Raw genomic sequence first — 198328 nt, forward strand, 5'->3', positions numbered from 1 at the left:
CAGATCTCGAAGGCGATTCAGGAGTCCGGGCAGGTCGCGAAAAGCCGGGCCGACACGATCGCGAGAACCGAGGTCAGTCGCACGGCCGCGACTCTCACCGAGGCGCGGGCCCTCGACGTCGGGAGCCCCGGTTACTTCTGGCGGACGTCGGGCGACTCGGACGTCCGCGAGGACCATCGCGAGCTGGAAGGCAAGTTTTTCACGTGGGACAAGCCGCCGGTTGCCGATAAGCGGTCGGGCGCGCGGGCACACCCGGGCTGCATCTACAACTGTCGGTGCTGGGCCGAGGTCGTGCTTCCGATGGACTGATATGGCGAAGATGAAACGGGACAACAGCGGATCGTTGCTGTTCGAGTGTCCGTGCGGTGAGCTGCACGTCGTCTATCCGCATGGTTGCGATTCTCCGAACCCGGCGCGATGGAACTGGAACGGCAGCGTCGATGTGCCGACGTTGTCGCCGTCGATCCTCGTGTCGTGGCCGGGCCCGGGCGAGCGCCGGAACGTCTGCCATTCATTCATCACGGATGGCCGGATCCAGTTCTGCGGCGACTGCACACACGATCTGGCCGGTCAGACGGTTGAGATTCCTGACTGGATGGACTGAGCATGCCGACACATCGAACGACGTTGCGCGTGCGAGTGCGCACCGCGTGGTGGTTGCCGCTGTACCTCCGATACCTGGCCGTCTGGTGTCGGGTCACACGCACCGAGCCCGATTACGAGCGAGTCCGCGGCGTCATCGCGCGCGGCGTCCGAACCAGCATCGAAGACTGACATGCGCATTTTCACCACTGACCACGCGTGCACGTGCGGCTCGCATGCGCCGCGCGCTCGCGCGCATACCCGCGACGGCATTACCGCATCGGGCGTGTACGCGGCCGAGCAGCTCGGCGAGCGGCAGTCGATCACGCCGGAAGGGTTCCTGCTTTGCGAGGCCGTGCCAATCGCGCGCGTCGGCGCGCAGGACTACGCCTATTTCGAGCTGCCCGAGATCGAGGCGAAGGACGGCGTCATCGTCGCCGAGCGCACGGCCGACGTGCTGTTCAGCCCTGAGACGCTCGCCAGCTTCGAAGGCAAGCCGATCACGATCGACCATCCGCCGGATTTCGTGACGCCGGCGAACTACATGTCGGTGGCGCGCGGCACGGTCCGCAACGTGCGGCAAGGCGAAGGCGACCAGGCCGAACTGATGCTCGCCGACCTGCTGATCACCGACGCCGAGGCGATCCGGCGCGTCCAGAGCAAGGGCGCCGACGCGCTCACGCAGGTCAGCAACGGCTACGACGCCGACTACGAACAGATTGCGCCTGGGCGGGCGCGACAGGTGGTGATCGTGGGCAACCACGTCGCCCTCGTGAAAAGCGCCCGCTGTGGCCCCGTGTGTTCGATCGGGGATAGCAGTTCCAACCTACTCCCGACAGGAGATGCAAGCATGGCAACCAAGAAAGGCTCCAAGTTCGTCGACGCGTTGCGCAAGGCGTTCATGACGCGCGATTCCGAAGCGTTCGAGAAGGTCGCGAGCGAGATGACCGGCGACGAAGGCGGCGAGGGTGGCGACGGCCAGCCCCAGATTCACATCCACATGCCCGCCACCGGCACCGATCCGAAGGCGGCTGTCTCCGCGACGGGCGACGATGGCGCGGGCGGTGGCGAAGGCGATCCGCTCAAGCAGGTGCTCGACGCGATCCAAGCCACGAACGGCAAGATCGACGCGCTCGCCGATCGCGTGACGAAGCTCGAAGGCGGCGGCACGCAGACCGGCGACGGTGACGGCGGTGACGACGATCTGGACGGCACCGGCACGATGGACAACGACGGTGCCGGCGAAGGCGACGACGACAAGACCGGCGCGCGTACTGGCGACAGCACCGCGCTGCGCGACCAATTTCAGGACGCGCTCTCGCGCGCCGAGATCCTCGCGCCGGGCGTGCGACTGCCGACGTTCGATGCGAAAGCGGTCCGCAAGAAGACGGTCGACGCCATCTGCGTGCTGCGCCGCCGCGCGCTGCGCGCCGCGCTGGACAACGAGAACGCCGAACTGGTCAAGTCGGTGGTCGGCGGCGCGAACGTGGCCAGCATGACCTGCGATTCCGTCGCGGCGTTCTTCAACGCAGCGTCGGAGGTCGTGCGCAGCAAGAACTCCGGTGTGACGCAGCGCCGGACGAACGATTCCACTCAGACCGAGCGGAAAGACATCAACGCAATCCACGCGGAATTCTGGAAGGTCCGCAAGTAAGGAGCCGACATGCCCTCGTTGCAAGCTTATCAATATCGCATGCCGGCAGGCTTTGCCGGTGACCTCCAGCGCGCCGAAGTCGCCACGATCGAGACGCAGCTGATCGACCCGGCGGCCCCGCCGACGGCGTTCGGCGTGCCGGTGAAGATGGTGAACGGCAAGATTCAGCCGATCAACAACGCGGCCGACACTGCGGCGCTCGTCTACGGCGTGAACCTGCGCGCGTACCCGATCCAGGGCAACGTCAACGATCCGCTCGGGACGTCGACTCCGCCGACGAGCGGCCCGACCGACATCCTGAAGCGCGGCTACTTCAACGCCGCGCTGGGCGGCACCGCGCCGGCCACGAAGAACGGTACGGTGTACGTGCGCGTCGCGGCGGCTGCCGCCGGCAAGCCGCTCGGTGGCTTCGAAGCGGCTGCCGACGGCACGAACACGGTCGCGATGCCCTCGAACTGGTACTTCAACGGTCCGGCCGACGCGTACGGCATCGTCGAGATCGCCGTCAACATCTGATCCGGCGCTGAACAGCGCTTCACCCGAAGCCCCGCAATCGCGGGGCTTTTGCATTTCTGGAGCCATTACATGGACATGTCCGAACTGAAGCACCTGCGCCGGGCCGGGGCCTCGATCCCGATGTCGGCGGCCGTCGCCGATGCGACGCGCCGGCTGATCCGCGCGCGCACGCAGGACCAGCAGTACACCTATGATCGTGCGACGATCGACTCGACCGGCGCGTTCCTCAACGGTCAGCTCGAACGCCTCGACCAGACGCTCAACGAGCCGCTCGTCGAGTACACCTGGTCGCGCGACATCTACATCCGCAGCGACGTGTCGGCGGCCGACGAAGTCGCGTCGTTCACGAACTCGGCGTTCGGGATGAGCGGCGGTATCAACCCGAACGGGCTGAACTGGATCTCGAACGAGGGCAACGCGCTCGCGGGTCCGTCCGTCGACATCGGCAAGACCGCGCAGCCGATGCTGCTCTGGGGTGCCGAAGTGAAATACACGGTGCCCGAGCTGATCAAGTCGCAAGCGCTCGGCATGCCTATCGACTCGCAGAAGGTCGAGGCGATGAACATGAAGCGCAACATGGACCTCGACCAGATCGTCTACTACGGCGATCCGCAGATGAGCTTCACCGGCCTGGTGAACTCGATCGGCGCCGTCGGGAGCGTTTCGAACGTCGCGAACGGCGCGGCCGGCACGCCGCAGTGGAACACGAAGACGCCGGACGAAATCCTGAAGGACGTCAACGAAATCCTGACGTCGGCGTGGCAAGCATCGGGCTGGAAGGTGAAGCCGAACCGCCTGATGCTGCCGCCGGCCACGCTCGGCGGCGTCGCGTCGCGCCTCATCAGCACGGCGGGCAGCAAGTCGATCCTCACGTACCTGCTCGAGAACAACATCTGCACGCAGCAGGGCACGCCGCTGGAAATCCTCGAGCTGAAGTGGCTGATCGGCGCGGGCGCCGGCGGCACGCAGGGCCAGCTCGGCACCGTGGACCGCATGGTCGCGTACAACAGCGACAAGAAGTACGTCCAGTTCCCGATGACGGACCTGCAGCGTACGCCGCTCGAGTATCGCTCGCTGTTCCAGATCACGACCTACTGGTCGCGTATCGGCCGCGTCGAATGGCGCTACGGCACGACGGCCGCTTACCGGGACGGGATCTGACATGGCGAAGATCAACGTTCTGACGGCGTTCACGATCCGGTTGCTCCACGAGGGCGAGGAGGTCGTCCGTCGCGTCGAGGCCGGTGTGCAGGAGGTCGAGGACTTCATCGCCGAGCACTGGTACGCGAAGGCGCATACCGGCCCGTTGCCGGAGAAATCCGGCGACGCCGCTGACCCGCAAGCCGGCACCTCCGATCAGGCTGCTGCGCTGGCCGCGGCGAAGGCCGATCTCCAGGCCGAGTCGGATCGCCTCGACAAGCTGCGCACCGAGCTCGATACGTTCGGCAAGGGGCTGGACGACCGCGCAGCCGCGCTCGACACGCGCGAAGCAGCGGTTGCGGCGAGCGAGCAGGATCTCGCGGCGCGGGTCGCGGCCTTCGAGGCAGCGCAGAAGGACGCCGCGGCGGCCGCGAAGGATGGCGCAGCGGACGGCGCGACGCAGAAGTCCGGCGGCGGGAAGAAGGCATAATGGCCTCCCGGCGCCGCGCCGCTCAGGCGCGCGCCGGCATCCGCATTTTGGCAAGGTGACACGTGGATATCGCCCAGTTCCGACAGTCGTTCCCCGAGTTCAACGACACGACGACGTACCCCGACTCGCTCGTCCAGTTCTGGATGACGGTCGCGGTCTCGCTCGTCAACGCTGACCGGTGGCGCGAGCTGACTGATCTGGGTGTCGCGCTGGTCACCGCCCACCACCTCGCGCTCGCGCTGAAGGACCAGAAGACGGCCGCAGTTGGCGGCGTGCCCGGGCAGGTGACCGGCCCGCAGTCGTCGAAGGCCGTCGACAAGGTGAGCGCGAGCTACGACACCGCGGCTGTCGCCATCAAGGACGGCGGCTTCTGGAACGCCACGATGTACGGCGTTCGCTATCTCAGCCTCGCGCAGATGATGGGCTCGGGCGGCATCCAGCTGTAATGCTGCCGCCGCCCATCGGGAGAATCCCATGGACGGCATGAAAATCGACCGCCTCGACGAGGTGCTGAAGTCGATCAGCGGGCTGGTGCAAAAGGAAGTGCTGGTCGGCGTGCCCGACAGCACTGCCGGCCGGAAGGACGAGGGCGAGCCGCTCAGCAATGCAGAGATCGGCTACATCATGGAAAACGGCTCGCCGGCCAACAACATACCGGCGCGCCCGCACCTGGTGCCCGGCGTGCAGGACGCGCGCCCGCAGTTCGAGCCGCAGCTCCAGAAGGGCGTCGAAGCGGCTCTCGATGGCGATCTGGAGCAGGTCGAGCGCCGGCTGAAGCTGGCCGGTCTCGCCGGGCAAAACGGCGTGCGTGCGAAGATCAACAGCAACATCGCTCCCGAACTGGCCGATTCAACGCTGGCCGCCCGCCGGCGCCGCGGCGTGACGCGCGAGAACACGCTGGTCGACAGCGGTCAGTATCGCAACGCGATCACATACGCGGTCCGCAAGAAGTAGAATTGAGCGAGAGGCGGCCACGCTGAATTCGTACGGAGGGTGGGACTTGAAGGTTTTGAAACTGACGGGCGCATTGCTCGATTACTGGGTGGCTAGGGCTGAGGGTATCGAAGCCGAACGTCTTTCTGTCCGGCTTACACCGGAGGTCGTTGAGGATGCGTGCATCCGCGACGACATTTTCAAATTCAATCCGTCTGAGAGTTGGACGCTGGGCGGCCCGATCATCGAGCGCGCGCACATTGGATTCGCGCAGATGTTCTTCCGGGGCCCCCCCGGTGGTTGGACTGCCTACGTCAATGCGCGAGGTACCGTGGTAGGTCTGGATGGAGATTTCGATGCAGACGGACCGACACAACTGATCGCTGCCATGCGGGCCTACGTCGCCTCGAAATTTGGTAATGAGGTTCCAGACGCGCCAGCTTGAACTGACAAGTTCAACGTAAGCACGGGCAATCCCCCTGTGTATCGAAAAAACCCGCTTCGGCGGGTTTTTGCATTTCTGGGGTATCGCATGGCCTTTCTTGACGTAACCGACGTTCTGCTCGATCCGGATTTCATGGACACGGGCCTGATCTGCAATCGCATGACGCAAACGGTCGACGGCCACGGCCGAGCTCAGAACACCGCGGCGTCGACGTCATTCGCGGCCGTCGTGACGAGCGACAAGGGCGACATCCTGCACCGGAATGCAGACGGGAGCCGAATCATCGGCTCGATCACCCTGCACACGATGTTCCGGCTGATCGACGGGAGCGCGGGTTACGACGCCGACGAAGTCGTGTGGGCCGGCCGCACATACACCGTCGTCAACGTGAACGACTACTCGCACTTTGGCCGCGGCTTCGTCTGCGCGACGTGCGACCTGAAGCCTCTCTCGGGATGACCCCATGAACGACAGCTCGACCGGCGGATACCTGGCGCCAGCCGTCGATGCGCCGCCGGCCGAGGACGACGCCCTCGACGATCTGGTCCACGACCTGATCGCGGGCACCACGGCGCTGCCGCCGGACCTCGTGCGGCCGCGCTGGCAGCCGACCGTGCCGAAGCAGCCTGAGCCGTCCGTCGACTGGTGCGCGTTCGGCGTACAGGAGCAGGAGCCTGACGCCGGGCCAGCGATCCAGCACGACGGTACCGGAGAGGGGCACGACACGTACATCCGGCATCAGGACGTCGATGTCCTCTGCACGTTCTACGGGCCGCGTGCGAAGGGTTACGCACAACGGCTCGCCGACGGGCTCGCGATCCCGCAGAACCGCGAGCAGCTCCAGCTACAGGACATGGCGTTCGTAGGAGTCGGCCCTATTCGGGCGGCGCCCGACCTGGTCAACCAGCAGTGGGTGCGGCGCTACGACATGACCGTGACACTGCGCCGCAAGATCACCCGGACCTACGCGGTCCTCAACCTCAAATCGGCCACCGTGGCGACGACGACCGACTCGTCGACGCCGGTGGCCGGCATTTCGAACATCCACTCGTAGGGGACCAGCATGTCCAACGGATTGCCGGTATCGCGCCTGATCAACGTGACGATCAACCTCGCCGCGCTGGCGGCGCAGGGCGCGAACATGAACACGGGGCTGATTCTCGGCCCGTCCGCCATCATCGACACCAACGAGCGTGCCCGCTCGTACGGCGGCATCGATGAGGTGACGGCCGACTTCGGCACGAACACGCCGGAGTACTTCGCGGCCGCGCTGTATTTCAACCAGGTGCCGCAGCCGCAGCAGCTGATGATCGGTCGTTGGGCGAAGACCGCCACCTCCGGATCGCTTCGTGGCGGCGTGCTGTCGACGGCGCAGCAGGACATGACCGCCTGGAAGGCGATCACGGCGGGCGCCTTCAATATCGCGATCGACGGCACCGCGAAGACGGTCACCGCGCTCGATTTCTCGGCGCAAACGAACCTGAACGGGGTCGCGACGGTGATCAACGCGAAGCTGACCGGCGCGACGATCGCATGGAATGGCTCGCAGTTCGTGGTGACGTCGAGCACGTCCGGTACCAGTTCGACCGTCGGGTATGCGACTGCACCGGGCAGTGGCACGGACGTCTCGTCCATGCTGGCCCTGACCAGCAGCCTCGCAGGTACGCCTGCGGCCGGCATTGCACCGGAACAGCCGGTCGATGCTGCTGCGGTGTTCCTCGACCGCTTTGCGAATCAGTTCCTTGGCCTCGACTTCGCTGACGCGTCGATCACGGATGCGCAACATCTTGCCGTCGCGGCGCTCATCGAAGCCGATCAGCGCCATATCTACGGCATCACGACGCAGAATCCGCAGGTGCTCGACTCGACCGTGTCGACCGACATCGCGAGCAAGCTGAAGGCGCTCAACCTGAAGTACTCCATCGTGCAGTACTCCAGCTCGTCGCCGTACGCAGTGTCGTCGCTGCTTGGCCGGCTGCTGACGGTGAACTTCAACGGCAACAACACGACGATCACGCTCATGTTCAAGCAGGAGCCGAGCGTGGCCGCGGAGCAGCTGACCAGCACCCAAGCGAACACGCTGCAGGCGAAGAACTGCAACGTCTTCGTCAACTACAGCAACGACACGTCGATCATCCAGTACGGCGTGACGCCGAGCGGCCTGTTCGCCGACTCGGTCTACAACGCGATCTGGTTCCGCAACCGCATCGAGAGGGACGTCTACAACCTGCTGTACCAGAGCCCGACGAAGATTCCGCAGACCGACGGTGGTAACGCGCAGATCGCGGCCACGATCTCCGCTGCCTGCGAGGCGGCGGTGAACAACGGGTATCTGGCGCCCGGCGTATGGAACTCGGCTGGCTTCGGCGCGCTGAACCAGGGCGACACGCTGGCACAGGGCTACTACGTCTATGCGCCGCCGATCGCGACACAGTCGCAGGCCGATCGCGAGGCGCGCAAGTCGGTCACGTTCCAGGTCGCGGCGAAGGAAGCCGGCGCGATCCACAGCGTCGACATCCTCGTCAACGTCAACCGCTAACAGGGGCATCTCAACATGACGACTTACAGCTTTCAGGACGTCGCGTCGACGATCGTCGGCCCGGGCGGCGCGTTCTCGCTCGGCTACGGCGAAGCGACTGCGGAAGAAGGCATCACGATCGTGCGCGCGGGCGACAAGAACACGATGACGATCGGCTCGGACGGCGAAGGCATGCACAGCCTGCATGCCGACAAGTCCGGGCAGGTCACGCTGCGCTACCTGAAGACCGCGCCGATCAACGCGAAGCTGATGGCGCTCTACGACGCGCAGTCGCTCGACAGCCGCCTGTGGGGCAAGAACCTGATCGAGGTTCGGCAGACGGCTGCCGGCGACGTGCTGACCGCGCGCAGCTGCGCGTTCAAGAAGGCGCCGGACCTGAAGTACGCGAAGGACGGCGACATCGTCGAATGGGTATTCGACTCGATCAAGATCGACAACATCCTCGGGACGTACTGAGCATGACGACCGAAGTTCAACTGAACGGCTCGCGGTACGTGATCGGCAAGCTGAGCGCGATGCAGCAGTTCCACGTGTCGCGGCGCATCGCGCCGATCATCCCGCCGATGATCCCGGTGCTGATGAAGTTCTATGCCGAGCTGGAGCAGGCCGACCTGGCCCGCGAGCAGGCGCGCGCGAACGCCGCGCTCGCGGCATTGGCCGCAGGTGCCGAGGGCGAGGAGGGAGCGGAAGCGCCGGCCGCCGCGGCGCCGGCATCCACGGCCGACCGTTCGCGGGATCTGCTGTCGATGGTCGACGCGATCGCACCGGTGCTGCAGCCGTTCGCCGACGCGCTGGCCGGCCTGAAGGACGAGGATGCCGAATATGTCTTCGGCACGTGCCTGTCCGTTGTCGAGCGCTGGCAGGGCGCCGGCTGGGCGAAGGTCTGGAACATCGCACACAAGACGTCGATGTTCGACGACATCGGCATCGACGTGATGTTGCCGCTGGTTGTGCGCGTCGTGGTGGCGAACCTCGGCCCTTTTATCAGCGGGCTGCTTACCAGCCAAGCGAGCAGCCCGGCGGCGACGTAGGCTGGATCCGCACGCTGCCCGGCGGAGAGGATTGGCTGCTCGCGCCCGTGCACGCGCAGATGTGCCGGTACGAGTCGCTTCTCGACGGAACGCTCGGCCTGGCCGACGTCGCGCTCATGAACGATTCACTCGCCGTCCGGGCGGACAACGAAGCGGCGTACCGCCGCAAGATGGAAAGAGAAAATGGCTGATTCGGTCGTCATCCGCGAGTTCCTGGTCGCGCTCGGCTTCAAGGTCGACGAGAAGGGCCTGAAGAACTTCAAGGAAGGCGTCGAAGGCACGACCAAGGGCGTCAAGCAGTTGATCGCGACGGTGTCCGGCGCGGCGCTCACGGTGAGCGCGGGCGTTGCCGCATTCGCGTCGAAGCTCGAGCGCCTGTACTTCGTGTCCCAGCGCACCGGCGCGTCGGCGACCAACCTGCGCGGCTTCGAGTTCGCTGCGCGCAACATGGGCGTCTCGGCCGAAGCGGCCACCGGCACGATCGAGAACCTTGCGCGCTTCCTGCGCAACAACCCGGCGGGCGAAGGCTATCTCGCGACGCTCGGCTTGCAGACGCGGAACGCAAACGGCGAGCTGCGCGACACGGTCGACATCATGTCCGACCTCGGGAAGTCGCTCGCGAACAAGCCGACGTGGCTCGCGAGCCAGTACGGCAACATCCTCGGCATCGACGAGAACCTGATGCTCGCGATGCGCAACGGGGACTTCGAGAAGCTCCTCGTGCAGTACCGCGAGATGTCGAAGTCGACCGGCCTGGACAAGGCGGCCGACGACTCGCACCGCTTCATGACGCAGTTGCGCGGGCTCGGCACGTCGTTCGAGAATCTCGGCATCCGCGTCGAGGGCGCGATGCTGCAGAAAATCGGGCCGCAGCTCGAACGGTTCCAGCGTTGGATGGACGAGCACGGCGACGAGATCGCGAACCGGATCACGGACATCGCCAACGCGGTCGTGAAGGCGGCCGCAGCGATGGGGCCGCCGCTGGCGTGGCTTGCGGACAAGTTCGTCGAGCTCGATCGGGGCACTGACGGCTGGTCGACGAAGATTATGCTGCTCGGCGTGGCGCTGAACGCGCTGGGCGTATTCAAGATCGCCGGAGGCATCTGGAAAATTGTGGGAGCGCTCCGCGCGGGCGGCGCGGCGGCCAGCGGCGCAACCGGTCTGCTTTCTGCGATGGGCGTCGAGCTGGCAGCCCTCGCGTCGAGCGCGGCGGCGGTCGGTGCTGCGTTCCTCGGTTGGAAAATTGGCGACGGCGTGCGCGACCAGATCGACGGTCTGATCACGAAACTGTCGGGCGGCCGCTTTCGCTCGTTGTGGGACATTCTCACGCTCAAGGATCGGCGCGGCCTCGACTCGACCGGTGGGTACACACAGGCCGAAATCGACAGCGTGAAGGATGGAGGCGGCGCGAAGCTGACGCCTGAGCGCGCCGAACCATCGCGGCATCCCGTTCCGCCCTCAACGGCTGCGCCCGAGCCCACCCCGGCGCGGTATGACGAAAATCCGCCGGCACCGACGCCGCAGTCCTCCAACACGCAGAATCCGGCGCCGCAACCTGTTCTGGTACCGATGCCGTCGCCGCGGATCGAGCGCGTTGCCGCTCGGGACGACGGCGGTCTCGCCGCCGGTCTTGGTCAGCTCGCGAACACGGCGTTCGGCAAGCTGATTTCGCGCGGCGAAGGCGACTACAACAGCGTGAATCGCGGTGCGCGCGGCGGTTACCGTGCCGGTACCGAGAACCTCGAAGGCATGACGCTGGCGCAGGTGATGGCGGCGCAGCGCGCCGGACAGTTTAACGCGGCGGGCCGATACCAGATCATCGGCAGCACACTGGCCGAGGCCGCGCGCGGGTTGAAGCTCAACGGGTCCGAGATGTTCGACCGGAAGCTGCAGGATCGGATCTTCGAGCAGTACCTCGTGCGCAACAAGCGCCGCGCGATCGCCGACTACGTCGAAGGTCGTAGCGACGACCTGCGCGGCGCTCTGCGCGCGGCGTCGCGCGAGTGGGCGAGCGTCGCAGACCCGGATACCGGTCGCAGCTACTACGCCGGCACGGGCAACAACCGTGCGAGCATCACGGCCTCTGAGATGGCGGCCGCGCTGCGGAACACTCGCGCGACTTACCAGCCGCCGGCCGCGCTAGTCGCGCAACCGGCGGCGCGCGGCGCCCCGGCGAAGGTCGAACTGCACCAGTCCACGCAGATCCACGTGATGGGTACGGCCGATGCCTCGGCGGCCGGCCGTGCGGTCGAGCGCGAGCAGCGCGCGGTGAACGCCGATATGGTGCGCAACCTGCAGGGGGTGATCGCATGATCCTCGACATGATCATGATCTCGCCGAAGAAGATCGGCAGCATCACGGTGCAGGTCGCGATCGAAGAGGTGTACAACGACGAGCTCACGATCACCGAGCATCCGGTTGAGCAGGGGGCGCAGATCACCGATCACGCTTTCAAGCGGCAACCGGATCTCTCGATGCGGTGCGGCTGGAGCAACGCCGACTACGAGGCACTGCTCGGCGCGGCAGAGGCGACGTTCGACGGCGGCGGCCTGCCGTCTGCGCAGTACGTCAATGCGATCTATTCGCAGCTCCTCGCGCTGCAGCAGGCGCGCACGCCATTCGACGTCACGACTAGCCGCAGGACCTACCAGAACATGCTGCTTCAGGGCCTGCGGCTCACCACTGACGAGAAGACGTCGAGCGCGCTGATCCTGACGGCGACGCTAAAGCAGATCCGCATCGTGTCGACGCAGGTGACGAAGCTGCCGCCGCGCGAGGACCAGGCCGATCCGGCATCGACGGCCGAGACCGGCAACGGCGGTACGAAGGCCGCCGTGCCGGCGACGCCGGCGCCAGGCGGCGCGGTACCGCCGGGGAGTATGTGATGCCGAGTTTCTTCGAGATTCCTTTTTCGCCGCGCCCGGAGCGCTTCACCGTGACGCTGAGCGGAACCGACTATCGCCTGACCGTCCAGTACCGCAAGGCCGGCGGCGCGGGGTGGGTGCTCGACGTCGCGGACGCTTCGGACAACCCGCTGGTATCGGGCATCCCGCTGGTGACCGGTATCGACCTGCTCGGTCAGTACAAGCATCTCGGGTTCCAAGGGCGGGTGTGGGTGCAGGGAGCGGCTGATCCGGACGACGTTCCGACGTACGAGGATCTCGGCATCGGGTCGCACGTTTTCTGGGTAACGGATCAATGAGCGTTCAGCAATTCGGCCGGAAGGTATCGTTGATCATCGGCTTCGACACCGGGGAAGCGCTCGACCTGTCCGAGCTGAGAATCGTGTTCCGCGTCCAGCGGGGCGACCTGCAGACGCCGAATTCGGCGCGAATCCGCGTCTACAACGTGTCCTCGACGACGGCGCGGCGCGCGCAGAAGGAATTCACGCGCGTTGTGTTGCAGGCCGGCTACGAGGGCAACTACGGGATCATCTTCGACGGCCAGATCAAGCAGGTGCGGCGCGGGCGCGAGAGCCAGACCGACACGTTCCTCGACATCACCGCGGCGGACGGAGACTCGGCGTACAACTTCGCCGTGGTCAACACGACGCTCGCGGCCGGCTCGGTGGCGAGCGACCACGTGTCCGTCGCGACGGCGGCCATGGGCCCGTATGGCGTGTCGCTCGGCTACATGCCGAAGGTGACGTCGAACCCGCTGCCGCGTGGGAAGGTGATGTTCGGGATGGCACGCGATTTCCTGCGAGGAATCGCGAAGACCACGCAGACGGTCTGGAGCATCCAGGATGGGAAGGTTGTGCTGGTGCCGGAGACGGCGTACATGCCAGGCGAAATCCCTGTGATCACTTCCGCGACTGGCATGGTCGGCCTGCCGCAGCAGACGGCGAACGGCATCGAGGTGAAGATGCTACTGAACCCGAGCGTAAAGATCGGCAGGCTGATCTGGCTGGACAACGCGAGCATCCAGCAATACGAGTACAGCCTGAATGTCGGCCAGCAGGCCGAGAACGAGCGGATCGAGATGCAGGCGAAGCTGCAGGACGATGGCTTCTACTACGTGATGCTCGCGGAGGTGAGCGGCGATACGCGCGGCGAAGAGTGGTACACGAGCGTGATCTGTCTCGCGGCCGACGTCACCGTGCTGCCCGACTCGTTCAAGGACAAGGCAGCGGTGCCGTCTGCAGACGTGATCAAGCGGTTCGGCTAGCGGCCGTAGGTTGGCAGGGCCCTGATGGTCATCGTCGTGCTTTCGCCGTTGCGCTTCACGTCGGCGCGCGCGAGCACATTGAGCGGCATCGACTTTGTGGGCATCTGCGGCACGACGATCACGGCGTCGCCGTCGATCGACGCGCCCCAGCAACCGATGTCCCACACACCGCGGTAGGACTCGTAGCGCCGCATGTTCTTCGCGTTCGCGAGCGGCAGTTCGCACTTCTTCGTCGTGTACAGGATCGTCGGGAATTCGTTCTCGACGGTCGCGCCGACTTTCATGCCGGCGAACGGGTAGACGTAGGCGTCATCGGCGACGGCGGCGAGCGGCGCGAGCAGCGCGGCTGTCAACAGCAGTTTTTTCATCTTCATTCCATGGATCGACGTGAAAGGGTAGGCGACCCGGAGGTCGCCCTGCGTGAAGCGTTCGACGGCGTGCGCGCGGGCATCTGGACAGCATTGCCCGGCATCATCCAGTCGTTCGAAAGCGCCGCCGACCGGCCGCCGACGTGCAGCGTGCAGCCGGCGATCAAGGCGCAGGTGCGCGGCATCGATGGCACGGTCCAGAGCGTCGCGCTGCCGCTGCTGGTCGACTGCCCGGTCCAGTTCCCTGCTGGCGGAAATTGTACGTTGACGTTCCCCGTGGCGCCGGGCGATGAGTGCCTTGTCGTGTTCGCCTCGCGCTGCATCGACGCCTGGTGGCAGTCGGGTGGCGTGCAGGAACAGGCCGAGCTGCGCATGCACGATCTGTCGGACGGGTTCGTGCTGCTCGGCTTTCGATCGCGTCCGCGCGCGCTCGTCGGCGTCAGCGGCACCTCGACGCAGCTGCGCAGCGACGACGGCGCGACGTACATCGACCTGAACCCGACGCTGCAGAAGGTGAAGATCGTGGCTCCGGGCGGCTTCGATGTCGTCGCGCCGCTATCGACGTTCTCGGCGGCCGTGACCATCACAGGGATGCTGACGTTCGTCGGCGGCATGGTCGGCAGCGCAGCAAGCGGTGCTGCGGCCGTGTTCAACGGCGTGATTCAGTACATCGGGCAGGTCTTCGCGAACGGCAAGCGCGTCGACGACACGCACACGCACTCCGACCCGCAGGGCGGCAACACCGGCCCGGTCAACTGAGATTCTCATGCGATACCGAAAACTCGACGCTGACGGCGACTACGTCTTCGGCGGCGGCGCGGCCGACTTCCTCGTCAACACGCCCGAGACGGTCGCTCAGGCCGTGCTGACGCGCCTGCGCTTGTTGCGCGGCGAATGGTTCCTCGACAAGACGGCCGGCATGCCGTGGGCGACCGACGTGCTCGGCAAGTACACGAACGGAAAGTACGACGCGGCAATCCGCACATGCATTCTCGGCACGCAGGGCGTGACCGAGCTGACGAGCTACTCGAGCACGGCCGATCCTGAGACGCGCGTGCTGACCGTCACCGCGACGATCAACACCATCTACGGCACCACCACGGTACAGGCGACACTGTGACTATCACGACCCTTGCACCCACTATCGACGCGAACGGCATCAGCGCGCCGACGTACGCTGACGTGCTGGCGTTCCTGCAGGATCAGTACCGCTCGATCTACGGCGCCGACACATACCTGGAGCCGGACAGCCAGGACGGCCAATTGCTTGGCGTGTTCGCGAGGGCGATCAGCGACGTCAACTCGGTTGCTATCGCAATCTACAGGTCGTTCAGCCCCGCCACGGCACAGGGCGACGCGCTGTCGAGCAACGTCAAGATCAACGGCATTGCGCGGAAGGTCGCGTCGTATTCGAGCGCCGACCTGGTGCTGATCGGCCAGGCCGGCAAGACGATCACGAATGGCGCGGCGAAGGACGCCAACGGCGTGCAGTGGATGCTGCCGGCAACGGTGACGATTCCGCCGAGCGGCTCGGTCACGGTCACGGCCACATGCGCGACGATCGGCGACATCTCAGCGCGCGCAGGCACGATCAACCAGATCGCGACGCCGGCGCTTGGCTGGCAGTCGGTGACGAACCCGGCCGATGCGGCCGAGGGTGCGCCAGTCGAATCCGACGCAGTGCTGCGTCAACGGCAGACGGTATCGACTGCACTGCCATCGCTCACGGTACTCGACGGCATCATCGGCGCTGTCGCGAACGTTCCGGGCGTCACCCGGTATGTCGCCTACGAAAACGACACGAGCGCGACCGACGCCAACGGTATTCCGTCGCACTCGATTTCGCTCGTCGTCGAGGGTGGGGACGCGACAGCGATCGCGAACGCCATCGCGGCGAAGAAGACGCCGGGCGCTGGCACGTTCGGCACGACGTCGATCGTCGTCGCGGACATCTACGGCCGGCCGATCACGATCAATTTCTTCCGGCCGGCGTCCGCTCCGACTGCGGCCACCGTAACGATCAAAGCGCTCACCGGCTACACCAGCCAGACGGGCCAGCAGATTCAGCAGGCCGTGTCGGACTACATCAACGGCGTGCAGATCGGCGGCGGCCTGTCCGGCAGCGTCGAATGGGGTGACGCCCTGACCGCGGCGAACAGCGTCGGCGGTGGGGTGACGTTCAAGCTGTCTGGGCTGACGCTCACTGGGCCGCGTGGCGCCGGCACGCCGGATGTCGCGCTGCTGTTCAACGAGGCGGCGTCGTGCGCGCCTGCGAACGTGACGCTGGTGGTGACCTGATGGCTGACCTTACCGAATACACCGGGCTGATCACGTCGGAGCACCGCGACAAGCCGCGGTTCATGGCGACGGTCAGCGCGCTTGTGCAGCCTCTCGTCGACCAGATGAACCTGATCGAGAGCATGCCCGGCAAGTTCGATCTGGACGTCGCCGTTGGTGACCAGCTCGATACGGTCGGTTTGTGGGTCGGTGTGTCGCGGAAGATTCGTACGCCACTGACGGGCGTCTATTTCTCGTTCGATATCGCGGGCCTTGGCTTCGACCAAGGCACTTGGAAGGGGCCGTTCGACCCAGATACGGGTCTCACGGTGCTCGACGACGACACATACCGACTGGTCATCCGCGCGAAGATCGGCGCGAACCACTGGGACGGGACGCTCGAGCAGAGCGCTGCGATCCTCAACAGCATCTTTGATGCGGACACGCACGTGTTCATCGAGGACCACCAAGACATGTCGATGACGATCGGCATAGCCGGAACGGTGCCGCCGGCGACGTTCCTCGCACTGCTTTCCGGCGGATACATCCCCCTGAAACCCGAGGGTGTTCGGGTTAACTACACGATCGTCACGACCGTCGATGGGTCGCCCCTGTTTGGATTCGACATGAGCAATCAGCTCGTGGCCGGGTTCGACGTCGGAGCCTGGAGCAGGCCCGTCTAACCGCCAATCGGATTGTCTTCAAGCCACCTTCGGGTGGCTTTTTTTATGCTCGGAGCATTGATGGCAACGAACGATTTTCTCGTGTTCGGCGGAGGCAGCTCCCCGAACGTTATCGACCAGGCGACGTACGCGGCGCTCGCGGCCCGTCTGTCGGGATTTCAGTCCGGCACCGCGCTGTCGGCGCAGCTCAACAAGGTGTGGCGTCAGAGCTCGATCATGGCCGCAGTGCTCGCGCAGTTCACTGCGAACTTTTCCGGTCAGAACGCGGTCGACGACGGCACGATCGGGACGCTTCTGGCGAATCTGCAGACCGCGATCAACGCAGCAGGGATTACGGCCCCGCAGTTCGACAACAGCCTGAAACTTGCGACGACTGCTTTCGTTCAGCGTGCACTCGGCAGTTTTTCGAATGTGACGCTTGTTCAAGGGGGAGCCGTAACGCTGAATTCGTCTTCGTTCGGTACAGCGATTCAAATTAGCGGGCCGTCGAGCACGATAACGCTTCCTTCTGGATCCGGCGTAAATCCCGGGGGAACGATTCGGTTCTACGCCCAGGGTGCAGCTGGCTCTGTCTACAACATCGTAACCACAGGCGGTGGCTTCATCTACGCTCCGGGCGCGGGGATGGGCTCGTCAAATACGACGCTCACGCTCGGTATTAACGACACGGTAGAGCTCACGAATCGGGGCGGAAACGAATGGGATGTGACGGGCGGCTCGTGGATCGTGTCCAACGAGGCGATCATCTTCAGTTCGAAAATCTCTGGTACAACGGCGCCGCAGTTCGATAACGGCACAAAGCTCGCGACGACGGCGTTCGTGCAGCGCGCGCTCGGTAACTTCCAGAACTTCTATGCGTACCAGAATTCGCAGACGCTCATTGCGGCGCAAGCTGGTTCACTTATCGATTTCTGGGGTTCGTCCGCGGCGACGTTCACGCTTCCTGCCGCTACCGCAATGCCGACTAGCGGCATGCTCTATTTCATCAATAGCGGGTCGGCGGCGGTAACGGTGTCTCGCGCCGGCACCGACACCATTCTCAATACCGGTGGAAGCACGAACGTAGTTCTGAATCCCGGAGATTCGCTTCTGATAGCGACCACCAATGGGCCAGGTCAATGGATTGCGATCGGTGGTACCGCCGCTATCCAGTTCAACCCCCTTGTTGTCGCTCCTGCTACGCAGAGCCAACATGCGATGCAGTTGGGGCAGGCGGTGGGGCGCCTTCTCAATATTCGGGTTATCACGGCATCTGGGACCTATACGCCAACGGCCGGCACGAATTCGGTAGTGGTGCGGGCGATCGGCGGTGGGGGCGCCGGTGGTGGCGCAGCGGCAAACAGTTCATCGCAGATTTCAGCCGGATCAGGCGGAGCCTCCGGTAGTTATGCTGAGGCGCGCTATACCTCTGGATTTTCGGGCGTAGCTGTAACGATCGGGGCCGGGGGAACCGGGGTAAGCGCTGGCGCTGGTAACCCCGGTGGAACGACCAGCTTTGGTTCGCTGTTGACGTGCCCGGGCGGTGGTGGCGGCCAAATTCAACAGCAATCGACCAGTTCAACAACCCTGAACGTCCCCGGCCAGGGCTCGCCTGGAGCCGCACCCAGTGGGAGCGGCATTTTATTGGGCACGCAAGGGCAGCCCGGTGTCATTGCTCTAATTCTTGGCTCGGTTGCGATTTCGGGGCAGGGTGCAGCGGGCGCCATGGGCGCCGGAGGCCCTAATAGCGCAAATAGCGCTGGTAATCCCGGTACTGGTTACGGTGCTGGCGGGGCGGGTGGAGCATCGATTCCGAGCGCATCAGCAGTTGCAGGTGGGAACGGGGCGCCGGGAATTGTTATTGTGATGGAGTATGCATAATGAAAATGTACGCATATATCTATGAAGGCGTCGTGTGGGAAATTTTCCAACCCATGGTGGACGATCAAAACGAGGAGATCCCGTTGGAGATGCAATATTCTCCTGAGTATCTGTCGGCATGTGTCGATATCACGGATATCGACCCGAGTCCAATGGTTGGTTGGCTATTTGATGGCAAGAAATTCATTGCTAAAAAGTAGTTTTTCTGCAGAGGGTAACGATGCTCTTTGGGCGCGCCCATAAGAGCATCAGTTGATTCGCGAGAAATCCGGATGTATCAAGACTGCCCGGCGTCAGGAATCTCCCCGACCTCTACTCCCGCGCCGGCCAGGTAAATCGGTCCCCGTACTGGTACCGGTTCGATGTACTGGTCATTGTGAATATCGGTGTCGGTCAGTACATCTGAGGTCAATGGTTTGTCGACCTTTTGACGATTCCTATCCCATAGATGGAAAAGAGCCCCTTCCGGATTTCCGCCTAGCTCTGTCTTTCCGCCGCATTTAGCTTCATATATGTCATTTGCGTGCCGAACAAGGGTAACTGTGCCGAGGTCATCAATCATTTTTTTTAGAGGAGGAATTGCCATTATTTGACTCTCAGTTGTTGGTATGAGTTGCGGTTAAATTTACGGTTTCTGAAACTAGGCTTGCACGTCTCTAGCATTATGTGCCTCGGACACGAGACATGAAAGCGACTCGGTTGCTGAGGCTCGTCATCAGGCTGTTTCCACTCGGATCTCGGGCGGCACTGTATGCGCTACCTATGTTGACTTGTTTAAACCCAATGGGTCTATTCGTCAAGAATTATTCATCGCCGCACCAAGCGGCTTTTTCGTTTTCGGGGAACCGATGAAGAGTGATCTCGCGACGAGCGCCGTCAAGGTGGCGCCGGCTGTCGGAAGCAATTTCTGGCTGTGGCTGACCGGCCACGACATCAACTGGTGGGTAGCCGTCGCGACGATCGCGTACATCGGGCTGCAGGCGTACTACCTGGTCAAGAACAAAGGGAAGAGGGCATTGCTCGATGGCTAACGTACCGAAGAAGACACTCGCGGGTGTTGTGGGGGCTGCTGCGGCAGCCCTTCTTTTTTCCATGGTCCCGAAGTTCGAGGGGCTCGAGCTCGTCGCGCGGCCCGACCCCATCGGGATCATCACGGCCTGCAACGGTGACACGAAGGACGTGCGCGCCGGCCAGCGCTTCACGCCCGACGAGTGCCGCGCGCGCCTCGAGCAACGGCTGATCGAGCATGCCGAGCCGGTGCTGAAGTGCACGCCGGTCCTGAAGGGGCACACGTACCAGCTCGCGGCCGCGGTGAGCTTTGCCTACAACGTCGGCGCGGGCGCGTACTGCGGCAGCACGACGGCGAAGCGGTTCAACGCCGGCGAATGGAAGGGCGCTTGCCGCGCGCTAAACGAGGCGGACAACGGCCGGCCGCAGTGGGTGACGGCCGGCGGCCGCGTGCTGCCCGGTCTGGTGAAACGTCGCGCGGAAGAGCGTGCCATCTGCGAGCGCGGCCTATGACGACCACCAAAACCCACGAAACGCGGCGCACGCTCGCCGAGGACGTTTTCTATCCCGATCACGAGCCGCGTACCGAGTCGCCGACGTTCCGCGCGAGCAAGCGCGAGATGAAGGCAGCCGGCGGCTACGTCTGCGCGGTGTGCGGCGACGACCAGGCCGTCGAGTCGCATCACCGATTCTTCGAGTGGGCGTTCTCGCATGCGATCGACTGGAAGTGGATCCGCGAGGTCGCGATCAACAAGTGCGACACGATGTTTAGCCACAAGCTGCGGCGCATCGTGCCGATCCCGCTCCAGCACCCGGTCTGGGACGTGATCCGCCTGACGCAGGGCTTCGACTGGGAGGCGTTCGACCCGGCCCGGCCGGAGGCATTCGTCGACTCGACGTACAACCAACTGCTGCTGTGTGCGCTTCATCACCGGGGCAAGGACCACGGCCGGCATGAGGAAAGCGACCCGGTCTGGAGCGTGCAGGCGTTCCTGCTGCCGGGCTTCGTCTACTCGCCGGATGAGCTGAAGCAGCTGCATGCGAAGGAACGGAAATGACACTTCTGAGGCTGGTTTGGCCGTATGTGCTCGCCGTGCTGCTCGGCTTCGCAGCCGGCGTCTACGGTGAGCACCTGATCAGTGCGCGCGAGATTGCGGGCATGAAGGCTGACGCCGCGATGGCTCAAGCAAAGGCGGTGGATGCCGCGCGCGCCGAGGAACAACGCCGCACCGCGGCCCAATCGGAGATTGCGAAAGATGCGAACCAACAACGAACTGCCGCGCTCGCGGATGCTTTTGCTGCTCGTGCTGCCGCTGGCAGCCTGCAGCAGCGTGTCGACCAGCTCATCGCCGCCGCCCGGCATCCCGCCGCTACCTCCGGAAGCCCGGCAACCGGCGACGCCCTCGATCTGCTTGCCGACGTGCTCGGCCGGGCTGACCAGCGAGCGGGCGAGCTGGCAGAGTACGCTGATCGTGCCCGCATCGCCGGCCAGCAGTGCGAGCGCGACTACGACGCATTGAGCGGCGACGCGCAAACCATTTTGCCGCACTGACGCGGCAATCGAGGTCGAGCGGTTTCGAAATAAACAGGGCGACCGAGGAGGGTGCAGCAACACGCCTCTCGGCCGCCTTTCTACTGTCTAGCCGGCGAATTGGCCATGGCCCTGTGTTGGGACGACGGGGCCCAGCCTAAATGACGATGGGGCGCGAACCATGGCTCTGACATTGTCCCTACTGACCCTCAGCGGACTTTTAGATGTAAGCATGCCATGCATCGCAAGGAGTCCGTGCCGTATCGCGCCGTGCTTCGGCCTAATTTATGGCTGCCATTGCACCTGAACAAGTTGTGTCCACCCTTGGTGGGGGTCTCGGTCGCTAAACATTGTATAGATGTGATCGAATACCTGTGTCAAGTAACCATAATCTGTTTTAAATATCCCGGGAGGGCCAAAGCCAGACCCATTCGGGCTCAGACCAGTGTAAACAAATGATGCAATCGCGGTCTGCGGGTCCCCCCCGATTGTTCCATACCATGTGGCGGGAGCGGAATACAGATATTCAGTCTCTGGTCCGTTAACCGACGCATCAAATGCGAAAATGTATCGATTATTTGTGCGGTCATATGCAATGTCAACGCCCGGGGCGGCATTGCAGCCTCCGAAAGAGGCGTCAAAACAGAGCTTGGTCTTCGCCGTCCAATTTATCCCGTCCCATGATTCGACACGATATACACCAGTATCCGGGGACTTTATCTGAGTAAAGACTGCTACGAACCTCCCGCCAGCAGGGTCTGGGTTGTTCGGAAGAGTATGAACGACGCTGAAATGCTGGCATCCAAGTTCGCTCGCTGTCTCGCATCCCAAAGTGAGCGGCCCGTAACGCGTCCAGTTCCGTCCATCAGATGAAAAAGCCACCCCGATTTGACCGCCATTGTCGCCGAGGTTGTTTGCTCCGGTATAGAACAGTACGTAGTTCCTGACAGCGCCTGCGACTGAAACATTACGTAGGACGTGTGGGTCGCAGGTGTGGCTCGAATCCCAATTCGATCCCCCTGATCCGGCAAATACCATGGTTGAAGTTCCGGCGGAAAGATTGGATAAGTCAGCATACCAGTTAATCGAATCCCAACTTTCCGCATACCAGATACCATCGCCGGCTCCGGTGGAAATATTCAATCCACACCACCACGCCTTCCATTTTGAATCGGAGGAGTCGTAAATGATAGCCGGCGCATAATTATATCGGTTTGCGCCGCTGTTCACTGGTCCTGGGCGTGGGCTGAATGTTTGGGCTCCGGAGGATAAGGTAAAGCCTAACATGAAAATAGAGAGTATTATTCTTCGAATAAAAATCGACATTTTCGGACTCCTCGGTGAATTAATTTATGAATCATGCCCGCGTAAGATCTGGTTGATCGGTTCGATGTAGAACCCGCGCGCCGTCAGATCCATCGTGACGTCGCTGAACGAGTCGAAAATGTCGTATCCGCATTCGACGTACGTGATCTTGGAATCGAAGTCTTGATCCTCGATCTTGCGCTTCCACGTGGCCGGCAAGTCGGTCGAGTGCCCCGGATCGAAGTGGACGACGCTGAGGTACGGCGGACGAATGCCGCGAGGCGGATACTCCGAGCGTAGTACGAGCTCGACGTTCACGACGACATGGTGTTCCGGGATGCGGTCCGCGTAACGCAGCAGGTACGCTCGCAGCGAGTGGCCGTCCTTCCGGTCTTGCGCCGAGGCGAAGCCGAACCAGTCATCATCGGAATCGCTGAATTCTTCCGCAATTGTGCGCATGTCGGCCTCCAGTGCGACGAACGTTCAGAATGCCACATGTGCGTCGCTATCGCGCGATCGTACGAGCCCCGTAAAGCCCCGCACTACCGCATCCCGGCCCGCCGCATCTCCGCGCGCAGCAGATGCATCAGCCGATGCAACTGGCCCTGCGCGCCGGCAAGGTCGCCTTTGTTCGCGACGTTCTTGTCGGTGTAGAGGTACCAATCCTCGATGCGCTCGAGCGACTTCCTCAGCGCACGGATTTCGAGGATCAACCACCGCACCTGGAGGTCGGTGTACTCGCGCCACAGGGCGCGCAGCTCGGCGTCGCTCGGGGCATCGAATTCGGGCACCGCAGGCCGCAGCTTGAACCGCGGATCCGTCAGCGGGACGCGGTTGCGATCGATCCTGGTCGCCTCGATCGGTGCGGATGTACCGAGGAACACCGACCGCGGGTCCTTGTCGATCCAGAACTCAAATTCACGTTTCGTGAGCTCGATCGGGGTCCTCAGGCGCGTCGTCTCGCCCTGGAATCCGTACTCCCAGATGTAGGCCCACTGTGGTTTGATCACGGCAGAAATACTGTATAAAAACACAGTGTATCCCGAGGTAAGATAGGGCCGTCAAGATCGAAAATTGGGGACGGCGATGTGCACGAACTACGTCGCGCCGGGCGAGGACCCGGGCCTGAGCGAGCTCAAAATCGACAACTTCCGCGATCTATACCGCTGGACGCCGTGGAAGCCCGAGATCTACCCCGACTACGATGCGCCGATCGTCGGCTACGTTGACGGCCAGTTCAAGCCGATGATCGCTGGCTTCGGCTTCTGGCCGCGCGCACTGCAGAAGGCCAATGCCGAGAAGGCGGAGGCGGCGGGGCGCAAGCCTCCGCACATGCGCGCCACGATGAATGTGCGCGATGACAACCTCGGAAAGTCGCCGCTGTACGGACCAACCTGGCGCGGCGGCCGGCGTTGCCTGATCCCGGCGCGATCCGTGGTCGAGCCATCGTATCCGTATGCGCGCCAGGAAGCGAACGGCGACTGGCTGCTAGGGCCGTGCGTGTGGCAGCGGATCGGTGTGGTGGACCGGCCGACGATGTGCGTCGCCGGCATCTGGCGCACGCTGACGAACCAGGACGGCGCCGAGCACCATGTGATGTCGATGATCACCGTCAACGCCGACGGCCACCCGCTGATGTCGCGCATGCACAAGCCGGGGGAAGAGAAGCGGTCAGTCGTGATCCTGCGGCCGGACGACTGGGAGGAGTGGCTGACGACGTCGAACGTCGAGGCCGCGCGCGCGATGCTGCAGCTCTATCCGGCCGACGAGATGGTCGCCGAGGCCGTCGCACCGAAACCGACGGCGGACTAGCTTTTGTGAGGCGCGATTGCAAAAAAGCCCGGAGGACCGGGCTTTTTTCATGTCACTCGTCTCGCGGACTCCAATGGGTCACGTCGAGCACTTCCGAGATACCGAAGGCATCGAAGTGCCTGACGAACCGAGGACCGGGAAACTCGGGGCGGTTGACGGTGGGCACGAAGTACGCAGCCGTCTCGCCGCCGTTGCGGCGTAGTACCCAGACCGGCACCCCGTTCGGGTCGTCGTCTTCCAGGGTCGGCAGAGCATCGGTGACCGGAACCCAGTTGACCTGCTGAATCTCAGCGCCTCGAGGCTCTTCCAACGGCTTTATATCGATCTTCGCGCCGATCTCACGCATCTTATTCAGTACCAGCGCGAGTTGGTCGTCGGGCAGTACGAGCCGCGCCGCGCCGAAGAACAGGATGTGCGGGCTCAGCTCGCGCGGCGCGCCGCCGCCCGTGTACTTCCGCCATTGTTGGCCGCCGGCCACGCCGAACAGCTCGGCCATCTGCTCACCGGTTCGGCCGAGCTCGTCCTTCAGGCGCTGAAGGTCCGTTGCCTTGGGAGGGGTGTATTCCATGGTGCATAACAAAGCCGCCTTTCGGCGGCCCTTGGATTTAGTGGAGGAACTTCGCGAGGCCGATGACGGCACCTGCGAACGCCGTCGCCCAGATCACCGGGTACCAGCGCGTTTCGCGGATCATCTTCGCCGCTTCGGCGTTCAGCTTCATGGTCTCAGCCATCAGCTTGCCGATCTCGGCTTCAGTCTTGAGCGTATCCAAGGTTTTTTCCATTTCCGTCGTCCTTTCGGGATGTCGGGCGGCGCGGTGCGCTACCTCTGAGACGAATATTAGCACCGATGGTGCTAAAGTCAAGGCGAGAATCGCGACAGTTTCGGACCCGTTAGCCATGACCTACGCGCATGCCTCGAATTGCGGCCATCACCGAATGGCGGTACGCTGTGCGCACGCTGGCCGGCGGGCCGTGCATGTCAGCACGAAGGACGGAAGGGGCGGAAATTTTGTGGAACGAGCCCGGAAAAACGAAGACGAATCAACGGTCGATTTGACCCAAGAATTCCACTGGATCGGCTCAAACCCTTGTCGGATAAGGCTTGACCACTAAGATTGTGATTCCTGTCGTCGTGGGTTCGAGTCCCATCAGCCACCCCAACAAATTCAAGCAAAAAGCCCGGTTCAATGAACCGGGCTTTTTGCTTTCTGGCGTTCGGACACAACCACGGTGTGTTTTGGTCACGGCGTCTTTGATGAAGTGATATCCCTGTATTCAACGAATCAACCGCGATGCCATTGCGGTACCGCGTTTCAAAAGAACGATTGCGTAGCACTGCTCGGCAGCAATATCAGCCGAATGTGGAAGCGCTATATGCACACCAGAATCGAATGCCATAGCGATGTGCGAATGTTGATGATGCAGACGCCGAGCAGGCCCGACTTGCTTCGCATCGCGTTTCCCTGTCGTTGCGCCGACAACGTTCGTACCCGTTTGCCTGCGAAGCTCCCTTTCCCGCCTAAGGTTCCCCCGCGCCGTGCCGTTATCTTTCCTGGACAGCCCTCGTGCCTCGAATGCTGATCCGTTGTCTTTGCCTGCTCGCGCAAAACGCGGGCAGGCTTTTTTCGTTTACGCCCGTTCATAATCGACTGATTGGCGGAATCGAACAGGCGTTTGGCGCAAACCGACAAAGCGCAACAGTCTTACATGCGTGTAATGTGTAACCTTCCTCGTGCCCTCATGCTTTGCAGGGCCGTTCGATCCCGAAGACCGGAGAAGGTGTCGGGATTTTTTTTGCCCGCGGACCGACCTCCCGGCAACGAGCCCCTGCGAAATGCATCTCGCGAAGCACGGTATATTTTGCGATGACACACGTCGATCAAGAGAACCCGAGGAAGGAGTTGCAACCGATGCCGGACACCCGGACCACACTGCGCCCGGCCACGCCGCACGACGCGAACCACATCGCTCGTCTGCACACGCTGAGCTGGCAAACCGCCTATAGCCACATCCTTCCGGCCAGCTATCTGTCCGACGAGGTGCCGACGGAACACGCGGTCCGGTGGCGCAAATACTTCGATAGAAACGCGAACGAGTGGGGCCTCGTGCTGATTGCCGAGTCGAATGGCGAGCCGGTCGGCTTCGTCAGCGCCGAGCGCCCCGTCGATCCGGCGCTTGGTGTGTTGCTCGACTGCCTGCACGTCCATCCGTCGCATCACGGCGGCGGCACGGGCAAGCGCATGATCGAAGCCGTTCGCGCGTGGGCCCGGTCGATCGGCGTGGACAAGGTCCATCTGCAGGTGCTGGAGGGCAACGTGCGTGCGATCGGGTTCTACGAACACAACGGCTGGCAATTGGCCGGTGTCGAAACCAGCCGCATCGGCCGGACGGAAGTCACCGACCGGATTTACGCGATCCAGGCTTGAACGCTCGCCGGTATCGACGCGAGCGGCGGCAAGCGAGTTCGGCTGCGCCTGGCCGCGATGGAAGCATCAGGTGAAAGCCCTCCGGACTTTGCCGTCACTCGCCGCAATACCGCACAAGCAAATCGGCCTCGGTCTCGTGGATTTCGACGGGCAAGATCGTCGCACCGGCATGCGCGAGATAGCGCGCGCGATGCTGGCCGTTACGGAACGATGCAACGCCGATTTTCGACAGGCCGGGAATGCCGAGCAACGTTCGCGTTCTCGTCTCGCGAAACGTGATGAACGGCATGTCCGGAATTCGCTCCCGGTTCGGATCGAGGAATTCGCGAATGCCCGCGGCCTTTCCCGGCGCCCAGTACTGAACCGACGGCAGCACATAATCGGTGGTGTCGCGGTCGGCGCAGGCGAGCAGTTTCTTCAGGTCGATCGTCACGACCCGATGTCGAGAGTCGTCGGACGCGAATACCCGCTTGAGGTGCGTGTAGGCATAGGGCGCGTGCCCGGGAAGCTGGACGATCCAGACATCTACGCCGCTTTGTCGTGCGTGAGCGAGCGTCATGATTTCCTCTGGTGGCGCAAGCGGTCTTTGTGATTCGAGTTTAGCAGCGTGATGACGGCTGCGGAGCAGGTCGATACAGGAAACAGGAAAACGGAGCGGCTGACGGCTCAACCGGCGAAAAGAACGAAGGCGGTCATACGCTGACGGTCCATATCGACAGGCTGCGAGAATATCGCGATACTGCCGGCGAGAATGAAGCCCTGCGCGATATTCACGCAAGCTTCACACAGTGTCGCGCAGCAGGTCAGGCGCCACGCATCTCGAAAATCGAGCGGATACATTGAACGGAGAAGCCATGCCGTCGAATCTCAAGATCGAATATCTCGATTACCGTTTCACCGGGATGCTCGAAATCACGGAGTCCGGTCGTACCGTCGTTGTCGACAGGCAGCTCGAATCTGAGACGCGAAGCAAGACGCTCGCCTGGATCGTGTTCGATCGGTTTCTGGCGCGCAATGATTTCGCCGATGAAGAAGACGCACGCGCCAACATCGTCACGTGGCTGGAGCGGCTTGCCGAACCGAGGACTGTCGCATCGGCCGAGATTGCGAAGGCGAGCGCGGTGGCAGCCGGCACGGTGGCGGCGGATTCGTCGACAGCCGAAATCGTCGGCGACGCCGCTATTGAAATCGTCAGCAATCTCGACTGGATCGATATGGTTGCCGATTGGTTTTCCAGTGGCTCGTTATAGCGACGAGCTCGTGTTTTCATGACGCAGATCATTGTGCGCGCGAAATTCTGTGTGAAAAACGAAGTGGAAATCGCCTCGTGTGAAAAAATAGAATAATCCTGCTTTGACAATACTCGCGACTTACCGGAAACTGCGTCCGGGCCTGAAAATTCCACTTGCATTAATACAAAATAAAACGCCAGAAATGAAAAAAGAACGCTGTCGATGGCCGTCGCAATGACGACTGCCGCCGGCCTGACAGGTTGTACTGCGATGCGGTCCGAAGACGGCGGATACGAAGAAGCTCTCGGCCGGTTCCTCGTCAACGAGACCGGCAGGCCGCGCGTCGGGCTGGAATCATGACGATATGCGCCGGGACGCGAGCATGCCGGTTGCCGTCACGTTGTCACTAAAGGGTGAGTTGCCGCACAGACCGTCGCGCGACCCGCGATCACAATTTGACCGGTTGACCGTTCTTCCCCGGCCCGGTCAACCATTTCCCCGCTCGCTCGCGCAGGAGCGGGGGCTTTTTGCCCCTCGACGCCGGAAGCTTGCGTCGGCGGAACCGGACAGGCGTTCGGCGGGCTGCGCAACGGCACTCGTTCGCACCCGGACATCCGTTCGCCCGATCCGTACGAATCGCTTTCCTCGTGCCTGAGCGAACCCTCAGGCCCATCGCCGGTTGTTGACGGCGATGCCTTGATCCCGGCGGCGCGCAACAACGCTGCCGGGATGTTTTTTGCACGCATGCGTGACGTCACATCGCGCGCAACGGGCATCGCACTCCGCTCAACCTGCCTGTTCGACGCTGGTTTCCCATCCGTCGTAGTTTCCGCCGAGCGCGCGTACCTCGCGGCTGAGCGCGACCGTATGGCGCGTGATGTCGGCGAGCGCCAGCGTGCCTTCGTGCGAAAACCGCACCGCCGACTTGCCGTCTTCGGTCGGCGCGACCGATTCGACCGGATAGCCTTTCGCTTCGGCCCAGTCCGCGAACTGGTGCGCGTCGCTCGGGTCGGGGAAGTATGCCCAGTGCATCACGCGCCGGCTCACGTCCGGTGCGTCGCCTTGCTGCCGCAGCGCCTCCAGCGTGCGCATGTCGCGCATGATCTGCCAGTCGTCGTCGGTCGGATAGAGCGTCTGCCAGTATGTCGTCTTGTCCGGATCGTCCTGGTGGGCATACTGCAGCGCATAGGTCGTCTGGTCTGCCAGCGAGTCGACGATTTCCGCGGCTGCCTCTTCGTCGAACGGCACGTAGAAAAGAAAATCCCGGTTGCCGTCGACGGTGATGCGGCCGACCTGCACGCCGCCTTTCGCGATGATCGCGGCGTCGAGCAGATCCTCGATCTTCGCGAGACCGGCGAATTCGTCGCCGGTCGGCAGCCCTTCAGGCGACGGATGGGCAAAGGGGACACGCACGCTGAGCAACGACGTGCGCGGATCGCCTTCGGCGATTTCCGCGAAGCCGTGGTTGAAGCTGATGAAAGCCTGATGGTCGCCCATTCTGGCAGGGAAGGTTCCCCAGGCGTCGCTCATGTATTTCTCCCGTACACGATTGTCTGTTGACGGTTGCAAAGCGTCCCAATGTATCATCGAAAATCGCGTTGGCCGAAGCAGCGCACGCGATCGCAGGCCGTGCGCGCCGCGCGAGCTAGAGCCGGGTGGTTCGCAGCGCGCCGCATGCATGCGGCCGGCCGCAAAAATTCAAGGGAGATGCCGATGTCGATGTTTGCGGTGAATGGTGTCCGAATCGATCCGCTCAGCGCGCGCGTGACGCACGTGCGCTGGGCGGCCGTGAACCCGGCCGATCGCTCGTGGGCGGCGACGCCCCGCGAGGCCCCGGTGGCGGACGTGGCGCGCGCGCTCGCGTCCGGTAACGATGTCCGCGCGATCTTCTCGGCATCGGACACCACCGCAATCGGCCCCAGGCTGAAACGCGTGCTGTATCGCGATGCGTCCGAAGGCATCGAGCTCGACATCGATGCAACGAGCGAGTCGCGCACGCTGCGCGATCTGCCGCAGATCTGACTGCGGGCCGTTACTCAAAACGATCGCGCGAGCGTACCCATGACTCTCTCCAGATTCGCCATCGCCGCGCTGGCATTTGCGCTCTGTCTGGCGCTTGGCGCCTGCCAGACCGCGTCCGCGCCTGCGCCCGTGCAACCGTCGCCCGAGACCGCGTCGGCGACCGTTCCCGCCTCGTCGCCGCCGGCCGCGCCGATTCGCGGCATGGGCGCCGCGCCTCATCTGGCAGGGCAGAGCCACTGGGCGATCGGTCAATGCACGACCAACGGTACCGTCAAGGTGTGCAATTGACCGACATCGGCGCAATGGCGCGTGATTCGCGCAAACGGGATCGGAATCCCGGCGTGCCGCCCGCGCCGATGGGCCGGCGGCCGTCGACACGAGCCAGCGGGCAATGAACGACGAACGCGAAACGACGGATTCCGGCTGGCACGTCGATCCCGTCGCGGGAACGGTTATCGGCGCGTTGCCGGTGACGCTGGCGGTCGACAGCCGAAGCCTGAAAAGCAGGGCGGCCGTGTGTGCTGGGCTGGCCGCGGCGAGCCTGTGCGGTTATGCGGCCGCTCCGACGCTCTGGCCGGTGGCGGCGCTGGCCGTATTGCTGGGGCTGGCCAGTGCCGCGTTGTTCGTCTCGTCGCGGCGCAAGCTGGCGCTGCAGGTCGACGAGACGGGTTTCCGGCTGATCGGTTCCGCCCGCGAAAAACCCGTCACGCCGTGGCGCGACGTCACTGAATTCCGGATCGTCAGCGTTGCCGGAAATCGTTACATCGGCTATCAGTTCTCCGCCCATTCGTCGCGCATGAAGGTGCCGGGCGGGGTGATGCTGCCGATCGCCCGGTTTGCCGATCTTCCGCTCGACGCGGTGGCCGCGTTGCTGGAGGCCTGCCGGCGGCAGTTCGGCCTGCCGGATTAGCCGACCGGCCGAGCTGACGAGGCCCGATGGGAGGCACTGCGCACCCCGTCGCTCGATCCAACAAAAAAATCCCGTGTGCCGTGTCGATTTCCGCGGGAGTCGTCCGTCGTAGCATCGGAGGCGTGCGCATCGCGCGTCCGTCCCGATTTTCGATACGACAACCGACTGAAGGAGCGACACCATGCCCACGTCCGTGAAGCCGATCCCGGAAGGGATGCGCACGCTGACCCCACATCTGATCTGTGCGGGTGCGACCGCGGCCATCGATTTCTACAAGCGCGCATTCAATGCGACCGAACAGTTTCGCCTCGCGATGCCCGACGGCCGGCTCGCGCATGCGTGCCTTGCGATTGGCGATTCGACGCTGATGCTGGTGGATGAAATGCCCGAGCATGGTGCGCTGGGCCCGAAGGCGCTGAAAGGCACGCCCGTCTGCCTGCATCTGTACGTGCCGGACACCGACGCGGCGATCGCGAAGGCGGTCGCGGCCGGCGCGACGGTGACGATTCCGGCCGCCGACATGTTCTGGGGTGACCGTTACGGGCAGGTCGAGGATCCATTCGGGCATCGCTGGTCGCTGGCGACGCATCAGCGCGACCTGACACCCGGGCAGATCGCGGACGCAATGGCTAGCGCGCCGCCCTGCGGGAGCTGAACGACGCCTTGTACGATCGTGGCCGAGCGGCGGCGCGGCCGGTTGATTCCGCCGCGCCCGCTTCGCTCCCCTGCGGTCATTCCCCGGCCGTTCGGCCGCGCTGCTTGTGTTCGTACATCAGGCGATCGGCCGATGCAAGCAGGTCGGCGACGGTGCGATGGCGTGCGGGATCATAGGCAACGTGCCCGACGCTGAAGCGGATCGCATAGCCGCGTGCGTCGGCGGCGTTGCGCTGCGCGAGCGCCTGCGTTACACGTTCGACGGGCTCGGCGACCTCGGCCGGATCGGCGGCGCTCAACAGCACGACGAACTCGTCGCCGCCGAGCCGTGCGATGACGTCGCCGTCGCGCAGCGCACCCGTCAACGTTTCGCCGAACGCCTTGAGCGCGCGATCGCCTTCGGCGTGGCCGAAGCGATCGTTGATCGCCTTGAAATCGTTCAGGTCGAAAAACAGCAGCATGGCATGTCGGCCGACGCGATCGCAAAGGCTCAGCACATGGCGGGCGAGAGTCTCGAAGCCGCGCCGGTTCGTCAGTTGCGTGAGCTCGTCGGTGGTCGCGAAATGCAGCGCGGCGATCTCGCGCTCGGTCATGTGGGCAAGATCGCCGAGGAGTGCGAGTTCGTCGGCTGCGAGCGAGCGGGGCCGTGTGTCGATCAGGCACAGCGTGCCGACGGGCGCGCCGTTCGGTGCGGTGAGCGGGCGGCCGGCGTAGAAACGGATGCCGGGCGTGCCGGTGACGAGCGGGTTGTCGTGGAAGCGATCGTCGTTCAGTGCATCCTGGATCACCATCGTATCGCCCGAGAGCAGTGCGTGCGCGCAGAACGACACGTCGCGCGGCGTCTGCGTGGCGTCGAGGCCCGCATGACTCTTGAACCACTGGCGGTTCTCGTCGACGAGGCTGACGAGGGCGATCGGTACGTCGAACAATCGTCGCGCGAGACGCGTCAGGCGATCGAAGCGCTCTTCGGGCGGTGTATCGAGGATCGAGAGCGAATGAAGCGTATCGAGCCGGGCCGCTTCGTCGGCCGGTTTCGGTGCGATTTGCATAGGCCTTGTCTCTTGTCCCGGCCGTCGAGCCGTCATGGGTCGTACTTCGAACAGTATCGCGCATTCTTCGATGCATCGCCATGCCGCACGGCTTGAGGCTGCGGGGACCGGCTCCGTGAGGGCCGGCGAAGATACGGTGAGAAGCCGGTGTCATCTGCACGTGTTTCGTCCCGATGCGGAATCGGGCAGCCGATTCCTCAAGGTGCGCGTCGCCACGCCGTAAACAGGACGAGACCAATCATTCATCGCCTCCCATCGCACCATGGTTCGAATTCTTTACGCGGGCTATCTCGCGTTTGCGCTGTATTTCCTTTATCCGTTGGTGCACGACACGCTGACATTCAGTACCGATTGCGTGCGCAGTGCGCTGCCGATGGGTGCCCCCGGGCTGTCGACGAATGCGGCAAGCAGTGCGGACGGGCACGCGAACCGCTGTGTGCCGAGCCCGCATGTCGGCATCGCGACCGGGCGGGGTGCCTGACATCCATTGAATGCGGCGGCGTTGCGCGCGACGGGCGCTTCGCAAGGCAGCATGCTGGCCATTCGGCCGAATTGAACATCGGGCCGCGCTCGCCGATCATCTGCAACACGTTGCGTGCATGCGAGCGATCGGGCGTCGGGCGAAAGCGCGTGTCGCGCGTCAGTAGCCGGAGCGGTACGGCGTGCCCTGGTCGAAGCGGCTTTGCCAGTGCGTGAGGTAGCGCGACGCGAGTTGCGGATTGTTCCAGACCACGACGACGTTCTCGGAATTGCGGCTGGCTGCCGACGCGCTGTAGTTGAACGAACCCGTTTCGACGTGCTCGGCGTCGATCACGAGGTACTTGTCGTGATGGATCGCATAGGCGTCGATCGTGCGCGTCGGGATGCCCGCGTTGACGAGCAGGTTCAGTGCCTGCTTGCTGTTCTTCGCGCGGTTGCCCTTGTCGTCGACGACCACCGCGACATTGACTCCGCGGCGCTTGGCGGCAAGCAATGCACGCGTGACGGGCGGCGACGTGAACGAGTAGGCGGCAACCCGGATCGAGCTGCGCGCCGCGCCGATCGCTTTCAGTACGAGCGCCTCGGCACCGCCGTCCGGCGAGAAGGCCGATTCGACGACCTGGGTCGCGGGTGCTTCGTGAGTGGGGGTTGGCAGCCATCGCGACACGAGATCGATCGCTTGCTGGAGCAGCGATTCGCTTTGCGTCTTGCCGAAGGCGGCGAACGGGGTGGCGAGCAGGGAAGCGGCGAGACAGGCGGCAGCGAGGCGATTGCGCGACAACATCTTGGACAGCGAATAATTTCGAGACAGCGGGCCGTGAGTGTAACGCACGCGTGGCGGCCCGGTCACGTGCGGATGCGAAGCGAGGGCGTGCGCAGGGATTGGCAGCGGTGGACAGGGTGACGCAAAGTTGCGTTATGCAGCCGGTGCGGGCGAGCGGGCGATCAACGCACAGCGATAGTGCCGGCGATGGCAGGCGATTGCGTTTGCCGTTACAGCGCACGGGTGTGCGAACGATGCGTGCCCCGGCGGGCGGACTGCCACTCGATGCGGCTCGTGGCCCAAACGTATCTCTAGCAGGCGCGTCCGAACGACATCCGCGCGCAACGTATCGTCAATCCGTCGATGCGGACGCCTCGGTCCCGTCGGACGCAATCCATCCGGGCCCCGGCTCGGGCTGCACGTCGCGTGCGTCGAGCGGTTCGCCGCACGCCGAGCATACGGTGACCGCGTGCATCAGTTGCCCGCAGGCCCGGTGGCGCAATTGCACCGGCGGCCCCTGGCCGTCGTCCTTCCAGCGATCGCCCCATGCCATCAGCGCGAGCAGGGCCGGATAGAGGTCGAGGCCCTTTTCCGTCAGCCGGTACTCGAAGCGCGGCGGGCGCTCCTGGTACGCGCGCTTGACGAGCACGCCTTCGTCGACGAGCCGCGCGAGCCGTTCGGCCAGCACGTGGCGCGTCAGGCCAAGCTGGGTTTGGAACGCATCGAAGCGGCGGCAGCCGAGGAATGCGTTGCGCAGGATCAGCATGGTCCAGCGGTCGCCGAGCACGGCGAGCGTGCGCGCGACCGAACAGTTCAGCGTGCCGATGTCATCCCATTTCATCAGTTGCTCCGAGAAACCCAGTCGTTCAGGACGGGGAGGAAAGGAGCGCCGCTGTTGACAGGCAGCTTCTTCCACGGGTTAGGATCACCTGCATGATTCTTGTCTACCGCTACCGGGTGAAGTCGCTCAACGGACTGCTCAACAAGCAGAGCCGTGCGGTGAACCACGTCTGGAACTTCTGCAACGACACGCAGAAGCACGCGCTCAAGTGGGGCAAGAAGTGGCCTACAGGATTCGACCTGAATGTGCTGACGACCGGCAGCAGCAAGGAACTCGGTATTCACTCCGGCACGGTCAATGCGACGTGCGAGCAATACGCGAAGTCGCGAAGCCAGCGTCGACGCCCTTACCTGAGCTATCGCGGCAGGAAATCGCTGGGCTGGGTGCCGCTGAAGGGGCGTGACCTGAAGCGCGAGGGCGACGCGTTTCGTTTCGCCGGCAACACGTTTCGCGTGTTCAACAGCCGACCGCTTCCCGAAGGCAAGATCAAGGACGGGACCAACTTTGCGCAGGATGCACGCGGCAACTGGTTTCTCAACATCGTGATCGAGATGCCGGATGTGCGGGCCCGCCCGATCCGTTCCGGCGTCGGCATCGATCTCGGCCTGAAAGACTTCGCCACACTTTCGACCGGCGAGAAGCTGCCCAATGATCGGTTCGGTCGACGAGCGGCGGAAAAGCTCGCGAAAGCGCAGCGAGCACGAAAGCACAAGCGACATATCGCGAAGCTGCACGCAAAGATCGCCAATGCCCGCGCCGACTTCCAGCACAAGCTCGCGCTCGATCTGGTGCGGCGCTTCGATTACATCGCGGTCGGCAACGTGTCGGCTGTCAAACTCGCTAGAACCAGGATGGCGAAGAGCGTCTACGACGTATCCTGGTCGTCCTTCCGAAACAAGCTCCGTTACAAGGCGATTGCGCACGGGGCCACGTTCGAGGAAGTCGACGAAAGCGGTTCCACCCAGTCCTGTTCGGCGTGCGGGTCGAAAGACAGCACGACGCGGCCGAAAGGTATCGCGGGACTGCGAGTAAGAGAATGGGCCTGCAGTGGATGTGGTGTCGTGCATGATCGTGATATCAACGCTGCGCTGAACATTCTCCGATGCGGACGTGCATCGCCAGGTGTGGGAATCCTCTCCCTTTAGGAAGAGGAGGACGTCAACGTCGAGTCTCTTGCCTCTTGCGGCGGTCGTGCGGCGGTTCAGCGAAATAGCGGGTTCGATTATAGAACCCGCCTTCGGTCGCAACGGGCGCGGCCGCGTTGACAACGGCCGGCATCGCTGACAATAATGAGTTCCAATTTAGAACTTACTCGCGCGGCGACGCGCTTTCAACCCGGAGACAACCCGATGAACCCGCTTTCCCTGTCTGGCCTCGATCTGCTGCGCGCCGCCGTGTCGGGCGACGCGCCGCTTGCATCGATTTCCGAGACGATCCCGATGCGTCCGCTCGACGTTGAACTCGGGTACGTGAAGTTTTCGGCGCGGGCGGACGGCCGGCACCTGAACCCGCTGGGCGGTGTGCACGGCGGGTTCGCCGCGACGGTGCTCGATTCGGTCACCGGGTGCGCGGTGCATTCGATGCTCGACGCGGGCGTCGGGTACGGCACCGTCGATCTGCATGTGAAGATGCTGCGGCCCGTGCCGCGCGACGTCGACCTGATCGCGGAAGGGCGCGTGATTCACCTGTCGCGGTCGCTGGGCGTCGCGGAGGGCACGCTGAAGACGCCGGACGACAAGATCGTCGCGCATGCGTCGGCGACCTGCTTCATCCAGCGGCCGCAGTGACGGCGAGCAGCGGCACCCCCGTCCGGGCGGGCGCGCAAGCGCGCGGGGCAGCGCCGAAGGCCGCTTGTAAGCGTGTGCGGGGCCCATCTGAAGCAGTGGCTTCAATGTGATAGCGTTCCTGCTTTCCACTGACGCGACAGGAACAGCATGGAATACCGCACACTCGGCGATTCGGGCATCGAGGTCAGCCTGATCGGTCTCGGCACGATGACGTGGGGCGAGCAGAACTCGGAGCGTGACGCGCACGAGCAGATCGACTACGCGCTCGGACACGGCGTGACGCTGATCGATGCCGCAGAGATGTATCCGGTGCCGCCGAAGCCCGACACGCAGGGGCGCACCGAGCAATACATCGGCACCTGGATCGCGCAGCATCGCGCGCAGCGCGAGCGCATCGTGCTCGCGACGAAGATCGCAGGGCCGGCGCGGCAGCCGCACAATCCGCGTCATATTCGCGGCGAGGGCAACCAGTTCGACCGCAAGAACCTGACCGAAGCGCTCGACGGCAGCCTCAAGCGCCTGCAGACCGACTACGTCGATCTCTACCAGCTGCATTGGCCCGATCGCAGCACGACCACCTTCGGCCGTCCCGCGTATCCGTGGGTCGACGACGCGTACACGGTGCCGATCGAGGAAACGCTCGGCGTGCTCGCGGAATTCGTGAAGGCCGGCAAGGTGCGCGCGGTCGGCGTGTCGAACGAAACGCCGTGGGGTGTCGCGCAGTTCCTGCGCGCGGCCGAGCGGCTCGGGCTGCCGCGCATCGCGAGCATCCAGAATCCGTACAGCCTGCTGAACCGGACGTTCGAGAACGGGCTGTCGGAGTTCACGCATCGCGACGGCGTCGGCCTGCTCGCGTATTCGCCGCTCGCGTTCGGCTGGCTGTCCGGCAAGTACGAGAACGGCGCGCGTCCGGCCGGCGCACGCATCACGCTGTTCGAGCGCTTCCAGCGCTACAGCAAGCCGCAAGCCGTCGAGGCGACGTCGCGTTACGTCGCGCTCGCGCAGCGTCACGGGCTGTCGCCCGCGCAACTGGCGCTCGCGTTCGTCAACAGCCGCCCGTTCGTGCGCAGCAACCTGGTCGGCGCGACGTCGCTCGAGCAGTTGAAGGAGAACATCGGCAGCGTCGACGTGACGCTGTCCGACGAGATCCTCGCCGAGATCGACGCATTGCACGAACGGCAGCCGAACCCGGCGCCGTAAACGGCGCGCGGCCCGCGCGGCAGCGATGCCGCGACGGGCCGACTCGCACCGACGCGCGCGGTTTCGGCGGCGCGTCGCTGCGCCGTCGTTTCTCGCGTCAGCGCATCTTCAGCCGCGTGCGCGCGACGAACAGCGCGGCGAGGCTCAGCAGCGCACACCCCATCAGATAGAGCGCCGGCGACAGCCGGTTGCCGGTCGTGCTGATCAACCAGGTGATGACGAACGGCGCGAAGCCGCCGAACAGCGTGACGCCGGTGTTGTAGCTGACCGCGAGCCCGGTGGCGCGCGTCTGCGACGGGAACAGTTCGGCCATCAGCGCAGGCAGCGCGCCGCAGTACATCGCCTTCAGCGCGCCGATCCAGACCAGTGCGGCGAGCATCGTCGCGAACGACGCGTGGCGCGTGAGCCAGGCGAACGTCGGCCACACGGTCAGGAGCATCAGCACGGCCGCGACCGCCATCATGCGGATTCGCCCGGTGCTGTCGGACAGATGGCCGACGACCGGCGTGACGAGCGTCAGCACGAAGCCGGTCGCGAGCGTCGCCGCGAAGCCCGTCGATGCCGGCAGCCCGAGCTGCTTGATCGCGTAGGTCGGCATGTACAGGATCATGTAGTTGATCGCGGTCGAGATCACGAGCGCGCCGATCGACAACAGCAGGCGCACCTTCTGATCCGCGAACAGTTCGCGCACCGGCGCTTCGGAGCGCGCCTGCGTCTTGAACTCGACGCCTTCGTCGACGTAGCGGCGGATGTACAGCCCGACCGGGCCGATCGCGAGGCCGAACAGGAACGGCACGCGCCAGCCCCAGCTTTCGAGTTGCGCGGTGGTCAGCGTGGCCGTCAGCAGCGCGCCGAAGCCCGACGCGAGCAACGTCGCGAGGCCCTGGCTCGCGAACTGCCAGCTCGACATGAAGCCGCGCCGCTGCGGCGCGTGCTCGACGAGAAACGCGGTCGAACTCGCGAATTCGCCGCCGGCGGAAAAGCCCTGCATCAGCCGCGACAGCATGATCCCGAGCGGCGCGAGAATGCCGATCGATGCGTAGGTCGGCATCAGCGCGATCAGCAGCGTGCCGGCCATCATCATCGCGATCGACAGCAGCAGCGACGCCTTGCGGCCCGCGCGATCCGCGTACGCGCCGAGCACGAAGCCGCCGATCGGCCGGATCAGGTAGGACAGCCCGAACGTACCGAGCGTCAGCATCAGCGACGTCGCTTCGCTCGTGGCGGGGAAGAACAGCTTGGCGATCGTGACCGCGAAGAAGCCGTAGACGATCAGGTCGAACCATTCGAGTGCGTTGCCGATCGACGCCGCGAAGATGATGCGCCGGATCTTCGCGGCGCTGGGGCGCGCGGCGTCCTGCGAGGTCAGGGTGGTCGTATTCATCGTGTGTGCAGGTCCCGTGAAAGGGGCGAAGCGTTACAGGGCGGCGCCGGCCGCGGCGGATGCCGCGCGGCGAACGGGCGGCGCGTCGTCGCCGAGATCCCAGAAGAGGCCGGCCATCATCTGCAGCCCCTCGCTGACGACGCTCGCGAGCAGGTGCTCGTCGGGCGCATGCTGCGAGCACGCCGGGTACGAGTGCGGCACCCACAGCGTCGGCAGCCCGAGCGTGTCGGCGAACACGTCGTTCGGCAGCGTGCCGCCGAGATTCGGCAGGATCGCGGGCTTCTTGCCGGTGGTGCGCGCGAGCGACGCGACGGCCCAGCGGACCCACGGATCGTCCGGCGGCACGCGCGTCGCCGGTGCGCCGCGCTCGACGTCGATCTCGACGTCGGCGAAGCCGTGCGCATCGAGGTGCGCGCGCAGGTGCGCCTGCAGCGCTTCCCAGTCGGTGCCGACGACGAAGCGCAACTGGCAGTGCGCATACGCGGCGGGCGGGATCGCATTCACGGGATGCTCCGGATTGCCGGCCTTGAACGCGAGGATCTCGAACGTGTTCCAGCCGAACACGCGCTCGGCCGCGGACAGGCCGGGCTCGCCCCAGTCGGCGTCGAGCGCCGGGTCGCCGGGGCCGCCGCCGACCGACAGATCGGCGAGCGCGTCGCGCACCGCGGCCGGGATCGGCGGCGGGCGCAGCCCCTCGACGCGAATCGCGCCGCGTGCGTCGACGAGGCTCGCGAGCGCATGCGCGAGCACGATCGCCGGGTTACGCAGCAGTCCGCCCCAGTTGCCGGAGTGATGCGCGCCGTCGCGGGCGCGCAGGCTCAGCTTGAAGTTGACCGCGCCGCGCGAGCCGAGGAATACCGTCGGGCGCGCGGCGGCGATGCGCGGGCCGTCGGACGCGATCAGCACGTCGGCCGCGAGCGCGTCGCGCTCCCGGCGGCACAGTGCGTCGAGGCCCGGCGAGCCGGTTTCCTCGCCCATCTCGATCAGCAGTTTCGCGTTGAAGCCGAGCCGGCCGCCGCGCGCGTCGAGCACGCTCGCCAGCGCGGCCAGGTTGATCGTGTGCTGGCCCTTGTTGTCGGCGCTGCCGCGGCCGTACCAGCGGTCGCCGTCGGCCGTCAGCGTCCACGGCGACAGCGGCGCGCGCCACTGCGCGTCGTAGCCGCGCACGACGTCGCCGTGGCCGTAGATCAGCACGGTCGGCAGCGCGTCGTCTTCGTGGCGCGACGCGAGCAGGAACGGCCCGCCGCCGTCGACGGGGTTGTCGACGATGCGCGACGTGAAACCGAGGCGGGCGGCCTCCGGCGCGATCTCGTCGGTCAGGTAGGCGCGCAGCGCGGCTTCGTTGCCGCGGTCCTGGCTTTCGGTGCGCAGGCCGACGCGGCGGCTCAGGGTCGTGAAGAACGCACCGGACTCGAACTGGTTCAGCGCGTGCTGGATGGCGGCGGTACGGCTCAAATCGGGTCTCCTCGGTCGGGTGCGCCGTGCGCGGGCCGCGCAGGCAACGTGAAGTGCGATCGATTCTAGAAAGCCGGTTTTTTTGTCACAATGATCGAATTTCGAACCTTTCTTTGCCGAAAAGGCAAAGCGGCGCGGCCGGATGCGGCGCGGAGACACGACGATGGCGGCTTTCCTGCATGGCCTGGCACTGCGGTATTTCGTCGAGGTGGCGCGTACCGGCTCGATCAGCGACGCGTCCGCGCGGCTGCACGTGGCCGTGTCGGCGATCAGCCGCCAGATCGCGAAACTGGAGAGCGAGCTCGGCGCGCCGCTGTTCGAGCGGCGCCCGCGCGGGATGGCGTTGTCTGAAGCCGGCGAGCGATTGCTGGCGTTCGCGCAGCGCAGCCTGCTCGAGGCCGAGCACGTGATGAAGGACATCGGCGGGCTCGACGCGCTGCACGGCAGCCTGCTGAAGATCGCGTGCTCGGAAGGGTTCGCGATCGATTTCCTGCCCGGCGTGCTCGCGAGCTTCAAGGCCCGCCACCCGGGCGTCGATTTCACCGTGTGGGTCGTGTCGCCGGCGGACGCGACCCGGCGCGTGCGCGACGGCGATGCGGACATCGCGTTGACCTTCAGCCTCGCGCCTGAGAAGGGCGTGCGCGTCGACCACACCGAGCGCGCGCCGGTCTTTGCGCTGGTCCGGCACGATCATCCGCTCGCGGCGCGCGACGCGGTGTCGCTTGCCGATGTCGCGCGGCACGCGCACGTGCTGCCCGAGGCCGGCACGACGGTGCGCCAGTTGATCGACATCGCATGCGCGCTCGACGGGCTGCTGCTCGAGCCCGAACTGACGAGCAACAATACCGCGGCGATGTACGGCTACGCGCGGCGCACGGGCGCGGTGATGTTCACGGGGCTGTTGTCGGTGCGCGACCGTGCCGATGCAGACGGCTTCGTCGTCGTGCCCGTGACCAACCCGCAACTGCGCGAACGCAGCATCCAGGTACAGACGATGGCGGGGCGCGATCTGCCCGCGTCGGTGCGCGCATTTCGCGACCACCTGATCGACGCGATGCAGGCCGCCTCGCCGCCGCCGACCGTCGCGCGAGGTCCGGGACGCCGGCCCGTGAGATAATCGTCAATCCGCCTTCCGTGCCCATGCGGCTCCTCGAGCCGCATCGCCCCTGTTCGACGCCAAATTGAAGAACCTGATTGTCACCCTCGATCGCGCCGGCGAGTTCGACGAGATCATCGACGTGCGCACGCCGCTCGAGTTCGCCGAGGACCATATCCCCGGCGCGCTGAACGCGCCCGTGCTCAGCAACGAAGAGCGCGTGCTCGTCGGTACGATGTACCGGCAGGTGTCGCCGTACGAGGCAACGCGCGTAGGGGCGGCGATGGTGGCGCGCAACATCGCGCGCCATCTCGACACGACGTTCGCCGACCGGCCGCGCAACTGGCGGCCGCTGATCTACTGCTGGCGCGGCGGCAAGCGCTCGGGCTCGATGACGACCTGGTTCAACCTGATCGGCTGGAAGGCGCGCCAGCTCGACGGCGGCTACAAGGCGTACCGCCAGTCGGTATGCGCGACGCTCGACTCGCTGCCGACACGCTTTCGCTACATCGCGCTCGTCGGCCATACGGGCTGCGGCAAGACGCGCCTGCTGAACGCGCTGCGCGACGTGGGCGCGCAGACGCTCGATCTGGAAGCGCTCGCATGCCATCGCGGCTCGCTGCTCGGCGCGCTGCCGGGCAAGCCGCAACCGGCGCAGAAGGGGTTCGATTCGGGGCTCGTGGAGACGCTCGGTCGTTTCGACCCTCAATGGCCGGTATTCGTGGAGTCGGAAAGCCGCAGGATCGGGCTCGTGCAGTTGCCGATCGCGCTGATCGAAGCGTTTCATGCGGGCCCATGGGTGCAGGTCGAAGCGGCCCACGACGAGCGGATCGCGTTCCTGCTCGACGATTACGCACACCTGTTCGACGAGCCGGATGCGTTCAAGGCACAGCTTCATCGGCTGATCGGCCTGCACAGCCGTGAAGAGGTGACGCGCTGGAAGGGGCTGATCGATGCCGACGCGCGGGCCGATTTGTTCGCCGAACTGATCGACAGGCATTACGATCCCGCCTACGCGCGCACTTACCGCGCGACGTACAACAAGCCGAACCGGGCGCTGACCTTCACGTTCCGGCCCAATGCGGCCGACGTGCGCGAGCAGGCGCGCCGGCTGCTGGCCGAACTCGCGCAGGCCGGGTTGCCCGCTTCGGCCGCGCTCGCCGCTGGCACGACATTCGAAACCGACCAAGATCCATCAACGACCACCACACGATGACGACCACACGCACCCAACCCAGTCCGGCCCTCGGCTGGATGACCTTCCTGCTGATCGCGGTCGCGGGACTGTTCTATGTGAAATGGTTCCCGTACTACAACAAGGCGTTTGTTGCCGCCGAGCACCATTCGATCGGCCAGTCGATCCTGATGGGCACGTCGGCGGCCGCGCCCGAGCCGTCGCTGAAGGCGGCGCTCGACTACGCGTGGGCATACGGCAAGGCGATCTGGCAGGCGATGGTGCTCGGCCTGCTGCTCGGCTCGGCCGTGCAGGCGCTGCTGCCCGCGCACTGGGTGGCGCGCGTGCTCGGCCGCACGGGGTTCGGCAGCGTCGCCGCGGGCGGGCTGCTGTCGCTGCCGGGGATGATGTGCACGTGCTGCGCGGCGCCGGTCGTCGCGGGCCTGCGGGCGCGCCACGCGTCGCCGGGCGGCGCGGTCGCGTTCTGGCTCGGCAACACGGTGCTGAACCCGGCCGCGCTGGTGTTCATGGGCTTCGTGCTCGGCTGGCACTGGAGCGCGCTGCGCCTCGTGCTCGGCATTGCGATGGTGTTCGGGATCGGCTATCTGCTGAACCGCATCGCACGTCCTGAGGACCGCAGCATCGACGATGCGCAGCTCGCCGCGCTGGCGGCCGAGCAGGCCGCGGCCGGCAATCCGTTCGTCCGCTGGATGAAACTGCTTGCGCGCATGGCCGTGCGGCTCGTGCCCGAATACATCGTGCTCGTGCTGCTGCTCGGCGCCGCGCGCGCGTGGCTGTTTCCGCATATCGGCCCGGACATCGGCAATCACCTCGGCTGGATCGTCGCGTTCGCGGTCGCGGGCATGCTGTTCGTGATCCCGACGGCCGGCGAGGTGCCGATCATCCAGGCGATGCTGTCGCTCGGCATGGGCGTCGGCCCGGCCGCCGCGCTGCTGATGACGCTGCCGCCGATCAGCGTGCCGTCGCTCGCGATGCTCGCGCGTTCGTTCAAGCCTTACATGCTGGCTATCGTCGCGACGCTCGTCGTCGTGTTCGGGATCGTGAGCGGCTTGCTCGCGATCACGTTCGGGTTCTGACGACGCGGGCGACACGCCGGCTCGGCGCAATCGTCGTATTCGTATTCATCCGGCGCCGCCGCTTCACGTGTGCGGCGCCCTTTACAAGAAGCAAACAGGAAAACGCATGACCCAACCGAAGATTCATCCTCGACTCGAAAAGGCGCTGACGCGCGGCGATCTCGCGATCCGCCAGGCCAATTCCGCGCGGGCGACTGCCGTGCTGCAGGCACTCGGCACGATGATCATCGAGGCCTCCGCAACGATCGGTGTCGAGGCCAGCATCGACATTCCGCAAGGCGATCGCATTTACGATCCGGTCAACGGACTGTGGCCGCAGAAGATGCTGGTGTCGTTCGACGGCCCGGTGGACGAAGCCGACAAGGAAGAACTGCGCACGGTCTATCTGGTGGCCGACGATCCGGGTACGCAATTCCGCGTCGAATGGCATCGCGCGGACGGCAAGCTCGGCCGCCAGGAAGGCGGTCCGCTCGCGACCGTCGCGTTCCTGACCGACGTTGAAATTCCGTGGAGCGACGACGACGAGTAACGTCGTCGCATGAAGCCGGCGCCCGGTGTCCGGCGCGCCGGCCGTCAGCGCATCATCCGCCGCCGGAACAGCCACGCGGACAGCAGGAATCCGCCGACCGCGTAGCCGGCGAGCACCGCGACGTGCAGCGCGATGTCGGTCGCCGGCCGGCCGAGCATCGCGGGCCGGATCAGTTCGACCGCATTCGCGAGCGGCAGCGCCTGCGCCGCATGCTGCGCAAGCGGCGGCAATTGCGTGATCGGGAAGAACACGCCTGACAGCAGCAGCATCGGCGTCAGCACGAGCGTCTGATAGAACATGAAGAAATCGTAGGACGGCGCGAGCGCCGTGACGATCATCGCGATGCTGGCGAACGCGAGGCCGGCCAGCGCGATCACCGGCAGCGCGGCCAGCATCGACGGAAACTGCGCGTAGCCGAGTCCGCCCGCGACGAGCATGATCGCGCCGCCCGACAGCAGCGCCTTGCTGGCTGCCCACACGATCTCGCCGAGCACGATGTCGCCGAGCGCGAGCGGCGTATGCATGATCGCTTCCCACGTGCGCTGCACGTGCATCCGCGAGAAACCCGAATACATCGACTCGAAGCTCGCGGACATCATCACGCTCGAGCCGACCGTGCCGGCCGCGAGGAACGCGATATACGACACGCCGTCGACATGGCCGAGCATCAGCCCGAGCCCGAAACCCAGCCCGAACAGATAGATCATCGGATCGGCGAGATTGCCGAACATCGACGCGAGCGCGAGCTTGCGCCACACAAGGTAGTTGCGCCGCCAGACGGCGATCCAGTTGCTTGCGTTCGCCGGCATCGCGATCGCGAAGCGCGACTCGCGCGGCGGGGCCGACGGCGTGGTGGCGGAATAGTTGCGAACGTCCATGGTCGATCAGTCCTGCATCTCGCGGCCCGTGAGCCGCAGGAACACATCCTCCAGATTGGCCGGGCGATGCAGATAGCGCAACCCCGGGCGGCCCTTGAGTCGTGCGGTGAGCGGTTCGGGGTCGATCACATAGCAGAACAGCGTCTCGCCGCTGATCTCGGTGTGCTTCGCGAATGCCGACAACTCGTCACGCAGCGCGGCCGGATCCGGCCCGTAGATCTCGATCACGTCGCAGCCGATCTCCGATTCGATCAATGCATGCGGCGCGCCTTCGGCGATCTTGCGGCCTTCCTCGATCACGCACAGCCGATCGCACAGGCGCTCGGCTTCTTCCATGAAATGCGTGGTGATCAGGATGGTCTTGCCGCGCGCGAGCAGCGAACGCAGTCGTTCCCACATCAGGTGCCGCGCCTGCGGATCGAGGCCGGTCGTGGGCTCGTCGAGCACCAGCACATCGGGATCGTTGACGAGCGCGCGGGCGAGCGTGAGGCGCCGCTTCATGCCGCCTGACAACTCGCCGACCTTCGCGTCGGCCTTGTTTTCCAGCTTCGCGAATTCGAGCAGCGGCGGCACGAGCGCGCGTGCCGCCTGCGTCGACATTCCGAAATAGCGGCTGAACACGAGCAGGTTTTCACGAACCGTGAAGTCGGGGTCGAGGTTGTCGAACTGCGGGACGACGCCGACCCGCTGGCGTGCGTGTCGCGCACGCGATGGAACCGGTTCGCCGCACAGCGAAATGGTGCCTGCATCGGGATGCGCGAGGCCGAGCAGCATCTTCAGCGTCGTGGTCTTGCCGGCGCCGTTCGGCCCGAGCAGGCCATAGCATTCGCCGGCCTTCACGTTGAAGGACAGACCGTTGACGACGAGCTTGTCGCCATAGCGCTTTTCGACGTTGCGTAAATCGATCGGTGCGACGGACATGGGCGTGTTGTCGTTGTAAGCGGGCGCGTTCCGCTGCTCGGTGCGTGGCCGGTGTGCGAACGGATCGTGCGAATGCGTGTCACACGGGCATGGCCGAAGCATACGACGCCGGCACGCGGCGGCCCGCTGGCGATGGAACGGGCCATTCTAGTGCATCGGCCGCCTCGCTTCAGGGCATGCCTGCACGGTGCGATGCAAGTGCGCGCCGATCGTGCACCGCATCATCGCGCACGCGCCGCACGGGGCGAATCAGCGTTTTCCATCCCTTGCGTCCTGAATTGCGGCGCACCATGATGAATGCGTAGGGTTCGTTGTCGCGATAGGGAGGCTTCATGGCTAGCTACAACAAGATTTTGCTGTGTTACGACGGCACGCTCGAAGGGCGCAAGGCGCTGCGTTACGGCGCTAATCTCGCAATGGACCTCAAGGCCGAAACGCATTTGCTGTCGGTCGTCGACATGCGTTCGAGCATTGCGCAAAGCGCGGGTTTGCTGACCGATGTCGCCTGCGGCCGCTTCGAGGAGACCGCGCGTGAAATCCTGCAGGAAGGCGTGAACTGGCTGCGCGAGCGCGGCGTCCAGGCCGAAGGCCATTTCGCGTTCGGTTACCCGATCGACGAAATCGCGAATCTTGCGTCGGAACTGAAGGTCGATCTCGTCGTCGTCGGCCACCGGTGCCGCAGCGGATTGTCGAGATGGTGGATGGGGTCGGGCAATACGCAACTGCTCGATCGCGTGAACTGCAGCATTCTGGTCGCGTGTTCGTCGGCGGAAGAGCAGAAGGCCGAAATCGCGCGCGAGCGCGAAGCGGCCATGGCGAACGGCCAATGATCTAAAGGCTGGATGACCGCCTGGCCGGCGATGCGTGCCGGTCAGGCATCGCACTGCATCGGCAGTGCGCAGGTCGAGCGCGGCCTGCTAGGCATGCAGGTCGATCCCGGACAATTTCCACGAGAACAGCCCGAAGCGGTGGAAGATCGCCGCATAGCGCGTGCCATCGGTGCTGCGCTGATACGTGACGACGAATTCATCGACATTTCGGTAGCCCGCGCTGGTTTGCTGCTGGTGCGGCGCTGGTGTTGCGTCGTTCGGGCCGCCCGGTGTGGCGGGCGCGGGGGCCGGCGACGATGCCGCCGAAGCGGCCGCGTTGCCGCCCGGTACGCCGGCGCTTGCCGGCGCCGGACTGGCGGGCGGTGCGGCAGGCGGGTTGCCGGGTGCATTGCCCGCTGGCGGCTGATTCGACCACTCAGGCGGACGCTCGCCAGGATTGCCGCGTGGCGGCAATCCACTCATCAGCGCGGCGACGCCTTCCGGGGTCGCGTACGCGTCGACCAGCGGGCCGATCAGCGCGGACCCGATCAGCGCGCCAAGCACCGCGAACGGATTGTTCTTCTTTACTGCATCGATCCGGCGCATCAACTCTTCCGTGACCTGCTGCTTCAGGCTGATGCGCAGCGACGGAAAGTCGACGTACTCGCTGATCGCCTGCGCATCGCGCGCATCGATCGCCGATTTCAGGCGACCGAGCGCGACATACGGCGACGCGTACGCATAGCCGAGCGCCGCAACGAGCGCGACGACCAGCGCGGCGATCAGCAGGGACTTGAGTCGCCATGCGCGGTGCGACGATCCAGTCACGTTGCCTCCGGTGCGGGAAGGTTCCGCAATCAGAGACCGCCCGGCGTGGCCGATCGTTCCTCTGCGATGCAGTGATCGATCATCCGGCACACGGCATCGATCGTGCCCACCATGATCAGGCGCGACCGACCGTGATAGACACGCACCGGCGCGCGGCGCGCGGGCTCCGCGTGATTGAGACCGGCGTTCAGCGAGACCCGCGCGAACGCGGGGAGCGCTGACGGCAGCAGGGACGCCTGCCGTTCGACTGCGACTTCTTCTTGCACTGGCGCCGCCGCGGACAGCGGTGCGCAGGGCGTGCGGCCGCGCAGATGACGCAGGCGACCGAATTGACGGAAAGGCAGCAGGCGGGCAAGGCGTTCCATGATGTTCTCCTGGCGAGACGGAATGTCAGAGTTCGCCCGATCGGATCAGCCCGACGGCGATGCCTTCCAGCGCGAAATCCGCGCTGCCGGCCTTGACGAAGATGTTTTCGTAATCCGGGTTCTCCGCGATCAGCTCGAGGCCGCCGGGCCGGCGCATCAGGCGCTTGACCGTGACGTCGTCGCCGAGACGCGCGACGATGATCTGGCCGTCCTTCGCTTCCGTGCGCTTCTGCACGGCGAGGAGGTCGCCGTCGAGAATGCCGGCGTCGCGCATCGACAGGCCGCGCACCTTCAGCAGATAGTCGGGCTTGCTGGTGAACAGCGCGGGATCGCACGCGTAGTGCTGCGAGATGTGCTCCTGCGCGAGGATCGGGCTACCGGCCGCGACGCGGCCGACGAGCGGCAGCGACAGTTGCATCAGGCCGGCATGCGGCAGCGTGAACTGGTGCGGGGCGTCGTCGATGCCGAGCAGCCGGATGCCGCGCGATGCGCCGGCGGCCAGCTCGATCACGCCCTTGCGAGCCAGCGCGCGCAGGTGCTCCTCGGCCGCATTCGGCGAGCTGAAGCCCAGTTCGGCCGCGATCTCGGCACGGGTGGGCGGGAATCCGGAGCGCTCGATCGCGCGACGGATCAAGTCGAACACTTGCTGCTGACGGGCGGTGAGTTTGGTCATGGCTCAACTGTATGGATAGACAGTGAGCTGTATTTTTATACAGTACTTGGCGAATTTCAAGTGTTACTTGAGGTTCGACGCGATCGCGGCGGTTCCGGCGTGATTTCGCGACGTCCTGACGCCGGTTCGTCCGTCACAACCGTCCATCCCGTCTGCGTTAGCACTTTTGAGTATTAAAAAATAAGGAACGATTATTTTTAATCATGTAACCCGTTCGATAGACTGGCCCGACATCGCAATACCGACAACACTGGAGAACCAAGGATGGCGAAGCGCAATACGGGGCTGGTGGGCGGAGTGGGCCGCCTGATCGCAACACTCGCGCTGGGCGCGGCGGCGGCGCTGGGCGTCGCGACGCATGCCCAGGCCGATACGACTTTTCTGAACGTGTCGTACGACCCGACGCGCGAGCTGTATCAGGATTTCAACCAGGCGTTCGGCAAGGAGTGGAAGGCGAAGACGGGCGAAACCGTCAACTTCAAGCAGTCGCACGGCGGCTCGGGCGCGCAGGCGCGCTCGGTGCTCGACGGCCTGCAGGCGGACGTCGTCACGCTGGCGCTGGCGTATGACATCGACGCGCTCGCGAACAAGGGGCTCGTGAACAAGGATTGGCAGAAGCGCCTGCCCGACAACGCATCGCCGTACACGTCGACGATCGTGTTCCTGGTGCGCAAGGGCAACCCGAAGGGGATCAAGGACTGGGACGACCTGACCAAGCCGGGCATCTCGATCGTCACGCCGAACCCGAAGACCTCGGGCGGCGCACGCTGGAACTACCTGGCCGCATGGGCCTACGCGCAGCACAAGCCGGGCGGCAACGAGCAGACGGCGAAGGAATTCGTCACGAAGCTCTACAAGAACGCAGGCGTGCTCGATTCGGGCGCGCGGGGCGCGACGACCAGCTTCGTGCAGCGCGGCATCGGCGACGTGCTGATCGCCTGGGAAAACGAGGCGTTCCTGTCGGTCAAGGAATTCGGTACCGACAAGTTCGAGATCGTCGTGCCGTCGGTGAGCATCCTGGCCGAGCCGCCCGTCGCGGTGGTCGACAAGGTGGTCGACAAGAAGGGCACGCGCAAGCTGGCCGAGGCCTACCTGAACTACCTGTACAGCCCGCAGGGCCAGGAAATCGCGGCGCGCAACTACTACCGGCCGCGCTCGAAGAACGTGCCGGCGGAGCTGACCAAGCAGTTCCCGAAGCTGAAGCTGTACACGGTCGACGACACGTTCGGCGGCTGGACGAATGCGCAGAAGACGCATTTCGCGGACGGCGGCGTGTTCGATTCGATCTACAAGCCGCAGTAACGCACGCAGTCACACCATAACGACAAGCGGCGCGCCACGACAGCGCGCCGCATCCCCGACGGGCCGCCGGCGCGATTCACTGCGCCGGCGTTTGCGTCGGACCCGTGAGCAGCATCGACCCAGCAAGAGCATCCGATGACGACGTACACCTTTCGCAAACCGAGCGCGCTGCCCGGTTTCGGCGTGACACTCGGCATCACGGTGGCCTATTTGAGCCTCGTGGTGCTGATTCCGCTCGCCGCCACGTTCCTGAAGACCGCGACGCTGTCGTGGGACCAGTTCGTCACCGCCGTCACGTCGCCGCGCGTGCTCGCGTCGTACCGGCTGACGTTCTCGGCCGCGCTCGGCGGCGCGCTGATCAATGCCGTGTTCGGCTTCCTCGTCGCCTGGGTGCTGGTGCGCTACACGTTCCCGTTCAAGCGCCTCGTCGACGCGGTCGTCGACCTGCCGTTCGCGCTGCCGACGTCGGTGGCCGGCATCTCGCTCGCGGCCGTCTACGCGACCAACGGCTGGGTCGGCCAGTATCTGGCGCCGCTCGGCATCAAGATCGCGTTCACGCCGGCCGGCGTGCTGGTCGCGCTGACCTTCATCGGGCTGCCGTTCGTCGTGCGCACCGTGCAGCCGGTGCTCGAGGATTTCGAGCGCGAGCAGGAAGAAGCCGCCGCGTGCCTCGGCGCGTCGCGCTGGCTGACGTTCCGCCGCGTCGTGCTGCCGGCCGTGCTGCCGGCGCTGCTGACCGGTTTCGCGCTCGCGTTCGCGCGCGCGCTCGGCGAATACGGCTCGGTGATCTTCATCGCCGGCAACGTGCCGATGAAATCCGAGATCACGTCGCTGCTGATCATCACGAAGCTCGAGCAGTACGACTACGCGGGCGCGACCGCGCTGGCGGTCGTGATGCTGGTCGTGTCGTTCCTGATGCTGCTGCTGATCAACACGCTGCAGTGGTATCTGCAGCGTCGTACGAGCAAGGGCGCGAGCGGTCCGGCGCCCGCCACCGTCACCGCCGCTGCCGCCGCAGGAGGCCAGTAATGACCCAGGAGGCCACCGTCGTGCTGAAAACCCCGTCGCCGGCCGCCCGTGCCGCGAAGCGGCTCGACCCCGTCAGCGAGTCGCGCGTCGTGCGCTGGCTGCTCACGGGCATCGCGCTGGCGTTCCTCGCGTTCTTCCTCGTCGTGCCGCTCGCCGCGGTGTTCGTCGAGGCGCTGCGCAAGGGCATCGGCTTCTATCTCGAATCACTGGCCGATCCCGATGCATGGTCGGCGATCAAGCTGACGCTGACCGTCGCCGTGATCGCCGTGCCGCTGAACCTCGTGTTCGGCGTGTGCGCATCGTGGGCGATCGCGAAGTTCGAATTCCGCGGCAAGGCGCTGCTGACGACGCTGATCGACCTGCCGTTCTCGGTGTCGCCGGTGATCTCGGGCCTCGTGTACGTGCTGCTGTTCGGCGCGCAGGGCTGGTTCGGGCCGTGGCTGCAGGATCACGACGTGCAGATCATCTTCGCGGTGCCGGGCATCGTGCTCGCGACGATCTTCGTCACGTTCCCGTTCGTCGCGCGCGAGCTGATCCCGCTGATGCAGGCGCAAGGCACCGACGAGGAAGAAGCCGCGCGCGTGCTCGGCGCGTCGGGCTGGCAGATCTTCCGCCGCGTGACGCTGCCGAACGTGAAGTGGGGCCTGCTGTACGGCGTGATCCTGTGCAATGCGCGCGCGATGGGCGAGTTCGGCGCGGTATCGGTCGTGTCCGGCCATATCCGCGGTGTGACCGACACGATGCCGCTGCACGTGGAGATCCTGTACAACGAATACAACTTCGCGGCGGCGTTCGCGGTGGCGTCGGTGCTGGCGCTGCTCGCGCTCGTCACGCTCGCGCTGAAGCTGATCGCCGAGCGTCATCTGGCGGCCGAACTGGCCGACGCGCACGACGCCGTCCCCGCACATGCCGGCCCTGTCGGCGCCGTTTCGTCGAAATCGTAAAGAGGCAACCAGAATGGGTATCACCGTCCGTAACCTTCAGAAGCGCTTCGGCGATTTCACGGCGCTCGACAACGTCTCGCTCGACTTCCCGCCCGGCGAACTGGTCGCGCTGCTCGGGCCGTCCGGCTGCGGCAAGACGACGCTGCTGCGCGTGATCGCGGGCCTCGAGCACGCGGACGCCGGCCAGGTCGTGCTGCAGGGACTCGACGTCGCGTCGGTCGGCGCGCGCGACCGCCAGGTCGGCTTCGTGTTCCAGCACTACGCGCTGTTCCGCCACATGACCGTGTTCGAGAACGTCGCGTTCGGGCTGCGCGTGAAGCCGCGCCGCGAGCGGCCGTCGGAAGCCGTGATTCGCGAGAAGGTGCATGAGCTGCTCAAGCTGGTGCAGCTCGACTGGCTCGCGCAGCGCTATCCGTCCGAGCTGTCGGGCGGCCAGCGCCAGCGCATCGCGCTCGCCCGCGCGCTCGCGGTCGAGCCGAAGGTGCTGTTGCTCGACGAACCGTTCGGCGCACTCGACGCGAAGGTCCGCAAGGAATTGCGCAGCTGGCTGCGTCGTTTGCACGACGACCTGCACATCTCGACGATCTTCGTCACGCACGACCAGGAAGAGGCGCTCGAAGTGGCCGATCGCATCGTCGTGCTGAATCGCGGCCACGTCGAGCAGGTCGGCAGCCCGCAGGACGTCTACGATCATCCGCAAAGCGCGTTCGTGTACGAGTTCCTCGGCGCGGCGAACCGGCTGCCGGGCACGGTTGCCGGACGCGGCTTCGTCGCCGAGGGTGCAGCTGCGCCGATCGAGGTCGACGCCGATTTCGCGGGCCCCGCGAACGCGTACGTACGGCCGCACGATCTGCAGCTGTGGCCGGCGGGCGAAGGGCATCGCGACGGCATCGCGGTGGACGTGCGGCGCGTGATTCCGCTCGGCGGTTCGGTGCGCGTGGAGCTCGAGGCGCGCGCGGGCGGCGCGCTCGAGGCGGAACTCGACCGCGACGCATGGCGGGCGCTGTCGCTGCAGGTCGGCGATGGCGCGACGGCCGTGCCGCGCGCCGTGCGGGTGTTTCCCGCGCGTTGACGAGACGACGCAGGGCAGAGGGCGGGATTCGCTCCGATTGAACAATCAAACAACGACAGCCTAAGAGGCATACCCATGAATTTTCAGCAATTGCGGTTCGTGCGCGAAGCGGTGCGCCAGAACATGAACCTGACGGAAGTCGCGAACGTGCTGTACACGTCGCAGTCGGGCGTGTCGAAACAGATCAAGGATCTGGAAGATGAGCTGGGCGTCGACATCTTCATTCGGCGCGGCAAGCGGCTGACGGGGCTCACGGAGCCCGGCAAGGCGGTGCACCAGCTGATCGAGCGGATGCTGCTCGACGCCGAGAACCTGCGCCGCGTCGCGCGCCAGTTCGCCGATCAGGACAGCGGCCACCTCGTCGTCGCGACGACGCACACGCAGGCGCGCTACGCGTTGCCGAAGGTGATCCGGCAGTTCACCGAGGTGTTCCCGAAGGTGCATCTCGCGCTGCGCCAGGGCAGCCCGCAGCAGATCGCGCAGATGATCCTGAACGGCGAGGCCGATCTGGGCATCTCGACCGAGGCGCTCGATCGCTATCCGGACATCGTCACGTTCCCGTGCTATTCGTGGCACCACACGGTCGTCGTGCCGAAGGGCCATCCGCTCGTCGGCCGCGCGAACCTGACGCTCGAGGAAATCGCCGAGTACCCGATCATCACGTACGACCAGGACTTCACGGGCCGTTCGCACATCGACCAGGCGTTCACGCAGGCGGGCGCCGTGCCCGACGTCGTGCTGACCGCGATCGACGCGGACGTGATCAAGACCTACGTCGAACTCGGGATGGGGATCGGCGTGGTCGCGGCGATGGCTTACGATCCGCAGCGCGACACGGGGCTCGTCGCGCTCGATACGCAACACCTGTTCGAGGCGAGCACGACGCGGGTCGGGCTGCGCAAGGGTGCGTTCCTGCGTGCGTATGCGTACCGGCTGATCGAAATGTTCGCGCCGCACCTGAATGAAGCGGAAATCGCGGGGCTGTTGCGCGAAGCCGTTTGACCGGTGCACGTCGCGCGCCGTCCGGGCCGTTGCAGCGGACGGCGCGACTTGCACCACGTGTGCGTTGCCGCATGCGGCACCGGGCGGCGGCAGGGGCTTGCCGCCATCACGGCTGAAGCATCCGCCGAGCGATAACACGCCGGGTGCGTCGCGTCAGGCGACGCTCGCCCCTGTTTCCAGCCAACAGAAAAACAAGAACAACCTGCGACGCCGAGCCTCGGCGCGGAACGCACAATCTGCAGTCGTCCTCGTTCACAAGGCTGCGCGTTCAAATCGCCGGTTCCGTCACAGTCGACGACATATCGCGACGGCGACCGCGGCCGCGCTTCGTGCCGATCGTCGACGCGATCACGCTATCCGGCACGACCCGCATCATCACCGGCAAGCCGCCTGCGAAGCATTTCGACCATCCGCCGTCGGCGTCGCGAGTGTCGTATTTGCGCGTCGTGAAGCGCGCCCGCGCGCTCCGAATAAACCCTTAAATATTGATCAGACAGGTTGCGCGCCGAACCGAATCGGTACAGCATAGCCTTCACTCCGCCGGCGTCCCGCCGGCGGTGGCGCGTCAACGACAGCACGCGCCAGGCAGTCGGCCGTCTGCCTCGCTTCCATTCCGTGGTACCGACAGCAGCATCGATGGCCATTGTCCGGGTAGTGTGACGCAAACGTTTGCTCACATTAAAACAACAGTCGAATAACAATCTGGCCTCCGGGCCAGTCGCCAGGAGATGTGTATGAATGTCCGCTTTCGCCGTCGCTTCCTGACCGTCGCGCTCGCCGCCGTCGCGGTGGCCGCCGCACCGGCCGTCCACGCGCAATCCGCGGCCAAGCCCAAGGTCGCGCTCGTGATGAAGTCGCTCGCCAACGAGTTCTTCCTGACCATGGAAACGGGCGCGAAGGAATATCAGAAACACAACGCGAACCAGTTCGATCTGATCACCAACGGCATCAAGGACGAGACCGACACCGCGAACCAGATCCGCATCGTCGAGCAGATGATCGTCTCGAAGGTCGATGCGATCGTGCTCGCGCCGGCCGATTCGAAGGCGCTCGTGCCGGTCGTGAAGAAGGCCGTGGACGCCGGCATCGTCGTCGTGAACATCGACAACCGGCTCGATCCCGACGTGCTGAAGTCGAAGAACCTGAACGTGCCGTTCGTCGGCCCGGACAACCGCAAGGGCGCGCGCAAGATCGGCGATTACCTCGCGAAGCGGCTGAAGGCGGGCGATCAGGTCGGCATCGTCGAAGGCGTGTCGACGACGACCAACGCGCAGCAGCGCACGGCCGGCTTCCAGGACGCGATGAAGGCGGGCGGGATGAAGGTCGTGTCGGTGCAGTCGGGCGAATGGGAGATCGACAAGGGCAATGCGGTAGCCGCCGCGATGCTCAACGAATACCCGAACCTGAAGGCGCTGCTGTGCGGCAACGACAACATGGCGATCGGCGCCGTGTCGGCCGTGCGCGCGGCCGGCAAGCAGGGCAAGGTGCTCGTGGTCGGCTACGACAACATCAACGCGATCAAGCCGATGCTGAAGGACGGCCGCGTGCTCGCGACCGCGGATCAGTACGCGGCGAAGCAGGCCGTGTTCGGCATCGACACGGCGCTCAAGGCGATCGCCGAGCATCGCAAGCAGGCCGACATGTCCGGCGTGGTCGAGACGCCGGTGGATCTCGTGACGAAGTAACGCCGCACCGGTCCGGCCGCCACCCTCAAGAATCCGGCGCGGCGGCCGTTATCCGGTGTGAGCGCGATCACGGCCACTGCATGCACATGCACTAGTGAGCGTCATACCCGCGCGCCCCGTGCGCGCGGCCGCAACCAGGATCGCGATGGAACCGACCTTCCAACCCTCCCGTTCAGCCCATCCCGTGCTGTCCGTATCCGGCATCGGCAAGACCTATGCCGAACCCGTCCTCGCCGACGTCACGCTGACGCTCGACGCGGGCCAGGCGCTCGCGCTGACGGGCGAGAACGGCGCCGGCAAGAGCACGCTGTCGAAAATCATCGGCGGGCTCGTCGACCCGACCACCGGCACGATGCAACTCGGCGGTGAGGCGTACGCGCCGGCGAGCCGCACGCAGGCCGAGGCGCTCGGCGTGCGCATGGTGATGCAGGAGCTGAACCTGCTGCCGACGCTGAGCGTTGCCGAAAACCTGTTCCTGAACCGCCTGCCGCGGCGCTTCGGGATCATTGATCGCGCGCGGCTGCGCGACGACGCGCGCGCCGCGATGGCGCAGGTCGGGCTCGACGCGGTCGATCCCGATACACCGGTCGGCGCGCTCGGCATCGGCCACCAGCAGATGGTCGAGATCGCGCGCAACCTGATCGGCGACTGTCGCGTGCTGATTCTCGACGAGCCGACCGCGATGCTGACCGCACGCGAAGTCGAACTGCTGTTCGAGCAGATCGACCGGCTGAAGGCGCGCGGCGTCGCGATCGTCTACATCTCGCACCGGCTCGAAGAGCTCGCGCGCGTCGCCGAGCGCGTCGCGGTGCTGCGCGACGGCCGGCTCGTGCACGTGGGCGACATGGCGGCGACGACGTCCGACGGGCTCGTCACGCTGATGGTCGGGCGCGAGATCGGCGAGCACATCGATCTCGGCGAGCGCCGTTTCGGCGCGCCGCGGCTCGCGGTGTCGGGCCTCACGCGCGGCACGGCGGTGCGCGACGTGTCGCTCGAGGTGCGCGCGGGCGAGATCTTCGGCATCTCGGGGCTGATCGGCGCGGGACGCACCGAGCTGCTGCGGCTGATCTACGGTGCGGATACACCGGATGCCGGAACGATCTCGGTCGGCCAGCCGCTGAAGCCGGCGCGCATCGCGTCGCCCGTCGAGGCGGTGAAGCTGGGCATCGCGCTGATCACCGAGGATCGCAAGGGCGAGGGGCTGCTGCTGTCGCAGTCGATCACCGCGAACGTGTCGCTCGGCCAACTCGACCGGCTCGCGCGCGGCGGCATCGTCGATTCCACACGCGAAACGGCGCTCGCCGAGCAGCAGATCGATGCGCTGCGGATACGGGCGCACGGGGCTGCGCAGCCCGTCGGCGAGCTGTCGGGCGGCAACCAGCAGAAGGTCGTGATCGGCCGCTGGCTCGCGCGCGACATGGGCGTGCTGCTGTTCGACGAGCCGACGCGCGGGATCGACGTCGGCGCCAAATTCGAGATCTACACTTTGATGGGCGCGCTCGCGCGCGAAGGCCGCGCGCTCGTGGTCGTATCGAGCGACCTGCGCGAGCTGATGCTGATCTGCGACCGAATCGGCGTGATGTCGGCCGGGCGCATGACCGCCGTGTTCGAGCGCGGCAACTGGACCCAGGATGCGCTGCTGGCCGCGGCGTTCGCCGGCTTCGGCCGCGAGACGCCGGCGGCCGCCATGCAGCATCCGGACGCGGGGCAGGCGCGCGGCGCCGCTCCGGGCACTTCGACGACAGGACCACAGCAATGACCCAGCCTCCCGTATCTCCGACCGACGCAGGCGCGCAGCAGGACGTGACGGGGCGCCGCGCGCGCACGCTGTCCGGCACACGACTCGGCCTGTCGAACTATCTCGGGCTGGCCGGCGCGCTGGCCGCGATGATCGCGCTGTTCTCGGTGCTGAGCTCGCATTTCCTGACCTACGACACGTTCAGCACGATCGCGAACCAGATTCCCGATCTCGTCGTGATGTCGGTCGGGATGACCTTCGTGCTGATCATCGCCGGGATCGACCTGTCGGTCGGCTCGGTGCTCGCGCTCGCCGCGTCGATGGTCAGCGTTGCCGCGCTGAAATGGCAGTGGGGGCCGCTGCCGGCCGCGCTGATCGGGATCGCGGTCGCGACCGCGACGGGCGCGCTGACGGGCGCGGTCACGGTGGGCTGGCGGATTCCGTCGTTCATCGTGTCGCTCGGCGTGCTGGAGGCCGCGCGCGGCCTCGCGTACCAGCTGACGAATTCGCGCACCGCCTATATCGGCGACGCGTTCGATTTCCTGTCGAACCCGATCGCGCTGGGCATTTCGCCGGCGTTCCTGATCGCGGTCGCGGTGATGATCGCGGCCCAGTTCGTGCTCACGCGCACGGTGTTCGGGCGCTATCTGGTCGGGATCGGCACGAACGAGGAAGCGGTGCGGCTTGCCGGGGTTAACCCGAGGCCGTATAAAATCCTCGTATTCGCGCTGATGGGCGCGCTCGCGGGGCTCGCGTCGCTGTTCCAGATTTCGCGGCTCGAGGCGGCCGATCCGAACGCGGGCGCGGGCCTCGAACTGCAGGTGATCGCCGCCGTCGTGATCGGCGGCACGAGCCTGATGGGCGGGCGCGGTTCGGTGATCAGCACGTTCTTCGGCGTGTTGATCATCTCCGTGCTGGCCGCGGGGCTGGCGCAGATCGGTGCGAACGAGCCGACGAAGCGGATCATCACGGGTGCGGTGATCGTGGTGGCGGTCGTGCTCGATACGTATCGCAGCCGGCGTACGCGCGTGCGGTAAAAAGACAGACAGAACAGACCAGAGAGAAACGGGAAATGGCGACGATCAAGGATGTGGCGGCCATGGCGGGCGTGTCGTTTACGACCGTCTCGCACGTGGTGAACAATTCGCGGCCGGTGTCCGCGGATGTGCGTGCGAAGGTCGAGGGCGCGATCCGCGAGCTGAATTACGTGCCGTCGGCCGTGGCGCGCTCGCTGAAGGCGCGGGCGACGGCGACGATCGGCCTCGTCGTGCCGAACAGCACGAATCCGTACTTCGCCGAGCTTGCGCGCGGCATCGAGGATCAGTGCGCGGCCAACGGCTATTGCGTGTTCTTCTGCAATTCGGACGACGATCCCGTGAAGCAGCGCAACTACCTGCGCGTGCTGCAGGAAAAGCGCATCGACGGGCTGATCGTCGCGTCGGCGGGCGAGGATGCGGTGCTCGCGCAGACGCTCGCGGATATCCATGCACCGCTCGTCGTGGTCGACCGCAACATCGAGGGGCTCGCGGCCGATCTCGTGCAGATCGACCACGAGCGCGGCGCGTACCTGGCGACGCGTCACCTGCTCGAACTCGGGCACGCGAAGATCGGCTGCATCACCGGGCCGACCGACACCGCCGTCAGCGCGATGCGTGTGCACGGCTTCATCCGCGCGATGGCCGAGCGCGGCGTCGACATCGTGCCGGGCGCGATCGCCGAAAGCGATTTCTCGTGCCTGGGCGGTTATCACGCGGCGTCGCGGCTGTTCGAATCGGTGCGGCCGAGCGCGATTTTCGCGGGCAACGACCTGATGGGCGTCGGCGCGCTGCGCGCGGCGGCCGAGCGCGGGATGCGCGTGCCCGACGACTGCTCGATCATCGGTTTCGACGACATCGAATTTTCCCGCTACACGTATCCGGCGCTGTCGACGGTCGGCCAGTCGGTGCGCGCGCTCGGCGAAATGGCCGCGCAGACGCTGATCGAGCGGATCGGCGGCGGTTCGAGCGCCGTGCCGAGCCGCCGTCGCGTCGTGTCGCCGCGCCTCGTGCTGCGCGAATCGACGGCGATCTACCGCGAGCCGGCCGCGCCGGGCGCTCGCGCATGACGGCGGCTGTAACGGGCGCCGGCCGCGTGACGGTGGTCGGCAGCCTCAACATGGATCTCGTCGTGCGGGCGCCGCGGCTGCCGCTGCCGGGCGAAACGCTCGCTGGGCACGCATTCGCGCAGGCCGCGGGCGGCAAGGGCGGCAACCAGGCCGTCGCCGCCGCCCGGCTCGGCGCGCAGGTCGCGATGATCGGCTGCGTTGGCGCGGATGCGCACGGCGCGGCACTGCGCGCGGGTCTCGAGGCCGAGGGAATCGACTGTGCGGGGCTCGCGACGAGCGCGTCGGCGTCGACCGGCGTCGCGCTGATCGTCGTCGACGATGGGAGCCAGAACGCGATCGTGATCGTCGCGGGGGGCAACGGCGAGGTCACGACCGACACGATCGCGCGGCACGAGGCCGCGCTGGCGGCGGCCGACGTGCTGATCTGCCAGCTCGAGACGCCGCCGGACACGGTGTTCGCGGCGCTGTCGGCCGGACGCCGGCTCGGCCGCACGGTGGTGCTCAATCCGGCCCCGGCCGTCGCGCCGCTGCCGGACGGCTGGCTGCCGCTCGTCGATTACCTGATCCCGAACGAGGTCGAGGCGGCCGCGCTGACCGGGCTGCCCGTGCGTGATCCGGCCGAAGCCGAAGTCGCCGCGCGGGCGCTCCAGGCCGGCGGCGCGCGCAACGTGCTGGTGACGCTCGGCGCGCGCGGCGTGCTCGCGTTGACGGCCGACGGCACCGCGCGGCACTATCCGGCGCCAATCGTGCAGGCCGTCGACACGACGGCCGCCGGCGACACCTTCATCGGCGGCTTTTCCGCACGGCTCGCGGCCGGCGCGGACGTCGACACGGCCATCCGCTTCGCGCAACGCGCGGCGGCGCTGTCGGTCACACGCGCAGGCGCTCAGCCGTCGATCCCGACGCGCTCCGAACTGGCCGATCAGGCCTGACCCCCAGGATCGCGGTTCCGTCTCGTGGCCGGTTCGCCGCACGAGACGGCTGGCCGACGTCGCCGGCCGCACCTCGCCGGCCGCACTGCCTGAACCTCCCGGTGCCTGGCCGGTCTTTTCCTTCCGTTGTCGAACTGGCCCGAATTCACGCCATTTTGTTCATGAATTTGTAATGTTCAGACTAATAATTCGAAAAAATGGTCTGAAATCCGTCAAGTTGTGCGTCGCGCGGTCGTAAATAAGTCAAGCGAAGCAATGCTTCGAGCCAACGGGCCCGGCCCGTTCATGACGACGCAACACAGGATGGATGATGGTGTTCAGGAACCTGACGATTCGTGCGCGCATCGGTTTGACGATGGCGTTTCTGGCGGTACTGCTGGGTGTCACCGGCGTGCTCGGTCTGTACGGGATGACGCGCGCGAACGATTCGACGCGCGAGATTTTCACGAACCAGATGCCGAGCGCGGTCAACGTGGCGGCCGCGGAAGTATTCGCCGCGCGCGAGCGCCTCGCACTCGACCGTGCGGCGCTGCTGGTCGGCACGCCCGACTCCGCGGCCGCCATCGAGCGCAGCCGCGCGATGCGCGGGCAGTCCGACGCATGGTGGCAGAAATACCTTGCGCTGCCGCGCGGCGCGGAGGAAGACCGGCTCGCACAGGACGTCGCCGCCAGGCGCAAGGCGCTGCAGGACAGTTGCGACGCGTTCGCGAGTGCGGTCGGGACCGGCGATCACGACCGGATCGGCGACGGCGCGAAGCAGCTTCAGGCACGTTATAACGAACTGGCCGTGGCCAGCGAAGGGCTGCGCAACTTCCAGTTCACCGATGCACAGGCCGGCTTCAATCGGGCGGAATCGGTATTCGAGACGATGCGCGTGCTGTCGATCGTGGTGCTGCTGGCCGGTATCGGCGCCGCGATGCTGTCGTGGCTGACGCTGAGCCGCGCGATCGGCCGCCCGATCGCCGACGCGCTGTCGCATTTCGACGCGATCGCCGCGGGCGACCTGCGCCGGCCGATCGTCGTGGACCGGCGCGACGAGATGGGCCAGATGCTGGAAGGCCTCGCGAGGATGCAGCGCGGGCTCGTCGACACGGTGCGCACCGTGCGCGGCGGCAGCGAGTCGATCGCGACCGCGGCCCGCCAGATCGCGGCCGGTAACATCGACCTGTCGTCGCGCACCGAGGAACAGGCCGCGGCGCTGCAGGAAACCGCGTCGAGCATGGAGCAGCTGACGGGCACCGTGAAGCAGAATGCCGACAATGCGCGCCAGGCAAGCTCGCTGGCCGCGAATGCATCCGACATTGCAAACAAGGGCAATACGGTGGTCGGCCAGGTGGTCGGCACGATGGGCGAAATCAACGACAGCTCGGCGAAAATCGCCGACATCATCGCGATCATCGAGGGAATCGCGTTCCAGACCAACATTCTTGCGCTGAATGCGGCCGTCGAAGCCGCGCGGGCGGGCGAGGAAGGCCGCGGCTTCGCGGTGGTCGCCGGCGAAGTGCGCAGCCTCGCGCAGCGTTCGTCCAGCGCGGCGAAGGAAATCAAGGCGCTGATCGACGCGTCGGTGGAGCGTATCCGGACGGGCTCGACGCTGGTCGACGAAGCAGGGCGCACGATGAGCGACGTGATCGGCGCGGTCCAGCGCGTGACCGACATCATGGGCGAGATCGCGGCGGCCTCCGAGGAGCAGAGCAGCGGGATCGACCAGGTCGCGCGCGCGGTCGCGCAGATGGACGAGGTCACGCAGCAGAATGCCGCGCTCGTCGAGGAGGCCGCGGCCGCCGCGCAGTCGCTCGAGGAACAGGCGGCCCGCCTGCGCGAAACGGCGGCGGTATTCCAGCTCGACGACGAAGCAGCACGCGCGGGCGCCGTAGTTGCGGTTCGTCAAGCGCCGCGCGCGCCTTCCGCGCCGGCCGCGGCGCCTGCAGCACCGGCTGCGGCGCGAGTCGAACGCGACGCCCCGCCGAAGCGCGCACCCGTAGTCCCGACGCCGGCGCGCAAGCCCGCTGCCGCATCGGCTGCCCCCGCACCGGTAGCCGCGACCGCAGGCGGCGACGACTGGGAGACGTTCTGATCTTCAGGCACTGCGTATCTATCCCCATTTGGTGACGAATGACGCCCGCGATCCGCGGGCGTCGTCGTTTCCGCGATGGACGAAATGTGACAGCGCGGACGACTCATCGTGCATCGTCACCTGCGTCGCGCACCGACGCAGACGCGAGGGACGCGCTGCGTGCACGTCATGTTCCCGCGTTCGTCGTACGGGTATGTCCGTAAGGGACTGCGAAAAAAATTTGTAACGGTGCGCACGGCGTGTCATCGCGCGCGGCCGCTCGAACGTATAGGGATGAGGGGAGGAAGTGACGACGTCGGAGATGTCCAACGCACGAGACGTTTCGATGTTCGACGAGACGCGGCGGATGCAGTTTGTGCGGCTCGGGAGGTCGATTGTAAAACGACGAAATGCGTTGTCCAAGCGGTGTTGTCGAGAATGACGAACTTCATACGAAGAGTTCGTGAAAAAAAATAAGAAAGGGTTTAGGATGAATTCGAACGCGCTTGCTTCTGCGCAGTCATACGAAGGCAGGCACGTCTTCAGACTCAGGCGAGGGAGGTAGCATGGATATTTACAGCAGCTTCGCGAACCGCTTCGAAAAAACGCGAGAGGAAGAGCTCTCGCTGGAGGAGTATCTCGCGCTCTGCAAGAACGATCCATCCGCGTACGCGACGGCTGGTGAACGCATGCTGGAAGCAATCGGGGAACCTGAACAGATCGATACCCGCAACGACCCGCGCTTGTCGCGGATCTTCGCGAACAAGGTCATCAAGGTGTATCCGGCATTCCGTGAGTTCTACGGAATGGAGGAGGTGATCGAGCAGGTGGTCGCGTATTTCCGCCACGCTGCGCAAGGTCTTGAAGAGAAGAAGCAGATCCTCTATCTGCTGGGCCCGGTGGGCGGCGGCAAGTCATCGATCGCCGAGCGCCTGAAGCAGCTGATGGAGCGCGTGCCGTTCTATTCGCTGAAGGGTTCGCCCGTCAACGAATCGCCGCTCGGGCTGTTCGACTACGACGAGGATGGTCCGATCCTCGAGGAACAGTACGGCATTCCGCGCCGCTACCTGAAGAGCATCCTGAGTCCGTGGGCCGTCAAGCGCCTGCACGAATACAACGGCGACATCCGCCAGTTCCGCGTGGTGCGCCGCTTTCCGTCGATTCTGCGGCAGGTCGGCATCGCAAAGACGGAGCCGGGCGACGAGAACAATCAGGACATCTCGTCGCTGGTCGGCAAGGTCGATATCCGCAAGCTCGAACAGTATGCGCAGGACGATGCCGACGCATACAGCTACTCGGGCGGCCTGTGCCTGGCGAACCAGGGCCTGCTCGAATTCGTCGAAATGTTCAAGGCGCCGATCAAGGTACTGCACCCGCTGCTGACCGCCACGCAGGAAGGCAACTTCAAGGGTACCGAAGGTTTCGGCGCGATTCCGTTCGACGGCGTGATTCTGGCGCACTCGAACGAGTCGGAGTGGAAGGCGTTCCGCAACAACCGCAACAACGAGGCACTGCTCGACCGGATCTTCGTCGTGAAGGTGCCGTACTGCCTGCGCGTGTCGGAAGAGATCAAGATCTACGAGAAGCTGATCCGCAATTCGTCGCTCGCCGAGGCCGTATGCGCGCCGGGCACGCTGAAGATGATGTCGCAGTTCTCGGTGCTGTCGCGCCTGCACGAGCCGGAGAATTCGAGCCTGTTCTCGAAGATGCAGGTGTACGACGGCGAAAACCTGAAGGACACCGATCCGAAGGCGAAGTCGTACCAGGAGTATCGCGACTACGCGGGCGTGGACGAAGGGATGACCGGCGTGTCGACCCGCTTCGCGTTCAAGATCCTGTCGCGCGTGTTCAACTTCGATACGAGCGAGGTCGCGGCGAACCCGGTGCACCTGATGTACGTGCTCGAACAGCAGATCGAACGCGAGCAGTTCCCGCCGGAAACGGAGCAGAAGTACCTGTCGTTCGTGAAGGACGTGCTCGCGTCGCGCTACGCGGAGTTCATCGGCAAGGAGATCCAGACCGCGTATCTCGAGTCGTATTCGGAATACGGTCAGAACATCTTCGATCGCTACGTCACGTATGCGGACTTCTGGATCCAGGATCAGGAATTCCGCGATCACGATACCGGCGAGAGCTTCGACCGCGCCGCGCTGAACGCGGAGCTGGAGAAGATCGAGAAGCCGGCCGGGATCAGCAATCCGAAGGATTTCCGCAACGAGATCGTGAACTTCGTGTTGCGCGCGCGGGCGGCGAACGCCGGCAAGAACCCGGTGTGGACGAGCTACGAGAAGTTGCGGGTCGTGATCGAGAAGAAGATGTTCTCGAATACCGAGGAACTGTTGCCGGTCATTTCGTTCAACGCGAAGGGTTCGGCGGAGGAGCAGCGCAAGCATGAGGACTTTGTGAACCGGATGGTCGCGAAGGGCTATACGCCGAAGCAGGTGAGGCTCCTTTGCGACTGGTACCTGCGCGTGCGCAAGTCGTCATGACACGCGCGGTATCGCGCCCGTACGGCGAGTCCGTACGGGCGCTTTCAGAGGCGCCGCCCGCATGACGGCAGACGGCATGCGCGGCGAGTGCCCCGGCAGATCGACTTTCGAGCGGGAGACCGGGAGTGCTTCATCAAATCATCGACCGCAGGCTGGCCGGCAAGAACAAGAGCATCGCCAATCGCGAACGCTTTCTGCGTCGCGTCAAGAACTACATTCGTCGTGCCGTGTCCGACGCGGTGCGCGACCGTAGCATCAAGGACATCCAGAGCACGCAGAGCATCACGATCCCGCGCAAGGACATCGCGGAGCCGAATTTCCGGCACGCGCCGGGCGGGCGTCGTGAGTACGTGCACCCCGGCAACGAGGACTACGTGCGCGGCGACAAGATTCCGCGCCCGCAGGGCGGCTCGGGCGGCGGCGGCAGTCAGGCGAGCAACGAGGGCGAAGGGCAGGACGACTTCGTGTTCGAACTGTCGCGCGACGAGTTCATGCAGTACTTCTTCGACGATCTCGAACTGCCGCGCCTCGTGAAGACGCACCTGCTGACGGTGCCGAGCTGGAAGAACGTGCGCGCGGGCTGGTCGGCGGAAGGCACGCCGAACAACATCGACGTCGTGCGTTCGCTGCGCAGCGCGCTCGGCCGGCGCATCGCGCTCGGCTCGCCGCTCGTCAACGAGCTGCGCGAGCTCGAGGCCCAGCTCGAAGCGCTGAAGAGCGACCCCGAAGACCGCCGCGCGGAAATCGCGACGCTCGAGGCCGAGATTCATCACCTGAAAGGGCGCATCTGGCGGATTCCGTTCATCGATCCGTTCGACCTGCGCTACATCAACCGCGTGAAGCAGCCGCAACCGTCGAGCCAGGCCGTGATGTTCTGCCTGATGGACGTGTCGGGCTCGATGGACGAGCAGCGCAAGGATCTCGCGAAGCGCTTCTTCATCCTGCTTTACCTGTTCCTCAAGCGCAACTACGAGCGCATCGAAGTGGTGTTCATTCGCCACCACACGCGGGCCGAGGAAGTCGACGAGGACACCTTCTTCCATTCGACCGAAAGCGGCGGCACCGTGGTGTCGAGCGCGCTCGAACTGATGCGCAAGGTGATGGACGAGCGCTACTCGCCCACCGAGTGGAACATCTACGGCGCGCAGGCGTCCGACGGCGACAACTGGACTGACGATTCGCCCAAGTGTCGCAAAATCCTGGAAGAGGATATCCTCACCAAGACGCGTTACTTCGCGTATATCCAGGTCGCGCCGGAAGAGCAGAATCTGTGGCTGGAATACGCGCAACTGGCCTTGTCGCAACCGCATCTCGCGATGAAAAAAGTGGAATCGGCTGCGGACATTTACCCGGTGTTTCGCGAATTGTTCGAAAAGCAGGTGGAAATGTCATGACGACCCGCCATCTGCACAACGAGTCGCGCGGCTACGCGCCGCGCCCTTCCGGCGACGCCACGGCCGGCCCTGCCGCACCGCAGCAACGCGGGCAGGCCGAACCGCCGCCGCCGGCCGCCGACTTGCCCGGTTCCGGGCAAAAGGAAGCGCGTATGAACGTTGCCGAACGCAAGCCACTGCCGTGCCCGTCCGACTGGACGTTCGAATTGCTCGAGGAATACGACACGCACATCTCGCAGGTCGCCGAACAATACGAGCTCGACATCTACCCGATCCAGCTCGAACTGATCAGCGCCGAGCAGATGATGGATGCGTATGCGTCGGTCGGGATGCCCGTCAACTACCGTCACTGGTCGTTCGGCAAGCACTTTCTCGCGACCGAGAAGAGCTATCGTCGCGGCCAGATGGGCCTGGCCTACGAAATCGTCATCAATTCGAATCCGTGCATCGCGTATCTGATGGAAGAGAACACGATGACGATGCAGGCCCTCGTCATCGCGCACGCGGCGTACGGGCACAACTCGTTCTTCAAGGGCAACTACCTGTTCCGGCTGTGGACCGACGCGCACGCGATCATCGACTACCTCGTGTACGCGAAGAACTACGTCGCGGAATGCGAGGAGCGCTACGGCCTCGATCGCGTCGAGGAACTGCTCGACTCGTGCCATGCGCTGATGAACTACGGCGTTGACCGCTACAAGCGGCCGCAGAAGCCGTCGCTGTCGAAGGAAGCGGCGCTGCGGCGCGAGCGCGAGGCGTATCTGCAATCGCAGGTGAACGAACTGTGGCGCACGCTGCCGGGCAAGAAGCCCGAGCTGACGGAGGAGCAGGACGACCGCTATCCGTCCGAGCCGCAGGAGAACCTGCTGTATTTCGCGGAAAAGAATGCGCCGCTGCTCGAACCGTGGGAGCGGGAAGTGATCCGCATCGTGCGCAAGATCGGCCAGTATTTCTATCCGCAGCGGCAGACGCAGGTGATGAACGAAGGCTGGGCGACGTTCTGGCACTACACGTTGCTCAATACGCTGTACAACCAGGGGAAGCTGGAAGACGGCTTCATGATGGAGTTCCTGCACTCGCACAGCAACGTGGTCTACCAGCCGCCCGTCACGAAGCCGTACTACAGCGGGATCAACCCGTATGCGCTCGGTTTCTCGATGATGAGCGACATCCGAAGGATCTGCGAAGCGCCGACGGAGGAGGACTACAAGTGGTTTCCGGAGATCGCGGGCACGCCGTGGCTGCCGGCGATGCACTACGCGATGCGCAACTTCAAGGACGAGAGCTTCATCGCACAGTACCTGTCGCCGAACCTGATTCGCGAGATGCGGCTCTTCTCGGTGCTCGACGACGACATGCGCGATTCGCTCGAGGTATCGGCGATCCACGACGATTCCGGCTACCAGTACGTGCGGCAGGCGTTGTCGCGGCAGTACGACATCCATCACCGCGAGCCGAACATCCAGGTGTGGGCCGTCAACACCCGCGGCGACCGCAGCCTCACGCTGCGTCACTTCATGACCGACAACCGCCACCTGTCGAACGACAGCGAGGAAGTGCTCAAGCACATGGCGCGGCTCTGGCAGTTCGACGTGTACCTGGAAAGCGTCGACGAGGCCGGCACCGTGCGCAAGCGCTACGAGTGCCGCTACGTGCCGCCCGAAGTGCGCGTGTGATCGCCGCACGCCGGAAATGTTTGCATCGGACGCCAGCCTGCGGGCTGGCGTTTTCATATGATGAACGCGCGCCGGGAGAAAAATTTTCTACATCGGGACGAACCCGGAGCGCTTGTTACTTTACATTTCGCTAAAATCCCGTAGCGCCGTGCGCCGGAACCGGTGCCACGTGCGACCGCACGCGGCGGCCCCCAGCCGTCTCGCCCAGAAAGCACTAAAAGGAATAGACCAACCCATGGACGTCCAGACCGACCAAGCTGCGCTGTCCGCGCAAGACACCCGGCGGCGCGTGTTCGCCATCGTCGGCGCCTCATCGGGCAACCTCGTCGAGTGGTTCGACTTCTACATCTATTCGTTCTGCGCGCTGTACTTCGCGCCGGCATTCTTCCCGAGCGGCAACACGACGACGCAGCTGCTGAACACGGCCGGCGTGTTCGCGGCCGGCTTCCTGATGCGTCCGATCGGCGGCTGGCTGTTCGGCCGCATCGCCGACCGTCACGGCCGTCGCGCGGCGATGATGATCTCGGTGCTGATGATGTGCGGCGGGTCGCTCGTGATCGCGGTGCTGCCGACCTACGCGCAGATCGGTGCGCTCGCGCCGGCGCTGCTGCTGGTCGCGCGCCTGTTCCAGGGCCTGTCGGTGGGCGGCGAGTACGGGACGAGCGCGACCTACATGAGTGAAGTGGCGCTGAAGGGCCGTCGCGGCTTCTTCGCGTCGTTCCAGTACGTGACGCTGATCGGCGGCCAGCTGTGCGCGCTGCTGGTGCTCGTGATCCTGCAGCAGACGCTGTCGGCCGGCGAGCTGAAAGCGTGGGGCTGGCGCATTCCGTTCGTGGTCGGCGCGGCGGCCGCGCTGATTTCGCTGTACCTGCGCAAATCGCTCGACGAGACGTCGACGAGCGCATCGCGCGACAAGAAGGACGCCGGTACGATCCGCGGCGTGTGGCAGCACAAGGGCGCGTTCTTCACGGTGGTCGGCTTCACGGCCGGCGGCTCGCTGATCTTCTACACGTTCACGACGTACATGCAGAAGTACCTCGTGAACACGGCCGGCATGCACGCGAAGACGGCCAGCAACGTGATGACCGTCGCGCTGCTCGTCTACATGCTGATGCAGCCGGTGTTCGGCGCGCTGTCGGACAAGATCGGCCGCCGCACGTCGATGATCCTGTTCGGTTCGTTCGCGGTGATCGGCACGGTGCCGCTGATGCATGCGCTGAAGGACGTGACGAGCCCGGTGGCCGCGTTCGTGCTGATCACGGTTGCGCTGGCGATCGTCAGCTTCTACACGTCGATCAGCGGCCTGATCAAGGCCGAGATGTTCCCGCCGGAAGTGCGCGCGATGGGCGTGGGTCTGTCGTATGCGGTCGCGAACGCGATCTTCGGCGGCTCGGCCGAGTACGTCGCGCTGTGGTTCAAGTCGATCGGCAGCGAGGAAACGTTCTACTGGTACGTGACCGTGCTGTGCGCGATCTCGTTGATCGTGTCGTGGCGGATGCGCGATCCGAGCAAGGAAGGGTACCTGCGCCACGAGCCGTGATCGGCCGCGTGTTGCGCGCCCTCGCATCATGACGAACGTCCCGCCGGTTGGCGGGACGTTTTTTTGCGACGGGCGACTACGCGGGCGCCGCCGGGTCGATTGCGCCCGATTCCCGGCCTTGCTCGACCAGCCAGTCGAACATTCGCTCGACGATCGGCGAGCGCGACGGACCTTCCATGCGCGACAGCCACCACGTGGTGCCGGGCAGGCGCGGGTAGTCGGCGAGAACGGTCAGCGCATGCTGGTCGAGGCCCGCCTGCGCGACGAGGCGCGGCAGGCATGCGATGCCGCGACCGCGCAGCACGGCGTCCAGCACGAGCCGCTGGTCGTCGTAGATCGCATGCATCCGGAATGCCGACAATTGCTCGCGAAACACCGTCGCCATGCGCTCGTCGGTCAGGCTCGCCTCGAGGCAGATGAGCCCCGCGTGCCGCGCGTGTTCGCCGCGCGGCACGCGGCCGAGCTGCTCCGCCAGCGGCGTCGCGCACACCGTTACCCACTCGTCGCGCATGAACGGGAGATCGAGCAAGCCCGGCTGCAGCAGCGGTCGCGTGCCGATCGTGAGGTCGACGTCGATCTCGTCGACGTAGCGCGCGGTTTCGTCGGTCGACAGCAGCGGGCAGAGGTCCGGCAGCGCCTGTTGCAACTGCTCGAGGCGCGGTTGCAGCCAACCGTGCAGCAACGGGGCCGGACACACCAGCACGACGAGCCCCGGGTTCAGGTAGGTCGCGATGCGATCGAGCCCGCCGCGCAACGTGTCCATCGCGCGCTGCACGCTGCGCTGCAGGACTTCGCCGGCGATCGTCAGCTCGACGCCGCGGCCGCGCCGGCGGAACAGCGGCTGCCCGAGTTGCGCCTCGAGTTGCTGGATCTGATGGCTGACCGCCGATTGCGACAGGTGCAGCTCGTCGGCCGCGCGCGAGAAATTGCCCAGCCGGGCCGCGGCTTCGAAGCCGGTCAGTAGTTTCAGGGACGGAACGCGTTGCATCGAGGTATGAAGTAGATTGATTGATTCGGCCAAGAAATATCAATATTCATCAAGTTTAACCTGACGCACAATCGGCCATCCAATCACAACGGAGTCGGAACGATGGGTCGCTTTGATGCTCGCCAGCGCGGCTACCGGATGCCCGCCGAATGGGAATCCATGCACGCCACGTGGCTCGGATGGCCGGTGCTCGACAATCGCGAGGACTTGTGGGGCGCGCATTACGCGCAGGTCTGCCGCGAGTTCGCGCTGGTCGCACGGACGATCGCGCGTTACCAGCGCTGCGTGGTGGCGGTGCATCACGGCCTGGCCGACGCGGCGCGCGAGCTGCTGGGCGCGAGCGTCGACGTGCTGCCGGTCGCGGCCGAGGACAACTGGCTGCGCGATTGCGGGCCGATCTTCCTGGTCAGCGAGCGGCACGGGCTCGGTGCGGCCGTGTTCCGCTTCAATTGCTGGGGTGAGAAGTATCAGCCGTACGACGGTTGCCAGCAGGCCGGGCAAGACATCGCGCGTGCGGCCGGTGCGGAGATCTTCAATTCGCACATGGTGCTGGAGGGCGGCGCGTTCTACGTCGACGGACAGGGCACGCTGGTCACGACCGAGAGCTGCCTGCTGCATCCGAACCGCAACCCGCACCTGAGCCGCGCCGAGATCGAGGCGGAGCTGCGCCGCATGCTGGGCATCGAGAAGATCGTGTGGCTGCCGGGCAACCCCGACGAAGTGGAGACGAACGGGCATGTGGACGGCATCGCGTCGTTCATCGCGCCGGGCCGGCTGCTGTGCCAGACCGCCCTGCCGGAGCAGGGCGACTATTTCCGGGTGATGCGCGAAAACCGCCGCGCGCTGGAGCTCGCGACCGATGCGGCGGGGCGCCGTTTCGAGCTGCTCGACCTGCCGTCGCCGATCGTCAGCGAACGCTTCGGCTCCGAGCGCTACTGCGATTGCTACGCGAACTACATTCTGGTGAACGGCGCGGTGATCGCGACCGCGTTCGGCGTCGAGCAGGACGCGGCCGCGCGCGACGCATTCGGTCGCGCGTTTCCGGCGCGCCAGATCGAGATGCTGCCGATTCCGACGCTGTCGATCGGCGGCGGCAGCATCCACTGTTCGACGCAGCAGCAGCCGTCCGTCGCGCACTGAGCGGCGGTCGACCGGCGGTTTCCCGTCTCGTCTCACCCAGGAGCAAGCGCAATGCCGTCCAAACACATCACCGTCGCCGCCGTGCAGATGGCGTCGGGCAGCTGGAATCTCGAAGACAACATGGCGACCGCGGAGCGTTTGATCCGCGTGGCCGCCGCACAGGGGGCGAATCTCGTGCTGTGCCCGGAACTGTTCGCGATGCCGTACTTCTGTCTCGACCAGAACGTGCGTCATCTCGAACTCGCGCAGCCGTTCGAAGACAACGCGCAGATTGCCCGCTTCGCGGCGCTGGCCGGCGAACTCGGCATCGTGCTGCCGATCGGCTTCTTCGAGCGCGCGGGCAATGCCGCGTACAACTCGATCGCGGTGGCGGATGCCGACGGGCGCGTGCTCGGCGTCTATCGCAAGACGCACATCCCGGACGGCCCCGGCTATACGGAGAAGTTCTATTTCACGCCGGGCGACACCGGCTTCAAGGTGTGGGACACGCGCTTCGGGCGGATCGGCATCGGCATCTGCTGGGACCAGTGGTATCCGGAGACGGCCCGCAGTCTCGCGTTGATGGGTGCCGAGATCCTGTGCTTTCCTACGATCATCGGCTCGGAGCCGTTCAGCAGTGCGTTCGATTCGGCCGGCCACTGGCAGCGCACGATGCAGGGCCATGCGGCGGCCAACATGGTGCCGGTGGTGGCGGCGAACCGGATCGGCCGCGAAGTCGGCTTCGGCAACGGCAATCCGCGGCAGCAGGGGCTGACCGGGGTGTTCTACGGGTCGAGCTTCATCGCGGATCACACCGGCGAGAAGCAGGCCGAGGCGAATCGTACCGACGAAACCGTGCTCGTGCATGCGTTCGACCTCGATGCGATCCGCGCCGACCGGCAGTCGTGGGGTTTCTTCCGAGACCGTCGCCCGGAGATGTATCGCACGTTGCTGACCAGCGACGGCGTGTCGTCCTGTCATCAATAAGGAATCCGCGATGAAACGGAAAGGATGGCTGCGTTGCGCGGCGCCGGGACTTGCGTTGTGCGTGCTGGCCGGTACCGCCCGCGCCGGCGAAGAGAAGGTGCTGAACCTGTACAACTGGAGCAACTACTTTGCGCCGGATACGGTGTCCGCGTTCGAGAAGGAAACCGGCATCAAGGTGCGCTACGACGCATACGACAGCGACGAGACGCTGCAGTCGAAATTGCTGACCGGCAACAGCGGCTACGATCTCGTGTGGCCGACCAACGATTTCATGGCCAGGCAGATCCAGGCCGGCGTGTACCGCAAGCTCGACAAGGGCCGGCTGCCGAACCTGAAGTATCTCGATCCGTCGCTGCTTGAGCAGATGGCGCAATCCGATCCCGACAACCAGTACGGCGTGCCGTACATGTGGGGCACCGTGGGCGTGGGCTACGATCGTGCGAAGGTGAGCGCGATCCTCGGCAAGGACATGCCGGCCGACAGCCTCGATCTGCTGTTCAATCCGGCGATCGCGGCGCGCATCGCGGCGAAATGCGGGCTGGGCCTGCAGGACGCCGCGAGCACGGTGCTGCCGCTGGCGCTGCGCTACATCGGCCGCGATCCGATGCATCCGTCCGCGCAGGATTACGCGGCCGTGCAGGCGATGCTGATGAAGATCCGGCCGTTCATCCGCCAGTTCGTCGGCTCGTCCGACGCCAACGAGCTGATCGACGGCGAGCTGTGCGTGACGGTCGGCTTCTCCGGCGCGATCAACCTGGCCGCGCAGAAGGCGAAGGCGCGCGATCCGAAGCGCGATATCGCGTACGACATCCCGCGCATCGGCAGCCTGATGTGGTTCGATGCGATGGCGATTCCGGCTTCCGCGAAGCACCCGGACAACGCGCACGCGTTCATCGACTACATTCTGCGTCCGGGCGTGATCGCGAAGATCTCGAATGCAACGCGCTACGCGAACGCGAACCAGGCCGCGCTCAAGCTGATGGACCCGGCGCTGGTGCGCGATCCGGGCGTCTATCCGGACGCGGCGACCCGACGCGCACTGTTCACGCCGATCGCCGAATCGCCGGCCGTGATGCGGCTCGAAGGCCGTACGTGGCTCGCCTTCAAGGCGGCGCGACCGTGACGACGTACCCCGAAACCATTGAAGTAACCGGCAAGCGAATGAGGAATGCCATGACCACACGACGTCAACTGTTGAAGCGCGGCTTGTCCGTATCCGGCGCGGCGCTGGCCGCCAGCGCGCTGGGCGGCTTGTTCGGCCGCGCCGCGCATGCGCAGCAGGGCGCAACCTGGCACATGCCGGACGAAGGCGCACCGCACACGGCGACGTGGATGGCGTTCGGTCCGAGCGAGGACATCTGGGGCGCGCGGCTGCTGCCGGTCGTGCGCGAGAACCTCGCGGCCGTCGCGAAGGCGATCGCCGCGCACGAACCGCTCAAGATGCTGGTGCGGGAGGAGGACTATGCGATCGCATCTCGGTTGTGCGGTTCGTCGGTCGAGCTGGTCCAGCATCCGGTCGATGATCTCTGGATGCGCGATACCGGGCCGGTGTTCGTGAAGCACGCGTCCGGCCAGCTTGGCGGCGTGAGCTTCAATTTCAACGGCTGGGGCAACAAGCAGGAACATGACCGGGATGCCGAAGTCGCGCCGTTCGTTGCCGAGCGCGCGGGCGCCCGGCTGGTCGACACGCGGCTGGTGCTCGAAGGCGGCGGCATCGAGGTGGACGGCGAGGGCACGGCGATCATCACCCGCAGCTGCGTGCTCAACTCGAACCGCAATCCGGGCGTTGGCCAGGCGCAGTGCGAGGCCGAGCTGAGCCGCCTGCTCGGGTTGAAGAAGATCATCTGGCTGCCCGGCATCGCGGGCAAGGACATCACCGACGGGCATACCGATTTCTACGCGCGCTTCACGAGTCCGGGCGTCGTGGTGGCCGGGCTCGACACGGACCCGTCATCGTACGATCACGCGGTGACGCGGCAGCATCTGGAGATCCTGCGCAAAGCCACCGATGCGAAAGGGCGCCCGTTGAAGGTCGTCGTGCTGCCGGGGCCGAAGACGGTGCGGCATACGTACGAGAACGCGGAGTTCGCGGCTGGCTACATCAACTTCTACGTGTGCAATCGCGCGGTGATCGCGCCGCAGTTCGGCGACAGCCGCGCCGACCGCAATACGCGCGACACGCTCGTCGACCTGTTTCCCGGCCGTGAAGTCATTCAGCTGAACATCGACGGCATTGCCGCAGGCGGCGGCGGGATCCACTGCACCACGCAACAACAGCCTGCCTGAGCACGGCCACGGACTGGTTCGCGTGACCGGTCCGTCGGGCCGTGGTCGTACCCATTCTCTTCGAACTACTGATAAACCGCGCGGAATCCGTCTGGAAGGACGGACCCCGGTGCGTACGCACGCGCGTCGATTGCGCAATGGAGTGGCATACATGACGAAAAAAGAAACCCTTGCAAGCACGGGCCAGCCCGCGCCGCACATGCCGGAACCCGGCCGACGCGGATTAATTCGGTTGTCGGCCGCGTGGCTCGGCATGCCGCTGCTGGGCAGCCTGGCCGCATGCGGCGGCGGTGACGATGCATCGGCCGCGGCTGCCGCGCCGCGGCCGACGCCGTCGGCGCGACAGGCCGTGTACCGGCTGCCGGCCGAAGATGCGCGGCACGTGTCGACTTACATGGCGTTCGCGTCCGGTGCGGACGGCATCTGGTCGCCCGTCACGCCGCAGAGCACGGACGCCGGCATCGATCGCGTGCGGGCCGACCTGATGGACGTCGCGAAGGCGATCGGCGCAACGGAACCGGTGAACATGCTGGTGTTGCCGGCCGATCTGGACGCAGCCCGCGCGCTACTCGCGACGGCAAGCGTCGCGAATCCCGACCTGCATGCGCGTTATGCGGCGCGCGCCGCTGGCACGGGGGGCGTCACACTCGTGCCGCTCGCCGACGGTTTCAACGATTTCTGGGTCCGCGACACGGGCTGCCTGTTCGTCCGGGACACGGCGAACGGCAACGCGCTGAACGCGGTCAGCTTCAATTTCAACGGATGGGGCAACGCGAATACCGACGGCGTCGGCCTGGGTGCAGGGGCGACGATCCCGCCCGCGAGCAACCGGTCGAAGGCCGGCAAGTTCTTCCAGCCGTTCGGCCAGGACAGCACGGTGGCCGGCTGGATGGCGCAGACGAAAGGTGCGAACCTGGTCCGCAGCACGTTGACGCTCGAAGGCGGCGCGATCGAATTCGATGGCGAAGCGACGGCGATTCTCACCGAGTCGGCCGTGCTGCACGTGAACCGGAACCCGCAACTGTTCGAGATCCCGAACGGCGCAATCGCCAACGCGATGCTGCTGCCGACGGCGCGCGACACCGTGCTCGCGGAGCTGCAGCGCACGCTCGGTGTGCGGAAGATCATCTGGCTGCCCGGCACGGCGACCTATCCGCGCGGCAGCGGCGCAGGTGGCGCGGGCGGTGCGTCGACGCCGGCCGGCGAGAGCGACATCACGAACGGCCACGTCGACTTCTATGCGCGCTTTCTTGCACCCGGTGTGGTCGCGTGCTGTTACGACGCGTCGAATTCGACCGGCGAACGCGCGTTGACGGCCGTCCACCGGCAGCGCCTGGCTGGCCAGACCGATGCGAACGGCCGGCCGCTGAGGATCGTCGAGCTCGTGCCGCCGGTCAACTTCGGCACGTCGGCGGGCACGACGCTGAACGACCGGCAGATGTCGCATTTCGCGGCCGGCTACATCAACTTCTACACGTGCAACGGCGCGATCGTCATGCCGAAGTTCAACGACGCTGCAGCCGACGCGGCGGCGGTCGCCGCGATCCGGCCGTATGCGGCGGACCGTGCGATCGTGCAGGTCGACATCCTCGGCATCGCGTCGGGCGGCGGCGGCATCCACTGTTCGACCCGCGAAGTGCCGGCCTGAGCGCGCCGCGTCATATCGATATGGAAATCGATTCGTTGTCCATGGCGGGCGATTTCCTTAATCTGACTGCGTAGTTCGTGTGACACCTCCTTGACTGGGATTCGCGCCCGCTGCTTGCAGCGGGCGTCTTTTTTCGCGCGGCGGCAACGCGCGCCTGCAGCCCGCCTGCCTCATCACTAAACCCGCAGAGCAAAGCACCATTTGTTGGTTCGGATTCGCCGCACGCGCTGATACGTTAGCGGCTTCGCGACGCCACACTCCGTCGCGATGTTCATCGAACCGGGCCGCCGCGCGATCCGCGGCGGCCTTCATAACAAACAGGTCGTGCTCATGAAAATCAACACGCTCGCTACGTGGCTCATCGGGGTCGCGCTCGTTACCGCAGGCACCGTCGCCCATGCGGACCGTCTCGACGACATCAAGAAGGCCGGCGTGCTGCGCGTCGCGACGTTCGACAGCAACCCGCCATTCGGTTACGTCGATGCAAAAAGCAACCACATCGTCGGTCTCGACGTGGACTACGCGAAGGCGCTCGCCGACAAGCTCGGCGTGAAGCTGCAGTTGCAACCGACCAACCCCGCGAACCGCATCCCGTTCCTGACGTCCGGCAAGGTCGACCTCGTGCTCGCTAACTTCACGATCACCGACGAGCGCGCGAAGCAGGTCGACTTCAGCATCCCGTATTTCTCGTCGGGCCAGCAGTTTCTCGCGAAGAAGGGCGTGCTGAAATCGGCCGACCAGCTGAACGGCCTGCGCGTCGGTGCGGACAAGGGCACGACCAACGAGATCACGCTGCGCGAGAAATTCCCGAAGGCGACGATCGTCGCGTACGACGACACGCCGTTCGCGTTCGCCGCGCTGCGCGCCGGCAACGTGCAGGCCATCACGCAGGACGGCCCGAAGCTGATCGGCCTGCTCGCGAACGTGCCCGACAAGCAGAACTACGAGATCCCGGCGTTCACGATCTCGAACGACTACATGGGCGTCGGCGTGCCGAAGGGCGAGACGCGCCTGCTCGGCTTCGTCAACGACACGTTGAAGGGGCTCGAGGCGAACGGCCGCGCGACGCAGATCTACGACGCATGGTTCGGGCCGACGACGAAAACGCCGCTCACGCGCATTTTCCGGATCGGCGACAAGACCTGATCGCTGCCGCACGCGCGCCGCGCTTGGCCGGAACCTCGGCCGCGCGGCGCTTTTCGTTTTCATCCGACCGCGCGCGTCGTGCGCGCTCCCCAGCATGCTCGGGTTGGCTCCCAAATATCTGTCCTGGCTCTGGCAGGGCTTCCTGCTGACACTCGGTCTCGCGGCCGCGTCGGCCGTCGCCGCGACCGTCGGCGGGCTGCTGCTCGCCGTGATGCGGCATGCGCGCGGCCGGGCGCCGCGCACGGCAGCCGCCGCGTACGTCGTCGCGTTTCGCAATACGCCGCTGCTCGTGCAGTTGCTGTTCTGGTATTTCGGCGTCGCGTCGTTGCTGCCCGAAACATGGATCGCGTGGCTCAATGCGCGCCATGCGGTGAGCGTGGGCCCGGTCGCGCTTGCATGGCCGTCGTTCGAATTCGTGGCGGGCTGGGTCGGCTTGAGCGCCTATACGGCCGCCTTCGTCGCCGAGGAATGCGAAGCCGGCCTGCGCGGCGTGCGGCGCGCGCAACACGATGCGGCGGCCGCGCTCGGCCTCACGCCGATGCAGTCGCTGCGCTACGTGGTACTGCCGCAGGCCGTGCGTATCGCGCTGCCGCCGCTGTTCGGCCAATACATGAATCTCGTGAAGAACTCGTCGCTCGCGATGGCGATCGGCGTGGCCGAGTTGTCGTATGCATCGCGGCAGGTCGAGACGGAGACGTTCCAGACCTTCGCCGCGTTCGGCGTCGCGACCCTGCTGTACATCGCGGCGGTGGCCGCGATCGAGGCCGGTGCGTATGCGGCCACGCAATGGCGCGACCGGCTCGGAGCGGGGCGCTGACGATGGACCTTTCGCTGCTGCTTTCGAACCTGCCGTACCTGCTCGTCGGCGCGTTTCCGGACGGCCCGCTCGGCGGCGCCGCGCTGTCGCTGGTGCTGGCGCTTGCATCCGCGATCGCGTCGGCCGTGCTCGGCGTGGCGCTCGGCGTCGCGATGGCGCTGGCGCGCGGCCCGGCGCGCGTGCTGCTGCTCGCGTTCATCGGCTTCTTTCGCGCGATTCCGGTGCTGATGCTGATCTTCTGGACGTATTTCCTGATGCCCGTGCTGCTGCACATGGATGTGCCGGGGCTCGCGACGGTCGTGTGCGCGCTGGCGCTGATCGGCGGCGCGTATCTCGCGCATGCGGTGCACGCAGGGATCGTCGCGGCGGGGGATGGGCAATGGCAGGCCGGGCTGTCGCTCGGGCTCACGCGCTGGCAGACGGTGCGCTACGTGCTGCTGCCGCAGGCGATCCGGATCATGACGCCGTCGTTCGTCAACCAGTGGGTCGCGCTCGTGAAGGACACGTCGCTCGCGTATATCGTCGGCGTGCCGGAACTGTCGTTCGTCGCGACGCAGGTGAACAACCGGCTGATGGTGTATCCGGCGCCGATCTTCCTGTTCGTCGCGCTGATCTATCTGGTGCTGTGCACGTCGCTCGATGGAGGGGCGCGTTGGCTGCTGTCGCGGGGGCCGCGCACGCAACGTGCGGCGCAGGCGACGGCCGAACGCACGGAACCCGCGCGGTAACGGCGGGCCGGCGAGCCGCGTGCAATGCGTGCGCGCGCTTTCGGTGATGAAGATGGATGATGTGCGACCATCCGCAGCGGGTCGCGTCGCCGTTATTCGGGCGGCGACGCGCGCGGTGGTGCCGATGAGGCCGAGGTGCCCGGACGTTTCAGTACGTCAGCGTCAGGACGCGCTGTAGTGCGTATCGAACACCGCACGCAGCGTCGACGGGCCGGTCGCGAAATCGCCCCACAGCGGGCCGTCATTCTGCGCGAACGCGAACGGCGTCGTGCTGATCGACGCGAGGCGTAAGCGCCATTGCGCGGCTTCCTGGCGGAACGCGGTGAGCTGCATGTCCGACAGCGCCGTCTGCGCGCTGGCCAGCGTGACGAGCGGGTCGACCGGATCGTTCGCGACCCGCACCTCGAAATGCAGGTGCGGGCCGGTCGCCGCGCCCGTCATCCCGACCGAGCCGATACGTTGCCCCTGCTTCACCGTTTCGCCGGTCTTGAGCCCGCGAGCGAACGCGGACAGGTGCGCGTAGTAGGTCGAATAGCCATCCGCATGATCGACGATCACATAGCGCCCATAGCCGCCCGGATCGGTGCCGACGAACGACACGACGCCGTCGGCCGCCGCATCGACCGGCGTGCCGCTGGGCGCGGCGAGATCGACGCCCGTATGGAACGCCATCGCCTGCGACAGCGGATGGATGCGCTCGCCGAAGAATGAACTGATGCGCGTCCACTTGACCGGCATCGTGAACGCGGCGGCTTCGAGCGGCGAGCCGTCGAGCGTGTAGTACGCACCGTGCTCGGCGCCCGGCGCGCGGAACCAGATCGCGCCGAACGTGCGGCCGGCGACGCGCAGCTCGAGCGCGGTGAGGCGAGGCGTGCCGTCGTTCGTGTCGAACGCGACGCGGTAGTAGTCGCCGCGCTGCGCACTCGCGCGCATCGCGACCTTGCCGGTGACGAGATCGCCGAGCTGGATGCGCACTTCGGGCGGCACGTCGAGACGGTTCAACGTATCGGACAGCGTGAGTTCGATGTCGCCCGCGCGCATGCCTTGCCGGTGGTCGGGCGATGCGAACTGAAACAGGCTCGCGTAACCGAGCATGTCGTTGCGATGCGCGCTGAGCGGCGCGAACAGGCCCGGCTGCACGCTGCGGTCATTGCGATCGAGGTGTTCGTTGCGCTCGCCGATCGTGCGGGCGAGCTCGCTCGTCACGAAATGCTGCGCGGTGGGAAACGGTGTATCGGACAGCACGCGCTGCGGCAGCGCGGCCGTGCCCGAATCGACGGCGCCCGGCAGTTGCGACACGGCCGGCAGCGCGGCGGCGAGACCGAATGCGGCGAGGGCGCCGAGCACGGCGGCCGGCACGAGCGCGCGCACGGCGCGCTGCGCGCGACCGGGCGCGACGGCATCAGGGGTTGCGACGGACTTGACCAAGGTGTCCACATCCAGGAAAGCGGTTCAAAGGGGTGTGGGCGGGGGCCGCCGACGGCACATCCGTCGAACGGCGACGGGGCGGGCGGCGGGCGTGCAACAAAACAGGCCCCGCCAGGGGCCTGTGTCGTTTCCGTTCGACCCAACCTGCGGGGCAGTGCCCGCTTCGAACGGCGGCGTGCATGCCGGGTCGAACCCGGTTATCACGAAGACGCTAAAGAAAGATGACAGCGTCAGTCTACCGGTGTTCCGCAAAACGTTAAAAATTTTAAAGAGGGTCAGCTGGTTCGTTTCGCAGTGCGGTAAGTCGGGTTAAATCAGAATTTGTTACGACGATTTTGGTCGGTCCGGCAATTTTTGCGCGCGTCCGCGCAGCGCGGCGGAGGTGCGCACGGCGTCGAAGCCGGCGTCGAGCATCGCCTCGGCGTCGTTCCACAGGTTGCCGCGCAGCCGGTTGGTCCAGATCATCGACGCGAACACGCCTTCGAGCAGCGACACGAGATAGACGGCGGCCAGGTGCACGTCGAGATCGACCGCGAGTTCGCCGGCGGCGATCGCGCGACGCAGCAGCGCCTTCGTGATCCGCAGCATCTGCAGCTCGAGCAGCATGCGGCGCCGCTGCAGCGCGCCGTTTTCCTCGCTTTGCTCGCACTTCGTATAGAGAATCACCAGCACGCGCTGCATCGGCCCTGGCTCTCCACATTCCTGCAGATAGTGCGACGCGGCACGCCGCAGCGTCGCGAACGGCGGCAGGCCGTCGCCCGCGTCGAAACCTTCCGACGTGCGCGCGAACGCGCGGTCGCACATCGCCAGACACACTTCCATCTTGTTGCGGTAGTGGCCGTAGACGGCGCCCCGCGACATCCCGGCGGCCTCGGCGAGGTCCGCCATCGCGGTTTGCGCGACACCTCTTTCGAGCAGCACGAGCTCGGCGGCGTCGAGGATCCGGTGCTTGATGGCGAGCGATTCTTCCCGGGTCTTGCGGGCCATGTCGTGAAATTCCTTACAGTTCGCTGTCGTTTTATTGAGACAGTGTGTCAGCCGGATTGAAACGGCATGTATTTAATCAGTCGTGACTGATTATAATCGGCCACCCTGAGCCGCCGCATTGTATCGGCGGCGAATGATCCGAGGTCAGAACATGAATAACAAACGCACCCTGTGGCGCCGCATGCGGCTGGCGCCGTTCGCGCTCGCGGCCGTGCTGGCCGTGGCCGGATGCGGAAAGGGCGACAAGGATGCCGCGCCGGAGACCGCGAAGCAGGCGACCGTCGTGACGGTGCGCCCGACGGCCGTGCCGATGACCGTCGAATTGCCGGGCCGGCTCGACGCGTACCGGCAAGCGGAAGTCCGCGCGCGGGTCGCGGGCATCGTCACCGCACGGACCTACGAGGAAGGCCAGGAAGTGAAGCAGGGCGCGGTGCTGTTCCGCATCGATCCCGCGCCGCTGAAGGCCGCACGCGACGCCGCGCAGGGCGCGCTCGCGAAGGCGCAGGCCGCCGCGCTCGCGGCGACCGACAAGCGCCGCCGTTACGACGATCTCGTGCGCGACCGCGCGGTGAGCGAGCGCGACCATACGGAGGCCGTCGCGGCCGATACGCAGGCGAAGGCCGAGGTGGCATCCGCGAAGGCCGAACTCGCGCGCGCGCAGTTGCAGCTCGACTACGCGACCGTCACCGCGCCGATCGCGGGCCGCGCACGGCGCGCGCTCGTGACCGAGGGCGCGCTCGTCGGCCAGGACCAGGCGACGCCGCTCACGACCGTCGAGCAGCTCGATCCGATCTACGTGAACTTCTCGCAGCCGGCCGCCGATGTCGACGCCTTGCGTCGCGCGGTGAAGAGCGGGCGCGCGACGGGCATCGCGCAGCACGACGTCGCGGTGACGCTGCTGCGCGCCGACGGCACCGCGTATCCGCTGAAGGGCAAGCTGCTGTTCAGCGATCTCGCGGTCGATCCGACCACCGATACCGTCGCGATGCGCGCGCTGTTCCCGAATCCGGAGCGCGAGCTGCTGCCGGGCGCGTACGTGCGGATCGCGCTCGACACGGCGGTCGACCAGCGGGCGATCCTGGTGCCGCGCGACGCGCTGCTGCGCACGGCCGACCGCACGTCGGTGCGGGTCGTCGGCGCGAACGGCAAGGTCAAGGACGTCGAGGTCACGGCCGACCAGATGAGCGGCCGTGAATGGCGCATCACGCGCGGCCTCGCGGGCGGCGAGCGCGTGATCGTCGACGACGTTGCGCGGTTCGCGCCCGATACGGCGGTCAAGCCCGTCGAGAAGGCGCCGCCGTCGAAGGCGGCGCCGGCAGCGGCCGCTTCGCAGGCGGCCGCCCGTCAAACCTGACCGGTTCAAACCAACATGGCACGTTTCTTCATCGATCGCCCCGTCTTCGCGTGGGTGATCGCCATCTTCATCATGCTGGGCGGCCTGTTCGCGATCCGCGCGCTGCCCGTCGCGCAGTACCCGGACATCGCGCCGCCCGTCGTCAGCATCTATGCGACGTATCCGGGCGCGTCCGCGCAAGTCGTCGAGGAATCGGTGACCGCGCTGATCGAGCGCGAGATGAACGGCGCGCCGGGGCTGCTGTATACGTCCGCGACGAGCAGCGCGGGGGCCGCGTCGCTGTACCTGACGTTCAAGCAGGGCGTGAACGCCGATCTCGCGGCCGTCGAAGTGCAGAACCGGCTGAAGACGGTCGATGCGCGCCTGCCCGAGCCGGTGCGCCGCGACGGCATCCAGGTCGAGAAGGCCGCCGACAACATCCAGCTCGTCGTGTCGCTGACCTCCGACGATGGCCGGATGACCGACGTGCAACTCGGCGAATACGCGTCGGCGAACGTGGTGCAGGCGCTGCGCCGCGTCGAGGGTGTCGGCAAGGTGCAGTTCTGGGGCGCCGAATACGCGATGCGGATCTGGCCCGACCCGGTGAAGCTGGCCGGGCACGGCCTCACCGCGTCGGACATCGCATCGGCCGTGCGTGCGCACAACGCGCGCGTGACGATCGGCGACATCGGCCGCAGCGCGGTGCCGGACAGCGCGCCGATCGCGGCGACGGTGTTCGCGGACGCGCCGCTGAAGACGCCGGCCGATTTCGGGGCGATCGCGCTGCGTGCGCAACCCGACGGTTCCGCGCTGTTCCTGCGCGACGTCGCGCGCATCGAGTTCGGCGGCAACGACTACAACTATCCGTCGTACGTGAACGGCAAGGTCGCGACCGGGATGGGCATCAAGCTCGCGCCAGGCTCGAACGCGGTGTCCACCGAAAAGCGCGTGCGCGCGACGATGGACGAGCTGGCCAGGTACTTCCCGCCCGGCGTGAAATACCAGATCCCGTACGAGACGTCGTCGTTCGTGCGCGTGTCGATGAACAAGGTCGTCACGACGCTGATCGAGGCCGGCGTGCTGGTGTTCCTCGTGATGTTCCTGTTCATGCAGAACCTGCGCGCGACGCTGATTCCGACGCTCGTCGTGCCGGTCGCGCTCGCGGGCACGTTCGGCGTGATGTACGCGGCCGGCTTCTCGATCAACGTGCTGACGATGTTCGGCATGGTGCTCGCGATCGGCATCCTCGTCGACGACGCGATCGTCGTCGTCGAGAACGTCGAGCGGCTGATGGTCGAGGAGGGGCTCGCGCCCTACGACGCGACCGTCAAGGCGATGCGGCAGATCAGCGGCGCGATCGTCGGGATCACCGTGGTGCTGACGTCGGTGTTCGTGCCGATGGCGTTCTTTGGCGGCGCGGTGGGCAACATCTACCGGCAGTTCGCGCTGTCGCTCGCGGTGTCGATCGGCTTCTCGGCGTTCCTCGCGCTGTCGCTGACGCCCGCGCTGTGCGCGACGCTGCTCAAGCCGGTATCGGGCGACCATCACGAGAAGCGCGGCTTCTTCGGCTGGTTCAACCGCTTCGTCGCGCGGGCGACGCAGCGCTACGCGACGCGGGTCGGCGCGATGCTGAAGAAGCCGGTGCGCTGGCTCGTCGTGTACGGCGCGCTGACCGCGGCGGCCGCGCTGATGCTCACGCAGCTGCCGACCGCGTTCCTGCCGGACGAGGACCAGGGCAACTTCATGGTGATGGTGATCCGCCCGCAAGGCACGCCGCTCGCGGAGACGATGCAGAGCGTGCGCGCGGTCGAGTCGGCCATCCGCCGCGATGAGCCGACCGCCTACACGTATGCGCTCGGCGGCTTCAACCTGTACGGCGAAGGGCCGAACGGCGGGATGATCTTCGTCACGCTGAAGAACTGGAAGGAACGCAAGGCCGCGCGCGATCACGTGCAGTCGATCGTCGCGCGCATCAACGAACGCTTTGCGGGCACGCCGAACACGACGGTGTTCGCGATGAACTCGCCGGCGCTGCCCGATCTCGGTTCGTCGAGCGGCTTCGACTTCCGGCTGCAGAACCGCGGGGGGCTGGACTACGCGACGTTCAGCGCCGCGCGCGAGCAACTGCTCGCGGCGGGCGGCAAGGATCGCGCGCTCACCGACCTGATGTTCGCGGGCACGCAGGACGCGCCGCAACTGAAGCTCGACATCGATCGCGCGAAGGCGTCCGCGCTCGGCGTGTCGATGGACGAGATCAACACGACGCTTGCGGTGATGTTCGGCTCCGACTATATCGGCGACTTCATGCACGGCACGCAGGTGCGGCGCGTGATGGTGCAGGCCGACGGTCGGCACCGGCTCGATCCGGACGACGTGAAGAAGCTGCGCGTGCGCAACGCGCGCGGCGAGATGGTGCCGCTCGCGGCGTTCACGACGCTGCACTGGACGCTCGGGCCGCCGCAGCTCACGCGTTACAACGGCTATCCGTCGTTCACGATCAACGGCTCGGCCGCGGCGGGCCACAGCAGCGGCGAGGCGATGAGCGCGATCGAGCGGATCGCCGCGAAGCTGCCGGCCGGCATCGGCTATGCGTGGTCGGGGCAGTCGTTCGAGGAGCGGCTGTCGGGCGCGCAGGCGCCGATGCTGTTCGCGCTGTCGGTGCTCGTCGTGTTCCTCGCGCTCGCGGCGCTCTACGAGAGCTGGTCGATTCCGTTCGCGGTGATGCTGGTCGTCCCGCTCGGCGTGATCGGCGCGGTGCTCGGCGTGACGCTGCGGATGATGCCGAACGACATCTATTTCAAGGTGGGACTGATCGCGACGATCGGGCTGTCCGCGAAGAACGCGATCCTGATCGTCGAGGTCGCTAAGGACCTCGTCGCGCAACGCATGTCGCTCGTCGACGCCGCGCTCGAGGCCGCGCGCCTGCGGCTGCGGCCGATCGTGATGACGTCGCTCGCGTTCGGCGTCGGCGTGCTGCCGCTCGCGTTCGCGTCGGGCGCCGCGTCCGGCGCGCAGATGGCGATCGGCACCGGCGTGCTCGGCGGCGTGATCACGGCCACCGTGCTCGCGGTGTTTCTCGTCCCGCTGTTTTTCGTGATCGTCGGCCGCCTGTTCGACGTCGGCCCACGCCGGCGCGGCGGGGCGCAGCCGACGACGATGGAGGGGTCGCAACCATGATGTTTGCGCTGAATGCACGCGGCGCGCTGCGGGCACCGCTCGCGCTGGCCGCCGCGCTCGCGCTTGCCGGGTGTTCGCTCGCGCCGCGTTACGAGCGTCCGGCCGCGCCGGTGCCGGCGACCTATGCGCCGGTCGACGGCCGCACGACGCCGGCTCTCGAACCGGCCACCGCGCAGGATGCCGCGCTGCTCGACGACTGGCATGCGTATTTCACCGATCCGGTGCTGCAGGCGTGGATCGACGCGGCGCTCGCGAACAACCGCGACCTGCGGATCGCCGCTGGCCGGCTCGAGGAGGCACGTGCGCTGTACGGCGTGCAGCGCGCGGACCGGATGCCGTCGGTCGATGCGAATCTCGGCTATGAGCGCGCGCGCCAGTACGACCCGGTCGTGCGCGAAAGTGCGATCAGCGGGCTGTATCGCGCGGGCGTCGGCGTCAGTGCGTACGAGCTCGACCTGTTCGGCCGCGTGCGCAACCTGTCCGACGCGGCGCTCGCCGACTATTTCGCGACAGCCGACGCGCAGCGCACGGTTCGCATCGGCGTGATCGCCGAAGTGGCGGGCGCGTATGTTTCCGAACGATCGTTGCACGCGCAACTGGCGCTCGCCCAGCGCACGCTCGATGCGCGCGAGCGGATGGCCGCGCTCACGCAACGTCGCTATGCCGCCGGCACGAGCGACGCGATCGAGCTGCGCTCGGCCGAGATGCTGGTGGCGTCTGCACGTGCGTCGCAGGCCGGGCTGCAGCGCGAGCATGCGCAGGCCGTCCGCGCGCTACAACTGCTGGCGGGCGATTTCGCGCGCAACGTGCCCGACGACGCGACCGCGCTCGACACGCTGTCGATCGCGCCCGTGGCGCCGGGTGCGCCGAGCCAATTGCTCGAACGGCGGCCGGACATCCGGCAGGCCGAGGGGCGGCTGAAGGCCGCGAACGCGAACATCGGCGCGGCGCGCGCGGCGTTCTTCCCGCGCATCGCGCTGACGACCGACTACGGCTCGGTGAGCGACGCGTTCTCGAACCTGTTCGCGGGCGGCACCAGCGTATGGACGTTCGCGCCGCGCATCACGCTGCCGATCTTCGCGGGCGGACGCAATCGCGCGAACTTAGACGTCGCGCACGCGCGCAAGGACATCGCGGTCGCCGAATACGAAAAAGCGGTGCAGACCGCGTTTCGCGAAGTGGCCGATGCGTTCGCCGCGCGCGACTGGATCGACCGGCAGCTGGCCGCGCAGCAGGACGTGTATGCGGCGGACGGCGCGCGGCTGAAGCTCGCGGAGCGTCGCTATGCGGGCGGTGTCGCGACCTATCTCGAACTGCTCGACGCGCAGCGCAGCACGTACGAGTCGGGGCAGGAACTGATCCGGCTCAGGCAGCTCAGGCTCGCGAACGCGATCGCGCTGTATCGCGCGCTCGGCGGCGGCTGGGCGCCGGCCACGGCGGAGGCCGCGGCTTCCGCGTGATGGGCGATTCGTCGCCCGACGCCGCAGCGTGTCGGGTGGCATGACGGCGGTCGCGCGCGTCGACGTGCGGCCGCCGCTTCGACAGGGCATGCTGCCCGCCGTACCGCCGGTCGTCATCGGCGCTTCCTTTCGCTGTTCAGCGCACCCGCTCGTCACGTTCTCACCCAGCAGCACCGCGGAAGGGCGGCTTTCGCCGCATCCGCATCCGCAAACCGATCGTGCCACCCGTCGGCGCAAACGTGTGCCGCACTTCTTCCGCTTTTTCATCTCCCCCGATCCGGCATGTCAGCCGCGTTCCAGAGACCGCGCATGCATATCTGCAATTGACGATCCAATTAATCAATGTATTGGAATTAATGGCGGCGGCAAAATGTCGCGGTAAAACGTTTGTATGCTTTTCGCAATCGTTTGCGCGATAAATCCGCATCGAATGAATGGCGTCGTTAATTTCCTGTCGGTTGAAAATGAATCGATATCCGCGTTGTAATCGGACAACGATGGCGGCATTGGACAATATTTTGTCTTTTGAGTGACGGCGCTTGGTAAGCCAGTGCTGGCAAGGGAGAGCGGGGAGGCGATGATTATCGGAAAGAAATTCCCTTAATCTTCAATCGGTTCCGTAAAATAAAAAAGGACTGCGGATAAAAAACCCGGGATTGAAAATGGAAGGGAAGGAATGAGGTTTTAGAGGGCTGAATCTAACATTGTCAGAACCATTTGACAATGATTTACAGAAATCTTTCACGGTTATCTCGATAATGCCGCCTCGTGTCGGACGGAAGCGCACCATGCGCTGCCGTTTGTGTCCGCCACGTCGTCCATTCCATTTGCACTCCTTACGGGAAACGTCATGAAAAAATCCATCCTGTCCGCCGTCGCACTCGCGGCCCTGTCCACCTCGGCCTTCGCAGCGGGCACCGGCACGATCAACTTCACGGGCGAGATCGTCGCGGGCGCATGCGGCATCGACTCGAACTCGGTCAACCAGACCGTGCAGCTCGGCAAGGTGCCGACCAACAAGTTCAAGCAAGCCGGCGACAAGTCGGACCCGGTGTCGTTCGACATCAAGCTGACCGACTGCGACACCAGCATCGCGCAGAACGCGTACTTCACGTTCACGGGCACGTCGAGCGCCGGCCAGCCGAAGCTGCTCGCCACGATCGGTTCGGCCACCAACGTCGGCATCCGCCTGCAAGCCGCGTCGGGCGAATACCTCGACAACGGCGCCGAGCAGAAGGCCCCGACGCTGCTGCAGAACGGCACGAACACCGCGCGCTTCGCCGCGATGTACGAAGCGACGGCAGCCGGCGTGACGCCGGGTACCGCCGACGGCGTCGCGAACTTCACGGTCCGCTACCAGTAAGCGTCCGTACCGGAGGAGGGATGCGTGCATCCCTTCCTCCTGCCTCTTTCCTCCCGTTTTCCTTCTCCCTGGACTCCCGGTAGCGCCGCGTGCGAATCAGACATTCCTTCCTTTGCGTCTCCGTGCTGGTCGTCGGCAGCCAGAGCCAGGCGACGGAATTCAATTCGTCGTTCCTCGACATCGACGGAACGAGCAACGTCGATCTGTCGCAGTTCTCGCAGCCGGATTTCACGTTGCCCGGCGAGTACATGCTCGACGTGCAGGTCAACGACCTGTTCTACGGGCTGCAAGCGATCGAGTTCATTGCGCTCGACGCATCGGGCGCGGGCAAGCCGTGCCTGCGGCCGGAACTCGTCGCGCAGTTCGGGCTTAAGCCGTCGCTCGCGAAGGACCTGCCGCGCTTCCAGGGCGGGCGGTGCGTCGATCTCGGCGCGATCGAGGGCGCGACCGTGCGCTACCTGAAAAGCGACGGGCGGCTCAAGATTACGATTCCGCAGGCCGCGCTCGAGTTCACCGATTCGACCTACCTGCCGCCGTCGCGCTGGTCCGAAGGCATTCCGGGTGCAATGCTCGACTATCGCGTGATCGCGAACACGAACCGCAACTTCGGGACGGGCGGCGGGCAGACGAATTCGATCCAGGCCTACGGGACGATCGGCGCGAACTGGGATGCATGGCGCTTTCGCGGCGACTACCAGGCGCAATCGAACGTGGGCAACACGGCGTACGCGGACCGCACGTTCCGCTTCAGCCGGCTTTATGCGTTTCGCGCGCTGCCGTCGATCCAGTCGACGGTGACGTTCGGCGACGACTACCTGAGCTCCGACATCTTCGACACGTTCGCGCTGACGGGCGCGTCGATCCGCAGCGACGACCGCATGCTGCCGCCGTCGCTGCGCGGCTATGCGCCGCTGATCTCGGGCGTCGCGCGCACCAACGCGACCGTGACCGTGTCGCAGGCCGGCCGCGTGCTGTACGTGACGCGCGTGTCGCCGGGCGCGTTCGCGCTGCAGAACATCAACACGAGCGTGCAGGGCACGCTCGACGTGGCGGTCGAGGAAGAAGACGGCAGCGTGCAGCGCTTCCAGGTGACGACGGCCGCCGTGCCGTTCCTCGCCCGCACCGGGCAGTTGCGCTACAAGGCGGCGGTCGGCAAGCCGCGGCTGTTCGGCGGCGCCGGCATCACGCCGTTCTTCGGTTTTGGCGAAATCGCGTACGGCCTGCCGTTCGACATCACCGCCTATGGCGGCTTCATCGCCGCGTCGGGCTACACGTCGGTCGCGCTCGGCGTCGGCCGCGATTTCGGCGCGTTCGGCGCGGTGTCGGCCGACGTCACGCACGCGCGGGCGAAGCTGTGGTGGAGCGGCGCGACGCGCAACGGCAACTCGTACCGCATCAACTATTCGAAGCACTTCGACGGGCTCGATGCCGACGTGCGCTTCTTCGGCTACCGCTTCTCCGAGCGCGAATATACGAACTTCGCGCAGTTCTCGGGCGACCCGACGTCATACGGCCTCGCCAACAGCAAGCAGCGCTATTCGGCGACGATGTCGAAGCGCTTCGGCGACACGTCGACCTATTTCTCGTACGACCAGACGACCTACTGGGCGCGTGCGTCCGAGCAGCGGGTCGGCCTGACGCTCACGCGTGCGTTCTCGATCGGCACGCTGCGCAACCTGAACGTGAGCGTGTCGGCATTCCGCACGCAGAGCGCGGGCGCGAGCGGCAACCAGTTCTCGGTCACCGCGACGCTGCCGATCGGCGGCCGTCACACCGTCACGTCGAACCTGACGACGGGCAGCGGCAGCACCAGCGTGAACGCCGGCTACATCTACGACGATTCGGCCGGCCGTACCTACCAGATCAACGCGGGCGCGACCGACGGCCGCGCGTCGGCGAACGCGAGCTTCCGCCAGCGCACGTCGGCGTACCAGCTCAACGCGCAGGCGTCGACGCTCGCCAATGCGTACGCGGCCGCGTCGCTCGAAGTCGACGGCTCGTTCGTCGCGACGCAGTACGGCGTGTCCGCGCACGCGAACGGCAATGCGGGCGATACGCGGCTGCTGGTGTCGACCGACGGCGTGCCCGACGTGCCGCTGTCCGGCACGCTCACGCATACCGATTCGCGCGGCTACGCGGTGCTCGACGGCATCTCGCCCTACAACGTGTACGACGCGACCGTCAACGTCGAGAAACTGCCGCTCGAAGTGCAGGTGACGAACCCGATCCAGCGCATGGTGCTGACCGACGGCGCGATCGGCTTCGTGAAGTTCTCCGCCGCGCGCGGCAGCAACCTGTACCTGACGCTGACCGACGCGGCCGGCAAGCCGCTGCCGTTCGGTGCTTCGGTGCAGGACGCGGCGAACGGCAAGGAACTGGGCATCGTCGGCGAAGGCGGTGCGGCGTTCCTGACCCAGGTTCAGCCGAAATCCACGCTGGCGGTGCGGGCGGGCGAACGGACGCTCTGCACGGTCGACGCATTGCCGAACCAGCTCCAACTCGAAGGCACGCCGATCCCGGTGACGTGCCAGCCGCCCGGCGAGTCGCATGCAGCGGCCGCGCGGGTCGAACGATGATTTCACGGACCCAGCGATGAAGCATTCCTTTTCCCTTTCCTTCCCGCGGCGCGCGCTGTGCGCGTTCGCGACCGCCGGCGCGCTGCTTGCCGGCGCCGCCCATGCGGCGATCGTGCCCGATCGCACGCGCGTGATCTTCAACGAAGGCGAACAGGCCGCGATCGTGACGATCACCAACAAGAGCACGACGTATCCGTATCTCGTGCAGTCGTGGCTCGAAGATGCGAACGGCAACAAGATCACGTCGCCGCTGATGGTCGTGCCGCCGCTGCAGCGGGTGGAGGCGAACGAGCGCAACGTGCTGCGGATCGCGAAGCTGCCCGGTACGCAACTGCCGGCCGATCGCGAAACGGTGTTCTACCTGAACATCCGCGAAGTGCCGCCGAAGACCGACACGCCGAACACGCTGCAGATCGCGCTGCATACGCAGATGAAGCTGTTCTACCGGCCGAAGGCCGTGCAGCCCGCGCGCGACGAGGACTGGACGCTGCCGATGACGCTGCGCGTGGATGCGGCCGCGCACAAGCTGGTGTTCGACAATCCGACGCCTTATCACGTGACGGTGGTCGACGTGACGTCGGGCGCACAGAAGACGCCGGTGCCGATCGAGCCGGTGATGGTCAGCCCGATGAGCACGGCCGACGTGCCGTTCAAGGCCGCGACGCCGTCGACGCTGTTCGTCACGCATATCGACGACTACGGCGGCCAGGTGGCGGTCGAGTATGCGTGCGAGGCCAGTGTGTGCAAGAGCGTGAAGAAATGAGCGGGGGCGCTGGACAACGCATGTCGCCGCTCCCGGCGTGGCTGCGCTGGGCCGTCCTCGCGATGCTGATCATGGCGGTGCAGCCCGCATGGGCGCTGCGCTGCCTGACCAACAGCGGTGCGACGTCGTTGACCGAGCCGATCGGCGGCGTGGCGTCGTATCCGACCGACGCGCCGGACGGCTATGTGATCTGGGTGTCGCCGGTACGCACGACGTCGGGGTATTGCTACAAGGATCTGGGGGACGCCGGCAGCCTGAAGGTCGTCGACAACATTTACTTCTACGCGAATCCGAATCGCACGGACCCCGCCGCATGGGGGCTCGAGATCGGCATCCGCTACAAGGGCGTCGATTATTTCGACAAGACCAGCAATCGCGGCGGCGGGGTGTTTACCGGGTATTCGGTGCCGCCGTGCAGCAGGTACGACTTCGACCGCGGGCGTTGCCAGCGGACGAGCATCAGCATCGACTATCAGGTCGTCGTGCGCAAGAAGGGCAATTGGGTCCAGCCGCCGAGCGATATCTATACCGTGTTCCAGTTCGACGGCGAGTTCGGGCTGAATGCGTTCGGCACGAGCTTCCAGTACCGGCTGAGCGGCCTGCGCAACCTCAAGCCGACGCCGTGCTTCGTCGACGTGCTCGTGACGCCCGAACCGGGTATCGTCAATTTCGGGCAGGTGCAGGCGGTCGGCAACGGCTTCCTGCCGGCGGTGCCGCGCAAGCGTTTTTCGCTGTCGCTGACCAAGAAGTGCAACGTCGCGGTGCGGGTGGACGGGTACTTCGAAACGAGCTATCCGGTTCAGAACGGTTTGCTGGTCCCCGCTAAGGACAGCAATTTCGGTATCGGCATCGAGGACAGCCAGGGCAAGGCGATCCCGTTCAACGAACAGTTCACCCTCGCGCAATTTCCGTCCAACGTCATGAACCAGAGCGTATTGATGGACGCGGTGCTGAAGTCGTTCGGGCCGCCAAAGATCGGCCGGTTCGACGCGACGGCGACGATCCGGTTGTTCATCTATTGAGATGGACGGCGACGCCTGGGCCAGGTTCCTTTGCACGGCCCGCCATGCGCGGACCGGATGGCGCAGCGCGTTCGCGGACGCGGGATTGGCTTCCACCGGCACCGGCCCGTCGTGCGCGGGAAGCACGCGCGTGAATACCGATACGGCCGCCCCCGCGCAATTCGAGCCGCCAAAACGAAAAAAGCGCCGGCTCGCCGGCGCTTTCCCGCATCTACCGTGCGTCGCTCAACGCACCCAGTGGCACACCCTGTGATGGTGATGCTCGAAGTGACACACGCGGTGCGGATGCGCTTCGGCGATGGCCGGCACGAGCACGGCAGCGGCCACGGCGGCGGCGGTGAGGGTTTTCAGTAGCGTCTTCATGTCGAGGTCCTGTCGTTCAATGATGGATCAAGGGTGCGCAGCGGCATCACCACTGCGGCCGGGGTTCGTCGCGGCGGTCGTCCCGGTAGTCGTCCCGACGATCGTCGCGGCGATCGTCACGCGGGCCGGCATGCCGGGCTTCCCAGTCGCGGCGCTCCCAGTAGCGATTTCCGTCCCAGTAACGATCGCCATGCCAGCCGATCGTGACTTCAGCGGGGCCAGGGTAGGCGACGCATCCGGTGAGCATCACGCTCGACAGCGCGCCCACCATGACGGCGGATAACACGATGGATTTCATGTTGTTCTCCCTTGGAAACGGCACGTCGATCGTACGAGCCCTCAAAATTTCACGTGGTAAGAAGTTGCTACCGCCGATGACAGGTGCAGGCACTTCGTCAGGAACGTGAAAGCATACGTCGGCGGCGTGCAAGCCGTCCGCGCGACGCAGACGTGTACCCGTTCGCTCCCGCGACGATTTCGCCCATTGTTCAGACAAATCCTGACGACTGAAAGGGTCATCTTGTAATCGGATTGAGAATGATTTGCGTTTACGTTAAATTGCGCTATCTCGGAATTTGACGGAGCAGATCGATGGCCATGGCGGAAGTGCTCGACAGACCGGCGGCGGCAGCGGCAAACCCGTTTCTCGGCAGTTATCCGGACCTGCCGCCGCGCGCCGCGCCGCGTGCGCGCCGGGCGTCCCAGCCCGCTGCGCAGGGTGCGCTGCTCGACGTGCTGATCTCGCATCGCGCGATGCTGGTCAACGTCGCGCGCGGCTTCGTCGGCTGCGCGAGCCGTGCGGAAGACGTCGTGCACGACGTGTTCGTGAAGCTCGTCGAATTCCCGAACCAGGACGCGGTGCGCCAGCCGGTCGCGTACGTGACGCGGATGGTGCGCAATGCGTCGATCGACGCGTGCCGCCGGCAAAGCCTCGAAAACGTCTATCACACGGAAGAGGACGACGGCTTCGACGTGCCGTCGCCCGAGCCGACACCGGAAGCCGCGCTGATGACGCGCGATACGCTGCGGCGCGTGTGGGCCGCGCTCGACGACCTGCCGGCGCGCAGCCGGGCGGCATTCGAGATGGTGCGGCTGCGCGAGGAGACGCTGCAGACCGCGGCGCGCGCGCTGAACGTGTCGCAAACACTCGTGCATTTCATGGTGCGCGACGCGGAGCGCCACTGCGCGGAATGCCTCGATGCGTGCCATCGCGGCGTCGCGTGCCCGGTGTTCCTGGGCGGCCGCGCGCGGCGGCGGTAAAAAAACGCGCCGGCCAACCGTCTATCAGACAGGAGCGGCCGAATTCGCCGCTTCGCCTCCTTCAACCGCCCAGCGATTTCCGATCATGACGCAAGCCCCGACGCCTTCCGCCGACACCGACGATCTCGTCTATACGGTCGTCATCAACGACGAAGAACAGTATTCGATCTGGCCGACGTTCCGGCCCGTGCCGGCCGGCTGGCGCGAAGTCGGCGTGAGTGGCCCGAAGGCCGACTGTCTTGCGCACATCGAGACCGTCTGGACCGACATGCGCCCCGCGAGCCTGCGCCGCGCGATGGACGGCGAGCGCGCGACGCGCGCGTCGTGACCCGTTGCGCCGCGTGTGCGGCGCACCACCTGAAGAGGACGTTGCATGACCCTGCTTTCGTTGCCGACGCTCGACGACCTGCGTATCGAGCCGGGGCTGCCCACCGTCGTGTCGCCGCGCGGCAGCGACGGAATGTCGATCGACGACGTCGCGCCGCTCGCGCGCGAGATCGCGGCCGACACGCTCGAACGGGCGGGCGGCGTGCTGTTCACGGGCTTTCACGTGCCGTCGATCGACGCGTTCCAGCAATTCGCGGCCTCGTTCGGCGATCCGCTGATCGGCTATGAATACGCGTCGACGCCGCGCAGCCAGGTCGAAGGCGCGGTCTACACGTCGACCGAATACCCGCCGCACCGCGCGATCCCGCTGCACAACGAGCAGTCGTACACGCGCGAATGGCCGCTGCGGATCTGGTTCCACTGCGCGCTTGCCGCGCCGAAGGGCGGGGCGACGCCGATCGCGGACAGCCGTGCCGTGTATCGCGCGCTCGATCCCGCGCTCGTCGCGCGCTTCGAGAAACGCGAGCTGCTGTACGTGCGCAATTTCGGGCAGGGGCTCGATCTGCCGTGGCAGCAGTCGTTCGGCACCGACGAGCCGGCCGAGGTCGAGCGGATGTGCGCGGCGCGCGGCATCGAATGCGCGTGGCGCACCGACGACGACGGCGAGTTGCTGCTGCGCACGCGCGAACGCTGCCAGGCCGTCGCGCGTCATCCGCGCACGGGCGACCGAGTGTGGTTCAACCAGGCGAACCTGTTTCACCTGTCGGCGCTCGACGACGACATGCAGGAAGCGCTGGTCGATGCGGTCGGGCTCGAGAACGTGCCGCGCAACGTGTATTACGGCGATGGCGAGCCGCTGGAGGCCGATGCGCTCGCGCAGATCCGCGGCGTGCTCGATCAGCAGCGCATCGTGTTCCCGTGGCGTACCGGCGACGTGCTGATGCTCGACAACATGCTGACCGCGCATGCTCGCGACCCGTTCGAGGGGCCGCGCAAGGTCGTCGTCGCGATGGCGCAGAGCTACACGGTCCCGCGCGACCGAACGGAGGATTGATGACGCGTCGTACCGCTGCGCTTGCCGCGCGCGGGCTGTCGGTGGGATATCGCGACCATGTCGTGATCGACGGGCTGGACCTGTCGATCGCGGCCGGCCGCGTAACCGCGCTGTGCGGACCGAACGGCTGCGGCAAGAGCACGCTGCTGCGCACGCTGGCCGGCCTGCAGCCCGCGCGTGCAGGCCATGTCGAAGTGAACGGCCAACCGCTCGCGTCGTTTCGCCGTCGCGCGCTCGCGCGCGAGCTGACGATGCTCGCGCAGTTCAACCAGATTCCGTCGGGCCTGACCGTGCGCGAGCTCGTCGCGTACGGGCGCTATGCGTACGGCGGCTTCCTGCGCGGCCTGTCGCGGGTCGATCAGGCGGCGATCGACGAGGCGCTCGACACGAGCGGCCTCGCGGGCGACGCCGAGCGCGACGTCGGCGCGCTGTCGGGCGGCGAGCGCCAGCGCGCGTGGATCGCGATGGCGGTCGCGCAGCAGGCGCCGATCGTGCTGCTCGACGAACCGACGACCTATCTCGACATTCATCACCAGCTCGACATCCTCGATGCGCTGCGTGCGCTGAACCGCGCGCGCGGGCTGACGATCGTGTGGGTGCTGCACGATCTGAACCAGGCGGCCGCGTACAGCGACGAGATCGTGCTGATGCGCGCGGGCCGCCTCGTCGCGCAGGGCACGCCCGACGCGATGCTCGACCCGGCGCGGCTGCGCGCAGCGTTCGGCGTCGAGATGCTGAAGCTCGCGCATCCGCAGACGGGCGCGCCGATGTGCGTACCGGCCTACGGGCCGTCGACCGACGGCGCGCCGCAGGCGGCCGGCGTGTTCGACCGGGATCTCGCCGTATGACGACGTTCGCGATGCGCAAGCGCCTCGCGGCGACGGGCAAGGGCGCGACGACAGGCCGGGCCGGCGCGATCGCGTTCGGCCTCGTCGCGTTGATCGCGCTGCTCGCGGCGCTGCGGATCGCTCCCGATCTGCGCGTGTGGTGGGACGCGGCGCCCGGCAGCGATGCCGCGTCGCTCGCGCACGTGTTCCTGTTCGACCTCAATCTGCCGCGCGTGGCGGCCGCGCTCGTCGCGGGCGGCTGCCTCGGCGTTGCCGGCGCGCTGTTCCAGTCGCTCACGCGCAATCCGCTCGCGTCGCCCGACCTGCTCGGCGTGACGGGCGGCGCCCAGCTCGGTCTGCTCGCGGCGATGCTGGTGCCGGCGCTGGCGGGCGTCGCGACGGTGCCGCTGCTGTTCGTGTGCGGGCTCGCCGCGGCCGCGTGCGCGATCGTCGCGGCGGGCGGCTGGCGCGCGACGCCGTTGCGGCTCGTGCTCGCGGGCAGCGTATGCATGCTGCTGTTCGCCGCGCTGTCGACACTGGTGCTCGCGTTCTTCGAGCAGAACATCGCGGGCGCCGCGCTGTGGACCAACGGCAGCCTGTATCAGCCAGGCGCGACGGGCCTCGCGCTCGCCGCGCGCTGGCTCGTCGTGCCGCTGGTCGCGCTGCCGTTGGTGATCCGGCCGCTGAATCCGCTCACGCTCGGCGACGATGCGGCGGCGGCGGCCGGCGTGCGCGTCGATGCAACGCGGCTCGCTGCGACGATCGTCGCGGTCGCGTTCACGAGCGTGGCCGTCAGCATCGCCGGCCCGCTGTCGTACGTCGGCCTCGTCGCGCCGAACCTGCTGCGCCAGGTGCGCGGCGCGCGCGCGGCCCGGCTCGGCGTGCTGGTGCCGCTGTCCGCGCTTGCTGGTGGCGCGCTCGTGCTCGTGACCGACAGCGCGGTGCTCGCGTCGGGCCTCGACGCGACGTTGTCGACCGGCGTTGCGATCGCGCTGGTCGGCACGCCGCTGATGCTCGCGATGATCCGGCGCGGCGCCGCGTGGTCGGGCGTGCTGCATGCGGATGCCGAACGCGCGGCGAGCGGCGGCTCGACGCGGCTCGTCGGCTGGCTCGAACGGCTCGGCTGGCCGCTGCGCACCGTGCTGTTCGTCGTGGCGGGCGGGCTGGTCGTATTTGTCGGCGTGTCCGCCGGCCCCGAGTGGCTGTCGCCCGCGCGCTGGTCGGCCGCGCTGTCCGGGCACGATGCGCTCGCACGCATGCTGATCGACCTGCGCATGCCGCGCCTGCTGTGCGCGTTGCTCGCCGGCGCGTTGCTGGCCGTCAGCGGCGTCGCGATGCAGAGCGTCGTGCGCAATCCGCTCGCGGGCCCCGAAGTGCTCGGCGTCACGCAGGGTGCGGGGCTCGTCACGCTGTTCGCGTTGTCGACGTGGCCGCTGATGGGTCATGTGACGCTTGCGGCGGCGGCGCTGATCGGCGGCGGACTGTCGCTCGCGATCACGCTCGCGCTGAATCACCGGCATCGCTACGCGCCGCTCGCGGTCGCGCTGACCGGCATCGTGATCGGCGCGCTGTGGACCACGCTCGCGCAATGGCTGATCACGCAGGAAAGCGTGCAGCCTGCGCGCTTCGTCGTGTGGCTCGTCGGCGGCACGTATGGCCGCAGCTGGGGCGAGGTGTCGATGCTGCTGCCGTGGTGCGTGCTCGCGGTGCCGGTGTTCGCGTGGCTCGCGAAACCGCTCGACATGCTCGCGCTCGGCGACGACCAGGCGGCCGCGCTCGGCCTGCCGGTGGCCGCGCTGCGGCCGCTCGCGCTGACGATCGCGACGCTCGCCGCGTGCGCGGCCGTCGCGGCGGTCGGGCCGGTCGGCTTCATCGGGCTGATGGCGCCGCACGTCGCGACGATGCTCGGCGCGCGCCGGCATCGCACGCGGCTGTGGCTCGCGGCGGCGTGCGGCGCGCTGATCCTCGGGTTTGCGGATCTCGCGGCGCGCACCGTCGTCGCGCCGCGCGAAGTGCCGGCCGGCGTGCTGACCGCGCTGATCGGCGCGCCGTACCTGCTCGGGCTGCTGATTCTCGAGGGGCGCCGCGCCCGGCGCGCGGGACGATGACGCCGGCGCTCGACGGCGCGCGCGCCACGCGCTTTTCGGCGTTCGCGCCGCAACCGTTCGCCGAGCACCTCGACGTCGTCTGGCTCGGCATGCCCGACGATGCGCACGCGCCGGGCCGTGTCGTCGTGCCCGTCAGCGCGTTGCCCGCGCACCGTGACGCCGTGCTTGCCGCGATGGTCGACCATTACGGCGGCGATCCGGCGCGGCATGCGCGCGCGCTGATGTCGCAATGGAGCAAATATTATTTCGGCCGCGCGGCGCCGGCCGGCGTCGTCGCCGCGCTGACGCTCGGCCGGCCGCTCGACATGACGCCCGAGCGCACGTTCGTCGCGCTCGACGACGGAATGCCGGCCGCGCTGTATTTCGCGAGCGACGCGCTCGGCGCGCCGTGCGACGATCCTGAGCCGCGCTATGCGGGACTCATCGCGCATCTCGGCGCGGTGATCGACCTGCTCGCGGCGATGGGCCGCGTCACGCCGCGCGTGCTGTGGAGCAACGCGGGCAACCTGCTCGACTATCTGCTCGAGACGTATCGTTCGCTGCCGTGCGCGGCCGATCCCGTGGGCGACGCGAACTGGCTGTTCGGTTCGACCTGCGTGCGCGGCGAATCGAATCCGCTGCGCCAGCCCGTGCGCGATGCCGTGCCGCGCTCGCCGCTGCTGCCGACGCCGTTTCGCGCGCGCCGCGTGTGCTGCCTGCGCTACGAAATTCCTGGAGAAACGCAACTGTGTGGAAGCTGCCCCCTGCTACTGACGATGGACGACGCGGCGCTGGCCGAGCAGGACGCGATCCGGTGACGCACGCCGGCCGCCGGCACGCGCTCGGTGCATTCGCGGCAGCGCTTGGCGCCGCGTGCTGCGGCGCGTTTTCCGCATCGGCGGCGGCCGCCTCCGTGGCCGGGGGCGCGGGCGGCTCGCAAGGCGCCGTGTCGCTGGCCGGCAACCCTGTCGTGTCGCAGGCCAGCGCGAAAATGCCCGTGCGGCCGCTGCGCGTGGTCGCGCTCGACTTCATGTTCGCGGAAAGCGTGATCGCGCTCGACCTCGTGCCGGTCGGGATGGCCGATACGGCGTTCTACCCGGGCTGGCTCGGTTATCGGAGCGAGCAGCTCGCGCACGTGACCGACATCGGCTCGCGGCAGGAGCCGGGGCTCGAGGCGATCGCGGCGGTCAAACCGGACTTGATCATCGGCGTCGGTTTCCGGCACGCGCCGATCTTCGACGCGCTCGACCGGATCGCGCCGACGATCCTGTTCCAGTTCAGCCCGAACGTATCGGAAGGCGGCGTACCCGTCACGCAGCTCGACTGGATGCGGCAGATTTTCCGGACGATCGGCGCGGTGACGGGGCGCGACGCGCGCGCGCAGGCGGTCGAAGCGCAAGTCGACGCCGGCATCGCCCGCAATGCGGCGCGGCTCGCGGCCGCGGGCCGCCACGGCGAGCGTGTCGCGCTGCTACAGGATCTCGGCTTGCCTGATCGTTACTGGGCCTATACGGGCAACAGCACGTCGGCGGGCCTCGCGCGGGCGCTCGGACTCGAGCCGTGGCCGAAGAAGCCGACGCGGGAAGGCACGCTGTACGTGACGTCGGCCGATCTGCTGCGGCAGCGCGACCTCGCCGTGCTGTTCGTAACCGCGTCGGGGATGGACGTGCCGTTGTCGGCGAAACTCGATTCACCGGTGTGGCGCTTCGTGCCCGCGATGAAGGCGCACCGGATCGCGCTGATCGAGCGCAACATCTGGGGGTTCGGCGGGCCGATGTCGGCGCTGAAGCTGGCCGACGTGATGACCGACACGATGTTGAAGCTGCCGGCCGTGCGTTGAGCGCGGCGTGCTTCGAGCAGCAGACGATGCCGCGTTGACGGGCAGGGCGTCGTGATCGGCCCGACGACGCGTGGCTTCCGCCTTTCCTTTTCGCCACGCGTCAGCTACTGAAATCCCCGCTGAAAACGACAATCGCCGGCACACTGCCCATGCAGCGTGCCGGCGATTTTTTATCGACTGTCGCCGTGTTACGCGCTCAACGCATCGACGCCATCCTGGGCACGCAGGCGCGCCGGTTGCGTGTCGCTGACGATGCGCCCGTTGTCGAGCTTCAGCAGACGGTCGGCGAGATCGAAGTAGCGGTCGTCGTGCGTGATCACGATCACGGCCTTGCCGCGCGCGCGCAGCTCGGGCAGCAGTTGCTCGTAGAACACGGCCTTGAACGACGGGTCCTGGTCGGCCGCCCATTCGTCGAACAGGTAGAACGGGCGGTCTTCCAGATACGCGACGACGAGCGCGAGCCGCTTGCGCTGCCCGGTCGACAGCGCGCGGGTCGAGAACGCGCCGTCGACCACCTTCACCTTGTGATCGAGCGCGAGTTTCGCGACGAGCGCGTTCGCCCGCGCATCGGCCTGCGCACGGGACGGATCGTCCGGGTCGACGATGCCGAGCAGCGCGTCGAACAGGTGGAAATCGTTGAACACCGCGCTGAAGCGCTGCCGGTAGGCCGCGCGCTCGCGCCAGCCGATCGTGTGGCCGTCGACCTCGATCGTGCCTTGCTCGGGCTCGTAGAGCCCGGTCAGTACCTTCGCGAGCGTGGTCTTGCCGCTGCCGTTGCCGCCGACGATGAATACGAGCTCGCCCGGCTTGATCGTCAGGTCGATCGGCCCGATGCTGAACATTCGTTCGTCGCGTTCATGGAAATACGCGTGCGTGACGCCGCGCAGCGTGACGGCGCCGGCCGGCGGCACGTCGGGCGCATCGGCCGCGGGCGGCACCGTGCGCAGCGCGCCGAACTCGGCCATCACGCCTTCGATGCGCCCGAGCGACACGCGCGCCGCGTTGACGGTCGGCAGGTTGTTCAGCAGGCCATCGAGCGGCACCAGCATGAACAGGAACACGACGACGTAGCCGGCCGCCGTGGCCGGGTCGGCATGCACGCCGAGCTGCGGCCAGAACGACGCGACGCCGAGGAACACGTAGAACAGGAAGATGATCCAGCCGACCCCGACCGCATACGCGCTGAACGCGCGGCGGCGGTGGTCGCGCACCTCGCCGATCGCGGCGCCGAGCTGGCCGTCGACGAACTGCCGGGCGCGCGCGTCGTGCAGCTTCAGCTCCTTCGCGCCGGAGAACAGCGAGCCGAGATAGCCGAACAGGCGGTCCTGCGCCTGGCCGGCGGCTTCGAGCGCCGCGATCGCGCGGCGATCGCCGGTGTGATAGCCGAGCGAGCCGGCGATGATCGCCGCCAGCGCCAGCAGGCACACCGGCCACGACAGCCACGCCAGATAGCCGAGGCAGCCGAACACGATCGAGCCGTGCATGACCAGGTTCGGCAGCGCGAAGAACAGCATCGACACGTTGGTCGCGTCGTCGGTCAGCACCGACTGCACGGGCGCCGCGCCGATCCGCTCGATGTCGCGCAGCTCGGCCGCGCCGACGCGCCGCGCCAGATGCACGCGCAAGCGCGCCATCGTGTCCTGCGACAGGCGGGCGAACAGCGTGCCCGACACGATTCGCGTGACGAGCGCGATCACCGCGCACAGCGCGAAGCGCCACGCGAGTGCCGCGTCGGCGGCGCCCGGTTGCGACAGCGCGCGGTTCAGCGTCGCGACGAGCAGCACGCTCGCGACGCCGTTCAGCACGCACGCGGTGAGCGCCAGCGTGAGCGACACGCGGCTTTCGCGCAGCAGCGCAAGGATCAGGCGCGCCGCGGGGCGGCCGGGGGAAGCGTCGAGGGACGGCGGGGAAGAAGGCTCGTGGGCGGCGGTCATCGGCAACGTCGGTAAAGGGAAGGCAGGCAATCAAGCGAAAACGGCAAATCTGACGCGAAAGCGGCGGACGGGGCGCGCCCCATTCCGGCTTTCCTCCCTGATAGACGAACGGGCCGCGCAAATATTTAGTCCCATCGGCAAAAAAAGCGGCCGCACGCACTTTGCGCGCAAAACGGTAAAAAATCGGCCGCGCCGTTCGTCACACCAGTGAAGCCGCCCCAAGCGGCCCCGAGACTTGGCCGAAGCGGCCGGACCGAAGGACTTCATGCACATGACGAGTTTCCCGACTGCGCTGCATCACCGAATCCGCGAACTGGCGCGCGTCGCGCCCGACGCGCCCGCCATCGCGGTGCCTTTCCAGAACGACCTGCGGCTGTCGCGCGGTGCGCTCGATGCACGTGCATCGCACCTCGCCCGGCAACTGCGCGCGGCCGGCGTGGGCGCCGAAGTGCGGGTCGGCGTGTGCGTCGAGCGTTCGGGCGAACTGTTCGTCGCGCTGCTGGCCGTGCTCAAGGCAGGCGGCGTATTCGTGCCGCTCGATCCGCGCCATCCGGCCGCGCGCCTCGACTGGATCGTGCAGGACGCGCAACTGCGACACGGCATCGTCGACGCCGCCGGCCGCGCGGCGCTCGGCACGCCGTTCGAACACGCGTTCGACGTGACGGCCGAAGCATCGGGCGTTGCGCAGGATCACGGGTTCGATGACGACACTGTGACTGTGCACCCGCGTTCGGCCGCCTACATGATCTATACGTCGGGCTCGACCGGCACGCCGAAGGCGGTGGTCGTCGAGCACGGGCCGCTCGCCGCGCACTGCGACGCGCTTGCCGCCGCGCTGCCGATCGAGGCGGGCGACCGTCTGCTGCATTTCGCGTCGGTCAACTTCGACGCCGCGCACGAATGCTGGCTCGCGCCGCTCGCGGTCGGCGCCGGCATCGTCGTCGCGCCGCCGCAGCCGTTCGCGCCGGTCGACGCTCACACGCTGATGGTGCGCGAAGCGGTCAACGTCGCCGCATTTCCGCCTGCGTACCTGCGTGAATTCGCGGCCGTCGCCGCGAGCGACGGCGTGCCGACGGCCCTGCGCGTGCTTGCGTTCGGCGGCGAAGCGCTGCCGCAGCAGGCATTCGAATTCGTGCGCCGCACGTTCCCGGCCGTGCGCCTGATCAACGGTTACGGGCCGACCGAAGCCGTGATCTCGCCGATGCTGTGGCCGATCGAACCGGGCGAGACGCCGGTGCTGGCCGCGGACGACGCGTATGCGTCGCTGCCGATCGGCCGCGTGATCGGCCCGCGGGTCGCACGCATCGACGGCGCCGATGCCGATGGAGTCGGCGAACTGCTGCTCGGCGGTGTGTGCGTCGCACGCGGTTATCACGGCCGCCCGGCGCTCACGGCCGAACGTTTCGTTCCCGATGCGGACGGTGAGCCCGGCGCGCGCGTCTATCGCACCGGCGACCTCGCGCGCTTGCGCGACGACGGCGCGTACGATTATCTGGGCCGCCTCGACGATCAGGTCCAGGTGTGCGGCGTGCGCGTGGAGCCGGCGGAAATCGCCGCGTGCCTGCGCTCGCATCCGGCCGTGGCCGACGCGGCCGTGATCGCCGACACCGCCAACGGGCCGACGCGGTTGATCGCGTGCGTCGCGCTGCGCGCGGCGGCCGACGATGCGGCGTTGAAGGCGCACGTGGCCGCGCAACTGCCGGCCGCGTGGCAGCCGCACCGGTTCGTGCGTTGCGATGCGCTGCCGTACACGCTGAACGGCAAACTCGACCGTGCCGCGCTGCGCGAGCGGATTGCCGCCGCACGCGACACGTCGCCAGCCGCCGGCGATGCGCCGCGTACGCCGACCGAACAGCAGATCGCGGGCCTCTGGCAAACGCTGCTGGGCCTCGACGTCATGCCGTCGCGCGACGATCGTTTCTTCGCGCTGGGCGCCGATTCGCTCGCCGCGATGCAGTTGCAGGCCGCCATCCGTGCCGCCGTGCGCGTGAATCTGCGGCTCGACACGCTGTTCGCCGATCCGGCGCTGGCCGAACTGGCCGACACGGTCGATCGCGCGGAACGCGAAACCGGCGAACCGCTGGTCACGATCGCCGCGCGCCGCGCGCCGGCCGATGCTGCCGCATCGGACGCGCCGTACGTCGATCGCGCGGCATCGCTCGCGCAGCAACGTTTCTGGGTGCTCGCGCAAACGCGCGACGCAAGCGCCGCGTATCACATCGCCGCGCACTGGACGATCGACGGCGTGCTCGACCGCGACGCGCTGCAGCGCGCGCTCGACCACGTGATCGGCCGTCACGAAGCGTGGCGCACGACCCTCGTCGACAACGACGACGGCGTCGTGATGCAGCGGATTCATGCGCATCTGCCGGTGTCGATCGCCGCGGTCGACCTGCGCGATCAACCGCCGGCCGCCCGCGACGCGCAAGCCGCGCGTCTCGCCGAGCGCGACGCGGCCGAGCCGTTCGACCTCGCGCGCGGCCCGCTGCTGCGCGCGACGCTGGTCGTGCTCGCGGACGACCGTCACCGCCTGCTGCTGACCGCGCATCACGCGATCACTGACGGCTGGAGCTCGCGCTGCGCGTTCGACGAACTGTCGGCTGCGTATTGCGCGTATGCCGAAAGCCGCGAACCGTCGCTGCCTGCATTGCCGATCCAGTACGCCGACTACGCGGACTGGCAGCGCGACATGCTGGCCGGCGGCGAGGGCGAGCGTCAGCTCGACTACTGGCGCGACGCGTTGCGCGACGTGCCGGGCCCGCTCGCGCTGCCGGTCGACCGCCAGCCGGGCGCCGCGCGCACACTGCATGGTGCCCGTGTATCGGTACGCCTGCCCGATGCGGTCGCGGCCGACGTGCGGCAACTCGCACGCGACGCGCAGGCGACCGTCTTCACGGTGCTGCTGGCCGCGCTCGACGCATGGCTGTCGCGTCTGACCGGCGAAACGGACGTCGTCGTCGCGGTGCCGGTCGCGCATCGCCAGCGTCCCGAAACGCGCGCATTGCTGGGTCTGTTCCTGAATACGGTCGCGCTGCGCGTCCGCGTGGCGCCGACGCTGCCGTTCCGCGCGCTCGTCGACGCGGCGCGTACCGCGGCGCTCGACGCGGTCGCGCACCAGGACGTGCCGTTCGAGCGCGTCGTCGATGCGGTGAAGCCGCCGGTCAAGCGCGGCGACGAATGGCTGCGCGTGAAGTTCGCGCAGCAGTTCGACGCCCGGCACGACAGCGTGCTGCCGGGCGCCACGGCGGTCGCGACGCCGGGGCCCGATCTTGCCGCGCGCTTCGACTTCGCACTGGATTTCACCGACGACGCGAACGGGATCGAACTGGTCGCGGCCTATGCGACCGACTGCATCGAGGCCGACACCGCGCGTGCGTGGCTCGACAGCTATGCGGCACTCGTCGCGTCCGCCGCCCATGAACCGCACGCCACGACGGCCGCGCTGCCGTGCGACGCGTCGGCTGCGTCGCGCCAGCCGCGCGACGGCCGCGCGCTGCGTATCGAGCATGCGGACATCGTCGCCGCGTTTGCGCGGCAGGCGGCCGCCTATCCGCACCGCGTCGCGCTTGCCGACGCATCGACGTCGCTGACGTTCGCCGAACTCGACGACGCATCGAACCGCATCTCACGGGCGCTCATGCAACGCGGCGTGGCCGCCGAAGCGGCCGTCGTCGTCTGCATCGAGCGTTCGGCACGGTTCGTCGTCGGCCTGCTCGGCGCGCTGAAAGCCGGCGCGCTCGCCGTGCTGCTCGACCCCGCGCAGCCGGCCGCGCGTCTCGCCGCGGCGGCCGCCGACTGCGGCGCGCGCTGGGCGCTCGTCGCGGAGCCGGCCGCATGGCCGGCGGGGCTCGACGCGCAGCCGCTCGACGTCGACGCGCTCGCGCAGGACGCGACGCTCGCCCATGCGGCCGGCGTGCGCGTCGCGCCGCACCCGGAACAGGGCGCGTACCTGATCTATACGTCGGGCTCGACCGGCACGCCGAAGGGTGTCGTCGTGTCGCACGGCGCGCTGGCCGACTACGTGCAGGGGATGCTCGACGAACTCGCGTTCGCGCCCGACGCATCGTTCGCGATGGTCTCGACGGTCGCGGCCGATCTCGGCCACACGACGCTGTTCGGCGCGTTGTGCGCGGGCCGCACGCTGCACCTGCTGCCGGCCGCGTGCGCATTCGATCCGGACCTGTTCGCCGACGAAATGCGCCGCCGCGAAGTCGGTGTGCTGAAGATCGTGCCGAGCCATCTGCAGGCGCTGCTCGACGCGCGCGTGCCGGCCAACGTGCTGCCGCGCCACGCGCTCGTGACGGGCGGCGAAACGCTCACGTGGGCGCTCGTCGCGCGCCTGGCCGCGCTCGTGCCGGCCTGCCGCGTGATCAACCATTACGGGCCGACCGAAGCGACCGTCGGCGCGATCGCGTGCGACACGGCGTCGATTGCCGCCGACGCGCGCGATCCCGCGAGCGGCGTGCCGCTCGGCCTGCCGCTGCCGAATGCGCGCGCGCTGGTGCTCGACGCGTTCGGCGCGTGCGTGCCGGCCGGCGCGACGGGCGAGCTGTATCTGGGCGGGCCGGGCGTCGCGCGCGGCTACCTCGGACGCCCCGCGCAAACCGCCGAGCGCTTCGTGCCCGATCCGTTCACGCCCGGCGCGCGGCTGTATCGCACGGGCGACCGCGTGCGGTTGCGCACGGACGGCCGCCTCGCATTCCTCGGCCGGATCGACGATCAGGTGAAGATTCGCGGCTACCGCGTCGAGCCGGGCGAGGTGAGCGCGGCCGTGCGCGCGGCCGGCCCGATCGCGCAGGCCGAAACGCTCGCGATCGAGCACGACGGCCGCCTGCGGCTCGCGACGTTCGTCGTGATGCGCGACGGCACGGCGTTCGACGAAGCGGCGGTACGCGCCGCGCTCGCCGCGACGTTGCCCGATTACATGGTGCCCGCGCAGTTCGTCGCACTGGCGCGCCTGCCGGTGACCGCGAACGGCAAGATCGATCGCGCGGCTTTGCGTGAACTGGCCGCCGTGCCGGTTGTGGTCGCGTCCAGCGATGCACCGCAAGGCGCGGTCGAAACGGTGCTCGCCGACGTCTGGCAGGCCGTGCTGAAGGCGCCGAAGGTCGGCCGCGACGACAACTTCTTTGAACTCGGCGGCGATTCAATCCTCGTGCTGCAGGTGATCGCCCGTGCGCGCAAGCGCGGCGTGCGCTTCACGCCGAAGCAACTGTTCGACGGGCCGACCGTCGCCGAACTCGCGCGCATCGCGAAAACGGACGACGCGGCCGTTGCCGCACAGCCGGCGAGCGCGGTCCCGGCCGCGGCCGCCACAGCCACGCCGGCTGCCGCTCCGATCCTGACGCCCGCGCAACAGCGCTTCTTCGCGCTCGATATTCCGCACCGCGGCCACTGGAATCAATCGGTGTCGTTCGACGTGCGCGGCGCGTTCGACGCGGATGCATTCGCACGCGCATTCGACGCGTTGCTGACCCATCACGACGCATTCCGCCAGCGCTTCGCACGCGGCGCGGACGGCACGTGGCACGCGAGCGATGCGGCGAAGCCGTACGACGCGCTGCCGTTCGTCGAAGTCGCCGCACGCGACGAAGCCGACGCGCTGGCACGCTTCGACGCGCTGCAACGCCGTCTCGACCTCGGCAACGGGCCGCTCGCCTGCGCGTGCGCGGCACGGCTGCCGGACGGTTCGACGCGGCTCTATCTCGCGATTCACCATGCGATCGTCGACGGCGTGTCGTGGCGCATCCTGCTCGAGGACCTCGACACCGCCTACCGCGCCGCATGCGAACGCACGCCGGTCCGCCTGTCGCAGCCGGGCCTGCGCGCGGACGCCTGGGCCGCACGGCTCGCCCGCGCGGCAACGGAACCGGCGTCGCCGTTCGCAGGTGAAGCCACCTACTGGGCCGGCATGGCGCAGGGCGACGACATCGTGCCCGATCACCCCGACGCAGCGGCGACGAACGCCGATGCAGCCGTCGTCGTGCAGACGATCGACGCGGCGTTGACCCGCGCCGCGTTGACCGACGCGCACGCGGCCTATCGGACGCAGACGATCGAACTGCTCGGCGCGGCGCTCGCGCTGGCGCTGGCCGGCGCGCGCGGCGCCGCATCGTGCCGGGTCGAACTGGAAGGACACGGCCGCGAAGCGCTGTTCGACGACGCGGATGCCAGCCGCACGATCGGCTGGCTGACGAGCCATTACCCGGTGACGCTGCCGGTCGCAGCGACGGCCCGCGATACGCTGTGCGCGGTCAAGGACACGCTGCGCGCGGTGCCGCACAAGGGGCTCGGCTTCGGCGTGCTCGCGCACTTCGGCGATACGGCCACGCGTGCGGCGCTGGCTGCCGTGCCGCGTCCGCGCGTCACGTTCAACTATCTCGGCCAGTTCGACGCGCCGCGCGATGCGACGCTCGTGCCGCGTTTCGGCGGCACCGGCGTCGAGCGCGATCCCCAAGGGCCACTCGGCAACACGCTCGCGATCCATGCGTACCTCGACGCGGACGGCGACGGCGCGCGCACGCTGAAGGTCCACTGGGTCTACGGTGCGCCGCAATTCGAACGCGCGACGATCGACGCGTTCGCCGAACGCTTCGCGGCCGCGCTGCGCGAACTCGTCGATGCATGTGCGTCACGCGTCGCGCATCGCGGCGCCGGCGCGACGCCGGGCGATTTCCCCCTCGCGCAGGCCGCCGGCCTCACGCAGGCCGCGATCGAACGCGCGCCGCTCGACTGGCGCACGATCGACGACGTCTATCCGCTGTCGCCGATGCAGCAGGGCATCCTGTTCCATGCGCTGTTCGCGCCCGGCCACGCGAGCTACGTGAACCAGCTCGTCGCGACCGCCACCGGGCTGGACGCCGACCGGCTCGCGGCCGCGTTCGACGCGTCCATCGCCCGTCACGACATTCTGCGCACGAGCGTGATGCCGGACGAGGCCGCGCCGCTGCAGTGCGTGCATCGTCACGCGCAAATGCCGGTCGAGCAGCTCGACTGGCGCACGCGCGGCGACACGCTTGACGCCGATTTCGACGCATGGCTCGCGGCCGACCGCACGCGCGGCTTCGACTGGCGCGAGCCGCCGCTGATGCGGCTCACGCTGATCCGCGTGACGGACGACGCGTGGCGTGTCATCTGGACGCGTCATCACGTGCTGCTCGACGGCTGGAGCACCGCGCGCCTGCTCGCCGACGTGCTGCGCGACTACCGCGACCCGGACGCCGTGTCGCCGTTCGCGAGCCGCCCGGCGCTGCGTTATCGCGATTTCATCGCGTGGCTCGGCACGCGCGAGCGCGACGCCGACGAGCGCTTCTGGACCGAACGCCTGGCGCGGCTCGACGCGCCGACGCTGATCGCGGAACGCACGGCCGACCGTGCGGATGCCGAGATGGTCACGTGGCGCGCGACGCTCGATGCCGACACGACGGCGCGCGTCGCGCAGACCGCCCGCGCGCTGAAACTGACCGTCAACACGCTGGTGCAGGGCGCGTGGGCGCTCGCGCTGCAGCGGATGACGCATCAGCCGGCCGTCGCGTTCGGCGCGACCGTCGCCGGCCGTCCCGATGCGCTCGCGGACGTCGATTCGGTGCTCGGTCTTTTCATCAACACGCTGCCGGTCATCACCGCGCCGGCGCCGCAGCAACGCGCGGCCGACTGGCTGCAAACGCTGCAGCGCGAGAACGCGGCGGCCGCCGAACACGCACACACGCCGCTCGCCGACATCCAGCGCTGGGCGCGCGGGTCGGGCGGCGCACTGTTCGACACGCTGGTCGTGTTCGAGAACTATCCGGTGGACGACACCGCGCGGGATGCCGATCCGCGCGCGCTGGCGTTGAGCGGCGTACGCAGCATCGAAGCGACCGATTTCGCGCTGACGCTCGTGATCGAGAGCGGCGCCGAACTGACGATCGACTACGGCTACGACACCGCACGCGTCGACGCGCGTCAGGTCGAGACCTGGCACCGCGCGTTCGCTTGCGCACTCGATGCGCTGGCACGCACGCCGGATGCGCTGCTCGGCACGCTGTCGATCGCCGACGAGGCGACCCGCGACGCGCTGGTACGCGCGCAGGACACCGCGCGTACCTGGCCGATGGAACAACGGCAACCGCTGCACCTGCAATTCGCCGCCGCGGCACGGGCGACGCCCGACGCGATCGCGCTCGAATATGCTGACGCGCATGGCCGCGTGCAACGCGCGACCTATCGCGAACTCGACGCCGCCACGTCGCGCATCGCGGCCGCGCTGCGCCGGCGCGGCGTGCAGGCCGATACGCCGGTCGCGCTGTGCGTCGAGCGCTCGTTCGACATGGTGATGGCGCTCGTCGGCGTGCTGAAGGCCGGCGCCGCGTATCTGCCGGTCGATCCCGACTATCCGGCCGAGCGCATTGCATACCTGCTGCGTGACGCACGGCCGGCCGTCGTGATCACGCAGGCGCATCTGCGCGAGCAGGTCGAGGCCGCGCTGGGCGAGGGCGCCGATACGCAACTGCTGACGGTCGCGGATCTGCTGGCCGACGAAGCGGGCGATATCGACGATGAAACCGCGGCGATCGACGACGCGCAGCTCGCGTACCTGATCTACACGTCCGGCTCGACCGGCAAGCCGAAGGGTGCCGGCAACACGCACGGCGCGCTCGCGAACCGGATCGCGTGGATGCAGCATGCGTACCGGCTGACGCGCGACGACGTCGTGCTGCACAAGACGCCGTTCGGCTTCGACGTGTCGGTATGGGAATTCGTGTGGCCGCTCGCGATCGGCGCGAAGCTCGCGATCGCAGCACCCGGCGACCATCGCGATCCGGCGCGTCTGGCCGCCGCGATCCACGCGCACGGCGTGACGGTGCTGCATTTCGTGCCGTCGATGCTCGCCGCGTTCGCCGCGCATCTCGACGATTTCTCGGCCGCCGCGCAATGCGACAGCGTGCGCCTGATCGTCGCGAGCGGGGAGGCGCTGGCGCCCGAACTCGTCGCGAAAATGGCGCGCCTCTTGCCGAACGCGACGCTCGTGAACCTGTACGGGCCGACCGAAGCCGCGATCGACGTGTCGCACTGGACCTGCGGGCCTGACGACGCGCAAGCGGTCGCGGTGCCGATTGGCCATCCGATCGCGAACCTGCAACTGCACGTGCTCGATGCCGCATGGCAGCCGGTGCCGGCCGGCGCGACCGGCGAACTGTATCTCGCCGGCGCGGGCCTCGCGCGCGGCTATCTCGGCCGCCCGGCGCTGACCGCCGAGCGTTTCGTGCCCGATCCGTTCGTGCCGGGCGCCCGCATGTACCGTACCGGCGACCTCGCACGCCGGCGCGCGGACGGCGCGCTCGACTACCTCGGCCGGGTCGACACGCAGGTGAAGCTGCGCGGCCAGCGGATCGAGCCGGGCGAGATCGAGGCGCTGCTGCGCGCGGCGCCGGGCGTCAACGATGCGGTCGTGATCGTGCGCGACGAGCAACTGATCGGCTATGTCGCCCGCGGCGACGCCGGCCCGCTCGACCGTGCGGCGCTGCTCGACGCACTGCGCGCGCAACTGCCGGCGTACATGGTGCCGTCGCAGCTGATCGAGCTCGACGCGTTGCCCGTCACGCCGAACGGCAAGTGCGACCGCCATGCGCTGCCCGCGCCGGTGCGTGAAGCGACCGCAGCCGTCGAACTCGCGACCGACACCGAACGCGCGCTCGCCGACATCTGGCAACGCGTGCTGCACGTGGACGCGATCGGCCGCGACGGCGATTTCTTCCTGCTCGGCGGCCACTCGCTGCTCGCGACGCAGGCTCACGCGCAGGCCAACCTGCACTGGGGCCTTGCGCTGCCGCTGCGCACGCTGTTCGACACGCGCACGCTGGCGCGCTGCGCGCAAGCGATCGACGCGGCCTGCGCGGCACGCGGCGCGACCGATGCGGCGAGCGCGATCGACGCGCTGCTCGGCGAACTGGAAACCCAATAAGGACGACGGATGACGAAGGTTCAACCCGACTGGCTGGCGCTCGCGACGCGTTTCGCGCAACTGCCCGACGCGCAGCGCGCGGTCTTCATCGACAAGCTCGGCGCGGCCGGCATCGACTTCCGCGTGCTGCCGATCCCGCCGCGCACGCCGCGCAGCGACCGCGTGCCGGCGTCGTTCGCGCAGACGCGGCTGTGGCTGCACGCGCGGCTGATCGATGCGCCGGACGCGTATCACATCACCGAGCGTCTGGCGCTGACGGGTCCGCTCGACGGGCATGCGCTGCGTCTCGCCTGCGACGCATTGATTGCGCGCCATGAAGCGCTGCGCACGACCTTCGACGAAGCGCAGGACGGCGTCGCGCAGACGATCCATGCGCCGTTGCGCTGCCCGTGGCGCGAAACCGATCTCGAAGCGTTGCCGGACGTGCAGCGCGTGGCGCGCGCGGAAGCCGTCGCGACGGCCGACGAGGCCGAACCGTTCGATCTCGGCACCGCGCCACTCGTGCGTGCGCATCTGATTCGCCTCGACGCGACGCATCACTGGCTCGCACTCACCGTGCATCACATCGTGTCGGACGGCTGGTCGTCGGGCGTGATGCTGTTCGAACTCGCGGCGTTCTATCGCGCGTATGCGTCGGGCGAACCGGTGCCGCTCGCGCCGCTGCCGATCCAGTACGCCGACTACGCGCTGTGGCAGCGCCGCTGGCTCGACGCCGGCGAGCGCGACCGTCAGCTCGCGTTCTGGCGCGAGCGGCTCGACCCGCAACGTGGCGTGCTGACGTTGCCCGGTGCGGCCGCACGTCCGGCCCGCCGCAGTGCGCGCGGCGCGCGTCACGTATTTTCGCTCGACGCGCGCCTCGGTGCGCAGCTGCGCGCGTTCGCGGCCGCGTCCGGCGCGACGCCGTTCGCGGTGCTGCTCGCCGCGCTCGATGTGCTGCTGGCGCGCGCGACCGGCGACGCACGGATCTGCGTCGGCGTGCCGGCCGCGAACCGCGAGCGCGCGGAAGTCGCCGGCCTGATCGGCTTCTTCGTCAATACGCTCGCGATCGACGTCGACGTGCCCGCGCACGGCGATTTCTCGTCGCTGGTCGCGCGTACGCAGCGGGCGCTCGTCGATGCGCAGATGCATCAGGACGTGCCGTTCGAGCAGGTGGTCGACGCGCTCGGCGTGCCGCGCAGCGCGAGCCACCATCCGCTGTTCCAGGTGATGGCCGCGTACGGCGAACGCCGCGCGCTGCCGGCGCTCGGCGCGGCGTCGGCCGCGTTGCTGCCGTCCGGCACGCCGTCCGCGAAGTTCGACCTCACGCTGTCCGTCGAAGCGACACCGGACGGCACCTTCGACGCCGCCTTCATCTACGCGCTCGACCTGTTCGACGCGGACGCGATCGCGCGGCTGGCCGCGCGCTTCGTCACGCTGCTGACCGATGCGCTCGCGCGCCCGGATCTGCCGATCGGCGATCTCGACTGGCTGCCTGACGACGAACGCGCGCAGCTTTTCGCATGGAATGCGCCGGCCGGCGCGACCGCTGCCGAGCCGTTCATCTCGGTACATGCACGCATTGCCGCGCATGCGCATGCGCGGCCCGACGCACGTGGCGTCGCCGATATCGATCGCGCCTTGACGCGCGGCGAAGTCGATGCCCGCGCGGCACGTTTGGCGCGCCATCTGGTGGCGGCCGGCGTGCGGCCCGAGACGCGCGTGGGCGTCGCGCTGCAGCGCTCGGTCGACCTGCTCGTCGCGTTGATCGCGGTGCTGAAGTCGGGCGCCGCGTTCGTGCCGCTCGATCCGGCGCACCCGCGCGAACGGCTCGCGCAGATCGTCGGCGATGCGAACATCGCGCACGTGCTGACCGACGCCGCGAGCGTCGTGTCGCTGCCCGAATCGCCAGAACTGCGCATCTGGCGCGCGGACGAAATAGATGCGCTCGACGAAGCCGCGCACGTCGCGCTGCCGGACGTGCTGCCCGGCCACGCGGCGTATGCGATCTACACGTCGGGGTCGACCGGCAAGCCGAAGGGCGTGATCGTCGACCACGCGTCGTTCGCACTGCATTGCGCGGCGATCGCCGAGCGCTACGGCGCGGGTGAAAACGACGTGTTCCTGCTGTTCCAGTCGGTGAATTTCGACGGCGCGCACGAAGGCTGGTTTTCGCAATACATGTCGGGCGCCGCCGTATCGGTGACGGCCGACGTGCTGTGGCCGCCCGCGCAGACCTGCGCGATGATGATCCGCGACGGCGTGACGATGACCTACGTGCCGCCCGGCTGCGCGGCGCAGCTCGCCGAATGGGCGCTCGCGCACGGCGCACCGCCGACGCTGCGTTCGCTGACCGTCGGCGGCGAGGCGACGTCGCGCGAGGCGTTCGCGATGCTGCGCCGCGCGCTGCCGAACGTGCGCGTGGTCAACGGCTACGGCCCGACCGAGACGGTCATCACGCCGACGCTGTGGATGTTCCGGCCCGGCGACGAGCTCGCGAAGCTCGGCGATGCCGCGTATCTGCCGATCGGCACGCTGGTCGGCGCGCGCACCGCGCACGTGCTCGACGCGCGGCTGCATCCGTTGCCGGTCGGCGTGATCGGCGAACTGTATCTGGGCGGCGAGGGCATCGGCGTCGCACGCGGCTACCTCGACCGTCCGGCGCTGACGGCCGAGCGTTTCGTGCCCGATCCGTACGGCGCGCCGGGCGCGCGGCTGTACCGTACCGGCGACCTCGTGCGCCGCCGCGCGGACGGCGTGTTCGATTTCATCGGCCGCGTCGATCACCAGGTGAAGCTGCGCGGCCTGCGCATCGAACTCGGCGAAATCGAAGCGCAGCTCGCCGCGCACGATGCGGTGCGCGAAGCCTGCGCGGTCGTGCACGGGCAGGGCGCGCTCGCGCAGCTCGTCGCGTACGTCGAGCTGACCGCCGAAGCGCAGGCGGCCGCGCAGCCGGTCGAAGCCGCGACGCTCGACGCGCACCTGCGCCGCACGCTGCCCGATTACATGGTGCCCGCGCAACTGATCGTGCTCGACGCGCTGCCGCGCAACGCGAACAGCAAGGTCGACCGTGCGCGGCTGCCGGCGCCGGTGCGGGTCGAACGCGCGTACGAGGCGCCGCACGACGGCGACGAAGCCGCGCTCGCGGCGATCTGGTGCGACGTGCTGAACCTGGAGCGGGTCGGCCGCGGCGATCACTTCTTCGATCTCGGCGGTCATTCGCTCGCCGCCGTGCGTGTCGCGACGCGCGTGGCCGAACGGCTCGGCCGCGACGTGCCGGTGCGCGCGCTGTTCGAGGCGCCCGTGCTCGCGCAGTACGCGCGGCAGGTGGCCGACGCGCCGCGCGCCGCGCATACCGGCGCCACGGCGCCGGGCATCGCGGTGGTCAAACCGGACGCGCACGGCGTGTGGCCGCTGTCGCCCGCGCAGCTCGGCCTGTGGTTCCTGTGGCGCGCGCAGCCGGACAGCGCCGCATACAACATTCCGGTCGCGCTGCGTGTGCGCGGCCCGCTCGATGTCGACGCGCTGCGCGCCGCGTTCGCGGATGCGGCAGCCGTGCATCCGGCGCTGCGTGCGCGGCTCGTCGCCCGCGACGGCGCGCTGCCGGGCCAGCGGATCGACGCAGGCGTTGCCGTCGACCTGCCGGTGATCGACCTGTCGGCGCAAGCCGATGCGCCGGCCCGCGCGGCCGCGTTGACCGACGAGGACGCGCTCGCACCGTTCGACCTCGCGGCCGACGCGCCGCTGTGGCGCGCCCGCTTGCTGCGGCTCGGTGCGGACGATCACGTGCTGTCGGTGACGATCCATCACATCGTGTCGGATGGCGAATCGATCGAGCTGTGGCTCGACGCGGTGCGGGCCCGCTATGTCGCCCGCGTGCAGCGCGGCGCCGCCCCGGTCGACGAAGCCGTCGAACCGGCCGCCCAACCGCTCGTGTTGCCCGCGCCACGCCATCCGGCGCGCGTCGCGTACTGGCGCGATGCACTCGCCGGCCTGCCGTCGCGCGTGTTGCCGCAGCGCACCGATGCGCCGGCCGTGCCGCAATGGCGCGCGGCCCGCATCGCGTTCGAATTCGATACGCACCTGATTCGCGCGGCGCGCGACGCCGCGTCGGTCTCGCACGCGACGCTGCCGATGCTGCTGCACGCGGCGCTCAACACGGCACTGTTCCGCGCGACGGGCGCGGCCGACCAGCCGGTCGGCGTGCTCGCGTCGACGCGCGAACTCACGGGCGACGCGGCGCGTACCGCGCTGGGCCTGTTCATCAACTCGGTCGTCGTGCGCACGCGGATCGACCCGGCCGCGCGCCGCACGGACGTGCTGGCGCAAGTGCGCGACACGGCGCTCGCCGCGTATGCGCATGCCGACGTGCCGTTCGCCGACGTCGTGGCCGCGCTGCGTGCGCCGCGCGCCGCGCAGGCCAATCCGCTGTTCCAGGTGATGTTCAACTACCTGCGCCCGACCGGCGCGGCCGCACGCGACTGGGCCGGCCTGTCGCTGGCCGAATTCGACGACGTGCGGCATCGCGTCGTGTTTACGCTGGAACTGGACGTCGTCGAGCATCCGGACGGCCGCGTGAGCGCCGCGTTTTCGTATGCGGACGAACTGCTCGCGCGCGATTTCGTCGAGGCGCTGGTCGATCTGTATCACGACGAAGTCGCGCGTTTCGCCGGCGCGTCGGAAGCGGCGCTGGGCGCACCGGATGCGCACACGGCCACGCACGCTGCGTCCAGTGCGTTCGGCGCACGCGCCAACGGCGCAACCCGGCTGAACGCAACGCCGTCGCATGCCGCTGCCGTGCTCGCCGCGCTGTGGTCGGACACGTTCGCGACGGCTGCCCCCGAGCCCGATGCGGACCTGTTCGAAGCCGGCGCGACGTCGTTCGACGTCGTGCGCTTCGTCGACGCGGCCGGCCGTGCCGGCCATGCGCTGACGGTGGCCGACGTGTTCGCGGCACCGACGCTCGCGGCCCTCGGCGCGCGGCTCGATGCGCACGCCGAAACTGGGCGGGAGGCGCGCCATGCTGGCTGAAGTGCGTCCGGACGGATTCACGATGCTCGATACCTACCGCCTCGCGTTCGCGGGCGGCCTGTTCGCCCTGCGCGACGGCGCGGAGATCCGCGTCGCGCAGGGCGACGGCATCGGCGCGCAGTTGCTGCGTGCGCAGCTCGGCGACGACGGCGCGCTGCGCCTCGTCGCCTACAACCATCGCGCGGCGCCGGCCGACCAGCGGCGCGCGCTGCTGGCCGCGCTGGCCGCGGCGTTCTCGGACAGCGCGCGCCACGCGGCGATCCGGCTCGACCCGGCCGCCTGGCCGGCGGTCGCGCTCGACGCGCTGCGCGCGAGCGGCGTCCTCGCCGACGGCGGCCGCTGCCTGCGCGACGGCTGGGCGCAACAGGCCGATCTGTGGCGCGTCGACCCGCCTCTGCCGTGCGCGACGCTGCCGACGATCACCGACGGCCGGCGTCATCCGCGCCGGCCGCCCGCACCGAACGGCGACGTCTATGCGCGCGATCTGCCGGCACTCGGCGTGCGTTTCACGTTGCGCGGCTGGCAGCCGGCGGAGGACGCCGAGCGGCTCGCGCGCTGGTTCGACGAGCCGCGCGTGCGCGAAGGCTGGCCGGGCGAGCAGCCCGTGCAACGCGGTGCGGAAGGCCCGCAGGAAGCCGATCCGCACGTCACGCCGCTGCTCGGCTGTTTCGACGGCGAGCCGTTCGCGTATTTCGAAGCGTTCTGGCTGAAGGAGGACGCGCTCGGGCCGCACGTCGCGGCGCGCGACTACGACCGCGGGCTGCGGATGCTGGTCGGCGAGCCGCGCTGGCGCGGCCCGCACTGCGTGGCCGGCTGGCTGCCGTCCGTCGTGCATTACCTGTTTCTCGACGACCTGCGTACCGAAGCGGTCGGCTGTGCCGTTCCGGCCGGCCACACGCGGGTTGCCGACCTTCTCGCGCGGCATGGTTTCGCGCGGCAGCGCCGTCTCGCGCTGGCCGACGCGCAGCCGTGGTGGATGCGCACGCTGCGCGAGACGTTCTTCTCCGGCCGTCACGTCTGACGGGCCGGATTCACCGACAAGGAAGCTGAGACATGCAGAGAGAAACCGTATTCGACCTGATCGGCGTCGGCTTCGGGCCGTCGAATCTGGCGCTGGCCGTGCGCCTCGCGGAGCGCAGCAGCGCACACACGCTCGCTCATTGCTTCATCGAGCGCCAGCCGGAATTCGGCTGGCATCGCGGGATGCTGCTCGACGATTGCCGGATGCAGATTTCGTTTCTGAAGGATCTCGTCACGATGCGCGATCCGAAAAGCCGCTACACGTTCATCAACTATCTGTTCGAACGCGGCCGGCTGAACGAATTCGTCAACCTGAAGAACTTCTATCCGACCCGCGTCGAATTCCACGACTACCTGAGCTGGGTGGCCGACGCATTCGACGATCGCGTCCATTACAGCGAAACCGTGCTGGGCATCGAACCGGTGCGTGGCGACGGCGCGAGGATCGACGCGCTGCGCGTGCTGTCGCGCGACGCGGCCGGCCACGAGCGCCAGCGTGTCACGCGCGCGCTGTCGGTCGGCGTCGGCGGCACGCCAGCGATTCCCGATGCGTTCGCCGCGCTCGGCCGCGACCGCGTGATCCATTCGTCGTCGTACCTGACCGACATCGACCGGCTCGTCGCATCGTCCGACGGCGAGCGCCGCCGTGTCGCGGTGATCGGCGCGGGGCAGAGCGCGGCTGAAGTGTTCATCGATCTCGCACGCCGTTTCCCGCACGTCGACGCGAACCTCGTGATGCGTGCCGGCGCATTGAAGCCGGCCGACGACAGCCCGTTCGTCAACGAAATCTTCAGCCCCGAATTCACCGACGTCGTCTATGCGCAGCCGCACGACGCGCGCCGCGCGCTGCTCGAACGCTATCGCGACACGAACTATGCGGTGGTCGACCGGCCGCTGATCGAGCAGATCTACGAAATGCTGTACCTGCAGCGCATCGACGGCACGCCGCGTCACGCGCTGCTCGCGAACAGCGCGATCGAGGCGGCGGTACGCACCGCCGACGGCCGCATCGAGCTGACGCTGCGCGATCGGATGAGCGGCGCGACGCGCGTCGAGCGTTTCGATGCGCTCGTGCTCGCGACCGGCTACCGCCGCGACACGCATTCGGCGCTGCTCGAAGGGCTCGAGCCGCATCTGGGCGATGCGCTCACGCGCGGCGACGTCACACGCGACTACCTGCTCGCGACGCCCGAGCACTTCGCGCCGCGCATCTACCTGCAAGGCTGCTGCGAAGACAGCCACGGCCTGTCCGACACGCTGCTGTCGGTACTGGCGCGCCGCGCGGACGAAATCTGCGCGTCGCTGGAAGACGGGATCGCGCCCGCGCCTGACGAAGGCGCGGCCCGGACCACGCATGAAAAACGACCGAACAACGGGGTGAGCGCGAGCCGGATGGCTTTCGCTCTTTGACAAAGGCGCGGTCGGAGACCGCATGAAAAAAGTGGAGCAGAAGAAGATGGAGTGGGCAACAGGCACGCGTTTGCGTGCGATCGCAGCCGCGGCAAGCGTGGCGTTCGGTACGGCGGCGGCAGGGCACGCATACGCCCAGACGGCGCCGGCCGTGAACGCGGGCGCCGCGGCGTCGGCCAGCAGTGCGCAAAACGGCGCGACGGCGACGACGTCGACCAGCGCGCAAAACGGCACGCTGCCGGCGATCACCGTCAACGCGGCCTCGGCCGGAGACGGCACGGTCGGGCTCGTCGCGAAACGCAGCACGACCGGCACCAAGACCGACACGCCGCTCAACGAGATCCCGCAGACGATCAACGTCGTCACCGCGCAGCAGATCGAGATGACCGGCGCCACCGACGTGAACGCGGCGCTGCGCTACGTGCCGGGCTTCTCGTCGTACGGGTCGGACAACCGCTCCGACTGGTACGCGGCGCTGCGCGGCTTCACGCCGACCGCCTACGTGAACGGGCTGCAGGTGCCGAACACGATCAACCTCGCGAGCTGGCGCGTCGATCCGTACATGATCGACAGCATCAGCGTGCTGCGCGGGCCGACCTCGGTGCTGTACGGCGCGGGCGATCCGGGCGCGATCATCGACGTGCACACCAAGCTCGCCGACGGCGAGCGCGTGCGCGAAGCGGGCGTGCAGATCGGCAACTACGCGCGCAAGCAGTTCATGATCGACGTCGGCGACAAGCTCGACCCGGACGGCAAGTATGCGTACCGGTTCGTCGGCGTCGCGCGCGACGGCAACGCGCTGACGGGCCCGAACAACGACCAGCGCGTCGCGCTCGCGCCGTCGTTCCGCTGGCGTCCGGACGCGGATACGTCGCTGACGCTGTCCGCGACCTACCTGCAGGACTGGGGCGACATCTCGTCGAACTTCCTGCCCGCGCAAGGCACGGTGCTGCCGAACCCGAACGGCCAGATCAACAAGGACGTCTACGAAGGCGACGGCAACTTCAACTACTACCGCAAGAAGCAGTGGTCGGTCGGTTACCAGTTCGAGCGCAACCTGACGCCGGCCTGGACGTTCCGCCAGAACACGCGCCTCATGCACCTGTCGCTCGACAACGGCTCGGTGTTCGGCAACGGCTTCGTCGACGGCAGCACGACCGACGTGTCGCGCTGGGCCGGCGTGTTCCAGATGAACTACAGCCGCTTCGACATCGACAACAACCTCGAGGGCCGCTTCGCGACGGGCCCGCTGCAGCACACGCTGCTGCTCGGTTTCCAGTACAACCGCCAGACCGCGACCGACAGCGAATGGCTCGCCGCCGCGCCGCCGTTGAACATCTACAACCCGGTCTATCAGCCGGTCACGACGGCGGTGTTCACGCCCGACGCGACGTTCCGCACCAACACGTACACGACGATGAACACGTTCGGCCTGTACGCGCAGGACCAGGTCAAGTGGAACCGCTGGACGCTGACGCTCGGCGGCCGCGAGGACTGGGTCAACATGCGGATGGACGACCGCGCGGGCGGCACGTCGACGAAGGCGGACGTCACGGCGTTCACCGGCCGCGTCGGCCTCACGTACCAGGGCGACTACGGGCTGTCGCCGTACGTCAGCTATGCGACGTCGTTCAATCCGCTGATCGGCGTGAACCTGGTCGGCGGCGGGCTGCCGCAGCCGACGCGCGGCAAGCAGATCGAAGCCGGCCTGCGCTGGCAGCCGCCCGGCAAGAACCTGATGCTGAACGCGGCGATCTACCAGATCAACCAGACCAACGTGCTCACGTCGGCGCTGCCGAGCCAGGACGATACCGGCACGAAGTCCGTGCAGACGGGCGAAGTGCGTTCGCGCGGGATTGAGCTGAGCGCGACCGGCAAGGTCACGCGAAACCTGTCGGTGATCGCGTCGTACGTCTATCAGGACGTGAAGAACGTGCAGGCCAACGACGTCTCGCTGAACAACTGGCCGGTCGACATTCCGCGCCCGCGCCAGATGGCGTCGCTCTGGACCGACTGGACGTGGTACACGGGGCCGCTCGCCGGCTTCGGCCTCGGCGGCGGCATTCGCTACCAGAGCGCGTCGGCCGGTGCGGCCGACAACTCGCTGACGGTATCGAGCGTCACGCTGTTCGATGCGGGCCTGCATTACGACACGCGTAACTGGCGCTTCGCCGTGAACGGGACGAACCTGTTCAACCGCCATTACATCAGCGGTTGCCAGTCGGCGAACGTCTGCGTGTTCGGGACCGACCGCACGGTGATCGCCACCGCGAAATACAACTGGTGACGTTGCGCGCCACGGCTCGCCGGCTTTCGTAGCCGGCGAGCGCGGGGCGCGGCGCCTTCGTCCGCTTTTTTCCACGACGCCTCCATGCCGAAGAAAAATCTCGTCTACATCCAGTCGCTGCGCAACGGCGCCGCTGATCGTGCCGGTCAGCCGGTCGCTTATCGTGGCGGCACGCGCTACATGAAGGCGCCGCTCGAATTCCTCGTCGAGCGCCTGAACGATTCGCCGCTCGGCGAACGCTATACGCTCCAGGGCGTGATCGTCGACGACGACGAAGGCTCGCCCGCCGACCGCGCGAAAGTCGCCGATTACGGGTTCGCGCGCACGCCGGGCCGGCCGTGGATTTTGCCGGAAGGCCTGACGGTGCAGGGCCGGCCGGTCGACGCGCTGTTCTGTTCGATCCCGTCGACGTACCGGCGGCTGCCGCGCGACGCGCGTGAGCGCGTGGCCGGCAAACAGGCATTCGAGCGGCGCCTGCTCGAGCGCCTGCTCGAGCTCGACGCCGACGTCGTCGTGCTCGACGGGCTGCTCGTGATCCTCGACGAACTCGTGCGGCCGGGCGCGCGCTTTCATCGGCGCATCGCGAACATCCATCCGGGCATCACGGCCGACGATTCGCCGTATCAGCGGCGCGGCGCGTGGGCGACGCTCGACGCGCTGCACGGCGCGCGCGGCGAGCGGGTCGACTGGGCGACCGGCGCGACCTCGCGCGTCGAACCCGTGACGATGACGGGCGCGTCGTTCCACTACGTCGACAACGGTATCGATTCCGGCGAGGTGATCTGCGACGTGCTCGACACGCCGATCGCGCCGGACGACACGATTCTCGAACTGCGCTGGAACAACTTCCAGCGCAGCCTGTTTCCGGCGCTCGATCGTGGGCTGCACGTGCTCGCCGATCGCCACGACGCGGGAGCATTGTGATGCAAGACACGCTGACGAAACCGGCCGGCGCCGCCGACGCTATCGAAGGTGAAGTGGCCGCGGCGCTCGATGGTGCCGCGCACGGGCAGGCGGCCGCCGTCGTCGAGCATGCGCTCGATGCATGGCGGCCCGACGACGCGCCGGACGCGCTGCTCGCGACGTTCGTCGCGCTGTTCAACACCGACACGCGGCACGACGCGGCGACGATCTCGGTGCCGCGCGGCGGCGCCGATGCGGGGGCCGTGGCGTCGTACGTCGCGCGTGCGGTGCGTGAAGGCGTGATCGACGGCGCGCAGGTCGCGGGCGACACGCTGCGGCTCACCGTGTCGCGCACGACGTTCTGGCAGAACCCGCGACCATGGCTGAAGGCACCCGCGTCAGGCGGGATGCCGCTGCGCTACGCGATCACGAACGGCCATCGGCATCCGGTGCGGCCGCCGTCGCCGGCCGGCGAGATCTACGCGCGCCCTATGCCGCAGGTCGGGATGACGTTCAGCCTGCGCACCGTCGACATCGATGCGCACGCGGATCTCTTCAGCGGCTGGATGAACCTCGAGCGCGTCGCGCATTTCTGGGACCAGCGCGGCACGCGCGACGAGCACGCGGCGTATCTGGCCGAACGGCTGGCCGATCCGCACATGCACCCGATGATCGGCTATTTCGACGACACGCCGTTCGGCTATTTCGAGTTCTACTGGGCGAAGGAGGATCGCCTCGCGCCGTTCTACGACGCGCACGACTACGATCGCGGGCTGCACCTGCTGATCGGCGACTCGCGGTTCCAGAGCGCCGGCAAGCTGCATGCGTGGTGGAGCGGGGTGCTGCACTACATGTTCGTCGACGAACCGCGCACGCAGCGGCTCGTCGGCGAGCCGCGCGTCGATCATGTGCGGCACATCGCGTACATGCACCGGCTCGGCTTCTACACGCTGAAGGAATTCGATTTCCCGCACAAGCGCGCGGCGCTCACGGTGATCGAGCGCGATACGTTCTTTGACACTTTCCGGTTGCCGTGACGGGGGCGGGGGCGCGACGTCGGCCGACGATGCGCGCAGCCTTTGCAATGCGCATGCATCGGCCGTCCGGCATATGGACCGCGCGGCCTGCGTCATGAAGAATGGGGCGCTCCTTTCATCGACGACAGGCCGACAGCATGAATCAGACATCCTCGACACCGTGGGACACAGCTTCGGATTTGCATCCCGTCAAATTGACATATGCCAGCATATGTTTAGAATGGGTGCATCGTACTCCCATGGAGTGGCTCATGCGAACCGTTTCCATTTTCAAGAACGCCCGTAACCAGGCAATCCGCATCCCGAAGGACATGGAGTTCGAGGGTGTCACGGAACTCGAGATCCGCCGCGAGGGCGATACGCTGCTGTTGCGGCCGGTACGTCCCACGTGGCTGTCGTTCGCGAACGAACCGCTGGCCGATGCCGACTTCCTTGCCGAACGCCCGGCCGTCATCGAGTCCGGTCGCTTCGACCTGTCCGGCGATGCCGATGCACCGTCGGAGTCCAGCCGGTGACCACGCTCTACATGCTCGATACGAACATCTGTTCGTTCATCATGCGCGAGCGGCCGCCCGTGGTGCTGTCGCGGTTGCAGTCGTGCGTCAACGCACAGCACCGGATCGTCGTGTCGGCCATTACCTACGCCGAGATGCGCTTTGGCGCGGTGGGCAAGAAAGCGTCCCCGAAGCATGCGGAACTCGTCGGGGCCTTTGTTTCGCGACTCGACGGCGTGCTGTCGTGGGATTCGGCGGCGGTCGACGCCACCGCCGCGATTCGCGCGGATCTCGCCGTGCGCGGTACGCCGATCGGCGCGAACGATGCGTCGATCGCCGGGCATGCGATCGCGGCCGGCGCGGTGCTGGTCACGAACAACGGCCGTGAATTCGGTCGTGTCGCCGGGTTATCACTCGAAGACTGGGTGACCTGAGCCGGACGGGCGGCCGCGTCGTCATCTTGCCGGGCTGCGTCACGTCACACGTCGCGGGCGGGCGGGCCGGAAAGAAAGCCGCCGCGGAACGCATCGAGATACCGGTCCGCGTCGTCGTTGAATTCCCCGGGCAACAGCGCGAACGCGCGGGCCTGCAGATCCTGCCCGAGCATCGCGTAAGTCGCGTCGTCGGATAACAATGCGCGGATCGCATCGTGCGTGTGCGGTGACGCAATCTGCTTCGCGTCGCGTGCGAGCAGCGCCGCTGCCGCCAGCTCCGGCTGGAAGCCATGTTGTTCGATCAGGTCGGGCGCAACGTCCCAGATGCGCTCGCGATTGCCCGCATCGTGAAAATGCGTGAGCAGGAACAGCAGGTCGTACGCGTCGCTGTTCTGGCGCGCGCGCCGGTCCTTCCACGCGAGCAGCTTCAGCAGCGCGAGCGCCGGCAGGCTCGCCACCGGCACCGTGATGCCGGCGCCGATCGACACGGCGAGCGCCGTATCGACCGCCTCCTGAAACCCCAGCACGTTCAGCACGAAGTCGCCGCCCGGCGGCCATGCGATTTCGCCGGACGGCGTTTCGAGCGGCCCGAACGGCACCAGATCGAGTTCGGTGCGAAACCCCGGCGAGCCGCTGTCGAACAGCAGTTTCTGCCGATGCTTCGGCGCGCGGGCGAATTGCCCGGTCGCAACGAGCGCATCGACGAGCCGCTCATGAAACGGCCAGTTGACCGCGCACACAGCGACGTCGACGTCCCGCGTCGCACGCACCGGACGGATGCCGTGGACATGCCACATCAGGATGTCGCGCGCGGTCGCGCCGGCCACGACGAAGGCCGCGTCGAGCCGCGTGCAGGCCGAACCGACCGCCCGCAGCAGCGCGAACGCCGCCGGCTCGAGCGGCCGGCGCGCGTCGATTTCAAGCGGGCGGGTGGGCGAGGTATCGGTCATGGATGTGTTCGGCGGCGGCAAGATTGCGGCTGTCTCCGGACGAGACGAGATCCGCGTAGACCAACAGCGGCGGCACGAGCGGCACGTCCTGCTCGCGCCAGTCGAGCGTCGGCGACGGCGGCCAGAACGCTTCGAGCAGCTCGACGTCGCCGTGCTCGTTCGGGCGCAGGCGGGCTTGCAGCAGCAGGCGATTCGACACGGCGCCGTGCGTATAGACGGTGATCGCTGCCGGCTTCAGGTCGTGCGTGAGCAGATCGGCCGCCGCTTCGCCGCCGAGCCGCGCATCGAAGGCTGCGAAATCGAAGCCGCGCCACCAGTCGGGTGCGATCGCGGCAAACCGCCGGGCCGGCAGTTTCGCGCGCAGGCGGCTCGGGTACAGCGCGACCCATTCCTGCAGGAAGCGCGGCCAGTCGGGCATCAGCCGTTCGCCGTTGCGCCGTTGCGCGACGAGGCCGCGCGCGATCAGGTCGTCCATCGCGAGGTTGACCGTGCCGAGCGCGACGCCCGACGCGGCGGCGATCGCCCGGTACGGCTGCGCGACGAGGCCAGGCTGCGTCGCGAGCGCGAACATCACGGCGAGCCCCTTCGGCGTGGTCGCGCGCGACGCCTGACGGCGCGGCGTGCGCGCAGGTTTCGGCCGGCCGGCGATCATCAGGGTGGCCTCCGGCTGGATCAGGCTCGCATTGCCGGCGGTATCGAGAAACGGGATGTCGTGCTCGATCAGGCGGGCGGCCAGTTCGGCAGAAAAATAAGGCGCGACCAGCATAAGCGGCCGCTCGCCCGGCGCCGGCGTGCCGCCGCGGCGGCGCAGCGCCGCCAGCGCTGCCTGCAGCGATTCGACGCCGACGCTCACGGCCGCCGGCATCTCGAGGATCTGCCCGGCGATGTCGAAGCGGATCATTGCGTCGGCGCGCGCCTGGTACGCCGCCGGCACGCGCACGGGCCGCGCAGCGAAGCGCCGGGTCGCGCGTCCGAACGCGGCACAGGCCTCGTCGAGCACGTGCTGTTCCGATAGAGGAAGGGGGACGTTCGCCGGCATCACGGAGGATCGCTTGTTCACTGTTTTGTCAGCGTACACAAAAAATGTACAACCGTCAAAAAATGAACAAATGCTCTCAACCCTTTGATGAAAAGGAATTATTCCGGAATGTTTAGCTGCCGCCAACGATAACCTCCCCGTGAAAATCGAGCCTTAACGCACAGTGTCGGGCGTGCCTCTCGCCAGCGGCAGTCGTCCGGACGGGATAGCCCTCCCGGCAGCCGCGCTTCGCCTCGCGCCCGTGCGATCGGCTGGCAATCGCCAGTTGCCATCGTGACGACTTTCTGTCTATTCGGTTGCCGTTCGTCGGACTATCCTTGCCCGCACACTCACAGCACACAGGAGACGACACCGTGACGCACAGCGTGATCCCCGCAGGCCTCGCCGACGAAATGATCGAGATCCGGCACCGCATCCATGCCCACCCCGAATTGGGTTTCGAGGAATTCGCGACGAGCGACCTCGTCGCGGAGCAGTTGCAGTCGTGGGGCTACACCGTGCATCGCGGGCTCGGCGGCACCGGCGTCGTCGCTCAGTTGAAGGTGGGCGACGGCCAGCAGCGCCTCGGCCTGCGCGCGGACATGGATGCGCTGCCGATCCACGAAACGACGGGCCTGCCGTACCAGAGCACGATCGCGGGCAAGATGCATGCATGCGGCCACGACGGTCACACGGCGATGCTGCTCGCGGCCGCGAAGCACCTCGCGCGCGAACGCCGCTTCTCGGGCACGCTGAACCTGATTTTCCAGCCGGCCGAGGAAGGGCTCGGCGGCGCGAAGAAGATGCTCGACGAAGGGCTGTTCGAGCAATTTCCGTGTGACGCGATCTTCGCGATGCACAACATGCCGGGCTTCCCGACCGGCACGTTCGGTTTCCTGCCGGGGCCGTTCATGGCGTCGTCGGATACCGTCGTCATCGACGTGCAGGGTCGCGGCGGCCACGGCGCGGTGCCGCACCGGGCGATCGATCCGGTCGTCGTGTGCGCGCAGATCGTGCTGGCGCTGCAGACCATCGTGTCGCGCAACGTGTCGCCGCTCGACATGGCGATCATCACGGTCGGCGCGATCCATGCGGGCGAGGCGCCGAACGTGATTCCCGATCGCGCGCAGATGCGCCTGTCGGTGCGCGCGCTGAAGCCTGAGGTGCGCGACCTGCTCGAAACGCGCATCAAGGAGGTCGTGCATGCGCAGGCGGCCGTGTTCGGCGCGAGTGCGACGATCGACTACCAGCGCCGCTATCCGGTGCTCGTGAACGATGCGGAGATGACGGCGTTCGCGCGCGGTGTGGCCCGTGAATGGGTCGGCGAAGCCAACCTGATCGACAGGATGGTGCCGCTCACGGGCAGCGAGGATTTCGCGTTCCTGCTCGAAAAACGGCCGGGTTGCTACCTGATCATCGGCAATGGCGACGGGGAGGGCGGTTGCATGGTGCATAACCCCGGCTATGACTTCAACGACGCGGCGTTGCCGACCGGTGCATCGTATTGGGTGAAGTTGGCCGAGGCGTTTCTGGTGTGACGGAGAATCCGGCGTGAGGTTGGGGCCGGGCATTCACGAACCGCTCCCGGCCCTGACAGACGGCATGTACCTTGCCTTGGTATATGCCATGGTGTTCAAACCAAACGAAGTGAACCATGTCGAGAACAGCGCCTGTTTCCCAGGACGGTCACGTTGCCGAGTACGTCGACACCGATGCGCTGTCGGAGCGCTGCGCCGGCAGCGACACCATGCGAGCGAGATTACGGCTGCTCGAATCACGCAACGCGCAGGTGCGCGTGTTGCAGGACGCGCTGGACGCCGGCGAGGCCTCAGGTCATCCCGGGACGTTCGACGGAGAAACCTTCGTGGCTCGCATGCGGGCGCAACGCGTTGCGGTCAAGGCCGGCCACGTCTGGTCACACGATTCCTGCCCCGAATCCTGAAGATCGCTGGCGTCGTACCGTCGAAGGTCGGCCGCTCGGCAAGCTGGCCGCTCATGTTTCGAACGCTTCCCCGCTGAACAGCGCCACGACCGCATCCGGATTCGACGGCCAGTACATGTGCATGTACGTCGCGACGATCGCACCCGCGCGATAAACGGCTTCGCCGCTGCCGGCCTCGCCATCGGGCCGGGCGGCGGTCGCGACCGGCACCAGCGGCGTATCCAGCCGCGAATAATGAAATGTATGCCCGCGCATCGGCCCGGTGCGCGTATCGAGCTGCTGCATGCCGAGCGCCGCGAACCGGCGCTGCATCGTCGCATGGCCCGGCAGCACGCCAAGCATCGGCGTCGTCGAGCCATCCACGTCGGTCAGCGATTCGCACAGATACACCATCCCGCCGCATTCCGCGACGATCGGCCGGCCAGCGGCCGCATGCGCGCGAATCGTCCGTGCGGTCGCGGCATTCGCCGCCAGCGTCGCCGCATGCAGTTCCGGATAGCCGCCCGGCAAAAACAGCGCGTCGCAATCGTCGGGCACGGGTTCGTCGGCAAGCGGCGAGACGAACCGCAGCGACGCACCGAGTGCATCGAGCAACGCGAGATTCGCCGGATAGATGAACGAAAACGCCGCATCGCGCGCCACCGCGATCCGCTTGCCGGCGAGCGCGCGCGGCAGCGGCGTGGCCGCGTCCGGCTGCGCGAACGTGACGGCCGGCGGCAACTCGGCGAGCGCGGTTTGCGCGAGCACGTCGGCCGCGCGATCGAGCCGCGCGTCGAGATCGCCGATGTCGGCGGGTTGATGCAGGCCGAGATGCCGCTCCGGCAGCGCGATACCCGCATCGGCCGGCACGTGGCCGAGCCAGCGCAGGCCGTCGGGCAACGCCTGTTGCAGTAACTCCGCGTGCCGTGCCGAGCCGACGCGGTTGGCCAGTACGCCGTGAAACGGCAACCCCGGCCGAAACCGCGCGAGCCCGAACGCGATCGCCGCGAACGTCTGGGCCATCGCCTTCGCCGAAATGACCGCGACGACCGGCACGCCGAACGCGGCCGCGAGATCGGCGCTGCTCGGTGTGCCGTCGAACAAGCCCATCACGCCTTCGATCAGGATCAGGTCCGCGTCGCGCGCGGCGTCGGCGAGCAGCGCACGGCAACCGGCCTCGCCGACCATCCCGAGGTCGAGCGCATGCACGGGTGCGCCGCTCGCGCGTTCGAGCAGCATCGGATCGAGGAAATCAGGCCCGGTCTTGAACACGCGCACGCGGCGGCCGAGCCGCCGGTGCAGCCGCGCGAGGCCGGCCGTCACCGACGTCTTGCCCTGGCCCGACGCGGGCGCGCTGACGAACAGCGCGGGGCAGGCCGGCATGCTCAGAACTCCACGCCGCGCTGCGCCTTCACGCCTTGCTCCTTGTACGGATGCTTGACGAGCCGCATTTCGGTGACGAGATCGGCTGCGTCGATCAGCGCATCGGGCGCGTGCCGCCCGGTGACGACGACGTGCACCGACTCCGGACGCGCGACGAGCGTCGCGAGCACTTCGTCGAGCGGCAGGTATTCGTACTTCAGCACGGTGTTCAGCTCGTCGAGGATCACCATCCGGTAGTCGCCGCTGTCGATCATCCGGCGCGCCTCGTCCCAGCCCTTGCGCGCGGTCGCGACGTCGGCGTCGCGGTTCTGCGTGTTCCACGTATAGCCGTCGCCCATCGTCACGAAATCGCACTCCGCGACCGCGCCGAGAAAGTCGCGCTCGGACGTATGCAGCGCTCCCTTGATGAACTGCACGACACCGAGCCGCATGCCGTGGCCGAGCACGCGCACGGCCATCCCGAACGCGGCCGTGCTCTTGCCCTTGCCGTTGCCGGTATGGACGATCAGCAGGCCTTTCTCCTGAGTGGCGGCGGCCTGCTTCTTCTCGTGGCCGGCGCGGCGGCGTTCGGCCATCCGCTGATGGGATTCGGAATCGGTCTTCATCGGGAATCGTCCTGTCGAAAGCGAAACATTGGGTTCAGAGCGGGCCGGCGAGCGCGACCGTCACGCCGCCCAGCATGGATTTGGGGCCGAGCAGCCGGCCGTGCGGCGCGGCGAGTTGCGCGCACGGTTCGGCCACGCCCGCGACGCCGAAGCGGGCCAGCGCGGCGTCGGACGGGCCGCTCGCGGCCAGTTCCGGACGGCTCGCGAGTTGCGCCGCATCGAACGCGACGAGCGGCCAGCCACGGCGCGCGCACAGCGTGCGCAGCGCACGGGCGCGTGCCTTGTCGGCGAGCGTCGCGACGAGCGCCGGTTCGGCGGCCGGGTAGCGCGCGAGCGCGGCGCGGATCGCGGCATCGAGTTGCGCGGCCGTGACGCCTGCGCGGAAGCCGACGCCGAGCGCGACGCGCATCACGCGTGGCCGCCGAGCGCCGCGCGCACCGCCGGATCGTCGGCGAGCGCCGCGACGTGGCCGATCGCGACGATCGCCGGCGAGCCGATACCGGCCTCGCCGACGCGCGCGACGAGCGTCTCGAGCGTCGCGAGCACGTGGCGCTGTTCGGCTCGCGTGGCGTTCTCGATCGCCGCGCACGGCGTGTCGCCGGGCAGGCCGCCATCGCGCAGCGCCGCGGCAATCGCGTCGAGCCGGCGGATGCCCATGTAGACCACGATCGTCATGCGGGTGGCCGCGAGCGCGCGCCAGTCCGGCTCGTCGGCCCCCGCGCCGTGGCCCGTGACGAAGATCACGCCCTGTGCGTCGCCGCGGTGCGTGACCGGGATGCCGAGCGCGGCCGGCGCGGCGATGCCCGCGGTGATGCCGTTGACGACTTCCACTGGAACGCCCGCCGCGCCGAGCGCGACCAGTTCCTCGCCGCCGCGGCCGAACACGAACGGATCGCCGCCCTTGAGCCGCGCGACGCTGCGGCCCGCGCGCAGGTGCGCGAGCATCGCGGCGACGATCGTCGCCTGCGGCGTCGACGCATGGCCGCCGCGCTTGCCGACGTGCTCGATCAGCGCATCGGCGCGCGCATGGCGCAGCACGTCGGGGTTCACGAGATCGTCGACGAGCAGCACGTCGGCCGCGCCGATCGCGCGCGCGGCCCTGAGCGTCAGCAGATCGGCGTCGCCGGGGCCGGCGCCGACGAGCCACGCGCGGCTCATCGCGCGCGGCACGGCGCGCACCGTGTCGAAACAGGGGAGCAGGGAAGGCGGGCGGCGCATCGGCGGCCGGCGGGCAGGCAGTGCATGGCGGATCGGGCGAAACCCGCGCGAGCGCGGGTGGGATGCGCACCCCATCCGTCCCCCGCGGATCGGGCGTTCGGCGAGCAGCGCGCTCGCCCCTTGCGTCGGCCGGTATCCGGGCTGGCCGCTTGCCAGGCCGCAGCCTTCCCGCCCGGTCGAAGGGCAGTGGCATCGCGGGCGGCCTGCGCGCAGCGCAGGGAAGTGCGTTGCGCGGGCGGCGTACCGTTGCGGGGACAGCACAGGCCGGGCGGCGATCCGCCTCCTGTTTCCCGTTTAACTGCATGCGCGGAATGCGCATGCGAGCACCGAACGCGGCGCATACGATAGCACAGCGTGCATCGGGCGCGAGGCCGGCGAACCGCGCCCGTATCCGTCCGGAACGCAATCCGGGGAAGAGGCATTACGCACTCGTAATATTGGTGTGCAATCATCTGGCCGGCATCATAAGCAAGGCTCGGGCTTCGGGCCGCCGGTCGCACTAAGCTGACGAGACCCATACCAAAATCGGCGCGCTCTGCCGGACCTGCAGGGCGACGGCCACTACATCGCGAAGTGCCGCGCCTATGGCGAACGTACGCAGATGGACAACCTCCAGTGGAGCCGGTTATGCGCTCGCGATCGGCATGCTGGTCGTTTCGGCAGGATTGGCGCTGAAAACCTGGCCGCTCGTCACGAAGGCCGTGCTGGCGCAATCGGTTGCCGGGCTGGGGACGCAAGTCGTGCAGCAGATCGACCTCGTGTTCGACTCGGCGGCCAGGACGCTTGCCGACGTGGATGCCTCGCCGTACGCGGACTGCTCGCCGCAGGATCTGCGCCTGTTGCGATCGGCTTCCGTGCAGTCGAAGTACGTCAAGGACGTCGGACGTCGGTCGGGCGCCGGTCTGCTCTGCACGACGATGCTGGGCATGCTGCCCAAGCCCTTTTCTCCGAAACGGCAGCCATTCCGGCTGACCGACGCGATGTCGGCCTTCTGGACCGTGCCGTTGCTGTCGAGCCCTGACACGCTGGGGCTCGTGGTCGCGGGAAGGAGGACGAACCTGCTGATGGATCTGGACGCCTTCAGGGTACTGCCGCCGTCAGGTCTGCATTACGTGATCGGGCTCAGAGGCCGCCCGACCGCGCTCGTCATCGGGCTCGACGCGCGCGGCATCCCGGCATACGTCGATGCCGGCCAGGTGCCGGGGTTTCGGGACGGCAAATCATTCTGCTCGGCCCGGGTTCCGCTGTGCGCGACCGTCGTCGTGACGCCGCAAGCGCTGGCAAACGCCAGTCGGCACGCCGCCTGGCTGCTGGGGATCGCCGGCGGCGCGGCGGGCTGCTGCCTGGGGCTCGGGGCGCTGATGCTGCACCGACGCTGGGCCGCGCTTGCCGCGCAAATACGTCGAGCACTGGCAAACGGGCGATTTGTCCTGCGCTATCAGCCGATCGTCACGCTGGGTGCGTCATCGCGGATCGTCTCCGCCGAAGCGCTGATCCGCTGGATCGACGGGCCAGCCGCACCGGACGTGTTCATTGCCGAAGCGGAGCGTGCCGGAATGATCGCCGACGTCACGGCCTTCGTCGTGCGCACGGTCCTCAGGGAGATGCGCGTGCTGTTCGACAGCGAGCCGGACTTTCGCGTGACCATCAACATCAGCGCCCCCGAGTTGCGGGACGGCAGCCTGATGGCGACGCTGGACAACTGCTGGCCGCCCGGATTGCCGCGCCACCATGTCGGTTTCGAGCTGACCGAACGGTCGACCGTGGAACTGCCGGAAATCGTGCCGGCGCTTCGGCAATTGCGCGACCTCGGGCATCCCGTCTACATGGACGATTTCGGCACGGGCTACTCCAGCCTGAGCCTGCTGCAGCATCTTCCGATCGACTACATCAAGGTCGACCGTTCGCTGCTGCCGGCCGCGCCGCAGCACGACGGCACCTCGATCATTCCGGAGATCCTGGCGATTGCCCGTCGGCTCGGGGTCGGCCTGGTCTTCGAGGGCGTCGAGACCCGTGAGCAGGCGCACATGCTCGACATGCCCGGGCAGTCGATTTGTGCGCAGGGCTGGTATTTCGGGCGCCCCGATACGGTCGAGGCGCTGCAGAACGCGATCGCGGCGCAATCGTTGCGAACCGGCTGAGCATCCGGACCGAAAAGCCGGCGGCGACGCGCGCTCACATGGGCCACGCACCGCTCGCCTTGACGCTCCCGGCCCCGCCGCCTACACTCGCACGCGTTTTGGTGCTCGCGCGCGCCGCTCCGGCGTGCGCAGTTAAACGGGAAACAGGGAGCCTGCCTGCGCCGCAGTCGAGCCAACCTGTGCTGCCCCCGCAACGGTAAGCGAACGCGTCGCGCGCAAGCGCCACGCAGCGCCGCTTCGCCGCATGCATGCGCGCATGCGGATGACCGCCACTGGATGCCGCGCGTATCCGGGAAGGCGAAGCGGCGTGTTCGTCAGCCCGGATACCGGCCTAAACGTTGGGGTTCAGCGCCGCGGGGAGGCGGCGCATCGTCCACGGCCGCAGCCGGCCCGACGCCCGGTGTTTCCCGCTGTCTCTCCTCCGATCTGCCTTCGCGCGAACGCGCCCGGGGCCGGCAGGACGAACGGCAGGCGGCACGGGCGGGGCACGCGGCAGCCGTGTTGGCATTCACGATGTCGACCGTTCGCAAGGAAGCACCATGTCCGATTCGTTGTTCCGCCCGTCGTGCGACTGTCCGCGCGGATCACGCGGCGAGCTTCCCGCGCACCGCCCGCTGAATTGCCGCGCCGCCACCGGCGCGACGATCCCGTCCTGATTCCCTCTTCGACACCGGACCTACCATGACCCTACGCAAGCTTCCCGTCACGATCGTCACGGGCTTTCTCGGCAGCGGCAAGACGACGCTGATGCGCCACATCCTGCAGCACGCCGAGGGCCGCCGCATCGCGGTGATCGTCAACGAATTCGGCGAGCTCGGCATCGACGGCGAAATCCTCAAGGGCTGCGGCATCGGCTGCGACGATGCCGACGGCGCGCAGGGCGAAGCATCGGGCCAGCTGTACGAACTCGCGAACGGCTGCCTGTGCTGCACCGTGCAGGAAGAGTTCTATCCGGTGATGGAGGCGCTCGTCGAGCGCCGCGCGGACATCGATCACGTGCTGATCGAGACGTCGGGCCTCGCGCTGCCGAAGCCGCTGGTGCAGGCGTTCAACTGGCCGACGATCCGCAACAGCTTCACGGTCGACGCGGTCGTGACCGTCGTCGACGGGCCGGCCGCCGCGAGCGGCCAGTTCGCGGAAAACCCGCAGGCCGTCGACGCGCAGCGCCGCGCCGATCCGAACCTCGATCACGAATCGCCGCTGCACGAACTCTTCGCCGATCAACTGTCGTCGGCCGATCTCGTGATCGTGAACAAGGCCGACCTCGTGGGTGACGCCGAGTTCGCGCGGATCGAAACCGCGATCCGCGAAGAAATCCCGCCGCAGGTGAAGATCGTGCGCGCGACGCGCGGCGAGCTCGATCTCGCGATGCTGCTCGGCCTCGAATCGGCGTCGGAGGACACGATCCACCTGCGTCACGACCATCACGGCTCGGCCGACGACGGCGATCACGATCACCATCACGACGATTTCGACTCGGTGGTGGTATCGGGCGACGCCGGCACGCGCGAAGCGACGATCGCCGCGCTGCAGCGCGTGGTCGAAACGCACACGATCTATCGCGCGAAAGGCTTCGCCGCGCTGCCCGGTGCGCCGATGCGGCTCGTGATCCAGGGTGTCGGCCGCCGTTTCGACAGCTATTTCGACCGCCGCTGGCAGGACGGCGAAACCCGCGCGAGCCGCTTCGTGCTGATCGGCGAGGATCTCGACGCAGCCGCGCTGCAACGCGCGTTCGACGCCGCGTGCGCGGCCGAGCCGCAACAGGCGTAACGCACGATGCATCTGCTGCGCACCACGCCGGGCGGCTTCGTCGACGATACGCAGGGCGTCGTCCGGATCGACCAGCAGCCGGCCGACATCGTGATCCTGAGTTCGGCCGACACGACGCTGTCGCTGCTCGCGAGCGTCGTGCCGCACTTGCCCGCCGGATTCCCGAGCGTGCGGCTCGCGAACGTCACGTTCCTGCGGCAGCCGGCGTCGGTCGATTTCTACGTCGACGACGTGCTGCGTCACGCGAAGACGGTCGTGATCGATCATCTCGGCGGCGAAGCGTACTGGCCGTACGGGATCGAGCAGGCCGTGTCGCTCGCGTCGAAACGGGGGCAGCAGCTCGCGATGTTCTCGGGCGACTTGCAGGAGGACCCGAACCTCGTCGCGAAGAGCACGGTCAAGCCTGAGCTGTGCCGGCTGTGGTGGCGCTATCTGCGCGAAGGCGGCGTGCACAACGCCGATGCGCTGTTGCGCAGCATCGCGTTTCACACGTTCGGCGTCGGCGACGAGCCAGAACCGCCGCGCCCGCTGCCGGCCGCCGCGCTGTATCACCCGGCGCGCGACCGCGCGAGCGTCGACGACTGGCGGCCGCGTTGGACACCGGGCGCACCGGTCGTCGCGATCCTGTTCTATCGCGCGCACTGGCAGGCCGCGAACACGGCCGTGTTCGACGCGCTGGCCGATGCGCTGATCGACGAAGGATTGAATCCGTTGCCGATCGCGGTGACGTCGCTGAAGGACGCGGTGAGCCGCGAGGTCATCACGCAGCTGTGCGATACGCACGGCGTCGCGCTCGTGCTGAACACCACCGCGTTCGCGGCCGGCGCGATCGACGGCCCCGAGCCCGACGTGCTGGCCGGCGACGCGCCGGTGCTGCAGGTGATCCTGTCCGGCGGCAATCGCGACGCGTGGGTGGCCGACAACCAGGGCCTGCACGCACGCGACATCGCGATGCATATCGCGCTGCCCGAAGTCGACGGGCGCATCGTCACGCGCGCGGTGAGCTTCAAGGGGCTCGCGTATCGCTGCCCGCATACCGAGGTCGATGTCGTGCGCTATCAGCCGGATGCCGAGCGGATCGCGTTCGTCGCGGCGCTCGCACGCGGCTGGTGCCGGCTGCGTACGCTCGATAACGCCGACAAACGCATCGCGCTGATTCTCGCGAACTATCCGCAAAGCGAGGGCCGCATCGGCAACGGCGTCGGGCTCGATACGCCGGCCTCCGCGCTGCGCGTGCTCGCGGCGCTGCGCGACGCGGGCTACACGGTGGCCGACCTGCCGGCCGACGGTGACGCGCTGATCGCGCAACTCACCGAAGGCGTAACCAACGATCCCGCCGTGCGCACACTGCGTCCCGCGTTTCAGAGTTACGCGTTGACCGACTACGTCGCGCGTTTCGCGCGACTGCCGACCGCGGTGCGCGACGCGCTGAACGAACGCTGGGGCCCGCCCGAAGCCGACCCGACGCTGCGGCAACAGCGTTTCACGATCGCCGGCTGGCGCGCGGGCAACGTGTTCGTCGGCATCCAGCCATCGCGCTCGCGCGGCGAGAACGACTACGCGAGCTACCACGATGCGGATCTCGTGCCGCCGCACGCGTATCTCGCGTTCTATTTCTGGCTGCGCGATGCGTATCAGATCGACGCGGTCATCCATCTCGGCAAGCACGGCAATCTCGAATGGCTGCCGGGCAAGAGCGTCGCGCTGTCCGACGCGTGCTGGCCCGACCTGACGCTCGGGCCGCTGCCGCACCTGTATCCGTTCATCGTCAATGATCCGGGCGAGGGCAGCCAGGCGAAGCGGCGCGCGCAGGCGGTGATCGTCGATCACCTGATGCCGCCGCTCACGCGTGCGGAAAACTATGGCCCGTTGCAGGATCTCGAACGGCAGGTCGACGAATACTACGAAGCGCTGATGGTCGATGCGCGGCGCGCGAAGCTGTTGCGCAAGACGATCCTCGCGACGATCGCCGAGCATCGCCTGCACGACGAACTGAGCGTATCGCCGCCGCGCGATGCCGGCGACGAGGATGCGCTGCTTACGCGCGTCGATGCGTGGCTGTGCGAACTGAAGGAAGCGCAGATTCGCGACGGCTTGCACGTGTTCGGCGCGTCGCCGGTCGAGCGCCAGCGGCGCGACACGCTGCTCGCGTTGGCTCGTTTTCCGGTCGGCGACGGCAAGGGCGAACGGGCCGGGCTGATCGGAGCGCTCGCGCGCGATCTCGCGCTCGGCGAGGGTTTCGATCCGCTCGCGGCCGACTGGGCCGCGCCGTGGGCCGGGCCGCGGCCGGCCGTGCTGCAAACGCTGGATGCGTCGCCGTGGCGTCATGCCGGCGATACGCGTGAGCGGCTCGAACGGCTTGCGCAGCACTGGCTGGAAGCCGTGTGCGGCGCCGCCTCAGACGAACCCGGCATCGATATGCCGCCGTCGGGCGCATGGCCGCATACGCTCGCGGTGCTCGAACGCGTGCGTTCGACGCTGTTGCCCGCCCTCGACGCGTGCGGCCGCGAAGAAATGCGTCAGCTGCTGCGCGGGCTCGACGGCCGTTTCGTGCCACCGGGGCCGAGCGGCTCGCCGTCGCGCGGCCGCCCCGACGTGCTGCCCACGGGCCGCAACTTCTACTCGGTCGATACGCGCGCGGTGCCGACGCAGGCCGCGTGGTCGCTCGGCCTGAAATCCGCGCAACAACTGATCGAGCGCCATCTGCAGGATCACGGCGACTATCCGCGCGCGATCGGGCTGTCGGTGTGGGGGACGGCGACGATGCGCACCGGCGGCGACGACATCGCGCAGGCGTTCGCGCTGATCGGCGTGCGGCCGAAATGGGCGCACGGCAGTCATCGCGTGACCGACTTCGAGATCCTGCCGATCGAGATCTTCGACCGGCCGCGCATCGACGTGACGCTGCGCGTGTCGGGTTTCTTCCGCGACGCGTTCCCGAACCTGATGCACCTGTTCGACGCGGCCGTGCAGGCCGTCGCCGCACTCGACGAGCCCGAAGCGTTGAACCCGATTCGCGCACGCATCGCGCGCGAACGGGAGAAGTGGATCGCGCAGGGCGTGGCGCCCGACGAAGCGCGCCGGCGCGCCGGCTGGCGCGTGTTCGGCGCGCGGCCGGGCAGCTACGGCGCGGGTCTGCAGGACCTGATCGACCAGCGCCGCTGGCAGACCGACGCCGATCTCGCGGACGCCTACCGTCAATGGGGCGGCCATGCGTACGCGCAGAACAGCGCGGGCGACGCCGCGGCCGACGTGTTCAGCGAGCGGCTGGCGACGATCGACGTCGTCGTGCAGAACCAGGACAGCCGCGAGCACGACATCCTCGATTCGAACGACTACTACCAGTTCCAGGGCGGAATGACGGCGGCGGTGCGGCACCTGTCCGGGCAGCAGCCGAGCATCTACCACGGCGACCATGCGAACCCCGTCACGCCGAAGATGCGCACGCTGCGCGAGGAAATCGCCCGCGTGATCCGCTCGCGCGTCGTCAACCCGAAATGGCTCGACGGCGTGAAGCGTCACGGCTACAAGGGCGCAGCCGAACTCGCCGCGACCGTCGACTACCTGTACGGCTATGACGCGACCGCGCGCGTGCTGTCCGATCACCAGTACGCGCTCGTCGCCGACGCGTACCTGTTCGACGACGCCACCCGCGCGTTTCTCGAACGGCACAACCCGAAGGCGCTGCACGGCATCTGCGAACGCTTCGTCGAAGCGATGCAGCGCGGGCTGTGGCAGCAGCCGGGCGACTATCGCGAGCGGATCGAGGCGGTCTGGCTCGCGAGCGAACAAATTCAGGAAGGGGGACGGCGATGACCGATCCGACGACGCACCGCGCACGCGCGGTTTTTCCGTTCGCGGCGCTCGTCGCGCAGGACGCGCTGCAGCAGGCGCTGCTGCTTGCCGCGATCGATCCGTCGCTCGGCGGCGTGCTCGTCAGCGGCCCGCGTGGCACCGCGAAATCGACCGCCGCGCGCGGGCTTGCCGAATTGCTGCCGGAAGGACAGTTCGTCACGCTGCCGCTGTCGGCGAGCGACGAGCAGGTAACGGGCACGCTCGATCTCGCGCATGCGCTGGCCGAAAACGGCGTGCGCTTTCGGCCGGGCCTGCTGGCGCGTGCGCATCTCGGCGTACTGTACGTCGACGAAGTGAACCTGCTCGCCGACGGGCTCGTCGATACGTTGCTCGACGTCGCCGCGAGCGGCGTGAACGTCGTCGAGCGTGATGGCGTGTCGCATGCGCACGACGCCCGCTTCGTGCTGGTCGGCACGATGAATCCCGAGGAGGGTGAGCTGCGCCCACAACTGCTCGATCGCTTCGGGCTGATGGTCGAGCTGGAGAACTGCTTCGACGCCGCCCAGCGCGAGCGGATCGTGAAGGCGCGTCTCGCGTTCGATCTCGATCCGGATGCGTTTCGCGCGCGTCACTCGGCGGCCCAGCGGGAACTCGCGAACCGGATTCATGCGGCGCGCGCACGGCTGCCGGCGCTCGATTTCGACGATGCGGTCCATGCGCGCGTCAGCGCACTGTGCATCGACGCGGCCGTCGACGGGTTGCGGGCCGATCTCGTGATGCTGCGCGCCGCGCGTGCGCTGGCCGCACTGGAACAGGCCGACGCGGTGACGGTGTCGCATGTGGCGCGCGTGGCCGAAGCCGTGCTGAGGCACCGACGCCATGCGGGGCCGCCGCCGTCTCAGCCGTCATCGCAACAAGGGGGCGAGCGCGACGATCGTTTGCGGTCGGACACCCCACGGCAGCCTGACAAGCGACAGGACGACACCAAGGCCGATGCGTCCGCATCGCAAGGCGACTGGGGCTACCTTCCGCCCGAACCGGCCGGGCTGCGCGATGTAAAAAGCGTGGTGCCGCTACCGCTAAAAAAACGCTGAGCCATCGAGCCGGCGCCGCCGCGAACCCCATTCGCGGTCCTCGATGGCAGTCAGGCGCCGCCGCGCGCGTGCCGGGCACGGTGCGCGCCGGCACGAGCGTCGCGTGGCCGGCGACGCTCGCCGCGAAACGCGGCGGCCCGCTGCATCGCGAGCATCTGCGCTACGGCAAACGCGCGGGCACGCCGCGTGCGTTGCATTGCTTCGTGCTCGACTGTTCGGCCTCGATGTTGTCGCATGAGCGGCTCGCGCTCGCGAAGGGGCTGATCGTCGCCTATTTCGATCAGGCCGCGCGTGAGCGGATCGAAACCGCGCTGATTTGCTTCGGCGGCCAAGGCGCCGCGCGGCGCTTCGGCCCGGCCGTGCCGCGCTGGTGGAATGCGCGCTGGCTCGAGCCGGTCGACGGCGGCGGCGGCACGCCGCTCGCGGACGGCATCGCGGCCGCCGCGCAGCTGCTCGCCCGCGCGGCGCGGCGCGAGCCCGGCAAGGCGCGCTGGCTGTGGGTGCTGTCCGACGGGCGCACGCGCGAGATGCCGGCCAAACCCGCGGCGGCCGATCACGTCGTGTTCGTCGACTTCGACGATGCGGCCGTGCGGATCGGGCAGGGTGCGCGGCTCGCCGCGGCGTGGGGCGCGCAGTGGGTGACGGCCGACGCGCTTCGCACGGATCTCGCCGGCTGATGGCCGGCCGGCGGTGCGCTATGATCGCCGTTTCTGCTTCTGCCCACTGGAAACCCCCGCCATGCAAGTACTGGTCGATGCCGACGCGTGTCCCGCCGTCATCAAGGACATGCTGTTCCGCGCCGCGCGTCGTGCCGAAATCTGCGTGACGCTGGTCGCGAACCAGTTTCTGCGCACGCCGCCGTCGCCGTTCATTAAGGCCGTGCAGGTGCCGGCCGGCTTCGACGTGGCCGACGCGCGCATCGTCGAGCTGGCGGAGCCCGGCGATCTCGTGATCACCGCCGACATCCCGCTGGCCGCCGCCGTGCTCGACAAGGGCGCGCACGCGCTCGACCCGCGCGGCAACTGGTTCAGCCGCGAGAACATCGAGGAACGCCTGTCGACGCGCGCGATGATGGACCAGTTGCGCAGCGCCGGTATCGATACGGGCGGCCCGGCGCCGTTCAGCGCGCGCGACGGCAAGACGTTCGCGTCGCAGCTCGACCGGTTCCTCGCGCGGCACGCCCCGCGCTAACGCCCGATTTCGCCGACGTTGCGCGTTGCGCCGACCGCGCCGATCATTCCGTCCATGCAACCCCACCGCGACACTCTTCCGATGGACGATGCGGCCGTCACGCCGGTCAGGGAACACTATGCACAGGGCCGATTCGACGCCGCGATCCACGCGGCGGAGGCGCTCCTCGCGCAGCACGGCGATCACGGTGAATTGCTGAACCTCGCGGGCGTGTGCCATTTGAAGCTCGGTAACCTCGTCGCCGCCGAGGCGTGCCTCGAGCGGGCAGCGCACGCGGCGCCCCGGTCGGCCGATATCGACAACAACCTGGGCGTGCTCTATCAGTCGAGCGGGCGGGATGCCGACGCCGAACGAGCGTTCGTGCGTGCCGTTTCGAAAGCACCGGGCCACGGTCAGGCGCACCTCAATCTCGGCATGCTGTTGCGGTCCAGGCATCGTCTGGAAGACGCGGAACGGGCGATCCGGATCGCCGTCGAGCAGGCGCCGGGTGATCACGCAGCGCTGAACGCGCTCGGCCTGGTGTTGAAGGACCTGGGCCGCTACGACGAAGCCGAAGCGGCCTATCGGCATGCGCTGGCGCTCAAGCCCGGGCGTGCCGAATACCGGCTCAATCTGGCGAATGTGCTGCTGCACCGGAACGACTGGATCGCGGGGTTGCCGCTCTTCGAAGCGCGTCACGCCCCCGATCTCAACGGTGCATTTTCCGACGCGCCCGCCGTATCGTTCCCGCAGTGGCAGGGCGAGCCGATCGACGGCGCGTCGCTGCTGATCTGGCCGGAACAGGGGCACGGCGACCAGATCCAGCTGGTCCGCTATGTCAAAAAACTCCGGATGCTCGGGGCGAAACGGATCACGCTGGTGTGCTCGGCCGCGACGCAGCGGCTGTTCGCGCCCCTCCCCGAAGCGGATGCCGTCGTGGCGCGCGACAGGTTCGATCCGGCCGCCTGCCCGCGTCACGATTTCTGGACCTACGTGTGGAGTATTCCCGTCAATCTGCGGGAATCGCCGGCGTCCATTCCGGCCACGCTGCCTTATCTGCACGCGCCTCGGCATGCGGCGTCGAAATGGGACCGGCTGATGCCCAAAGGGCGCCTGCGCGTCGGCCTGGTGTGGCAAGGCAATCCCGGTCACGCGAACGACCGCGTGCGCTCGCTGCCCGGCCTGCAGACGCTCGCGCCGCTGTGGGACATCGACGGCGTCACGTTCGTCAGTCTTCAGAAGGGCGCGAACGAAGCCGATCTGCGCGCCGGAATCGGCGATCGCTTCATCGTCAATCTGGGCAACCGGACCACCGATTTCGCCGACGTCGCCGCGATCGTCGCGCGGCTCGATCTCGTCATCGGCGTCGATACCGCCGTGATGCACCTGAGCGCGGCGCTCGGCAAGCCCGCGTGGATTCTGCTGTCGAACGTGGGCACGGACTGGCGCTGGAGCGGCGCGGGCACGACTTCCGTGTGGTATCCGGGCGTCGTTACGCTGTTCAGGCAGGCGGTAACGGAAACGGACTGGTCCGGCGTGGTCGCGCGCGTTTCGCTGGCGTTGTCCGCGATGCGTGCGACATAGTCGGAGATGCCGCTACGAGGCCGCGCCAGCCTCTTTCGCGCGGTTCCGGCGTCGACACGGCTGGAAGGGATGGCCGCCGGGTCTGCGTCGCTCATGTTGCGCAGCAAAAACAAGCGGCACGGTCTTCAGGCGAGCCCGTCATCGTTCAAGCCGCTACCTCGATCAGGATGCAGGTTCGCGCCGACGCTGCTATCGTGGGGCGAGAACCCCAACACAGGAGCGCATGCGTGTCACCCACCCAACTTCTCGTTCCGACCTATACCCAGATGTTGCGCGCACAGTCCGCGTGGCTCGACAAGGCGGTCGCCCACCGGCAGGCCGCGGGCGACGAACCCGCCGCGACGATGACGCTGAGGCTCGCGCCCGACATGTATCCGCTCGCCGCCCAGGTGCGCTTCTCGTGTTTCCAGGCGATGGAGCCGGTCCATCGGCTGCGTGGCGAACCGCTGCCGGCGGCATTGCTCGCGTTGCGCGAGGCGGGCTGGAACGCCGATGCGCAACCCGGCTCGCCGGCCGACGCGCAGGCGATGATCGCCGGCACGCTCGCCTTTCTCGGCGAACTCGCACCCGATGCGCTCGATGGCGGCGCAACGCTGCCGATCTCGCTCGACCTGCTGAACGGAACCGCGTTCGACATGACGGGCGAACAGTACGCGCGCGACTGGGCGCTGCCGCAGTTCTATTTCCATGCGATCGCCGCGTACGCGATCCTGCGCCATCACGGCGTCGAACTCGGCAAGGCCGATTACGTGCCGCACATGCTCGCGTACGTGCGGCCGGGCACGATTCCGCAAGGGTGAGCCGGCTCCTCGGCGGCCGCGCAGCGACATGACACGGGCACTGTTCGTCTGCAGCCGCAACCGGCTGCGCAGCCCGACGGCCGAAGCGGTGTTCGCCGCATGGCCCGGTATCGAAACGGACTCCGCGGGCCTCGCGCCCGACGCGGATGTGCGGCTCTCCGCCGAGCAACTCGCCTGGGCGGACATCGTGTTCGTGATGGAGCGCGCGCACCAGGCGCGACTGTCGGCGCAATTCGGTGCGCATCTGAAGCACCGGAAGATCGTCTGCCTCGGTATCCCCGACCGCTATGCGTTCATGCAACCCGAGCTTGTCGCGCTGCTCGAACGCAAGGCCGGCCCGTTCCTGCGCGCGTAATCGTCGCGGTCGGGGCCCGAGCCGGCATCGATCTCAGCGCAGTGGCCCGCTCACGAACGCAGAAAAACCGTCGAGCCGCAGCAGCTCGATGATCTTGCGCGTCGGCACGCTGGCCCGCAGCGTGTCGAGCCGGTCGACGGTGAACCACTTGCAGCGGGCGATCTCGTTGCTCGCGCGCGGCGTCAGGTGGGCCGGCACGTCGGCCACGAACACGTGATGCAGCTTCGTCAGGCCGCCGAACTGCACCGCATAGTCGAGCGCGAGCCCCTCCAGCCGCGTTTCCTCGGCGAGCTCCCGCTGCGCGGCTTCGAGCGGCGTCTCGCCGCGCCGGATCGTGCCGCCGGGCAGCGACCAGCGCGCCGCGGCGCGCGCGACCAGCAGCACGCTGCTGCGCTGGCGGCACACGATCGTGGCGCGTTCCTTGATGACGGCGAGGGTATCCGGCCCGGTGCTCATGTTCGGCAAAACAGGTGCTCAATCGTGGAGAAAAACCTGCGCCGGCCATGCGGGGGCCGGCAGCAGACGGCGACGGCATGCAGGCCGCCGCGCCGATGTTACCGGCCGTTCGTGACAGTTCCGTGCACCGCGGTCGTGCCACGGACGACGGCTCACGCGTGCGTATAGATCCCGCTGCGCGCCGGCTTCGCGTGGCGCGAATGACGGCGCTTGTGAACGGCACGCCGGTGATGCGGCGACGGCGCGGTGACGTGCCGGCGCGCGGGCGCGGGCCGGGCGGTGGGCGCGGCAGCGTGCGGCGCCGCGCCCGATACCCCGGTTTGCCCTTCACCGAAGTGGAAAGTCTGTTTTTGCGCGTGCGCGACGCCCAGCGTCGATGCGAGTACGAAGGCCGCCAGCCACAACCGTTTCATGAATATTTCGCCTTGTCATTGAAGGGGATGAACCTTGCCCGCCAGCTTAGCGAACGGCGGGGCGCGACCGCAACCGGCCCGCGTTCGGTGTCGTCCCCACTTGCGCGCGACGACGTTCTCCACGCGGCAGCCGGGTCCGTCCGGGCTTGACAACACAATTCCCCAGTGTGAATATAAATTCACCCACAAGAATTATTCGTCGAGTCCGGGAAGCCGCGTACAAGCGCCGAGCCGCCGGAACCAACAGTCCGATCAACCGGAACCAGGAGCGAGACGCATGGCGGAACACGAGCAGCAGGGCGCGCTGGCGGGATTGCGCATCATCGATCTGTCGCGCGTGCTGGGCGGCCCGTACGCGACCCAGATCCTCGCCGATCACGGCGCGGAGGTGATCAAGGTCGAACCGCCGTCCGGCGACGAGACGCGCACGTGGGGCCCGCCGTTCGACGGCGACACCGCGTCGTACTTCCTCGGCGTGAACCGCAACAAGCTCGGCATCGCGCTCGACCTGACTCAGCCGGCCGATCGCGAGCGGCTGCTCGGGCTGCTCGAACACGCGGACGCGCTCGTCGAGAACTTCAAGATCGGCACGATGGAGCGCTGGGGGCTCGGCTTCGACGCGCTGCATGCGCGGTTTCCGCGCCTCGTCTATTGCCGCGTGTCGGGTTTCGGCGCGGACGGCCCGCTCGGCGGACTGCCGGGCTATGACGCGGCCGTGCAAGCGCTCGCGGGGCTGATGAGCGTCAATGGCGAAGCCGGTGGCGCGCCGCTGCGCGTCGGCGTGCCGATCGTCGATCTCGTCACGGGGCTGAACGCGGCGCTCGGCGTGCTGATGGCGCTGCGCGAACGCGATGCGAGCGGGCGCGGCCAGTTCGTCGAATCGACGCTGTTCGACTGCGCGCTGTCGATCCTGCATCCGCATACGCCGAACTTCTTCCATTCGGGCAACGCGCCCGTGCGCACCGGCAACGCGCATCCGAACATCACGCCGTACGACAGCTTTCCGACCGCGGGCGTCGACATCTTTCTGGCAGTCGGCAACAACGGGCAGTTCGCGGCGCTGTGCGACGTGCTCGGCACGCGCGACTGGCTCGACGATCCGCGTTTCGCGGACAACCGCGCGCGCAGCCAGCACCGCGCCGCGCTGCGCGCGCTGCTCGAAACGGCGCTGGCCGCGCACGACGGCGCGACGCTCGCCGAGCACCTGATGCGCCGTGGCGTGCCGTGCGCGCCCGTGCTCGCGCTCGACGCGGCGCTCGACCACCCGCATGTCGCGCATCGGCGGATGAAGGTCGAGCTGGGCCGGCATCGCGGCATCGCGTCGCCGATCAAGCTCGGCCGCACGCCGGCCACGTATCGGCGGCCGCCGCCCGGGCTGAACGAACATGCGGCGCAGGTGTTCGCGGACGACGAAGGCAACGACGGCAACGACGGCAGCCGGACCTGACCGGCATCGCGGCCGCCGGCCGTGCCGCATCGCGGCGCATGGCCACGCGCGCCGCGCACACCCTCATTCGGACATCACGCCGGCCCGCGCATCGACTCGCCTCTCGATGCACACCGGCTGAAGAGGAGACGCATCATGCTCGCATGGATCGGCGCGGCCGCCATCGTCGCGCTGTTCGGCCTGATCATCACGAAGCGGCTGTCGCCGCTCGTCGCGCTGATCGTCGTGCCGGTGGCCGCGTCGCTCGCGGCCGGTTTCGGGCTGCAGACCGGCAAGTTCGTCGTGCACGGGGTACAGAACATCGGCCCGATCGCCGGGATGTTCGTTTTTGCGATTCTATTCTTCGGTATCCTCACCGATGCGGGGATGCTCGATCCGATCATCGCCGGCGTGCTGCGCGTGATCGGCTGCCATCCGCCGCGCATCGTGATGGGCTCGGCGCTGCTCGCGCTGCTGATCCATCTCGACGGCTCGGGCGCGGTCACGTTTCTCGTCACGCTGCCCGCGATGATGCCGCTCTATACGCGGCTCGGGATGGATCGCCGCATTCTCGCGTGCGTCGCGTCGATGGCGGCCGGCGTCAACTTCCTGCCATGGGTCGGGCCGATGCTGCGCGCGTCGGCCGCGCTGCACATTCCCGGCTCGGCGATCTTCACGCCGATGATTCCGGTGCAGATCGTCGGGCTCGCGTTCGTGTTCGGCACCGCCTGGGTGCTCGGCGTGCGCGAGGCGAAACGGCTCGGGCTCGACCGCGCCGGCGCGGCCTCGCTCGCGATCGCGCCGCGCGAGCTGACCGACGCCGAACGCGCGTTGCGCCGTCCGGGCCGCTTCGGGATCAACGTCGCGCTTACGCTCGTCGTGCTCGTCACACTGGTGTCGGGCATCGTCGACCCGATGGTCATGTTCATGCTCGGCACGGTCGCCGCGCTCGTGATCAATTACCCGGACGTGCAGGCGCAGCGCGAACGGATCGACGCGCATGCGAAGGCCGCGCTGATGATGGCGAGCGTGCTGCTCGCGGCCGGCGCGTTCACCGGCATCATGTCCGGCACCGGGATGCTGAAGGCGATGGCCGAGGTCGTCGTCGCGCACGTGCCCATCGAGCATGCGCGCCACATGCCGTTCGTGCTCGGGCTGCTGTCGATGCCGCTCAGCCTGCTGTTCGATCCCGATTCGTTCTACTTCGGCGTGCTGCCGGTGCTCGCGGAGAGCGGCAAGCTGCTCGGCGTGCCGACGATCCAGATGGCGCAGGCCACGCTGCTCGGCCAGATGACGACCGGCTTTCCGGTGAGCCCGCTCACGCCCGCGACGTTCCTGATCGTCGGGCTGACCGGCGTCGAGCTCGCCGAGCACCAGAAATTCACGATTCCGTTCCTGTTCGCCGCCACCGTGCTGATGGTCTTCGCCGCGGTGATCGTCGGCGTGTTTCCGTTGTGAGCGCCCGAGACCTGCCGCTTCGTGCCGATGCTTCCAGCGCGCAATCCCGCAAAGGACCGTCGGTCGAAGCGAAAACCGTGGCGCCGCCTGGCGTTTTCTTGAGAGCGGCGCGACCGCTCGGCTTTTTCCGGGAGAGCAATCCATGCAGTTCGACCTGACCGACGACCAGCGCGCGATCGAAAGCGCGATCGAGAAAATCTGCGCGTGCTTCGGCGACGACTACTGGCTCGAACGCGATCGCGCGGGCGGGTTTCCGGCCGATTTCCACGCGGCGCTCGCCGAGGCCGGCTGGCTCGGCATCGCGATGGACCCGGCCTACGGCGGCGCCGGGCTCGGGATGACCGAGGCGGCGCTGATGATGCGCACGATCAGCGCATCGGGCGCCGGCTTGTCCGGCGCATCGGCCGTCCACATGAACATCTTCGGGCTGAACCCGGTGCAGGTGTTCGGCAACGACGCGCAGAAGGCGCGCTTCCTGCCGCCGCTGATCGCCGGGCGCGACAAGGCGTGCTTCGCGGTGACGGAACCCGACGCCGGGCTCGACACCACGCACCTGAGCACGCAGGCGCGCCGCGACGGCGATCACTACGTGCTGAGCGGGCGCAAGATCTGGATCTCGACCGCGCAGGTGGCGAACAAGATGCTGATCATCGCGCGCACGACGCCGCTCGACCAGGTCGCGAAGCCGACCGACGGGCTGAGCCTGTTCTATACCGACCTCGACCGTTCACGCGTCGAGGTGCGCGAGATCGAGAAGATGGGCCGCAAGGCGGTCGATTCGAACATGCTGTTCATCGACAACCTGTGCGTGTCGCGCGACGACCTGATCGGCAACGAAGGCGACGGCTTCCGCTATCTGCTGCACGGGCTGAATCCCGAACGCATCCTGATCGCCGCGGAGGCGATCGGCCTTGGGCAAGCCGCGCTGCGCCGCGCGACACAGTATGCGTGCGAGCGCGTGGTGTTCGGTCGCCCGATCGGGCAGAACCAGTCGATCCAGCATCCGCTCGCGCAGGCGTGGATGCAGCTCGAGGCCGCGTGGCTGATGGTGATGAAGGCCGCGACGCGCTACGACGCGGGCCAATCGTGCGGCGCGGAGGCGAACGCGGCGAAATACCTCGGCGCGGAAGCCGCGTTCCAGGCCTGCCAGACGGCGATCGCGACGCACGGCGGGATGGGGTACGCGAAGGAATATCATGTCGAGCGCTATCTGCGCGAGTGTATGATTCCGAGGCTCGCGCCCGTGAGTCCGCAACTGATCCTGTGCTACATCGCGGAGAAGGTGCTCGGGCTGCCGAAGTCGTACTGACCGTAGCGACCCGGCGGCCCGCCCGGCGCGCGGTTTCCCGTTCCGAATCAAGCGCTCGTCATGGACGTCAAACTCGTTGCCCGCACGCTCGACCTGTTCGAGCTGTTCGCCGCCGAACGGCGGCCGCTGCCGCTCACCGAACTCGCGCGCCTGCTCAACGTGCCGGCGTCGAGCTGCCTCGCGATGGCGCGCACGCTCGTGAGCCGCGGCTACCTGTACGAAGTGCGCAAGCGCGGCGGCTACTACCCGACGCGGCGCCTGCAGACGGTGGCCGCCGCGATCGACGCGACCGATCCGGTCGTCGAAATCGTGCATCCGCACCTCGTCGCGCTGCGCGACGCGAGCCGCGAAACCGCCGTGCTCGGCAAGATCCAGGGTGTGTCGGTCACGTATCTCGACGTCGTCGAATCGGAGCAGGCGATTCGCTATACGCGCCAGCCGGGCGAGCTGCGCCCGCTGCACGCGAACTCGATCGGCAAGGCGATCTTCGCGGAACTCGCGAACGATATGCAGCAGGCGCTCGGCGCGCAACTGCCGTTCGAACGCTTCACCGATGCGACGGTGGCCGACCTGGCGGCGCTCGTCGCGCAGACCGCGCGGTTTCGCGAACTCGGCTGGGCCGAGAACTTCGGCGAGAGCGCGCCCGAGCTGTCGGCGATCGCGGTGGCGCTGACGCTCGACGGCGACTGGTACGGGCTGTCGGTCGTCGGGCCGACCGAGCGGATTCGCCAGCATCGCGACAAGCACGCGGCGCTGCTCGTCGACGCGAAGGCACGGCTGCTGGCCGAGCACGCGCGCGGGTAGGGCAGCGGCGCGCGACGGCGCCGTCGGCGGGCCGTCGCCGGCGTGCGATGCTGCCACGCCGAACACGGCCCGCCGCGCGTCACGCGCGAGCGTGTCGCACCGTCACGACTTCACCCACACGCCGCCCGCGCTCGGGTTGTCGCCCTGCGTCCACCATTTCGCGCAATATTTCGCGCCCTGATACGTCACACAGGTGCCGCCCTGATAGGCGGTCGTCGCCGACCACGCGGGCGTGCCGCCGCCGACCGGCTTCCATACGGCCGCCTGGCCGGGCACGTCGCCCTGCGTCCACCACTGCGCCTGATACGTCGTGCCCTGGTAGGTGACCGTCGCGCCGGCCGTATAGACCTGGCCGGCCGCCCACGGTGCGCCCGGCTGCGGCGTACCGCCGTCCGAGCCGCCGCCGTAGTTCGGGTCCTGCGTGACGCCCGCGCCCCACTTGCCGTCGAGCTTCCTGAAGATCGCCGCGAACGCGTACGGCTGCTGCGCGACGCCCGAGCAGGTCGGCGACGCATACGTGCCACCGGACGGGCACGCCTGATCGCGGCCGACCGACCAGTTGCCGAAGAACCCGTAGCCGTTCGCGACGGCCGCGTTCAGCACGGTCTGCGCATTCGCGAGCGTGAACGTTTCGCCTTGCACGTCGTTCACGCCGATCATCGGCGTGACGCCGACCATCTGCCACAGCTGCGCGTTGGTCTTCGGCTGGCCAGCCGACTTGAACGCCGTGTCGAGCTGCGAGTAGAGCGCCTGCGCGGCGCTGATCGCGGCGGCGCCCATGTCGATGTTCGCGGGGCCGTAGTCCATCGCCATCACGTTCACCGCATCGAACGTGGCCTTGTTCGCGATGGCCGCGTTGACGACGTTCACGCCGTCCTGCGTGAGCCCGGTCGGCATCGTCGGCAGCGTCAGGGTCACGTGCAGAGGCTTGCCCTTAGCCGCGTAATCGGCCTGCAGTTGCGCGACCGCCTGGAAGTTGCGCGCGACCGCCGCCGTGTCCTGCTGCGACGCGCCCTCGATGTCGAAGTCGATATGCGTGAGGCCGTACGTGTCGATCACCGTCTGGTACGCGGTCTTCAGCGCGGGGACCGTCGAGCACGCCTGCATCAGCGGCGTGCCGTTCGCGCCGCCGAACGACACGGCGACTTCGCCGCCTTTCGCGCGGTAGCTCGCGATCGACGTGGACAGCGCGGTCAGCAGCCCGCCGCTCGCGCCGTTGCCGATCGGCTGCACGCCGCCCCACGACGGCACGCAGCCGTTGCCCGCGACCACGAACGCGAGCGTGAACTGCTGGATGCCCTGGCGCACGCCGATCTGATCGACCAACGGTGTCGGATAGAGCGTCACGTCGACATAGGGTGCATACACGCCGGCGCCGTGCGACACGCTCGCCATCGCGAGCAGACAACCCGCGGCAAACGCACGCGGAACGAAACGCGGCAACACATTGTTGTTCATTCTGTGTTCTCCAAGTGGAAGAGGGATACGCTGGCCTGCGTATCGCCGCCGATGAGGCGGGCACGTGCCCCGGCGGCGGCGTGCCTATCTTGGAGGATTCGCGTCGAATAGGAAACTTAGGTGTTCTTCTTTTTGTTATTCGATTCCCGATACGTAACGAACTTGCCGATTCGGTCGAATATCGAAACGCCGGGCGGGCACTTTTTCCGATCGATCGCACGACGCGGCGCGGATGGACCGGTTCCAGCGAACCGGCGACGCGCGGGCATGCCGATGAACGGCTCGCTCGCTCGCACGCATGCGCATTCACCATTCACATTCGTGCGAACGCCGCCGGATGCGGTATGCGCAACGCGGCGGGCACCGCGGCGTTCAGCGATACCAGCGCGGCGTATAGACCCATTCGCGTGCGTTGCTGATCGAGAAGCGCCGCGTGGTCGACGAGCCCACGATCACCATCGTGCGCATGTCGACCTGGTCGCCGCGCAGCGCGCCGAGGGTCGTCGTCGTGAGCGTCGCGCCCGGCCGCCCGATGTCGCGGCCGAGCACGACCACCGTATCGGCCGCGCGATGCGCGCGCACGATGTCGAGCGCACGGTCGAGCTGCCACGGCCGCGCGCGCGAAATCGGGTTGTAGAACGCCATCACGAGATCGGCTTGCGCCGCGTGTCGCAGGCGCGTCTCGATCACGTCCCACGGCTTCAGGTTGTCCGACAGCGAGATCGCGCAGAAATCGTGGCCGAGCGGCGCGCCGGCCTGCGCGGCCGTGGCGAGCGACGCCGAGATGCCGGGCTCCACGCGCAGGTCGACCGCGGCCCATTGCGGGTCGCGCGCTTCGTCGAGCGCTTCGAGCACGGCCGCGGCCATCGCGAATACGCCGGGGTCGCCCGACGACACGACCGCGACGCGCCGCCCCTCGGCCGCCAGTTCGAACGCGTGGCGCGCGCGCTGCATTTCCTCGCGATTATCGGTGCCGTGCACGCGCTGGTCCGCCCGAAACGGGCCGGCCATGTTCACGTAAGTCGTATAGCCGAGGATGTCGGTCGCGTCCGCGAGCGCCGCGCGCGCGGCCGGCGTGAGCCACGCGGCGCCGCCCGGGCCGAGACCGAGCACCGTCAGGCGGCCGCGCGCGCGGCCGAGCGTGGCTGGATCGACCGGATGGGATGCGATTGCGCATGCGAGGCCGTTCGATTCTTCACGCAGCGTGTGGGCGACGCGTAATGCGCGGCCGAGCAGCGTGGCGGCGTCCACGGGCGTGTCGCGATCGGGATCGCGATCGCCATCGACGAAACGCAGCGGCACGTTCAGCGTGTTCGCCGCTTCTTCCAGCACGGGTTCGCCGATTGCCGACGCCGGCGCGACGATGGCCGCGAGCGCCAGCCGCGTGAGGCCCTGGGCGTCGAGCATGGTGTCGATGCGCGCAGCAAGCGCTTCGCCTGCATGCACGGCACCCGCGGCAACACCGACCACCACGCTGCGCGGATGAATCACAAGCTCGTCGTGCGCGCCGCGCCACGCATCGGGCGTCACGCGAATCGCGTGCGCGGCCTTGGCATCGCGCGGCAGCGCGACGTCGTCGAGCCACGGCGCCGCGCCGTCGACGCGCGTCGACGCGCCCGCGAGCAGGTCGGACACGAAGCGCTTGCCCTGCGCGAGATCAGCGAGCGCATAGCCTTCCGGCGGATTGAGCACGCACGCGCCGAAGCGCAGTTCGCCGCTCGTCGTGATCGCCGGCGCGACGCCGACGCATTCGGCGATTTCGCGCGCGATCACGTTGACGCCCGTCAGCCCGCCGAGCAGCGGCACGACGGCCGAGCCGTCCTCCGCGACCGCGAGCACCGGGGGCTCGACGCCCTTGTCGGCGAGCGCGGGCGCGAGGCAGCGGATCACGATGCCGGCCGCGCACAGCGCGACGATCGGCAGGCCGCGCGCATAGAGTTCGCGCAGGTGCGCGCCCAGTTCGTCGAACGGCACATCGGCATCGACGCGCGACGCGAGACCGTGCACCCGGGCGCCCGGGTAACGCGCCTGGATGCGCCGCGCGGTATCGAGCGCGCCTGCGCCGAGAATCACGATCGCGGGCGGGGTCGTCATCCTTGCCATTTTTCCCCCGGCACGACGAGCAGCGAGAAATACGGCGACGCCATCGGATCGACCTCGTCGAGCGGCACGATGCGCTGGTTCGCCATCGTCGCGCGCTCGACGTACAGCGCGCGCTTCGCGAGCCCGAGTGCGTCCAGCACGCGCCGCACCTTGTCGAAATTGCGGCCGAGCTTCATCACGACGGCCGCGTCGGCCCGCGCGAGCCGCTCGCGCAGTTCGTGCTCTGGCAGCACGCCCGACAGCACCGACAGGCTCTGGTTGCGATAGACGAGCGGCTGGCCGAGCACGGCCGTGCCGCCGAGCATCGCGCACACGCCGGGGATCACCTCGGTGTCGTAGCGCGGCGCGAGGCGGTCGTGCAGGTACATGTACGAGCCGTAGAAGAACGGATCGCCTTCGCAGATCACCGCGACGTCGCGGCCTGCATCGAGGTGCGCCGCGACGATCTCGGCCGCGGTGTCGTAGAAATCGGCGATCACCGTCTCGTAGCACAGCGGCGGCGGCAGCGCCTCGGTCGTCACCGGGTAGACCAGCGGCAGTTGCGTCTGCCCGTCGAGCAGGTGCGCTTCGACGATGCCGTACGCGTTGCCTTTCTTGCCCTTCGCGACGAAATACGCGACCACGGGCGCCGCCTGCAGCACGCGCAGCGCCTTGATCGTCATCAGCTCGGGATCGCCGGGGCCGACGCCCACCCCGAACAGCCGTCCGCGCGCGGTCGTCATTCGACCTCCGTCGCAAGCGCATTGACCGCGGCGGCGGCCATCGCACTGCCGCCGCGCCGGCCGAGCAGCGCGACGTATGGCACGCCGCGGCTGTCGGCGTCGAGCATCGCCTTCGATTCGGCCGCGCCGATGAAGCCGACCGGGAAACCGAGGATCAGCGCGGGCCGCGGCGCGCCGGCGTCGATCATGTCGAGCAGGTGGAACAGCGCGGTCGGCGCATTGCCGATCACGACGACGCTGCCCGCGAGATGCGGGCGCCACAGTTCGAGCGCGGCGGCCGAACGCGTGTTGCCGAGGTGTCGGGCGAGGTCGGGCACTTCCGGCTCGCCGAGCGTGCAGATCACGCGGTTGGCCGCGGGCAGCCGCGCGCGCGTGATGCCTTCGGCGACCATCCTCGCGTCGCACAGGATCGGCGCGCCGGCCGCGAGCGCCGTGCGGCCGGCCGTGCCGGCGCCGGCCGAGAAGCGCAGGTCGTACACGACGTCGACCATCCCGCACGCGTGGATCACGCGCACCGCGAGCTTCTCGAGATCGGGCGGAACCTGCGACAGGTCGGCCTCGGCGCGGATCGTCGCGAACGACTGGCGGTAGATTTCCTGCCCGTCGCGAATGTAGTCAAGCATCGGTGGTGTCCTGGCTGTGCCGCGCGTCCATGAGTCGGACCGCGGCCTGGTCAATCGTCAGATGGCGCGCGAGCGGGGCGCCGAGGCCCGCGGCCGCGTCGCGCCGGTAAAGGTCGTAGTGCGCGGGCGCCACCGCGACGAGCGTATGCGCGGCGGGATGCGGCAGCGCGCAGTGGCGCTCGCAACCGGTCAGGTGCACGTCGAGCGGACGACCGACGCGCGCGGCGAGCGCGAGCGCGTCGTGTTTCGTATCGGCGCGCGCTTTCGCGCAGCCTGCGCTGCCGGTGCAGGCGACGAGCGTTGCGAGCGGGTCGGACGCCGCGCACACGAGGCCGAGCGACGCGAGTGCTACGTGCATCGCCGCCGCGCGTTCGTTCGGCACGCCGTGCATGAATACGCCTTGCCACGGCGTCATCGACAGCGTGCCGTCGCCGTCGGCCTCGGCCAGCGCGGCGAGCCGCTCCAGTTGCGTCGCATCGAGCCGACCAAGCGCGAACTGCGCGCCGACGCTGCAACGCGCGGCGTCGCGCGACGGGTGTGCACCGAAACGTAACGCAGGGTCGGCACGCGTGCGCCGCCAGTCGGCAAGCGCCGGATCGGCTGCGAGCGGGAAGGGCAGATAGTGCTGCGCGCGTTCGAGCAGCGTGGGTTCGTCGAACGTCGCCAGCAACGTGCGCATCCGTGTGACGTCGGCCGGCGCGAGATCGAGGAACGCGAGCAGCAGCGCGCGAACCAGTGCGACGCCCTGATCGATCGACACGTCGACCGACGCGGGCCGGTCGACGTGCGCCACCGGCGGACAGCCGGCCAGCCCCGCCGCGAGACGTACCGCGCCATCGGCGCGGCGCCACGCGGCCAGCCAGATGTCGTGCGGATGATCGAGCGCCGCGACCGCTTCGCCGCCATCGAGCTGGATCGAGAATTTCGGCGACAGTTCGCCGCGGCGCGGCTCGCTCGCCAACATGTCGAGCAGCGGCACGGCCAGCGCGTGGCTATCGACGAGCGCGGCCGGGTCGTGCCCGGCGAGCGGGCTCAGCAGCACGTTACGGACGTCGTCGCTCGCCGCGAGCGCGGCCGCATCGGCGGTGGCGTTGTCGGGGCTTGCGCGCGGGCCGAGCCCTGCGTCGAGCAACGCGTGCGCCAGCGCATCGGCCGCGCCGTCGCGAATGCCGCGCAGCTGGAGATTCGCGCGATTGGTCGCATCGATCGCGCCGGACCCGTACCGGCGCGCGGCGGCGGCGATCGCGCGTGCCTGATGTGCGTCGAGCCGGCCCCCCGGCAGCTTGATCCGGCACAGCCCGCCGTCGGCGGCCGCGACCACGCGCACGAGCCCCGGGCAGGCCGACGGGCGCACGACGGGCGACGCAGGAATCGAAGCGGGGGCGGAATTCAACGGGATACCGGGACACTGTGTGGCGCCGCGGCCAACGCATCGGTACACCCCGCCCGACGCCGACTGGCACGCACGCACTTTCTGGCCGGCAGGTCTCCTGGCTGACAGGTCGGCGCCGTCTCCCGGCCTTCCCGGTGAAACCAGTGGCATGAAGAGGAGATCGGCTCGCTGTCTACAGTTGCGGGGGCAGCCACAGCGGCGCGCGGTGCGCCCTGTGTTCCCTCTTCGGCCCCGAAGGGCACCGGCGAACGAACGGCCGTAGGATACCCGATTTTCGCGGCGATCCTGCATCGGCGGTGTGCGCTGCAACCGTGCCGCAGCTTGGCTGTAACGACCGGCGGGCGGTTGCGCGGATGGTACGATTGGCGGCTCGACATTCGATCGGCGCGACGCCGGTATCCGCGATGATGAAACTCGGCAGGACGGAGCTGTTCGGCATGGGCATCGCACTGGCCTTGCTGGGTCTCCCCGCATGGATGATGCTCGCGGGCATGCTGATTCCGTTTGCGCCGTCCGCCGAATGGCCGAAGAATGTCGGGCTCGCCGGCCTGATCGTGCCGATCGTGGCGGGTGGAACATACCTGTTCAGGAAAGGCGGCGGGCGGACGCTCATGTGGGTGGTGCTCGGCTGGCTGCTGGTCGCGGCGATCGCCGGACTGTATCTGGCGATGGTGATGTGGATCGGCGGCACGCCGCGCGGCTGACCAAGGGCGTGGCCGCATCGTCCGTGGCGCCAATGCCGCGGCACGGAAACGGATCGATGCGCGTCGGCTGGGCGGCGGCGCATCGCAACAAACGGTACGAAATCGAACGATGGGGAAGGATGCATGACGGCGTGGCTGACGGTAGTGGGCATCGGCGACGACGGTTACGCGGGGCTCGGACGCCACGCGCGGCGCGCGCTGCTCGATGCGACGCACGTGGTCGGTGCGAAGCGGCATCTCGACATGCTGCCCGCGCGGCTGCGCGCCGCGCGCGAAGCATGGCCGTCGCCGTTCGACCTGTCGGCGTTGCTCGCGCGCCGCGGCGCGCCCGTGTGCGTGCTCGCGAGCGGCGACCCGATGCTGTTCGGCGTCGGCGCGACGCTCGCCCGCGAGCTTTCTCCCGATGAATGGCGTGTTCTGCCCGCGCCGTCGTCGCTGTCGCTCGCCGCTGCGCGTCTCGGCTGGGCGCTGCAGGACGTCGGCGCGGTTTCGCTCGTCGGGCGTCCGCTCGCGACGCTGGCGCGCCATCTGCTGCCGGGCCGGCGCCTGTTCGTGCTGAGCGCCGACGGCCGCACGCCGGCCGCCGTCGCGGCCGAACTCGCCGCCCGCGGCTTCGGGCCGACGCGCGTCAGCGTGTTCGAGCATCTGGGCGGCCCGCTCGAGCGACGGATCGATGGCCTCGCGCAAGACTGGCACGTCGACGAAACCGCCGCGCTCAACCTCGTCGCGCTCGATTGCCGGGCGGGCCCCGACGCGCCGCGCCGCGCGCTCACGCCCGGCCTGCCCGACGACGCGTACCGCCACGACGGCCAGCTCACCAAGCGCGACCTGCGTGCGATGACGCTCGGGCGTCTCGCGCCCGCGCCAGGCGAACTGCTGTGGGATGTCGGCGCCGGCAGCGGATCGATCGGCATCGAATGGATGCGCGCGCATCCATCCTGCCAGGCCATCGCGATCGAAGCGCATGCGGAGCGACAGCGCTTCATCGAACACAACCGCGATACGCTCGGCGTACCGGGCCTGCAACTCGTCGCGGGCCGTGCGCCCGATGCGCTCGCGGGGCTCGCCGAGCCCGACGCGATCTTCATCGGCGGCGGTGCGACGGCGCCCGGCGTGCTCGACGCATGCTGGGCTTCGCTGAAGCCCGGCGGCCGGCTGATCGCGAACGCGGTCACGCTGCAGGGCGAGATGGCGCTCGCCGCGTGGCGCGATGCGCATGGCGGCACGCTCACGCGCGTGTCGTTCGCGCATGCCGAACCACTCGGCCGCTTCGACACGTGGCGGCAGCCGCTGCCGGTCACGCTGTACGACGTGCGCAAGCCCGACACGGCAGACACGGTCGGCTCGTCGAATCCGTCGGACCCAACGGACGCGTGATGCGCGACGAAACCCCCGAACAGCCCGCGCCGCTGCGCTTCGGCTACACGACCGGCAGCTGCGCGACCGCGACGTCGCTCGCGGCCGCGCGGCTGCTGCTCGCGGGCCAGGCGGACGACGCGGTCGAGATCGTGCTGCCGAAGGGGCAGCGCGTGATGATGCGGCTCGAATTCTGCCGCGCCACGGCCGACGGCGCCGAAGCCGGCACGATCAAGGATGCCGGCGACGATCCGGACGTCACGCATGGCGCGCTGATCTTCGCGCGCGTCGCGCTCGCGGCGGCGCCCGGCGTGCGCTTTCATGCGGGGCCGGGCGTCGGCACGGTCACGCGTGCGGGGCTGACGCTGCCGGTCGGCGAACCGGCGATCAACCCGGTGCCGCGCCAGATGATGACCACCCACCTCGAAGCGCTCGCCGCCGAACACGGCTACGCGGGCGGCTTCGACGTGACGATCGGCGTCGAAGGCGGCGAGGCGCTCGCGCTGAAGACGATGAATCCGCGCCTGGGCATCATCGGCGGACTGTCGATCCTCGGCACGACCGGCATCGTGCGGCCGTTCTCGTGTTCGGCCTATATCGCGTCGATTCATCAGGGCATCGACGTCGCGCGCGCGAACGGCATCGCGCATATCGCCGCCTGCACGGGCAACGCGAGCGAGGATGCGATGCGCGCGCATTACCATCTGCCCGACATGGCGCTGATCGAGATGGGCGATTTCGCGGGCGCGGTGCTCAAGCACCTGCGGCGCGCGCCGGTCGCGCGCCTGTCGATGTGCGGCGGCTTCGGCAAGCTGAGCAAGCTCGCGGCCGGGCATCTCGACCTGCACAGCCGCCATTCGAGCATCGACCTGCCGCTGCTCGCGCAGTGGGCGGCCGAAGCCGGCGCGAACGATGCGCTGCAGGCCGCGATGCGCGCGGCGAACACGAGCCAGGAAGCGTTGAAACTGGCGCGGGCCGATGGCGTGCCGCTCGGCGATCTCGTCTGCGCGCATGCGCTGCGGGTGGCGCGCGACATCGTGCCGCCGTCGGTCACGGTCGAGATGTTCGCGATCGACCGGCAGGGGCGCTTCGTCGGGGCGGCGCGATGAGCCCGCGCATCCTGCTGCTCGGAGGCACCGGCGATGCGCTGAAGATCGCGCGCGTGCTCGGTCCGCATCACGTCTACAGTCTCGCCGGTCTCGGCAAGACGCCCGACGATCTGCGCTGCGAGGTGCGCGTCGGCGGTTTCGGCGGCACAGCCGGGTTGACCGCGTATCTTCGCAGCGCCGGCATCGGCCTCGTGATCGACGCAACGCACCCGTATGCCGCGCGAATCAGCGCGAACGCCGCGGCGGCGACGCGCGACGCGGGCGTGCCTTTATGGGCGCTGCGCCGTGCACCGTGGACGCCTCAACCGGGCGACGACTGGCGCATGGTCGACGACTGGGCCGGCATCGAGGCCGCGCTCGCGCCGTTCAGGCGCCCGCTGTTCACGCTCGGCCGCGAGCCGCTCGCGCATCTTGATGAGATCCCGCCGCATCAGTTCTGGCTCGTGCGCTGCCTCGATGCGCATCCCGGCAACGCCCGTGCGCAAGTCGTCGCCGCGCGCGGGCCGTTCACGCTCGACGGCGAGCGCGCGTTGTTCGCACTGGCGGGCATCGATGTCGTCGTCAGCAAGAACAGCGGCGGCGCGGCCACCGAGGCCAAGCTCGACGTCGCGCGCGAACGCAGGCTGCCGGTCGTAATGCTGCGCCGGCCGCCGCTGCCCGATGCCGACCGTGCTTTCGACTCGGTCACGGCACTCATCGACGCACTCGATCCGGCCGCGCGCGCCTGATGCGGCGCAGCGGCCACTCAACGAATTGACGGAGAAATTTCGATGACGGTGTATTTCATCGGCGCGGGCCCCGGCGACCCGGAGCTGATCACGGTGAAGGGCCAGCGCCTCGTGCGCACGTGCCCGGTGATCCTGTATGCGGGTTCCCTCGTGCCGGCCGCCGTGCTCGACGGTCATCGCGCGGAGCAGGTCGTCAACACGGCCGAACTCGACCTCGACGCGATCGTGGGGCTGCTTGCCACCGCGCACGCGAAAGGGCAGGACGTCGCGCGCGTGCATTCGGGCGACCCGTCGCTGTACAGTGCGATCGGCGAGCAGATCCGCCGCCTGAAAGCGCTCGGGATTCCATACGAAATCGTGCCGGGCGTGACGGCCACGGCCGCGTGCGCGGCGACGCTCGGCGTCGAGCTGACGCTGCCCGGCGTCGCGCAGACGGTGATCCTCACGCGCTTCGCGGGCAAGACGACGATGCCGGAAGGCGAAGCGCTCGGCGCGCTCGCCGCGCATCGCGCGACGCTCGCGATCCATCTCGGCGTGCGCCATCTCGCGCGCATCGTCGACGAAGTGCTGCCGCATTACGGCGCCGATTGCCCGGTGGCGGTGATCTATCGCGCGAGCTGGCCCGACGAGGAGCGCGTGACGGGCACGCTGGCCGACATCGTCGGCAAGGTGCGCGGCACGCAGATCGAGCGCACCGCGCTGATCCTGATCGGGCGCGTGCTCGACGCCGAAGGATTCGCGGATTCGACGCTGTACGCGAGCGCGGGCTGAACGCATCGCGCCGTGGAGCCGGGTATCTGAACGGGCCGTGAGGATATTGCTGGTGCGAGCATGCCCGGGACGACACCGGGCATGCAGGCGCCCGCGCCGCTGGCCCGCGGTGTCGCTCAGGCCCGCGCGACGTGCCGAGCCAGCTTCGGCGCAAGCCCGGCCGCGAGCGCGAACAGCACGACACAGAGGCACGCCATCGCGATCCACGCGGGCGCCAGATCCGCGAGATGCTGGCGCACGATGCCGGCCGCGAACGGGAATAACCCGGCGATCAAATAGCCGACACCCTGCACGAACCCCGTCAGCGACGCGGCATCTGCGGGCGTCGCCGCATGGTCGACCGTGACGATCAGCGACAGCGGAAACAGCGCGCCGATCCCCGCACCGAGCAGCAGCGCGGCCGGCAACGCGAGCGCGTCGGGCGCGGCCAGCATCACCAGCAAGCCGACGAACAGCGACGCGATCGCCGCGTGCAGCGCGGGCCGGCGATCGGGCAGGCGATCGATCGTCGCGGCAATCGTCAGCCCCGCGACGACTTCCGCGAGCGTCACGCCGCCAAGCAGGCTGCCGGCCGCGGTCGGCGACCAGCCGAGCCGCATGTAATACGGCGGCAGCCAGGCGAGCACGAGCGTGTAGGCGCCCGTCGCGATGCCGAAGAACAGCGCGAGCCGCCAGGCGCGCGGCGAACGCGACGGCCGTGCATTCGATACCGACACCGGCCCGGCGGAAAGCGCGTCGCCCCCCCGGCTGGCCAACGGCCAGGCCAGTGCGGCGAGCGCCGCCGGCAGCGCCCAGCCCGCGAGCGCGGCGAGCCAGCCCCAGCGCGCCGCAGCGAACGGCGCGACGACGCTCGCGAGCACCGCGCCGCCCATGATCGACGTCGAATAGACGCCCATCGCGCCGCCGATGCGCGTCGCGAAATGCGCCTTCACGAAGCCGGGCAACAGCGCCTGCACCATCGCGATCCCGACACCCGCGCAGCATGCGCTCGCGAGCAGCAGCCATGCGTGCTGCGCCCCGACGCGCGATGCGCAGGCCAGTCCGATCAACACCACGCCGAGCCACACGCCGCCCGCGATCCCGATGATGCGCTGCAGGCGCCGTGCGCTCAGCGCGCCGAGCCCCATCAGCAGAATCGGGATCGTCGTCAGCAGGCTGGCCGCGCTGTCGCCGATACCCGTCGCGCGCTGGATCATGTCGAGCAGCGGCCCGATCGCGGCGAGCGCAGGCCGCAGGTTCAGCCCGACGAGCACGATCGCGGCGAGCCGCCATCCGGGGGAAGTGAAGCGATTCATTGCCTGGCCCTCGATATCGATGCGCGGCTGCCCGCAGGGCGCCACGCGTTTTTCAGATAAAGTATCTCGATATCAAGATAAACGCTCATTTGTCTCGACGTCAAGATAACTGGTGGACCGAGGAGGGTTAATGGATCGAGCCGAGCATGCGCTCGCGCAATGGCGCGCCGAGCGTCCGGATCTCGACGCAACGTCGATGGTGGTGATGGGGCGGCTGCAGGAAGCCGCGCTCGTGATCGCGCGCGACCGTCTCAATCCGCTGTTCGCGCGCTACGGCATGCAGCCGGGCGAATTCGACGTGCTCGCGACGCTTCGGCGCAGCGGCACGCCGTTCGCGCTGACGCCGACCGCGCTGTACGACGCGCTGATGATGTCGTCGGGCGGGATGACCGCGCGCATCGACCGGCTGCAGAAGGCGGGGTGGGTCGAGCGGCGGCCGAACCCGGCCGACGGGCGCGGGACGCTCGTCGCGCTGACCGACGCCGGGCGCGCGCTGATCGATGAGGCGGTTGTTGCGCACATCGATAACCAGCGCGCGGTGCTGGCTGCCTTGTCGGCGGCGGAACAGGCGCAGTTGTCGAACCTGCTGGGGAAGTTGCTGGCGGGGTTGGAAGGTGGATCGCCGGAAGGGGAGGAAGGGACGTCGCGTTGAAGAATGCGTGATCGAAACGTACGCGCCGGGCAAATAAGTTCTTGGTGAATTTTTTCGTGGACGTCGCTTGCCGACCTGGAGCGGACGGTCGGTTTTCTAGAAAGCTGCCATTCGCTCCAGATGGGTCAGGCGCCTAGTGCCATGAAACTGTCCATACCGGACTGCGGTCGATCGGCACTATACGTAGACATTTGGAAGATCAATCAAGTGCATCTTCCTCCAGCGACCCGACGAGTTTTCCAGCAGAGCGACAGAGCTACAGCACGTCCGAATCGCGTTCCGCGCAGACAGACGATGCTTGAGCTCGACGGCAGCCAAATGTGCTGTCGCAGCATCGCCATGCGCGACAGTCAGATGTGGAACGATGCCATCGTGTGCGCCACCATAGGGACGAAACATGGGGAAGCGCTTGACCAACGCAGTCGTCAAGACGACGAACGGTTCTGGCGGATCGGGAGCAAGATAAGTGGTGACCGCAAACCGCTCGACCTTCCTCAACAAAAAGTCGAACGGTTGCACAACACTCAACGCGCTTTGCGCCTGACGAAGGACATCGGGCGTAATTTCGTCAGGCGGCATGAAGGGAAACAGAACCGTGATATGCGCCGGCACGCCGAGATCAGAGGTAGCATCAAACCGTCTCCAAGGTCGGCTACTGTTGATTCGGCTGCGGGAACCTCAACGACGAACGCTGTTGTGGGCATTCGGGAATCCTCTCGCGTCGATTGACTATCTATGGTCGATTTCCGTCGGTAACACGCCCCTTGACTGCCTGCGGCATTTCTAAACGATGATGGTCACACGGGGCCAGCGGTCCTTGTATCTTTTCTGCTGGATTCGCCGAAGATAGGTATCAATGCTGACACGCGCAGGATTGCGTCGTACCACCATGGAAAAAAGGTCGTCGAGTCCGTATGGTGCGCAGACGTCAATTGTCCCGTCACCGAGCAAAGTCAATCCTACCGTCGTCGTGTACTCCGGCCACGACGCAACGGCTTGGGCCAGTGAACTGAAGGGGGGCACCGGATGCCCAAAGGCGCTCTCGAACCAGAGATGAACAGCGGCCTGATTCGTGACCTCCCACGGAATTTCGGGGCATTGCGCCGTGAGGCTGTGCTGGATTTCGGCATCGCGAATCGGCGACAAATCGGACGGGTCGAAATAGGCCAAATCGACGTCGGCTGGGCGTGTCGGAGTCACATATCCGTGAAGCGAGTCCCAGACCAAATTACGAATGGCCCCTGCGCCAATGCACCAGGATTTCAGGCCCATTGCACGTGCGGCCGACAGCGCAGACATACACCAAGACGACTGGCGGGCTATTTCGACTAATCTTTCGTTGAGATTCATCGCGGGTCTACGCGTCCAAACGAGCAGAACGGCTGAGATTGTCACCAAATCCGGCCGCACCGTCGAGTGACCGAAACTGGCCGAATCTGGCCGCACGTGAAACCGCAACGGCATCCGCTGTGATCTTAGAAAGGGAGAAACAAGTCGTCCTTCGGATACGGGAGCGCCAGTTCCGGCATGTCATGCCTTCCAAAATATCGAGTTGATGCGGTTTCAGGATCGCTTGGTATCCCTGAGCCATCAATGATTTTGCATTGGAACAGAGTTACTACGTATTCGACGCGGTCGCCACTTGGATACGTGTATCGAAACAGTCGTCCGCCAAACACGCCGAGAATGCCGTGAATGCGGATTGCATATCCGGTTTCCTCCATGACCTCGCGGAAGATGGCCTCTTGCGGGCTTTCGCCCAGTTCAACTCCACCAGCGGGAAGACTCCACGCCTCTCCAGACGACTTCTCCTGAAGCAGCAATTTGCCTTCATGGTCGTGAATCACAGCTGCAACGGACGGACTCAAAATCAGATCGCTTCCAACCTTTTTTCTCAGCCGACTCATGTAGCTTTCGTTATCGATCTGCAGTGACACCTTCCCCCCCACAACGAGATTGGGCCGGTCCGATTGTCTGGGATCCCAGCAACTTTGTCGAATGTCTCAAAATGGCCGAACACCGACAGTCTTCCCGGCGTTCCCCGGTAATCCTCGATGAACCAAAAAAATGCCCACCGCGCATTGCGGTGGGCCTGACTCGAGCGGGTCGCGGACGGCATGCCCGCTGCCGCCCGGTCACTCAACCCCGCGCCGGAATATTAAGCCCCCGCGCGACAGCCGGCCGCTCAACGAACGCATCAAGCACCCGCTTGACGTTCCGGAATTCGCCGAACCCCACCAGATCGCCCGCCTCATAGAAGCCGACCAGGTTACGCACCCACGGGAAGATCGCGATATCGGCGATCGTGTAGGTATCGCCCATCACCCACTGGCGGTTCGCGAGATGCGCGTCGAGCACGCCGAGCAGGCGCTTCGACTCGTCGACATAACGATCGCGCGGGCGCTTGTCCTCATAATCGCGGCCGGCGAACTTGTGGAAGAAGCCGAGCTGGCCGAACATCGGCCCGATCCCGCCCATCTGGAACATCACCCACTGGATCGTCTCGTAGCGGCCCGCGAGATCCTTCGGGATCAACTGGCCCGTCTTGTCCGCGAGATAGATCAGGATCGCACCCGATTCGAACAGCGGCAGCGGCTGGCCGTCCGGGCCGTTCGGATCGATGATCGCGGGGATCTTGTTGTTCGGGTTCAGCGACAGGAATTCGGGCGAGAACTGGTCGTTCGTGTCGAAGCGCACGAGGTGCGGCTCGTACGGCAGGCCGGTTTCCTCGAGCATGATCGACACCTTGACGCCGTTCGGCGTCGGCAGCGAGTAGAGCTGGAGACGGTCGGGGTGCTGGGCCGGCCACTTTTGCGTGATCGGGAAGGCGGACAGATCGGGCATGGAGGTTCGCTCGTCAACGTGGAGAATCCGCGCCCCGCCAGCCCGCCGCGCGTCGCCGACCGCCCCCGACACGGCGGCAGGAACGGGACGAACGCATCGACCGGCGAGCGGGGCGCGCCGAAGACGCCCACTGTAGCCGATCCCCGCGATCGCTGCAGACGGCGACCGCGCGTCGCACTCGAGCGCCGCCGAGCGCGCATCGCGCCGCGCCACACCGCACGGCATCGTCAGAAGTTGTGCCGCAGCCCGACCATCGCGGCCGTCGTGCCGACGCCCGGCGCGACCGGTTGCCCGTACACGAGCATCTGGTCCATCGTGCCGCGGTTGTTCACGTGGCCGACCTGCGCATACACCATCGTCCGCTTCGACAGGCTGTAATCGGCCGCGAGCACGGCCGCCGTCGAGCGGTTTTCGGAACGGTTGCGATCCTTCAGGTAGTACACGGCGGAGGTGACCTGCAACGCGGGCGTGAAGCGATAGCCGACGCCGGCCGACAGCATGTCGAGGTTCACCTTGTCCGCATGCGACGGATTCCTGCCGTTGCCGTACGACGCCGACACCGAGAAATCGTGGATCGTATATTTCGCGCCGGCGTAGACGAAGCGATTGTTGTCGACGCCGGTCGGCGCGACGCCGGGCGCCGGATTCGTATCGTGACCGTTGTAGTAGACGGCCGACAGGTTCAACCCGCCGTTCGCATACCTGAGCACGACCGATTCGCGCGTGCCGCCCTGGAACTGCCCGGCGACGCCGCCCGGCGCGTATTCGAGCGCGATCGACGCACCCGCGAAGGTCGGCGACTGGTAGACGAGCGCATTGCTGTCGTACAGCGCGCCGATCGCGCCGTTGGTGCTCGTCCCCGGCCAGCCGGCCGCCGTGTTCAGGCCGAGCCACGCGGTCAGCACGCTGCCGAAGAACTGCGCATTGCGCACGTCGGTGTCGGCCATCGCGTAGATCATCGGCACGATCTGGCGGCCGGCCGTGAACGTGCCGAACGGGCCCGACACACCGAGCGACGCGACCTGGTTGAAGATCGCGACGGCGCCCGGCGTGTCGCTCAGTTGCAGCTTGCCGGTACCGCTGTCGAACGAGCCCTGCAGCTTGAAGTTGATCTTGTAGCCGCCGCCGATGTCCTCGCTGCCCCGGATGCCCCAGAAGCTCGAATAGATGCCGCCGTCTTTCATGCGAAACACCTTGCCGGTGTTCGGCGCGCTGGGGCTGAACGACGCGGCCGACGTGCTCTGGTACAGCAGCCCCGTGTCGATCACGCCGTACAGCGTGACGGAGGATTGCGCCTGCGCGAGCGCCGAACAGCCGGCAAGCGCCGCGAGCGCGGCCAGTTTCATCTTCATCGAAGTCTCCAGGATCGTCGTGGACCGGACGGGATCGAGCCCGGCCGGGTGAAGCGGGGAAGCAGCGCGGCTGGCGGGAGCGCGCGACATGCGCGCCGATTCAAGCCGTGCGCAAAGACTACGCAACGACGGGCGGCCGCTCCCCCCCATGCGCGGGGGGCAGGGTTGCGGAGAATCGGAAGCGGGGAGGCCGGGGGACTACCCGGCCGCGGGCGACGGGCTCAGGCCGGCATCAGGGCGCGCTTTCGAGCAGCCCGAGCACCAGCGCGCGGCGCACCGCATGCTTGCGCGAACTGGCGTCGAGCTTGCCGAACAGGTTCTTCAGGTGCCATTTCACGGTTTCCTCGCCGACGGCGAGCGCGACCGCGATCTCCTTGTTCGACAGGTTGCGCGCGAGCAGCTCGAGGATCGCGCGCTCCTTCGGCGTCAGCACGACGCTCGGCACCGCGCGTGGGCTCGCCGCACCGCGCGGGGCCGGCGGCACGATGCGCGGCTGCGGCAGCGTGTGCCGCGCGGGACCGTCGCCGGCGGGCGACTCGTCGCCGACGCGACGCGCCCAGTCGGCCACGGCCGGATGCGCGTCGGCGAGCGTGCGCGTGAGGCCGAACACGTCCGCGAGGTTCATCGCCTCGTCGAGCAGCGCGCGGCCGCCGTGCCCCGACTGTTCGAGCGCGAACGCGCTGAGCGCCATGATCTCGATGCGCTCGCGGCCCGTGCTCATTTCGCGGGCCAGCACGGCGGCTTCGTCGAGCGCCGCGCATGCGTCCTCCCAACGGCGCTCGGCAAGCGCCGCATACGCATGCGCGGTCGCCTGCAGCAGCACGACGGGGCGCCGCCACAGCGGCCCGTGCGCCGGAAATTCGGCCGCGGCGATCGCATCGATCCGCTCGACCAGTGCATGGCACGTCGCCTCGCGATAACGCGCCGCGTGAATGCGCACCTGCTCGGCAAGGCTCGCGACCGACAGGCGCGGCAGCCGCCGCGCGACGCCCATTGCGTCGAGCGCCTCCAGCAGGTCGATCGCGCGATGCTCGACGCCGCGCAGCAACGCGATGCGCGCGGCCGTGCGATAGCCGAGCAGCACGGTGTCGGGCGTACCCGCGTGTTCGAGGACGTCAAGCCGGTTCGCGAGCAGCGCGGCGGCCTGGTCGACGCGATCGGCGTCGTACGCGATCGCCGCGCACATCGCCGCGAGCATGCAGGTCAGCGGATGGCGCCGTCCGAGATCGGCTTCCGCGCGCGCCAGCGCCGGCGACAGCACGTCGTCCGCGAGCCGGATCTGGCCTTCGCGCAGATAGCTCAGGCCGGTGATCAGTTCGCCCCAGCGCGCGACGTAGCCGAACCCGGCCGCCGTCTCGCCGCGCGGCGCGGCCTGCTGGAAACGGCGCGCCTGCGCCGGTTCGCCGACGATGATCGCGCGCGCCGACAGCCGGTTCGCGTGCATTTGCGCGAGCCACGTCGCCGCCGGCGGCGTGAAGTCGGCCCACGGCTCGAACAGCGCGACGAAGCCGTCGATTTCGTCGGCGTAATACGCGGCCGCACTGAGGATCAGCGCACATTCGTAGCGCATCGCGGCCGGCGTGCCGTCGTCGGCCAGGATGCCGGCGATCTGGCGCCGCGCCTCGACATGGCGCTCGCCGAGCGCCAGCGCCCACGCGACCGCGATCCGCAGCGTCGGCCGCTTGTCGAGCTCCGCATCGGGCAGCAGCGCGAGCCAGTCGAGCACGTCGTTGATGCGGCCCTGCTTGATCGCATCCTCGAGGCAGCGCTGCGCGAGCGCGTACGCGGTCTCGACCTGGCCGGCCGCATACGCGTGGCGCGCAGCTTCCTCGGTCATCCCGTGCGCATCGAGCCAGTTCGCCGCGCGGGCGTGCAGCGTGCTGCGCTCGGCGGCGGGGCGCGCGGCCAGCCGATCGCGCAGCGTGTCGCGCACGAGCGGGTGCAGCCGGCACCAGTCCGAATCGTCCGATGCGATGAACAGCGGCGTGTCACGGGCGAGCCGCATGAGGCGATCCGGCGCGTGCGCGTCGTCGAGCAGCGCCGCGCACAGCGACGGATGCAGCCGATCGGCGACGCTCGTGCGCGTCAGGAACGCGGTGTCGTCGGCCGACAGGTTCGCGAGCAGCAGCTCGACGAGCCGATCGCGCGTGCCGTCCACGCGTTGGGCGAGCGCATCGACCGCCTGGCGCGGATCGGCCGAGCGCGCCATCGCGGCCATCGCGAGCTGCAGCCCGAGCGGCCAGCCGTCGACGCGTTCGAACAGCCGCGCGCACGCGTCGGCATCCACCCGTTGCGCGAAGCGCGCGCCGACCAGCGCGATCGTCTCGTCGAGCGTGAAACGCAGCCAGTCGGCGCCCGCCAGCGTGCACTGGCCGCCCGCGAGCAGGTCGCCGGCCGCGTGATCGAGCCCGCGTCGCGCCGCGACGACGACATGCAGGTTCTGCGGCGCGTTGTGCAGCACGTAAGTCAGCGCCTCGAGGCCGGCGGCCGGCAGCCGCTCCGCGTCGTCGACGATCAGCAGCGCCTCCATCGACAGTTGCGCGACCTCGGCCAGCCATGCGGTCAGGCCGTCCAGCGCACGCGCCGCGCCGGCCGGGATCAGCCGCCCGAAACCGGGCCGCGCGCAGCCGGTCCGCACCGCCTGCACGAGCCCCTGCAGCAGCCGCGGCGCGTCGTCGCGCTCGTCGGCCGACAGCCACACGACCGCGCGGCCGAGCGCGACGGTTTCGCGGCGCCATTGCGCGAGCAGCGAGGTCTTGCCGTAACCGGCCGGCGCCTGCACCAGCGTCACCGGGCGACCGTCGAACGGCGGCGCGGCGAGGCTCAGCCGCGCGCGGGCAAGCAACTGCGCCGGCACGCGCGGCGCGGTCGTCTTCAGGACCAGTTCGGTGGGGGGCGCGTCGGCGCGATCGGGTGGGTGGGCCATCGGGGCAGCAGTGGAGTCCGGGGGGGCCGTGCGGGCCGACGTCCGGTGTGGGCGTGAGGGAAGGATCGGTCGAACCGCGTTCGCGCGTCAATCCCCCCCGCGACGAGTGGGGCCGTCCCCGCGCGGCGTCGATAGCATGGGTCCCGATGCATGACGAACGCCACGAGGAGGGCACCCATGAAGATCGGATCGAGCGGCGCGACACATAACGCGCCGAGCGCCGGCTGAGCGGAGCGGCACGATGTACCGCCATCTGCTCGTGACGGTCGACGGCGCGCCCGGCGGCATCGACGCGATCGGCGACGCGCTCGAGCTGGCGCGCGCGGTCGGCGCGCGGGTCACGTTCGTGCTGCCCGCCGCCACGCCGGACTCGCGTTTATCCGGAGCGCGGCTGCCCGGACACGGTGCGAAAGTGGAAGCCGCCGCGCGGGCGCAGGGCCTGTCCCATGTGATTGCGGGGGCCGGCCATCCGGGGGCCGGCCACCCGGCGGACGGCGACGCGTTGCCGTCCGCGCTGGCCGGCGAACTCGGCTGCGACCTGATCGGCGTCGCGGCGCTGCCGCCCGACGCCGATGCGGCGGCCTGCGCGCGGCGCCAGCGGTTGCTCGCGACGAGCGGCGTGCCGGTACTCGTCTGCCCGTCGCGGCGCCCGCCCGCGGCGGCGCGCGTGATCGCGCGTTGCCTCGATGCGCATCGCATGGTCGGGGCGCTCCTGCACGCGCTGGCGGCGTCGGGCGAGGTGGCGCACGAGCCGCAGCGGCAAGCGGCTGAGGCGCGGGATGCGCTGGCTTCGCTCGCTGCACTGCAAAACGCCCGGTTCGGCACGGCCGACGAAGCGAGGCTCTTCTCGGCACTGCGCGTTCGGGCGGAATGCGTCGCGGCCGAACTGGACGAACTCGAGCGCCAGCGGCAGCGCGACACGCAAGCCCTGGGCGCGCTCGCCGGGCTCGCCGAAGACGGGCTGCCGTCGGCCGCGTTCGACACCGCGCTGGCCCGCTATGCGCACGGCGCGTTCGAGCAGATGGGGCGGATGGAAGGCGTGATTTTCCCGGCCGCGCGGCGCTACCTCGGCGACGCCGACTGGACCGGACTGGACGAACCGCTGGCGGACGGCGCACCCGCGACGCCGCCAGGCACGAACGAACCCGCCGATGCGCGACGCGCATCGGACTGACGACCTACGGAGAACACGATGGCACATGCAGTGCGATTCCACGAAACCGGCAGCCCCGACGTACTGCGCTGGGAGGCGGTCGAGGTCGGCGATCCGGGCCCCGGCCAGGTGCGCCTGCGGCACGAGGCGGTCGGCCTGAACTTCGCCGACACGTATTTCCGCAGCGGCCTGTATCCGGTTCCGCTGCCCGCCGGCATCGGCGTCGAGGCGGCGGGTGTGGTAGACGCCGTCGGCCCCGGCGTGACGAACGTCGCGGCCGGCGATCGCGTGACGTACACGGGCTTTCTGAACACGCTCGGCGCGTACAGCACCGAACGGCTGATCACGGCCGCGCCGCTCGTCCCGCTGCCGGCCGGCATCGCGTGCGAAACGGCCGCCGCGATGACGATGCGCGGCCTCACGTCGGCGTACCTGCTGCGCCGCATCCACGCGTTCGCGCCGGGCGACACGATCCTGCTGCATGCGGCCGCCGGCGGCGTCGGGCTGATCGTGTCGCAATGGGCGAAGCTGCTGGGGCTCACGGTGATCGGCACCGTCTCCAGCGAACACAAGGCCGCGATCGCCCGCGCGCACGGCTGCGACCATACGATCGACTACAGCCGCGAGGACGTCGCGAAGCGCGTGCGCGAACTGACGGACGGCGCCGGTGTCGACGTCGTGTTCGACAGCGTCGGCAAGGACACCTTCGAAGGCTCGCTCGATTCGCTGAAGCGGCGCGGGCTGATGGTGTGCGTCGGCACCGCGTCGGGCCCGATCCCGCCGTTCGACCCGCAGCGCCTCGCGATGAAGGGCTCGCTGTACCTGACGCGCCCGGCGCTGGCCGACTACATCGCCGATCCGGCCGAGAAGAACGATCTGGCCGGCGAACTGTTCGCGCACGTCGCGGCCGGCCGTATCAAGATCGAGATCAATCAGCGCTACGCGCTGCAGGACGCCGCGCAGGCGCACCGCGATCTCGAATCGCGCAAGACGACCGGTTCGTCGGTGTTCATCGTCTGAGGAGGCGCGCATGCGAGTCGAACCCCTGACCTGTGCGATCGGCGCGGAACTGCTCGGCGTGAACCTCGCCGACGCCGTGCACGACGACGGCCTGTTCGCCGAGATCCGTACGCAGTTGCTCCGGCATCGCGTGCTGTTCCTGCGCGACCAGGACATCACGCGCGCCGAGCACGTCGCGTTCGCGCGGCGCTTCGGCGAACTCGAGGATCATCCGGTCGCCGGCAGCGATCCCGAGCACCCGGGGCTCGTGCGCATCTACAAGTCGCCCGGCCAGCCGAACGACCGCTACGAGAATGCGTGGCACAGCGATGCGAGCTGGCGCGTGGCGCCGCCGTTCGGCTGCGTGCTGCGCTGCATCGAGGGTCCGCCGGTTGGCGGCGACACGATGTGGGCGAACATGGTGCTCGCGTACGAGCGCCTGCCGGACCACGTGAAGCAGCAGATCGCCGACTTGCGCGCGCGCCACAGCATCGAGGCGAGCTTCGGCGCGGCGATGCCGATCGACCGGCGCCTCGCGCTGAAGGCGCAGTATCCGGACGCCGAGCATCCGGTCGTGCGCACGCATCCGGAAACCGGCGAAAAGGTACTGTACGTGAACGCGTTCGCCACGCATTTCACGAACTTCCACACCCCGGCGCGCGTGCGCTTCGGACAGGACGCGAACCCCGGCGCCGGCCAGTTGCTGCAGTACCTGATCAGCCAGGCCTATATCCCCGAATACCAGGTGCGCTGGCGCTGGAAGAAGCACAGCGTCGCGATCTGGGACAACCGCAGCACGCAGCATTACGCGGTGATGGATTACCCGCCGTGCGTGCGCCGGATGGAGCGCGCGGGCATCGTCGGCGACGTGCCGTTCTGAGCGAGAGCGCACCTTAACCGATCCGCAACGCCGCACATGACACGCGCCGGGCTCGCCGCCCGGCGCGGCGGGATACGCACGCCCGTACGGCCGTACGCCCGACACACAACGATTCCCACTGGAGGACGACATGCAATTTCTCGACGATTCGCTGCACCCGGAAAACCAGGACAAGGTGGTCATCACGGTCGCGCCGTACGGCCCCGAATGGATGCCGGCCGATTTTCCGGAAGACATTCCGGTGACGATGGACGAGCACGTGCAGAAGGCCGTCGACTGCTACAACGCGGGCGCGACGGTGCTGCACCTGCACGTGCGCGAGCTCGACGGCAAGGGCAGCAAGCGGCTGTCGAAATTCAACGAACTGCTCGGCCGGTTGCGCGAAGCGGTGCCCGACATGATCCTGCAGGTCGGCGGCTCGATCTCGTTCGCGCCGGAAGGCGACGGCGCCGAGGCGAAATGGCTGTCCGACGACACGCGCCACATGCTCGCCGAGCTGACGCCGAAGCCCGACCAGGTGACGGTCGCGATCAACACCGTGCAGATGAACATCACCGAGCTGATGAACCGCAAGGACATCGCCGGCACATCGCTGAACGAAGCCGCGCTGTGGGACGCGTATCGCGAGATGACGGTGCCGGCCGGCCCCGGTTGGGTCGACGAACACCTGCGCCGCCTGCAGGCGGCCGGCATCCAGCCGCATTTCCAGCTCACCGGCATGCACGCGCTCGAAACGCTCGAACGGATCATCCGGCGCGGCGTCTATCGCGGCCCGCTGAACGTCACGTGGGTCGGCATCGGCGGCGGTTTCGACGGCCCGAATCCGTACAACTTCATGGAGTTCGTGCGGCGTTGCCCGGACGGTGCGTGCATCACCCTCGAATCGCTGATGAAGAACGTGCTGCCGATCAACACGGTCGCGATGGCGCTCGGCCTGCATCCGCGCTGCGGGATCGAGGACACGATCATCGACCAGAAGGGCAACCGGATGACGTCGGTGCAGCAGGTCGAGCAGTGCGTGCGGATCGCCCGCGAACTCGGCCGCGAGATCGCGACCGGCCAGGAGGCGAAGACGATCTACCGGATCGGCGTGCAGTACGACGGCGTCGACGAAACGCTCGCGCAGCTCGGGATGGCGCCGAACCGCCGGCCGGGCCAGGTGAGCGTGCCGCTGCGCGCGGCCTGACGCATAGCGCACCGGGCGGCCCGCGAGCGCCGCCCGCCGATCGATGTGGCGCGGCACCCATCCTCGCGTATCGGTATCGCGCGAGGCAGGCTCCGCCGAACGGAGCGGGGCCGCGCAAGCCGCGCCGACGCATTGCCGCCCCGGCGCCGGAGGAGACACGCATGTTGATTCATCACGTCGAGCCGTCGCTGCAGGACCTGACGGCTACCGAGCGCCGCGCGCCTGCGTATGCGTGGCTCGTGTTCGGGCTGACCGTCGGCCTGCTGCTGTCGGACTACATGTCGCGGCAGGTGCTCAATGCCGTGTTCCCGCTGCTCAAGCACGCGTGGGCGCTGTCGGACACGCAGCTCGGTTCGCTGTCCGGCGTCGTCGCGCTGCTGGTCGGGCTGCTGACGTTTCCGTTGTCGGTGCTGGCCGACCGCTTCGGACGCGTGCGCAGCATCGTGCTGATGGCCGCGTTGTGGAGCGTCGCGACGCTCGGCTGCGCGCTGTCGACCGGCTACACGGAGATGCTGGTCGCGCGCGGCCTCGTCGGGCTCGGCGAAGCCGCGTACGGCAGCGTCGGCGTCGCGCTGATCCTCAGCATCTTTCCGGCCCGGCTGCGCGCAACGCTGACCGGCGCGTTCATGGCCGGCGGCGCATTCGGCTCCGTCTTCGGGATGGCGCTCGGCGGGCTGGTCGGCGCGCATCTCGGCTGGCGCTGGTCGTTCGGCGTGATGGCCGCGCTCGGCATCGTGCTGCTCGTCGCGTATCGCTGCGCCGTGACCGAGCGGCGGCTCGCCGCTTGCCGCGTCGAACCGTGCCGGCGCGACGCCGACGCGCCACGCGACCTGCGCGGCAGCGTGCGCGCGCTGATGTCGGGGCTGTTCGCGTCGCGCTCGGTGATCTGCGCGTATCTCGGCAGCGGGTTGCACCTGTTCGTGCCCGGCGCGCTGTTCGCATGGCTGCCGAGCTACCTGAACCGCTATTACGCGATGGCGCCCGACCGCGCGGCCGTCGCCGCAGCCGGCTTCGTGCTGCTCGCGGGCGTCGGGATGGTCGGCTGCGGCATCGTCACCGACCGCGTCGGGCGGGGCGACGGCTCGCGCAAATGGCTGACCGCGATCGCGTATTGCGTGCTCACCGGCGTGTGCCTCGCGATCGCGTTTCGGCTGCCGCCCGGGCCGCTGCAGCTCGTGCTGATCTGCGCGGGCATGCTGGTCGGCGCGGGCGCGTCCGGCGCATCGGGCGCGATGGTCGCGAACCTGACGCCGGCCGCGATCCACGCGTCGGCGTTCGCGACGCTCACGCTCGCGAACAACCTGCTCGGCATGGCGCCGGGCCCGCTGCTGACCGGGTGGGCGGCCGATCGCGCCGGGCTCGTCGGCGCACTGCAATGGATTCCCGTCGTGCCGCTCGCGGCGGCCGTGCTGTTCGCGATCGGACGCGCGAGCTATGCGGCCGATCTCGCGCGCGCCGAACGCGAACGGCGCGCGACACGACTTTCCTGAATCTTCTTTCCGAACGCTTCCTGGAGGCTGCATGACCCTGGCGACCTCGCCCACCATCCTGATCGTGCCCGGCTTGCGCGATCACGTCGAAGACCACTGGCAGACGCATCTCGAACGACGCTTGCCGAACGCGCGCTCCGTCGCCCCCCTCGAGACCGACAAGCTGAGCCGCGCCGCGCGTGTCGCGGCACTCGATGCGGCGCTGACCGCGATCGACGGCCCGGTGATGCTGGTCGCACACAGCGCGGGCGTGATGATCGTCGTGCACTGGGCGCGGCAGGCGACCCGCCCAATTCACGGTGCGCTGCTCGCGGCACCGGCCGATCTCGATACGCCGATGCCCGAAGGCTACCCAGCGCCCGAGACGCTCGCCGCGCACGGCTGGACCCCGGTGCCGACCGGGCCGTTGCCGTTCCCGAGCATCGTCGCCGCGAGCCGCAACGATCCGCTCGCGCGCTTCGAGCGCGTCGAGCGGCTGGCGGCCGGGTGGGGCAGCCAGCTCGTCGATCTCGGCGAGGCGGGACACCTGAACCCGGCATCCGGCTACGGCGAGTGGCGGGATGCGGAGCGGTGGATCGGGGAAGTGGCGGCGCTCGGCGCGGCCTGACCGATCCATCCGCCGCGCACGGGCCCGACCGGCCCGGCGCGCCTGCCGTGCCCCCCACGGGCGGCCATGCTGTCCGACGGAATTTCGTTGCGCCGCCTAGCGAGATACGACGTCCTAACACGCCTCTCGCCGCGGCTCCCCACTTTGCAACCACGCGGTCATCGTGCAATTCGTCAACCCACGGAAGCTTTTTGTCAGGGAAAGTCCCGCCCCGAATCCGGTGGTTTTTTGTTGACCGACATCGTATAACGCCGTCATGATTTCCTGACAAGAAAGGTCCCATCCACCGACCGAAGTGAGGAGACATGAACACCACCCCGATCGCTCGCCGTGTCCGCCGGATCGCACTCGCACTGGGCTTCACGCTGTCGGCGGCCGCGGCCGTTGCCGCCCCCGTATCGCTGAACATCGTCGACGTCGCAGGCAACCTGCAGCTCACGCAGAAGGCCATCGAGGCGTTCAAGGAGAAGAATCCGACCCTCGTCGCGAACGTCACGTTCACGAACGCACCCGCGCCGCAGTTGCCGGGCAAGATCAAGGCGATGCAGGCGGCGGGGCGCTCCGACATCGACCTCGTGCTGACGGGCACCGACGCGCTGGCCGCGGGCATCGAGCAGAACCTGTGGCAGAAGCTGCTGCCCGACAACGCGGCCGCGTTACCCGGCGTGCTCGACAAGTACGCGCCCGGCCCCCGCAAGATGCAGGATCTCGCGCAGGGCTTCGGCCTCGAAGTCACCTACATGCCGGCCGGCCCGCTGCTCGAATACAACCCGGCGAAGGTCAGCGATCCGCCGAAGACGCCCGACCAGTTGCTCGCGTGGTGCAAGGCGCACCCGAACAAGCTGATCTATGCGCGCCCCGCGAACTCGGGCCCCGGCCGCACGTTCCTGATGGGGCTGCCGTACGTGCTCGGCGACAAGAATCCGCAGGACCCGATCAACGGCTGGGACAAGACCTGGGCGTTCCTGAAGCAGTTGAACGACTGCGTGCCGTATTACCCCGGCGGCACGTCGGCGGTGATGAAGGAGCTCGGCGAGGGCACGCGCGACATGACCGTGACCGTCACCGGCTGGGACATCAACCCGCGCGCGCTCGGCATCGTGCCGGCCGAATTCAAAATCCAGGCGTTCGACAACATGACGTGGGTCAACGACGCGCACTACATGGTGATCCCGAAGGGCGTGCCGAAGGAAAAGCTCGACGTGCTGTTCAAGCTGATGAATTTCCTGCTCGAACCGGCGCAGCAGGCGATGACCTACGACGACGGCTACTTCTATCCGGGCCCGGCGGTAAAGGGCGTGACGCTCGAGATGGCGCCCGCGCACAGCCAGGAAGTGATCAGGAAATTCGGCCGTCCCGAATACGCGAAGCTGCTCGCCGATCGCCCGCACGTGCAGCCGCTCAACGCGCAGGCGATGGTCGCCGCGTTCCAGAAATGGGATCGCGAGATCGGTTCGCAGAAGTCGAAGTGACGCCTGAACCGGCGGGCGCCGCGGCGCCCGCGTCGATGGAGTTAGCGGAATGAAGCACAGTTTCGAACGGTTGCGGCTCGACGGCGTGTGCCGCAGTTTCACCAATGCGCAAGGCGCACAGGTCGCCGCGCTGAACGGGCTCGACCTCGAGATCCGGCGCGGCGAATTCATCGCGCTGCTCGGCCCGTCGGGCTGCGGCAAATCGACCGCGCTGAATTGCATCGCGGGGCTGCAGCCGCTCACGCGCGGCGGCATCTGGCTCGACGACACGCGCATCGACGTGCTGCCGCCCGAGCGCCGCGGCTTCGGGATGGTGTTTCAGAACTACGCGCTGTTTCCGCACATGTCGGTGCTCGACAACGTCGGCTTCGGCCTCAAGATGCGCGGCGTGGCGAAGCAGGAAACGCGGCGGCGCGCGCAGCAGGCACTCGAGCTCGTGCAACTCGTCGGTCACGAAGGCAAGCTGCCCGGGCAACTGTCGGGCGGGCAGCAGCAGCGCGTCGCGATCGCGCGCGCGATCGTGATCGAGCCGCCGCTCGTGCTGATGGACGAGCCGCTGTCGAACCTCGACACCAAACTGCGCATCGAGATGCGCGCGGAAATCCGCCGCATCCACACACAGCTCGAACGCGCGACGATCTACGTGACGCACGACCAGGACGAGGCGCTCTCGATGGCCGACCGCATCGTCGTGATGAAGGAGGGCGTCGTGCAGCAGGTCGCGTCGCCGAAGGACGTCTACACGCGCCCGCACAACCTGCATGTCGCGCGCTTCATGGGCTATCGCAACGTGCTGCCGTTTACGCTCGAAGGAATGGCCGGCGATGGCGTTCAGGCGACGGCCGGTGGCGTGCGCCTCATCGGCGTCCCGATGGCCGGCTTCGACGCGAAGCAGGTCGTGATTGCGCTGCGTCCGGACGACATCGAGCGCGCGGAAGAAGGCGCCGACAATGCGTTCGACGCGACCGTCGAGACGGTCGAGTACGGCGGCCGCGACTCGCTGATCCGCGCGATCACGCCGTTCGGTTCGATCTGGGCGCGCGTGGCCGGCGAGTTCGCTCAAGGCGAGGCGCTGCGGCTGCGCGTCGCGCCGTCGCGCACGCTCGTCTATGCGGGAGACGCGCAATGAACCGCCCGCGCAACCCGGCATGCGCGGCGGCGTTGCGCCCGGAGGCCGCATGAGCACGCTCGCGACCGGCGGCGCGACGCGCGACGCGAAAGCCTGGCTCGTCGCGCCGGCGCTCGCGTTCATCGCCGCGCTGTTCATCTATCCGTTCGCGTACGGCCTCGTGCTGTCGTTCCAGCCGACGAACGCGACGAACGGCGGCGGCGCGCTCGCGAACTACGTGCAGTTCTTCACCGACACCGCGATGTGGCCGACCGTGCTCGTCACGCTGAAGCTCGCGGTGCCGGCGACGCTGCTCAACGTCGGCATCGCGGTGCCCGTCGCATTCGCGCTGCGCCGCAATTCGCCGTACCAGAAGTTCGTCACGACGCTGCTCGTGATTCCGGTCACGCTCGGCACGGTGCTCGTCGCCGACGGGATGCTCACGTATTTCGGTCCGAACGGCTGGTTTCCGCAGGCGCTGCAAGGGCTGCACCTGTACACCGACGAAGTGCGCCTCACACACAACTACTGGGGTGTGCTGCTGTCGCTGATCGTGTCGGGGTTTCCGTTCGCGTTCCTGTTGATGCTGTCGTACATCAGCGGCATCGATCCGACCCTCGCGCGCGCGGCAGCCACCCTCGGCGCGAACCCGTGGCAGCAGTTTCGTCAGATCTACCTGCCGCTGCTCGTGCCGGGGCTCACGATGGCCGCATGCCTGTCGTTCGTGCAGGCGTTCTCGGTGTTTCCGTCGGCCGTGCTGCTCGGCGCGCCGGCCGGGCCGACCCGCGTGATCTCGATCGCGGCGGCCGAAGCCGCGTTCGAGAGCTACGACTATTCGCTCGCGTCGGCGATCGCGATCGTGATGGGCTTCGTGCAGCTGCTGGTGGTCGCGTCGATGCTCGGCGCGCGCCGCTTCTTCTATACGGGCGCGGTGACGGGAGGCAAGGGCTGATGGCGACCGACGATCATGCCGCCCGCACGTGGCCGCCGAAGCACGACGCACCCGATGCGCGGCCCGTCGATGCAGGGAAACCGCACCGGATGAAAAGCAATCTCGCCGGCCGTGCATGGAAGGCGTTCGTCTGGGGGCTGATGGCGTTCTTCCTGTTGAACGTGATGCTGCTGATCGCGACCGTCGCGGTGAACTCGGTCGCGACGCGCTGGTTCGGCACGCCATTGCCGCAGGGCTTCACGCTGCACTGGTATGCGAAGGCGTGGGACGACTTCCAGCTCGCGAGCGTGCTGTGGGTGACCGTCGAGGTCGTCGGCGCGGTCGTGCTGCTGTCGATCGCGCTCGGCGTGCCGGCCGCGTATGCGCTCGCGCGCGTGCGGTTTCGCGGCAAGCGCTTCGCGCTGCTGGTGTTCCTGCTGCCGCTGATGGTGCCGCCCGTCACGTACGGGATTCCGATGGCGACGGTGATGTACAAGATCGGGCTCGCGGGCACGCTGCCGGGCGTGATCCTCGCGAACCTCGTGCCGGCGCTGCCGTTCGTGATCCTCGTGATGACGCCGTTCATCGAACAGATCGATCCGAACCTCGAAGCCGCCGCGCGCATCTTCGGCGCGAACACGTGGCGCTATTTCCGCTACGTGCTGCTGCCGCTGCTGGTGCCCGGCATGCTCGCGGCCGGGCTGCTCGTGCTGGTGCGCACGATCGGGATGTTCGAGCTGACGTTCTTCACCGCGGGCCCGAGCACGCAGACGCTCGTCGTCGCGCTGTATTACGCGGTGTTCTCGACCGGCGTGCGCGCGCCGCAGTCGATCGACGCGATGGCGATGATCTACATGGCCATCACGCTCGTGTGGGTCGTGATCGCGCTGCAGTTCGTCAGCCCGACGCAGCTCGTGAGCCGCGTGAAGCAGGAGCGGCAGTAGGCGAGTGCATCGCCCGATCGCGTCGGCCGCCACGCTGTCACGCAGCCGTGCAATTGGTTACAAATGGATACCGCGCACGACGCGCGGACGTTGCAGACTACGCGGCGTTCACCCGATCCATAGATATCCATGAAGTTTCAAACGCTGTTGACACTCGCCGGCGCCTCGACGCTGCTCGCCGCCTGCAACCTGCTTCACGACGGTCCCGGATCGAGCGACGTCGACGCCGCGGTGCGCCGTGCGCTCGAAGCGGAAAACCACGGCGGCCTGAACGCGCTGTTCGGTCAGCCGTTGCCCGTGTCGGCCGACGTGATCTCGGCGAAACCCGACGGCGACTGCAGGAAGCTCGGCGATCGGACGTACTCGTGCGACGTCGTGGTCACGTGGCGCAATACCGATTACTCGCCGTCACGCGCGAACCTGACGTTCGTGAAGGCGGCCGACGGTTCGTGGCAGACCTCGGGCGTCGACGCGGCAATCGCGACGGGCGCCGCCAAGTCGATGATCGACAAGATCGGCAAGGCATGGCCCGGCAATGCGGCCAGCGGCGCGTCGGCGCCGCAGTGACGCCCGTGCGGCGAGCCTTCTTCTCCCTGGTCCTGTAGGCAGCCCCTTCGCGCGGACCGCGCTGCTGCCGTTCCCGATAAAAAGGGCGCAAGCACCGCGCCTATCTCGTTTGAACGATCCTCGGTATGCAGGCAGGGTTATAGGGAAAACCCTTATCTCAAGGTATAATTCCGGCCATGAGAGAAAGGTCATACCATGCCTGAACGCTTCCAAACCCTTGAGAAATTTGTATTTTCCCTCGTCGTGATGTCCGCCGTCGTGTGCTCGGCCTTCCTCGCGTACGAGCGTCATCCCGAGATCAAGATCGCGCTGCACGAAGGCGAGGCGCTGATGCGCGAGAGCGCGAAGTACTCGGCCATCTGCTCGCCGTCCAAGGTCGATCCTTGCGTCGAGATGTCCGCTTACTGAGCCAGCTTTCCGCCTTTCGGATTTGCCCTACATCACCGCCGGTCTGAATGCCTTGACGTAACGTTCATCAGGTATTCAGAAACCGGCCGCAAGATAGGGCGGACGCACGAACCCGTCACGTGCCGAGTCGCTGGCGTAAGCAGCCCCGCATTCAGCCGGCCCCGCTTCGAGCAATCGAGCGGGGCCGTTCTGTTGGTGCGTGTCACACGACATGCCGCGGTTCACCCCCGACGAACGCGGCGACGTTGTCCACGAGCTGATCGGCCAGCGCCTGCATCGCCTCGTCGCTCGCCCACGCGACGTGCGGCGTCAGGATGAACGCCGGGTGCGACAGGATCGCGTGAAACGGATGCGCGGCCGGCAGCGGCTCCTGCGTGACCACGTCGAACCCGGCGCCCGCGATCTGCCCCGACTGCAACGCATCGACGAGCGCGCTTTCGTCCACGAGCCCGCCGCGCGCGGTATTGATCAGCAGCGGCCGGCGCGCCATCCGCGCGAACGCGCGTGCGTCGATCAGGTGCCGCGTGGCCGGCGTGAGCGGGCAGTGCAGCGTGATCACGTCGCTGTCGCGCAGCAGCGTGTCGAGCGGGGCATGACCGTCGCCCGATGTGTCGCCGTGCGCCGCGAACAGCACCCGCATGTCGAGCGCACGTGCGATGGCGGCCACCGCACGCCCGAGCACGCCGTCGCCGACGATCCCGAGCGCCGAACCGGCCAGGTCGCGAATCGGATGATCGAAGAAGCAGAACTGCCCGCTGTCGAGCCAGCGCCCCGCGCGCACCGCGTCGCGATAAGCGACGAGGCTGCGCCGCAGCGTGAAGATCAGCGCGAACGTATGCTCGGGCACCGTGCGCACCGCATAGCCGCGAATATTGCTCACGACGATTCCGCGTGCCGCACAGGTATCGAGATCGACGATGTCCGTGCCGGTCGCGGCGATCGCGATCATCCGCAACCGCCGCGCGTCGGCGAGGGCCGTCGCGTCGAGCCGCACCTTGTTGGTCACGACGATGTCCGCATCGCGGATGCGCGCCGCGACTTCGTGCGCGGCCGTCCGGTCGAACGCCTGCACCACGTGCGGAAACGGAAACGGCTTCGGCACCGTCCGCGGCGACAGCGTCGCGCGGTCGAGCCACACGATCTTCGCGGGAGAGGAAACGGAAAACATGGCGGATCTCGCTGACAGGCGCCCGATGGCGCGGAATGGACCAGATTCTGCCGGCCGCGCGCGCACCGTCGTTTGACCGTTGCGCGAGCGCGCTTTCCCGGATGGAAAGGCTGACGCGTCACACGTGGCCGACGACGCGCCCGCGCGGTCGCACGCCTTTCCGTTTCGGAAAGTGGGGTTGACCATCGATCGATTTTCGCCGGGCGCGAACGCCGTCATGATCGCCGTCATCGACAACACGATTTCATCGGAGACAGTCATGACACGCCCCCTGGACGGCATCCGCGTGCTGGAGCTTGGCCAACTGATCGCCGGGCCGTTCGCGGGCCGGATGCTCGCCGAATTCGGCGCGGAGGTCATCAAGGTCGAGCCGCCGGGCGTCGGCGATCCGCTGCGCAAATGGCGGCTGCTGCACGACGGCACGTCGGTCTGGTGGGCCGCGCAGTCGCGCAACAAGACCTCGCTCACGCTCGACCTGCGCACGCCCGAAGGGCAGGACGTCGTGCGCCGCCTCGTCGCCGACACCGACGTGCTGATCGAAAACTTCCGGCCCGGCACGCTCGAAGGCTGGGGGCTCGGCTGGGATGCACTGTCCGCGATCAATCCGGGCCTTGTGATGCTGCGCGTGTCGGGCTTCGGGCAGACGGGCCCGTATCGCGACCGCCCCGGCTTCGGCGTGATCGCCGAAGCGATGGGCGGCCTGCGCCACCTGACCGGCGAGCCGGGCCGCACGCCGGTACGCGTCGGCATCTCGCTCGGCGATTCGCTGTCGGCGCTGCACGGCGTGATCGGCGTGCTGCTCGCGTTGCGGCATCGCGAACAGCAGGGCGGCAACGGGCAGGTCGTCGACGTCGCGCTGTACGAATCGGTGTTCAACATGATGGAAAGCCTGCTGCCCGAATACGCGGCGTTCGGCGCGGTGCGCGAGCCGGCCGGCAGCAGCCTGCCGGGCATCGCGCCGACCAACGCGTACCGCTGCCGCGACGGCCGGTACGCGCTGATCGCCGGCAACGGCGACAGCATCTTCCGGCGCCTGATGGAACTGATCGGCCGGCCCGATCTCGGCAACGATCCGGCGCTCGCGCACAACGACGGGCGCGTCGCCCAGGTCGCGCGCATCGATGCGGCGATCGGCGAGTGGAGCGCCCGCCACGATCTCGACGACGTGCTCGCCGCGCTGCACGACGCGCGCATTCCGTCCGGACGCATCTACGACGTGGCCGACATCGCGGCCGACCCGCACTACCGTGCGCGCGACATGATCGTCGACGCCGCGCTGCCCGACGGCACCCCCGTGCTCGTGCCGGGCATCGTGCCGAAACTCGACGCGACGCCCGGGCGCATCGAGCGGCCGGCGCCCGCACTCGGCGCGGATACCGATGCGGTGCTCGAATCGCTCGGCATCGATGCGGCGACGCGCGACGATTGGCGCACGCGCGGCGTGATCTGAAACAACCATCGGGACGAACCCATGAACCGGCATCCGCAACGACTCCATATCCACGAAGTCGCGACCCGCGACGGTTTCCAGAACGAGGCCGTGTTCGTCGACACCGACGACAAGATCGCGCTCGTCGACGCGCTGAGCGCCTGCGGCTACGCGAAGATCGAGGTCACGTCGTTCACGTCGCCGAAGGCGATTCCCGCGCTGCGCGACGCGGAAGCCGTGATGCACGGCATCGTGCGCGCGCCGGGTGTCGTCTATACGGTGCTCGTGCCGAACGTGCGCGGCGCCGAGCGCGCGCTGTCGTGCGGCGTCGACGAGGTGAACCTCGTGATATCGATGAGCGAGAGCCACAACCGCGCGAACCTGCGGATGACGCGCGAGCAGTCGTTCGCGCAGCTGCGCGACGTGATCGACGCGGTGCGCGGCACGGGTGTCGCGATCAACGTGTCGCTGTCGACCGCGATGGGCTGCCCGATGGAAGGCGACGTGCCGGCCGAAACGGTGCTCGCGTGGATGCAGCGCTTCGCGGATCTCGGCGTGCACGGCTTCACGCTGTGCGACACGACGGGCATGGCGTTTCCGTCGCAGGTGCGCGATTTGTCGCGCCGCGCACGCGAGCGCTTCGGCCCGTTGCAGCTCACGCTGCACTTCCACAACACGCGCGGGATGGCGCTCGCGAACACGCTCGCGGCGCTCGACGCCGGCATCGACCGCTTCGATGCGTCGCTCGGCGGGCTCGGCGGTTGCCCGTATGCGCCGGGCGCGACCGGCAACGCGTGCACCGAGGAACTGGTGCACATGCTCGAACTCGATGGCTACGATACGGGCATCGATCTTGCGGCCGTGCTCGCCGCGTCGGCGCGCCTGCCTGCGCTGATCGGGCACGACGTGCCGAGCCAGATCCTGAAGGCCGGGCGCCGCTCGGACCTTCATCCGCCGCCGCGCGCCAACGCCGGCGACATGCCCGCGCAACGCGCTTTCTCGTGAACGTCAACAGAAACAGGAGCGAATTCCATGGCGCTGATTGACCACCTCGATCATCTCGTGCTGACCTGCGTCGATCCGGAACGGACGAGGCATTTCTACACCGAGGTGCTGCAGATGCAGCTCGAAACCTTCGGCTCGGGCCGGCTCGCGTTCCGTTTCGGCAACCAGAAGATCAACCTGCACGTGCGCGGCGCGGAATTCGAGCCGAAAGCCCATGTGCCGGTGCCGGGCGCGCTCGACCTGTGCTTCATCGCGTCGGTTCCGCTCGACGACGTGATCGCGCACCTGCGACGCGTCGACTGGCCGATCGTGGAAGGGCCCGTCGAACGCACGGGCGCGACACAGAAGATTCGTTCGGTCTACGTGCGCGACCCCGACCTGAACCTGATCGAAATCTCCGAGCTGATCTGACCTGCCGGGGGCGGCCGCCTGCACGAGCACCCGCACGCTGCGGGCACGGCGCCACAGTCCTTCGCCGAAAGCGGACAGGCACGGTGCCGCGCCCGCCGATTCCGGATAGCCGTACGCGGGCGCGCCGCGGATAATGGCGCAACGGCGTCGGCCCGGCCGCCGCCTTCGCCGCGCGCACGGCGCCAATCTGCCGCGCGCATCCGCAACCCGATCCGGGCGATTCGCCAATGACGATCCTCTATCGCGGCATGGACCGCGCGGCGCTCGACGCCGCGTACCTGAACACGAAGGCCGTTCCCGATTTCCCCGCGCTGCTGGCGTCATGCCAGGCGCGCAGCGCGGCGCTGTATGCCGCGACGCCCGGCCGCCGCGACCTGCGTTACGGCGCGCAACCCGCGCAGCGCTTCGACTGGCTGCCGTGCGGGCAGCCCGACGCGCCGCTGTTCGTGTTCATCCACGGCGGCTACTGGCAGCACTGCACGAAAGAGGATTTCGCGTATGCGGCGAGCGGGCCGCTCGCACGCGGCTACGACGTCGTGCTCGCCGAATACACGCTCGCGCCGGTCGCGACGATGACCGATATCGTCGGCGAAATCGGCGCGCTGCTCGACCATCTTGCGGCCGACCCCGACGGCCTCGGCATCGCGGGGCGGCCGATCCACCTGAGCGGCCATTCGGCGGGCGGCCACCTGACGGCCATGCATCGCGCGCATCCGGCCGTCGTGTCGGCGCTTGCGATCAGCCCGCTCGTCGATCTCGAACCGATCGCGCTGTGCTGCCTGAACGACAAATTGCAGCTCACCGCGCGCGAGGTCGAAGCATACAGTCCGCTGCGTCACATCGGACCCGGCGCCCCGACCGTCGTTGCGGTCGGCGACGCCGAACTGCCCGAACTCATCCGGCAAGCAGACGTGTACGCGACGGCGTGCGAAGCGGCCGGCGAGCGGATCGCCCGCGCGTGGCTGCCCGGCATGCAGCACTTCTCGGTGCTCGACGATCTCGCGACGCCGGACGGCGCGATGCTCGCCGCGTTGCACGCAATCGCGCCGCGCTAGCCGCGCCACGTCGCGCGGCGTCGCGCCGTATCGGGCATATCGCACGCGCCAAGGCCCGGCGTATGATCGGCGTCAGGCCGGCGCGCTGACCGCACACCCCGCATGGCCCTTCAGGATCCCGACATGGTGAACCCGCTTCATTTCGATCTGCAGTCGCTGCGCGTGTTCGCGCTCGTCGCGGAGCACGGCAGCCTGACGAAGGCGGCCGAACACGGCCAGCTCACGCTGTCCGCGGTCAGCAAGCGCATCGCCGAACTCGAAAGCGTGACCGGCAGCGCGCTGTTCGTCCGGCACGCGCGCGGCGTCGAGCTGACGCCCGCGGGCCGCGCGCTGCTCGATCATGCGGCGAAGGTGATCGAGCAGGTGAACCGGATGGCGCACGAGATGAGCGACTACGTCGCCGGCGTGCGCGGCCATATCCACGTCTGGACCAACACGTCCGCGATCGTCCAGTTCCTGCCCGCCGATCTCGCGGCGTTCCTCACCGACAACCCCGGCATCAAGGTCAGTCTCGAGGAGCGGCTGAGCCACGAGATCGTCGACGCGCTCGCATCGGGCAAGGCCGATCTCGGCGTATTCGCCGACAACGTGCCGGCGCCCGGCATCGAACGGCGGCTGTACCGGCGCGACGAGCTCGTGCTGCTCGTGCCGCGCACGCACCGGTTCGCCGCGCGCGAGCGCATCCGCTTCGCGGATACGCTCGACGAGGACTACGTGGGCCTGAGCGACGGCAGCTCGCTGCTCGCGCGGATGACCGACGCCGCGTTCGCGGCCGAGCGCTCGCTGAAGCTGCGAATCCAGGTATCGAATTTCGACGGCGTGAGCCGGATGATCGAGGCCGGGCTCGGCATCGGCGTGCTGCCGCGCGATGCGGTGACCGCCGAGCGCGCGGCGCGGCTCGGTGTCGTGAAGCTCGACGACGCGTGGGCGACGCGCACGCTGTGGGTCGGCGTGAAGGCGGGTAGCGTGCTGACGACCGACGTCGCGAAGCTGTTCGACTTCATGTCGGCGCGGTGAATGCGAGGATGAGACGACACGGCGACGCGCGGGCATGCGCCCGTGCGCGCCGTGCCGATCGCCGCGTCAAACCGGGTTGATCTCGTCCTGGCTGCGCCGCGTGGTCAGCGGCCCCAGCACGCGCAGCGTGACGGCGACGATGCCGAGTGCGACCGAGATCACGCCGAACATCGCGCCCGCGCCGTAATTGACGAGCACCGGCAGCAACACGAACGGCAGCGCGCCGCTGACGATCCGCGACAGCGCATAGGTACTGCCGATCGCCGTCGAACGCACGCGCGCCGGGAAAATCTCGGCCTGATACACGTGATACGCATTGCTGAACACGTTCGATGCGCACGTCGTCAGGAACCCGAAGCCGACGATCAGCACGGTATTGCCCGAATACGCGAAGCACAGACCGAACACCGCGATCGACAGGATCGACACGATCACCAGCGTGCGGCACTCGATCCAGTTGAGCAGCGGAATCGACAGCAGCGAGCCGATCGGATAGCCGATGAACGACAGCGCGATGAACAGCGTGCTGTCCGTCACGTCGAAGCCGCGGCTTTTCACGACCGCGCCGGCCAGCGTGCCGAACCCGTAGTAGCCGAAGCCTTGCAGCAAGTGAAAGATCGCCAGCATCACGTAGCGCGCGCCATACGGTTGGCGGCGCAACAGCGCGATGCGCTCGCCGAGCCCGAGCGGCCGCTGCGTCTCGACCGGTTCCGCGAAGTGTTCGGGCACACGCACGCCGGCGCTTTCCGCGAAACGCCGCAGCGCCGCGTGCGCATCGGCCGTGCGGCCTTGCGCGAGCAGCCAGCGCGGGCTTTCCGGCAGCCGGTGCTGGACGAGCAGCACGTACACGGCGCCGAGGCTGCCGATCGCGAGAATGATGCGCCAGCCGGCGACGCCCGCCACATGCAGCGGGTTCAGCCACAGTGCGAGAAAGCCGACGAGCGGCACCGCCACGTACGAAGTCGTGTAGGCCCACGCGGCGAGCCGCCCGCGCTTGTCCTTCGGCAGGATTTCGGACAGGAAGCTGTCGGCGACCGGATAGATCGCGCCGACGCCGATGCCCGTCAGGAACCGGCATGCCACGAGCATGTCGGCGTTCACGGAAAACGCACCGACCAGCGAGAACGCGCTGTACCACCCGAGCGTGAGCAGGAACGCCTTGCGCCGGCCGATGCGGTCGGCCAGGCTGCCGAGGCACATCGCGCCGACGAACATGCCGATGAACGCGGACGCCAGCAATAGCTTGAAATCGGCGCTTTGCCGGCTCAGCCCGTATTCGTGCTGCAACGCGGAGCCGATCGTACTGACGAGAAAAATCTCGTACATGTCGAAGAACAGTCCGACGCCGATTACCCATACGACGAATCGATGCAATGCGCCGACCGGCAGATCGTCCATGAAATCGCCGAGCGTGACGCGGCGGCCGGGAAGGGCTGCTGCATCGGCGCCGGTGCCTGCTGAAGCGGCCGGCGGCCGGGCGGATTCAGGTCTGCCCGCATGGCCGCCGAGGTCGAGGGATTGGCTGTTCATCGTGTCTCCTGATTATCGATATGCCGTGGCGCTGGGCCTGGCGTTCGCGACCGGTGTAACGCGCCGGCCACGCGACGCGACGGCAGGCATCGCCGGGTTCGTGCAAGAGCCGCCCGTGCGGGCTGCGCCGATCGTCCGACACATGGTGGGCAAATCGGCGGCACGTGATAATTGCGGATGTTTCAAGCGTCCTTTCCTGAGCAGAAAGGGTCGGGCGCGCGTGGCGGCCCGTATTCGCCTGGCAGGTCGTTGCAGCCTGGGTGGCGGGCGGGGACGTAACGAAAACGATGCGCATCCGCGCCATCCCGCGGGCCGGGAAAACCATGACCCCTGCTGTGTGGGCGCCGGCGCAACCGTTGCCGGACTGATCGCGCGCGCCGCGGATGTGCAATGTCCTGTATCTGCGCCGAGCGCGGATACAGTGCGATACAACGCCCGCGCGCGGGTTCGCTATAAAGCAGGCATGACCTCTTTCGGAGCCCGTCATGTCTGCCACCCGGTTCAAGGGGTCCTGCCATTGCGGGGCCGTCAAATTCGAAGTCACCGCGGCCATTGCACCGGCCGTCCGCTGCAACTGCAGCCTGTGCCGCCGGCGCGGCGCGCTGATGAGCCCGATGTTCGCCGCCGCCAACCTGACGATCGTCGAAGGCGAGGGCGCGCTGACGTGCTATCGCTTCAACACCCATACCGCACGCCACTATTTCTGCAGCCGGTGCGGCGTCTATCCGTTCCACCAGACCCGCAAGGACCCGGCATGCTGGCGCGTCAATCTCGGCTGCCTCGACGGCGTCGATCCGACCGCGCTCGACGCGACGGTCCTCGATGGCGCGAGCCTTTCGGTCGTGGAGGACGCATGAAGCGCTGGCTGATGATCCTGCTGTTTGCCGCGGGCGGGCTCGCGACCGAAATCACGCATCCGGTGCAGTGCACGTTGCTGTCGATCAGCCGTCAGCCAACCGGCAAGCGCCGCAAGCCGGACTGAACGAGCGCGGCGCGTCAGCCGATCTACACCGATTATCATGCTTCCGATAATATCGCATGCGATATATAATGCGATTGTCTGCGACCGTTCGCGTCGCTGGAGGAAGACCATGAAACCGACCGAAACCCCGTCGTCCGCCGCACCGAAGCTGTCCGAGTTCCTGTGCTTTGCGATCTACTCGGCGAACCTTGCGTTCGGCAAGGCATACAAGCCGATCCTCGACGAGCTCGGCCTCACGTATACGCAATACATCACGATCATTGCGCTGTGGGAGCAGGACAACCAGACCGTCGGCCAGCTCGGCGAGAAGCTGTTCCTCGAATCCAATACGCTGACGCCGATCCTGAAGAAGCTCGAGGCAATGGGCTACCTGGAGCGGCACCGCGATCCGTCCGACGAACGCCAGGTGCTCGTCAGCCTGACGAAAAGCGGCCGACGCGTGCGCGAGAAGGGGCTCGACATGAACCTGGTCGAAGCCACCGGGTTGAAGCCGGACGAGTTCGCCAAGGTACAGAAGGCGATCGTCACGCTGCGCGGCAACCTGATCCGGTCGACCGAAGCCTGAAAGCACTCAGGCACGACAAGCGGCCGACGCGGAAATCGCGCCGGCCGCTTTGTCACGCGTGCGCATCGCCCAGCACCAGCAGGTGCATCTCGCGACGGACCACGAAACCGAGCGCGAGATAGCGTTCGATCGCCACCCGGTTCGTCGTGAGGACGTGCAGGAACGGCGTTTCCGCACGCGCGCCGATCGTCGCGATCAACGACCGGATCAGCCGCGCGGCAAGCCCTCGCCGGCGAAACGCCGCGTCCACGCAGACGGCGCTGATTTCGGTATATCCGTCGACCTGCATCCGCTGGCCGGCCATCGCGGCCAGCCGGCCTTCACTGCGCACGCCGATATAGTGGCCAAGCTCGAACGTGCGCGGGCCGAACGGGCCCGGCTGGGCGGCGGCGGTCAGCGCGAGCATGTCAGGCACGTCGGCTTCGCCGAGCGGAACAGGCTCCGCTTCGTGCGTCGTGTCCAAGGTTCCTTGCCAGGTCATTTGAAGCAACGTCGCTCGCCGAATCACCGACAAGGCTGCCGGCGGCTCGATCTCGTCCGGCGTGACGAGCGCCGCCGGGCCGTGTGTGGTAATCAGCCCGCACAGCGCGTCGAACGACGCCGGGCTCGTGTCGTCGATCGCGGCAAATGGCGCGATGGCCGTCGGAAACCGCAGCGCACGACCGTCGCCGAGCGCAAAGCGGCGCTGCCTGCCCGTGAGCGCATTCCAGACGACCCGGTCGAGCACGTGCGCATCGGTTGTCGCGTTTCCGGTCATGGCGTCCGGCATCGGCGGCTCCTTGGTGGAAGAGGGGTGCCGCACAGAATAATCCTGGATGGGGGCGGGCGGATAGCACGGCGAACGCAGATCCGGACAACACCAATAGAAAAGCGCACGCGACTACATCGCATGCGCTTTATATGGCGGACTTCAGCGGCCGAATTTGCCGTACCGCGCTCAATGCCCGAAATAAATCGAACGATCGGCGGTACGCAGCGTGTTTCGGCTGCCGGACTGCGTGGCACCGCCGGCATCGCTGCCGTAACCGGCTGCCTGCGTATCGGCCGCGACGGCGCCGTCGTCGCGAATCCGTTTCAGCGCCGCCTGGATATTGGTCGGGTAGTTCGGATCGTTGGGGCGGTTCGGCTGGTAGCCGGCTTGCTGCAACGCGGCCAGTTCCGCCCGCACCTGCGCACGTGTGACGGTGCTTTCGCCGGCAAAAACCGGTGCGGCGACGGAGGCCGACACGGCAACGAGAAGGGCGGCAATCAGTTGGGTCTTCATCATTCACCTCGACAAAATGGAATCAGGAATAAACAGGGATCAGGGTTCACGTACCGGGCGTGGTGCTCAGTGACCGAAGTACACCGAGCGCTCGCCCACGCTTGCGACATACCGGCGGCCGGATTGCGTCGCGGTGTCGCCGTTACCGCCGTAGCCGGAAGCCGGTGCGTTGGCCGCGACGGCATCGTCGGCGTGGATCTGCGTCAACGCGGCCTGCAGATCGTTCGGGTAGGTGGCGTCCGTCGCGCGGTTCAGCGGATAGCCGACGTGTTGAAGCTGCGCAAGTTCGGCGCGCACCTGCGCACGCGTCACGGTGGCTTCATTGGCAAACGCGGGAGCGGCAACGGCAGCCGAAACAGCGACGAACAGGGCAGCGATCAATTGGGTTTTCATGTTTCACCTCGATGGAAAAGGAATCGGGAATTCGGCAGGACGGCGCTCGGCCGACCGGCGCTACGTTCAGGCGATCCGGATCTCGACGTCGATGTTGCCGCGCGTCGCCTTCGAATACGGGCAAGTCTGATGCGCGGCGTCGACGATGCGTTGCGCGACGTCGCGCTCGAGCCCCGGCACGCTCACGTTCAGCCGGGCTTGCAGGAAGTACGCGTTGCCCGCCGTGCCGAGGTCCACTTCGGCGTCGACCCCGAGATCGGCCGGCAGCGTCACCTTCGCGGCACGCGCCGCAAGCTGCATCGCGCCGATGAAGCAGGCCGACCAGCCGGCCGCGAACAGCTGTTCCGGGTTGGTGCCGGTGCCCGCGCTGCCCGGCGACGACAACTGGATGTCGAGGCGGCCATCGGAACTGCGCGCGGCGCCGTCGCGGCCGCCGGAAGTCGTATGCGTCTTGCCCGTGTACAGCACTTTGTCGATCTTGCTCATCATTTACTCCGTCGGTTGAGGTTTGTTTCAGATGCGATTCGATCGCATGCGACGCAGTTTCCGCCTGACGGCTATCCACGTCAAGCGCATTCGATTAAATCGCATGCGATATTTGTATTTCAATGTATCTGAATCGTGTCGTGCCTTGCAGGGCGGGGCTTTCAGACGATCCAGACCTGATTAATTCGTGGTCGCTGGCCCGACGGTGCCGTCTCGCCGATGGGGTTTCAGATGCTCGGCACGGTGCTCGCCGCGCTGGAGCCGGATACGCCGACGTTGCGTCCGCTGTTCGGCAAAGCGGTGCCCGACGTTGCGTCCAGGCGCCTCGACGCGCCGCGCGAAGATCGAAGCATGGCGCGATCTCACCGAGGGAGCCGATTTTCTGGTGATTTGATGGCCTGAACCTTCTGCCTCAGAACACGCAGTTCGATCAAACGATACTCTTATTCGGATAACTTTTCTTATCATAATAGGTTTATTGAAAATCCAAACTGGCGTCCATTGAAACGCGCCCGACCCGACGCACTCTCATGCCCTGATACCGAACATGCTCGCCATCAGGGCAGGGGAATTGCCGTAAACGCGTGTTCGACGCCTGCTGTCCGCCGCCTATAATCGGTATCAACTTTTCCAGGAAAACGCGCTTACCAAGGTGAGGGGGCCACATGGGAGAGTGCCGTTACATCTGGTCGCGCTTCGTCCTCACAAGCTCGATCGCCGGCCTGACAATGCTGGCATGCCCGGTACACGCGCACGCCGAGGATGGTCCTTCGAGTAGTTCGCCGAGCGGGCTCAAATCGGAGAGAACGCTCAACGCCTATGCGGTGTACGGCGACGGACGAGCGACCGAGGGTGGCGATATGCATTGGCGCGCGTACGAAGTCGGCTTCGGTGACGTCTTGAACGATTACCTGTCGGTCTACCTCGCGTACATGAACGAAGGGCATCCGTTGAATCACCACCGTGACGGTTTTGCCGCCCTGGGTTCATTTCGTTGGCCGGTCGGAAGTCGCCTGGCGCTCGAATTTTCGGCGGGCCCGTACTTCAGCATGGACACGACACATGTCGACGGCCAGCCACGCAATGACAAGCGCTGGGGCGTGCGTGCGTCGGCAGCGGTGCGGTATTACGTCGTTCCCAAGCGCTTCTTTCTCAAGGTGCAGTACAACCACGTCCAGATGATTGGCGGATTCAATTCCGACGCGGTACTCTTCGGCATCGGCTCGGATTTCGGCGGCGATCCTGGCCCTGCGTTTTCGGACGGCAAGACGCAGGTCGGCGTTTGGGCCGGGACGTCGCAGACGAATCGTCCTCAAGTACCGATCGAAAGGGGGTACATGGTCGAAGTCAAGCGGCCGCTCGGCAATACGTGGGCCTATTCGGCGAGCTTCGTCTACGAAGGTAACAATGGCGTTGCCGGCCGACGCGGCGTGGCCGGGCAATTCTGGTACGTCGCGCCGATCAAGAGCAAATGGACGCTGTCGGCGGGCGTCGGTCCGTATCTCTCGCGGGATCGGAACGACGGCTCGGGCAGGACGCGACTCAATGCGTTGCTCAGCGCGCAAGTGGCCTATCAGGTGACGGACGATTGGGCAGCGAGCCTGCGCTTCAATCGTGTCGCAACTGGCAACGACAAGGACCAGGACATGTTCATGGTTGGCGTGGCGCGCAATTTCTAGGCACTCGTTCCTCTGCGCCCGCGCATTCTGATGAACAAAACCGGCTGGACCGCGCTCCCGCAACCGGGCGACCAACCGGCGCATCTGTCGTGTCGTCGATCCGGTTTGAGCCGGGCGTCGGCTACGTCCTGAATGGCCTTGAATCGATCCAGCTCGCGCATCGTCATCGTGATCCGCTCCGTTGCAGCCATCGCAGCCTCCGGCGCCGGGAAACCGGCAGCCGGACAGCTTACGCGGCCCGAAAGCGGACATTTCAACTTTGCCCAGATACGACATTACAACTTTGCTCTTACATCTAATGTCATACCCGGATTCAGATGTCGTAGCGCCAGCTAAATACAGATGTCGCATGTTTCATCGGCCTTTCCATCCCTTTAACGTTGAAGCGCCGAGCTTGAAGCAGCAGGGCGCTTACGTTCACCCGCGGGCCTTCGCAGACCGCCGATTCGATTCCGTTTGATGTGTTTGTGAAGCGACCTGCAGGATGGCTGCTTCGATATCAGTTTCCGTGAACGCGCGCTGTTTCTTGGCACCTGGCAACGATGCCTTGGCTCGTACCGGTAGCCCTCGATTGGCGCGCGACGGGGAACCCGAAATCCGCCGGTTATCGCGCTGCGCTTGAATCGCTTCAGCCACTTGCAGCGCGTGGCTCAGGCGCTTGTGTTCGATGATCGCGCCTTGATCGACCTCTGCCAGTTTGTCGTAAAGACGACATCGCAATACCTCGCCATCAGCCCGGATCTCGATCCGACCATCCGGATACTCCCAGACGTCGATGTAGCGATGAATCAACTTCCGATTCTCGAGCGTATCGTCCAGCAAATACAGCACCCGGTCGTACAGCACCGTGAGCGACTTCGAGACCCGACGCGTTTCGCGCCAGGTCATCACCCGGTCCAGATTCTCGTCGTCTCGCAGCGGCCGGTGCGCATTGAAGTCGCTGCGCGGCGGCTTCGCGAAGCGACGGTTGAAATCAGCGATGAAGGAGGGCGCATACGCGTTGGCGTCGGCTACCGTGCTGATGCCGCGCAAGCGCATTTCCTTGACCAACCGGTCCTGCAGCGTCAGGTTGGCCCGTTCCACTCGTCCCTTCGCCGAACTGCTGTTCGCGCAGAACGTGTCGATGTTCAGCTCGTACATGGCCCTGCCAAACTGCGTCACGCTGCTGCCGGTCTTGCCCGCGGTCGGGCTGCGGAACACGCTGTACTTGTCGCTGTAGAACGCCACGGGCTTGCCATGGCGCTCCAGATACGTCCGCGTCGCCTCGAAGTAGCTGAACGTCGATTCGGTCTGCGTGAAGTGCAGCATCATCAGCCGGCTCGTCGCGTCGTCCACATACACCAGCAGCGTGCAGGCCGGTGCCCGTTCCTCGAACCACCGATGATCGCTGCCGTCGATCTGGATCAGCTCGCCGAGGCAAGCCCGGCGCGCTCGCGGCTGATAAACCTTCGGCGGTCGTTGCCGGCGCGGAATCCACAGCCCGGCGTCCGTCATCAGCCTTCTGACCGTCTCCTTCGACAACTGCAGCCCGTGGCATTCCCACAGCTTCTCGCAGGCCAGCGTCGGCCCGAAATCGGCGTAGCGCTCACGAATCAGGCTCAAGGCACGATGCGCCAAATCCTCGGGCAGTTGATGGTTGCTCGCGTGACCACGACGCTGCGAAATCAGCCCGACCGGGCCAGCAGCGCGATACCGGGCGACCAGCCGTTCAATCTGCCGGCGACTGATCCCGAGCCGCTCCGCGGCTCGCCAAGGCATCAGATGCTGCTCGATCACGGCTTCCACGACCTTCAGACGGTCCAGCTCCCGCATGCTCATGGTGATCAGTCCAAGTTGGCCCACGATGCGCTCCGGCAGTTCAAACCGCCGCCAGCATGCGCCGAAACCCTCGAACTACGACATTTCAACTTTGCCCAGATACGACATTACAACTTTGCTCTTACATCTAAAATGTCGATAAT

General features: G+C 67.5%; 188 protein-coding genes, 1 pseudogene and 3 riboswitches (1 of these 192 running past the window's edge). Of the genes and pseudogenes, 136 read left to right on the forward strand and 53 right to left on the reverse strand.

The features are described 5' to 3' along the window. The 19 genes from HWX07_RS30985 to HWX07_RS31075 all read left to right on the forward strand — a co-directional run. Nucleotides 1–309, forward strand: the final stretch of a protein-coding gene (locus HWX07_RS30985; protein WP_175878890.1) for a phage minor head protein. It extends 447 nt beyond the left edge of the window; 309 of the gene's 756 nt are visible here — the last part of the coding sequence; its start codon lies off the left edge, out of view; its stop codon occupies nucleotides 307–309. Nucleotides 310–319: 10 nt separating this feature from the next. Further along, nucleotides 320–604 carry a DUF6527 family protein gene (locus HWX07_RS30990; RefSeq protein ID WP_244130057.1) on the forward strand — a complete coding sequence of 95 codons (285 nt, stop codon included), beginning with the start codon at nucleotides 320–322 and terminating at the stop codon, nucleotides 602–604. Nucleotides 605–775: 171 nt separating this feature from the next. After that, a complete protein-coding gene (locus tag HWX07_RS30995; protein WP_175878892.1) occupies nucleotides 776–2236 on the forward strand; it encodes a DUF2213 domain-containing protein in 1461 nt (486 codons plus the stop codon). Nucleotides 2237–2245: 9 nt separating this feature from the next. After that, nucleotides 2246–2752 carry a hypothetical protein gene (locus tag HWX07_RS31000; protein ID WP_175878893.1) on the forward strand — a complete coding sequence of 169 codons (507 nt, stop codon included), beginning with the start codon at nucleotides 2246–2248 and terminating at the stop codon, nucleotides 2750–2752. A gap of 69 nt (nucleotides 2753–2821) precedes the next feature. Further along, nucleotides 2822–3913: a DUF2184 domain-containing protein gene (locus tag HWX07_RS31005; protein ID WP_175878894.1), complete on the forward strand. Its 1092-nt coding sequence runs from the start codon at nucleotides 2822–2824 to the stop codon at nucleotides 3911–3913. 1 nt (nucleotide 3914) lies between these two features. After that, complete coding sequence (locus tag HWX07_RS31010) at nucleotides 3915–4382, forward strand: hypothetical protein (protein WP_175878895.1); 468 nt, start codon at nucleotides 3915–3917, stop codon at nucleotides 4380–4382. A gap of 62 nt (nucleotides 4383–4444) precedes the next feature. Beyond that, on the forward strand, nucleotides 4445–4828 hold the full coding sequence (locus tag HWX07_RS31015) for a DUF4054 domain-containing protein (RefSeq protein ID WP_009927900.1): 384 nt from the start codon (nucleotides 4445–4447) through the stop codon (nucleotides 4826–4828). A gap of 28 nt (nucleotides 4829–4856) precedes the next feature. Next, on the forward strand, nucleotides 4857–5336 hold the full coding sequence (locus HWX07_RS31020) for a hypothetical protein (RefSeq protein WP_175878896.1): 480 nt from the start codon (nucleotides 4857–4859) through the stop codon (nucleotides 5334–5336). A 46-nt stretch (nucleotides 5337–5382) separates the two neighbouring features. Further along, a complete protein-coding gene (locus tag HWX07_RS31025; RefSeq protein WP_175878897.1) occupies nucleotides 5383–5760 on the forward strand; it encodes a phage protein NinX family protein in 378 nt (125 codons plus the stop codon). An 87-nt stretch (nucleotides 5761–5847) separates the two neighbouring features. Beyond that, complete coding sequence (locus HWX07_RS31030) at nucleotides 5848–6219, forward strand: hypothetical protein (RefSeq protein WP_175878898.1); 372 nt, start codon at nucleotides 5848–5850, stop codon at nucleotides 6217–6219. Nucleotides 6220–6223: 4 nt separating this feature from the next. After that, the gene (locus tag HWX07_RS31035; protein WP_175878899.1) at nucleotides 6224–6814 is read left to right on the forward strand and encodes a hypothetical protein; all 591 of its coding nucleotides are present in this window, start codon (nucleotides 6224–6226) and stop codon (nucleotides 6812–6814) included. A 9-nt stretch (nucleotides 6815–6823) separates the two neighbouring features. Then, entirely contained in the window at nucleotides 6824–8299 is a 1476-nt protein-coding gene (locus tag HWX07_RS31040; protein WP_175878900.1) for a DUF3383 domain-containing protein, read from the forward strand. Nucleotides 8300–8314: 15 nt separating this feature from the next. Further along, complete coding sequence (locus tag HWX07_RS31045) at nucleotides 8315–8755, forward strand: phage protein (RefSeq protein WP_125333141.1); 441 nt, start codon at nucleotides 8315–8317, stop codon at nucleotides 8753–8755. 2 nt (nucleotides 8756–8757) lie between these two features. After that, complete coding sequence (locus HWX07_RS31050; RefSeq protein ID WP_175878901.1) at nucleotides 8758–9330, forward strand: phage tail assembly chaperone; 573 nt, start codon at nucleotides 8758–8760, stop codon at nucleotides 9328–9330. Nucleotides 9331–9377: 47 nt separating this feature from the next. Beyond that, entirely contained in the window at nucleotides 9378–9521 is a 144-nt protein-coding gene (locus tag HWX07_RS31055) for a hypothetical protein (RefSeq protein WP_009917279.1), read from the forward strand. Beyond that, complete coding sequence (locus HWX07_RS31060; protein WP_175878902.1) at nucleotides 9514–11643, forward strand: mannosyl-glycoprotein endo-beta-N-acetylglucosamidase; 2130 nt, start codon at nucleotides 9514–9516, stop codon at nucleotides 11641–11643. The genes HWX07_RS31055 and HWX07_RS31060 overlap by 8 nt, the downstream gene beginning before the upstream one ends. Beyond that, nucleotides 11640–12215 (forward strand): phage baseplate protein, encoded by a 576-nt coding sequence (locus tag HWX07_RS31065; RefSeq protein WP_175878903.1) that lies wholly within the window; start codon nucleotides 11640–11642, stop codon nucleotides 12213–12215. The genes HWX07_RS31060 and HWX07_RS31065 overlap by 4 nt, the downstream gene beginning before the upstream one ends. Beyond that, a complete protein-coding gene (locus HWX07_RS31070; protein ID WP_175878904.1) occupies nucleotides 12215–12532 on the forward strand; it encodes a hypothetical protein in 318 nt (105 codons plus the stop codon). The genes HWX07_RS31065 and HWX07_RS31070 overlap by 1 nt, the downstream gene beginning before the upstream one ends. Then, entirely contained in the window at nucleotides 12529–13497 is a 969-nt protein-coding gene (locus HWX07_RS31075) for a hypothetical protein (RefSeq protein ID WP_175878905.1), read from the forward strand. The genes HWX07_RS31070 and HWX07_RS31075 overlap by 4 nt, the downstream gene beginning before the upstream one ends. Here HWX07_RS31075 and HWX07_RS31080 read toward each other — a convergent pair. Further along, nucleotides 13494–13871 carry a hypothetical protein gene (locus HWX07_RS31080; RefSeq protein WP_175878906.1) on the reverse strand — a complete coding sequence of 126 codons (378 nt, stop codon included), beginning with the start codon at nucleotides 13869–13871 and terminating at the stop codon, nucleotides 13494–13496. The genes HWX07_RS31075 and HWX07_RS31080 overlap by 4 nt on opposite strands. A gap of 3 nt (nucleotides 13872–13874) precedes the next feature. Between HWX07_RS31080 and HWX07_RS31085 the strand changes: the two genes are divergently transcribed. Genes HWX07_RS31085 through HWX07_RS31110 form a run of 6 tightly spaced genes read left to right on the forward strand, consistent with a single transcriptional unit; the run spans nucleotide 13875 to nucleotide 18885 of the window. Next, entirely contained in the window at nucleotides 13875–14624 is a 750-nt protein-coding gene (locus HWX07_RS31085; protein WP_175878907.1) for a Gp138 family membrane-puncturing spike protein, read from the forward strand. A 7-nt stretch (nucleotides 14625–14631) separates the two neighbouring features. Beyond that, nucleotides 14632–14985, forward strand: coding sequence for a hypothetical protein (locus HWX07_RS31090; RefSeq protein ID WP_175878908.1), 354 nt, complete (start codon nucleotides 14632–14634; stop codon nucleotides 14983–14985). Beyond that, nucleotides 14982–16163, forward strand: a complete 1182-nt coding sequence (locus HWX07_RS31095; RefSeq protein ID WP_175878909.1) for a baseplate J/gp47 family protein — start codon at nucleotides 14982–14984, stop codon at nucleotides 16161–16163. Before HWX07_RS31090 ends, HWX07_RS31095 begins: the two co-directional genes overlap by 4 nt. After that, entirely contained in the window at nucleotides 16163–16825 is a 663-nt protein-coding gene (locus HWX07_RS31100; protein ID WP_175878910.1) for a DUF2612 domain-containing protein, read from the forward strand. Before HWX07_RS31095 ends, HWX07_RS31100 begins: the two co-directional genes overlap by 1 nt. Before the next feature lie 60 nt (nucleotides 16826–16885). Next, a complete protein-coding gene (locus HWX07_RS31105) occupies nucleotides 16886–18685 on the forward strand; it encodes a hypothetical protein (RefSeq protein ID WP_175878911.1) in 1800 nt (599 codons plus the stop codon). Then, the gene (locus HWX07_RS31110; RefSeq protein ID WP_175878912.1) at nucleotides 18685–18885 is read left to right on the forward strand and encodes a hypothetical protein; all 201 of its coding nucleotides are present in this window, start codon (nucleotides 18685–18687) and stop codon (nucleotides 18883–18885) included. Before HWX07_RS31105 ends, HWX07_RS31110 begins: the two co-directional genes overlap by 1 nt. A 77-nt stretch (nucleotides 18886–18962) precedes the next feature. Here the strand turns inward: HWX07_RS31110 and HWX07_RS31115 are convergent, their stop codons facing one another. Continuing rightward, nucleotides 18963–19271 carry a hypothetical protein gene (locus HWX07_RS31115; protein WP_175878913.1) on the reverse strand — a complete coding sequence of 103 codons (309 nt, stop codon included), beginning with the start codon at nucleotides 19269–19271 and terminating at the stop codon, nucleotides 18963–18965. Between the two features lie 262 nt (nucleotides 19272–19533). Here HWX07_RS31115 and HWX07_RS31120 point away from each other — a divergent pair, with 262 nt between their 5' ends. The 4 genes from HWX07_RS31120 to HWX07_RS31135 are packed head-to-tail and all read left to right on the forward strand — an operon-like array spanning nucleotide 19534 to nucleotide 21245. Further along, nucleotides 19534–19716, forward strand: coding sequence for a hypothetical protein (locus tag HWX07_RS31120; RefSeq protein ID WP_175878914.1), 183 nt, complete (start codon nucleotides 19534–19536; stop codon nucleotides 19714–19716). Beyond that, on the forward strand, nucleotides 19709–20206 hold the full coding sequence (locus HWX07_RS31125; protein WP_175878915.1) for a lysozyme: 498 nt from the start codon (nucleotides 19709–19711) through the stop codon (nucleotides 20204–20206). Before HWX07_RS31120 ends, HWX07_RS31125 begins: the two co-directional genes overlap by 8 nt. Continuing rightward, nucleotides 20203–20751: a hypothetical protein gene (locus HWX07_RS31130; RefSeq protein ID WP_175878916.1), complete on the forward strand. Its 549-nt coding sequence runs from the start codon at nucleotides 20203–20205 to the stop codon at nucleotides 20749–20751. Before HWX07_RS31125 ends, HWX07_RS31130 begins: the two co-directional genes overlap by 4 nt. After that, nucleotides 20748–21245, forward strand: coding sequence for a DUF2514 family protein (locus tag HWX07_RS31135; RefSeq protein ID WP_175878917.1), 498 nt, complete (start codon nucleotides 20748–20750; stop codon nucleotides 21243–21245). Before HWX07_RS31130 ends, HWX07_RS31135 begins: the two co-directional genes overlap by 4 nt. A gap of 264 nt (nucleotides 21246–21509) precedes the next feature. Here the strand turns inward: HWX07_RS31135 and HWX07_RS31140 are convergent, their stop codons facing one another. The 3 genes from HWX07_RS31140 to HWX07_RS31150 all read right to left on the reverse strand — a co-directional run bounded on the left by HWX07_RS31140 (nucleotide 21510) and on the right by HWX07_RS31150 (nucleotide 23563). After that, nucleotides 21510–22550, reverse strand: a complete 1041-nt coding sequence (locus HWX07_RS31140) for a hypothetical protein (RefSeq protein ID WP_175878918.1) — start codon at nucleotides 22548–22550, stop codon at nucleotides 21510–21512. A 24-nt stretch (nucleotides 22551–22574) separates the two neighbouring features. After that, nucleotides 22575–22988: a hypothetical protein gene (locus tag HWX07_RS31145; RefSeq protein ID WP_175878919.1), complete on the reverse strand. Its 414-nt coding sequence runs from the start codon at nucleotides 22986–22988 to the stop codon at nucleotides 22575–22577. 83 nt (nucleotides 22989–23071) lie between these two features. After that, nucleotides 23072–23563, reverse strand: a complete 492-nt coding sequence (locus HWX07_RS31150) for a hypothetical protein (RefSeq protein ID WP_175878920.1) — start codon at nucleotides 23561–23563, stop codon at nucleotides 23072–23074. Between the two features lie 52 nt (nucleotides 23564–23615). Between HWX07_RS31150 and HWX07_RS31155 the strand changes: the two genes are divergently transcribed. Next, nucleotides 23616–24341, forward strand: a complete 726-nt coding sequence (locus HWX07_RS31155) for an SOS response-associated peptidase family protein (protein ID WP_175878921.1) — start codon at nucleotides 23616–23618, stop codon at nucleotides 24339–24341. A 52-nt stretch (nucleotides 24342–24393) separates the two neighbouring features. Here the strand turns inward: HWX07_RS31155 and HWX07_RS37275 are convergent, their stop codons facing one another. Both HWX07_RS37275 and HWX07_RS31165 read right to left on the reverse strand, forming a co-directional pair. Further along, nucleotides 24394–24909, reverse strand: a complete 516-nt coding sequence (locus HWX07_RS37275) for a hypothetical protein (RefSeq protein WP_347879194.1) — start codon at nucleotides 24907–24909, stop codon at nucleotides 24394–24396. 37 nt (nucleotides 24910–24946) lie between these two features. Continuing rightward, nucleotides 24947–25111 (reverse strand): hypothetical protein, encoded by a 165-nt coding sequence (locus HWX07_RS31165; protein ID WP_175878804.1) that lies wholly within the window; start codon nucleotides 25109–25111, stop codon nucleotides 24947–24949. Nucleotides 25112–26251: 1140 nt separating this feature from the next. Here HWX07_RS31165 and HWX07_RS31170 point away from each other — a divergent pair. Next, on the forward strand, nucleotides 26252–26767 hold the full coding sequence (locus tag HWX07_RS31170; RefSeq protein ID WP_175878922.1) for a GNAT family N-acetyltransferase: 516 nt from the start codon (nucleotides 26252–26254) through the stop codon (nucleotides 26765–26767). 94 nt (nucleotides 26768–26861) lie between these two features. Here HWX07_RS31170 and HWX07_RS31175 read toward each other — a convergent pair whose 3' ends face one another. Beyond that, nucleotides 26862–27326 (reverse strand): hypothetical protein, encoded by a 465-nt coding sequence (locus HWX07_RS31175; RefSeq protein WP_034174150.1) that lies wholly within the window; start codon nucleotides 27324–27326, stop codon nucleotides 26862–26864. 295 nt (nucleotides 27327–27621) lie between these two features. On the opposite strand from HWX07_RS31175, the gene HWX07_RS31180 reads away from it, so the two are divergent. Beyond that, nucleotides 27622–28017, forward strand: a complete 396-nt coding sequence (locus HWX07_RS31180) for a hypothetical protein (protein ID WP_175878923.1) — start codon at nucleotides 27622–27624, stop codon at nucleotides 28015–28017. 768 nt (nucleotides 28018–28785) lie between these two features. Here the strand turns inward: HWX07_RS31180 and HWX07_RS31185 are convergent. Next, nucleotides 28786–29529, reverse strand: coding sequence for a DUF695 domain-containing protein (locus HWX07_RS31185; protein WP_006476097.1), 744 nt, complete (start codon nucleotides 29527–29529; stop codon nucleotides 28786–28788). A 183-nt stretch (nucleotides 29530–29712) separates the two neighbouring features. Between HWX07_RS31185 and HWX07_RS31190 the strand changes: the two genes are divergently transcribed. From HWX07_RS31190 to HWX07_RS31205, 4 genes are all read left to right on the forward strand, one after another. Continuing rightward, nucleotides 29713–30021, forward strand: coding sequence for a phosphatidylserine/phosphatidylglycerophosphate/cardiolipin synthase (locus HWX07_RS31190; RefSeq protein ID WP_175878924.1), 309 nt, complete (start codon nucleotides 29713–29715; stop codon nucleotides 30019–30021). A gap of 39 nt (nucleotides 30022–30060) precedes the next feature. After that, complete coding sequence (locus HWX07_RS31195; protein ID WP_175878925.1) at nucleotides 30061–30309, forward strand: hypothetical protein; 249 nt, start codon at nucleotides 30061–30063, stop codon at nucleotides 30307–30309. 103 nt (nucleotides 30310–30412) lie between these two features. Further along, nucleotides 30413–30931, forward strand: coding sequence for an aspartyl-tRNA synthetase (locus HWX07_RS31200; RefSeq protein WP_175878926.1), 519 nt, complete (start codon nucleotides 30413–30415; stop codon nucleotides 30929–30931). A gap of 181 nt (nucleotides 30932–31112) precedes the next feature. After that, complete coding sequence (locus tag HWX07_RS31205; RefSeq protein WP_006476094.1) at nucleotides 31113–31586, forward strand: VOC family protein; 474 nt, start codon at nucleotides 31113–31115, stop codon at nucleotides 31584–31586. A 76-nt stretch (nucleotides 31587–31662) separates the two neighbouring features. Here HWX07_RS31205 and HWX07_RS31210 read toward each other — a convergent pair whose 3' ends face one another. After that, complete coding sequence (locus tag HWX07_RS31210; protein WP_175878927.1) at nucleotides 31663–32634, reverse strand: sensor domain-containing diguanylate cyclase; 972 nt, start codon at nucleotides 32632–32634, stop codon at nucleotides 31663–31665. Between the two features lie 262 nt (nucleotides 32635–32896). Between HWX07_RS31210 and HWX07_RS31215 the strand changes: the two genes are divergently transcribed. Further along, nucleotides 32897–33115: a hypothetical protein gene (locus HWX07_RS31215; RefSeq protein WP_175878928.1), complete on the forward strand. Its 219-nt coding sequence runs from the start codon at nucleotides 32897–32899 to the stop codon at nucleotides 33113–33115. A 159-nt stretch (nucleotides 33116–33274) separates the two neighbouring features. Here the strand turns inward: HWX07_RS31215 and HWX07_RS31220 are convergent, their stop codons facing one another. Together HWX07_RS31220 and HWX07_RS31225 are read right to left on the reverse strand one after the other, a co-directional pair. Beyond that, entirely contained in the window at nucleotides 33275–33898 is a 624-nt protein-coding gene (locus HWX07_RS31220; protein ID WP_053524422.1) for a phospholipase D family protein, read from the reverse strand. 331 nt (nucleotides 33899–34229) lie between these two features. Next, nucleotides 34230–34718: a helix-turn-helix domain-containing protein gene (locus tag HWX07_RS31225; protein WP_175878929.1), complete on the reverse strand. Its 489-nt coding sequence runs from the start codon at nucleotides 34716–34718 to the stop codon at nucleotides 34230–34232. A 92-nt stretch (nucleotides 34719–34810) separates the two neighbouring features. Here HWX07_RS31225 and HWX07_RS31230 point away from each other — a divergent pair, with 92 nt between their 5' ends. The 3 genes from HWX07_RS31230 (at nucleotide 34811) to HWX07_RS31240 (ending at nucleotide 37705) form a co-directional block, all read left to right on the forward strand. Further along, nucleotides 34811–35863 (forward strand): RNA-guided endonuclease TnpB family protein, encoded by a 1053-nt coding sequence (locus tag HWX07_RS31230; protein ID WP_175878930.1) that lies wholly within the window; start codon nucleotides 34811–34813, stop codon nucleotides 35861–35863. A 204-nt stretch (nucleotides 35864–36067) separates the two neighbouring features. Beyond that, nucleotides 36068–36505, forward strand: a complete 438-nt coding sequence (locus HWX07_RS31235) for a PaaI family thioesterase (protein ID WP_006484216.1) — start codon at nucleotides 36068–36070, stop codon at nucleotides 36503–36505. A gap of 147 nt (nucleotides 36506–36652) precedes the next feature. Further along, entirely contained in the window at nucleotides 36653–37705 is a 1053-nt protein-coding gene (locus HWX07_RS31240) for an NADP(H)-dependent aldo-keto reductase (protein WP_175878931.1), read from the forward strand. Nucleotides 37706–37802: 97 nt separating this feature from the next. Here HWX07_RS31240 and HWX07_RS31245 read toward each other — a convergent pair whose 3' ends face one another. Both HWX07_RS31245 and HWX07_RS31250 read right to left on the reverse strand, forming a co-directional pair. Further along, nucleotides 37803–39089: an MFS transporter gene (locus tag HWX07_RS31245; RefSeq protein ID WP_077217769.1), complete on the reverse strand. Its 1287-nt coding sequence runs from the start codon at nucleotides 39087–39089 to the stop codon at nucleotides 37803–37805. Between the two features lie 33 nt (nucleotides 39090–39122). Continuing rightward, nucleotides 39123–40544: a M20 family metallopeptidase gene (locus HWX07_RS31250; RefSeq protein ID WP_175878932.1), complete on the reverse strand. Its 1422-nt coding sequence runs from the start codon at nucleotides 40542–40544 to the stop codon at nucleotides 39123–39125. 163 nt (nucleotides 40545–40707) lie between these two features. Here HWX07_RS31250 and HWX07_RS31255 point away from each other — a divergent pair, with 163 nt between their 5' ends. From HWX07_RS31255 to HWX07_RS31270, 4 genes are all read left to right on the forward strand, one after another. Next, on the forward strand, nucleotides 40708–41661 hold the full coding sequence (locus HWX07_RS31255; RefSeq protein WP_175878933.1) for a LysR substrate-binding domain-containing protein: 954 nt from the start codon (nucleotides 40708–40710) through the stop codon (nucleotides 41659–41661). Between the two features lie 64 nt (nucleotides 41662–41725). Continuing rightward, on the forward strand, nucleotides 41726–42856 hold the full coding sequence (gene mnmH / locus HWX07_RS31260; RefSeq protein WP_175878934.1) for a tRNA 2-selenouridine(34) synthase MnmH: 1131 nt from the start codon (nucleotides 41726–41728) through the stop codon (nucleotides 42854–42856). Then, on the forward strand, nucleotides 42853–43911 hold the full coding sequence (locus tag HWX07_RS31265; protein ID WP_175878935.1) for a permease: 1059 nt from the start codon (nucleotides 42853–42855) through the stop codon (nucleotides 43909–43911). Before mnmH ends, HWX07_RS31265 begins: the two co-directional genes overlap by 4 nt. A 106-nt stretch (nucleotides 43912–44017) precedes the next feature. Further along, on the forward strand, nucleotides 44018–44440 hold the full coding sequence (locus HWX07_RS31270; protein ID WP_006484198.1) for a hypothetical protein: 423 nt from the start codon (nucleotides 44018–44020) through the stop codon (nucleotides 44438–44440). A gap of 44 nt (nucleotides 44441–44484) precedes the next feature. On the opposite strand, the gene HWX07_RS31275 is transcribed toward HWX07_RS31270, so the two are convergent. Beyond that, complete coding sequence (locus HWX07_RS31275; RefSeq protein WP_027807385.1) at nucleotides 44485–45318, reverse strand: ABC transporter permease; 834 nt, start codon at nucleotides 45316–45318, stop codon at nucleotides 44485–44487. Between the two features lie 6 nt (nucleotides 45319–45324). After that, nucleotides 45325–46239 carry a nodulation factor ABC transporter ATP-binding protein NodI gene (gene nodI / locus HWX07_RS31280; protein WP_175878936.1) on the reverse strand — a complete coding sequence of 305 codons (915 nt, stop codon included), beginning with the start codon at nucleotides 46237–46239 and terminating at the stop codon, nucleotides 45325–45327. A gap of 332 nt (nucleotides 46240–46571) precedes the next feature. Here nodI and HWX07_RS31285 point away from each other — a divergent pair, with 332 nt between their 5' ends. After that, nucleotides 46572–47069, forward strand: a complete 498-nt coding sequence (locus HWX07_RS31285; protein WP_175878937.1) for a universal stress protein — start codon at nucleotides 46572–46574, stop codon at nucleotides 47067–47069. An 87-nt stretch (nucleotides 47070–47156) separates the two neighbouring features. Here the strand turns inward: HWX07_RS31285 and HWX07_RS31290 are convergent, their stop codons facing one another. From HWX07_RS31290 to lexA, 3 genes are read right to left on the reverse strand one after another with little or no spacing between them, the layout of a single operon-like run. Continuing rightward, nucleotides 47157–47876, reverse strand: coding sequence for a DUF2939 domain-containing protein (locus HWX07_RS31290; RefSeq protein ID WP_175878938.1), 720 nt, complete (start codon nucleotides 47874–47876; stop codon nucleotides 47157–47159). A gap of 29 nt (nucleotides 47877–47905) precedes the next feature. Next, nucleotides 47906–48241 (reverse strand): hypothetical protein, encoded by a 336-nt coding sequence (locus HWX07_RS31295; RefSeq protein WP_011351892.1) that lies wholly within the window; start codon nucleotides 48239–48241, stop codon nucleotides 47906–47908. Nucleotides 48242–48266: 25 nt separating this feature from the next. Further along, a complete protein-coding gene (gene lexA, locus HWX07_RS31300; protein ID WP_006476077.1) occupies nucleotides 48267–48914 on the reverse strand; it encodes a transcriptional repressor LexA in 648 nt (215 codons plus the stop codon). Between lexA and HWX07_RS37280 the strand changes: the two are divergent. The 17 genes and pseudogenes from HWX07_RS37280 to HWX07_RS31380 form a co-directional block, all read left to right on the forward strand. Then, a pseudogene (locus HWX07_RS37280) lies at nucleotides 48885–49010 on the forward strand (sodium:proton symporter); the annotation flags it as partial. The gene lexA and the pseudogene HWX07_RS37280 sit on opposite strands and share 30 nt — an antisense overlap. Nucleotides 49011–49178: 168 nt before the next feature. Next, complete coding sequence (locus tag HWX07_RS31305) at nucleotides 49179–50216, forward strand: sulfate ABC transporter substrate-binding protein (protein ID WP_011545345.1); 1038 nt, start codon at nucleotides 49179–49181, stop codon at nucleotides 50214–50216. A 135-nt stretch (nucleotides 50217–50351) separates the two neighbouring features. Then, complete coding sequence (gene cysT / locus HWX07_RS31310; RefSeq protein WP_069232603.1) at nucleotides 50352–51245, forward strand: sulfate ABC transporter permease subunit CysT; 894 nt, start codon at nucleotides 50352–50354, stop codon at nucleotides 51243–51245. After that, nucleotides 51245–52189, forward strand: a complete 945-nt coding sequence (gene cysW / locus HWX07_RS31315; RefSeq protein ID WP_124462062.1) for a sulfate ABC transporter permease subunit CysW — start codon at nucleotides 51245–51247, stop codon at nucleotides 52187–52189. Before cysT ends, cysW begins: the two co-directional genes overlap by 1 nt. A gap of 13 nt (nucleotides 52190–52202) precedes the next feature. After that, entirely contained in the window at nucleotides 52203–53261 is a 1059-nt protein-coding gene (locus HWX07_RS31320) for a sulfate ABC transporter ATP-binding protein (RefSeq protein ID WP_175878939.1), read from the forward strand. A 75-nt stretch (nucleotides 53262–53336) separates the two neighbouring features. After that, nucleotides 53337–54263, forward strand: coding sequence for a CysB family HTH-type transcriptional regulator (locus HWX07_RS31325; RefSeq protein ID WP_027807388.1), 927 nt, complete (start codon nucleotides 53337–53339; stop codon nucleotides 54261–54263). Between the two features lie 329 nt (nucleotides 54264–54592). Next, complete coding sequence (locus HWX07_RS31330) at nucleotides 54593–54745, forward strand: hypothetical protein (RefSeq protein ID WP_175878940.1); 153 nt, start codon at nucleotides 54593–54595, stop codon at nucleotides 54743–54745. Between the two features lie 252 nt (nucleotides 54746–54997). Next, on the forward strand, nucleotides 54998–55948 hold the full coding sequence (locus HWX07_RS31335; RefSeq protein WP_124701056.1) for a sugar ABC transporter substrate-binding protein: 951 nt from the start codon (nucleotides 54998–55000) through the stop codon (nucleotides 55946–55948). A gap of 145 nt (nucleotides 55949–56093) precedes the next feature. After that, on the forward strand, nucleotides 56094–57707 hold the full coding sequence (locus HWX07_RS31340) for a sugar ABC transporter ATP-binding protein (protein WP_175878941.1): 1614 nt from the start codon (nucleotides 56094–56096) through the stop codon (nucleotides 57705–57707). Then, complete coding sequence (locus tag HWX07_RS31345) at nucleotides 57704–58723, forward strand: ABC transporter permease (RefSeq protein WP_006476069.1); 1020 nt, start codon at nucleotides 57704–57706, stop codon at nucleotides 58721–58723. The genes HWX07_RS31340 and HWX07_RS31345 overlap by 4 nt, the downstream gene beginning before the upstream one ends. 35 nt (nucleotides 58724–58758) lie before the next feature. After that, nucleotides 58759–59790, forward strand: a complete 1032-nt coding sequence (locus HWX07_RS31350) for a LacI family DNA-binding transcriptional regulator (RefSeq protein WP_011545351.1) — start codon at nucleotides 58759–58761, stop codon at nucleotides 59788–59790. Continuing rightward, nucleotides 59787–60722, forward strand: coding sequence for a ribokinase (gene rbsK / locus HWX07_RS31355; protein WP_175878942.1), 936 nt, complete (start codon nucleotides 59787–59789; stop codon nucleotides 60720–60722). Before HWX07_RS31350 ends, rbsK begins: the two co-directional genes overlap by 4 nt. A gap of 310 nt (nucleotides 60723–61032) precedes the next feature. After that, nucleotides 61033–62799: a methyl-accepting chemotaxis protein gene (locus HWX07_RS31360; RefSeq protein ID WP_175878943.1), complete on the forward strand. Its 1767-nt coding sequence runs from the start codon at nucleotides 61033–61035 to the stop codon at nucleotides 62797–62799. A gap of 545 nt (nucleotides 62800–63344) precedes the next feature. Continuing rightward, nucleotides 63345–65267, forward strand: coding sequence for a PrkA family serine protein kinase (locus tag HWX07_RS31365; RefSeq protein WP_006476065.1), 1923 nt, complete (start codon nucleotides 63345–63347; stop codon nucleotides 65265–65267). A 125-nt stretch (nucleotides 65268–65392) separates the two neighbouring features. Further along, nucleotides 65393–66661 (forward strand): YeaH/YhbH family protein, encoded by a 1269-nt coding sequence (locus tag HWX07_RS31370; RefSeq protein ID WP_006476064.1) that lies wholly within the window; start codon nucleotides 65393–65395, stop codon nucleotides 66659–66661. Beyond that, complete coding sequence (locus HWX07_RS31375; protein ID WP_175878944.1) at nucleotides 66658–68337, forward strand: SpoVR family protein; 1680 nt, start codon at nucleotides 66658–66660, stop codon at nucleotides 68335–68337. Before HWX07_RS31370 ends, HWX07_RS31375 begins: the two co-directional genes overlap by 4 nt. A gap of 235 nt (nucleotides 68338–68572) precedes the next feature. Next, a complete protein-coding gene (locus HWX07_RS31380) occupies nucleotides 68573–69877 on the forward strand; it encodes an MFS family transporter (protein ID WP_175878945.1) in 1305 nt (434 codons plus the stop codon). A 76-nt stretch (nucleotides 69878–69953) separates the two neighbouring features. On the opposite strand, the gene HWX07_RS31385 is transcribed toward HWX07_RS31380, so the two are convergent. Further along, nucleotides 69954–70865, reverse strand: coding sequence for a LysR family transcriptional regulator (locus HWX07_RS31385; RefSeq protein WP_175878946.1), 912 nt, complete (start codon nucleotides 70863–70865; stop codon nucleotides 69954–69956). Nucleotides 70866–70967: 102 nt separating this feature from the next. Here HWX07_RS31385 and HWX07_RS31390 point away from each other — a divergent pair, with 102 nt between their 5' ends. The 8 genes from HWX07_RS31390 to HWX07_RS31425 all read left to right on the forward strand — a co-directional run bounded on the left by HWX07_RS31390 (nucleotide 70968) and on the right by HWX07_RS31425 (nucleotide 79596). Continuing rightward, nucleotides 70968–72005 carry an agmatine deiminase family protein gene (locus tag HWX07_RS31390; RefSeq protein ID WP_175878947.1) on the forward strand — a complete coding sequence of 346 codons (1038 nt, stop codon included), beginning with the start codon at nucleotides 70968–70970 and terminating at the stop codon, nucleotides 72003–72005. 51 nt (nucleotides 72006–72056) lie between these two features. Then, nucleotides 72057–72971, forward strand: a complete 915-nt coding sequence (gene aguB, locus HWX07_RS31395; RefSeq protein ID WP_175878948.1) for an N-carbamoylputrescine amidase — start codon at nucleotides 72057–72059, stop codon at nucleotides 72969–72971. Nucleotides 72972–72981: 10 nt separating this feature from the next. Beyond that, the gene (locus HWX07_RS31400; protein WP_175878949.1) at nucleotides 72982–74094 is read left to right on the forward strand and encodes a polyamine ABC transporter substrate-binding protein; all 1113 of its coding nucleotides are present in this window, start codon (nucleotides 72982–72984) and stop codon (nucleotides 74092–74094) included. Between the two features lie 50 nt (nucleotides 74095–74144). After that, nucleotides 74145–75257 (forward strand): agmatine deiminase family protein, encoded by a 1113-nt coding sequence (locus tag HWX07_RS31405; RefSeq protein ID WP_175878950.1) that lies wholly within the window; start codon nucleotides 74145–74147, stop codon nucleotides 75255–75257. 151 nt (nucleotides 75258–75408) lie between these two features. Further along, nucleotides 75409–76905 carry an agmatine deiminase family protein gene (locus HWX07_RS31410; RefSeq protein ID WP_175878951.1) on the forward strand — a complete coding sequence of 499 codons (1497 nt, stop codon included), beginning with the start codon at nucleotides 75409–75411 and terminating at the stop codon, nucleotides 76903–76905. A 330-nt stretch (nucleotides 76906–77235) separates the two neighbouring features. Further along, on the forward strand, nucleotides 77236–78051 hold the full coding sequence (locus HWX07_RS31415) for an ABC transporter substrate-binding protein (RefSeq protein ID WP_006499101.1): 816 nt from the start codon (nucleotides 77236–77238) through the stop codon (nucleotides 78049–78051). Nucleotides 78052–78145: 94 nt separating this feature from the next. Next, nucleotides 78146–78868 (forward strand): amino acid ABC transporter permease, encoded by a 723-nt coding sequence (locus tag HWX07_RS31420; RefSeq protein ID WP_175878952.1) that lies wholly within the window; start codon nucleotides 78146–78148, stop codon nucleotides 78866–78868. Between the two features lie 2 nt (nucleotides 78869–78870). Next, a complete protein-coding gene (locus tag HWX07_RS31425; RefSeq protein ID WP_027811290.1) occupies nucleotides 78871–79596 on the forward strand; it encodes an amino acid ABC transporter permease in 726 nt (241 codons plus the stop codon). Nucleotides 79597–79758: 162 nt separating this feature from the next. Here the strand turns inward: HWX07_RS31425 and HWX07_RS31430 are convergent, their stop codons facing one another. Both HWX07_RS31430 and HWX07_RS31435 read right to left on the reverse strand, forming a co-directional pair. Further along, on the reverse strand, nucleotides 79759–81024 hold the full coding sequence (locus HWX07_RS31430) for a M23 family metallopeptidase (protein ID WP_175878953.1): 1266 nt from the start codon (nucleotides 81022–81024) through the stop codon (nucleotides 79759–79761). Between the two features lie 324 nt (nucleotides 81025–81348). After that, the gene (locus HWX07_RS31435; protein ID WP_175878954.1) at nucleotides 81349–82011 is read right to left on the reverse strand and encodes a TetR family transcriptional regulator; all 663 of its coding nucleotides are present in this window, start codon (nucleotides 82009–82011) and stop codon (nucleotides 81349–81351) included. Nucleotides 82012–82162: 151 nt separating this feature from the next. Between HWX07_RS31435 and HWX07_RS31440 the strand changes: the two genes are divergently transcribed. From HWX07_RS31440 to HWX07_RS31450, 3 genes are read left to right on the forward strand one after another with little or no spacing between them, the layout of a single operon-like run. Beyond that, complete coding sequence (locus HWX07_RS31440; protein WP_175878955.1) at nucleotides 82163–83365, forward strand: MexX/AxyX family multidrug efflux RND transporter periplasmic adaptor subunit; 1203 nt, start codon at nucleotides 82163–82165, stop codon at nucleotides 83363–83365. Between the two features lie 15 nt (nucleotides 83366–83380). Further along, entirely contained in the window at nucleotides 83381–86521 is a 3141-nt protein-coding gene (locus tag HWX07_RS31445; RefSeq protein ID WP_175878956.1) for a multidrug efflux RND transporter permease subunit, read from the forward strand. Continuing rightward, a complete protein-coding gene (locus HWX07_RS31450) occupies nucleotides 86521–87981 on the forward strand; it encodes an efflux transporter outer membrane subunit (protein ID WP_175879057.1) in 1461 nt (486 codons plus the stop codon). The genes HWX07_RS31445 and HWX07_RS31450 overlap by 1 nt, the downstream gene beginning before the upstream one ends. 160 nt (nucleotides 87982–88141) lie before the next feature. On the opposite strand, the gene HWX07_RS31455 is transcribed toward HWX07_RS31450, so the two are convergent. Then, the gene (locus tag HWX07_RS31455) at nucleotides 88142–88495 is read right to left on the reverse strand and encodes a hypothetical protein (RefSeq protein WP_175878957.1); all 354 of its coding nucleotides are present in this window, start codon (nucleotides 88493–88495) and stop codon (nucleotides 88142–88144) included. Nucleotides 88496–88831: 336 nt separating this feature from the next. Between HWX07_RS31455 and HWX07_RS31460 the strand changes: the two genes are divergently transcribed. The 4 genes from HWX07_RS31460 to HWX07_RS31475 all read left to right on the forward strand — a co-directional run bounded on the left by HWX07_RS31460 (nucleotide 88832) and on the right by HWX07_RS31475 (nucleotide 93705). Further along, entirely contained in the window at nucleotides 88832–89344 is a 513-nt protein-coding gene (locus tag HWX07_RS31460; RefSeq protein ID WP_011545365.1) for a fimbrial protein, read from the forward strand. A 122-nt stretch (nucleotides 89345–89466) separates the two neighbouring features. Further along, on the forward strand, nucleotides 89467–91920 hold the full coding sequence (locus tag HWX07_RS31465) for a fimbria/pilus outer membrane usher protein (RefSeq protein ID WP_175879058.1): 2454 nt from the start codon (nucleotides 89467–89469) through the stop codon (nucleotides 91918–91920). A 16-nt stretch (nucleotides 91921–91936) separates the two neighbouring features. After that, a complete protein-coding gene (locus tag HWX07_RS31470; RefSeq protein WP_175878958.1) occupies nucleotides 91937–92683 on the forward strand; it encodes a molecular chaperone in 747 nt (248 codons plus the stop codon). Next, a complete protein-coding gene (locus HWX07_RS31475) occupies nucleotides 92680–93705 on the forward strand; it encodes a fimbrial protein (protein WP_175878959.1) in 1026 nt (341 codons plus the stop codon). The genes HWX07_RS31470 and HWX07_RS31475 overlap by 4 nt, the downstream gene beginning before the upstream one ends. A gap of 225 nt (nucleotides 93706–93930) precedes the next feature. On the opposite strand, the gene HWX07_RS31480 is transcribed toward HWX07_RS31475, so the two are convergent. Both HWX07_RS31480 and HWX07_RS31485 read right to left on the reverse strand, forming a co-directional pair. After that, on the reverse strand, nucleotides 93931–94068 hold the full coding sequence (locus HWX07_RS31480) for an HHHH-motif protein (RefSeq protein ID WP_011545368.1): 138 nt from the start codon (nucleotides 94066–94068) through the stop codon (nucleotides 93931–93933). 46 nt (nucleotides 94069–94114) lie between these two features. Further along, nucleotides 94115–94366: a hypothetical protein gene (locus HWX07_RS31485; RefSeq protein ID WP_054927802.1), complete on the reverse strand. Its 252-nt coding sequence runs from the start codon at nucleotides 94364–94366 to the stop codon at nucleotides 94115–94117. Between the two features lie 293 nt (nucleotides 94367–94659). Here HWX07_RS31485 and HWX07_RS31490 point away from each other — a divergent pair, with 293 nt between their 5' ends. The 7 genes from HWX07_RS31490 to HWX07_RS31520 all read left to right on the forward strand — a co-directional run bounded on the left by HWX07_RS31490 (nucleotide 94660) and on the right by HWX07_RS31520 (nucleotide 101463). Next, a complete protein-coding gene (locus HWX07_RS31490) occupies nucleotides 94660–95328 on the forward strand; it encodes an RNA polymerase factor sigma-70 (RefSeq protein WP_006476053.1) in 669 nt (222 codons plus the stop codon). Nucleotides 95329–95413: 85 nt separating this feature from the next. After that, entirely contained in the window at nucleotides 95414–95656 is a 243-nt protein-coding gene (locus HWX07_RS31495) for an MbtH family NRPS accessory protein (RefSeq protein WP_006476052.1), read from the forward strand. A gap of 45 nt (nucleotides 95657–95701) precedes the next feature. Beyond that, nucleotides 95702–96709, forward strand: coding sequence for a TauD/TfdA family dioxygenase (locus HWX07_RS31500; RefSeq protein WP_027807406.1), 1008 nt, complete (start codon nucleotides 95702–95704; stop codon nucleotides 96707–96709). After that, a complete protein-coding gene (locus HWX07_RS31505; protein ID WP_175878960.1) occupies nucleotides 96709–97557 on the forward strand; it encodes an ABC transporter ATP-binding protein in 849 nt (282 codons plus the stop codon). The genes HWX07_RS31500 and HWX07_RS31505 overlap by 1 nt, the downstream gene beginning before the upstream one ends. Continuing rightward, entirely contained in the window at nucleotides 97554–99644 is a 2091-nt protein-coding gene (fhuB, locus tag HWX07_RS31510; protein ID WP_175878961.1) for a Fe(3+)-hydroxamate ABC transporter permease FhuB, read from the forward strand. The genes HWX07_RS31505 and fhuB overlap by 4 nt, the downstream gene beginning before the upstream one ends. Next, the gene (gene fhuF / locus HWX07_RS31515) at nucleotides 99641–100441 is read left to right on the forward strand and encodes a siderophore-iron reductase FhuF (RefSeq protein WP_175878962.1); all 801 of its coding nucleotides are present in this window, start codon (nucleotides 99641–99643) and stop codon (nucleotides 100439–100441) included. Before fhuB ends, fhuF begins: the two co-directional genes overlap by 4 nt. Then, nucleotides 100438–101463, forward strand: a complete 1026-nt coding sequence (locus HWX07_RS31520; RefSeq protein ID WP_175878963.1) for an iron-siderophore ABC transporter substrate-binding protein — start codon at nucleotides 100438–100440, stop codon at nucleotides 101461–101463. Before fhuF ends, HWX07_RS31520 begins: the two co-directional genes overlap by 4 nt. A gap of 188 nt (nucleotides 101464–101651) precedes the next feature. Here HWX07_RS31520 and HWX07_RS31525 read toward each other — a convergent pair whose 3' ends face one another. Beyond that, on the reverse strand, nucleotides 101652–103397 hold the full coding sequence (locus HWX07_RS31525; protein WP_175878964.1) for a cyclic peptide export ABC transporter: 1746 nt from the start codon (nucleotides 103395–103397) through the stop codon (nucleotides 101652–101654). Between the two features lie 271 nt (nucleotides 103398–103668). Between HWX07_RS31525 and HWX07_RS31530 the strand changes: the two genes are divergently transcribed. The 9 genes from HWX07_RS31530 (at nucleotide 103669) to HWX07_RS31570 (ending at nucleotide 125932) form a co-directional block, all read left to right on the forward strand. After that, nucleotides 103669–113340, forward strand: a complete 9672-nt coding sequence (locus HWX07_RS31530; RefSeq protein ID WP_175878965.1) for a non-ribosomal peptide synthetase — start codon at nucleotides 103669–103671, stop codon at nucleotides 113338–113340. Between the two features lie 9 nt (nucleotides 113341–113349). Next, on the forward strand, nucleotides 113350–118347 hold the full coding sequence (locus HWX07_RS31535) for a non-ribosomal peptide synthetase (RefSeq protein WP_175878966.1): 4998 nt from the start codon (nucleotides 113350–113352) through the stop codon (nucleotides 118345–118347). Further along, on the forward strand, nucleotides 118337–119368 hold the full coding sequence (locus HWX07_RS31540; RefSeq protein ID WP_175878967.1) for a GNAT family N-acetyltransferase: 1032 nt from the start codon (nucleotides 118337–118339) through the stop codon (nucleotides 119366–119368). The genes HWX07_RS31535 and HWX07_RS31540 overlap by 11 nt, the downstream gene beginning before the upstream one ends. Before the next feature lie 32 nt (nucleotides 119369–119400). Further along, a complete protein-coding gene (locus HWX07_RS31545) occupies nucleotides 119401–120777 on the forward strand; it encodes a lysine N(6)-hydroxylase/L-ornithine N(5)-oxygenase family protein (RefSeq protein ID WP_175878968.1) in 1377 nt (458 codons plus the stop codon). A 22-nt stretch (nucleotides 120778–120799) separates the two neighbouring features. Then, entirely contained in the window at nucleotides 120800–123064 is a 2265-nt protein-coding gene (locus HWX07_RS31550) for a TonB-dependent siderophore receptor (protein ID WP_175878969.1), read from the forward strand. Between the two features lie 84 nt (nucleotides 123065–123148). Beyond that, nucleotides 123149–123988, forward strand: a complete 840-nt coding sequence (locus HWX07_RS31555) for a formyltransferase family protein (protein ID WP_175878970.1) — start codon at nucleotides 123149–123151, stop codon at nucleotides 123986–123988. Beyond that, entirely contained in the window at nucleotides 123988–125004 is a 1017-nt protein-coding gene (locus tag HWX07_RS31560; RefSeq protein WP_175878971.1) for a GNAT family N-acetyltransferase, read from the forward strand. The genes HWX07_RS31555 and HWX07_RS31560 overlap by 1 nt, the downstream gene beginning before the upstream one ends. 251 nt (nucleotides 125005–125255) lie before the next feature. Further along, the gene (gene vapB / locus HWX07_RS31565) at nucleotides 125256–125519 is read left to right on the forward strand and encodes a type II toxin-antitoxin system VapB family antitoxin (protein ID WP_175878972.1); all 264 of its coding nucleotides are present in this window, start codon (nucleotides 125256–125258) and stop codon (nucleotides 125517–125519) included. After that, the gene (locus tag HWX07_RS31570) at nucleotides 125516–125932 is read left to right on the forward strand and encodes a PIN domain-containing protein (RefSeq protein ID WP_175878973.1); all 417 of its coding nucleotides are present in this window, start codon (nucleotides 125516–125518) and stop codon (nucleotides 125930–125932) included. Before vapB ends, HWX07_RS31570 begins: the two co-directional genes overlap by 4 nt. A 44-nt stretch (nucleotides 125933–125976) precedes the next feature. Here the strand turns inward: HWX07_RS31570 and HWX07_RS31575 are convergent, their stop codons facing one another. Next, nucleotides 125977–126882: a nucleotidyl transferase AbiEii/AbiGii toxin family protein gene (locus tag HWX07_RS31575; protein WP_175878974.1), complete on the reverse strand. Its 906-nt coding sequence runs from the start codon at nucleotides 126880–126882 to the stop codon at nucleotides 125977–125979. Continuing rightward, nucleotides 126851–127921 (reverse strand): type IV toxin-antitoxin system AbiEi family antitoxin, encoded by a 1071-nt coding sequence (locus HWX07_RS31580; RefSeq protein WP_175879059.1) that lies wholly within the window; start codon nucleotides 127919–127921, stop codon nucleotides 126851–126853. Before HWX07_RS31580 ends, HWX07_RS31575 begins: the two co-directional genes overlap by 32 nt. Before the next feature lie 353 nt (nucleotides 127922–128274). On the opposite strand from HWX07_RS31580, the gene HWX07_RS31585 reads away from it, so the two are divergent. Together HWX07_RS31585 and HWX07_RS31590 are read left to right on the forward strand one after the other, a co-directional pair. Next, on the forward strand, nucleotides 128275–129438 hold the full coding sequence (locus HWX07_RS31585; protein WP_175878975.1) for a M20 aminoacylase family protein: 1164 nt from the start codon (nucleotides 128275–128277) through the stop codon (nucleotides 129436–129438). A gap of 116 nt (nucleotides 129439–129554) precedes the next feature. Then, nucleotides 129555–129842, forward strand: a complete 288-nt coding sequence (locus HWX07_RS31590; RefSeq protein ID WP_175878976.1) for a type II toxin-antitoxin system ParD family antitoxin — start codon at nucleotides 129555–129557, stop codon at nucleotides 129840–129842. A 51-nt stretch (nucleotides 129843–129893) separates the two neighbouring features. Here the strand turns inward: HWX07_RS31590 and HWX07_RS31595 are convergent, their stop codons facing one another. The 4 genes from HWX07_RS31595 to cobA are packed head-to-tail and all read right to left on the reverse strand — an operon-like array spanning nucleotide 129894 to nucleotide 132967. Beyond that, nucleotides 129894–131204, reverse strand: coding sequence for a cobyrinate a,c-diamide synthase (locus tag HWX07_RS31595; protein WP_175878977.1), 1311 nt, complete (start codon nucleotides 131202–131204; stop codon nucleotides 129894–129896). A gap of 2 nt (nucleotides 131205–131206) precedes the next feature. Beyond that, on the reverse strand, nucleotides 131207–131809 hold the full coding sequence (gene cobO, locus HWX07_RS31600) for a cob(I)yrinic acid a,c-diamide adenosyltransferase (RefSeq protein ID WP_175878978.1): 603 nt from the start codon (nucleotides 131807–131809) through the stop codon (nucleotides 131207–131209). Nucleotides 131810–131843: 34 nt separating this feature from the next. Further along, a complete protein-coding gene (locus HWX07_RS31605) occupies nucleotides 131844–132218 on the reverse strand; it encodes a cobalamin biosynthesis protein (RefSeq protein WP_175878979.1) in 375 nt (124 codons plus the stop codon). After that, a complete protein-coding gene (gene cobA / locus HWX07_RS31610) occupies nucleotides 132218–132967 on the reverse strand; it encodes a uroporphyrinogen-III C-methyltransferase (RefSeq protein WP_175878980.1) in 750 nt (249 codons plus the stop codon). The genes HWX07_RS31605 and cobA overlap by 1 nt, the downstream gene beginning before the upstream one ends. A 169-nt stretch (nucleotides 132968–133136) precedes the next feature. After that, nucleotides 133137–133373: riboswitch (cobalamin riboswitch) on the reverse strand. Nucleotides 133374–133671: 298 nt separating this feature from the next. Here cobA and HWX07_RS31615 point away from each other — a divergent pair. The 9 genes from HWX07_RS31615 to HWX07_RS31655 all read left to right on the forward strand — a co-directional run bounded on the left by HWX07_RS31615 (nucleotide 133672) and on the right by HWX07_RS31655 (nucleotide 145736). After that, on the forward strand, nucleotides 133672–135168 hold the full coding sequence (locus HWX07_RS31615) for an EAL domain-containing protein (RefSeq protein WP_175878981.1): 1497 nt from the start codon (nucleotides 133672–133674) through the stop codon (nucleotides 135166–135168). 82 nt (nucleotides 135169–135250) lie between these two features. Then, nucleotides 135251–135518: riboswitch (cobalamin riboswitch) on the forward strand. 331 nt (nucleotides 135519–135849) lie between these two features. Then, entirely contained in the window at nucleotides 135850–136938 is a 1089-nt protein-coding gene (cobW, locus tag HWX07_RS31620) for a cobalamin biosynthesis protein CobW (protein ID WP_175878982.1), read from the forward strand. Nucleotides 136939–136944: 6 nt separating this feature from the next. Then, nucleotides 136945–140754 (forward strand): cobaltochelatase subunit CobN, encoded by a 3810-nt coding sequence (cobN, locus tag HWX07_RS31625; RefSeq protein ID WP_175878983.1) that lies wholly within the window; start codon nucleotides 136945–136947, stop codon nucleotides 140752–140754. Then, the gene (locus tag HWX07_RS31630; protein ID WP_175878984.1) at nucleotides 140751–141827 is read left to right on the forward strand and encodes an ATP-binding protein; all 1077 of its coding nucleotides are present in this window, start codon (nucleotides 140751–140753) and stop codon (nucleotides 141825–141827) included. Before cobN ends, HWX07_RS31630 begins: the two co-directional genes overlap by 4 nt. 68 nt (nucleotides 141828–141895) lie before the next feature. Continuing rightward, a complete protein-coding gene (locus HWX07_RS31635; RefSeq protein WP_175878985.1) occupies nucleotides 141896–142504 on the forward strand; it encodes a magnesium chelatase in 609 nt (202 codons plus the stop codon). 61 nt (nucleotides 142505–142565) lie between these two features. Continuing rightward, complete coding sequence (locus HWX07_RS31640; RefSeq protein ID WP_011545395.1) at nucleotides 142566–143018, forward strand: YaiI/YqxD family protein; 453 nt, start codon at nucleotides 142566–142568, stop codon at nucleotides 143016–143018. 54 nt (nucleotides 143019–143072) lie between these two features. Continuing rightward, on the forward strand, nucleotides 143073–144581 hold the full coding sequence (locus tag HWX07_RS31645; protein WP_175878986.1) for a tetratricopeptide repeat-containing glycosyltransferase family protein: 1509 nt from the start codon (nucleotides 143073–143075) through the stop codon (nucleotides 144579–144581). Between the two features lie 167 nt (nucleotides 144582–144748). Further along, the gene (locus HWX07_RS31650) at nucleotides 144749–145381 is read left to right on the forward strand and encodes a DUF1993 domain-containing protein (RefSeq protein WP_175878987.1); all 633 of its coding nucleotides are present in this window, start codon (nucleotides 144749–144751) and stop codon (nucleotides 145379–145381) included. A gap of 28 nt (nucleotides 145382–145409) precedes the next feature. After that, nucleotides 145410–145736, forward strand: a complete 327-nt coding sequence (locus HWX07_RS31655) for a low molecular weight protein tyrosine phosphatase family protein (RefSeq protein WP_175878988.1) — start codon at nucleotides 145410–145412, stop codon at nucleotides 145734–145736. Between the two features lie 33 nt (nucleotides 145737–145769). Here the strand turns inward: HWX07_RS31655 and HWX07_RS31660 are convergent, their stop codons facing one another. Together HWX07_RS31660 and HWX07_RS31665 are read right to left on the reverse strand one after the other, a co-directional pair. Beyond that, nucleotides 145770–146192 carry an NUDIX domain-containing protein gene (locus HWX07_RS31660; RefSeq protein ID WP_175878989.1) on the reverse strand — a complete coding sequence of 141 codons (423 nt, stop codon included), beginning with the start codon at nucleotides 146190–146192 and terminating at the stop codon, nucleotides 145770–145772. Nucleotides 146193–146344: 152 nt separating this feature from the next. Beyond that, on the reverse strand, nucleotides 146345–146605 hold the full coding sequence (locus tag HWX07_RS31665; RefSeq protein WP_011545400.1) for a hypothetical protein: 261 nt from the start codon (nucleotides 146603–146605) through the stop codon (nucleotides 146345–146347). A gap of 277 nt (nucleotides 146606–146882) precedes the next feature. Between HWX07_RS31665 and HWX07_RS31670 the strand changes: the two genes are divergently transcribed. From HWX07_RS31670 to HWX07_RS31685, 4 genes are all read left to right on the forward strand, one after another. After that, nucleotides 146883–148052, forward strand: coding sequence for a CoA transferase (locus tag HWX07_RS31670; RefSeq protein WP_175878990.1), 1170 nt, complete (start codon nucleotides 146883–146885; stop codon nucleotides 148050–148052). 135 nt (nucleotides 148053–148187) lie between these two features. Beyond that, on the forward strand, nucleotides 148188–149489 hold the full coding sequence (locus HWX07_RS31675) for a citrate:proton symporter (RefSeq protein WP_175878991.1): 1302 nt from the start codon (nucleotides 148188–148190) through the stop codon (nucleotides 149487–149489). A gap of 142 nt (nucleotides 149490–149631) precedes the next feature. Then, nucleotides 149632–150798, forward strand: coding sequence for an acyl-CoA dehydrogenase family protein (locus HWX07_RS31680; RefSeq protein WP_175878992.1), 1167 nt, complete (start codon nucleotides 149632–149634; stop codon nucleotides 150796–150798). 60 nt (nucleotides 150799–150858) lie between these two features. Further along, nucleotides 150859–151602 (forward strand): IclR family transcriptional regulator, encoded by a 744-nt coding sequence (locus HWX07_RS31685; RefSeq protein WP_175878993.1) that lies wholly within the window; start codon nucleotides 150859–150861, stop codon nucleotides 151600–151602. A gap of 102 nt (nucleotides 151603–151704) precedes the next feature. Here the strand turns inward: HWX07_RS31685 and HWX07_RS31690 are convergent, their stop codons facing one another. The 5 genes from HWX07_RS31690 to cobG all read right to left on the reverse strand — a co-directional run bounded on the left by HWX07_RS31690 (nucleotide 151705) and on the right by cobG (nucleotide 157862). Next, on the reverse strand, nucleotides 151705–153060 hold the full coding sequence (locus tag HWX07_RS31690; RefSeq protein ID WP_175878994.1) for a chitinase: 1356 nt from the start codon (nucleotides 153058–153060) through the stop codon (nucleotides 151705–151707). A gap of 372 nt (nucleotides 153061–153432) precedes the next feature. Beyond that, nucleotides 153433–155154 carry a precorrin-3B C(17)-methyltransferase gene (cobJ, locus tag HWX07_RS31695; RefSeq protein WP_175878995.1) on the reverse strand — a complete coding sequence of 574 codons (1722 nt, stop codon included), beginning with the start codon at nucleotides 155152–155154 and terminating at the stop codon, nucleotides 153433–153435. Then, nucleotides 155151–155885 carry a precorrin-2 C(20)-methyltransferase gene (locus tag HWX07_RS31700; RefSeq protein ID WP_175878996.1) on the reverse strand — a complete coding sequence of 245 codons (735 nt, stop codon included), beginning with the start codon at nucleotides 155883–155885 and terminating at the stop codon, nucleotides 155151–155153. Before HWX07_RS31700 ends, cobJ begins: the two co-directional genes overlap by 4 nt. Then, nucleotides 155882–156508 carry a precorrin-8X methylmutase gene (locus tag HWX07_RS31705; RefSeq protein ID WP_175878997.1) on the reverse strand — a complete coding sequence of 209 codons (627 nt, stop codon included), beginning with the start codon at nucleotides 156506–156508 and terminating at the stop codon, nucleotides 155882–155884. The genes HWX07_RS31700 and HWX07_RS31705 overlap by 4 nt, the downstream gene beginning before the upstream one ends. Beyond that, on the reverse strand, nucleotides 156501–157862 hold the full coding sequence (gene cobG / locus HWX07_RS31710) for a precorrin-3B synthase (protein ID WP_279612798.1): 1362 nt from the start codon (nucleotides 157860–157862) through the stop codon (nucleotides 156501–156503). The genes HWX07_RS31705 and cobG overlap by 8 nt, the downstream gene beginning before the upstream one ends. A 108-nt stretch (nucleotides 157863–157970) precedes the next feature. Then, nucleotides 157971–158162, reverse strand: a riboswitch (cobalamin riboswitch). 50 nt (nucleotides 158163–158212) lie between these two features. Between cobG and HWX07_RS31715 the strand changes: the two genes are divergently transcribed. From HWX07_RS31715 to cobM, 5 genes are all read left to right on the forward strand, one after another. After that, complete coding sequence (locus HWX07_RS31715) at nucleotides 158213–158605, forward strand: hypothetical protein (protein WP_175878999.1); 393 nt, start codon at nucleotides 158213–158215, stop codon at nucleotides 158603–158605. Nucleotides 158606–158728: 123 nt separating this feature from the next. Next, the gene (gene cbiE, locus HWX07_RS31720; RefSeq protein WP_175879000.1) at nucleotides 158729–159982 is read left to right on the forward strand and encodes a precorrin-6y C5,15-methyltransferase (decarboxylating) subunit CbiE; all 1254 of its coding nucleotides are present in this window, start codon (nucleotides 158729–158731) and stop codon (nucleotides 159980–159982) included. Continuing rightward, nucleotides 159982–161070 (forward strand): cobalt-precorrin-5B (C(1))-methyltransferase, encoded by a 1089-nt coding sequence (locus HWX07_RS31725; protein WP_175879001.1) that lies wholly within the window; start codon nucleotides 159982–159984, stop codon nucleotides 161068–161070. Before cbiE ends, HWX07_RS31725 begins: the two co-directional genes overlap by 1 nt. Beyond that, on the forward strand, nucleotides 161067–161798 hold the full coding sequence (locus HWX07_RS31730; RefSeq protein ID WP_175879002.1) for a cobalt-precorrin-6A reductase: 732 nt from the start codon (nucleotides 161067–161069) through the stop codon (nucleotides 161796–161798). Before HWX07_RS31725 ends, HWX07_RS31730 begins: the two co-directional genes overlap by 4 nt. 42 nt (nucleotides 161799–161840) lie before the next feature. Beyond that, the gene (gene cobM / locus HWX07_RS31735; protein WP_175879003.1) at nucleotides 161841–162569 is read left to right on the forward strand and encodes a precorrin-4 C(11)-methyltransferase; all 729 of its coding nucleotides are present in this window, start codon (nucleotides 161841–161843) and stop codon (nucleotides 162567–162569) included. Nucleotides 162570–162685: 116 nt separating this feature from the next. Here the strand turns inward: cobM and HWX07_RS31740 are convergent, their stop codons facing one another. After that, complete coding sequence (locus HWX07_RS31740) at nucleotides 162686–163864, reverse strand: MFS transporter (RefSeq protein ID WP_175879004.1); 1179 nt, start codon at nucleotides 163862–163864, stop codon at nucleotides 162686–162688. A gap of 130 nt (nucleotides 163865–163994) precedes the next feature. Here HWX07_RS31740 and HWX07_RS31745 point away from each other — a divergent pair, with 130 nt between their 5' ends. Next, on the forward strand, nucleotides 163995–164516 hold the full coding sequence (locus HWX07_RS31745) for a MarR family transcriptional regulator (RefSeq protein WP_175879005.1): 522 nt from the start codon (nucleotides 163995–163997) through the stop codon (nucleotides 164514–164516). Between the two features lie 177 nt (nucleotides 164517–164693). Here the strand turns inward: HWX07_RS31745 and HWX07_RS31750 are convergent, their stop codons facing one another. From HWX07_RS31750 to HWX07_RS31775, 6 genes are all read right to left on the reverse strand, one after another. Next, nucleotides 164694–165128, reverse strand: coding sequence for a 2'-5' RNA ligase family protein (locus tag HWX07_RS31750; RefSeq protein ID WP_347879195.1), 435 nt, complete (start codon nucleotides 165126–165128; stop codon nucleotides 164694–164696). Between the two features lie 171 nt (nucleotides 165129–165299). Next, a complete protein-coding gene (locus tag HWX07_RS31755; RefSeq protein WP_175879006.1) occupies nucleotides 165300–165866 on the reverse strand; it encodes a nucleotidyltransferase family protein in 567 nt (188 codons plus the stop codon). A 125-nt stretch (nucleotides 165867–165991) separates the two neighbouring features. Further along, nucleotides 165992–166453 carry an NUDIX domain-containing protein gene (locus HWX07_RS31760; protein WP_244130058.1) on the reverse strand — a complete coding sequence of 154 codons (462 nt, stop codon included), beginning with the start codon at nucleotides 166451–166453 and terminating at the stop codon, nucleotides 165992–165994. A 202-nt stretch (nucleotides 166454–166655) separates the two neighbouring features. Continuing rightward, a complete protein-coding gene (locus tag HWX07_RS31765; RefSeq protein ID WP_175879007.1) occupies nucleotides 166656–167360 on the reverse strand; it encodes a glutathione S-transferase N-terminal domain-containing protein in 705 nt (234 codons plus the stop codon). Between the two features lie 227 nt (nucleotides 167361–167587). Further along, nucleotides 167588–168712, reverse strand: coding sequence for a porin (locus tag HWX07_RS31770; protein WP_175879008.1), 1125 nt, complete (start codon nucleotides 168710–168712; stop codon nucleotides 167588–167590). A gap of 232 nt (nucleotides 168713–168944) precedes the next feature. Next, complete coding sequence (locus HWX07_RS31775) at nucleotides 168945–171638, reverse strand: LuxR C-terminal-related transcriptional regulator (protein ID WP_175879009.1); 2694 nt, start codon at nucleotides 171636–171638, stop codon at nucleotides 168945–168947. A gap of 241 nt (nucleotides 171639–171879) precedes the next feature. Here HWX07_RS31775 and HWX07_RS31780 point away from each other — a divergent pair, with 241 nt between their 5' ends. The 12 genes from HWX07_RS31780 to HWX07_RS31835 all read left to right on the forward strand — a co-directional run bounded on the left by HWX07_RS31780 (nucleotide 171880) and on the right by HWX07_RS31835 (nucleotide 183383). Beyond that, nucleotides 171880–172812, forward strand: a complete 933-nt coding sequence (locus HWX07_RS31780; RefSeq protein ID WP_175879010.1) for a universal stress protein — start codon at nucleotides 171880–171882, stop codon at nucleotides 172810–172812. A gap of 18 nt (nucleotides 172813–172830) precedes the next feature. Further along, a complete protein-coding gene (locus HWX07_RS31785) occupies nucleotides 172831–173811 on the forward strand; it encodes a quinone oxidoreductase (protein WP_175879011.1) in 981 nt (326 codons plus the stop codon). A gap of 10 nt (nucleotides 173812–173821) precedes the next feature. Then, nucleotides 173822–174670, forward strand: coding sequence for a TauD/TfdA family dioxygenase (locus HWX07_RS31790; protein WP_175879012.1), 849 nt, complete (start codon nucleotides 173822–173824; stop codon nucleotides 174668–174670). 130 nt (nucleotides 174671–174800) lie between these two features. Next, on the forward strand, nucleotides 174801–175856 hold the full coding sequence (locus tag HWX07_RS31795) for a 3-keto-5-aminohexanoate cleavage protein (RefSeq protein WP_175879013.1): 1056 nt from the start codon (nucleotides 174801–174803) through the stop codon (nucleotides 175854–175856). 161 nt (nucleotides 175857–176017) lie between these two features. Continuing rightward, nucleotides 176018–177346 (forward strand): MFS transporter, encoded by a 1329-nt coding sequence (locus HWX07_RS31800; RefSeq protein ID WP_175879014.1) that lies wholly within the window; start codon nucleotides 176018–176020, stop codon nucleotides 177344–177346. 31 nt (nucleotides 177347–177377) lie between these two features. Next, nucleotides 177378–177953 carry an alpha/beta hydrolase gene (locus tag HWX07_RS31805; RefSeq protein WP_175879015.1) on the forward strand — a complete coding sequence of 192 codons (576 nt, stop codon included), beginning with the start codon at nucleotides 177378–177380 and terminating at the stop codon, nucleotides 177951–177953. A 305-nt stretch (nucleotides 177954–178258) separates the two neighbouring features. Beyond that, nucleotides 178259–179425 (forward strand): extracellular solute-binding protein, encoded by a 1167-nt coding sequence (locus HWX07_RS31810; protein ID WP_175879016.1) that lies wholly within the window; start codon nucleotides 178259–178261, stop codon nucleotides 179423–179425. A gap of 49 nt (nucleotides 179426–179474) precedes the next feature. After that, on the forward strand, nucleotides 179475–180554 hold the full coding sequence (locus HWX07_RS31815) for an ABC transporter ATP-binding protein (RefSeq protein ID WP_175879017.1): 1080 nt from the start codon (nucleotides 179475–179477) through the stop codon (nucleotides 180552–180554). A 49-nt stretch (nucleotides 180555–180603) separates the two neighbouring features. Further along, nucleotides 180604–181485, forward strand: a complete 882-nt coding sequence (locus HWX07_RS31820) for a sugar ABC transporter permease (RefSeq protein WP_175879020.1) — start codon at nucleotides 180604–180606, stop codon at nucleotides 181483–181485. Continuing rightward, entirely contained in the window at nucleotides 181485–182408 is a 924-nt protein-coding gene (locus HWX07_RS31825; protein WP_175879023.1) for an ABC transporter permease, read from the forward strand. The genes HWX07_RS31820 and HWX07_RS31825 overlap by 1 nt, the downstream gene beginning before the upstream one ends. 129 nt (nucleotides 182409–182537) lie before the next feature. Further along, nucleotides 182538–182975, forward strand: a complete 438-nt coding sequence (locus HWX07_RS31830) for a hypothetical protein (RefSeq protein WP_175879025.1) — start codon at nucleotides 182538–182540, stop codon at nucleotides 182973–182975. A gap of 195 nt (nucleotides 182976–183170) precedes the next feature. Further along, nucleotides 183171–183383, forward strand: coding sequence for a hypothetical protein (locus HWX07_RS31835; protein WP_069256690.1), 213 nt, complete (start codon nucleotides 183171–183173; stop codon nucleotides 183381–183383). A 202-nt stretch (nucleotides 183384–183585) separates the two neighbouring features. Here HWX07_RS31835 and HWX07_RS31840 read toward each other — a convergent pair whose 3' ends face one another. Then, complete coding sequence (locus tag HWX07_RS31840) at nucleotides 183586–184551, reverse strand: D-2-hydroxyacid dehydrogenase (RefSeq protein WP_175879027.1); 966 nt, start codon at nucleotides 184549–184551, stop codon at nucleotides 183586–183588. A gap of 259 nt (nucleotides 184552–184810) precedes the next feature. On the opposite strand from HWX07_RS31840, the gene HWX07_RS31845 reads away from it, so the two are divergent. The 5 genes from HWX07_RS31845 to HWX07_RS31865 all read left to right on the forward strand — a co-directional run bounded on the left by HWX07_RS31845 (nucleotide 184811) and on the right by HWX07_RS31865 (nucleotide 189468). Then, on the forward strand, nucleotides 184811–186001 hold the full coding sequence (locus HWX07_RS31845; RefSeq protein WP_175879029.1) for a CaiB/BaiF CoA-transferase family protein: 1191 nt from the start codon (nucleotides 184811–184813) through the stop codon (nucleotides 185999–186001). A gap of 21 nt (nucleotides 186002–186022) precedes the next feature. Further along, entirely contained in the window at nucleotides 186023–186985 is a 963-nt protein-coding gene (locus tag HWX07_RS31850) for a hydroxymethylglutaryl-CoA lyase (protein ID WP_175879031.1), read from the forward strand. A gap of 27 nt (nucleotides 186986–187012) precedes the next feature. After that, the gene (locus HWX07_RS31855; RefSeq protein WP_175879033.1) at nucleotides 187013–187396 is read left to right on the forward strand and encodes a VOC family protein; all 384 of its coding nucleotides are present in this window, start codon (nucleotides 187013–187015) and stop codon (nucleotides 187394–187396) included. Between the two features lie 227 nt (nucleotides 187397–187623). Continuing rightward, entirely contained in the window at nucleotides 187624–188451 is an 828-nt protein-coding gene (locus HWX07_RS31860) for an alpha/beta hydrolase (protein WP_175879034.1), read from the forward strand. 123 nt (nucleotides 188452–188574) lie between these two features. After that, nucleotides 188575–189468: a LysR family transcriptional regulator gene (locus HWX07_RS31865; protein WP_175879036.1), complete on the forward strand. Its 894-nt coding sequence runs from the start codon at nucleotides 188575–188577 to the stop codon at nucleotides 189466–189468. A gap of 66 nt (nucleotides 189469–189534) precedes the next feature. Here the strand turns inward: HWX07_RS31865 and HWX07_RS31870 are convergent, their stop codons facing one another. After that, nucleotides 189535–190998 carry an MFS transporter gene (locus tag HWX07_RS31870; protein ID WP_175879038.1) on the reverse strand — a complete coding sequence of 488 codons (1464 nt, stop codon included), beginning with the start codon at nucleotides 190996–190998 and terminating at the stop codon, nucleotides 189535–189537. A gap of 485 nt (nucleotides 190999–191483) precedes the next feature. Here HWX07_RS31870 and HWX07_RS31875 point away from each other — a divergent pair, with 485 nt between their 5' ends. The 3 genes from HWX07_RS31875 (at nucleotide 191484) to HWX07_RS31880 (ending at nucleotide 192545) form a co-directional block, all read left to right on the forward strand. Next, nucleotides 191484–191855: a GFA family protein gene (locus HWX07_RS31875; protein WP_175879040.1), complete on the forward strand. Its 372-nt coding sequence runs from the start codon at nucleotides 191484–191486 to the stop codon at nucleotides 191853–191855. Further along, nucleotides 191852–191980, forward strand: coding sequence for a hypothetical protein (locus HWX07_RS37215; RefSeq protein WP_264170235.1), 129 nt, complete (start codon nucleotides 191852–191854; stop codon nucleotides 191978–191980). Before HWX07_RS31875 ends, HWX07_RS37215 begins: the two co-directional genes overlap by 4 nt. 109 nt (nucleotides 191981–192089) lie before the next feature. After that, complete coding sequence (locus HWX07_RS31880) at nucleotides 192090–192545, forward strand: MarR family transcriptional regulator (protein WP_012328506.1); 456 nt, start codon at nucleotides 192090–192092, stop codon at nucleotides 192543–192545. A gap of 52 nt (nucleotides 192546–192597) precedes the next feature. Here the strand turns inward: HWX07_RS31880 and HWX07_RS31885 are convergent, their stop codons facing one another. The 4 genes from HWX07_RS31885 to HWX07_RS31900 all read right to left on the reverse strand — a co-directional run bounded on the left by HWX07_RS31885 (nucleotide 192598) and on the right by HWX07_RS31900 (nucleotide 194688). Next, complete coding sequence (locus tag HWX07_RS31885) at nucleotides 192598–193314, reverse strand: GNAT family N-acetyltransferase (protein ID WP_175879041.1); 717 nt, start codon at nucleotides 193312–193314, stop codon at nucleotides 192598–192600. Between the two features lie 168 nt (nucleotides 193315–193482). Then, a complete protein-coding gene (locus tag HWX07_RS31890; protein WP_175879043.1) occupies nucleotides 193483–193812 on the reverse strand; it encodes a DUF4148 domain-containing protein in 330 nt (109 codons plus the stop codon). A 63-nt stretch (nucleotides 193813–193875) separates the two neighbouring features. Further along, nucleotides 193876–194202, reverse strand: coding sequence for a DUF4148 domain-containing protein (locus tag HWX07_RS31895; protein ID WP_175879045.1), 327 nt, complete (start codon nucleotides 194200–194202; stop codon nucleotides 193876–193878). A 66-nt stretch (nucleotides 194203–194268) separates the two neighbouring features. Then, complete coding sequence (locus tag HWX07_RS31900) at nucleotides 194269–194688, reverse strand: organic hydroperoxide resistance protein (protein ID WP_175879047.1); 420 nt, start codon at nucleotides 194686–194688, stop codon at nucleotides 194269–194271. A gap of 219 nt (nucleotides 194689–194907) precedes the next feature. On the opposite strand from HWX07_RS31900, the gene HWX07_RS31905 reads away from it, so the two are divergent. Continuing rightward, nucleotides 194908–195090 carry a hypothetical protein gene (locus HWX07_RS31905; RefSeq protein ID WP_175879049.1) on the forward strand — a complete coding sequence of 61 codons (183 nt, stop codon included), beginning with the start codon at nucleotides 194908–194910 and terminating at the stop codon, nucleotides 195088–195090. A 263-nt stretch (nucleotides 195091–195353) separates the two neighbouring features. Then, nucleotides 195354–196367, forward strand: coding sequence for a hypothetical protein (locus tag HWX07_RS31910; protein WP_175879051.1), 1014 nt, complete (start codon nucleotides 195354–195356; stop codon nucleotides 196365–196367). A 417-nt stretch (nucleotides 196368–196784) separates the two neighbouring features. Here HWX07_RS31910 and HWX07_RS31915 read toward each other — a convergent pair whose 3' ends face one another. Next, nucleotides 196785–198209, reverse strand: coding sequence for an ISNCY family transposase (locus tag HWX07_RS31915; RefSeq protein ID WP_244110652.1), 1425 nt, complete (start codon nucleotides 198207–198209; stop codon nucleotides 196785–196787). Nucleotides 198210–198328: the final 119 nt, after the last annotated feature.

The organism is Burkholderia sp. BCC0097 (genome assembly GCF_902832985.1).
GTDB lineage: Bacteria > Pseudomonadota > Gammaproteobacteria > Burkholderiales > Burkholderiaceae > Burkholderia > Burkholderia orbicola.

Excerpts from the sequence above, each read along its gene's own strand:
- HWX07_RS31045 (WP_125333141.1), top strand. The coding sequence starts at position 8,315 with ATGACGACTTACAGCTTTCAGGACGTCGCGTCGACGATCGTCGGCCCG.
- HWX07_RS31385 (WP_175878946.1), bottom strand. The coding sequence starts at position 70,865 with ATGCAACGCGTTCCGTCCCTGAAACTACTGACCGGCTTCGAAGCCGCG.
- HWX07_RS31105 (WP_175878911.1), top strand. The coding sequence starts at position 16,886 with ATGGCAACGAACGATTTTCTCGTGTTCGGCGGAGGCAGCTCCCCGAAC.
- HWX07_RS31870 (WP_175879038.1), bottom strand. The coding sequence starts at position 190,998 with ATGAACAGCCAATCCCTCGACCTCGGCGGCCATGCGGGCAGACCTGAA.
- HWX07_RS31000 (WP_175878893.1), top strand. The coding sequence starts at position 2,246 with ATGCCCTCGTTGCAAGCTTATCAATATCGCATGCCGGCAGGCTTTGCC.
- HWX07_RS31005 (WP_175878894.1), top strand. The coding sequence starts at position 2,822 with ATGGACATGTCCGAACTGAAGCACCTGCGCCGGGCCGGGGCCTCGATC.
- HWX07_RS31815 (WP_175879017.1), top strand. The coding sequence starts at position 179,475 with ATGAAGCACAGTTTCGAACGGTTGCGGCTCGACGGCGTGTGCCGCAGT.
- HWX07_RS31685 (WP_175878993.1), top strand. The coding sequence starts at position 150,859 with ATGGACGTCAAACTCGTTGCCCGCACGCTCGACCTGTTCGAGCTGTTC.
- HWX07_RS31040 (WP_175878900.1), top strand. The coding sequence starts at position 6,824 with ATGTCCAACGGATTGCCGGTATCGCGCCTGATCAACGTGACGATCAAC.
- HWX07_RS31850 (WP_175879031.1), top strand. The coding sequence starts at position 186,023 with ATGAACCGGCATCCGCAACGACTCCATATCCACGAAGTCGCGACCCGC.
- HWX07_RS31175 (WP_034174150.1), bottom strand. The coding sequence starts at position 27,326 with ATGACGCTCGCTCACGCACGACAAAGCGGCGTAGATGTCTGGATCGTC.
- HWX07_RS31345 (WP_006476069.1), top strand. The coding sequence starts at position 57,704 with ATGACCCAGCCTCCCGTATCTCCGACCGACGCAGGCGCGCAGCAGGAC.
- HWX07_RS31530 (WP_175878965.1), top strand. The coding sequence starts at position 103,669 with ATGACGAGTTTCCCGACTGCGCTGCATCACCGAATCCGCGAACTGGCG.
- HWX07_RS31010 (WP_175878895.1), top strand. The coding sequence starts at position 3,915 with ATGGCGAAGATCAACGTTCTGACGGCGTTCACGATCCGGTTGCTCCAC.
- HWX07_RS31390 (WP_175878947.1), top strand. The coding sequence starts at position 70,968 with ATGGGTCGCTTTGATGCTCGCCAGCGCGGCTACCGGATGCCCGCCGAA.
- HWX07_RS31145 (WP_175878919.1), bottom strand. The coding sequence starts at position 22,988 with ATGCGCACAATTGCGGAAGAATTCAGCGATTCCGATGATGACTGGTTC.
- HWX07_RS31360 (WP_175878943.1), top strand. The coding sequence starts at position 61,033 with ATGGTGTTCAGGAACCTGACGATTCGTGCGCGCATCGGTTTGACGATG.
- HWX07_RS31335 (WP_124701056.1), top strand. The coding sequence starts at position 54,998 with ATGAATGTCCGCTTTCGCCGTCGCTTCCTGACCGTCGCGCTCGCCGCC.
- HWX07_RS31265 (WP_175878935.1), top strand. The coding sequence starts at position 42,853 with ATGACGACCACACGCACCCAACCCAGTCCGGCCCTCGGCTGGATGACC.
- HWX07_RS31375 (WP_175878944.1), top strand. The coding sequence starts at position 66,658 with ATGACGACCCGCCATCTGCACAACGAGTCGCGCGGCTACGCGCCGCGC.
- HWX07_RS31115 (WP_175878913.1), bottom strand. The coding sequence starts at position 19,271 with ATGGCAATTCCTCCTCTAAAAAAAATGATTGATGACCTCGGCACAGTT.
- HWX07_RS31765 (WP_175879007.1), bottom strand. The coding sequence starts at position 167,360 with ATGCCCGATCTGTCCGCCTTCCCGATCACGCAAAAGTGGCCGGCCCAG.
- rbsK (WP_175878942.1), top strand. The coding sequence starts at position 59,787 with ATGACGGCGGCTGTAACGGGCGCCGGCCGCGTGACGGTGGTCGGCAGC.
- HWX07_RS31555 (WP_175878970.1), top strand. The coding sequence starts at position 123,149 with ATGCCGAAGAAAAATCTCGTCTACATCCAGTCGCTGCGCAACGGCGCC.
- HWX07_RS31380 (WP_175878945.1), top strand. The coding sequence starts at position 68,573 with ATGGACGTCCAGACCGACCAAGCTGCGCTGTCCGCGCAAGACACCCGG.
- HWX07_RS31020 (WP_175878896.1), top strand. The coding sequence starts at position 4,857 with ATGGACGGCATGAAAATCGACCGCCTCGACGAGGTGCTGAAGTCGATC.
- cobA (WP_175878980.1), bottom strand. The coding sequence starts at position 132,967 with ATGAGCCGCGCGTGGCTCGTCGGCGCCGGCCCCGGCGACGCCGATCTG.
- HWX07_RS31525 (WP_175878964.1), bottom strand. The coding sequence starts at position 103,397 with ATGACCGCCGCCCACGAGCCTTCTTCCCCGCCGTCCCTCGACGCTTCC.
- HWX07_RS31490 (WP_006476053.1), top strand. The coding sequence starts at position 94,660 with ATGGCCATGGCGGAAGTGCTCGACAGACCGGCGGCGGCAGCGGCAAAC.
- fhuB (WP_175878961.1), top strand. The coding sequence starts at position 97,554 with ATGACGACGTTCGCGATGCGCAAGCGCCTCGCGGCGACGGGCAAGGGC.
- HWX07_RS31085 (WP_175878907.1), top strand. The coding sequence starts at position 13,875 with ATGGATCGACGTGAAAGGGTAGGCGACCCGGAGGTCGCCCTGCGTGAA.
- HWX07_RS31155 (WP_175878921.1), top strand. The coding sequence starts at position 23,616 with ATGTGCACGAACTACGTCGCGCCGGGCGAGGACCCGGGCCTGAGCGAG.
- HWX07_RS31615 (WP_175878981.1), top strand. The coding sequence starts at position 133,672 with ATGCTGGTCGTTTCGGCAGGATTGGCGCTGAAAACCTGGCCGCTCGTC.
- cysT (WP_069232603.1), top strand. The coding sequence starts at position 50,352 with ATGACGACGTACACCTTTCGCAAACCGAGCGCGCTGCCCGGTTTCGGC.
- HWX07_RS31205 (WP_006476094.1), top strand. The coding sequence starts at position 31,113 with ATGCCCACGTCCGTGAAGCCGATCCCGGAAGGGATGCGCACGCTGACC.
- HWX07_RS31180 (WP_175878923.1), top strand. The coding sequence starts at position 27,622 with ATGCCGTCGAATCTCAAGATCGAATATCTCGATTACCGTTTCACCGGG.
- HWX07_RS31795 (WP_175879013.1), top strand. The coding sequence starts at position 174,801 with ATGCAATTTCTCGACGATTCGCTGCACCCGGAAAACCAGGACAAGGTG.
- HWX07_RS31130 (WP_175878916.1), top strand. The coding sequence starts at position 20,203 with ATGACGACCACCAAAACCCACGAAACGCGGCGCACGCTCGCCGAGGAC.
- HWX07_RS31675 (WP_175878991.1), top strand. The coding sequence starts at position 148,188 with ATGCTCGCATGGATCGGCGCGGCCGCCATCGTCGCGCTGTTCGGCCTG.
- HWX07_RS31825 (WP_175879023.1), top strand. The coding sequence starts at position 181,485 with ATGGCGACCGACGATCATGCCGCCCGCACGTGGCCGCCGAAGCACGAC.
- HWX07_RS31255 (WP_175878933.1), top strand. The coding sequence starts at position 40,708 with ATGGCGGCTTTCCTGCATGGCCTGGCACTGCGGTATTTCGTCGAGGTG.
- HWX07_RS31875 (WP_175879040.1), top strand. The coding sequence starts at position 191,484 with ATGTCTGCCACCCGGTTCAAGGGGTCCTGCCATTGCGGGGCCGTCAAA.
- HWX07_RS31545 (WP_175878968.1), top strand. The coding sequence starts at position 119,401 with ATGCAGAGAGAAACCGTATTCGACCTGATCGGCGTCGGCTTCGGGCCG.
- HWX07_RS31580 (WP_175879059.1), bottom strand. The coding sequence starts at position 127,921 with ATGCCGGCGAACGTCCCCCTTCCTCTATCGGAACAGCACGTGCTCGAC.
- HWX07_RS31845 (WP_175879029.1), top strand. The coding sequence starts at position 184,811 with ATGACACGCCCCCTGGACGGCATCCGCGTGCTGGAGCTTGGCCAACTG.
- HWX07_RS31540 (WP_175878967.1), top strand. The coding sequence starts at position 118,337 with ATGCTGGCTGAAGTGCGTCCGGACGGATTCACGATGCTCGATACCTAC.
- HWX07_RS31050 (WP_175878901.1), top strand. The coding sequence starts at position 8,758 with ATGACGACCGAAGTTCAACTGAACGGCTCGCGGTACGTGATCGGCAAG.
- HWX07_RS31140 (WP_175878918.1), bottom strand. The coding sequence starts at position 22,550 with ATGTCGATTTTTATTCGAAGAATAATACTCTCTATTTTCATGTTAGGC.
- HWX07_RS31775 (WP_175879009.1), bottom strand. The coding sequence starts at position 171,638 with ATGGCCCACCCACCCGATCGCGCCGACGCGCCCCCCACCGAACTGGTC.
- HWX07_RS31790 (WP_175879012.1), top strand. The coding sequence starts at position 173,822 with ATGCGAGTCGAACCCCTGACCTGTGCGATCGGCGCGGAACTGCTCGGC.
- HWX07_RS31080 (WP_175878906.1), bottom strand. The coding sequence starts at position 13,871 with ATGAAGATGAAAAAACTGCTGTTGACAGCCGCGCTGCTCGCGCCGCTC.
- HWX07_RS31885 (WP_175879041.1), bottom strand. The coding sequence starts at position 193,314 with ATGCCGGACGCCATGACCGGAAACGCGACAACCGATGCGCACGTGCTC.
- HWX07_RS31660 (WP_175878989.1), bottom strand. The coding sequence starts at position 146,192 with ATGAGCACCGGGCCGGATACCCTCGCCGTCATCAAGGAACGCGCCACG.
- HWX07_RS31400 (WP_175878949.1), top strand. The coding sequence starts at position 72,982 with ATGAAACGGAAAGGATGGCTGCGTTGCGCGGCGCCGGGACTTGCGTTG.
- vapB (WP_175878972.1), top strand. The coding sequence starts at position 125,256 with ATGCGAACCGTTTCCATTTTCAAGAACGCCCGTAACCAGGCAATCCGC.
- HWX07_RS31535 (WP_175878966.1), top strand. The coding sequence starts at position 113,350 with ATGACGAAGGTTCAACCCGACTGGCTGGCGCTCGCGACGCGTTTCGCG.
- HWX07_RS30995 (WP_175878892.1), top strand. The coding sequence starts at position 776 with ATGCGCATTTTCACCACTGACCACGCGTGCACGTGCGGCTCGCATGCG.
- HWX07_RS31740 (WP_175879004.1), bottom strand. The coding sequence starts at position 163,864 with ATGAATCGCTTCACTTCCCCCGGATGGCGGCTCGCCGCGATCGTGCTC.
- HWX07_RS31225 (WP_175878929.1), bottom strand. The coding sequence starts at position 34,718 with ATGAAATGGGATGACATCGGCACGCTGAACTGTTCGGTCGCGCGCACG.
- HWX07_RS31415 (WP_006499101.1), top strand. The coding sequence starts at position 77,236 with ATGAAAATCAACACGCTCGCTACGTGGCTCATCGGGGTCGCGCTCGTT.
- HWX07_RS31120 (WP_175878914.1), top strand. The coding sequence starts at position 19,534 with ATGAAGAGTGATCTCGCGACGAGCGCCGTCAAGGTGGCGCCGGCTGTC.
- HWX07_RS31895 (WP_175879045.1), bottom strand. The coding sequence starts at position 194,202 with ATGAAAACCCAATTGATCGCTGCCCTGTTCGTCGCTGTTTCGGCTGCC.
- HWX07_RS31405 (WP_175878950.1), top strand. The coding sequence starts at position 74,145 with ATGACCACACGACGTCAACTGTTGAAGCGCGGCTTGTCCGTATCCGGC.
- HWX07_RS31470 (WP_175878958.1), top strand. The coding sequence starts at position 91,937 with ATGAAGCATTCCTTTTCCCTTTCCTTCCCGCGGCGCGCGCTGTGCGCG.
- HWX07_RS31190 (WP_175878924.1), top strand. The coding sequence starts at position 29,713 with ATGTCGATGTTTGCGGTGAATGGTGTCCGAATCGATCCGCTCAGCGCG.
- aguB (WP_175878948.1), top strand. The coding sequence starts at position 72,057 with ATGCCGTCCAAACACATCACCGTCGCCGCCGTGCAGATGGCGTCGGGC.
- HWX07_RS31170 (WP_175878922.1), top strand. The coding sequence starts at position 26,252 with ATGCCGGACACCCGGACCACACTGCGCCCGGCCACGCCGCACGACGCG.
- HWX07_RS31235 (WP_006484216.1), top strand. The coding sequence starts at position 36,068 with ATGAACCCGCTTTCCCTGTCTGGCCTCGATCTGCTGCGCGCCGCCGTG.
- HWX07_RS31445 (WP_175878956.1), top strand. The coding sequence starts at position 83,381 with ATGGCACGTTTCTTCATCGATCGCCCCGTCTTCGCGTGGGTGATCGCC.
- HWX07_RS31730 (WP_175879002.1), top strand. The coding sequence starts at position 161,067 with ATGAGCCCGCGCATCCTGCTGCTCGGAGGCACCGGCGATGCGCTGAAG.
- HWX07_RS31830 (WP_175879025.1), top strand. The coding sequence starts at position 182,538 with ATGAAGTTTCAAACGCTGTTGACACTCGCCGGCGCCTCGACGCTGCTC.
- HWX07_RS31605 (WP_175878979.1), bottom strand. The coding sequence starts at position 132,218 with ATGCGCGTCGCGCTCGGCGTCGGCTTCCGCGCAGGCGTCACGGCCGCG.
- HWX07_RS31590 (WP_175878976.1), top strand. The coding sequence starts at position 129,555 with ATGTCGAGAACAGCGCCTGTTTCCCAGGACGGTCACGTTGCCGAGTAC.
- HWX07_RS31630 (WP_175878984.1), top strand. The coding sequence starts at position 140,751 with ATGACCGATCCGACGACGCACCGCGCACGCGCGGTTTTTCCGTTCGCG.
- HWX07_RS31480 (WP_011545368.1), bottom strand. The coding sequence starts at position 94,068 with ATGAAGACGCTACTGAAAACCCTCACCGCCGCCGCCGTGGCCGCTGCC.
- HWX07_RS31500 (WP_027807406.1), top strand. The coding sequence starts at position 95,702 with ATGACCCTGCTTTCGTTGCCGACGCTCGACGACCTGCGTATCGAGCCG.
- HWX07_RS31270 (WP_006484198.1), top strand. The coding sequence starts at position 44,018 with ATGACCCAACCGAAGATTCATCCTCGACTCGAAAAGGCGCTGACGCGC.
- HWX07_RS37275 (WP_347879194.1), bottom strand. The coding sequence starts at position 24,909 with ATGGAATACACCCCTCCCAAGGCAACGGACCTTCAGCGCCTGAAGGAC.
- cysW (WP_124462062.1), top strand. The coding sequence starts at position 51,245 with ATGACCCAGGAGGCCACCGTCGTGCTGAAAACCCCGTCGCCGGCCGCC.
- HWX07_RS31860 (WP_175879034.1), top strand. The coding sequence starts at position 187,624 with ATGACGATCCTCTATCGCGGCATGGACCGCGCGGCGCTCGACGCCGCG.
- HWX07_RS31295 (WP_011351892.1), bottom strand. The coding sequence starts at position 48,241 with ATGGAACGCCTTGCCCGCCTGCTGCCTTTCCGTCAATTCGGTCGCCTG.
- HWX07_RS31460 (WP_011545365.1), top strand. The coding sequence starts at position 88,832 with ATGAAAAAATCCATCCTGTCCGCCGTCGCACTCGCGGCCCTGTCCACC.
- HWX07_RS31505 (WP_175878960.1), top strand. The coding sequence starts at position 96,709 with ATGACGCGTCGTACCGCTGCGCTTGCCGCGCGCGGGCTGTCGGTGGGA.
- cbiE (WP_175879000.1), top strand. The coding sequence starts at position 158,729 with ATGACGGCGTGGCTGACGGTAGTGGGCATCGGCGACGACGGTTACGCG.
- HWX07_RS31240 (WP_175878931.1), top strand. The coding sequence starts at position 36,653 with ATGGAATACCGCACACTCGGCGATTCGGGCATCGAGGTCAGCCTGATC.
- HWX07_RS31030 (WP_175878898.1), top strand. The coding sequence starts at position 5,848 with ATGGCCTTTCTTGACGTAACCGACGTTCTGCTCGATCCGGATTTCATG.
- HWX07_RS31645 (WP_175878986.1), top strand. The coding sequence starts at position 143,073 with ATGCAACCCCACCGCGACACTCTTCCGATGGACGATGCGGCCGTCACG.
- HWX07_RS31820 (WP_175879020.1), top strand. The coding sequence starts at position 180,604 with ATGAGCACGCTCGCGACCGGCGGCGCGACGCGCGACGCGAAAGCCTGG.
- HWX07_RS31745 (WP_175879005.1), top strand. The coding sequence starts at position 163,995 with ATGGATCGAGCCGAGCATGCGCTCGCGCAATGGCGCGCCGAGCGTCCG.
- HWX07_RS31905 (WP_175879049.1), top strand. The coding sequence starts at position 194,908 with ATGGGGTTTCAGATGCTCGGCACGGTGCTCGCCGCGCTGGAGCCGGAT.
- HWX07_RS31210 (WP_175878927.1), bottom strand. The coding sequence starts at position 32,634 with ATGCAAATCGCACCGAAACCGGCCGACGAAGCGGCCCGGCTCGATACG.
- HWX07_RS31215 (WP_175878928.1), top strand. The coding sequence starts at position 32,897 with ATGGTTCGAATTCTTTACGCGGGCTATCTCGCGTTTGCGCTGTATTTC.
- HWX07_RS31125 (WP_175878915.1), top strand. The coding sequence starts at position 19,709 with ATGGCTAACGTACCGAAGAAGACACTCGCGGGTGTTGTGGGGGCTGCT.
- HWX07_RS31475 (WP_175878959.1), top strand. The coding sequence starts at position 92,680 with ATGAGCGGGGGCGCTGGACAACGCATGTCGCCGCTCCCGGCGTGGCTG.
- HWX07_RS31285 (WP_175878937.1), top strand. The coding sequence starts at position 46,572 with ATGGCTAGCTACAACAAGATTTTGCTGTGTTACGACGGCACGCTCGAA.
- HWX07_RS31560 (WP_175878971.1), top strand. The coding sequence starts at position 123,988 with ATGCAAGACACGCTGACGAAACCGGCCGGCGCCGCCGACGCTATCGAA.
- HWX07_RS31365 (WP_006476065.1), top strand. The coding sequence starts at position 63,345 with ATGGATATTTACAGCAGCTTCGCGAACCGCTTCGAAAAAACGCGAGAG.
- HWX07_RS31575 (WP_175878974.1), bottom strand. The coding sequence starts at position 126,882 with ATGACCGATACCTCGCCCACCCGCCCGCTTGAAATCGACGCGCGCCGG.
- HWX07_RS31340 (WP_175878941.1), top strand. The coding sequence starts at position 56,094 with ATGGAACCGACCTTCCAACCCTCCCGTTCAGCCCATCCCGTGCTGTCC.
- HWX07_RS31800 (WP_175879014.1), top strand. The coding sequence starts at position 176,018 with ATGTTGATTCATCACGTCGAGCCGTCGCTGCAGGACCTGACGGCTACC.
- HWX07_RS31305 (WP_011545345.1), top strand. The coding sequence starts at position 49,179 with ATGGCGAAGCGCAATACGGGGCTGGTGGGCGGAGTGGGCCGCCTGATC.
- HWX07_RS31900 (WP_175879047.1), bottom strand. The coding sequence starts at position 194,688 with ATGAGCAAGATCGACAAAGTGCTGTACACGGGCAAGACGCATACGACT.
- HWX07_RS31425 (WP_027811290.1), top strand. The coding sequence starts at position 78,871 with ATGGACCTTTCGCTGCTGCTTTCGAACCTGCCGTACCTGCTCGTCGGC.
- HWX07_RS31485 (WP_054927802.1), bottom strand. The coding sequence starts at position 94,366 with ATGAAATCCATCGTGTTATCCGCCGTCATGGTGGGCGCGCTGTCGAGC.
- HWX07_RS31110 (WP_175878912.1), top strand. The coding sequence starts at position 18,685 with ATGAAAATGTACGCATATATCTATGAAGGCGTCGTGTGGGAAATTTTC.
- HWX07_RS31440 (WP_175878955.1), top strand. The coding sequence starts at position 82,163 with ATGAATAACAAACGCACCCTGTGGCGCCGCATGCGGCTGGCGCCGTTC.
- HWX07_RS31035 (WP_175878899.1), top strand. The coding sequence starts at position 6,224 with ATGAACGACAGCTCGACCGGCGGATACCTGGCGCCAGCCGTCGATGCG.
- cobO (WP_175878978.1), bottom strand. The coding sequence starts at position 131,809 with ATGAAGACCGATTCCGAATCCCATCAGCGGATGGCCGAACGCCGCCGC.
- HWX07_RS30990 (WP_244130057.1), top strand. The coding sequence starts at position 320 with ATGAAACGGGACAACAGCGGATCGTTGCTGTTCGAGTGTCCGTGCGGT.
- HWX07_RS31195 (WP_175878925.1), top strand. The coding sequence starts at position 30,061 with ATGACTCTCTCCAGATTCGCCATCGCCGCGCTGGCATTTGCGCTCTGT.
- HWX07_RS31320 (WP_175878939.1), top strand. The coding sequence starts at position 52,203 with ATGGGTATCACCGTCCGTAACCTTCAGAAGCGCTTCGGCGATTTCACG.
- HWX07_RS31810 (WP_175879016.1), top strand. The coding sequence starts at position 178,259 with ATGAACACCACCCCGATCGCTCGCCGTGTCCGCCGGATCGCACTCGCA.
- HWX07_RS31060 (WP_175878902.1), top strand. The coding sequence starts at position 9,514 with ATGGCTGATTCGGTCGTCATCCGCGAGTTCCTGGTCGCGCTCGGCTTC.
- HWX07_RS31835 (WP_069256690.1), top strand. The coding sequence starts at position 183,171 with ATGCCTGAACGCTTCCAAACCCTTGAGAAATTTGTATTTTCCCTCGTC.
- cobM (WP_175879003.1), top strand. The coding sequence starts at position 161,841 with ATGACGGTGTATTTCATCGGCGCGGGCCCCGGCGACCCGGAGCTGATC.
- HWX07_RS31840 (WP_175879027.1), bottom strand. The coding sequence starts at position 184,551 with ATGTTTTCCGTTTCCTCTCCCGCGAAGATCGTGTGGCTCGACCGCGCG.
- HWX07_RS31665 (WP_011545400.1), bottom strand. The coding sequence starts at position 146,605 with ATGAAACGGTTGTGGCTGGCGGCCTTCGTACTCGCATCGACGCTGGGC.
- HWX07_RS31755 (WP_175879006.1), bottom strand. The coding sequence starts at position 165,866 with ATGAATCTCAACGAAAGATTAGTCGAAATAGCCCGCCAGTCGTCTTGG.
- fhuF (WP_175878962.1), top strand. The coding sequence starts at position 99,641 with ATGACGCCGGCGCTCGACGGCGCGCGCGCCACGCGCTTTTCGGCGTTC.
- HWX07_RS31865 (WP_175879036.1), top strand. The coding sequence starts at position 188,575 with ATGGTGAACCCGCTTCATTTCGATCTGCAGTCGCTGCGCGTGTTCGCG.
- HWX07_RS31350 (WP_011545351.1), top strand. The coding sequence starts at position 58,759 with ATGGCGACGATCAAGGATGTGGCGGCCATGGCGGGCGTGTCGTTTACG.
- HWX07_RS31075 (WP_175878905.1), top strand. The coding sequence starts at position 12,529 with ATGAGCGTTCAGCAATTCGGCCGGAAGGTATCGTTGATCATCGGCTTC.
- HWX07_RS31855 (WP_175879033.1), top strand. The coding sequence starts at position 187,013 with ATGGCGCTGATTGACCACCTCGATCATCTCGTGCTGACCTGCGTCGAT.
- HWX07_RS31495 (WP_006476052.1), top strand. The coding sequence starts at position 95,414 with ATGACGCAAGCCCCGACGCCTTCCGCCGACACCGACGATCTCGTCTAT.
- HWX07_RS31065 (WP_175878903.1), top strand. The coding sequence starts at position 11,640 with ATGATCCTCGACATGATCATGATCTCGCCGAAGAAGATCGGCAGCATC.
- HWX07_RS31410 (WP_175878951.1), top strand. The coding sequence starts at position 75,409 with ATGACGAAAAAAGAAACCCTTGCAAGCACGGGCCAGCCCGCGCCGCAC.
- HWX07_RS31220 (WP_053524422.1), bottom strand. The coding sequence starts at position 33,898 with ATGTTGTCGCGCAATCGCCTCGCTGCCGCCTGTCTCGCCGCTTCCCTG.
- HWX07_RS31650 (WP_175878987.1), top strand. The coding sequence starts at position 144,749 with ATGCAGGTTCGCGCCGACGCTGCTATCGTGGGGCGAGAACCCCAACAC.
- cobJ (WP_175878995.1), bottom strand. The coding sequence starts at position 155,154 with ATGACGACCCCGCCCGCGATCGTGATTCTCGGCGCAGGCGCGCTCGAT.
- HWX07_RS31420 (WP_175878952.1), top strand. The coding sequence starts at position 78,146 with ATGCTCGGGTTGGCTCCCAAATATCTGTCCTGGCTCTGGCAGGGCTTC.
- HWX07_RS31640 (WP_011545395.1), top strand. The coding sequence starts at position 142,566 with ATGCAAGTACTGGTCGATGCCGACGCGTGTCCCGCCGTCATCAAGGAC.
- HWX07_RS31135 (WP_175878917.1), top strand. The coding sequence starts at position 20,748 with ATGACACTTCTGAGGCTGGTTTGGCCGTATGTGCTCGCCGTGCTGCTC.
- HWX07_RS31185 (WP_006476097.1), bottom strand. The coding sequence starts at position 29,529 with ATGAGCGACGCCTGGGGAACCTTCCCTGCCAGAATGGGCGACCATCAG.
- HWX07_RS31550 (WP_175878969.1), top strand. The coding sequence starts at position 120,800 with ATGAAAAAAGTGGAGCAGAAGAAGATGGAGTGGGCAACAGGCACGCGT.
- HWX07_RS31245 (WP_077217769.1), bottom strand. The coding sequence starts at position 39,089 with ATGAATACGACCACCCTGACCTCGCAGGACGCCGCGCGCCCCAGCGCC.
- lexA (WP_006476077.1), bottom strand. The coding sequence starts at position 48,914 with ATGACCAAACTCACCGCCCGTCAGCAGCAAGTGTTCGACTTGATCCGT.
- HWX07_RS31805 (WP_175879015.1), top strand. The coding sequence starts at position 177,378 with ATGACCCTGGCGACCTCGCCCACCATCCTGATCGTGCCCGGCTTGCGC.
- HWX07_RS31200 (WP_175878926.1), top strand. The coding sequence starts at position 30,413 with ATGAACGACGAACGCGAAACGACGGATTCCGGCTGGCACGTCGATCCC.
- HWX07_RS31705 (WP_175878997.1), bottom strand. The coding sequence starts at position 156,508 with ATGCTTGACTACATTCGCGACGGGCAGGAAATCTACCGCCAGTCGTTC.
- HWX07_RS31435 (WP_175878954.1), bottom strand. The coding sequence starts at position 82,011 with ATGGCCCGCAAGACCCGGGAAGAATCGCTCGCCATCAAGCACCGGATC.
- HWX07_RS31090 (WP_175878908.1), top strand. The coding sequence starts at position 14,632 with ATGCGATACCGAAAACTCGACGCTGACGGCGACTACGTCTTCGGCGGC.
- nodI (WP_175878936.1), bottom strand. The coding sequence starts at position 46,239 with ATGTCCGTCGCACCGATCGATTTACGCAACGTCGAAAAGCGCTATGGC.
- HWX07_RS31595 (WP_175878977.1), bottom strand. The coding sequence starts at position 131,204 with ATGCCGGCCTGCCCCGCGCTGTTCGTCAGCGCGCCCGCGTCGGGCCAG.
- HWX07_RS31890 (WP_175879043.1), bottom strand. The coding sequence starts at position 193,812 with ATGATGAAGACCCAACTGATTGCCGCCCTTCTCGTTGCCGTGTCGGCC.
- HWX07_RS31450 (WP_175879057.1), top strand. The coding sequence starts at position 86,521 with ATGTTTGCGCTGAATGCACGCGGCGCGCTGCGGGCACCGCTCGCGCTG.
- HWX07_RS31670 (WP_175878990.1), top strand. The coding sequence starts at position 146,883 with ATGGCGGAACACGAGCAGCAGGGCGCGCTGGCGGGATTGCGCATCATC.
- cobN (WP_175878983.1), top strand. The coding sequence starts at position 136,945 with ATGCATCTGCTGCGCACCACGCCGGGCGGCTTCGTCGACGATACGCAG.
- HWX07_RS31780 (WP_175879010.1), top strand. The coding sequence starts at position 171,880 with ATGTACCGCCATCTGCTCGTGACGGTCGACGGCGCGCCCGGCGGCATC.
- HWX07_RS37215 (WP_264170235.1), top strand. The coding sequence starts at position 191,852 with ATGAAGCGCTGGCTGATGATCCTGCTGTTTGCCGCGGGCGGGCTCGCG.
- HWX07_RS31910 (WP_175879051.1), top strand. The coding sequence starts at position 195,354 with ATGGGAGAGTGCCGTTACATCTGGTCGCGCTTCGTCCTCACAAGCTCG.
- HWX07_RS31690 (WP_175878994.1), bottom strand. The coding sequence starts at position 153,060 with ATGAACAACAATGTGTTGCCGCGTTTCGTTCCGCGTGCGTTTGCCGCG.
- HWX07_RS31785 (WP_175879011.1), top strand. The coding sequence starts at position 172,831 with ATGGCACATGCAGTGCGATTCCACGAAACCGGCAGCCCCGACGTACTG.
- HWX07_RS31100 (WP_175878910.1), top strand. The coding sequence starts at position 16,163 with ATGGCTGACCTTACCGAATACACCGGGCTGATCACGTCGGAGCACCGC.
- HWX07_RS31070 (WP_175878904.1), top strand. The coding sequence starts at position 12,215 with ATGCCGAGTTTCTTCGAGATTCCTTTTTCGCCGCGCCCGGAGCGCTTC.
- HWX07_RS31680 (WP_175878992.1), top strand. The coding sequence starts at position 149,632 with ATGCAGTTCGACCTGACCGACGACCAGCGCGCGATCGAAAGCGCGATC.
- HWX07_RS31655 (WP_175878988.1), top strand. The coding sequence starts at position 145,410 with ATGACACGGGCACTGTTCGTCTGCAGCCGCAACCGGCTGCGCAGCCCG.
- HWX07_RS31700 (WP_175878996.1), bottom strand. The coding sequence starts at position 155,885 with ATGACGACCGCGCGCGGACGGCTGTTCGGGGTGGGCGTCGGCCCCGGC.
- HWX07_RS31880 (WP_012328506.1), top strand. The coding sequence starts at position 192,090 with ATGAAACCGACCGAAACCCCGTCGTCCGCCGCACCGAAGCTGTCCGAG.
- cobW (WP_175878982.1), top strand. The coding sequence starts at position 135,850 with ATGACCCTACGCAAGCTTCCCGTCACGATCGTCACGGGCTTTCTCGGC.
- HWX07_RS31275 (WP_027807385.1), bottom strand. The coding sequence starts at position 45,318 with ATGGACGTTCGCAACTATTCCGCCACCACGCCGTCGGCCCCGCCGCGC.
- HWX07_RS31770 (WP_175879008.1), bottom strand. The coding sequence starts at position 168,712 with ATGAAGATGAAACTGGCCGCGCTCGCGGCGCTTGCCGGCTGTTCGGCG.
- HWX07_RS31725 (WP_175879001.1), top strand. The coding sequence starts at position 159,982 with ATGCGCGACGAAACCCCCGAACAGCCCGCGCCGCTGCGCTTCGGCTAC.
- HWX07_RS31230 (WP_175878930.1), top strand. The coding sequence starts at position 34,811 with ATGATTCTTGTCTACCGCTACCGGGTGAAGTCGCTCAACGGACTGCTC.
- HWX07_RS31325 (WP_027807388.1), top strand. The coding sequence starts at position 53,337 with ATGAATTTTCAGCAATTGCGGTTCGTGCGCGAAGCGGTGCGCCAGAAC.